This window comes from Acidithiobacillus sp. YTS05 (assembly GCF_024396695.1).
Taxonomy (GTDB): Bacteria; Pseudomonadota; Gammaproteobacteria; order Acidithiobacillales; family Acidithiobacillaceae; genus Igneacidithiobacillus; species Igneacidithiobacillus copahuensis.
Genome location: NZ_CP094359.1, coordinates 1,868,415 through 2,072,500, shown reverse-complemented (window position 1 = coordinate 2,072,500; position 204,086 = coordinate 1,868,415). Strand labels below are relative to the sequence as shown.

Genomic DNA, 204,086 nt, shown 5'->3' with positions numbered 1-204,086 from the left:
CAGGTACATCTTAGTGAGCCAGCGGAAGACCTATTGCAATTGCCGGGGATGGATGAGGCCCTGGCACATCAGTTGGCCGCCAAGGGCATTGCCACTGCGGAAGACTTGGCGGAACTGGCGGTGGACGAGCTCGAGGAGTTGGTGACGATCGATGTCGAGCGCGCCAAATCCCTGATCATGGCGGCGCGCGCGCCCTGGTTTTCCTGAACGCAGAAAAGGGCAAAGCCGGGTTGTCGCGACAGCGAGTGGAGGGATAAGACAGTATGACGGTTACAGTTGCGGGTTTCGCGAAAGAGCTACAATTGACCAGTGAGCGCCTTCTGGAGCAGTTCCAGGCGGCAGGTATTGCCAAAAAAACTGCGCAGGACAAGGTGACGGAGGAGGACAAGCAGAGATTGCTCGGCTTCCTGCGTGGCTCGCCGGAGAAGGCTTCCCCGCAACGCATTACTCTCAATCGCACGAGTACCAGCGAAATCAAACAAAACGTCGGAGCGGGCAAGTCCAGGACGGTGCAGGTGGAAGTGCGGCGTAAACGCACTTACGTGAAGCGGGAGGCCTTGCATCCGGAAGCAGCGGCTGAGGAGCCCGCCAGTGGAACGGCGACGGCGCCAGCAGAACAGCCAGCGCCGGTGGCCGAAGCGACGCCGGAGAGGGTGCAGGAGCCGCAGGTAGAGCCCGAAATCACAGAGCCGGAGCTGGTGTCGGCAGGCGCAGATGCAGAGGCCCCAGAGGCGCCTGCGGCGGAAACGCCCCCTACGGTTCCTCCTGCGGTTCCCCCTGCCCAGGCGGAGCCGAGCGCAGCGCTGCGACGTTCGGAGGGAACGAGGGATAGCGCTCCCGAGCGCCGGCGACCGCCCAGCGAAAAAAGTACTGCTGCTCCGCGCGGCGCCGCAGGTGCTACGCGTCCGGTGACGCCAGCGCCGGCGCCCAATGCCGCACCTGCCGGCAAGAAGAAGGCGGCTCCTGGTCGACGCGACGATGATGACTGGCGCAGCAAGCGGGGAGGGCGACGCGAGGAGCGCGGTTCCGACGCCGCCATGCGCCGCCGGCGCAATGAGAAGAAGACGGGCTCGGCTGCGGCCAGCGATTTCAGTGCCGCACCGGTAGTGCGCGAGGTACCCATCCCCGAGACCATTACTGTGGGCGAACTGGCCAGCCGCATGGCGGTCAAGGCCAGCGAGTTGATCAAGGTAATGTTCAAGATGGGGGTGGTGGCGACCATCAACCAGGTGATCGATCAGGATACGGCAGCCATCGTTGTCGAGGAGATGGGGCATAAGGTGAAGATGGTGACGATTGCCAGTCCCGAGGCCCTGTTGGAAGAAGATGGCGCCGTCGAGGAAGCAGTGATGGTACGCCGACCGCCCGTGGTGACAGTCATGGGTCATGTCGACCATGGCAAGACCTCGCTGCTCGACCGGATCCGTTCGACGCAGGTGGCCAGTGGCGAGGCGGGAGGGATCACGCAACACATCGGCGCCTATCATGTCCAGACCGCCAAGGGCATGATTACTTTTCTTGACACTCCCGGCCATGAGGCTTTCACCGCGATGCGTGCTCGCGGTGCACAGGCAACGGATATCGTGGTCCTGGTCGTGGCGGCCGACGATGGTGTCAAGCCGCAGACCATCGAAGCGATCCACCACGCCAAGGCGGCAAACGTGCCGATGGTGGTGGCGGTGAACAAGATCGACAAAGCAGGTGTGGACCCGGACCGGATTCGCCAGGAACTGGCGCAGCAAGACGTGCTGCCAGAAGAGTGGGGCGGAGATACGCAGTTCGTCAATGTATCGGCCAAGCAAGGGCTCCATATCGATGCCCTTCTCGATGCCATCCTGTTGCAGGCGGAACTTCTCGATCTAGAGGTACAGAGTAATGGTCCGGCCAAGGGCCTGGTCATCGAATCTCGGCTGGATCGCGGGCGCGGTGCGGTGGCAACGGTCCTCGTGCGCCAGGGAACCCTGCATGCCGGTGATATCGTGCTCGCGGGTGCCCAGTATGGTCGCGTGCGCGCCCTGATCGATGACGGAGGTGCGCAGGTAGAGGAGATTGGGCCTGGCCTGCCGGCGGAGATTCTCGGACTGAGTGATGTGCCGCAAGCAGGTGACGAAGTGCTGGTGATGACCGACGAGCGCAAGGCACGCGAGGTTGCCCTGTTCCGGCAGGGCAAGTTCCGCGATGTGCGCTTGGCGAAGAGTGCCAAAGGCAGTTTGGAGAGCCTCTTCGAGGCCGCCAGCGAGGGCGAATTGCAGCAACTCAACCTGCTCATCAAGACCGATGTCCAGGGTTCTGCCGAGGCCCTGCGCAGCACCCTCGAGGGGCTCAGCACCAATGATGTCCGGGTGCGGATCATCCATTCCGCGGTTGGCGGTATCACCGAATCCGACGTCAATCTGGCGCATGCCTCCGGTGCCGTCATCATCGGCTTCAATGTGCGCGCCGAAGCGCAGGCACGACGCCTGATTGAGCAAAGCGGAGTGGATGTGCGCTACCACAGCGTCATCTACGATGCAGTGGATGAGGTGAAGGCGGCGATGACCGGCATGCTGGCTCCCGAGATTCGCGAGCAGATCATCGGTCATGCCGAGGTGCGCGAGACCTTCCGCGTGCCGCGCGTGGGTACCATCGCTGGTTGTATGGTGACGGATGGTATTGTCCGGCGTAACGCCAAGGTGCGGGTGATCCGTCAAGCGGTGGTGATCCACACTGGGGAAATGGATTCGCTACGACGCTTCAAGGACGACGCGCGGGAGGTCCGTGAGGGTTTCGAGTGCGGCATTGGCGTGCGTAATTTCAACGATATCAAGGTCGGCGACGTGATCGAGGCCTTTGAGACGATTGAAGTAGCGCGTACTCTTTGAGGTACCTCGGATGAGCACCCCGCATCAGCGCAGCTATCCGCGCAGCGACCGCATCGCCCAACTCCTGCAGACGGAGATTGCCGCCCTGCTGCCCCGGCTGCACGGACTGGCGGGCGTCGGCTTGCTGCCCAGCATTACCGAAATACATCTGGCGCCGGACTTGCGCCAGGCAACGGTGATGTTTTCGCTGATGGATGGCCCTGGGCGTGCGGACTTGGTGCGCGAGCGCTTGCAAGAGGAGGCTGGAGAAATTCGCCAGATTCTTGGTAAAAAGCTGCATCTGCGGCGTATCCCGCCCCTGCATTTCGCCTATGATGTGCGCTTCGATCGTGATGCCGAGATGGCAGAACTCCTTGCGCATCTGCCGCCGGCGCCGGAGGATGAGGCATGAGTGCCTGCAGCGACGGAATTCTTCTGCTCGACAAGCCCGCAGGGATCAGCTCCAATGCCGCCCTGCAGCGTGCCAAGCGGATCATGGGCGTGCGCAAGGCCGGGCATACGGGCACTCTCGACCCCTTCGCCACCGGGTTGCTGATCCTCCTGTTTGGACAGGCAACCAAAGTCTCCGATTATTTGCTCAATGCCGACAAACGCTACCGGGCTACTTTGCGGCTGGGGCAAGAGACGAACACCGGGGATCGCGAAGGCGAGGTCGTGGCAAGCGGGCGCGTGGATTTTGATCAGCCGCAACTGGATGCCGCCCTTTCCCAGTTCCGCGGGCGCATCTCCCAGATTCCCCCCATGTTTTCTGCCATCAAGCGCGATGGTCAGCCGCTCTACCGTCTGGCGCGCAAAGGGGTGGAAATAGAGCGCGAGGCGCGCAGCGTCGAAATCTACTCCCTTGATTTGCTCTCTTGGGCTGGTGATGAACTCGTACTCGACATCCATTGTTCCAAGGGTACCTATGTGCGCAGCCTGGCCCAGGATCTTGGGCGTCTGCTTGGCTGCGGTGCGCATATTCGTGAGTTGCGACGGCTCAGCTCCGGCAGTTTTTCCATCGATGCTGCCTACGATCTTGACCGCCTTGCGGCGGCACGAGAGGCCGATCAGTGCCCATTGCAGGCGATGGATCTGGCGCTGCAGGATTTGCCGGCGGTGACCTTGACGGAAAACACCGCATACTATGTTCGACAAGGCCAGGGGGTGGTGATTGCCCATGCCCCAGCTCCGGGCCGGATTCGCCTTTACGGACCGCAGGCACAGTTTTTGGGTCTGGGAGAGGTGATGGAGGATGGCAAGGTGGCGCCGCGTCGCCTGATGGGCGTAAACTAGGAATATTTTCCAGATTGATTGCGTAGGAGAAGTACAAGATGTCCCTGACTCGTGAAGTGAAGTCCGACGTGGTGAAGGCCTATGCCACGCATCCCAGCGACACCGGTTCGCCGGAAGTGCAAGTCGCCTTGTTGACCACCCGCATTGAAGGTCTTTCTGAGCACTTCAAGGCGCACCACCATGATCACCATTCCCGCCAGGGCCTGTTGAAGATGGTCGGGCAGCGTCGCAAGCTGCTGGACTACCTCAAGAAGAATGACTACGAGCGCTATCGCTCTTTGATCGAACGTCTGGGTCTGCGTAAGTAATTCACCAACTTCGGGGAGAGTCTCTTGAGCATCGTGCGGAAAGAAGTGCAATTTGGGGGCCGGACGCTGGTCCTGGAAACGGGACGGATGGCTCGCCAGGCCGATGGCGCGGTGTTGGTCAGCAGCGGCGATAGTGTGGTGCTGGTCACTGCGGTAGGGCGGCGCGACTTGAAGCCAGGCCAGGATTTCTTTCCGCTGACGGTGAATTATCAGGAAAAGACCTACGCTGCAGGGAAGATCCCCGGCGGCTTTTTCAAGCGGGAAGGGCGCCCCTCCGAAAAGGAAACGCTGACTTCCCGTCTTATCGACCGCCCGATTCGTCCGCTCTTTCCCAAGGGATTCATGCACGAAGTGCAGGTGATTGCTACGGTCCTCTCGGTCGATGGCGAACAGGATCCCGATATCCTGGCCATGATTGGCAGCTCGGCGGCTTTGGCTGTTTCCGGTATTCCCTTCGACGGTCCCATCGGCGCCGCACGCGTCGGCTATCGGGACGGCGAGTATCTGCTCAATCCGAGCTTTGCAGAACTGCAGGGCTCGGAGCTCGATCTAGTGGTGGCTGGCACGGAGTCGGCGGTGCTGATGGTGGAGTCCGAAGCCAAGGGTCTGTCCGAAAAGGTCATGCTCGAGGCTGTCATGTTTGGCCACGCCAGCTTTCAGCCCGTCATCGCTACTATCAATGAGCTGGCGGCGGCGACCGGGAAGGAGCGCTGGGATTGGCAGGCGCCCAGCAAGGATGCGGAGTTGCACGCCGCCGTGGTTGCCGAGGCGCGCGATGCCCTGCAAGCGGCCTATCAGCTGATGGAAAAGCAGGCACGCAGCAAGCGCCTGGAAGAAGTCCGTGCGGCCACAGTCGCTGCTCTTGCAGCGGAGGACGCCAGCCGCGTCGATGCCGTGCGCGCTGCGCTGAAATCGATCGAGACCGAGATCGTCCGCGGTCGGGTTCTCGACGGTGCCCCGCGCATCGATGGACGCGATCGTTTCACCGTGCGTCCCATCAGCATCGAAGTCGGCGTGTTGCCCCGCACCCATGGTTCGGCACTCTTCACGCGTGGCGAGACCCAGGCCCTGGTGACGGCCACCCTCGGCACCAAGAGCGACGAACAGATCGTCGATGCTCTGCACGGTGAAAGTCGCGATCGCTTCCTGCTGCACTACAACTTTCCGCCGTTCTCTACTGGTGAAACGGGCATGGTGGGTTCGCCCAAGCGGCGGGAAATTGGCCATGGACGCCTTGCCAAGCGTGCCATCGCTGCGGTTCTGCCGTCCGAATCGGAGTTTCCCTATAGTCTTCGGGTGGTTTCGGAAATCCTGGAATCCAACGGTTCTTCCAGCATGGCATCGGTCTGCGGCGCCTCTCTGGCGCTGATGGATGCCGGGGTTCCCCTGCGGGCGCCGGTCGCCGGTGTGGCCATGGGCTTGATCAAGGAAGGCGAACGTTTTGCGGTCTTGACCGATATCCTCGGCGACGAAGATCATCTGGGAGACATGGATTTCAAGGTTGCAGGCACGGAATCCGGCGTTACGGCCCTGCAGATGGACATCAAGATTCAGGGTATTACCCGCGAGATCATGGCGCAGGCGCTGGAGCAGGCCTTGGCTGGGCGTTTGCACATTCTCGGCTTGATGAAGGATGTGCTCGACCATGGGCGGGAAACCCTGTCCCAACATGCACCACGCATCATCAGCATCCGCATCAATCCGGATCGCATCCGAGACGTGATTGGGCCGGGCGGCAAGATCATCCGCGCGCTGACGGAAGAAACAGGAGCTACCGTCGACATCCAGGACGATGGTCTGGTGACCATTGCCTCCGTCGACGGGGCTTCCGGGGAAGAGGCCAAGCGGCGCATTCAGCTCCTTACCGCTGATGTCGAGGTTGGCGTGATCTATGACGGTAAGGTGGCGAAGATCATGGACTTCGGTGCCTTCGTTACGATTCTGCCCGGTCGCGATGGTCTGTTGCACATCTCGCAAATCAGCGCCGAACGCGTCAATGACGTGCACGACTACGTCAAGGAAGGGCAAACCGTGCGCGTCAAGGTTCTGGAGGTGGACCGCCAGGGCAAGATCAAGCTGAGCATGAAGGATATCCCCCAATCCTGAGCCCGCAGCCCTTGTCGCAGCGACTGCCGCTGGCGTGTCGGGAGTCGATGGATGTCTCTTCCCTATCCCTGCAGCAGTTGCCCAACGGCGTATGCTTTCTGAGCGAGAGGGTTCCGGGTCGGCGGCAAGTGGCGATCTCCGTCACCGCCCTGCGCGGCAGCCGCCATCAGCAGGCAGAGGAAAATGGTTTTGCCCATCTCCTCGAGCATATGCTGTTCAAGGGAGCGAAGGGGCGTGACGCCTCGGCCATCAACCGTCTGGGTGAACGCCTGGGCGGTACGCTCAATGCCTTCACCGATCGCGAAACGGTCACCCTGCACCTGACCGTATTGGCAGAGGATCAGGCGGCGGGTCTCGACCTGCTTGCCGACCTGCTGCTGGAGCCCAGTCTGACGGCAGCAGACCTCGCCCTCGAGCGGACCGTGGTGGCGCAGGAAATTGCCATGGCGCAGGAGGACCTTGAGGATCATTTGCAGGAACTCGCGACCCAATCTTTCTGGGAAGAGGATCCGTTGGGCTGGCCGGTTCTGGGTAAGGCGAGCCTGGTACGTAGAGTCAGTGCCCGGCGCTTGCGCGACTTTCATCAGCATTATCTGGCGACTGCACCCATTGTGATCGTCGCGGTGGGTGCGCTGGATGCAGATTCTCTGGCAAGACAGGTGGAAAGCAGGTTTGCGTATCTGCCAGCGCGCCCTAAGGCCACTGCCCTGACGCTGCCCACGGCGAATTTTGCGACGCGGCAACGACGCTCCGCTCATGCCCGTCAGGCCCACCTGCTATGGATGGCCCAGGCGAGCGCCTTCGCAGATCGAAATCACCTGATAGAGCTTTTCGCCAATCATATCCTCGGCGCGGGGATGGCGTCGCGTCTCTTTCAGGAGCTTCGCGAGCGCCGCGGACTCGCCTACCAGACCTATTCCCAGCTCGAGGCCCTGAGCGACACCGCGGAGTGGACTCTCTATGCGGCGGTGCCAGCAGATAAGCGTCGTGGTACCGAGAAGGCCATCGCCGGAATCCTCAAGGCTCTGATGGAGGATGGACCTAGCACTGAGGAAATGGATTGGAGTCGCGCCGGTCTGCGCAAGCAATGGCTGCTGGGTCAGGAGGATCTGGAAACGCGGATGGCGCGACGGGTGCGCCAGCTTGCCCAGGGTGGAAGTCTGAAAAGTGAAGAAGAGATCCTCGACTCGATTCAACAGGTTTCCGCAGTGCAGGTACAGGAAGTTTTGGCGCGCGCCTGGGCCCAGCGCCTCGAATGGACCGTGCTCCCTGCCTGACTAGCGAAATCCATCTTTCCAGCGGCGTAAGGCGGCAAATACCTCGACGTCGGAGTCATTGCGGGCGCCGTGCGCGCGTGCGGCGCGGATTACGTCAGTTTCCCTGCAGCGGAGAAAGGGATTACTTTGTCGTTCTTCTTTTAATGTAGAGGGCAGGCTCGGGTGATTTTGTTCGCGTAGCTGCGCTACCTGCTTTTTCCGTTCCGCGATCGTTGGGTTTTCCGGCTCGACCGCTGTGGCGAAGCGCAGATTGCTCTCGGTATATTCGTGGGCACAGCAGATCTGTGTGCTGTCAGGCAGGGCGGCAAGCTTCTGCAGGCTGCTGTACATCATCTGTGGATCGCCCTCAAAGATTCTTCCGCAGCCTGCCGCAAAGAGGGTGTCGCCGCAAAAGGCATGGTCCTGCCAGAGATAGGCGATGTGGTCCAGGGTATGCCCGGGTACTTCCAGCACCTGTATCGTCTCGCCATCGATCTCGAGCGAACCCTCGGCGACGGGGTGACTGAGCTGGGGAATCCGCGAACCGTGGCCGAAGACGGGAAGGTCATAGCGTTCTACCAGGGCCCTGACACCGCCGACATGGTCGGCATGGTGGTGGGTACAAAGGATGGCCGTAGGGCGGAGCTGCCGGGATTCCAGGTATTCCAGAACCGGCTGATCATCGCCGGGATCGACGATCCACAGGCCGTGAGGCGTGTGCACCAGATAGATGTAATTATCCTGGAAAGCGGGAATGAGGGTCAGCATATAGGCTCCTGCTCCTGATCAAGGTAACATGCAGTCATGATCAGAACACAGCCCGTTCCTCATGCCTAGGGGGGTCGTTCCTTCTTCCCTGCGACAACGGCGGGCAGCGCGCTGGTGGACGGGTCGCAGTGGGCGCCTGTTGCTGGAGCGTGCCAGCGAAATCCTGCCGCCCTGGATCGAGCGTTTGCATGCGGATACCGTGCTGCAGCTGGGGCAGCCGGTCTTCTGGAACCCCCTGGAGTCAGACAGATCTTGGGTTTTGCTCAATGACGGTTTTGTCTGTGCTGCAGATGGCTATCTCCAGGTTTATGGCCGTTGTGATGCACTACCTTTCGCTGATCTGCGTTTCGACCTGGTGCTGGTTCCTTTTTGTCTGACCCGCATGTCCGATACCCGACGCATTCTGGAGGAGTGCTGGCGCGTGTTGCGGCCGGAAGGCCACGTTCTGATCATGGATTTCAATCCGAGCGGGAGCCTTGGAATGCTGCGGCGCTGGCACCTCTGGCGTCGCGATCGCGGCTGGCCCTGGCGCGAGCCTTTTTTACCGCTGACGCAACTGCGTCGCTTGCTGGAGGAAATCGGTTTTGGTCTGCGCCAAGGACGCTATTTCCAGTATACCGTTCCAGGATTTGGGCATAGCGCCCAATGGCTGGAGTTGGTTGGCGATCGCTGGTGGCCGGCGGGGGCCAATGCTTATATCCTGCTGGCGCAGAAGCGCGAGAATAGCCCCACCCTGGTGGGCCTGCTGCCCGCGCGTCAAAAGAAGCGGCGGCCGAAGTTGGCAACGGCAACGGCCAATCTGCAATGTTCTGGGGAGTCTAATGGAGACTGAATCCACCCTGCGCCTGATTACCGATGGCGCCTGCCGGGGGAACCCGGGCCCCGGTGCCTGGGGTGCCTGGCTGCGCCAAAGCGAGCATGAGCGCGTGTTGTGGGGCTATGCGCCGCAGACCACCAATAATCGCATGGAGCTGGACGCGGCAGTGCAGGGTCTGCAGGCACTGAAACGACCGAGCCAGATATTGGTGCGCTCGGATTCGCAGTACCTGATCAAGGGTATGACCGAGTGGCTGGCGGGCTGGCAAAAGCGGGGCTGGCGTTCCGCAGGGGGCGCAGCAGTGAAGAATCAGGAACTCTGGCAGGCACTCGCGAGTTTGGCGCAGACTCACCAGATACGCTGGGAATGGGTGCGGGGGCATGCGGGTGACGTGGAAAATGAGGCGGTCGATGCCCTGATCAATCGGGTATTGGATCGCTTCGCCGGAGCTGTACAAGAAGCGAGTGGAGAGGGGTGGCTATGAGACAGATCGTCCTGGATACGGAAACCACGGGTCTGGACCCCAGCAAAGGGCATCGTGTCATCGAGATTGGTGCTGTGGAGATCATCGACCGTCGTCTCACTGGCAACAACTTTCATGTCTATCTCAATCCCGAGCGTCCATGCGATCCCGATGCGGTACGCATTCACGGTTTGACCGATGAGTTTTTGCAGGACAAGCCGCTCTTTGCCGATCTGGCGGAGGACTTTCTGGCCTATCTGGGGAGCGATGAGCTGATCATCCACAACGCACCTTTCGATATCGGCTTTTTGTCCGCCGAGCTTGGACTCGTGCAGCGTAGCAAATTGCAGAATCCGGTCATCGACACCCTCGTAGAGGCCCGACGCCGCTTCCCAGGGCAGAAAAATGATCTCGATACCCTTTGCCGACGCTACGCTGTCGACAACAGCCAGCGCAGCCTGCATGGTGCTCTGCTGGACTGTGAATTGTTGGCAGAGGTGTATCTGGCCATGAGCGGTGGTCAGGTGGATATGGGCCTGATGGATGCTGCGCCAACCGACGCGACGGGCAAGGGCCGCAGTCTCCCCGCAGTGCGGCCGCAAGGGCGGCTGCGAGTCATCTCCGCCTCGCCCGAGGAAAAAGCGGCGCACGCTGCCTATCTGGCAGGGATGGGCAACGCCCTGTGGGAGAAGGTCTAGTGCTCTCTCACTTGCGCTCGATGAGTTCGATGCGGTAGCCGTCGGGGTCCTCGACAAAGGCGATGACCGTCGTGCCGTGTTTCATCGGGCCAGCCTCGCGCAGCACCTTGCCACCGCGTGTCCGAATTTGCGCGCAGGCAGCGGTAGCATCGTCCACCGCGATGGCGATATGCCCAAAGGCATCGCCAAGCTCGTAGCTGTCGACGCCCCAGTTGTAGGTGAGTTCGATAACGGCACCCTGGTCTTCTTCTTCGTAACCGACAAAGGCGAGGGTGAACTTGCCCTCGGGGTAATCCTTGCGACGCAGAACGCGCATCCCCAACACTTCGGTGTAGAAGGCCAGAGAGCGGTCGAGATCGCCAACTCGTAACATGGTATGCAAAATGCGCATGGGATCCTCCTAGCCTTGCAGGCGTTTTTCAATGCGCAGGCGCAGGGCGTTGAGCTTGATGAAGCCCTCGGCATCCTGCTGGTGATAGGCACCGGCATCGTCCTCGAAGGTGGCGATACGCGGATCGAAGAGACTTTGCTCGGATTTGCGGCCGACAACGGTGCAGGCACCCTTGTAAAGCTTAAGGCGCACTACACCGGAGACCAGGCGCTGGGTCTGGTCGATGAGGGATTGCAGGGCGCGGCGCTCCGGGCTCCACCAGTAGCCATTATAGATGATGCTGGCATAGCGTGGCATGAGCTCATCCTTGAGATGTGCGGCTTCGCGATCCAGGGTAATGGATTCGATGGCACGGTGCGCACGGAGCAGAATGGTGCCGCCGGGGGTTTCGTAGCAGCCGCGAGATTTCATGCCCACATAGCGGTTCTCGACGATGTCGAGACGACCGATGCCATGTTCACCACCAATGGTGTTGAGGTGGGCGAGGAGGGCGGCAGGGGGCAGGGCCTCGCCATCGATGGCGATCGGATCGCCATGGGCAAACTGAATTTCGATATAGCGCGGCTGGTCCGGGGCCTTCTCCGGTGCCGTGGTCCAGCGCCACATGGATTCCTCGGCCTCGGCCCAGGGGTCTTCCAGAATCCCGCCCTCGTAAGAGATGTGCAGTAGATTGGCGTCCATGGAATAGGGTGATTTCTTGCCATGCCGTTCGATGGGAATGCCATGTTGCTCGGCATAGGCCAGAAGCTTTTCCCGCGAGGTCAGGTCCCACTCCCGCCACGGGGCAATCACGCGGATTTTGGGGTCGAGGGCGTAGGCGCCGAGCTCGAAACGCACCTGATCGTTGCCCTTGCCAGTGGCGCCGTGGGCGACGGCATCGGCGCCCACCTCGGCGGCGATCTCTACCATCCGCTTGGCGATCAGCGGGCGCGCAATGGAGGTGCCAAGCAGGTACTCTCCTTCGTAGATCGTGTTGGCGCGAAACATGGGAAAGACATAGTCACGCACGAACTCCTGCCGCAGATCGTCGATGAATATCTCCTTCGCACCGAGCCGGGTTGCTTTGGCACGCGCCGGCTCCAGCTCCTCGCCCTGACCGATATCGGCAGTGAAGGTAACGACATCGCACTGGTAGTGATCCTGCAACCACTTGAGGATGACGGAAGTATCCAGTCCACCGGAATAGGCGAGTACGACTTTCTTTACCATAATCAGACTCCTTGTTCGGCCAGGGGCCCAAAGCCCGCCAAAAATTCCATCAGTGCCTTTTGCGCGTGCAAGCGATTCTCCGCCTCCTCCCAGACCAGAGAGTGCGGTCCATCGATGACCTCCGCCGTTACTTCCTCGCCGCGGTGGGCGGGCAGGCAGTGCATGAACACGGCCCCGCTCCGCGCCTGAGAAAAGAGCGCGGCATTGACCTGGAAGGGCGCAAAGAGGGCGCGGCGCTCGGCATTTTCGGCCTCCTGTCCCATGCTGGTCCAGACGTCGGTGACGACCAGATCGACCCCGGCGACGGCGGCGCGGGCGTCGCCGAAAATTTGCGTATGACTGCCATTTTCCCGTTCTGCATCGGCACTGGGCTGGAAACCCTCGGGCGCGGCAATCCGTAATTCGAAGTCGAGAAGCTGTGCTGCCTCCATCCACGAGCGCGCCATGTTGTTGGCACCATCACCGATGAAAGCGATCTTCCGGCCGGACAATCCGCCCCAGAGCTCCTGCGCCGTCATCAGGTCGGCGAGGAGCTGGCAGGGATGATGGTCGTCCGACAAGCCGTTGATGACTGGTACCCGGCTGGCGCTGGCGAAGGTCTCGAGGCCAGCATGGGAGAAGGTGCGGATCATGATCAGATCGACCATGCGCGACAGCACCCGAGCGGTGTCTTCAATGCTTTCGCCGCGCCCCAGTTGCGTGTCGCGGGGGGAGAGGAACAGGGCATGCCCCCCCAATTGCGCCATGCCGGTTTCAAAGGAAACCCGGGTGCGGGTGGAGGATTTTTCAAAAATCATCGCCAGGGTGCGCTGGGCGAAAGGGGTGTACTGCTCGCCAGCGCGCAGCATGCGCTTCAGCTCGATAGCGCGCGCGAGCAGGCCCTGGAGTTCGGTAGGGGAGAGATCCTGCAGGCGCAGGAAGTGGCGCACTGATTTCATACTTCCTCCTGCAGAAGCTTGGCCAGGGTATCGATGAGCAGATCGATCTCGGCAGGTCCGAAGATGAGGGGCGGCAGCAGACGGATTACCCGTCCGGCCGTCACATTGAGCAGGACACCGGCGTCCAGGGCGCGGCGCACGAAATCCTTGGGTTCCTGGCGCAGGACGATGCCGACCATCAGACCCAGGCCGCGTACTTCCTCCACCCCTGGGTGTCCATGGAAACGCTCGCGCAACCGACCTTGTAGGAGCTCCCCCATGGCCGCGGCATGCGCGGGGAGGTCTTCCGCTTCCATGGTCCGTAACACCGCGCGGGCGGCGGCGCAGACCAGGGGGCCGCCACCAAAGGTACTGCCGTGCTTGCCCGGGCCGAAGAGATCGGCGGCCGCCTGGCGGGCGACGATAGCGCCAATGGGAACGCCATTGCCCAAGCCCTTGGCCAGGCAGAGTACATCGGGCAGCAGGCCTTCCTCATGCTGAAAGGCGAAATAACGTCCGCTGCGGCCGATGCCGGTCTGCACTTCGTCGCAGAGCAGGAGGGCTTGGTGTTCGTCGCAGAGGGCGCGCAGCCCGCGCAAAAAACTGGCAGGGGCAGGGCGTACCCCGCCTTCGCCCTGTACCGGTTCGACGAGTACGGCGACGATATCGGGATCGGCGCTGAGCATGCCCCGCACCGTTACCAGATCGCCGTACGGGGCGCGCACGAACCCCGCCACCAACGGAGTGAAGCCTTCCTGAATCTTGCGATTGCCGGTAGCGGTGAGCGCCGCCAGGGTGCGACCATGGAAAGACTGGGTAAAGACCAGGATCTTGGGTTCGGCAATACCGCGCGCATGGCCATGCAGGCGGGCGAGCTTGATGGCGGCTTCGTTGGCCTCGGCGCCACTGTTGCAGAAGAGGACGGCATCGAGGCCACTCAGGCGACACAGGTCATCGCTCAGGGCCGCCTGTTCGGGGATCTGATACAGATTGGAGGTATGCAGGAGCTTGCCGGCCTGTTCCTGCAAGGCGGTGGTCACCGCCGGGTGGCTATGGCCCAGGCCGCAGACTGCAATCCCCGCCAGGGCATCGAGGTACTTGCGCCCGGATTCATCGTAGAGCCACACCCCCTCACCGCGTACGAAGGCGACGGGCAGGCGCGCGTAGTTATTCATCAATGCCATCAGGATGCCGCCTTTTCCAGACCAAATGCGCCATGCAAGGCGCGCACGGCGAGCTCCAGATATTTTTCGGCGATGACCACCGAGATCTTGATTTCCGAGGTGGAAATCATCTGAATGTTGATGTTTTCCTGGGCCAGGGCAGCAAACATGCTGGCGGCGATGCCGGCGTGGGAGCGCATGCCTACTCCCACCGCCGACACCTTGACGATGCCGGTGTCGCCGCGCACATCTTCGGCGCCCAGTTCGTGGGCAACGTCGCGCAGAATGCCCATGGCGCGCTCGAAGTCGTTGCGCTCGACGGTAAAGGTGAAGTCGGTTTTTCCGTCCTCAGAGATGTTTTGCAGAATCACATCAACGTTGATGTTGGCCGCCGAGATCGGACCGAGGATGGCAGAGGCGATGCCCGGACGATCGGGAACGGCGACGACGGTGATCTTGGCCTCATTGCGGGAGAAGGCGATACCCGATACGCGGGGGGCTTCCATACAGTTTTCCTCACTGGTAACAAGGGTGCCGGGGCCATTGGCAAACGAAGAAAGCACGCGCACCGGCACCCGGTAATTCATGGCAAATTCTACCGAACGGGTCTGCAGGACCTTGGCGCCGAGACTCGCCATTTCCAGCATCTCCTCGTAGGTGATGCGGTCCAGGCGGCGGGCCTTGCTTTCCACCCGCGGATCGGTGGTGTAGATGCCGTCGACGTCGGTGTAGATGGCGCATTCATCGGCCTGTAGAGCAGCGGCCAGTGCGACGGCGGTGGTATCCGAACCGCCCCGCCCGAGGGTGGTGATGTCACCGTGCGGATTGATGCCCTGAAACCCGGCGACGATGACCACCTGCCCGGCGGCCAGGGCGGAGCGCAGACGGGTGCCGTCGATGCGTTCGATGCGCGCCTTGTTGTGCGCGCTGTCGGTCTCGATGGGTACCTGGCTGCCGGTGAGCGAAACCGCCGCTTGTCCCTTGCGGTGCAAGGCCATCGCCAGCAGCGCGATGGTGACCTGCTCGCCGGTACTGAGCAGGGTATCGAGCTCGCGGGGATGCGGCTGCGAATCGATCTCGCGCGCGAGCTTGAGCAGGCGGTCGGTCTCGCCCGACATCGCCGACACGACCACTACCACATCGTGCCCAGCGGCCCGTGTCGCCAATACCCGATCTGCTACAGCCTGAATCCGTTCGATGTTGCCGACGGAAGTGCCGCCGAATTTCTGTACGATGAGCGCCATAATCTGAGGAATGCCGTCAAAGGGCGAATGATAAAGGCAGATTTCCGGGCTGTATAGGGTGATGCGTTTGACTGGTAGCGATCCGGACCGCGGATTTCTGTGCTAAGGTAATCCTACCATGCCAATCCCGACGCCCTCCCTCGAACTCCTGGAAACCTTCTGGGCTGTGGCCGAAACCGGCAGTGTCAGTGCCGCCGCAAAGTTGTTGCATCGCAGTCAGCCGGCGATCAGTGAGCGCCTGCAGCGGCTGAATGAGATTCTTGGCGAGGCCCTCTATCTGCCCAATGGTCGCGGCGTGCGCCTGACCGCTGCTGGCAAGGCCTATCTGGCATCCGCGCAACGCCTGATGGAACTGAAAGCGGAAGTCGCGGAAATCGCCTACCGACGATCCCACTTGCAGGAGGGGGCCTTGCGGATCGCGGCGACCAACACCATCGCCAACTATTTTTTACCCCAGCATCTGGTGGCCTTCCGCCGTGACCACCCGGAAGTGGAAATCATCATGAAGGGCGGGATTAGTGACTGGTCGCAAAACGCTCTACTCGATTGGGATCTGCTTTTCATCGAGGAGGGCAGCGAAGAAGTTCCTCTACCCCGGACCTACCAGCTACACCCCTGGCTGCAGGATGAGATTCTGACCATCTTCCCGTCCGATCATCCGCTGGCGGGCCGGCCAGAGCTGACGTTGGCAGATCTCCTGGCATTTCCCATCGTCTGGCGCGAGCTGCAATCCGGGGTGCGCGCCAGGGTGCTGCAGGAGTTTGCGCGGCTGGGTCTGCAAGTCCCGATCCGGCTGGAAGTGAACGGCGTCGAAGCGATGGGTAACGCCGTCGCCGCAGGCCTTGGGATCGGCTTCATCACCCGCACTGCTCTGCGTCATCGACCCGATTGGCAGGTCGTTTCCCGGCGTCTGCCAATGCCCCAAGGCATCCACTGGACGCTCTATCTGGCCGTGCCAGAACCCGCTTATCAGTCCCGTACCCTGGCGGCTTTTTTGTGGCAGATCGGTGTAGGGCAGCGCGCAGATGTCTGATCGCGATCTGGCGCGGCTATTGCAGGAACTGGAATCCTGTTCCCTCTGCGCTACTAGTTTGCCCAACGCACCTCGCCCAGTACTGCAAGTTCATCCCCAGGCCAAAGTTCTGATTGCCGCCCAGGCCCCTGGTCGCCACGCCCACGCCCATGCTCTGCCTTTTGCCGACCAAAGCGGCGACCGTCTGCGGGATTGGCTGGGGGTCAGCCGGGAGGAGTTCTATGATTCCCACCTCTTTGCCCTGCTGCCCATGGGATTTTGTTATCCCGGTAAAGGCCGTTCGGGTGATCTACCGCCGCGACCGGAATGCGCTTCCCGTTGGCGTGCTTCCCTTCTGGCACAGTTGCGGCAGGTGCAACTCACCTTGGTCATCGGTCAGTACGCTCGTCGCTATCATCTGCCAGACAGTCCAGGATCCTTGCAGCAACTGGTGCGTAATTGGCGGCACTATGCTCCCTCTGTCTTCCCGCTGCCGCATCCCAGCCCACGCAATATCCTTTGGCTACGGCGCAACCCCTGGTTTGCGGAAGAGGTCCTCCCGGCACTGCGCGAGCGAGTCGCGGAGGTTTTGCGCTCCTGAGAAGGTCCTGGGCTGCATGAATCTTGCTTGCTTCCCCATGACAATGGCGTCCTCGCTTCGGCTCTGCGGAAGCGAGGCTTTCTTTTGTGAGCTATTGAGGATTATGGAATGAAAACCGATGCTGAACTCTCGCTGGGCTATGTTGCCCTCGCTGATAGCGCGCCCTTGCTGGTTGCACAGGAATTAGGCTTGTTTGCCCGCGAAGGACTGCGCGTGCGTCTGCAATGCGAACCCTCCTGGGCCAGCCTGCGCGATCATCTCCTCTTTGGCGAGCTGGTAGCGGCACACGCTCTAGCACCATTGCCGATGGCGGCCACCCTCGGCGTTGCCTCTCCCAAAATTCCGGTAATCACCGGACTGGTCCTCTCGCTCAATGGCAACACCATTACCGTCAGCCAGCGACTATACCACGAGCTGGTACAGCGGGGTGCTGCAGCGACGGATGATCCTGTTCGCACGGGACAGGCGCTACGAGAACTTACGCGCAGCCACCCCAGTCTCCTGCCGCTACGTTTTGCCGTGGTATCAACCGTCTCCAATCACCATTATCAATTGCGCCACTGGCTACGCGCAGCCGGTCTCGAATTGCACAGTGAAGTCGAGATTGGTGTGGTTCCGCCGCGCTATATGGTCGATGCCCTGCGCAACGACGAGATCGATGCTTTTTGTGTGGGTGAGCCTTGGGGAAGTCTGGCCGCCATGGAGGGGGTCGGACAACCCATCGTTAGTAGTTATTCTCTATGGAACAATGTGATGGAGAAGGTTCTGGCGGTGCGCGAGGATTGGGCGAAACGTGAACCAGACCTCCATCAATCCCTGCTCCGCGCCCTGATTGCCGCGGGCCGTTGGCTGGATGACGCAGCACATCGACAGCAGGCCGCGCGGTGGATAGCACAGGCCATCGCCGTTCCTGAGGCCGCGCTTGCTGCGGCCTTGCAGGGAACCATACCCGGCATGACTGAGCAACCCGATGGCCATGTATTCCACCGCTACGCGGCGCAATATCCCTGGCAGGAACACGGTCTCTGGTTGGCGGAGCAGATGCGTCTTTCTGACCAATGGCCGACGGCGGCCAGTCCCAGCGCCGTGGTGGAGCGGGTCTATCGAGGCGATCTGTATCGATTGGCAGCAACGGCCATGGATGCACCCATTCCGGTCGATGAACAGTCGGGTTTCGGCATCCATGCAAACCCCTGGAAATTGCCGGGGGTGGCGCGCGACATTGCCATGGGTACGACGCGAATTTTTGATGGCAGTCTATTGCAAAGACCTAGTTGAATCGTTGTCTTGACCCAGAATGAGGCCCCAAAATCGAGCGCATGCACTACACTTGTGCATTATACAAAGGCGAGCGCCGGCGCAGTCACCCTCCGAATCTTCAGTGCAACTCATTATTTTTGCCTGACTTTACAGAACATCTCTTGTTGATCTCCATTATGGCATGATTTCTGCTTAACTAAGGTAGAGCATCATTCAACGCTGAATGATGACACGGGACGATGGCGTTCCTGACCGGTAACGGTCAGGAACGCCTTTTTTGTTGTGCACATAATCGGAGGATCAAGCAAATGCAATCCTTGCTTTCGCAACTACGTGCGGGAAATTGGCGCGCCTTGGTCGCCAGTTTTCTCTATTTCGATACGGGTTTTACCGTATGGCTTTTGTTTGGGCCGCTGGCGCCATATATGATCCAAAGTCTGCATATCACCCCCATGCAGCAGGGTTATCTGGTCGCCATTCCCGTGCTGTCCGCTGCAATTTTGCGCATTGGCTTCGGCAATCTCTACCAAGCCATGGATGGGCGCTGGCTGGCCTTGATCGGGGTGGCACTTTCGGCGATTCCCCCCTTGGTCCTTTCCATCTACCCGTATACGCTTAGTTACGATGCCCTGATTTTCCTGGGTGTTTTGCTGGGCGTTGGCGGTGCCAGCTTTGCCGTCGCCCTACCCATGGCTGGCAGCAATTATCCTCCCAAAATCCAGGGAACGGTGTTGGGCATTGCGGCGGCGGGCAATATCGGCGCCGTCCTCGATGGCTTTCTTTTTCCGCCCTTGGCCGGACAATTTGGCTGGACCCATGCGGCAGCAGCCGTGCTCCCTTTGCTGGGCTTGGCCGCAGTGACCCTGTGGTTTTGGGGCAAGGATTGCGCTCCCAAAACTGGGAAGGTGGCGCCGGCGGCCTGGGGTTGGGGCCTGACTCTCGCCGGCTTGGCGCTTTTGGCCGTCGCCAGCCCGCGCGGCTGGCTGGGGCTGCATGGCAAAGCGGCGCTGCTGATGTTGCCGGTCTATGGCGTCCTCCTGTCGTTGCTCTTTCTGCCGCGCCGCTACTTTCCGGTTCTGCGCGAGCGGGACACTTGGGCGTTGATTTTGGTCTACGCCATTACCTTTGGCGGCTTTGTGGGCATGTCGGCCTTTGTCAGCCTGCTGCTGGTGACGCTCTACCATCTGCCCAAGGTAGACGCCGGTATGCTGATGGGCCTCTTTGCCTTTACTGGTGCCATTCTCCGTCCGTTTGGCGGGCTGATCGCTGACCGCATTTCGGGAGCGCGCGCATTGCAGTTTTTCCTCGCAGGGATCTGCCTCATCGATGCCACCTTTTCCCTGTGGACGCCCACCCTGGCGGTCAGTATCGTCCTCTTTCTCCTTCTCTATGCAGCCTTTGGTCTCGGTAACGGCGCCACCTTTCAACTCGTACCCCTGCGCTGGCCGGAAAAGACCGGGCTGATGACCGGCATCATTGGTGCTGCCGGTGGTATCGGTGGTTTCTACTTGCCGGTAATTCTGGGAATCGCCAAGGAAGACACCGGGAGCTATCACTGGGGTTTCGGGATTTTTGCTGGACTCAGCGCAACGGCGTTGCTGCTGATCGTGGGCTTGCGCCGCCAGTGGCAGACCTGGGCCAAGATTGCCTCCGCCCATGGTCAGTGCATGCCTTCGCAAGGGCAAGCTCCCCAGGCATCCGCCATCGCGGACTGAATCCTCCTGCTGTCACCCTCCAGCGGCGTTCGCGCCGCTGCCAGCCCCCTTGTCTGGAGTAAGCCATGATCCAATTCTCTTTTCGCCGCCACCTCGTTGCCGTCGCGGTACTGTCTGCAGTCGTCTTGCCACAGAGCGATGCTTGGGCTGATCCCATTGTGCAGGCCATCAGCGCTGGCAAGGTCAGTCTGGATTTTCGTCCGCGCTATGAATTTATGTCGCAAGCTGGCAAACGCGATGCCAACGCCTTTACCGTGCAAACCTTGTTAGGGTTGAGGAGCGCCCCCATTGGCGGTTTCAGCGCTAACCTGCAGTTCATCGATGTGGCGGGTATCGTCAATGATTACAACAGTCTGCGCAATGGCAAAACTGCGTATGCCGTCATCCCCGACCCCGAAGAAGCGAACATCAATCAGGCCTATCTGCAGTACCAGGGCTTGGGCGGGCTACTGGTCCGTGCCGGGCGCCAGGAAATCAATCTCGACGACCAACGTTTTGTCGGGGCGGTCGGTTTTCGGCAAACTCCTCAGACCTTTGATGCTGTTTCCCTCCAGGAAAATCCCAGCAGCAGCCTGGGTGTCTATGCCGCCTATATCTGGCGTATCAAAAACATTCTCAATGAAAATGTGCCGAGCAAGACCTTTCTGGGCGAGGTCCATTGGCAGCCATCGCCCTTGTTTCATGCGCAAGCCTTCGGTTATTGGTATGGAAATCAGGCGAACAGTGCGATTCCTGGAGCCGCTGCCTGCTTTCTGGTGGGCAACGCCCAGGTTTGCAACAGCCAGACCCTCGGCGTACGCATGCAGGGCAGCATACCGATTTCTGCTTCCCTGCAGATCCCCTACGACGCCAGCTATGCCAAGCAGCTACCCTATGACGGCGGCAGTCCCCTCGTCGATGCCCAGTATTACCACCTGGGCAGTGGGGTGCGCTGGTCCGGGCTTGGCGTACTCGCCGATTACATGGTGATGGGAAGCAATGACAAGGGCAGCTATGGATTTCAGACACCGCTCGCCACCAAGCACGCCTTCAATGGCTGGGCGGAGGTCTTTCTTACTACCCCGCCGCAGGGTTTGCGCAGCCTCTATTTCACCGTGGAGGGCAAGCTTTTGGGCACGGCACTGCAGGCGACCTATTATGACTTCCGTAGCGCCTACCACAGCGAAGCCTATGGCCATGAGATCGATCTATCGGCCATTCATCGCTTCTCGCCGCACTGGACGGCCGGGGTGCAGTATGCCGATTACCGGAAAAACCAGTACGGAGTGAATACCGAAGGCGCCTGGGTATTCGTGACGGCAAGCTTCTAACGCACCATGGCAGTGCATCTTGCACCATGGGATGCACCATCAGATCGCAGAATCAATTTGCGAAAATCGATAACTGCTTGATTGTAAATGATCAAAGTTCTGGCATGAAACTTGCTAAACAGGGCTTGAAGCAATCTATCTGATTGTTGGTATGTGAAACGGCAAAGGCGTCGTCAGCATTTTCGGCTGACTGCGCCTTTTTTCTTTGGAGAAACGTCACGATGGGCAACAAGGCACGAAAGGCACGCTTGGTGGTGATTGGCAACGGCATGGCCGGCATCCGCACCGTCGAAGAGTTGCTGAAGATGGCTCCTGACCTCTACGAGATCACGGTTTTCGGCGATGAGCCGCACCCCAATTACAACCGTATCCTTTTGACTCCGGTGCTGGCTGGCGAGATGCGCCTGGAGGAGACCATTCTCAATGATCATGACTGGTACCAGGAACACGGTATTACTCTGCGTACCGGTTGCCCGGTTACACAGATCGATCGCGTGCGGCGTCAAGTCATCACCGCGCAGGGGGAGAAGGTACCGTATGATCGCGTCCTGATCGCTACCGGTGCGGCGGCAGCCCTGGCGCCGATCCCGGGCAACGACCTTCCCGGCGTCTATTCCTATCGCGACATGCGCGACGTAGAGGCGCTGACGCAGGTGAGTGCCGACGGTGGCGAGGCAGTCATCATCGGTGCCGGCCTGCTGGGTCTGGAAGTGGCGCATGGCCTGAACGCCCGCGGCATGCAAGTGACCGTCGTGCACCGGCGGGCCTGGCCGCTGGACAAGCAATTGGATGCCCGCGGTGGTGCGCTCTTGCAGCAGGCCATGGAGGCCCGCGGTATCCGCTTTCTGATGGAGCGGGAAAGTGCTGCCGTTTTAGGCACGGACCGCGTGGAAGGCTTGCAATTCCAGGATGGGAGTCATATCCCTGCGCGCATCGTAGTGATGACCGTGGGCATCCGCCCCCGTATCGACCTCGCCCAGGCCGCAGGTCTCGCCTGCGAGCAGGGGATATTGGTGAGCGACACCCTGCAAACCTACGACCCACGGATCTATGCCGTGGGCGAATGTGTGCAGCATCGCGGTATGACCTATGGGCTGGTGGCGCCCCTCTTCGAACAGGCGAAGGTGGCGGCCAACCATCTGGCCGAATATGGGAGAATGCGCTACCAGGGGTCGGTTACCAGCACCAAATTGAAGGTAACTGGGATCGAGCTGTTTTCGGCCGGGGATTTTCTCGGTGGCGAGGGCACGGAAGAACTCACACTGCTCGATGCCCATCAGGGAATCTATAAAAAAGTGGTCCTGCAGGACGACACCATCAAAGGGATCCTGCTCTATGGCGATACCAGCATTGGGCCTTGGCTCTTCGAACATCTGCGCGACAAAAATAACGTCGCGTCGCTGCGTGACCATCTTCTCTTTGGCGAAACCCATCTGGGCGATGCCGGACATGCCGGCGTCAATCAAGCCGCACGCCTGGCGGACAGTGCCGAAATCTGCGGCTGTAACGGGGTCAGCAAGGGACAGATCGTGCGCGCTATTCGTGATGGACTCTTCACCCTGGAAGAGGTTCGCAAGTGTACCAAGGCCAGTGCCTCCTGTGGTTCCTGCACCGGTCTCGTCGAACAGCTCCTGGTCAGCACCCTGGGGGGAGTCTATGACAGCAGCGCGCGCAAGAAGGCCCTTTGTGGCTGCACCGATTACAGCCATCAGGAGGTGCGTGATGCCATTCGCAAAGAGAAGCTGCTGTCAGTGCGCGATGTCTTTCGCTTTCTCGACTGGCGACATCCCGGCGGTTGCGCCACTTGCCGCCCCGCCGTCAACTATTACGTGCGCACCGCCTGGCCCGCCGAGGGTAAGGATGACCCATCGGCACGCTTCATCAACGAGCGCGCCCATGCCAACATCCAGAAGGACGGCACGTACTCCGTCATTCCCCGCATCTACGGTGGGGTAACCACACCGGCAGAACTCAAGCGCATTGCCGAGGTCGCCGAGCGTCACGCCGTGCCCATGGTCAAATTCACCGGCGGACAACGCCTCGATCTGCTCGGGGTACCCAAGGAAAAATTGCCACTGATCTGGGCGGAACTGGATATGCCCTCCGGGCATGCCTACGGCAAGGCCCTGCGCACGGTAAAGTCCTGTGTAGGCAAGGAGTTTTGTCGCTTCGGGGTACAGGACAGTACCCAACTCGCCATCGATCTCGAAAAGAATCTGGAACGGATGTGGGCACCGCACAAGGTCAAACTGGCCGCCTCCGGCTGCCCACGCAACTGTGCAGAAAGCACGATCAAGGACGTCGGGGTAATCGGCGTCGATTCCGGCTGGGAGATTTATGTGGGTGGCAACGGCGGCATGAAGGTGCGAGCGGCTGATCTCCTGGCCAAGGTAAAGACGGAGGCCGAGGTCATCCAGATCAGCAAGGCCTTTCTGCAGATGTACCGCGAAGATGCGCAATATCTGGAACGCACGGCGCCCTGGGTGGAACGGGTCGGCCTGGAGCAGATCAAGTCGCGGGTCATCGACGATCTGGCCCAACGAGTGGAACTGGCAGAGCGCCTGGATTTTGCGATTGCCCAGGAGAAGGACCCCTGGGCGGAAGCGGTTTCCGGCCGCCTGGACATTCACGCCGCGCCGCTGCGGCGGGTATCGGCCTGAGGAGGGCAGAATATGGAATGGTTTCCTTTGGGCAGGATAGACGAAGTGCCCCTGGGTGGGGGTCGCTATGTGGAGACGCCAGCAGGGCAGATTGCCGTGCTCTGTAACGAAGCGGGCGAATTGTTCGCAGTGCATAACCGCTGTCCCCATCGCGGTGGTCCCCTCTCGGAGGGCTTCGTGTCGGGCAAGACGGTATTCTGCCCGTTACACAACTGGCAGATCGACCTGGAGAGCGGCCAAGCCTTGCCTCCCGATCAAGGCTGTGTAAAGACCTTTCCTCTCAAAACGGAAGGCGAGGAAATCTGGCTGGGTCTGCCGGAGACGCAGTCGTGAACCCCCCAGCCCTACGCGAAAGCCGGTCCGTATGTCCGTACTGTGGCACGGGTTGCGGGGTTCTCATCGAACATGATGGCGAGCGGATCCTGGGCGTGCGCGGAGATCCTGAACATCCGGCCAATTTTGGCCAGCTCTGCAGCAAGGGTATGACGCTGGCGCAGACAGTGCACGGTCCCGGCCGTGCCACTGTTCCGCTGCAACGGGTGGCCGACGAAACGTGGCAGCAGGCCAGCTGGGAGCAGAGTATGCGCCAGATCGCCACCCGTTGGGCCGAGATCTATCGGGATCGCGGACCCCAGGCCCTCGCCTTTTATGTCTCTGGCCAGTTGCCGACGGAAGACTATTACGTGGTCAACAAACTGGCCAAAGGGTTTCTCGGCACCAATCATATCGATACCAACTCCCGCCTATGCATGGCATCGGCGGTGTCGGGCTATAAACGGAGCCTGGGTATGGATTCGGTGCCCTGCAGCTACGAGGATCTGGAACGAACCGACTGTCTGTTCATCGTGGGAGCGAATGTCGCATATGCCCACCCGATCATTTTTCGTCGCATCGAAGCGGCCAAGGCCCAGCGTCCCGAGTTGCGCATCATCGTCGTCGACCCAAGGCGCACGGCAGCGGCCAGCATTGCCGATCTGTTTCTCCCCATCCTGCCGGGTACTGACGTGGCGCTGTTCCACGGCATCTTGCACCTCTTGATCTGGAATGACAGGCTGGACACCGATTTCATTCAACAGCATACGGAGGGCTGGCAGGAACTCAAACAGCGGGTGCAAGAATATACCCCGCAGCGCGTGGCCGAGCTCTGTCAGATTGCCGAGGCCGATCTGCAGCGGGCGACCGAGCTCTTCGCCACGTCGCCCGCGGTTCTCTCCTTGTGGTGCCAGGGTCTGAACCAGTCGGCCCACGGTACCGACAACAATGTTGCCCTGATCAACCTGCACCTTGCCACCGGACAGATCGGGCGTCCAGGCGCTGGCCCATTCAGTCTCACCGGTCAGCCCAATGCCATGGGCGGGCGCGAGACCGGGGGAATGCCGGCCCTGTTACCGGGGCATCGGGAGATTGCCAATGGCGAAGATCGCGCCGCCATTGCCGAGCTTTGGGGTGTCGAAACCCTGCACCCGGAGCCGGGATACACCGCCGTGCCCATGTTCCAGGCGCTGGAGCGGGGGGATCTGGCAGCCATCTGGATCACCTGCACCAATCCCGTGCTTTCCCTACCGGATCGCCAACAGGTGGAACGAGCCTTGCGCACTGCCGAACAGGTCGTTTTGCAAGAGAGCTACTTGGATGGCGAAACCATGCCCTTTGCCCATTGGCTCCTGCCAGCAGCGAGTTGGGGCGAGCGCGAGGCCCTGGTCACCAACTCCGAGCGGCGTATTTCCCACCTGCAGGCGGCCGTTCCCCCGCCGGGTTCTGCCCGACCGGACTGGCAGATATTCTGCGACTTTGCCCACGCTCTGGCTTTGGCCCTGGACCGCCTGAGCGTACCCCTGCCGGATCGTAAAGACGACTCCTGGCAGCAGCGGGCCTTGCGCATGTTTTCCTTTCACGATACGGCCAGCATCTTTGCCGAATACCGTCGCTGCACGATTGGACGGGATCTCGATATCGGCGGCCTGGAAATTGCCATTCTCGATAGGCAAGGTCCGCAACAGTGGCCTTTCCCTGCCGGGGCAAAGAGTGGCCAAGTGCGGCTCTATGCCAATGGTATCTTCCCCACCCCCAGCGGTCGTGCCCGTTTTCATGCCCCGGCGCATCTCGGAGTGGCCGAGGAAATCGACGCCCGATACCCCCTGCGCCTGACGACCGGGCGCCTGCGTGATCAGTGGCACAGCATGGCGCGTACCGGCAGGGCGGCGAGCCTCTTTGCCAGTGCCGAAGAGGCCTTGCTCGCCATCCATCCGCAGGATGCGCGGCAATACGGGCTGCAGGAAGGGCAATTAGTGCACGTCGAAAGCCGCCGTGGCGCGGCGTTGTACCGCCTGCAGTACGATGACAGCCTGCAGCGTGGTCTGCTATTTGTGCCCATGCATTTTGGCTCACGATATTCCCCGGCGGCCCTGTGCAACAGCGTAACCCAGGCTGCCATCGATCCATACTCCGGCGAGCCGGAATTCAAGCATACGGCGGTGCGCATCAGTGCTGCCGAACTCCCCTGGGAGGCGGCAGTCCTGGTGGAAGACGACACGAGAGACCTATCCGCAATCCTACGCCAACTGGCCCAGGGCTTTCCCTACGCCAGCATCACCCCCCTGGTATCCAAACATGGTGCAGCAGTCCTTTTGCGGGTGGCCGCCGCGCAGGCACCAGAAGCGGAACTGGCCCAACGCTGGGACGCAGCGCTCGCTTTGTTTGGCCCGAATACCCTGCTCTACGAAGATCCTCGCCAAGGCCTGAGCAAGCGTTTGCGTATCCGCGGCGGACGCTTGACCGGCTTGCGCCTGTGGGGCGGGCTACAAACCCTGGATTGGTTGCGCCAGCTCCTCCTGGAGGGGACGGCCATCGACGCCTTCCGCCTAGCGTTGTTGGCGCCTCGGGTACCAGACAATCTAGGGGCGTGGGAGCGTTCGCGGGGCATTTGTGCCTGCAAGGGCGTCGACGAAAAGACCATTCGGCAAGTCATTGCCAATGGCGCCGATACCCTGGAGGGCGTCATGCAGTGCTGTGGCGCAGGGACGGAATGCGGTTCCTGCAAGCCAGAGATTCAACAGTTACTTCAGAGTCGTTTGGCGGAGGCCTCATGAGTACGTGGAAGCAATATCTCAGTCGCGTCGCCCGTGGCCGTGAACATGCCGAAGACTTGCGGCGGGAAGAGGCTGAGGAGCTCATGGGCGCCTGGCTGCATGGCGAATTGCCAGAGCTGTATGCGGGAGCCTTCTGGGTGGCCTACCGCATCAAGGGCGAGAGTCTTGGCGAACTGCTGGGCTTTCACGATGCCGTTCGCGCCCGCATGAGCACCATTTCCCGACCCGGTCGCCTGCGCCCCGTCGTGTTTGCCAGCTACAATGGCACGCGACGGCGCGCCAATCTCCTGCCCCTCCTGGCGCTCACCCTCACCCGTTGCGGTGTCTCGGTTTTAATCCACGGTGCTGATCTCGATGACCTGCCTGGATCGGCATCCGCAGACCATTCGCCGCAAGGGCGAGTCCACACAGGGCAGATCCTGGAGCACTTGGGTCTGGCGGCAGCGGCAAACCTCGCGCAAGCGGAAACCCTACTTCAGTTGCAAGGGTTGGTCTATCTGCCGCTTTCGGCCTGGCAGCCAGGATTGGCGCGCATCTTTGCCTTGCGCGAAAGTCTGGGAATCCGTTCCAGTGTGCACACGTTGCTCAAAGGGTTGCATCCTTTCGCACCGCAGGAGGCGCTCGTCTGTGCGGCCGTCACCCATCCCCCGTATCTACAGCGCTTGCAGGAATTTTTTCTGGCTACGGAGATTCCCGCCCTCTGTTTTCGCGCGACGGAGGGGGAGCCCTTCGCCAATCCTCAGCGTCGTCCCGATCTCTTTCTCTGTCATCAAGGGGAGAGCCGGTTGTTGCTGGCCAAAGACCATGCCTCCCTCGCGCAACTACCGGAGCTGCCAGATAATCTCGCGGCAAGTACCAGTGAATTCATTTCCGCCGTGCTCGACGGCCGGCGGGCTTTACCCCTCGCCATTGCCGAGCAGGCTGCGGCGCTGCTGCTGCTGAGCGGTCGTTGCGCGGATCTGGCCAACGCACGCGCCCTGCTGCGGCAGTCCTTCACCCGTATCGCGGCCTAAAGGAAAACTCTCATGACGACCTCTTCCCCCCTCCATCCGGTTTCTCTGGTAGGCGCCGGTCCCGGCGATCCTGATCTTCTGACTCTGCGCGCAGTGCGACGTCTGGAGAGGGCAGAAGTGATCTTTTATGACGCGCTCGCCAATCCCGCCATCCTGTCTTTGGCTCCACCCCGTTGCCGGCGGGTGGATGTCGGCAAGCGGGGCGGGCAAGCTTCCACCGAGCAAATGCGCATCCACGAGCAGATGATCCGTGCCGCGCGCCAGGGGCTACGAGTGCTGCGTCTAAAGGGTGGGGACCCATTTCTCTTTGGGCGCGGTAGTGAGGAATGCCTCGCTCTGCGCGCCGCCGGCATCGAGTACGAAATCATTCCCGGAATTACCAGTGCCATGGGTGCCGCCGCCTATGCCGGCATTCCTCTCACCCACCGACAGATGAGCCGGTCGGTACTGTTCTGCACTGGGCAACAGGCGCGCAATTCCGAGCCCATCGACTGGAGACGCTATGCTGGGGCCGCCGACACCCTGGTCATCTACATGGGGATCGCGCAGATCGCCCAGATCTGTGCCGGTCTACTGGCCGGCGGGATGCCAGCGCTGACCCCGGCGATAGCCATCCAATGGGCGACCCTGGAACAGCGCCAACTGCGCAGCACGGTGCAGGAATTGCCCACGGCAATCGCCCGCGCGGGCATTGGCAGCCCGGCGATACTCATCATTGGCGCGGTGGTGGAGTTGGGGGATATACTGGCTTGGCTGCCAACACCCCCGCCAGCCGTCCCTGCTCTTCCCATCCAATGCCTATGACCCATCCGGTGCAACTACTCCTCGCCCATGGCTCGCGCGACCCCGAATGGCGCCAGCCCTTCGAATGGATTGCCGCCGACTTGCAAGCCGCCCATTCCCAGCGCCGCATCGTTCTTTGCTACCTGGAACTATGGTCGCCGAGCTTGCCAGAAGCCATCCAAGCGGAATTCGCTCGGGGTAGCCGCAATTTCCAGATTACCCCCCTGTTCTGGAGTCGTGGACGCCACCTGCGTGACGATGTACCACGAATCCTGCAGGAGCTGGCGACGGACCTGCCCGATTGTAAGATCACTCTCGACCCGCCCGTCGGGGAATCCGAAATCGTGCGCTCGGCGGTGTTACGTCTCCTGGCCTGACCGCCCCCATGTACCGAATCGTTCTCATCGATGACGATGACGCGCGCGTGGCCATTCTGCGCGATGCACTGATCGCAGAAGGCCACAGTGTCCCTGCCGTGCTTTCGTGGCAGACCTTGTCCTGGCAGCGCGTAGAGGAATGCCAAGCAGAAGTCATCATCGCCGATGCCAGCTCCCCCGCGCGCGACGTCCTCGAACACATCGTTTTCCTGAGTGAAACCCTGGAGCTTCCGGTGGTGGTGCTTGGCGCCCCGGAGGATGAAGATACTATGCGTCGCGCCATTCGCGCCGGGGTGGCCGCCTATGTGGCGCACGGAATCGCTGCGCGCGACATAGCCCCCATCCTCAAAGTTGCGGCACTACGCTATGCGGAATACCGCCAACTGCGCCAGGAATTGAGCAACACCCGTACCGCTTTGAATGAACGCAAGATCATCGAACAGGCCAAGGGCATCGTCATGCGGGACCTGCAAATCACGGAGGCTGAGGCCTACCAGCGAATGCGTCGTCTGGCAATGAACCAGGGGAAAAAACTCATTGAAATTGCCCTACAGATCATCGAAATCGAGGATCTGTGACGAGAACCTGTCATCCGGGGCCAAAATTGCCGATAGTCATCTGCTATCGTTACATTAGATATATTCTATCAATCTAATCGATTTGTTCGATAACTCTGGCGTTGCTAGGATTGCCCGGTTTTTCACGAAACCGGGAGTACGATGCTCCACGTCCTGCGTGCCCGTAGCAGTCAAGGTCAAGCGGCGCCGTTTCTTGCGGTGAATCTGGCGATTGGTCTTGCGCATTTTTTGGTGCTCTTCAACGCTGGTGCCTATTTGCCGATGATTCCCTATATTGCCGGGAGTCTGGGGCGTGCGCCGATGTATGGTGACTGGACCCAGGATCTGTATTTTCTCTTCCTGGGGCTGGGATTGCCTTTGGCACGTTGGGTCAGCGGTCGCTGGGGGGCGCGGGATGGCCTGCTGGCCTGTCTGGCCGTTCTGCTGATCAGCTCTGCGATCAATGCCAGTACCTCGAATTACAATCTTTTTCTGTTGGCGCGCATCTTTTCGGGTCTGGCCGGCGGGCTCAGTATTCCGCTATCGCTGCAGCTGCTGCTTCGTCATTACCATGAAAATCATCGCAGTAGCGGGCTCTTTCTCTGGGGGTTTGCGGCGATCACGCCCTTTGCCTTGGGTCCATTCATCGGTGGCTGGATTGCCGATGCATGGGGATGGCGTTGGCTTTTTTATCTCAACCTTCCGGTGCTTTGGGCCAGTTTTTTGGGAATTCTCTTCTGGGAAGCCCCCTCGCAGCGGGGCGCCGCCCGCATGGATTGGCCGGGATACGGACTCCTTTGCCTTGGTCTTTTGGCGTTGCTGATGGCCTGTAACCTGGGCAGCAAGGACGACTGGTGGCGTTCAGGAGAATTCCGTTTCTTGTTTGTGGCGGGGGTTGTGCTGCTTTGCAGTTTCTTCCTTTGGCTGCCGCTGGCGGAGAAACCTGTTGTCGATTACCGATTGTTTCGCCAGCGCAACGTCCTGCTGGCAAGTCTGGGCATTTTTCTGACGGCTCTGGCCTTTCAGGGAAGCCTGGCCTTGCTCATTGTGCAGTATCAGTTGAGTTTTGCGTACAGTGCTCGTGCCATTGGTCAGATTCTCCTGAGCTTGGCTCTGTTTGCGCCACTCAGTGCCTGGTTGAGCCACTGGATTCTTGGACGCTTCGATCCGCGCCCCTGGGCGGTATTGAGTATGCTGCTGCTCGCGGTCGGTGCTTTTTGGCTCTCCTCCTACGATCTTCCCGTTTCCCCATCGGCCCTCGCGGGCCCCCCGGCCCTGGTCGGACTGGGGCTTGGTGGTGTTTTCGGGTCGTGGGCGCGCATCGGTGTCTGGGGGCTTGCGGGCACGAATGAACAGGAAGCGGCCATGCTGCTCAATTTACTGCGTAGCAGTGGCCAGGCCCTGGGAATCCCTCTGGTGGCCGCCCTCTGGGAGCGGCGCATGGATTTGTTTCGCCATTTTCTGGTGGAGGATCAGGGGAGCAATCTGGCAGCTTGGCACGCAAATCTGGCGCAGTTTCGCATCGTTCTGGGAGAGTCTGCGGCCCAGAAGGATCTGGCGGAACAGGTACATCTGCATGCCGCCATGCTCGCCTTCAACGAAGTTTTTTATTGGGCGGGCTGGATCTTTGCCGGGCTCGCTTGCTGGAGCCTCCTGGCGAAGAGACCTCGTCCCAGTGGCGAAAGTCGCATCGAAAAGTTGGCCGCTGTGGAGTTGGTGGAGCCATGAGGCACGGTGTATCGATCTTGGCTTTGGGCCTTTCGGCGGCGCTTCTTGCGGCCTGTGCCCGGCTGCCGGAGCATTTGCCGCAGAATCCTACATTCCAGCCGCAAAAACTGGCCTTTGCCGCTGCCCGGCAGCCGTCGCCCTGGCCGCAGCAGGATTGGTGGCAGGCGGCCCATGCTCGGCAGCTCGATCGTCTCGAGACCATGGCCTTGCAGCGCAATCCCGACTTGCGCGCAACGGCAGCGCGTGTGCTGTATGCCCAGGCCCAAGTCCAGCGCATCCACGCCGGATTGCTACCGCATTTTGCCGCGGGGCTCTTCCTTACCCAACAATATTTTTCTGCCAACGGTCTGCATCTGCAGGCCAACGGCACGAGTAACCTCTATGGCGAAATCGATCCCCTGCTGGTCCATTATCATGTGGATCTCTGGGGACGGGATCGCGATCTGGTGGAAGCCGCCCGCGGCGAACTGGCCATGACCCAGGCTCAGGAAGCCGATGCCCGCTTGATGCTGAGTAGCGCGGTGGCCGTCCACTACTTCGCCTTACAGGGAGAGGAAGCCCTGCTGCAAAGGGAGGTCTCTTTGCAGAAATGGCAGCAGCGGGGCGTGGCGGTTGCACAAGTGGCCTTCGCCAGTGGCTTGCAGTCGGCAACTGTGGTCCAGGAGAGCCGTATCAGCGTGCAGCAGTCCGCGGAGCGGATCGCAGAAATCCAGTCGGTCATCGCTGCCGAACGGCATGCCCTGGCCGCCCTTTGTGGCCTTGGGCCGGATAGCCGTAACACCGCAGCGACCGGCCAACTGCGGGATTCGACCCCAGTACCGACGCTGCCCGCCGATTTACCCATGACTCTGCTGGGTCATCGCCCGGATATCGTCGCCCGACGCTGGGCGGTGGAAGCTGCGGCGGCGCAGGTGCGGGCGGCGCGCGCGGCCTTCTATCCCGATATCAACCTGAATCTGCTGGCGGGCTGGAACAGCATTCATCTGGCAGACCTCTTCGCCCCCGGGAATTTTGCCCATGCCTTCGGACCAGTCATCACCCTGCCCATTTTTGAGGGGGGCGCCTTGCGAGGCAATCTGCGTGCCGAGAATGCCCGATTCCTGGCTGCCCAGGACCAATATCAGGAGCAGATTCTCACCGCCCTGCGTCAGATCGCCGATCTCCTGAGCGTCCGCAAACGCCTGGGGACACAGGAAAGGGCGCTAAAACAGGCATTGCAGGAGCAGCAGGCGCAATGGCGTTTGCAGGAGGCATCCTGGCAAGCTGGCCTGAGCGATGGCGCGCCAAGAATTGCCGCACGGGTAAAAATTCTGCGACTGCAGGAGCAACGGATTTCCCTGCGCATGGCCGCCTGGCAGAACTGGGCGCTACTGGAGTCTGCCCTGGGGGGTGGCTATTCGACGGACAAAAAGAGTTCTCATGACGAAAGAAAAAAGTGATTATTCGCCTGCGTTGGCGCGCAGTCGGCAGAATTTCCTGATTTTTTTTCTGTTCCTGGTCTTGGCTCTGGGAGCTTGGGGCGCATGGTGGTTTTTTGTCGGTAGTCGCCGCATCAGTAGTAACGATGCCTATGTGACGGGAAACCTCATTCCCGTTCCGGCCCAGACTGCCGGGACCATTCGTCGGGTCTTCGCAGAAAACACCGAATATGTCCATGCCGGACAGATTCTGGCAACGGTACAGGGAGATCACAGCACTTTGGCCTTGCACCGGGCAGAAGCGGTGCTGGGACGAACAGTGCGCACCTTGCGCCAGGAATTTTCCGGAGTGCGCAAAAGTCAGCAAACCCTGCAGGCTGAGGAAGCACAGTTGGCAAAACTGCAGGGCGATCTGGCCCGGTACCAGATGGCACGAAAGGGCGACGCGGTACCCGGCATTCAGATCAGCAACACCGAGGCGGATATCCGCGCGGCCGAGGCGCAGATCGGTGCCACTCGCGCGCAACTGGCCGCCGCCACGGCCCTGGTTGGCGGTACGACCCTGCAGAACAACCCGAAAGTGCGCGCCGCCGTTGTGGCGCTGGAGCAGGCCTACGTGGCTTGGGCGCGACGCGATCTCCGGGCCCCGGTCAGCGGCTATGTCGCACAGCGTGCTGCCTATCCCGCCTTGATGATCCATCCAGGAGAACGACTGTTTACCATCGTCCCCTTGCAGGATCTCTGGGTGGTGGCCAACATCAAGGAAACAGAGATGGCCCATCTATATCCTGGGCAAGCGGTGCGACTCACCAGCTACTACTATGGCAGTCGCGTCGTTTTCCATGGGGTCGTGCAAGGACTGCTGCCCGGCGCGGGTAGTGCCTTTGCCATCCTGCCGCCGGAGAATGCCACCGGTAACTATATTCACATCGTAGAACGGGTGCCGGTGCGAATCTCCTTGTCGGCGCGAGAGCTCGCGCGACATCCCTTGCGTCCCGGACTGTCGATGCAGGTGTACATTGACACGGCAAAGCAGCACTCTCATAGCGTTTTGCAGCCCCTGACGCAAACGCCCTCAGAGGGATACCAGACCAACTTATATGACGGCGAACTCGCCAAGGCCAAGGCCCTGGCTGCGCAAATCATCGCTCAGAATTCCTGAGCAAGGAGACGGGAGTGGAGACGACAAAGATCGAGACCCGGCGCGTGTATGAGTGCCCATTGCCAAGCGGCTACCGGGTTCTGGCCGAGCGCTTGTGGCCGCGCGGCCTGCGCAAAAGTGATCTGGATTTGGCCGCCTGGCCCAAGGACCTGGCGCCGAGTACCGAATTGCGCCAGTGGTTTGGCCATGACCCCGAACGCTGGGAAGAATTTCGCCAGCGGTACTGGGAAGAATTGCAGAGTCATCGGGATATTGCGCGTCAACTACTCGAAGATGCCAAGTCGCAACCGATCCTTCTCCTCTATGCCGCCCATGATCAGGAGCACAACGGCGCCCTGGTGCTGCGGGACTTTTTGCGGCAGATCGGCGCCGTCTGAGTAGGGAGCGGGGATATGCATCAAATCGGGGAAGCAGCGGCACCATCCTTTACCGCGCCAGTGGCCATGCTGCGTGCCTGCCACCAGCGGATTCTACAGCAGTGTGACACCCTCGAGCGGTTGCCCTCTTATATCGCCGAGCATGGGGCAGATGAGCAGGTGCGCCAAGCGGCGGGCAAGATACTGCGTTATTTCTCCCAGGCGGGGCTCGCTCATCATGAGGACGAGGAAGAACAGCTCTTCCCCTGGCTTTTGGCCCAACCCACCTTCCCCGAGGATCTTCGGAAAATGCTCCGCAATCTCATACAGGAACATCGCCAACTGGATGCGGCATGGGCGGAACTGGCTCCAGATCTGCGCGTCCTGGAAGCCGGTGGGCAGATTCGATGGCTCCACATCGCTCCCTTTGTGACCATCCATCGTCGGCACATCGTTGTTGAAAACGAGCACATCTTTCCCGTGGCCGAGGCGCTCCTGGACGCCGAGACAGCGCAGCGCATCGGCATGCAGATGGCAGAACGGCGCCGCCTGGGGGGTGAGTCGTGAAGAGAGAAGGAGAGCCGATCCTGCTTACGGCAGCGACCTTGCAGACTTGGGGAGAGCCACAGTTTCTCTCGCGACTGAAAACGGAGTTACTGGCGCAGGACGCCCTCTTTGCGCCACTGCAGCAGGCCCTGACCCAGGGCAGTTATGCCCTGCTGGACGATCTCTCTTTGTTGGAGCTACGTCGCTGGGAGGAGGCAGATCACTATCTTCTGCGCCTGGGCGTGCAGTACCGCAGCGCCATTTCGGGCTGCGCCTGCGCCGGCGATCCAGATCCGGAGATCGAACCCCTCGAATACGCCGAGCTCGAACTGTGCATTCAGCGGCACTCCGGGATCGTATCCCTGCAGGCGTTGGCTCCGTGAGACTCCGTCATGCGCTGGGGCTGAAACTGTCGAAATGGATCTGCTCATGCGGCATCCCATGGGAGAGCAGGAGATCGATGGCTGCCTCGATCATGCCGGGGCTGCCGCAGAGGTAGGCTTCGTGCCCCGGCCAGGGGCCAGCGGCGGCTACCGCAGGTAAAAGGCGCCGGGGCCCCGACCATTCGGACAGCGCCGGATCGGAGCAGGACACCGACAGCCGCAGTTCCGGATGCTTGCTGGCGAGATCTTCAAGGAACTCAAGATGATAGAGATCCCGCTGCTGGCGCACCCCAAAATAGAGGGCAATGGGCCGCCGCTCGCCACGCCGGAAATGATCCTCCAAAATTGCTTCGATGGGCGCCAGTCCTGTGCCGGCAGCAATGCACAGCAGGGGGCGATCGTTTTCCTGCCGCGTAAACTCCCCCTGGGCAGCCGACAGCATGATCTCCTCGCCTATCTGAGCCTGGTCGAAGAGCCATTCCGAGAATTTGCCCCCGGGCACCTTGCGGATATGAAAGTGCAGGCGATGATCTTCCCTGGGGGCGCTGGCCATGGAATAGGAGCGCCAGAGGGAAGGCGCACCGGGAACCGCGAGCCGTGCATATTGTCCTGCCCGGTAGGGATAGGGACGGTCACAATCGACCCTGAGCTCCATGACCGTCTCGCCCAGCAGGTGCAGACCGCTCACCCGGCCCTGCCAGTACGCTGGACTCTCGTCGACCGTTGCGGCGATGCGCATGGCAGTACGCGGTTGCAGCTTGCACAGGATCGCCTTGTTGGATGCCCGCTCTTCCGGGGTCAGCAACAGGGGCATGAACGGTAGCTGTTCGCCGTCGCCCGCGAGAATGGTACCCTTGCAGTCACCGCAAGAGCCATTGCCACAGCCGTGATGGATCGCTATGCCCTGTTCCAGGGCGGCCTCGACAATGGCCTGATCCTCGCGCACCTGCAGGCAGATCCCCGAAGGTTCGAGTCTTACCTCATGGGTTTGCATGTGCTCTCCTTCGTAGAAGGTGGAAGACACACCGCCGCTTAGACGGCGGCGTTGCCAGCGCTCAGGCCGTGGCCGGGGGCACGTCGTCCAGGATCAGCGGCACATAGCGACCTGGCGCCATGGCTTCGGCCGCAGCTTGGATACAGACCGTTGCCGCCAGGTTGTAGGCCTCGATCCAAGACTCCGCCATCTCTGCGGTCCAGGCGGGCCCCAGGAAATGCTTCAGCGTCAGCAAAAGGCTCTTGCCGACGATCGGATAGTGTTCCGGGCGGGTATCATATTTGATGTGGCCAACGCCAAGCTCCTTGAGATAGGGGACCAGCATCTCGGTATTGTCGATGTTGCTGGCAATCTGGATCACCGAGTTGAAAAGACGCACGCGCTGCTGGGTCATGTCCCCCGGAAACATCTTTCGTACTTCGGGGTAATGGCTGAACATGGTATCGTAAAAATGTTGAGCAACCTGTACGCCCAAGTCCTCTACGGCCTTACCGCTTTGCTTGATCAGATCGATGTTGATGCTCATCTTGGAGTCTCCCGTAATGAATAGTGCCCAATTGGCGAGCTACAGTCTGGCTTCGCGAAAGATTCGCGTCCTTGATCTGGGTCAAGGTTTTGCTTGTGGAATCTGCCAATCGATCGCGGCCAGCATTCTCCAATCGACGAGCCTGCCATGAGCGTCGATCCCGCGCTCTATGCCGATCGCCTGCGGCAGCAGCCGATCTTTGCCGTTTGGTCGTCAGCGCAATTGGTGGAGTTATTGCGCGTCTGTCAGCTCCAGTCGCATACGGACGGAGAGGTCCTCTTCGTCGAAAGGGATCCGGCGAGCCAGTTCTTTTTTCTCGATGTCGGCATCGTGGAATTGTTCAGCACCAGTGTCGATGGCAAGGAAAAGATTCTGGAGATCATGCAGGCAGGTGATCTCTTTGCCGAAGCCGTGGCCTTCATGGAAGGGAAATATCCGGTGACCGCGCGCTGTCAGGGTCGCTGCAAAATTTTGCAAATCCCCTTCGTTCCCTTTGTTGCCATCCTCGACCGGGATCCCCGTCTGATGCGGCGGATACTTGCGCAGCTGAGCATGCGCCTGCACTTTCTGGTCAAGGAAGTGCGCATGCGTAGCATCGAGTCGGCGAACCGAAGAGTTTGTAATTATCTCCTGGAGCTGTCGGAGTCTGCGGCTTCGCATGGCGATTTTTCCCTTCCTGCGAAGAAGGTCAGCATCGCGGCGCGTCTGGGATTGACGGCAGAAACCTTTTCGCGCGTCCTCCGCCGCCTGCAAGATGCCCATGCCATCGACATGCAGGGGCAGCATATCGTGATTCTGGATCGCAAGAAGTTGTTGGCGATCAGTCTGGCGTGAGCGTAGGTACTACGTTCCTCTGAATCGCTGCTGTTGCAGATGTCCCGATGCCCGCATACGGCATCTTGACATACAGGTTCCAACGGATAAGATAGTAATTAATTACTTTCTATTGGAAGACGTCATGGATTCCCACCCCGAACATCTACCCGCCGACGTGCGCCGCGAGGTCACGGTCGAAGCTGTGATCGCGCTGGCTGCCGAGCACAATCCCGGCGACATCACCACCAGCGCGATTGCGCGCCACATGGGGCTGACGCAAGGCGCCTTGTTCCGCCACTTTCCCAGCAAGGAAGCGCTGTGGGAGGCGGTGATGGACTGGGTGGCGGCCCGGCTGATGGCGCGGGTGGACGCCGCCATGGGCACGCACAGCGATGCCCTCGACGCCCTGGAGGCCGTGTTTCTCACGCACTGCGACTTCGTTGCCGAGCATCCGGGGGTGCCGCGCATGCTGTTCGGTGAACTTCAGCGCGCCGAGGACACCGCCGCCAAGCGCGTCGCCCGCAGCCTGCTTTCGGCCTACGGCAAGCGCGTGCGCCAGCTCATTACCACGGGCCAGCAGCGCGGGGAACTGAGCTCAGACATCACCGCAGACGCCGCCGCCGCGATGTTCATCGGCGCCATCCAGGGCCTGGTGATGCAGACCCTGCTGAACGGCAAACCCCAACACATTCGCAGCGCGGCACCAGGGGTGTTCGCGCTGTACCGTCGCTGCATTCGGAGCCAGCCATGACGTTTTCCGCAATGAACCGCCGCACCCTGCTGCTGCTTGCCGTACTGGTGCCCATTCTGATCTTGCTCGGCTATGTGGCGCTGCGCTCCGGGCCGCTGGCGCCGGTGCCGGTCACGACAACCAAGGTGGAAAGCCGCGCCCTGCAACCGGCTCTGTTCGGCATCGGCACCGTGCAGGCGCGCTACACCTACAGCATCGGCCCGACCGTGGCCGGGCGGGTGTTGCGGCTGAACGTGCATGTGGGCGACCAGGTCAAGGCCGGCCAGCTGCTGGGTGAGATGGATCCGGTCGATCTCGGCCAGCGCCAGAGCGGGCTCGATGCGGCGATGCGCAGCGCGCAGGCGCAGTTGCAGCAGGCGCAGGCGCAGCGCGACTTCGCCGCCAGCCAGGCCGAGCGCTACGACCAATTGCTCGCCGTGCATGGCACCAGCAAGGAGGTGGCCGATGTGAAGCGCCAGGAGCTGCGCGTGGCCGATACCGCGTTGGCCGCCGCCCGCGACGCCCTCAAACGCGCCCAGGCCGATGCCCAGGGCGTGGGCGCGCAGCGCGGCAATCTCAAGCTCATCGCCCCGGCGGACGGCCTGATCACCGCCCGCGACGCCGACCCCGGCACCACCGTGGTCGCCGGGGCGCCGGTGATCGAGATGATCGACCCGAACAGCCTGTGGATCGACACCCGCTTCGACCAGCTCAGCGCCAGCAGCCTGGCCGCGGGCGAGGCGGCGCGCATCGTGCTGCGCTCGCGCTCGGGTCAGACCCTGCCCGGCAGCGTGCTGCGCGTGGAGCCGCTGGCCGACGCCGTCACCGAGGAAACCCTGGCGAAGGTCCGCTTCGCGCAAGTGCCGAAGCCCCTACCGCCGCTGGGCGAACTGGCCGAGGTGACGGTGAGCCTGCCGGCCCTGCCTGCGCGCCCGACCCTGCCCAACGCCAGCCTGCAGCATGTGGACGGCAAGCTCGGCGTGTGGCGCATCCACGCGGACAAGCTGGAGTTCGTGCCCGTCAAAGTGCTGGGCAGCGACCTCGAAGGCCATGTCCAGGTCGATGGCGTGAAGGCGGGTGAGCGCGTGGTGGTCTACAGCCAGCGCAGCCTGCGCGCGGGCAGCCGCTTCAGCATCGTCGATCGCATTCCCGGAGTGACGCCGTGATCAGCCTGGCCGGCCGCGACATCCTGCATGCCTGGGGCAAGTTCGTCTTCACCGGCATCGGTCTGGGCCTGCTGATCGGCGTGACCCTGACCATGGCCGGGGTCTATCGCGGCATGATCGACGATGCCATGGTGCTGCTGGACAACAGCGGCGCCGACCTGTGGGTGGTGCAGAAGGACACGCAAGGGCCGTACGCCGAGTCGTCCAGCCTGTATGACGATACCTGGCGCGGCATCGCCGCGATGCCGGGCGTGGCCAGCGCCGCCAATGTCACCTACCTGACCATGCAGGTGCGCGCGGTCAACCGCAGCCAGCAGCGCGACGTGCGTGCCATGGTGGTGGGCGTTTCCGCCGACGGCCCCGGCACGGCCGGCTGGCCGCCGTATCTCGTCGCCGGGCGCCAGATCACGCGCAGCCACTACGAGGCGGTGGCCGACATCGCCAGCGGCTTTCGCCTGGGCGACACCCTGCAGATCCGGCGCAACCGCTACACCGTGGTCGGCCTGACCCGGCGCATGGTGTCGTCCAACGGCGACCCGATGGTGTTCATCCCGCTCAAGGACGCGCAGCAGGCGCAGTTCCTCAAGGACAACGAGGCCATCCTGCAGCAGCGCCGCCGCACCGCCGAAAATCCGGCCTTCAACCGCCCCGGCGTGCCCGGTCTGCTCGACGCGGTGATCGCCTCGCAAAGCAGCAACAACTATGTCAACGCCGTGCTGGTGCGCATCAAGCCCGGCACTACCGCCAACGAAGTAGCTGAACCCATCCGGCGCTGGAAGCGGCTCACGGTGTTCACCCGCGCGCAGATGGAAGACATTCTGGTCAACAAGCTCATCGCCACCGCGGCCAAGCAGATCGGCATGTTCATGGTCATCCTGGCCATGGTCAGCGCGGCCATCGTCGCCTTCATCATCTACACCCTGACCATGGACAAGATCCGCGAGATCGCGGTGCTCAAGCTCATCGGCACGCGCAACCGCACCATCGCCGCGATGATCATGCAGCAGGCGCTCGCGCTCGGCCTGATCGGCTTTGCCGTGGGCAAGATCACCGCCACCTTTGCGGCGCCGATCTTTCCGAAGTATGTGCTGCTGCTGCCGGGTGACTCGCTCAAGGGCTTGGCCGCCGTCATCGTCATCTGCGCGCTGGCGAGCCTGATTGCCATCCGCATGGCGCTCAAGGTCGATCCGGCCGAGGCGATCGGGGGCTGAGATGAGCACGAACAAAGGCATCCGCATCGAAGGCTTGAAAAAGCGCTACGGCAGCGGCGACACCGCGGTGGACGCGCTCAAGGGCGTGACCATGCAGGTCGATCCCGGCGAGGTGGTCGGTCTGGTCGGGCCGTCGGGCTCGGGCAAGAGCACCCTGCTCAAGTGTCTGGGCGCGGTGATCGACCCCACGGCCGGTCGCATGGTTCTGGGCGACGAAGTGATCTACGACGACGGCTGGAAGGTGCGCGACCTGCGCGCCCTGCGCCGCGACAGGATCGGCTTCGTGTTCCAGGCGCCCTACCTCATTCCCTTCCTCGACGTCACCGACAACGTCGCCCTGCTGCCCATGCTGGCCGGCATGCCCAACGCCGAGGCGCGCGCGCGCGCGCTGGAACTGCTCACTGCGCTGGATGTGCAGCATCGCGCCAAGGCCATGCCCTCGCAGCTCTCCGGCGGCGAGCAGCAGCGCGTAGCCATCGCCCGCGGCCTGGTCAACCACCCGCCGGTGATTCTGGCCGACGAGCCCACCGCGCCGCTCGATTCGCAGCGCGCCATGGCGGTGATCCGCATCCTCAACGACATGGCGAAGAAGTATCAAACCGCCATCATCGTCGTCACCCACGACGAGAAGATCATCCCCACCTTCAAGCGCATCTACCACATCCGCGACGGCGTGACCCATGAAGAGGCCGGTGAAGGCCGCGGCTTCGACTGAAACCCTGGAGACGACATGAAAACCCAGCTTCCCGCCGATGTCCGCCCCTACCGCCGCACGCCCGAGTTCACCGAGGCCACCATCCCCGCTGGGCTGCTGCGGCACCACAGCACCAAGCCGGGGGTGTGGGCGATGATCCACGTGCTCGAAGGGACGCTCGAGTACCGCATCCTGGAGCCGGTCGAGGAACGCCACCTGCTCACCCCTGGCCACCCGGGGGTGGTCGAGCCGACGGTGCCGCATGAAGTCGCACCGCTTGGGCCGGTGCGCTTCTATGTCGAGTTCCACGCCGTCGCGCCGGACGTCGGCGATCCGCACGGCTGAAAGGGAGGTTAGCATGGTCCGTATTGCTGAAGACAGTTGTCCATCATCAGAGTTTTTCTCGTCATTCGTGGAGCATTTATATGTATAACAATGGCTTGACGCGCATTTTTGGCGTTTGCCGCGGCGCTGGCAACAATGCTCCATTTCGCGCAGTCATGGCAATGGCCCTTGCCGGCTCGCTGGCCGCCTGCGCCGCTGGTCCGAATTTCCAGCGGCCCGCTCCGCCCACGATGGCGAGCTATACGGCCACGCCGTTGTCGGCGCAAACGCTGTCTTCCCCCACCGCCCTGGGCGAGGCACAACACTTCCGTACGAACGCCCGTGTGGCTGCGCAGTGGTGGCGGAATCTGGGCTCGTCCAAGCTAGACGCCCTGATCGAGCAGGCCTTGCAGAACAGCCCAACGCTGGCCTCTGCGCAGGCCACTTTGCGGCAGGCGGAGGAGCTCCATGCGGCGCAGGCAGGATCGACACTCTATCCCCAGGTAGATGCTGGCGCTGCTGCCCAGCGTCAACGCTTCAATCCCGGTACCTTGGGGCAGGTAGGCAATGCCCGTACATTCAGCATCTACAGTGCCAATCTTGGAATGCACTACAACCTGGACCTTGCCGGTGGCAACCGTCGCGCCCTGGAAGCCCTCTCCGCACGCGCGGACTACCAGCGCTATGAATTGGAGGCTGCGCGTCTGACCCTAGCAGGGAATATCGCTACCGCTGCCATCACCCGAGCGAAGCTTGCTGGCCAGCTTCAGGCGACTACGGCGATGCTGCAGAGTCAGGAGGAACAGATACGGATTGCCCGCGAGCGTCTGCGGCTAGGTCAGGCGGCGCCAGATGAAGTGCTAGCCTTGCAGACCCAGGCGGAGCAGACGCGGGCGCAAGTGCCTGCCTTGCGCAAACAGATGCAGCAGGCTGAGCACCAGCTCGCCGTGCTGGCTGGCCGCGCCCCGGGTGCCGGTGGCATTCCGGAATTTACGTTGGCGGACTTTACTCTACCCGCCGAACTGCCGCTCAGCTTGCCCTCTGAGCTGGCGCGGCAGCGCCCGGACATTCTCGCCGCCGAGGCGCTGCTACATGCGGCCAATGCCGAGTATGGCGTCGCCCTGGCCAAGCTGTATCCCCAGCTCAATCTGAGTGCCACCCTCGGCAGTCAGGCCCTTACTGCTGGCGCTCTGTTCGGTCCCGGCTCCGCAGTCTGGAGCTTGGTCGGACAACTGACTCAGCCCCTATTCCATCCTGGTCTGCCGGCGGAAAAACGGGCAGCACGCGCCGCCCTCGACGCGGCCGCTGGCCATTATCAGGAGGTGGTGCTGGAGGCCTTGCGGAACGTCGCCGATGTACTGCGTGCCGTGGAAAACGACGCCCAGACACTGGCTGCCGAGGCTGCGGCGGAGCATGCAGCGCAGGGTACTCTCGACTCTGTCGAGCAGCAATACCGCCTTGGCGTGGCCAGTTATGTGCAGTTGCTCATTGCCCGGCAGCAGGTTCAACAGACTCGCCTTGGACTGCTTGCGGCCCAAGGACAACGCTTGACTGATAGCATTGCCCTGTATCAGGCACTCGGTGGCGGAGCCTGGCAGGAGCGGAGCTGAGTGTCGAAGTTCGCATTCAGCGCGGAGGGTAGCACCAAAGCGAACACTCGCCCGTCGGCGCGCAGCGCAGCAGGGTGGCCCCCGTAGTGTTCCAGTCGCTGAGCACAAAGCGATGCGCGTGGAGAGCTGGAAGATCCTCGTCGATGGCTTGATGTGTATGACCGTGGATGAGGATGCGATAGGGTGCCGAAGGACTGGCAAAGATGCCCTCGCCCTGGATTGCCATGGCGATGCCACGATCCGTTGCCTGCATCATGGTGATGGTCTTTTTTTGTAGCTCCTTTTGGCTGCTGCGTCGTAATCGACGGCCGATTCCCAGCAGGACGGCATAGGGCAGGATGCGCAAGAGGCCGAGCAGGAGGGGATTGCGGATGATCCGGCGAAAGCGCAGATAGCGATGGTCCTGGGTACAGAGCAGATCTCCATGGGTCAGGACGATCCCGCCGGGAAGCAGGGTCGGATCGGGTAACGCCGCAATCCCGAACTCCGCCAGAAGAGAGGGTGCCAGGGCGAAGTCCCGATTGCCGGTCATCACCCAGACGCGGATGCCGCCCTCCTGCACCATATGTAGGGCCCGCAGCACGCGGTTCTGCGATTCTTCCAGCGCTTGTGCGCGGTGCACCCAGAAATCGAAGAGATCGCCCAGAATGCAGAGATCGCTGACCCCTGCCGGAATCTCCCGGCAAAAGCGCAGAAAGAGCTCGGTCAGCTCCGGTCGCTGTGGGCCGAGATGCAGGTCGGAGAGGCAGAGGAGGTCTCCCTGCCGCTGCGCGAGGGCGGCTGGTGCCGGGTGCACAGATCAGGCGATACGTTCGGCCTTTTCGATCACCACGGCTTCCTTGGGCACATCCTGGTGCATGCCGTGGTTGCCGGTGGCTACCTTGGCAATGGCGTCCACCACTTCCATCCCGGAAGTGACCTTGCCGAAGACGGCATAGCCCCAGCCGCTGCCGGAAGCGGAACGGAAGTTGAGAAAATCGTTGTCCACGAGATTGATGAAGAACTGCGCCGTGGCCGAGTGCGGATCGTTGGTACGCGCCATGGCCAAAGTGCCGCGCTCATTTTTCAGGCCATTTTCCGCCTCGTTTTTGATCGTATCGTGGGTATTTTTCTGCTGCATTTTCTCGGTGAAACCGCCGCCCTGAATCATGAAACCCGGGATCACGCGATGGAAGATGGTCCCATCAAAAAAACCTTCGTCGACATATTGCAAGAAGTTGGCGACGGTCTTTGGGGCCTTGGCGTCATCCAGTTCGATCTGAATGTCGCCGTGATTGGTATGCAGTACCACTTGTTCCATGACGGACTCCTATCTGTGAGAAAATTTTGCCCAGAGTAGGGGCCTTGCCGCCGCTTGTCGAGCCTCTTGCCCGAATTCTGACTCTTCATTAGTATTTGCAACAAAGTTGCAAATATGGTGGGAGCAAAATGAAGAAGACTTCGCGGCGTCTGCGCGCTCAGGCAGGCTTTGCGGCGCTATGGGCAGTATCCTCTGCGCTCAGTGACAGCGTGCTGGCAGAGGATCTCGGTACGGTACAAAGCAGCGGGATGGCGGCGGCGTTGGCACCGGCCCTGGGGGAAAATCTGCCAGGCCACAGCGCCAGCGCCTTTCGTCTGCAGCAACGGCAGATCGAGGCGCTGGCTGGCCCCGGTGGCGCGAATGCCGATGCAGCGCTGGGCTTTCTGCCGGGCGTGTCCTATAACGCGCCGGATGCCCTCAACCTTGCCAACGTGCAAAGTGCCAACAAGGGCTTGCGCGTGCGTGGTGAGACCGCCCAACATGGCGCTGGCGATCTGCTCGCCGGCGTACCTTTCATTGCCGGTTTTTCCGGGCCCGGACAATGGCTGGTAGACCAGGAGGATGTGCGCAGCGTGACCCTCTATGCCGGTGCGGTGCCGCCCTTTCTCACGGCACCCGGTACGATCGCCGGGGTGGTGGACAGCGAGCTGCTCTGGCCGCAGGCGCAGAGCTCGTGGCTCCTGCGGCAAAGCATTGGCAGCAACTGGTTTTCCCGAAGTTTTCTGCGCTGGGATAGCGGCCTTCTGCCGGGGGGCTCCAGTCTCTTTGTTTCTGACTCCTTCACCCGTGCCGATATCTGGCGTGGCAGCGGCTTCGCTCCCGCCGGGCGCAGCAACGTGGCGCTCGCCTGGCAGCAGCCTTACGCCAGTGGCCGCCTGCGCCTTTTTTATACGCACAACGACTACCGCAGCGACAATTACCGCCCCCTGACCTTTGCCCAGTCTCAGGACTTGGCCCGATTCGGCGACTTAGGTTACAACGCCACGCCAGCGTCTGACCCCCGATCCCCTGAGGCCGCTTGGTATCAGGGCTACAACCGCCAAGATTTTCGCAACGATGCCCTGCTGTTGCTTTGGCAGCAGAGTCTCGGGCGCCTTGGCGCGGTGCAATTGGAGCCCTACGGCATGAAAGAAACGGGCTGGTACCAGCGCGGCTTGCTGCAGGGGACACAACCGCTCGTCCAGCGCACCGACATCGATTCCTGGCGCTGGGGGCTGCGCCTACAATGGGAGAAACGTCTCGGGCCTTGGCGCTGGCAGGCGGGGTATTGGCATGACGAAAAGATCGCGCCACATCCGGCCACCAACAGCGCCCTGTATCTACCGACCGTTGGCGGCGGCCTGCAGTTTTTGCGCTGGTCCCTGCTCAGTGGCCCCACTCGCGCGGAGCGCTACGACAGCCTCTTTGCCGAACAATCCTGGCAGTCCGGTGCCTTGGCGCTGACGCTGGGCGGGCGATATCTCTGGGATCGACTGCCGAGTTTGCAGGCCTATGCCACAGCCGGGATCAGTACCGACTCTCTTAACCAAGCATTGGCGCAGGCACAGCCCGTTACTGCGCTCTCCGTGACCGGCCGCACCCTGGGCGCTTTTCTGCCCTACTTGGGTTTCCGTTGGCTGCTCAATGAGCATTGGCTCTTGCGCGCCAGCGCCGGTAGCAATGTGGCCTCCCCCGGCTATGACCTCTGGCCTGCCTATCAGGCCAATGTGGCCGCGTTGCAAAAGGCGGGCCTGGCAATTCAGTCGTTATGGGATGCCCAGCGCCTGCAACGCGCGGACCAGGGGGATCTGGCACTGCGCTGGGCCAACGACTCGGGCTTTGTCGAACTACTGGGGTATTACGGTACCTTTCGCAACAAGTCGGTAGCCGTATTCGATCCGCTGTCGCAATTGGTCTACCCGCAAAACGTGGGCGATGGCCGCAGCTTCGGTGCCAGCATCAGCGCCGAGTGGCGCATGGCACCGCACTGGCAGATCGCTGGCAACGGCAACTATACCCGCAGCGCGTTCAGTCGCGATTTCCAGTCGCTGGGCGGCCAGACCCTCGTGGTTTCCGGCTTGCAGACCCCGGATACGCCTCTGTGGACCGGCAACCTTCTGCTGCGACATGAAGATGATGCCTGGCGCGCCAGTGTGGCCGGACGCTATCTAGGACAACGCTGGGCCGACAGCCTGCACACAGAACCCGTTTCCGCCTACTTTCTGGCGGATCTCAACGCCGGCCATCGCTGGCGTTGGAACCGGCAGGAACTGGACCTGGATATCTGGCTCTACAATCTCTTTGACCGCCGAGCCATCGGCTTCATCAACACCGGTGGTTTGACAGTAGATAGCGGGGCAAACTTTTACCCCCTCTCAGCGCGTACCCTCGCTTTGACCTTCAACTGGCACTATCACTGAGGCCGCGTCCGCCTTTTTTCGGCGTCGGAGAAATCCATAGACCGGGCAGTAACCGATCGCCGCAGTAGCAATCAGAAGCAGGCCGGAGAAGGTCCATTCCTTGTAGGGAAAGGGATTCATGAAGTAGATGGCAACCAGGATGGCGCCAAAATACAGGCGCAGCCAACGCTCTACGGGCAGCATGTTCGGTCGGATTCTCATGGCGATTCCTCCAAATCGGATGCCAAGGTCTTTACTGTAGGCCTTTCCTCAGCGGGATGCAATGATTCGGCTGCGTCACTACTTGCGGCGGTAGCGCAGATTTTGTCGCAAGGGACAAAGTTCTTCGGGCTCCATATCAAGACCAGAGAGTTGTGACTTTTTGGGTCTTCTTCGCGAGACGTTTTTCAAATATCCCCTCAAGACCAGCATGATAGTCGTGATGTTTTCTTCTGGAGAGCTTGCCGCTGCCACGGCTGATGAACTGCATTCCTGGCGCACGAAGATTGGGACGAGTCTAGGAACAGAAAGAGTAAGTTTGTCAGACGATTTGCCTAGCGTGGTCATACTTGGTCACAATCTATTGAGTCTTGTGGTGTATCTGCAATAGAATGTCGGCACGGTATGACAAGTAGGCGCTGCGGTCTGCATGAAGATGCGCGCGGTGATAGCTCGGATGCCGGTGTTTTTGCTTGATTTTTTTGCTCGTTATTCCACCCGAAATGAGGAGACCGTTATGAGCAAGCTGACCACCACGTTGAAAGTTGCAGCCCTGATCCTGCCTTTGGGTCTGGCTGGCTGTGCCACCAATTCCGACCTCGCCAAGGTTGCTTCCAAGGCTGACGCTGCGCAGTCTACCGCCAACGAGGCACTCGCCAAGGCCAATGCGGCGCAGAACACCGCCAATGATGCTCTGAGCAAGGCCAATGCTGCGCAGAGCACTGCTGACCAGGCGATGAGCACTGCCAATGCTGCCAACCAGAAGGCTGAAGAGGCCAACGAGAAGGTTGAGCGGATGTTCAAGAAGGCGATGATGAAGTAAGTTTTACCGGTTCGGTAAACTGAGAGGCCCCGCTTCGGCGGGGCTTTTTGTTTCAGTCTGCATCGGGTATCGGGTCACGAACCGCTATGAGTGTTGGCACCCCATCTGCTTCGCGAAAAACCTGGAGCGCCTGCACCCAGGATATCTGCATTCCCGCCGGAATTTGTTCCTGTAGCCAGCGCCGGAAAGCCTGTTCTTGCCCGCGCGTATCCGGTTTTTCGTGTAAGGGTGGGAACACCTGCAAAAAATAAGAACCGTCGCGCTCCCCCCAAAGCCAAGGCTGGTCAACGACCTGCACGACCGTGCCCGGCGCGACCTGCGCAAACAACGCCTCGATGTCGTTTGGCATCAGGCGGATACAACCATGACTGACCCGCATCCCCACCCCATAGGGCTTGTTGGTACCGTGGAGCAGGTATCCACTCCAGCCAAGACGCAACGCAAATTGTCCCAACGGATTGTCAGGGCCCGGGCCGACAACGGCGGGTAAAGGATCGCCGTTTTTTGCATGTTCGGCGCGAATGCTGGCCGGAGGCGTCCAGCTTGGATCGCGGATTTTGGCGGTAATCGTTGTCGTGCCAGTGGGAGTGTTCCAACCCTCCCGGCCAATGCCAATCGGAAAGGTTTCTACGGTATTGCCGTGCGGCGGGTAGTAGAACAGGCGCATGGCTGGCAGGTTGATGACGATGCCCCGGCGCGGCGTTGCAGGCAGGATGTATTCGCTGGGAAGCAGGATCTGCGTTCCGGCCTTAGGCAGCCAAGGATCGACGCCTGGGTTGGCGGCACGCAGGGCATCGTAACCAATGTCCTGTTGTCGGGCGATATCGACCAAGGTATCTTCATGACGTGCGTTGAGATAGCGGATTTCTCCTACCATATTGCCCTGCGGCAAGGGATAGGTAGTCGCAGAGGCGGCGCCGATGCCACAGAAAAACGAGTATAGGAGAACAGCGGTCAAACGCACGGGGAAAACCTGAAGCAATGGAAACCGCCTGAGTCTGCCAGATTGCCTGGGGTGGTCAAGTATCTCAGGTACCCTGCCGATAAAAGAGATCCATGACCAGACTGAAGCGCTGGAGCTCTGGTCCACTCCTCCTGCCGGTCATGAGCTCAGCGTGGGCAAAAGCACCCAGCATCGGACAGTTGGGGAAATGCTCATGCCATAAGCGCAGCTCGTTTTTCGCTTGTGAGGAACAATCCATCGCGCGGGAAGAGGAGTAGCTGAGCCAGGCGAAGTCCGGCATCCCGCGCGGCCTGACTGCCTCCAGAATTACCCGGGTGTCCCGTAGAGCCGCGTCTGGATTACGCCAGGCAAGAAAGACCTGACTGTTCGCCCGCAGCGGTCGCTCCAACCATAGGCCGCTGCGATTGCCATCGGTTGCGACAATGTGCAGGTAGCGAATGCGTGATTGCGCATCGCGCTCTGCTACCAGCAGTTGGTCCAGGGGCAGCCGACGTGCTTCCCGCAAGGCAAAGGGGATGTTGCGGGCAAGGAGAGGCAAAGCGGAATAGCGTTCCAGCTGCAAGAGTAACGCACCCTCTTGGCGAAAATATGGGAAGAGATTCGTCAGCGGGCTGATACCGGAAGAGCTTTCCTGCTGATGTTGCAATGGACCCAACAATGCTGTGCGCAGCAGGTGCCGGCGCTGGGGATATTGCCAGAACCAGGAAAGTTTGCTGGTGACCACTCCCATCGACGCGTTTTCTTCTGCGGGCAATTCTCCCGCATCCAAGTCTTGTGGGCTAGCCCAGAACAGCGTGTTGGCACCATGTTCACCGAGTCCAAGGGGGGAAGAGAACAGCAATACCGCGCAGGCCGCCTGTCCCAGTGCGCTGCCATGATCGCTGATGACTCCGGGGAAGGAAGCGGCGCGAATTTGCAGACAGGCGAGACGTCTTGCAAGACGCTGCAAGGCCGCGCGTGGTTGCGGCAGATGGCTCGGGCTGAAGACAATGAGGGCCCCGCTGACCGGCCCCGCAAGCTTCGCGAGAGCCATGGCTACGGCATCATCGAGCAGGGCCTCTGGCCCTTTGCTACCCGTGGCAAACCCGGAAGAGACGGCCTTCTCAGCCAAGTTGTTTATTGGGCCAGATGCAGCAGTCGTGCAAGGCGCAGACGTTGCAGCGCGGCTTGCGTGCAGTACAGGTGTAGCGGCCGTGCAGGATCAGCAGGTGATGGGCATCGAGCAGAAATTCTCTGGGCACTACCTGCATCAAGCGGTCTTCAACGGCACGCGGGGTTTTGCCTGGGGCAATGCCGGTGCGATTGGCCACCCGAAAAATATGCGTGTCGACGGCAATGGTCGGTTCCGCAAAGACCGTGTTGAGAACGACATTGGCGGTTTTTCGTCCAACGCCGGGCAAAGATTCCAACGCCTGACGGTCTCGCGGAACTTCCCCTTGATACTGGTGTAGGATGATTCCAGCCAGGGCGTGAACATTCCGTGCCTTGGTGTTGAAGAGTCCGAGGTGTCGTATGTGCTCCCGGATGTTTTCTTCTCCCAGATCCCATAACCCTTGCGCATCGGGCGCGGCGGCGAAGAGCCTGGCGGTGCAGAGATTGACCGCCTTGTCGGTACTCTGCGCCGACAAAACCACAGCCACCAGGAGTTGAAACGGGGAGGCGTAGTGCAGCTCCGTACGCGGCTCGGGGATTGCCGCCCGCAGGGCGGCAAAACAGGTTGCTATGGTTTTCGGGTCCATCGCGGATCCCGCTGGCGCGGGATGCAGAGTGTCAGACGTGGCGGTAACGACCGATTTCCGGTGCTTCTGGACGAGGATGCTCGGCACTGACGGCGTCCGCTGCCTTGACCCACTCGTGGTGCTCGTGCTCCAGCGCGTGCAGGGCGTCGTGGTCCATTTTGGGGAAGATGGCACCCTTGATGAACTCGCCAAGGTCGAGCAAACGGGTCGCAATAGCGTAGCCATGCAGATGAAAGTCATGGTCGGCATGCGTCCCGAAGTGGAAATGTTCGCCGGTGAAAAGAACGCCTTTGCTGGCTTTCAGATCGGCGTCGTTGAGGACATAGTTCTTGGTCCACTCGTACCAATCCTCAAAATATTTCTCCTGCGCTTCCAGACTCCAATCGTGTGCTTCAAAAAAGGCATAGACAGAAACGCGGTTGGCTTTGCCAGAGAACGGAAAGTGACCTGCCATGGACTGCTCCTATGTGCGGAAAAACTACGTGATTATAGACTGGTTACCGCTTTTGCGGGTAGTCAAGGATTTTTTAGAGGGAATAATGATCTCCAATGACCGGACAGTGGTAGCGCAGATTGCGCTCGCGCAATACCTTGGCGATCCCCTCGCGGCCGTTGTCTTCGCCATGCACCAGAAAGGTAGTTGCCGGGCGTTGCTCGGCCCCATACCAGTGCAGGAGTTCGTCGTGGTCCGCATGGGCAGAGAAGCCGCCGATCGTATGCACTTTGGCGCGTACCTGGATCTCCTCGCCAAAGATCCGCACGGTCTTGGCGCCATCGATGATCCGTCGGGCCAAGGTCCCCTGTGCCGCATAACCAACAAAGATAACGCTGCTGTCGGCGCGCCAGAGATTGTGTTTGAGGTGATGGGTAACGCGGCCACCACTGGCCATGCCGGAGCCCGCCATGATTACCGCTCCACCCTTGATCAAATTGATCTGCATCGATTCCGCCGTCTCCCGGGTAAAGTGCAGATTGGGCAGTGCGAAGGGATCGACACCGCTCTGAAAGATCTTCCCGGTCGTGGCATTGAAACATTCGGAATGGCGGCGAAAGATTTCGGTAGCGGAAATGGCCATCGGCGAGTCAAGAAATACGGGTAGTTGTTTGGGCAGTTCGCCAGCCTCGATCATCTCGCGGAGAAAATAGAGCAGGTCTTGGGCACGTTCGAGGGCGAATGTGGGAATGATGGCGTTACCGCCGCGCTCTAGAGTGTCGAGGATGGCGTCACGAAGCTCGCCGATGGAGGGCTGCATAGCCTTGTGTAAGCGATCGCCATAGGTGCATTCCATCACCAGGACATCTGCCTCGGGCGCCGGGCTCGGGCTGCGGATGATGGGTTTGCCGGCATTGCCCAGGTCACCGGAAAAGACAAAACTTTGGCGTTTGCCGCTTTCCACGGCCTCGATATGCACCCACGCCGAGCCGAGGATGTGGCCGGCATCGCCAAACCGTACGGTAATGTCCGGACACAAGTCGATGGGCTCGTCGTATTTGGCCAGACGACCGAAGTGATCCATGGCGTCCAGTACGTCCTGCACTTCATAGAGGGGCTCCTGCAGCTCGTCACCATGCCGCGAGGCACGTCGATTGGCCCGTTTCGCCTCCTCGGCGGCAAGCCCAGCGGAGTCGAGCATCACCAGACGCGCCAAGTCCCGGGTGGCCGCCGTACAGAGAATTTCGCCACGAAAGCCACGTTTGACGAGCAGAGGAATGCGTCCGCAGTGGTCCAAGTGCGCATGGGTCAGCAACAGATAATCGATGTCCTTGGGCGAGAAACCGAAATCGGCGGCATTTTCCTTGGCGATGTCTCCTTCTCCCTGAAAAATGCCGCAATCCACCAGGATCTGGCGCTCACCAATCTGCAGATGGTGACAGGAGCCGGTGACACCGCCCGCGGCACCATGAAAGGAAATTTCCATGATCAGTTCTCCTTGTTGTTCTCGTGTGCTTTGATCATGCGCCGGACAGCAGTTTTCTGTAAAGCGCTACATATTCCCGCGCCGCCCGTTGCCAGCCATAGTCGCCCTGCATGCCGCGGCGTTGCAGTTCCTGCCAGTGTTCGCGGTGCTGAAAGTGGCGCAGGGCCCGGTGGATGGCATCGCGCAGGCCGTCAATTCCGGCGGGCGCGAAGGCAAAGCCGTTCCCAGCGCGTACATCCTGATCGACATCGACCACGGTATCGGCGAGTCCCCCCGTTGCATGGACGATGGGTGGGCTGCCATAGCGCAGGCTGAACATCTGGTTCAGGCCACAGGGCTCGAAACGCGAGGGCATGAGAAAGGCATCGATGCCTGCCTCGATGCGGTGGGCAAGACTCTCATCAAAACCAATATGCACTGCCATTTGCCCCGGATGCAGATGCGCTAGCTGCCGCGCCTGGTCCTGGTACTGCGCCTCCCCACTGCCCAGAAGGATCAGCTGGATGCGTTCGCGCAGTAATTCCGGAGCCAATTGCAGAACGAGGTCGATCCCCTTTTGTTCGACGAGTCGGCTGATCAACCCTAATACCAACACTTCAGGATCGGGATACAGTCCGAGCAAGCTTTGCAGAGCACTTTTACAGCGCGCCTTGCCCGCGAGATCATGCTCGTCGTAGTGGGCGACCAGATAGGGGTCGCCGCGCGGGTTCCAGCGCGTGTCGTCGATCCCATTGAGGATACCGGTCAGATCGGCGTGACGTGTCCGCAAGAGACCGTCCAGCCCCATGCCGAAGGCCTCGGTCTGGATTTCCTGGGCATAGCGCGGGCTGACGGTGCTGAGGGCGTCGGCATAGACGAGCCCGGCCTTCAGGAAGGAAAAACTGCCATACAGCTCGATACCGCCGGGATGAAAATCTGCAAGGGGCAGATGCAGGGACGCGAGTAACTCCGGTGAAAAGCGCCCCTGATAGGCCAGGTTGTGAATGCTGAGCAGGGTGGCGGGGCGTGGCGCGCCGATACGACCTTCCAGGTCGAGGAGATAGGGCGCCAGTCCTGCCTGCCAGTCGTGGGCATGCAGTAGATCCATCCGCCCGGGCAGAAAGGGAATCCGCCCTTGGGCTAGTTCCACCCCCATCCGGTTGAGATAGGCGTAGCGCTGGGCGTTGTCCGGCCAGTCCTGTCCAAAGGGATCCTGGTAGATGCCGCCACGCTCGTAGAAACCGGGTTCGCGCAGGAAGAGGGTGTGCGGCTCGGCGGGCAAGCACCAGAGCTCTCCCTGGCGTTCGGTATACGGAGGAGTGAAGCTGCCCAGATAGCGGAGATACTGCAATTCCGGTTTGCCATAGTACGGCTGCAAGACCCATGTCTCGATTCCTTCCGCCCGCAGTTGTCCGGGAAGGGCACCGATGACGTCGCCGAGCCCCCCGGTTTTTGCATAAGGGGCCATTTCCGAGGCGAGAAAAAGAACGCGCACACTGCACTCCTCAACCGGCAAAATCTGGGATGAAAATACCACTACCCGATACCTGCGCCAATTTTGAAAGTTCTCCCGGCCTGCCGTAGTATGCCGAAGGCTGATACTCGAAAGCGGAGAAGAAGGAAATGGAAGTCTGTGAGCGCTTCAAGGAATTTCGCGACCGAAATCGTTGCGTGGTCTATTTCCCCAACACCCACAACGACGAGGAGCCAGAGGCGTACAGTAGCTTTCTGGCGATGATGCGGGTGCAGATGGGAATTATGATCCTTGCTCCGGATCGCGAAGAGCGCTTCGAACCCGTCTACCGCGATGCCCTCAAGTACCACTTGCAAACCATTCGCCATAGCCGCCTGTTCACCAGCTATGTGCCGATCAAGACGCGCGTCTACTTCGTGGAGACGATTGCCGTGCGTGATGCTTTCTATGCCTGTGCCGATTTTTGTGTGCCGGGCGGTACGCTGAGTGACGGGCCTGTGGACCTGGAAAGCCCGATCCGCGCCGGCTGCCCCATCCTCTTCGGACCGAAGATGGCGGATACCGCCGAGCGGCGGGGCCTGCTGCAGGCCGGCGGCGCACGCTATGCAGCCAGTAGCGAAGAGATTGCCGAGCAGGCGCGGGACTGGCTCAAAGACCCGGCCAGCGCGAAAGAGGCTGCCGACAAGGCAAAGGCCTGGTGGCAGGCGCAGGGACGCAGTCTATAGCTGTTAGCGAGTCGGGTTACCGTCTACGTGAAACGGATAGAGTGATTCGTAAAAATTATCCATAGCCGCACCTTGGGTGTCGTAGCCCGTCACCTGAATACGACCATCGACAACGGCCACGTAGACATGGCAGGCTCGCTCCTGCCGGTTTTCGGGTGCCTTACCCAGCACAAAGGCTGGTGCCTTGGCGCCGCAGGCGGGGGCCACTGCCGCCTTGTTCCACTCGCCAAGAAAGGCCAGAGCCCAGCGCTGCGCGTCGCTCCCTACCCAGAGCGCCCGGTGCTCTGCCCATGCCGACTGGAGCTCGTTGCGGACGGCGGGATCGTTTTCCAGATCCATTTGACGCTGATGCAGAAAATCCATGGAGTTCAAGGCGATGCTGAGGTTGTTGCGGACACTGCCTTGCGCTTGGATGACCTGCCAGCTGAGGACTGCCGCAAAGAGCCCATACAGCCCAATGACGGAAAACAGGAGGATAGCAAAACGGCGCCGCGAAGCCGGGCTTGGTGTCATCAGGAAGAGCGCCGGGAATCAGCCTGCGTAGCCGTTTTCTGGGCGGCGCGCCGCTCGGCCAGGGTGCCGATCTCATAATGGATCATCAGGTGATTTTCCTTGGCGAAATGCAGAATTTCCTTATACGCTTCGGGGCGTAACTGCTCCAACGCCTCATCCATGATGATCGCCGCGTTGCCGTTGATGGTGGCCGGTTCGATCATCGGCAGGTAGTGGATCTTGTGGTCGCTGCCAAAGTGGGCTAGTCCTACCCCCTCGATGAGCATCTCTGCCCAGGCCGAGGGGCGGAACTTGCCGCCTTTGTCAGTGACACCCTCAATGATGATCATGACGCCCCCTTTCTCTTCAGCGCGCCATAGCATAACCCAAGAGGCGCCAGAGCGGAAAAGGCGGTCAGCGTGACCGGTGCAGCGTGGGTCAATCCGCTGTGCTCATGCTTTGGCATTGTTCCTGCAGATAGCGATTGAAGGCAGAGCCGACCTCGGGATGGCGTAGCGCAAAATTGATGGTGGCCTGCAGATAACCCAATTTATCGCCACAGTCGAAGCGCTGTCCGTGAAAGCGATAAGCCAGAACTTGACGCTCGCTCAGCAGTTTGGCGATGGCATCGGTGAGTTGGATCTCGCCGCCAGCGCCGGTACTGACATTCTCCAGAAAATGGAAGATTCGCGCCGGGAGGATGTAGCGCCCCACTACCCCCAGATTGGATGGCGCTTCCTCGGGCTTGGGCTTTTCCACGATACGGCTGACCTGGTAGATCTGCTCGTCCCAGGCGCGCGCCTCGACGACACCATAACGGACGCTGTGCTCGTAGGGAATCTCCTCGACGCCCAGAATCCCCGCCTGATAGCGATGATATTGGTCCACCATTTGCGCCAGTACTGGCTCGTCGGCCAGCATCAGGTCATCGGCCAGAAGGACGGCAAAGGGCTCGTCGCCCACCACCGGGCGCGCCATGGAAACCGCATGACCCAGCCCCAGGGGGTAGGGTTGGCGCAGGTGAATGACGCTGACGTTGCTGGGAACAATGGCGCGAACCTGCTCCAGCAAGGCGTTCTTTCCCTTTTTTTCGAGTTCGGCCTCGAGTTCGTAGGATACGTCAAAGTGGTCGGCGATCGCCCGCTTGCCGCGTCCGGTGATGAAAATCATCTGGTCACAACCGGCCGCGATCGCCTCCTCGACGGCGTATTGAATGAGGGGCTTGTCGACTACCGGCAGCATCTCTTTCGGGCTGGCCTTGGTCGCCGGCAAGAATCGGGTGCCGAGGCCGGCTACGGGAAAGACTGCTTTGCGGACACGATCCATATTTCCTCCATTGGTGGTGAACTAAGATACTAGCGCGGTTCCGGATGGTCGGCTTGCAGCGATTTGTCTCGCGCTGTTCGGCCACTACCGAGGCCACCCGCCATGGCAAAGCGCAGCGCTTGCTGCGGGCTGAGATCGGGTAACGGGATGATCTTGCTACGTGGCACCACACAGGTAAAGCCGCCCACACCGTAGCTCATGGGAATGAATACTGCCACACAGTCCTCGTCTGCAATAGTCGGTAACTCGGCGAGATGATCGCGGGTAATCAGTCCTACGACATAGCCCAGATCGCCACCTTGGCGTAGCAAAACGGCGCTGCGAAAGCCTTTCTCTTTGCCGCCAAAGAGCAATTCCACGGTTTCCTGGATGGTGCTGTAGATGCTGTGCAGTACCGGGATTCTCTCGAGCAGGGCGTTAAGGCGCTCGAAAATCCAGGCGGTGAGGACGTGCGATGCCAGAAAGCCCACCGCAAAAATGCAGAGCAGCGTCAGAACAATGCCCAGGCCCGGGATATCGGTACCAAAGATGGCATGGATCGGGGCGGCAAAGATGCTGTCGATCCAGCTTCCAACCATCAGAACGAGATAGATGGTCAGGCCAATGGGCAGGGAGATCAGCAGGCCTTGGATAAACCAGCGGCGTGGATGCCAGCGCCGCTGGATGGTTACCTTGGGGTTTGGCATTGGCAACATGGCGTTTCGCAGGTCCCGTAAGTCGATACGGGTAAAGTATACCCGCTACTGCAGGGGAAGATCATCTGCGCGACCTGGGTCAGGACTCCGTTTCCCCATCGTCTTTGAAGTCTTCTGTCCGCAACTGATGTTTGCGCATCAATTTGTACAGATCCGTGCGATGCCGCCCGGCAATGCGGGCGGCGCGCGAGATGTTGCCATCCGTACTGCGCAGCAGCCGTTGCAGATAGTCGCGCTCGAACTCTGCCTTGGCTTCCTGCAACTGGGCAAATGCGGGGGTACTCGTCCCCCGTCCTGAGTCGGATATGGCGCTGGCCGGAATCCAGTTCTCGTTGCTCAAGGCGACGGCTTGAGTCACGACATTTTCCAGTTCGCGCACATTGCCCGGCCAGGCCCGTTGTAGAAGTTTATCGACCGCCTCGGAAGCAAAACCCTGTATTTCCCGCTGCAGACGAGAGGCTTCGCGGTCGAGAAAGTGCTGCGCCAGCAGCAGGATGTCCTCGGGGCGCTCGGCAAGGCTCGGAACCCGCAGGGGAATTACATGCAGTCGATAATAGAGGTCCTCACGAAAGCGACCGGCACTCAGAAGTGCGTGAATATCCTGGTGCGTGGCACTGATGACGCGGATATCTACCGGGAACTCCTCGCGTCCACCGACGGGCCGCACCCGACCCTCCTGCAATACCCGCAGCAGCTTGACCTGCAGGGGAAGAGGAAGATCGGCCACCTCATCGAGGAAGAGGGTGCCGCCATGTGCGCTGCGAATCAGACCGGGATGGTCAGCCGTGGCCCCGGTAAAGGAGCCCTTTACATGGCCAAACAGCTCGCTCTCGGCGACATCGGCCGGAATGGCACCGCAGTTGATCGCCAAAAATGGCCCAGTCTGCCGCGGGCTGGCGCTATGGATGGCGCGGGCAACCCGTTCCTTGCCGGCGCCGCTTTCGCCCGACAAAAACACGCTCGCCTGGGTGCCGGCGACCCGGGTCACGTCGTCCATCAGCTCCTGCATGGCCCGACTGCGGTACAGCAGGGACTGGTTGGCCTGCTGGCGGATGGCAGCACGCAAACGACGGCTTTCCTGTTTGCCTTGCCATTGCTCCAGGGCTGCCTGCATCTGTTCTTGCAATTCTTCGTAGCGAAACGGTTTGGCCAGATAGGCAAAGGCATTGCCGCGCATGGCAGCGACGGCATTGGGAATGCTGCCATGGGCGGTGAGAAGGAGGACGGGCAGGTCCGGCTCGCGTTCCTGCACCCACTCGAGGAGTTCCATGCCGTCGATTTCCGGCATGCGCAGGTCGCTGATCAATAAATCTGGCAGCCTTTTATCCAGTTGCTTCTGCAGATCCGCCGGATGGTCAAAAGTGACGACCTGATGTCCCTCACTTTCCAGCCACAAACCCAGAACGCGCAGGAAATCGGGATCGTCATCGACTACGTAAATGGTTGCTGGTTCGGGCTCATTCCTCATTTTGCTCTCTTCTCCAGACTCTTCTGGGCCTCTGCCTGTAACAACGAGTTGAGTTGGGCGAGTTTGGCCTTTTGCGCAGCGTTTTCGGCGCTCAGTCGCGCAATTTGGGCGCTTAGCGTAGAGCTGTCCCCGGCCGCGCATTTGCCCGAGCTTTCCGGGCGCGCGGCAAGCTGCAACCAGGAGGCAGTCAATTTACGCCAACCGTCGACCTGCTGTTCCAACTCCGGATTTTGTGCGGCCATATGCAGCTCCGAATGGGCCGCCGCTACGCTCGTGCGGCTGAGTGGTTGCTGGCGCAGGTAATGCTGCGCCAACGCCAAGTGAATCTGGGCACAAGCGAGGGAATCGGCGGCACCACAATGAGCGAGGGCGCTGAGGAGACCGCGTTCGCTGTTGCTCGTCGGGGAAGGGCTCGGGAAGGCCGGTGGCGGCAGACGCTCGGCACAGGCGCTCAACAGGAGAGGCAGACCCAGAGACAACAGGACTAGACGGGACTTAGGCATGGGCATCTCCATAAGGCAACCAGAATTCCGCGAGGAGTCCGGGACGCGCGTTGCGTAAGGATATCCTGCCCCCCTGCGCCTCGACCAGCTCTCGGGTGATAGCCAGACCCAGACCCGTCCCTTTGCTCAATACCCCTTTTTCCCGTACCTGAAAAAATTCCTCGAATACCTTCTCCAGCAATGCTTCGGGGATTCCCTTGCCGTAATCGCGTACGCGAAAGTCTACGCCCTGCGGGCCTTCCGCAACCGCAATCTCGATACGACTCTCTGCTGGGGCATATTTGTGGGCGTTGGTCACCAGATTGCTCAGAATCTGTAGCAGACGCTGTGGGTCAGCGCGCACCCTTCTGGATGTCTGGACCCCGCATTGCAGCTTTTGCCCCTTTTGTTCAAGCAGGCTACGAAAACGCAGTTCCAGTTCCCGCAGCAACGAGGCCGGTTCGACAGGCTCCAGATGGTAATCGAGACTGCGGGCGCGCAGGGCATGTAAATCCAGCATTTCCTGAATGGCGAGGAAGAGCTCGTGCACCTGCCGGTTGATGATCTCAAGAATTTCCCGTTGCCGTGCATCCAGTGCACCAAAACGTTCGCTCAAGAGCAGCTCTGCTCCCGAGCGAGCCGATGCCAGAGGGGTCTTTAGCTCGTGAGAAATCTGGCTGAGAAAGAGATGGCGCAATTTTTCTTCTTCTGCCAGACGCTCCTGCATCAGGGAAATGCTCTTCGCGACGGCGCGCAATTCCGGTGGGCCAGCCTCGGCTACCAACGCGCTTCTGCCCGCCGCCATGTCTTCCAGGGCGGCCAGAATCCCGTGTAATGGACGGGAGAGACTGACCTGTACCCGCCAGCTCACCAAAATGGCCAGCAATGCACTCAGAAGGACCAACGCCAGAATGAGCCAGGTCGCATGTTGACGAGCTTTGGCTGCCCGATCCGCTTCCTGCTGAAAAAGTTCTTGCAGGTCGCTACTCAGTTTTTTCATCCGCGCATCGAGCAGTACCTGCGCGGCATATAGCTGATTGGCATCAGCCTGGCTGAATGCCTGTAATTGCGTTTGCAAGCCATGCAAATCTGCTGCGATTTGCGGGTAGGCTGCCAATTTTGGCAACAGCTCTGCCAGCTGTTCCTGCTCCTGTTGCAGCAGTTTGGCGCTGGTCTCGCGGTAGCCTTGCTGCGGTAAAACCGCTGCCAAGCGTTCGTAGAATTCTGCCTGTTCCTGCAGGGCGCTGATACGCAATGCGTCACGCTGTAGCGGAATGGCAACCCGAAGCAGGGTGTCGCTGCTATCCTGGAGGGTCTGCACGGCGCGCAGGGCGAGGGCGCTGATGGCAGTCACGGCGATGACGGTAGCCAGGGCAAAGCCCAGCACCCGTCGCAGCAGGGACGCGCGCGGCGGGCCAGACCCGGTGTCGGTGGACGACAAACGCAGATGAGACGGACCGGCAATCCTGGAGGCTCGTAATTTTTGCATGTTTGCCAGTCTACCCATTCGCGGGCTTTTTGCCACTGTAGTCTTTCGACTACGGCAGGCGTCCTCAGCACATCGCCAATCTGTTGATTTTCCTTTTTCATGATATTGGCATGGGCATTGCATAAGTATAACTACATATTCTAATTCGCCCCAGGAGATCTGCCATGCACCTTTTCTGTTTGGAGAAAACCGGTTTTGCCAACCGTTACGCCGTCGTTAGCGAAGAAGACCTATTGCTGCTTGACTTTCAGAGCGACACTCTAGAAGAGGATCTCGATCGGATCCTGGAATATCTGCCGGAGCCGCGCCGTGTGTGGCTGTTGCAAACGCGGCCGGACGCCGCCCTGAGTGCGGCGCGGGAGCGTCTGCAGTGCCTGCTGCCCGATGCAGAAAGTTTGGATCCGGGGTATGACCTTACGGCGCTGACGCCGTGGCGCTTCTCCGGTCATCTGCTCAATATTTTGCCCATGGGTAATGAGCATTGGGCCTTTGCGCTGGCTGACTGGTTGTTTTTGGGAGCCGTACGCGATGCGCGAGGACGCTGGTGCGGAGATGATCTGGGACGCAAGATCCTTACGCGACAAGGCGCACTGCGGCGTCGCCTGTGGGCGTTTCCAGCAACGGCAGAGAAGGTGGTTGATCTAGCCGCGCTGCGTGCCTTGCGGGCTGCCTGAGCTGCGCGCGGCATCCTGCAGGAGCTTCTGCGCTGCGTTCTGCAGGCTGGCATCGATCTCGCTACCGCCCAACATGCGGGCGATTTCGTCGCCCCGCTCGGCGCTTTGCAGCAGACGCAAACGACTTTCGGTCTGCCCGTCGGCAACGGACTTTTCCACATGGAGGTGCTGGTGCCCGTGCGCCGCTACCTGGGGCAGGTGGGTGACGCAGAGGACCTGATGGGTTGCACCCAATTGGCGCAATAACCTGCCGATGCGCTCAGCGACTGCCCCACCAACGCCCACGTCGACTTCATCAAAGATCAGGGTCTCCACCTCTTCGAGCTTGAGTAGCACCTGCAGGGCAAGACTGATGCGGGCCAGCTCGCCTCCAGAGGCGACCTGGGCGAGCGGCTGAGCCGGGTGACCAGGGTTTACGGATATCCAGAATTCCACCCGATCCATGCCGGCGTTTGTCCAGGACTTTTCCGCTGTTTGGGTGTCCAGGCGAAGTTCGACCACGGCATGTTGCATACCCAGAGAGCGGACTTGCTCTTGCAAGGCCAAGGCAAGCCGGGGTGCTGCCTCCTGCCGGTTGGCACTGAGGGCTTCCGCCTGCTGCAGGTAGCTTCGGCGAGATTTCTCCAGGATCTCTGCCGCGTGGGCAAGCGGGTCTTTGCCGCTGTCCTCGGCGGCAAACTCCGCCGCCAATTGTTCCCGTAGGGCAAAAAGACCCGTCATATCGCAGCGATGCTTGCGCTGCAGATCCTGCAGCTCCTGCAGGCGGCGCGCAATCTCATCCAGTCGCTCGGGTTCCGCCTCCAGGTGATGCAGATAGCCGCGCAGTCCTTCAACGACTTCGCTCGCCTGAATCGTCGCCGCGTCGAGCAGCTGTAGCGAATCTTCCAGGCGTGGATCCTTTTGTGCAGACTGATTCAGCCCGCGCTGCGCTTCTGCCAGACGCAACAGGGCACCGTCGTCTTCGTCCAGAGCACGCAGCGCGAGATCGACGCCGGCACGAATCTGCTCGACCGCCATGAGGCGTTGCTCTTCCTCCTGCAGCTCTTCCCATTCGCCAGGCCGGAGCCGCGCCTGCTGTAGCTCCTGGGACAAGAACTGTCGCCACTCGCGCTGGGCGGCATCCTGCGCCTGATTCTGGGTGAGCCGGTCCCATTCCCGTTGCGCCGCGCGCCACTGCTGCCAGGACACGGCAACCGCGGCACGCAAGGCGTCACCATTGGCAAAGCGATCGAGCAAGGTCAGTTGACGCTCGGGTTTGAGCAGCTGGAGATGCGCATGCTGCCCCAGGATATCAAGCAGAAACGCCCCGAGATCACGGGCTTGTTGGCTGCTGATCGCGCGGCCATTGAGAAACAGGCGGCTGCGCCCCTGAACGGGCAGGACCCGCCGGAGGATGAGGGTATCATCTTCTGCTGCAAGTTCTTGCTCGTCCAGCCAGGCCGCGCTGGCGAGATTGGCGGAAAAACTGCCGATGATTTCTGCTTGCTCGGCGCCGTGCCGCACCATTTGCGGGCTGCCCTTGTCGCCCAGTAGCAGGGCGATGGCGTCGATCAGGATCGATTTTCCGGCACCCGTCTCGCCGGTCAGTACCGTCAGGCCCCGCTGAAATTCGATGTCGAGGTTGCGAATCAGGGCAAAATCGCGGATCTGTAGATCAAGTAGCATCAGTCCTCGCCAGGGGGTTCGGCCCAATGAAGCTTGCGGCGCAGGATAGCAAAAAAGTCCTGCTCCTGTGGATGAATGAACAGGGCCTCGCAGTCGGCGCGACGCACATGGACTTCGTCACCGATGACCATGGGAAAAGAACTGTGGCTGTCGAGGCTGAGGGCGGCCGGGAAGCGCGCTGCCGTCAGTTTGAAGCGCAGGGGCAAATGATCGGGCAAAACGATGGGACGGGTACTCAGGGTGTGTGGGCAGATCGGCACGAGTAGTAGGGCGCGCAGCTCCGGGGTGAGAATGGGGCCACCAGCCGAAAGGGCATAGGCAGTGGAGCCGGTGGGGGTGGAGAGAATCAGGCCATCGGCGCGTTCGGTATAGAGCTGCCGACTGTCCAATTGTACACCAAGCTCGATCATGCTTTCGCCGCAGCCTTTGTGGACAAAGACCTCGTTCAGGGCAAGCCCGGAAGAGATCGGGGTCCCTTCGCGCCAGAGCTCGGCGTGCAGAACGCTGCGCCGATCCTCGACATAGTTACCGGCGAGGATCGGCGGTAGGGTCTCATCGATGTCGGCAAGGGAAATGTCGGCAAGAAATCCCAGGCGCCCGGTATTGATGCCCAAGACGGGAACATTGCGACCGGCCAGCTCGCGGGCGCTGCCGAGGAGGGTGCCATCGCCTCCCAGCGCGACGACCAGATCGCCGGGCTCCGCCTCGTGCAGGGAGGAAAAAGGCAGCAGGCCGGGAAACTGGTCCCGATAGCGGGCATCGATGCGCAGATCGCAGCCCCAGGCCTGGAGAGCCGAAGTGAGCTGGAGGAGAGCAGGGAGGGCCCCGCTGTCGCGGTATTTACCCAGCACAAAGATCTGCGAGAAGACTGACATATAGCGCTCTATTTCTCTGGTGGCTGACGCAGGGCGTGACCGCAGTGGGCACAGAAGAGATCTTCCGGTCCGACGGCATGACCACAATGCGGACAAAAGACGGCAGTGCTGCTCGGCGTTGGCGGCGCCGTCATGATGGCTCTTGGCTGCGGGCTGATCGAGGCGTTGTTGCTAGGTGCGGCAACCGGAATCTGCACATAGGCGTAGCCTTTCTTTTCGTCGAGCAGGGCCCATATCAAGGATCCTATCCAACCCAGGAGACTCCAGCCAAGGAACAAGTTGAGCAGGAAAATAGCCAGAAAATTCTGAGTGCGCCGCGCGTAGGCGACAATACTCGGGATGAAATAGACGACGACGGCGAGAGCGAACGCGAAAATCATGACCGCGACCATCACCGGCCCAAAAGAGGAGTAATCCATCAGCATTGCCGTATTGTCCAAGACCTCGACCCCCGTCCTGCAAGATGCAGGCTGGATTATTTCACAAGCAGCGAGATCCAGCGACTTGGCCCATCGCGCGGCTGGCGCTATCCTCTCCACTTGCCTGGAGGAAAAGGAATGCGGTCAATGCGAGTGGAATTTCCCATCATCAATCGTCTGGGCTTGCATGCCCGGGCCTCGGCCAAATTCGTCAGTATCGCGGCGCGCTTTCCTTGTCAGGTCTGGCTCGAGCGCGACGGGCAGCGGGTGAACGGTAAAAGCATCATGGGGCTGATGACCCTGGCCGCTTCCCAGGGTACGGTGCTTACCCTGGAGACCGAAGGCGAGCAGGAGGAAGAGTGCAGCGCCGCGCTGCGCGCCCTGGCTGCAGATTATTTTGGAGAAGGTGAGTGACCTTTGAACTGGCAGGAATTGGCGCGGCGGCCGGCATTGCTATTGGCACGGCCGTCGTCCTGGAACCTGCCAGCATGGAGATTCCGGATTACAGCGTTGCCCGGGACGAGCTTGAAAGCGAAGAACAGCGTTTGCGCGCCGCCCTGGCCTTGGCTCGCGATGAGCTCTTGCGCGTGCGCGAGGCCATTCCCAAGGACGCCCCCCAGGATACCCGCCTGTTCATCGATGCCCATTTGCTCATGCTCGACGATCCTGCGCTGCGGGATCGCCCCATTGCCCTGATCCGCGAACAGCACCGCAATGCCGCCTGGGCCCTGCACCACGAACGCGAGCGCCTGGTCGAAGTCTTCGAGCGCATGCAGGACCCCTATCTGCGCGCCAAACGGGAGGACATCCTGCAGGTGACCGACCGCGTGCTGCGGCACTTGCTCGGTGCCCAAGTGCCCAGCCTGAAGACAGCCGCAGAGCGCATCATCGTCGCCTCGGAACTGAGCCCTGCCGACACCGTCCTGCTCAAAAATGGCTCGGTGCTGGGTTGGGTGACCGACTTTGGCGCGGCAACTTCCCATTCGGCCATCCTGGCGCGTAGCCTGGGGCTGCCGGCGGTAGTGGGTACCCACCACGCCACGCGGCTGCTGCGCAGTGGCGATCAGCTGGTCGTGGATGGCGAACAGGGCACGGTACTGGTCAATCCCGGTCCAGAGCTTCTCGCCGAGTATCGCGAGATGCAGGCGCGGCGCGAGCGGCGGCGCCAACTCTTGGAAGAAGAACGGCATCTGCCCGCGCTGACCATCGATGGCACTGCCATTCGTCTCTTCGCCAACATCGAACTGCCCGAGGATATCGAGTGGGTGCAGCGCAGCAATGCCGAAGGAATCGGTCTGTTTCGCAGCGAATTTCTCTTCATGAACCGGGCGGACAGCCCCAGCGAGGAAGAGCAGTATGCGGCCTTCGCGCAGGTGCTGCGCGCTCTTCCGGGTGCGGAGATTACGATTCGTTCGGTGGACGTAGGGGCCGATAAGCTCCTTGCCGACAGTGACCTGCAATTGTATCCCAGCGGTCTGAATCCCGCGTTAGGATTGCGTGGCTTGCGCCTCTGTCTGCGGCGGCCGGAATGGTTTCGCCGTCATTTGCGGGCGATCTTACGCGCCTCCGCCCTGGCGCCCATTCGTCTGATGTTACCGATGGTGAGTACGGTCTATGAAGTACAGCAGACCCGGCAATTGATCGAACAACTGCGCAGCGAGCTGCGTGCCGAGGGGCAAAAGGTGGCGGAGCATCTGCCCATTGGCATCATGGTCGAGGTTCCGGCGGTGGCGATGGCCGCCCACGCTTTCGCTGGCGTGGCCGATTTTTTCTCTATCGGCACCAACGACCTCACGCAGTACGCCCTGGCGGTAGACCGTAGTGATGATGATGTCAACGCACTCTTCGACCCCCTGCATGTGGGGGTGTTGTCGATGATTCAGCACACCATTGCCGCGGGCGATGCCGCTGGGATTCCTGTGGCCATGTGCGGAGAAATGGCGTCCAATCCGCAGTGGACAGCACTACTGGTTGGCTTGGGTCTGCGCCACTTCAGCATGTTCCCCGGTGCCATTCCCGAGGTAAAGGCGGCAATCCGTGCGACCTCTGTGGAAGATGCAAAGGTTATGGCCCTCGCCGCCTTGGCCGGCACCTCCGAACTCTTCGCCCACGTCGACGACATTGAAACGTAGATACCTGCGCTGGCTGGCTCTCAGCCTGCTCGGTGTGGCTCTGCTCCTCTATCTGTGCATTCTTGCTGGACTGCCAGCCTGGTTCTTCGCGCGTGTGTTGAGCCTGGAGCTGCAGCAGCCAGTGACCTTGGCAAAAAATCCGCAGATTAGCTTCAACGCCCAGCATGTTGGCATTGTACTTCAGGGTCTGCAGGTTGGCAGGCACTTGCTCGTGCTACGGCAGATGCAGGCAAGTTGGCGCTGGAAGGCTCTGCGCGCTGGGCGCTGGCTGGATATGGATTTGCATATTAAGGGACTGAATTTGCATGGGCCCTGGCCAGGTAGTGGCTCCCACAGCAGTCAGGGAATGGCTCTGCCGCGGGTAATGACCTTGCAGGACAGTTCCGTGGACTGGCCGCTGGGCGGACACAGCTTGCGGGTCTCTAGACTGCAAGCCCACTACCGGGCCGACCAAGGAGCTACGATGAGCGGGAAGCTTTCCTACGCTGGACGTTTGCTGGCCGTGCAAGCGAGATATCTAGCCCCGCAGCCGCAGCAAGCTGGGGCAATCTCTCTGCTAGCGCAAGGGCAGGGAAACCGGCTACAGCTGCAGGCGAAGGATCTTTCTTTGTCGTCTTCCGGTGTGCTGGTAATCGACCAGGGCACGCTACGCTTGGTCTGGAAGCCGATGCATGGCGAGCTCCATTGGCAAGGCCTGCGCTATACCGCAAATGCACAGGGTCTAGCGATTCGGACTTGGAGGATTGCCGCACAGCCACAGCTGAGCGGGGAGGGAAATCTGCTGCTACACTGGCAGCGGGCCCTCACTCTGAGCAGCCAGTTCCAACTACAATCGGAGAATCTGCCGGACTGGCTGCATCTGCTGGGATTGTCAGTGCCCAAGGTGCAGGAGGAGCGGGCGCTGCGGCCAGCGGCCTTGTCGGGGGATCTCTCTTGGACGCAGGATGGCCCAATCCGGCTGGACCCCCTGCGTGGGATTTTGGGCAAGACCCAGTTCCATGGCTCCCTGCAACGAGAAAGCACGCAAGCCCCGTGGCAGATTACTGCCGTCATTCCCCAGCTGGATCTCGATCCTTGGCTGCCCACGACATCATCGTCCAGTGCGCCATCCCCAACGGTTCTCCCGACCTTGCCAAAGTCCTGGCCTCCCGTACGGGGCGAGCTGCAGATCGGGCAGCTGCGCTGGGGACAATGGCAGGCACGGGATCTCCAGATTCGCCTCCGGGCAAAATCAAAATGACGCCGCCGAGCATCGCCAGTCGTCTCTTGCCTTGGTATCAGCAGTCTGGTCGCCATGATTTGCCTTGGCGGCAGAGTCGCGATCCCTATCTTTTGTATCTCGCCGAGATCATGCTGCAGCAGACCCGGGTGGAGACGGTGAAGCCCTATTTTCGCCGTTTTCTGGCGCGCTTTCCCAGTTGGCAAGCTCTGGCCGACGCCTCCCTCGATGAAGTGCTGGCGCTCTGGAGCGGGCTGGGCTACTACGCCCGGGCGCGCAACGCCCACGCCGCAGCACGCATGGTGGTCGATAGATTTCAGGGAGAGTTCCCGACGGATCTCGTTCAGGCGCTTGAGCTCCCCGGCGTTGGCCGCAGTACTGCCGCCGCCGTGCTTGCCAGTGCTTATGGGCAAAGGCAGGCCATCCTCGATGCCAATGCGCGACGGGTACTCTTCCGCTATCACGGGCTCACGGGTAGCATGCGGAGTCCCCAGAACGAGCGCCTGCTCTGGCAGCTTGCGGAGCAGGAAACGCCAGCTATGGCACACGATTATAACCAAGCAATCCAGGATCTTGGCGCCTTGCTTTGTCTGTCACGCAAAGCTCGGTGTGACGAGTGCCCTTTGTTGGGTCCCTGTGCGGGGCCGTGTGAACCTACCCAGATACCGCAGCCAGAGAAACCCGTCCGTTACGCCTGTTTTTTACTGCTGCGTACGGAGGATGGCTGTGTCCTGCTGGAGAAGCGGCCAAACCGGGGAATCTGGGGAGGGTTGTGGGCATTGCCCTGGTATGCCCTGGCGGGCGCGAACGAAGTGCCGGAACTGGCGGAAACACTGCGCAATTGGGCACGAGAGGAATATGGCCTGCGGCCGCAGCTAGGGGAATGGCATTCGTGGCAACGTCATACGTTTACTCATTTTCATCTAGAATATCGGGTGATAGAGGCTGACATATCGGTCTATGGCGTGGGGGAAGGGCGACGGGCATTGTTCCCATTTGCTCCAGAGCAGCTCGCGCAGCTTGCTTTGCCCAGCCCTTTACGGCGCTTGTTCTCCTGAGGTCGGGATTCTGGACATCCCCTATGGCTCTCGCTACCCTGCGGGCTGTTCTAACTATCACTATGGGTTGGCAAATTTTTCGGAGGTGTGAATATGGCGAGAACGGTGCAATGCGTGAAGTTGGGCAAGGAAGCCGAGGGTCTGGATCGCCCGCCCTATCCTGGTCCCCTCGGTGCCCGGATCTATCAGGAGGTCTCCAAAGAGGCATGGCAGGATTGGCTCAAGCATCAGACGATGCTGATCAACGAATATCGTCTGTCGCCGATCGACCCCAAGTCACGCTCCTTCCTGGAAAAGCAGATGGAGGCCTTTTTCTTCGGCGAAGGGGCGCAGACGCCAGAAGGATTCGTGCCGCAGCAGCACGCATAATCTGTCGTTTCTCCACGACGGCGAGAGGGGAGGCAGCTTCTGCTTCCCTTCTCCGACTATCGGTCGCCAGTTGACTGAATAATCAGCTATAAAAATATGAAAAAGTTTATTATTGGCTAATGTCTGCGTGCCTTCCTCTGCCTTGTTCCTGATCGTGCTTTTTCTTTCCCCGACACTTTCCTGCTGAGGATAGATCCTGCAGATCCTGATCCACGTTGTTTTTTCGATCAATAATGGATCTGGCACATAGTGTGCATATGTCTGGTTGCTGAAACTACGTCAGCCCGCGCAAGCGGATTTTAATCTAATGGAAGGAGTGAGTTATGAAGAAGATTGTTGCCATTACGGCCGTCCTTGGTGTTTTGATGGCGGGTACCAGCTTTGCGGCAGAAGAAGTCCCTGTGGCCGCCGCATCGACTGGAACGACTACCCAGGGAAGCCAGCTTATGACGCAGCAGGAGCGCGCAGAGCATCGCAACAAGATGCAGTCTGCCAAAACGGAGCAGGAGCGCCAGCAGATCCGTTCGGAGAATCATGAGACCATGCGCAAGCGGGCCGAGGAGAAAGGAATGAGCATCCCGGAGAATGCTCCATCTACTGGCATGCATCAGGGTCGAGGCATGCAGGGTGGTTCCGGCATGATGGGTGGTGCAGGTATGGGGCGTGGTGGCTCCAATCGTTAAGTGACCACACCTGGGGTGATTGATCACCCCAGGGACAATCGTTGTTTTCTTCTGGCCGGGACTGCTGATCCCGGCTTTTCTTTGCGTCAATATCCAGTCGGACTCCCGCAATTCATTGCCAGCAAATGGCGCATGCTAAAGTGGTTGGTGTTGTCGTCGTGGGCAAGCGACAGGTGGTGGAACTTCCCGCACGCCCCTGCTTTGGTCTGAGATCTGGTTGAGACCCCAATCGATCAAGCAGATAGATTGGCTGGCTCTACAGGATTGCAGAAAAATTGGCATGATGTGTTGGCCTTATGTTGCTTCTCGTTCGCTGCTTCCCGACAGATTTTGTCTACGCGAATCGCAATAAAAATCACAACATTATGAATGTAAAGGTATAAGTTATCTGGCATGAGATATGCTTAGGAAGAATCGCTGAAATGGATCAGCCCGCGCAAGCGGAATTCTATTCTTATGGAAGGAGTGTTTTATGAAGAAGATTGTTGCTCTCACGGCTGCCCTGTCTTTTCTGACCGCTAGCGCCAGTTTCGCTGCGGAAGAAGCCCCTGCTGCCGCTGCCGCCGAGAAGCCGGCCATTGCCGAGAAGGCTCCGGTGAAGAAGGCAGAGCACCACTGGAAGAAGCATCATCATGCCAAGAAGCATCATGAAATGAAGAAGGCTGAGCCGAAGAAGGCGGAAGCACCTGCCGCCGCCGAGGCTCCTGCCGCCGAGTAAGGCATCTGGTAGACAGAAAGGGCCGAGAGCTGATGCTCCCGGCCCTTTTCTGTGGGGCGCGACCGAACCTGAAGACTACGGCCGCCTACTGCTGCTTGCTCAGGCCTGCTTCCACGCCTTGAGGAAAATGCTGGCGAAGCGCACCGCAAATTTGAGCACAAACTGGGTGTCTTTCGCGAAGACAATTTTCATCAGACCGAAGATGCCGCCGCCCTTATTGGCTTCGTCCTTCATCTCTACCTGCGTCTGCTCCAGCGCCTTGACCGCCTTGTCGACGCCGCTGGCAAATGCTGCATCCGAGGGAAGCAGAGGCAAGGCCTTGTCGAGAACCAAGTTGACCTTGTGCAGTAGTCCTGCCTTCTGCAGCTTGCCAACCAGGGCGAGCGCCTCGGGTACCATGTCCATCAGCTTGGCGTCATGCAGTTCTTTTACCAGTCCCTTCACCCGGGTGGTGATATCTGCGGCATCGCCTTTGAGCATGGTACCGCCGATGTGGGCGATTTCCATCCAGGCTAAGGCACCCTGACTGATGTCGGCACCGATGTTCTTGATCGTGCCGTCGCGCCACATTTCGCCGAGGAAATCAGTAGCCGTGCACGCTGCGATGCTCAGATCGCCGCGCGGCGACAGGATGTCACCCAGGTGGATTCCTTGCCGTTCGAGGTTGCAGGCGAGATTGCGCATCGTTTCGGAAATGGTTTCGGCATGATCCAGCAAGTTATTGATGGAATCCGCCACGTCTCCCGCCTTGGCGTCACCTATGGCGATCCGCTTGGCGCGAAGGGCGATCTTGCCCCACTTTTCCGCCTCTTCCGCAAGAATGTCGAGCTTTTCCGGGAGATCGAGATCCGTAACGATTCCCTGCACCGCTGCCAGGCCATCCTTACCGGCCTGCAGGAAGAAACCGGCGTTGCCAGCAAAGCCGGCAACCTTCTCGACCTGGTCGAGGAGCATCTCTACCCGACTGACCAGATCGCCATTGTCGCCCGCAGCAAGATTCTTGACGCGGATGGCCACCTGCAGCCAACGCTTGCCGGCAATTCCGACAGTGCCAATGGTGCTGTTCAGATCGGCGTTATGGAGCAACTCTGGGGCGGTATCCTTGATGGTCCCCAGGGCCACGCTCATCTGGCCGCCAAGGATCTCCGCCATGTCGAGAAGTCCCTCCAGACGCGCCTGCACGCTCGGTGCATCGCCCTGCACCAGCTTCTGCGCCCGCTTGGCCATCTGCAGCCACTGGTCGGCCATTTCCTGCAGTTCATCGAGACGTTCCGGAAGTTGCAGCTCGCCAGCAACGTTGCCGATGACGCCGATGCCTTGTTTGGCGCTGGTCCAGTAGTACTGCAGGTTTTTCATGGCGCTGCGCAACTTGTTGACCATGTCTTCGGGATTTTCGCCGATAAGCGGACATTTGAGCTCGCCGCTGAGGGTCGCCAGAGAGGAAAAAAAGCCGGATTTCTGCAGGTTGTTGAGAATACTCAGCAATTCACCAATGGTCTTGTCGAGTTGCGCGTCCTTGACTTCGCTCAGGAGCTGCTTCAAGCGGTCGACCCCGCCGTCGACGGTGAGCATCCCCTGCAGGGATTCGGTGGCCTCGCGCAAGGCATCAAGTTGCGGCTGGTATTTTGCGAGGAGTTTGTCCGTGTCGATGGCATTCGGGAGCTCGTTGAGGACATCGCGGAACATCTGCAGGAGATTCTGCAATTGCAGGGCGGCGTCGCCGACCTTGCCTAGTCCTTCCCACTGTTTGGGGGTGAGAGCTACTACTGTTTCCGCTGCTGCATTTCCGTTGGCCATGACGTATTCATCTCCCGCTGAATGATGCTGATCCAAGCCCCAATTGGCCGAGCCACGCTTATTTAACACAAAGAACTACGATTTTTCCAGTTACCAGATCTTGATAACCCGGAATTCGCATAGTCCTTGCCCCAGTTTTACGGGACCGTATGATGGAAGAATCTGATGCAGTTGGGTAATGAATATGCTTTATGGAAGCAGGAGAGAAACCTATCGTCAGCTGTTCATTGACTACTGGCAGCGCTTTCGCGCTGGTCAACCCCTGGATGCCATGGCACAGCGGGTGGTAGAGGTGATTCGCGCGCACCCTGAGTATCATGCCCTGTTGGAAAATCCGGAAATGGCTCTGGAGGCAGATTTCCCGCCGGAGCTCGGCCAGAGCAATCCCTTTGCCCACATGTCGCTGCACGTGGCATTGCTGGAGCTCTTGGCGACCGGCCAGCCGCCGGGTATCGTGCAGGCGTATGGGCGTCTGCGGACGCGTTATGGGGAGGCAGTCGCCGAGCATCGGGTGGTGGACTGTCTCGGAGAATTGCTCTGGCAGGCGCAGCGCGCCGGCCGGGAACCGGATCTGAGCGCCTTGTTGCCTTGTCTGCAGGCAGATGAGGAGCGCGAGACATTGGAAGGAGAGAAGTAGATGGCGGAAGCGAAGACAGGAGCGGAATCGATCCATTGGCGTTTACAGGATCTCTATTCTGGGCGGGAAGATCCGCAGCTGCGGCAAGATATGGACTGGGCAGCCGCTGCGGCCAGTGAATTCGCGCGCCGCTATCGGGTCGATTTTACGACCCTGAGCGCGGCCGAGCTGGCCCAGGCCATGCAGGACCTGGAGGCGCTGCGTAGCCGCCTGGCGCGGGTTGGCGCGTACCGCTATCTCAGTTACGTCACCCATGCCGATGATCCCCTCTACGGCGCATCGCTGCAGCACTATCAAGAGCAAGCGACGCAGATCGGCAATCAGCTGGTCTTTTTTGATATCGCTTGGAATGGTCTGGCCGCGGAGCGCGCTGAGGCGCTGCTGCGCGCTCCAGAACTGGCACACTGGGCCCATCTCCTGCGTAATTGGCGCAACTATGCTGCCCATCTGCGCAACGAGGCAGAAGAGCAGATCCTGGCAGAAAAGGCGGTAACCGGCCGCAGCTTGTGGGAGCGGCTCTTTGACGAAACTCTCACCGAAATGCGTTTTTCCCTGCGCGGTAAGGAGCTGAGTGAGCAGGAGGTGCTCAGCAAGCTCTCTCACCCGGACCGCAGTTTGCGCAAGGATGCGGCTGAGGCCTTGAGTCAGGGGCTGGGCACGCGTCTGCATACGCTCACCTTCTGCTTCAACGCCGTCCTGGCGGACAAGGCCCTCGATGATCGCCTGCGCCGTTATCCGCACTGGCTGGCCGACCGCAATCTCGCCAACGAGATCGACGACAGGATGGTCGAGGCCCTGGAACGCGCAGTCGTTGCCCGTTATCCCCTGGTGGGCCGCTACTACCGCTTGAAGGCGCGGCTGCTGGGCATCAGCCCCCTCTACGACTACGACCGCTACGCGCCCTTGCCTGGCTCTTCACGGCCCTATTCCTGGGCGGAATGCCAGTCTATCGTCCTTGGCGCTTTTCAGGACTTTTCCCCGGAGCTCGCCACCATCGGCCAGCGTTTCTTTGCTGAGGGATGGATAGACGCCGCCCTGGCTGCCGGCAAGCGCGGTGGTGCCTTTGCCCACCCCGTAACCCCCGACGTGCATCCGTATCTCCTGGTCAACTACACTGGAACGGTGCGCGACGTCATGACCGTGGCGCACGAACTGGGGCACGGCATACACCAGTATCTGGCGCGCGAACAGGGCTTTCTCAATGCCGACACACCGCTGACCACCGCCGAAACCGCGTCGGTCTTCAGCGAGATGCTGATCTTTGAACGCTTGATGCGCAACGAGCCCGATGCGGACAAACGGCTGGCCCTGCTCTGTGGCAAGATCGAGGATACCTTCGCGACGGTATTTCGGCAGATGGCCATGCACCGTTTCGAGGCCCTCATGCACGCGGCCCGGCGCAGCGATGGAGAACTCAGCAAGGAGCGTCTGGCAGAATTCTGGATGCAGACGCAGGAAGAGCAGTTTGCCGGAGCCATCCAGTTCAGCGAAGGGTATCGCTGGTGGTGGAGTTACATCCCCCACCTCATCGGCTCGCCAGGCTATGTCTATGCCTACGCCTTCGGCGAACTGCTGACCCTGGCGCTGATCCAGCGCTATCGCGCCGAGGGGACAGACTTTGTGCCGTGCTACCGGAAAATGTTAGCCCTGGGCGGTAGTCTACCACCGGTGGAAGTGGTCGCCGCTTCTGGGGTGCGGCTGGATGACCCGCAGATCTGGGACAGCGCCCTGGACTATCTGGAAGGAATGGTGAACGAGGCCGAACGCCTGGCGGAGAATCGCTGATGCGGCGCGAGCGCGACAGTCTGGGCGAGGTGGAGGTTGCGGACGATGCCTTTTGGGGGGCGCAGACCCAGCGCTCGTTGCACTTTTTTGCAATTGGCGAGGAGCGCATGCCGCTGCCCATCATCCATGCCCTGGCGCAGATCAAAGCGGCAGCGGCGCGGGTAAACGGCAAACTCGGCCTGCTTGCGGCCAATCTTGTCGAGCCTATCGCCCAAGCTGCCGATGAGGTTGCAGCTGGCCAGTGGGATGCCCAGTTTCCGCTGCGGGTCTGGCAAACGGGCAGTGGCACCCAGAGCAACATGAACGTCAATGAAGTGATCGCCAATCTTGCCAACGAATGCCTTGGTGCTGCCCGTGGCAGCAAAAATCCCGTACATCCCAATGACCACGTGAACCTTGGGCAATCCTCCAACGATGTCTTCCCCAGCGCCCTGCATCTCAGCGTTGCCAGCGCCGTTCATGCGCAACTGCTTCCGGCCCTGCAATGCCTGCGTGATCTGTTGCAGCAGCGCAGTCAGGACTTCGCCGATATACTGAAAATCGGCCGGACGCATCTGATGGATGCGGTGCCGATGCGATTGGGCCAGGAATTCTCCGGTTATGTCGATCAGCTTCGCCAGGGTGAGGCGGGAATCCGTAGCGTGCTACCCGGGCTCTATGCCCTGGCCTTGGGAGGGACGGCGGTGGGCACCGGGCTCAACACCCATCCAGACTTTGCGCTGCAGGTATGCAGGATGCTCACAGAGCGACTGTCCCTGCCGCTGCGCCCCGCAGAGAACGCTTTTGCGGCTCTGGCCGGCCAGGAGGCGCTCTGCCAGCTCAGTGGCCAGTTGCGCAGTCTGGCGATGTCGCTGCTCAAGATCGCCAATGACATCCGCTGGATGGGTTCCGGGCCGCGGGCGGGTCTGGGAGAATTGGCGTTACCCGAGAACGAGCCGGGTTCCTCGATCATGCCGGGCAAGGTCAATCCTACCCAGGCAGAGGCGTTGAGCATGGTCTGTGCCCAGGTCTTTGGCAACGATGCGACAGTTGCTTTCGCTGCGTCGCAAGGAAATTTTGAACTCAATGTCTATAAACCCGTCATAGGCTACAATGTGTTACAGAGCATCACGCTGCTGGCAGATGCGATGCGTTCTTTCACGCTGCATTGTGTGCAGGGTCTGCAGGCGCGCGCAGACCGGCTGCAGGTCCATCTCGACAGCTCCCTGATGCTGGTCACGGCCTTGGTACCCAGTCTGGGCTACGAGCGCGCGGCCAAGATCGCCCAGCGTGCCCACCAGGAGGGCAGCACACTGCGCGCTGCGGCGCTGGCGAGTGGCTGGATCGATGCGGCACAATTGGATGAAATTTTACGACCGGAGCGGATGCTAGCGCCGGACAGAAACTAGTGTGGGCGACGAAAAGGATAGACGATGATTTTGATTCTTCGAGAGGATCTGCAGGAGAGTGCACCAGAATATCAGGCCCTGCTGCGCTATCTGGATGGTCTAGATGGTATCGAATACCGCGTGCATCGGGTGCAGGGTGCCGAACAGCTGCTCAGTGAAGTCTATCTGATTGGCAACACCAAGGCCTTGGATTTGGAGCAGATGGAATCCCTGCCCGGCGTGACCAAGGCCATTCGCGTGTCGCGTGAATACCGGGTGCTGGGGCGGCATCAGGATGACGCCCGTGCCAACGGCTTTACCTACAACGGGGTGGAATTCAGTCAGGATACCCTGCACGTTTTTGCTGGCCTCTGTGCCGTCGATACCCGCGAGCACGTCGAGCAGATGCTGCGCGCCCTGCAGGAAAATGGCCAGGTCTGCACGCGCATGGGGGCCTACAAGCCGCGCACCAGTCCTTACGCTTTTCAGGGGCATGGCAAGGACTGTTTGCCTTATGTTTTTGAGCTGGCAGGAAAATATGGCATCAAGGTGATCGCTATGGAGATCCTGCACGAGCAGCACATGGATGAGATCCGTGAGGCGCTGCGGCAAACGGGCAATCCGACCGGTGTCATGCTGCAGATTGGCACCCGCAACACGCAAAATTTCGAACTGCTGAAGGCGGTAGGTAGGCAGCAGGAATTTCCCGTCCTGCTCAAACGAGGCTTCGGAATTACCCTGGAAGAATCCCTGAATGCAGCAGAGTACTTGGCCTCGGAAGGAAACAGCCAGGTAGTCTTTGGCTTGCGTGGCATGAAGACCAACCTGGGAGATCCGCACCGCAACTTTGTCGATTTTGCACAAGTACCGGTGGTCAAGCGTCTCACGCGGATGCCTGTCTGCATCGATCCTTCGCACTCGGTAGGCAGCCGCGATGCCGGCCCCGATGGCATACCTGAGGTGTTCCATGTCACCGCGCAGGGCGTGATTGCTGGTGCCAACATGGTGTTGGTCGACTTTCATCCCGATCCCGCCACGGCCCTGGTCGACGGGCCGCAGGCGTTGCTGCTGAAGGAACTTCCCTGGTTTTTAGAGGACGTCCGCCTGGCGCGGGAGGCCTACGAGGAGCGTCGTCTGCTGGCCGGAGCGCAGCCGGAAAGCAATGGATAAAGAAGTGGCAGATGGCGAAGTTCTTTGGGAGCGTGCGGCACGGCAACTTCGGTTGCTGTTCCGCAGGAAGATCAGGCGATTCTGCGCCTGTCGGTTTGCCGGATCCGCTGCTGACAGATTGCTCTACTGGTGAATGATTTAGACTGTTTACAAATCTGGATTTTATATGCTATCGTTGCTCTGTGCTGGAAACGCACGGAACGGTTTTCCTGGGTACAACTTGAGGAGAGTGCTTTATGTCTATTCGTATCAACGACGTAGCTCCAGATTTTACGGTCGACTCCACTGCCGGTGAGTTGAATCTGCATAAGTGGATTGGCGATAGCTATGCCATCCTGTTTTCTCACCCGCGTGACTTCACGCCGGTCTGCACTACCGAATTCGGTGCCGTCGCCCAGCTGGCGCCCGAATTTGCCAAGCGCAATACCAAGGTGATGGGGGTGTCGGTGGATACCGTCGAGGAGCACAAGAAGTGGAAGCGTGACATTGAGGCAACGGCGGGAGCTCCGGCGGATTTTCCGATCATTGATGATACGTCCCTGCACGTCTCCAAGCTCTACGACATGCTCCCCGCCGAGGCGTATCTCCCCGAAAATCGTGACGCCAAGAATACCGCCACGGTGCGTACGGTGTTCATCATCGGTCCGGACAAGAAGGTGCGCCTGACCATGTCTTACCCCATGTCGGTGGGCCGGAATTTTGCGGAAATCCTTCGTGCCCTCGACGCCATCCAAGCCACTGACGGCGTTCCGCTGGCCACTCCGGCCAACTGGGTGCCCGGCCAGGACGTTATCGTCGCCCTGTCTTTGAATAACGAGCAGGCCAAGGAGAAGTTTGGCGAAATCGATATCAAGCTCCCCTACCTGCGTTTTGCCAAGGCGCCGAAGAAATAACGCGCGGCCAAGGCCTCTGAACAGCTCCCCGGTCGTTCGGCCGGGGAGCTTTTTTGCGTGTGTCTTTCAAAGTAACCACCGTTTTGCGCCGACAGCCTGGTAAAGCGGAAGGAGTTTACCGCTTCAAGCAGGTAGCAGGGCATTCGCATTGCTGGCATCGCATCAGGCGGCATGCTAGAGTAATTTGGAGATGAGTCCCGAACAATCTGACAGAAGGTAAGGCCGTGGCGGGAATGCCGGAAGCCCTGAATCAACCATGAGCCATCGTGATTTCCTCGACCTTCGTAGCATCCTTCCGGCCCGATCGGGGCTCGAACTAGGGATTTATCATCAGCTTCTCATTAACGATTTCCCAGCAGGTAGCTTCCGGAATCCAGGCGACCTCTGTGCTGATAAGGGTAGTAGCAGCATCATATTCTCTGCTGATGAAGGGGATGATGGCAGTCTTTTTCTTTTTGCAGGTTGCGACTCGGAGAAACTTCTCTTCCTGGCGCAGGAAAATATTCTTCAGAAAATCTTTGATCAGAGCCTGATATGTATCGATAGCAAAGGATTTCTTTCTAGTTTTTTTTCGGAATTTTCTGGAATTCAGCAGGAGTCCAGAGGCCTTCTCTTCGAGCAACCAAAGCTCGTCAATTGGCGCAAAAAGCGCTCTCGCAATCGGGTTCGGGTCGATGGCGAAGTTGTCGTCTTGCGCCGTTCGGGGAAGCCTCTACAGGCACGGCTCCATGACCTGAGTACTAGTGGCGCGGGGTTTCTGCTTGCCGACAATGATCTGACAATTGGCGAAATGGTCCTCTTGGAACTGCGGATTTCCATGTATCCGCTGTTTTCCAGCACTGCGTTGGTAGTGCGCAAAGAAATTCAACTCAATCAACACTTTGATTTCTTTGTTGCTGCTCATTTTTTGCTGACGCGTCCCCAACGTCAGCAATTGCTGAATACGCTGCAGACGCTAGCTGGCGATCCGGAATTTTTTTCCGGTACGGGCAAGACGATTTCCGAACTGGCCAGCAGCCCACCTTCGACTGTAGAGGAACCAAGAATGTCGGATCCCACGGAAAAATCCGATGCTGCGGAACCGTCCCCCCCTGCGGAGCCTTCCCCCGCTGCACCAGTGCCCAAACTCCAACCGGTTACCGCCATCCTGAGTTTGGCTCTGCCTTATCAACCCAACTTTCCGCGAACTGGCTCGGTCGAGGAGGGTGTTGCAGAGGAACACGTTCCAGCCGCGCCGTTAGAAAGTAACCGGCCTGATCCGTATGTTTCAGAGCTAGTGGCGGAAAAAGAACCCGAAGCGGTGGAAATGGGATGCGTCAGCGACATGGAATCGGCAGTGGTAAGTACTGAAGTCCTTCCTAGTCTTGACCCCGTTCCCCCCCAGGAGGTCCGGTCTCCGGAAGACAAGTCCTCAGAAGCGGATCTGCTGCTTGCCTCTACACCTACTGCATTGACCCAAGAAACGTCCGACTGGCGTGCCCCGATTGATACAACCTCACCCCCGGAGACCCCAATGACTGAAGAAAGTTTGCCTGCGAAATCCGAAGCCGAGCCCCGGAGTCTGAAAATTGCCGCGCTGCGCAGCGATCAGCAGCGCTGGAGTACCCGTCTGGACCTGGCGGAATTGCGTTGTAGTCAAGCGACAGTTCTTGCGGAAATGGATCGTCATGCCCAGGCTATCGAGCAATTCCAGGAAGCCCTGCAGATTTTGGATCAACTCCCGTCCAGCGACGGCAATTTGCCGCGTCTTCTGGATCTGCGCGCGCGGTGCCAGTTGGGTAGGGCCATCTCCCTCCATGCTACGGGCGATGCTTCCGCGCCAAATGCCGCTGGTCAGGCCATTACTCTGTTGGATCCCGTGTGGCGCGATGGCAAATCACAGCGGCCCCAGTTGGGCCGAGAGCTTGCGCAGGCCTACATGATTCGTGGTACCGCCCAAAATGGCTGGAGCACAGCAGAGGCCGTGGCGGATTACCAGCGTGCCCAAGAAATTCTCGATGATCTGCGTGAACGTCTGGGCCAGCAGTCGGAAACCCCGGATGTCTCACATCTACGCGCTCGGCTCGCGCTCTGTTTGGGCAGAGTCTATGAGTTGGAAGGGCAATATGAAGATTCTCTGCGTGCTCTCGACCTTGCGCAAGAGCTCAGTCGTGCGGCAGTTCAAAAGCTGCCCGAGGCAGTACGCTGGTCACCCGAGGCCACCGATGCCAATGCGGTATTGCAAAGGGCCCACGTGTTGTTTCAGTTGGGTCGCGAGGCGGAAGCCGAAACCCTCACCGAGGAGGGGCTTGCCATTTGGTCGGCGATTCAGCAAAGGTTGGGTGAGCAATTCACGGCCAGCCAGTGGAGCCAACTTGCCAGTGGTCATCTGCAGGCGGCCGAACAACTGGCGGAATTGGGTCGTTTGACGCAGGCACGCCAAGCCCTCGATCGGGCTCAGGACATCTTCAAGCGATTGAGTGACGAGATGGGAAGCTCTCTGCAGCCGGCCATGCAGCAGCGGATTGCCGCGCTCCACCTACAGGATGGGGAGACGGCGCTGAATCTGGGCGACGCGCCGCAGGCGATGAATCGTGCGCAACTAGCCATCTCGATGCTGCGCTCTCTGGAAGATCGACTGGGTCAGGCGTTTCCTCTCGAAATGCGCAATCTTCTCGGCTCTGCGCTCCTTTTTCTGGGGAAAACGCACAGCGCTGTCGGCGATCATCGCGCCGCTCTGGAAGCCATGGATCAGGCGCAAGAGGTTCTCGCAGCCTGAGCGGCCTGCCAGTTCTGCAAGTCGGGTAGCATTTTTTGCTACCCGTTGGATTTACTGGACCCTTTCTGGAGAATGTAAATTCCTACTTGACCCGCATGCCTGGCTGGGCGCCGCTGTCGGGGCTGAGGAGGAAGGGGCCGCCGGCGTCGCCGCTGGCCGCCAGTACCATCCCCTCTGACAGGCCAAAGCGCATCTTGCGCGGGGCGAGGTTGGCGACCATGACGGTCAGGCGCCCCACCAGCGTAGCCGGATCGTAGGCGCTCTTGATGCCGGCAAAGACCGAACGGGTTTGCGCTTCGCCGATATCCAGGGTGAGATGTAGGAGCTTGTCTGCTCCCTCGACGGCTTCCGCTGCGACGATGCGCGCAATCCGCAGATCGACCTTGCCGAAATCCTCGATGCCGATCGTTTCGCTCTTGGGCGCCTGCTCGGCTTTGCTGGTGGTGCTAGGCGCTGGCGGGATAGGCTGGCTGGGTTCTTGAATCAAAGAGTCCACGTGGGTTTTTTCCATGCGTTGCAACAAGTGGGAATAGGGTTCGATACCGTGCGCCAGGAGCGGCTGCTGGACGCCGTCCCAGGACAGCTCGCAGCGCAGGAAGGCGCAGGAGCGCTGCGCCAGCCGCGGCAGCACCGGACTGAGCAGGGTGATCAATAGCCGGAAGCCATTGAGGATGACCGTGCAGACGCGCTGTAAGGTGTCGCGCTGGGTATCATCCTTGGCGAGCAGCCAGGGAGCGTGCTGATCGACGTAGGCATTGAGCTGGTCGGCGATGGTCATGATCTCGCGCATGGCGCGGGCGTATTCGCGCGCCTCATAGCTGGCGGCAATCTCTTCTTGTTTGGCAGCCAATTGCGCATAAAAGGGCTGATCTTCTCCAAGACTGTCTGCCAGGTGGCCGGCAAAGTGCTTGTGGATGAAGCCTGCGGCGCGGGAGGCGAGATTGACGACCTTCCCTACCAGATCGCCATTCCCCTTCAGCAGGAAATCTTCGAGATTCAGATCGATGTCTTCGACATGGCTGTTGAGCTTGCAGGCGAAGTAATAACGCAGGAACTCCGGATCGAGCTGGTCGAGGTACTGGCGTGCGGTGATGGAGGTGCCGCGCGATTTGCTCATCTTTGCGCCATTGACGGTGAGGTGCCCGTGGGCGAAGACGCCGGTCGGTAGGCGGTGTCCGGAACCCTGCAACATGGCCGGCCAGAAGAGGGCGTGGAAGTAGATGATATCCTTGCCGATGAAGTGATAGAGCTCGGCATCCGCGCCTTGGCCCCAGAATTCGTCGAAGTTGCGGCCATGCCTGTTGCACCAATGCTGCGTGGCGGCCATGTAACCGGGCAGGGCGTCGAGCCAGACGTAAAAAAACTTGCCCGGTGCATCGGGGATGGGGATGCCGAAGTAGGGCGCGTCGCGGCTGATGTCCCAGTCGCTTAGGCCGGCGGTGAACCATTCGTCGAGCTTGTTGGCCATTTCCTCCTGCAGCGTGCCGCTGTGAATCCACTGCTGTAGAAACTCCGTAAAGTCCCCCAACTCGAAGAAATAATGTTCGGAACTGCGCCGCACCGGGGTGGCGCCAGAGACCGCCGAGCGCGCATCCAGCAGATCCGTGGGGCTGTAGGTGGCACCGCAGACTTCGCAATTATCGCCATACTGATCTGGCGCCTTGCAGCGCGGGCAGGTGCCACGAATGAAACGGTCGGGTAGAAACATCTCGGCAACCGGATCATAGGCCTGCTCGATCTCCCGCACGATGATATGCTCGTTGGCGCGCAGGGCACGGTAAAGATCCTGAGAAATCTCAAAATTTTCCGCGGCGTGAGTGCTGTGATAGAGGTCGAAGCCGATGCCGAAATCGGTAAAGTCGCGTAGGTGCTCCGCATGCATGCGCTCGATCAGCGCTTCCGGGGTGATGCCCTCCGACTGGGCACGCAGCATGATGGGCGTGCCATGGGCATCATCGGCACAGAAATAGAGGCATTCATGGCCGCGTAGGCGCTGGTAGCGCGCCCAGATGTCGGTTTGGGTGTATTCCACCAGATGGCCCAGATGCAGAGGGCCGTTGGCATAGGGTAGGGCGCTGGTGACCAGGATCTTCCGTTTCATGGGAGGCTAAATTACCTGCCTTTCCTTGCCTCGGCAATGCCACGGCAGATTCAGTGTCGTTCTGCGAGGAAGCGGATCCCTTCTAGCACCTCGTACAGATCGCGCGCGTCGTAGTCGGCGCGGACGTCGCGGTAGTCCTTGCGCCCCTGATCGGACCAGACGAGGATGGTTTTCAGCCCCGCCTCGCGGGCGCCAAAAACATCCCGGTACATGTCATTGCCGACATAAATGGCCTCGGCAGGATGTACCTGTAGGGCATGGCAAGTTTCTTTGAATAGACGGGGATCGGGCTTGCGGTAGCCATAGGCGGAAGAGATGGTCTTTACCGGGAAATATTTACGGATTTTGGTGATGCGCATTTCTGGTTTGGCAAATTCCACCTGGGCGTCGGAGACAATCCCCAATTGAAATTCACCAATAATGGCTTGTAACAGCTCCTTCGCTCCGGGATAGCGTTCGATCATGCGCCGCGACAGGGCCCGATGTAAGCGTACCAGTTCCTTGGCGAGCCGCTCGCGGCGTTTTTCGATTTCCTGTACCCGATGGTCCCCTTCGCTGGCCACGGACTCCGGGCGAAAATGCTTGGAGCCGGAACGCAGAATTTCCCGCCAGACGGCGCGGGCATCCATCTCGGGGTAGGTCTCGGCGGAATTGCGTTTCTGTTGCTTGGCGAGATCGAAATAGCGTTCGCGCAGGCTATCGGGGCGGGTATGTATGCGGTGGTAGCTCAGATAGCGGGACAGTGCCCAGTAGATTTCTCCCTGGGTTTCATCGGTTTCGATATGGATGAGGGTGCCATACAGATCGAAAAGAACGGCGCGTATACTCATGATTTATCTCCCCAGGCAAGCAATGGCCTCATGGACAAGGATGTGGGCGGTGTGATCGCCGAGATAGCTGTTGCGCGCAATGCGCAACAAGGTAAGACTCATATAAAAAGGCAGCCGTTGGGTAATGGCACGAAAGGCTGCGGGCTGCTCCGGAAAATGACGGCTGTATTCCCAGAGAAAATGACCGATGTAATTTTCCGCCACGCCGCCATCATTGTGCTGCCGCAGTGCCCAGTGTTTCAGCTCGCCAGCAATCATCCCCAGATCATAGGCGCGATCGCCGAAGTGGGAGCGCTCGAAATCGATGGCGGTCAGCTGGTGATGACCCGTCACCAGGAAGTTCGCCGGGGTAGCATCGCCATGCAGGCGCACGCAGTGGTCCGCGTACATGGCCGGATCGTCCGCCCACCGTTGACGCAGGACATAGAGGCGATCGACCTCTGACTGTTTGGCGCGGCCGCGGCGCCAGAGGCGGGCGACGATCTTGTCGAAGTAGGGAAACACCTCGCGAAAGCGTACCGCATCGCCGCGTACGTTATGGTTGTGCAGCCGCGCGAGGAAATACGCGAGGTCGGAAAGGCTATGGTACATCTCCTGATCGTCTTGGCCGGGGTGAGTGCGCGCCCAGATGCGATGCAGGGGTTCGCCCAGCACGTAACACTCAAAGAGGACATCGGCAAAAGCGGGATTGACGCCGAGCGGCTGGACCACGCGATGTTGGCCGTGACCAAGGCCATTACCATGCAACAGGGATAAGACCTGGAATTCGTGCTGCGCCGCGGCGGCATTGTCATGACCGTGATGACGCTCAAAAAATTTTCCGAGCACGCGCCGCCGATAGCGCCGATCTTCGTATAGATATACGGCGTTGGAGCCGTTGAGGGCAAAGACGCGAAAGCCCTTGCTTGGCTCGATGCCCAGCTCGGCAACAAAAATCTGGTGATACAGATAATCGTAGAGGGGATCGTTCCGCTGCAGGTGTCCCAAATAGTGCACGGCCCGCCTCCCCGTTACGATCATCGGCTTCGAGTTTAGCATGGCCGCGAGCGGGAAGCCCGCCCCGGCGGTTTTGTGGCATACTCTTGGTTTCCGCAATTCCAGGCAGGTGCTTATGTTTGCTCTTGATCTTCCGCGCCCCGATACCCTCGCCCGCCGGGCACGCTTGCTCGCACAGATCGGTGAGCGGGGTGTCCTGGTTCTCCCCACGGCGCGGGAGCAGTTGCGCAATCGGGACGTCGCTTATCCTTTTCGTCCGGATTCAGATTTTTATTATTTGACCGGTTTTGCCGAGCCGGAGGCAGTGCTGGTGCTGATACCGGGCCATGCGGATGGCGAGCAGATCCTGTTCTGTCGCAGCCGAGACCCCGAGCGGGAAACCTGGGATGGACGCCGCGCCGGCATCGAGGGCGCAAAGGAGCTTTGTCAGGTCGATCAGTGCCATCCCATTCAAGAGTTGGACGAAATCCTGCCTAAGCTGCTGGAGAATCGTGATGTGCTGCTCTATCCCATGGGGCGGGAGAGCGACTTTGACGCTCGAGTATTGCGTTGGCGGAATCAGGCGCGCTCACGCAGTCGGCAGGGGATCGGCTATCCCCTGGAACTGGTCGATGCGGCTCACTTTCTGGAGGAGATGCGTTTGCACAAGGATGCCGTCGAGCGCGAGCTAATGCGGGCGGCGGCGGGGGTGAGTGCGGCGGGGCACCGGCATGGCATGCGACAGACGCGGCCGGGGATGATGGAGTATCAGTTGCAGGCCGAAATCGAATATGTGTTTCAACGCCAGGGAGCCGCGCGCCTAGCTTACTCTAGCATTGTTGGTGGTGGAGCCAATGGCTGCATTCTGCATTATGTAGAAAATCGCGATGAACTGCGCGACGGGGATCTGGTACTGGTCGATGCGGGCGCGGAAATTGCGGGCTACGCCGGCGATATCACGCGTACCTGGCCGGTGAATGGGCGTTTTTCCGGGCCGCAACGGGACATTTACACCCTGGTGCTGGCGAGTCAGAAGGCCGCCATTGCTGCGGTGCAGGTGGGTCGGCCGGTCAGTGATTACCATGATGCCGCGGTCGAGGTATTGGTGGACGGCCTGCACGACTTGAAAATTTTGCGGGAGAGTCGCGAGGAAATCCTCGAAAAACAGCTATATCGACCGTTTTATATGCACCGCACCGGCCATTGGCTGGGTATGGATGTGCATGATGTGGGGGCGTACCGTCAGGGTACGGAGCCGAGCTGGCGCCCACTCGCGGCGGGGATGGTCTTGACGGTCGAGCCAGGACTGTACTTTGCCCCTGGTCAGAAGGGGATACCTGCAGCTTATCAAGGTATCGGTATCCGCATCGAGGACGATCTCTTCCTGGATGCGGAAGGCCCGGAGATATTGAGCGCCGGCGTGCCCAAGGAGATCGACGAGATCGAGGATCTGATGGCCGGGGGGCTGGGTTAAAACCAGCCCGTACTGGATCAGGAGTCGACCGTCTGGGGTTGCTGCTTGGGCAGAATGCGCAGCTCGGCGCGCTGGACACCAAAATTCAGAGCTTGTTGCACAGTGCTCATGAGAATGTCGGCAGCCATGTGGTAGCGCGGATTCATCACATCCCATACCACACCTTGAACGACCTGCCCGGAACCGAGCAGGATCTCGACGTGTTCGCCGCAGCGGGTACTGCCATTACTGCGGAAGAACAGGTCCGGCGAAAGCGCTACCTGATTGGGGCGGGTCGGACCACAGGCCGACATAGCCGGGTTACTGTTGGTTTGCCAGGATACGGCGTTGTAAGCCGATACCCGATGCAGGTAGATCAGCTTGTGACCGAGCATCATGGTACCATTGAGAGCAATCTTGGCGGCGTCTTGCGCCTGTAACTGTGCCTGCGTGGCTGCCAACTCTGCGCTTTGCTTGTCCATGGCCTGATGCAGCAAGGATACCGGCAAACCTGGCTGAGCCAAGGAAAGCGCATTCGGGATCACCGCTGCCAACAGGGCTACGGCAATGCCTGCACTAACTTTTTCCAACAAAACGTTCGTCTCCTTTTACCTCGAGGCCCTTTGCATGGCTCGGGTACCTGTTGGTACCTTCTCTCCAGATAATGGTTTTCGGGGAGGAGACTATCGCAAAATTATCAATAAAAATCAACGAAATATAAAATATTATAAAAAACAGTTAGTTATCGTATCTTCTTGCTGTAATTGCGATTTTCTTGCACGAGACGGACAAATCCTTGCAACAACAACAGGGGATCGTGCAGTGACTGCGAAAGTTGTGGCTGCAGGAGAACCGCATCGCCACCGGTCAGAAAGATCCTGCCGTCGGGCCATTCCTGCTGAAAGCCAGCGATGGCTTGGCGAATGGCCGCGAGGGTGCCATACCAGACCCCTGACTGCATGCCGCCAATAGTATCGTTTGCCAGGAGTTCCGGGTGTGCCAACGGACTCGTTCGCGGCAGCCGGGCAGTGCTCCGCTGTAGGCAATCCAGTTGGCTTTGCAGGCCGGGGAGGATCTGCCCACCGAGAAAGCGACCGTGCGCCAGGATATCCATGGTGATGGCAGTACCGGCATCGATGACCAGTGCTGCACCCCCCGCCACTTGCTGCCAGGCGCCGATGAGGCAACAGCGGCGATCGAAGCCGAGAGACTGGGGCGGCTGGTAGGCGTTGGGCAGGAGCTGGTGAAAGATTTCCGGGTTCCAGACTGGCAGATGACAATCCTGGAGTTCCCTCTGCCATGCTTCCTGTACCTCAGGCACGACGCCGCCCAAGAAAATTTCTTCGCTTGCCCACCAGTCTGCCCATGGCGGGGGCAGTTCGGAACGAATCTGAGCAGGACTGTGCGTGCTGGCAAAGCGTCCGATAGTAAAGCTCCTGCCGCCATCATCGGTATGGGCGAGGAGGGTGCGAGTGTTGCCGATACTGATGAGGATCATGGGTGGAGGCGGATTTCGCCGGCATGGACGATGCGTTGCTGGGTGCCATCGTCGATACACAGACGACCGTCGTCCTGGATATCGAGCACCTGGCAGGTTTTCCGCTCGCCGCCCAGCGTAAACTCTACCTGCTTGCCGCGTAGGCGATCCGCCTCCCGCCAGCGCTGGCGAAAGGGCGCGAAAGCGCTGCGTTCCAGCTGCGCGAAATCGACGCGCCACTGCTGGGTGATCGCCAACAGCAATTCCAGTCGGGTCATTCTGCAGCCAGCCTCGCACAGACTGATTGCCGTGGCGGGCAAGTCAGGATCAGCAAGGACGTTGAGACCGAGGCCGAGCACCCAGCGCTGGCCTTCCGCGCCGTGCCGCCCTTCAAGGAGCAGACCGGCGACCTTGCGCTGTCCAATCCACAGATCGTTGGGCCATTTGAGCCATAGTGCGGGTATCTGCTCCCGCAAAACCTGATAGACCCCGAGGCCGGCAACCACAGGCAATACCTGCGCATAGGCGGCAGAAATTTCCACAACCAGGCTGCAATAGAGATGTTTGCCGAAGCTGGAATGCCAGTGGCGCCCGCGCTGGCCATGACCGGACCACTGCGCTTCGGCGAGTCCGAGGCGCAGGTGGCTCTCTGCCAGCAGGCGGGTATTGCTGGAGTCGCAAAGTGGCCAGATGCCAATTTCCTCTTCCCCCAGCTGCAGGGCACTGGCTAAGGCCGGGAGATCCCAAGCCCGCTCCGGATGCTCGAGTTGCCAGGAGCTATTGCCGGCGATGAGGGGAATGCCCCAGCGTCGCGCTTCTTGCTCTCGCTGCTCGTCGCCAGGCTGACGGGCGACGCGGTGTCCCATGTAGCTCTGCCGCAGGAGCGCGAGAAATTCTCCGCTCGGGGCTTCAGGAGCGGATATGACCGTCCCCCAGGACAATCCATTTCTGCAGGGTCAGTCCCTCCAAACCCACCGGGCCGCGCACATGCAGGCGATTGGTGGAAATGCCGATCTCTGCTCCCAGGCCATATTCAAAGCCATCAGCGAAGCGAGTGGAGGCATTCACCATGACCGAACTGGAATCGACTTCGCGCAAAAAACGCCGCGCATGGCTGTAATTTTCGGTGATGATGCTTTCGGTATGCTGCGAGCTGTAGGTGTTGATATGCTCGATGGCAGCATCCAGGCTATCGACAATTTTCAGGGAAAGGATGGCCGCCAGATACTCGGTGCTGTAGTCCTCGTCCGTGGCGGCAACGGCCCCGGGAATGAGGGGCAAAGCCTCCGGACAGGCACGGATTTCGATCCCTCTCTCCTGTAGTGCACTGGCAATGGGTAGCAGGAGATCGCCAACCCGATCCCGGTGAATGAGCAGGCTTTCCGCGGTATTACAGGTACCCAGACGCTGGGTCTTGGCATTGACGACCACCTGCAGAGCCTTCTGGCGGTCGGCGTCCTGGTCGACGTAGACATGACAATTGCCATCGAGGTGCATGATCACCGGCACCGTCGCTTCGTCGCGGATACGGGCGAGCAGCCCCTTGCCGCCGCGGGGAATCACCACATCCACGAAGGTATCCATGCGAATCAGGGCACCGACGGCCTCCCGATCGGCCGTGTGTACGTATTGAACGAGGTCCAGGGGCAGGCCGGACTTGCCGAGGGCCGCGCGCAGTCGCTCGGCAATGGCCATGTTGCTGTTCAGGGACTCAGAGCCCCCGCGCAGAATGACGGCGTTACCCGATTTGACACAGAGTCCGGCGGCATCGGCGGTGACGTTGGGACGGGATTCGTAGATCATGGCGATGACCCCGAGCGGCATGCGCATGTGCCCCACCTGAATGCCGCTGGGCCGCATCTTCAGATCGGTGATTTCGCCCACTGGATCGGGCAGGGCGGCGATCTCCTCCAAACCCTGAGCCATGGCTTCGATCCGCTTCTCATCGAGACGCAGGCGATCAATGAAGGCTTCGTCGCGACCGGCCTGTTCGGCGTTACGCAGATCCTTGCGGTTGGCGCGCTGCAGGTCATCGGCATCACGGCGCAAAAACGCTGCCATTTGCCGCAGGGCGTCATTCTTCCGCCCAGGCTCCAGGGCCAGTGCGCGCCGTTGCGCCTGGCGGGCACGCTGGCCGGTGTTCTGCATCAAGCTTTGTAGGTCTTCGGACATTTTCGCTCCTGGTTTGGGGCGAGATCATGGCGGTGCCCACTGGATGGGCGCGGCGATGATGTCGCGGGTGAATGGATACTTTATTGTGCCGGGACTTTGCTGTTCTGGCAAAACTGCAGAGCGAGATCCGCCAGTGCGGGCCAGAGCGGGCGGGCGTCTTGCCCCTTGATGCGGGCATCGATTTCCTGACATTGAAAGAGGGCCTGACGCAGGCGTTGCCGTGGCAGGCGGCGGGCGGCCCGCTGCAAGCGTTCGCTGCGCGGCGGAAAGAGTCGTTCGCGGCGCAGAATCTCGGCAGTATTGCCTTCCTGTAGTTGCAGGAGGAGGATGAGGTCGCGGTGCAGGGTCCACAGGATCAGGACCGGCTCGGCTTCTGCATCCCGCAGCCGCCCGAGACTATGCAACACCGCATGCGGATTGCCCTGCAGGACGGCATCACTGAGATCGAAAACGGAAAACTGGCTGTTGTCGCCCAGCAGATCGGGCAGATCCACCGCCTCCAGGCGCTGGCCTGGGTACAGCTCTGCCCAGCGACGAATGGCCTGATCGGCAGCACTCACGTTCCCCAGGCTGCGTTCTGCGAGCAGGGCTATAGCCTCCCGGCTGGCATCGACCTGTGCCCGCCGCAGCCGTTCTTCGACCCAACGCGGCCAGTCGCTTGCTTCCGGCGGGTAGAGGATCAACAGGCCCAGGGTTTCACTCTGGTCGAGGGTTTGAAACCATTTGAGTTTCTGAATGGCAGCGTCAGGCCGGGTACCGGTGAGGAGCAAACGGGTATCCTGCGGCGGGCGCGCCAACCAGAATTCGAGGGCGGCGAGGGGATCTTTGCCCAGGCGTAGATCAGAGAGCCGCAGCAAAAGGATGCGCGGCTCGGGAAAGAGGGACAGGGCATCGCGTTCTTCGCGCAGGATTGGCCACGGGTTATCTTGTGGCAAGCGCTGCAGGCGCAGAAACCCTTCCTGCTGCCAACGCTTGCGTACCTGCGTTTCGGCTTCGGCCAATAGGAAAGGTTCATCGGAAAACAAGGCGTAGGCGAGGACCTTGCCGCGTGCCAGCGCCGTGGGCCAGTCGCGCGCCTTGATGCGCATCAGCGTAGCGCTGGCGCGAGCAATACGCGGCGCAGTACGACCCTTGCAGCCTCGGCGAAGAGCTGCTGCTGACTCTCGATCTGTTGCTCGTTGGTGGCGAGGGGACTGCCGCTGTTGTAGGTAAAGCTCTGCTCGACCAAGAGCGGTTCCGCCGGCAGCAGGATCTTCTTGCCGCGCTGCACCCAGACGCTGCCGCGCAGGGTATTGAGGAACTCCAAGGCGGCACCCGTGCTGGGGCTGATGCTGATGGCCCGTTGGTTGAGGGAGATATTGTCGAGCCGCAGCACGGGACCATCTGCACGGGCAACGTTGCCATCGCGTTCCAGGGCCCTCTCGACTGCCTGGGCGAGCTGCCCGCCAGCCGGGCCGCTGGCTTCGACGCGCAGGCCCCGGAGTCTGACGGGGATCGTGCTGCCGCCGGGCAGATGGAATCCACAGCCGCCAAGCAGGGAAAGGCTGCCGAGAGCGATCAGAAATTGTCGGCGCTGCATCAGGCCACCACGATATTGATCAGGCGACCCGGTACGACAATGACCTTGCGCACGGTCTTTCCTTCCAGATGTCGCGCCATCTCTGGATGGACGAGGACGGCGGACTCCAGCTCTTGGGGGGGACTCGCGGCAGGAAAATCGAGACGCTCCCGCAGCTTACCATTGACCTGGATGACGAGGGTGACGGTGTCGCTGTGCAGGGCTTCGGGATCCGCCTCGGGCCACGGATGGTTGAGAATGGCCTTGCTATCGCCGATCTTGTCCCAGAGTGCCTCGCTGAGATGCGGTGCAAAGGGACTGAGCAGGAGCAACAGGGCACGTAGCCCTTCTCCCAGCACGGCGTGCTCGTCGCTGCCCGGCGTTGCCTCGGCCTTGGCGAGCTGGTTGCTGAGCTCCATGCAAGCAGCGATCGCCACATTGAAATGCTGGCGATCTTCCATGTTGAGGGTGACGCGCTCGATGCACTGGTGCACGGCGCGGCGCAGGTCGCGGGCAGTATCACGCAGTGCTTGCGGCAGGGGTGGCACGGGTCCGTGATAGTCCTGCACCAGACGCCAGATCCGTTGCAGAAAGCGGTAAGCCCCTTCGACGGCACTGTCCGACCACTCCAGCGACTGCTCGGGCGGGGCGGCAAAGAGGATGAAGAGACGCGCGGTATCCGCACCATAGCGATCCAGAATTGCCTGGGGATCGACGGTATTGCCCTTGGACTTGCTCATCTTGCTGCCGTCTTTCAAGACCATGCCTTGGGTGAGAAGGCGACGGAAGGGCTCGTCGTGTTTGCCATCGTTAGGCAGGAGTCCGACATCCCGCAGCAGACGATTGAAGAAACGGGCATAGAGTAGATGGAGTACCGCATGCTCTACGCCGCCCACGTACTGGTCCACCGGGAGCCAATCGGTGGCGCGGCTATCGAGCATCTGCGTGGCATCGGGACAGGCAAAGCGGGCGTAGTACCAGGAACTCTCGACGAAGGTATCCATGGTATCCGTTTCGCGCTGTGCCGCCGCTCCACACTGCGGGCAATCGACCTGCAGAAATTCCGGATCGTCCAGTAACGGCGAACGCGGATCGTGCAGTTGATAATGGGTGGGTAGCACGACGGGCAGATCGGCTTCCGGCACCGGTACGACGCCACAGTGTGGGCAATGGATCATGGGAATGGGATTGCCCCAGTAGCGCTGCCGCGAGATACCCCAATCGCGCAGGCGATAATTGATAGTTTTCTTGCCCAGATCTTTGGCCGCCAGGGCCTCGGTGATGGCCGTCTTCGCCGTCTGGCTGTCGAGGCCATCAAAGTTTGCCGAATGGACAAGGCAGCCGGGCGTGGTGAGCGCGGCTTGCGGATCCGCAGCACTCTCGCGTTCCTCCTGCTCTGCGCGAATGACGATGCGAATCGGCAGCTCATACTTGCGGGCAAATTCAAAGTCGCGCTGGTCGTGGGCGGGGACGCTCATCACCGCACCCTCGCCGTAGCCCAAGAGGACGAAATTGGCGGCCCAAACCGGCAGCAGCTCGTCGGTGAGGGGGTGACGCACCTGGATTCCCAGGGGCACGCCTTCCTTCTCCTGCGATTCCATGGTCGCTTCTGATACCGCCACATGCTTGCAGCGCTCGATGAAGTGGGCGATCTCGCCACTGCTTTCCGCGGCCTGCAGTGCCAATGGGTGTTCAGCGGCCACCGCCAGATAGGTGGCGCCAAACAAGGTATCCGGACGGGTACTGAAAACCTTGATCACCCCGCTACCGTCGGCGAGGGGGAAATGGATTTCCGCCCCCTCCGAGCGACCGATCCAATTGCGCTGCATAGTGAGTACTTGGTCGGGCCACTGCCCCTGTAGGGTATCCAGCCCGTCCAGCAACTCGTCGGCGTACGCACTGATGCGCAGGAACCACTGGCGAATCTCGCGGCGCTCTACTAATGCGCCAGAACGCCAGCCGCGGCCATCAACCACCTGCTCGTTGGCGAGCACGGTCTGATCCACGGGGTCCCAATTTACGGTACTCAGCTTTTGGTAGACCAGGCCTTTTTTCCACAATTGCAAAAATAGCCACTGCTCCCAGCGATAGTAATCGGGAGTGCAGGTGGCAATTTCCCGCGACCAGTCATAGGAAAGCCCCAGACGCTTGAGTTGCCCGCGCATGTGCTCGATGTTGGAAAAGGTCCAGTCTGCTGGTGCAGAGCCGTTCTTGAGTGCCGCGTTTTCCGCGGGCAGCCCGAAGGCATCCCAACCCATGGGGTGCAAGACCGTTTTGCCGCGCATGCGCTGGTAGCGAGCGATGGCATCAACAATGCTGTAGTTGCGCACATGCCCCATGTGCAACTGCCCGGAGGGGTAGGGAAACATGGCGAGGGCGTAGTATTTCTCGCCCTCGGGATGGTTCGGGGCGCGGAAGGCGTTCTCGCGCTCCCAGCGCTGTTGAATGGTGCTTTCCAGACTTTGCGGTTGATAAGAATTTTCGCTCATGAGTTGACTTGCAAGGGAATGAAAATTTCGTTTTTGGGGCGCGGACGGTAGAGCATCAGGATCCGCCCGACTCGGCCAATAGCCTCTGCACGGGATCCATCGACCAGTTTTGCGATATAGTCGTCACGCTCCTCCTTGTCGAGAGCGGGCAGGCGCACTTTGAGCAATTCGTGATCAAAGAGCGCACGGTCCAGTTCTGCTAGCAGGGATGGGGTGACGCCCTGGGCGCCGACCATGATGATGGGCTTGAGGTGATGCGCACGGGCGCGCAGTTCTTGTCGGGCTTTGCTGTCCAGCATGCTATGCTCTGGTGTCCGGTCGGAAAGACCAGAAGTGTACGGTTCGCCGCTGGTGGGGTCAAAAGGAGAGAGGCGTGGCGCGCAGTAAATCGAGTGGACGCTGGCTCAAGGAACATTTTCAGGACGCATACGTGCAACGGGCGGCGAAGGAGGGCTATCGCTCCCGGGCTAGCTACAAGTTGCTGGAAATACAAGAAAAAGACCGCATCTTGCGACGGGGTATGCGGGTTCTCGATCTGGGAGCGGCGCCCGGCGGCTGGACGCAGGTCGCGGCGCCAATCATCGGCCCGCAAGGGCGTATTGTTGCGGTAGATCGGCTGGCCATGGATCCCATTGCCGATGCCCTGGTGATCGAGGGCGACATCTACGATGAGGACGTGATTGCGCAATGCCGCGAAGCCTTTCCCGAGGGGGTGGATCTGGTCATGAGCGATATGGCGCCCAATATGTCTGGAATCGCCAGTAGTGATCAGGCCCGCGCCATAGGCTTGTGCGAGTTGGCCCTCGATCTGGCCCGGGAGTGGCTGGTACCCGGCGGCACTCTGTTGATGAAGGTTTTCATGGGTGCTGGGGCCGAGGAATTACGGCGGGAACTGCGCGCCAATTTTGCGAAAATCGTCGTGCGCAAACCCGACGCCTCCCGCGCCCGTTCGGCAGAGCAATACTGGCTCGCGCTGGACTTCCGCGGTCCGACAAAATAAACTGCAGTCCTCATGCGCGGTTAGCTCAGCTGGATAGAGCGTTGGCCTCCGAAGCCAAAGGCCAGAGGTTCGAATCCTCTACCGCGCGCCAATAAAATCAATAAGTTGTAAAGATTGCAACGCCTCCTCCTCCAGTTTGTTGATTTTCCGCTCCACTGGCGCGACACTGAGCCGAAAAAAGCACCGTCGTGGAGGTGTCGCATGGCAACCATTTCCCCTCGCTATGATGACCAGAACGTACGCATCGGCTGGCAGGTAAGGATACGCAAGAAAAAGGCTACCCGCAGCAGGTCAGGACCTTTCGCACCAAGAGCGAGGCGCAAGCCTGGGCGAAGCAAGTCGAGGCAGAAATGGAGCGTGGCGTCTGGCAGGATCGTACAGAAGCCGAGCGCACTACTATCGCTGAACTACTAGACCGATATGAGCGGGAAGTCTTGACAGAGAAAAAACACTGTTATCCTGAGCTTTCTCGTGCCAAATCGCTCAGAGAACATTTTGGCAAGACGAGTGTCGCCAGGCTGACCCCAAGTGCTATCGCAATATACAGGGACCAGCGATTGAAGGAGACAGGGCGCGGCGGAAAATCAGTATCCGGCCAGACGGTGAAACATGAGCTTGGGTTGCTGAGCCGCGTATTGAAAAAGGCCGAGCGCGAATGGGGGTTGGCGTTTCCCATGGGCTTACCCACTGCCAAAGTCCAGCTGCCAAAGGTTGGAAGAGGCCGCGACCGCCGCTCGCAAGGCGACGAAGAAGAACGCCTGTTTCGGGAATGCGCAAGAGCACGGAATCCCTGTCTCCTGCCCGTCGTGCGCTTTGCCATCGAAACTGAACCACCCCGGGTTTTGAGGAGGCTTCGATTCGAGAGAGAATGAAGCCATGAACAGAGCCAAGAAGTATTCCCCCGAAGTGCGTGAACGTGCGGTACGTCTGGTGCAGGAGCATCGTAGCGAATATCCGTCCCTGTGGGCGGCAGTCGAGTCGATTGCGCCCAAGATTGGCTGTTCTGCCGCCACCCTGCACGAGTGGGTCAAGCGTGTAGAGATAGATACAGGTCGGCGGCCGGGTGTGACCACTGCCGAAGCCCAGCGTATCAAAGAACTGGAGCGGGAGGCCAAGGAGCTGCGGCGAGCCAATGAGATTCTGCGAACCGCCAGCGCTTTTTTCGCGCAAGCGGAGCTCGACCGCAAGCTCAAGTCGTAACGGCTTACATCGACCAGTACCGAGAAGCCTACGGGGTCGAGCCGATCTGCGAGGTATTGCAGGTCGCCCCGTCGGCCTATCGACGCCGCACAGCCCGACGTCGCAACCCGGAGCTGCGCAGTCGCCGGGAACAGCGCGATACGCTGCTACTGCCAGAGATCACGCGCGTCTGGAATGCCAACCAGCAGGTCTATGGTGTCGTCAAGGTCTGGAAGCAACTCCAGCGCGAAGTATTCAGGTGGCTCGCTGCACGGTCGAGCGGCTGATGCGCCGTCTGGGCCTGCAGGGCGTGGTCCGCGGGAAACCCGTGCGGACCACTGTGAGCAATCCGCTGACCCCGTATCCATTGGATCGGGTCAAGCGTCAGTTCACTGCCGAGAGGCCCAACCAGCTCTGGGTGTCTGATTTCACCTACGTCTCCACCTGGCAGGGATGGGTCTATGTCGCCTTTATCATCGACGTGTTCGCCCGCTCCATCGTCGGCTGGCGGGTCAGTCGCAGCATGACTACCGACTTCGTCCTCGATGCTCTGGAGCAGGCTTTGTGCGCGCGTCAGCTCGAGCGCGATCAGACCCTGATTCACCACTCAGATAAAGGATCTCAGTATGTCAGCATCCGGTATACGGAAAGGCTTCAGGAGGCAGGTATCGACCCTTCGGTCGGCAGTACTGGCGACAGCTACGACAACGCCTTGGCCGAGACCATCAACGGGTTGTACAAGGCCGAACCCATCCACCGACGCGGTCCCTGGAAATCCGCCGATGCTGTGGAGTGGGCCACTCTGGAGTGGGTGTCCTGGTTCAACCAGCAGCGGCTGATGGCACCCTTGGGTTATGTACCCCCAGCAGAAGCTGAGGCAAACTACTACCGGCAACTTGGGCAATCAACCTCCGTTGCCGCCTAACTTCAACACAACAGCCTCCGCCAATGCCGGGGTGGTTCAGTCACGTTACAGAGCCTCCATAGAAATCGGGAGGATTCAGGCTGCAACAAAAGCTGAAACGCGCGGCGTATCCGATGTGCTGCATTTGCATGCTACTCCTCCTGCCTCAAGGAGTGCCAAAGGTTTCTGAATTTATGCACCGGAACTGGGCTTTTCGAGGTGCCTACTCCAGTAGGTCTGGGGACGACCAGCAGGATTTCATTTGGTGCGTCTATCGACTGCACCAGTTTTCAGGAAGGAAGTCCAGCCTAGTGCAAGGCACTATGCGGGTGCATATCATTGCACCATGAATATGCATTAGAGCTTCGGAAACAGCGGGTTAGATCATCGTCACTGAGAGGTGCCAGAACATCCTAACCTACTGTTATTATGAGGACTTATTCAATGTCGCGCGCGTATTCTCGTTCTCCATCAAAAAGTTGGCATAAACATTGCTGATGTTGTAACAGGTATGATTTTGGCTTTCTTTGCGTCATTACGGGTGGCTCTGGCTCCTTTGTGTTTCTGATCGCATCCCCTGCTTTGTGAGGGTCGACTATGTCTTTCGATTATCTGATTCATCTCGCCAATTATTCTGACGGTGTTCTGTACCTCTTGATACTCCTGCTGCTGATGGTGCTGACGGTGATATTTGATCGCGGTTGGTATTTGCGGAGTGCCGCCCGAAAAGGCCGGGAGATTCTCTGGAGGGTATCAGAACACGGCAAGATGAATCGAAACGATCTCCAAGAACTACTGGAGAGTTCACGCAGGCTGCCGGAAGAGGGTTTGCTCAGTGCAGCGCTTCGCCATTATGGGCTGGTACACCACTATGGCAGCGCTCGTGGAGAGGGATTTTCCAACCGGCTCGATGAAGCCATTTTTCTCGTTACCCCGAATTTGGTGCCTATGGCTCGGGAGCACGCTCCCTAGTCAAGAAGAACCTGCGGATCCCGGCCATAGTTAAGCGCTTGCACCTGCACGGGACCGTGACAGTGGCATTTCAGGTGGCACCTTCTCTGGTGGATCCGCGTTTGACGTCCACGTGGTCGGAGGAACGGATAACCCGCTCATCCGCAGAGCCGCCTTGCGCGCGATTCGCAATACCACTTTCCCGGCCTACACGACACACATGCCGCATAAGCCTTTGCGTTTTACGGTTCCCGTAGAGATTAGTAGCTAGAGTTCATTCTTGGTTTAACGCAATCGAAGAAAGAGAGGACGCAAAACATGAGATCTGGATTCCCCGTACTGAGCAGCCGTTCCTGCCGTATCGCAGTCTGCACAGCGATCGTCGTGATGGGGGGGTATGCCCTACCGGTCCTGGCAGGGACACCCAGCAGTAGCGACAAGAAGGTGGTAGAACTCAAGAAGATCGAGAAAAAATATCAAAAGCTCAAGATCGGGGAAAAGAACATCGCCTCGGCCATGTCCATTATTGGGAAGAAAGAAATCGACCACGCGAGCTCTGCTGCATCAATCTACAGCATTCTAAAACTCACCCCTTCGGTGAACGAATACCAACAGAATATCGGGCCAGGAACACCAACCCTTACGGTTCGCGGGGTTAGAATGAGTCAGTTAGCCCAAACATTAGATGGTATTCCAATGATTAGCCTTTTACACGGAGGTCAAGGCGCGTATATCAACAATCAGGATAATAATGTAGGATCTTTAGTAAGCATGGGTCAGATTGAAGGGATTCACGTCTATCCGGGTGTAGCTCCCCCTGACAGAGGTGGGTTCGCTACGGTTGGAGGTACCGTATCGTACAAAACAAAACAGCCAACAAAAAAATTCTACGTAGACTTATTTTCAAAAATCGGTTCATTTTCTACAGACACCTATGGATTTCAGGTAAATACCGGATCGATACCTGATACGGGAGGGCTAAAAATACTTGCCAGACTTAGCAGAACAACTACAGATGGATATATTCAACATACCCCCGCAAAGTATACAGATTTTTTATTCAGCGCGATAAAACCATACGACTATGGCTTATCAAAGGTTTTTGCCACGATTATTTACAACCGCGGATCAGGCTACATGCTAACAGAGACAACTCCGATTCCGCAGCTTGATAAATACGGTATTTTCTATAATTATCCGTTAACGGAGGCTAGCAACCATCAAAACAATAGATTTCTTACTGCGATTCTCGGAGACCAAACCTATTTAAATAGATATATAGTACTTTCTGGGAAGGTGTTTTATATACATAAGGATAATAGATTTGAAGGATATACAGATCCCCAATACATCAATGAAACGTATCCGTATCAGGTTAACTTCAACTCGCCGTACTTTGCGTACGGACCCATTGGTCAGGAATATGGGAATAATAATAATTTTACTTATAACCCTGTCCAGAGCTTTGGTAGCTACCATGCTGGAGAGGCAGCCGAGCTGCAAGTCAATCACACCAGAACTATAGGTTTTGTGCCAAAGATCAACATATTCCTTCCACTCAATACGATAACTATTGGTGGGTTAATTGCAAACGAATCGACAGGTAATAATAATGCTACCTACGCTTATGGAACTCTCAATATGCCTGAGGAAGCAGGATATAATGCCTTGACTTACGGCAACATAGCAAGACGGACTGTATTCAGCGGATTTATTCAGGATAAACTATCTCTATTTAACAATTCCCTACATATAGAGCCTGGAGTAACAATAACAGGAGTAAATACAACAAACTACGTACCATACAATATTTACGGAACCCCACCACACCCTTACACTCTGAGCAATTATAGTAAAGATATTCTCCCTTATTTTGGTCTTTCATACGATGTCACAAAACATATAATCGCCTACGCTAGTTATGGTAAGGGAGCCCGTTTTGCCCCTGTGCAGGATTATGTTTTAGGTTCCTCCGGAAGCACAACAGTGGCGCCCGGTCCGGAAACAGTTAATGCCTATGAAGCAGGTGCGAGATATGTGAGTAAAAGGCTTTATCTTAACGTTGATGGGTTTTTGCAAAATATGCACGGAATGTTTTCATTCTACACTGACTATTTAACAAATTTTTCTTTGTATTCAAATATTGGTGAAGAACAAATGAAAGGTATTGAGATCTCCGGAAAGTATATTTTAACTCATAGGTGGTCTCTATTTGCGTCTGGTTCCTACACTGATGCAAAATATATGAACTCGTTTTCAGCCAGTGATACTCCGTTTGAGGGGCAATATGGCTACGTATTTGCCGGAGATCCACTTGCAGCCGTCCCTAATTGGTTGGCGAATCTTGGCGTCAACTTTAAAACACATAGACTTTTCTTGCAAATATATGGATCTTACACAGGGTCACAACCAACAACATATGATCTACCGCCTACCGAGCCAGAACTGGTATTGCAAGACGCCACAGTGCCTACTGAATCGGTAAAGGTTTCTCCATATTTCTTAGTAAATCTAAATGCGAGCTATAAGTTGCCTATTGAAGTACCACATGTACGGTATATCAAGGCAACGCTTTCGATAGATAACCTGTTTGATAACCATTATTACGTCCATACAGCGCAGGTGTACAAGCAATACAGATTTACCGCTGTTGGAAATCAGTATAACTCCGCCTACCCTGGCATGCCTCGTTTTATTGAAGTCGGTATATCTGGTAGATTTTACTGAATCTAACCACGCTAAAGAACCGATAATGAACCTGCTTAAGTGATGGTGGACGTTAATGGACAAGGAGAATCGCCGTGCTCAGTATGTATTTCGCACGTCCTTACGCGATCAGCCTTGCGCTGGCGATTAGATGATGGGCGCGGACGGTACACTCCTCGTCTTATGTATTGGAATCGGTCCGTGTGGACTGGTACCCTTCGGCTGATCCCCGGCGCGAGGCAAGATAGACTCTTGTCGCTCTAAGGACTTGTCTTGCCCTGGAAATTAATCCCTTGCCTTACCTTTGCCAGTATGTTCGGACGGGATCCTAGGCCAGCCTTGTGGTGTGAGCCTGCACAACTAAGAATGAAGCGGCATAGTCCGCTGATCGTCACGTTGTTTTTGGAAGGAGTTTGGTATGAAACAACCCAACCTTTTTGTCGGCATCGATGTGGCCAAGGCCAGGATTGACTTAGCTCTTCTGAGTTTGGAAGGAAAGTATCGCAGTAAGGTCTTTCCCAATGATCCTGTTGGTCCTCAGAAATTCCGCGATTGGTTACGCCAGTACGGCGCTCTCGAAGCCCACTTGTGCACGGAAGCCACCGGCGCCTACGGCCGTAATTTGGCGCGTTTCTTGGTACAGCAGCGGATCCTGATCAGCGTGGTCAACCCTGCACAGATCCATGCCTTCAGCAAAACCGAGCTAGCCCGGGTCAAGACGGACAAGGCCGATTCTCGGCTCATTGCCCCTTATTGCAGGATGCATCGTCACGCAGCCTGGGTACCGCCAGCCGACGAGATCGTCGACCTTCAAGCCTTTGTACAGCGCATGGATGATCTTCTGACACTACAGAGAATGGAGAGGAACCGCCAGGAATCCGCTGAAGGTCTGGCGCGGCAATCCGTCAAGGACCAACTGGATTTCCTGGAAACGAAAATCCAGATAATCCGTGCCCAAATTGAGAGCCACATCGATAACCATCCAGATCTCAAAAAGCAGCAAAATCTGCTCTCCAGCATTCCTGGCATTGGAGAGAAAACCGCCGCTACTTTGCCGGCCTATCTCAGTCCATTGGATCGCTTCCATTCGGTTAAGCAGGTGGTGGCCTATGCTGGGCTCAATCCCTTGATCCGCCAGTCGGGCCATTGGGCTGGGAAGCGGCCATGCGCAAGCTCCTACACCAGGCCTTCGGCGTGCTCAAATTCGGAAAACGCTTCGACCCTGAATTCAAGGTTGCATAATTTTGGCCTAGACGGTATCTCCAGGCGCAGCGAGAGATTCTATTAATACATATTTTGTTAAAGGAATAGCGTTACACTAGATGGCGATCTAATCTTATGTATTTACAGGGAATAGCATGATAATCATAATAAAACTATGGCCTCTTAACCGCGAGTTTCATTGGCAAGGTATTGGGGCCGTGGTTAATGCGCTCTGCGCTGTTGATAATGAATTTGCTATATGGCTTTACTTTTTTAGACTAATGCCTAGTATTATCAAAATCAGAACTTTTAATAAAGGAGATGAAAAAAGTGGTTGTTAAATTTAATAATAGTGAAAACGTAAACACGAAAGCCATAGGGTTCTGGCAAACTACATACCAATCCATCTCTGTGATCGCACCAGCGGGCGCTATGGCAGCCACCATGACTGGAACTGCTACATATGCACTGGGCGCCTTACCTCTTACGTTTTTCTTGGCGGCCGTTGCAATGGCATTTACGGTTAACACTACAGTACAGTTTTCACGTCATATCGCGAGTGCTGGTGGATTTTATAACTACGTAAGCCAAGGCTGGGGACCGAAGGCCGGGATACTTACTGGGTGGCTTTTTATGCTATCATATATCATGATTATAACTAATGCTTCGCTTTTTGTTGCAGGTATATTTTTGCCTGGGTTGCTAACCTACTTTCATAGTCACTTGCCTAGCGGTAGCTGGATTGCTCTCTTGGGTTTGATCTATGCGTTCGTCTTATATTTTTCATACCGTGGTATCGGGCCATCTTTGAAATATTCTCTTTGGACCGGGACAGCAGAAATCATCATATTAATAGTGATCTCGTTGTGGATTATATGTTCGCCACATTCTCACAATACGATGTCAGTATTTCTTAATCCGCATTTAGCATTGCACGGCTGGTCTGGAGTTGGCATCGGGCTGATACTTGCTATGTTTTCAATGTCTGGTTATAGCGCGGCAGCGACGTTTGGAGAGGAAGTGCATCAACCGCATAAGATCATCCGCCTCGCTGTCACTTCGTCGTTTTTATTCTCTGCGGGACTTTTCGTGCTGATGTCTTATGCGTTGACGGTAGGTTGGGGGCCACTTAACATGACGTCATTTAGCAAATCAAGTATACCTGGTGTCATATTAGTTAGATCAGACATCGGCTTGTGGATGTCTTTTATTTTGATTTTATTTATTTTGAACAGTTTGTTAACTGGTATCCTAGCGCCTTTAAATTCACTTGTTCGCATGATGTTTGCTTTTGCTCGTGACGGAATTTTATTGCCGACTTCATTAAAAAATATTCACCAAAGATACCGCTCGCCTTACCTTGCCATCATTTGGGCAACCGTTCTGAGTTTTGTCATTAGTGTCACTGCTGGTCTTATTCTTGGACCATATAATGGGTTTCTAGTTTTATTGACAATTTCCTCTATTGCTTCTTTTCTGGCTCATATTATTGCAAACATAGCTCTCACATTATACTTCAAACGTTACCATACTATGAATTTTGTTACGCACGTACTAGCCCCTATAATTAGCAGCATGCTTATCATTCTTGGGCTGTTTTTTACAATCTATCCATTTCCTTGGCCGGTTGTTCTTGGTCCAATTATTGTCGCCATATGGATAGCGATTGGAGTTCTAGGAATTTCCCGAGTTGATCAAAAAACTATTGATCAGGCAGGAAAGATAAACGCGTCTTAAACTTGAACCCGTGGCGTAGATACTGCTGGAGAATTGAATGGTTTGGGGAGGCTGCATGGAGAGAAGCTTTGGAGCGTTTCTAGCATCACGTTCGTCCAAAAACCCGCCCCTGAGTAACTGCTCTCTGGGGGCGTTCTTCAGTGATGGTTGTGGATGCGATACAAATCGAAGCGCAGGGGGTTGGCGGCGAATTGTTCTTTCCACAATCTGGTGGTGAGTTGGTCAACGTCCTTGGCGGGGTGGGTGGCCATCCGCTGTAGGACGTCCGCGAGGTAGTCGTAGGGTACCGCTCACTGAGGGGCGTTCTTTCGTGGAGAATCCACACGGCCATAACGGGCATAAGCGGCGCGGGTACGCCACGCCCAGAACTGGTCGCCCAGAGAAAAATGCCACCACTCCCCAGGATGTTGCACAAAACCTCGTTGACAGAGAGCGCGCTGCAAAATCTTGCGATGGTGATGAAACTGCGCTTCCGCAGAAGTCATTTGCGCATTCGCAAAATAGTCCGGGCTTGCCCGATCGCTGAAGTCATCTACCGGTCCGCCCATGGGGACGGGCGCACCCTGCTCGTCCAACAAGGTGCAATCCAGAGCTGCGCCAGTGCTGTGGGGCGGCGGATGACTGGGATCCGGATTGGCGATTCCCCAAAAGCGATACACGCGCGCTGCCAAATCGGCATACAGTTCTGGATGCCGACTACGCAATTCCATCGGGTCGTTGCATGCGCCTGCCAGCTCGCGGGTGCCCACATCAAGTGTGCTCGCCTCGTCGATGAATTGCCGCCAAACCATGAAGGCTTGCACCGCAAGAGGCCGCCAGGCATCAAAGATGGCGATGCTCCAGCCTGGGTTCCGCTCCTCTAGGACGGACTGCGCCTCTTTCAGTGCGGCCACTACGCCGCTTCGCAAAAACCACGGGGAACTGTCTGCATAAGGGGCGCCTGCAGCGACGTAGGGGTGTGGCAGAAGGCGTGGAAACCTGACCGGGATCTCGATCAGCGCTTCCCCGCATTCAGTGATCGGAATCCGGCTATATTCTTTGTGAAACTCCTCGCTGCTCAGTCCGGCCAGCGCCTCAGTCATGGAAACGCTCCGGACGATACGGCCGGGGATCAATAAAGGGGTGCGGGTCATTCTCCAGCATCTGCGCCACCAGTCGGCCGGTACTCGGCCCCATGGTCAGGCCCTGGTGGCAGTGCCCAAAGGCAAGGAAGATGCCTGGTTGCTCCCGCAGCGGACCGATGATAGGTAGCATGTCCCCCGTACACGGACGATGTCCCAGCCAGGGCTCGGGGTCCAGGGGACGCCCCAGACCCGGGTAGAGCTTACGCGCCGCCGCCTCCGCCAGGCTTAGCTGGCGCAACGATGGTGGGTCATCCCGCCCGGCAAATTCGGCCCCGGTGGTCAGGCGCAGACCGTGGCGCATCGGTGCGAGTACATAACCCGCCTCGCTATCCAATACCGGTAGCGGCAGTCCCGGCTCTGCGTTTTGGGTATAATGCTGATGATAGCCCCGTTTAACGAACACCGGAGCCTGATACCCCAAGCGCTTAGCCCAATCTACCGTCCAGGCGCCCATGCTGAATACCAGCCAGGGAGCTTCTCCTGATTGTTTCTCGCCGCGGATACGCCAGCCGTGCGCGGTCTTTTCCAGTTCTTTGATGCCCTCCAAGACAAATTCGCCGCCCTGCTGTTGAAAGGTCCGCAAATAGGCCTGCGACAACGCGACCGGTTCGATCAGTGCCAAGGGTTGTGTCCAGTGAATGGCGCCAGCGAGACCAGCGCGCAGCATGGGAAGGTGCTGTTTCAGCGCATTTTCGTCCCACAAGGCATATTCCACGTCAAAGTGCAGCTTTTTATAGGCGGCCGCCGCCGACTCCGCCGCCAAATGTTCTGGCGTCTGAAAGGTTTGTATCCAACCCCCCGGCCGATATAATTCGCTGGCATCGGTCAAGGCTGCCAGCGCCAGGTGGTCCTCCAGACAATGGCGAATGAGGGCACCGTAGTCCTTGGCACTGCGTTGCAGACGATCAGGACGAGATGCGCGCCAATAGCGCAGAAAGGCGGCTGCCAGTGGCGGCAGGGCGCGAAACCGGTACTGTGCACGACTGCTGCGATTGCCGGCGTAACGCCAAAGTTCATGAAGATCCCGCGGAAAGGGCTGGGGGAACACCGCCTCGCGTTGAATGAGTCCGGCATTGCCATAAGAGGTCCCCTCCCCCGCTGGCTGGCGATCCCAGAGTTGCACCTGCCAACCACGCAACTGCAACTGTAGCGCTATCGAGAGACCCACAATCCCCGCACCCACCACCAGTACCGATTTTGCCATGGCCCTATTTACAACAAATCATGAACCGGGAACAACCTGCTGAAAACAGGCCGCTAAAAAACTGAATGACAACGACCACTCGGTGCCTTTTTCTCGAAAAACTTGGCTTGAGGACAGTTCTGGACGGCTTTTTTCTGGTCAATCGACTCGATTTCCCGAACTCTGGACGCAGTACTCCCATCACGCCACCCCCAGTCGTGCCATACGCACCAAATTGTAAGCGGTGGACACCAGGGTGAAGTGCATCCCCACCCGCTCCAATCTACGGAATCGCGTTTTGCGCATCCCGCCCACGGTCTTCATCCACCCAAAGATCGACTCGATCCGCTTGCGTACACGAGTGCTGATGCTGTACCCGACATGACGGGTCGTGCGACCATCTACCCCGGATCCCTTGCACTTACGGGCCACGTGCGGGGTGACATTCCGATCACGACGGTCCCGGAAGAAGCCATGACGATCGTAGCCCTTATCGGCACCAAGGGTGATCCGTTGGCTTCCACCCAGATCATCCATGAGTTGTAACGCAGCATCTACCTCTGCCGTCCCATCCGCCGTGGTGACCTGGTCTCCCACGATCAAGCCCTGTCGGTTATCCATGAGTACATACCCCAGATACGCTAGCCGCGAGGCATCCCCGGGTGCCTTTTTGTAGAGGCGACAATCGGTGTCCGTTACCGAGGCATGGGTGTCATTGCTGCGCTTCTGCCCACGGAAATCCGAGCCGCCGCCCTGCCGATCCTCGGGATCGTTGGGCTGGAAGGATTTTTGTGAGGCCCAAGCTTCCAGCAAGGTGCCATCCACAGAAAAGTGCTCCTCGGACAGAAACCCCTGATGCCTTGCCTGCACCAGGATCGTCTGAAAAAAACGTTGTACCGTTCCGTTGTCCAGTAAGCGATCCCGGTTCTTGGTGAACACCGTGGGCACCCAAATCGAATCATCCATACCCAAACCCACAAACCAGCGGAATAGGAGATTGTACTCCAGCTGTTCGATGAGCTGCCGCTCGGAGCACACGCTATAAAACACCTGCAACAGAAAAGCGCGAAGCAGGTGCTCTGGGGGAATCGAGGGACGGCCCAAGTCTGAATAGATCTGGTTGGAATGTCCGTCGAGCTCTGCCAGGGATCGATCTATGATCATCTGGATAGCACGCAGAGGATGGTCCTTCGGCACTCGCTCCTCGGGGACAGATAGCTGAACATCGAGCCCGCCTTTACGTTGCTTCCGCGCATGACCGAATCCCTTCGTACCCACATAGGCATTTATACCACGGACTTTATCAGTACGATGATAATTCCCTTGCCACGCGTAAAGACGATTGCCAGAAGCCAGTTTAGATTGCAAAATTATTATGAAAATCTAGCAGATAAACCCAATTCTATAAATCGAGGCAAACCCGGATATGCTTCATAGTATGGTTGTCCAACACCAAAAAAATTATATTGCTTATAAAACTGATAATAATGCGTGTAATACGTATTATCAAGCAAGTTTTCGATATTCAAACTTACAGTTACTGAAGATATATGAGCGTTGTGCATGGGAACCCTATAGCTTAATTCTAAATTGGTAAGAAAATATGGCGCCATCCTCACGCCAGGATTTGGAACTGTTGCATTTGCCAACAAAGGATTTGTTAAGTCCGACGGAAGAACCTCAGTGGTAATCTGTGGGCCTGTGTAACTTTCTCCTAATTTAGCGTAGAAATTATGTTTATGATAGCTAACATCTAATCCTGCAATCCAATTCGGGACAAAAGCCAATGGGTCTCCTGCGAACACGTAACCATATTGCTCACTTGACGGAGTTACAGCAGCAGCAAAATTATTCATGTAGTTGGCGCTGGTGTAAGAAATATTACCAGACACACTCCATTCTGGATTCACCTCATATTTCCCAGATAATTCTAAACCTTTCATTTGTTCTTCGCCTATGTTAGCATATTCAGTAAGCCCGGTTATAAGATTATCATAAAATGAAAACATTCCGTGCATATTTTGCCAAAAACCATCCAGGTTTAAATATAACTTGTTTCCTACGTAACGTACGCCAGCCTCATACGCATTCACGGTTTCTGGCCCCGGTGCGAGGGTAGTACTACCCTTAGGTCCAAGCAAATAATCTCCTACAGGTGCAAAACGCGCTCCTTTTCCATAGCTGGCATAAGCAACAATTATTTTTGTGATATCATAAGACAAACCAAAGTACGGAAGCACCTCCTTGTCATAGTTACCTAAAGTATATGGGTAAGGAGGCGATCCATAAAGATTGGCAGGTACATAATTGCTCGTGCTGACACCGGTAATCGTTACCCCAGGCTCTATGTGAAGACTATTGTCAAGCAAATAAATTTTGTCAGAGAGATACCCGCTGTAAACCGTTCGTTGAGCTTTTCCAGAAGGATCGTAAAGAGAGTTATACCCATATAGTTCTGGCATATTAAGACTACCATAAAAATAATTGCCCCCACCTGGTCCAGAGGTTTCCTGAGCTACCAGACCACCTACGGTAATATCGTTGTGCGGTAAAAATACGTTCACCTTTGGGACAATTCCTAGTGTGGTACTTCCAGAATATTGGGTTTTCGCAGCCTCACCAGCATCATAACTGCCAAAGGTTGCAGCTGGGTCGTAAGTATGTGGTACTACACCAGGGGATGCCACAGTTGGCGGTAATGGCCCGTATGAGACAGATGCGTCACTTAGACTTACTTGATATGGATATGACGGTGAAATATAGCTGGGTTGTAAATATCCTGCCTGGTAGCTATATTTATGAATATAAAAAGCTTTTGCTGATACAAGAACCCGGTTGTTAATGTAGGTTCTGTCTCCTAGAATAGCGGTCAAATATCTGCCTCTCTGAAGCGTACTGCTTTCAGAAAGTGGATAATTATAAAAAATCCCATACTTTTCTAGCTGTGATACAGCCATTGGAGAACTTGCCAGATTTGCTCTTGCTGTATTATAAATGAGAGTTCCAGTAACTTGAGAGAGACCATCGTCGTATGGCTTGATGGCAGAGAAAAGAAAATCGGTGTAGCGTGCTGGTGTATGCTGGATATATCCATCGGTCTGGGTACGGCTCAATCGGGTATATATTCGCAGGCCGTTGGTTCCCGGAATACTACCAGAACTCGCGTCAAATCCATAAGTGTCAGTGGAAAACGAACCGATCTTCGTAAATATATCTGCGTAGCTCTTTTCTGGTGGTGTTGTCGTTGTGTATGCTATTGTCCCTCCCACCGTTGCAAAGCCCCCACGGTCAGGAGGAGCTACACCCGGATAGACATGAATGCCTTCAATCTGGCCAGTGCTTATAATGCTCCCAACATTGTTTGTCAGAAGAGCTCCTTGACCTCCATATAAAAGATCCGTCATTGGGATACCATCTAGCGTCTGGGCAAGCTGGCTCATGCGCACGCCACGAACAGTAAAAACTGGGAAACTTGGCCCGATATTCTGTTGGTATTCGTTCACCGAAGGGGTGAGTTTTAGAATGCTGTAGATTGATGCAGCAGAGCTCGCGTGGTCGATTTCTTTCTTCCCAATAATGGACATGGCCGAGGCGATGTTCTTTTCCCCGATCTTGAGCTTTTGATATTTTTTCTCGATCTTCTTGAGTTCTACCACCTTCTTGTCGCTACTGCTGGGTGTCCCTGCCAGGACCGGTAGGGCATACCCCCCCATCACGACGATCGCTGTGCAGACTGCGATACGGCAGGAACGGCTGCTCAGTACGGGGAATCCAGATCTCATGTTTTGCGTCCTCTCTTTCTTCGATTGCGTTAAACCAAGAATGAACTCTAGCTACTAATCTCTACGGGAACCGTAAAACGCAAAGGCTTATGCGGCATGTGTGTCGTGTAGGCCGGGAAAGTGGTATTGCGAATCGCGCGCAAGGCGGCTCTGCGGATGAGCGGGTTATCCGTTCCTCCGACCACGTGGACGTCAAACGCGGATCCACCAGAGAAGGTGCCACCTGAAATGCCACTGTCACGGTCCCGTGCAGGTGCAAGCGCTTAACTATGGCCGGGATCCGCAGGTTCTTCTTGACTAGGGAGCGTGCTCCCGAGCCATAGGCACCAAATTCGGGGTAACGAGAAAAATGGCTTCATCGAGCCGGTTGGAAAATCCCTCTCCACGAGCGCTGCCATAGTGGTGTACCAGCCCATAATGGCGAAGCGCTGCACTGAGCAAACCCTCTTCCGGCAGCCTGCGTGAACTCTCCAGTAGTTCTTGGAGATCGTTTCGATTCATCTTGCCGTGTTCTGATACCCTCCAGAGAATCTCCCGGCCTTTTCGGGCGGCACTCCGCAAATACCAACCGCGATCAAATATCACCGTCAGCACCATCAGCAGCAGGAGTATCAAGAGGTACAGAACACCGTCAGAATAATTGGCGAGATGAATCAGATAATCGAAAGACATAGTCGACCCTCACAAAGCAGGGGATGCGATCAGAAACACAAAGGAGCCAGAGCCACCCGTAATGACGCAAAGAAAGCCAAAATCATACCTGTTACAACATCAGCAATGTTTATGCCAACTTTTTGATGGAGAACGAGAATACGCGCGCGACATTGAATAAGTCCTCATAATAACAGTAGGTTAGGATGTTCTGGCACCTCTCAGTGACGATGATCTAACCCGCTGTTTCCGAAGCTCTAATGCATATTCATGGTGCAATGATATGCACCCGCATAGTGCCTTGCACTAGGCTGGACTTCCTTCCTGAAAACTGGTGCAGTCGATAGACGCACCAAATGAAATCCTGCTGGTCATCCCCAGACCTACTGGAGATATAGTCATGTATGAACGTTCCCGGCTTTGCAAAATGTCGTAGATGTAGATTTGCTTCGACTGCAAACATGTATCCGGCCTGTTGATGGCTATTTTGCCCTGGCCCTGATGGGTAATCCGCAGGTCTGCTCCTAATCAATTCTTCGGCCTGTACTCCGGCCTTTGACAATATCAGGTTTTTCAGACACTGGTTCGACCTATCGTAAGCATGCAGCCAACCCATCTTTTCACTGTGTATATTTTTGCTGACGCTATCCCCGGATTTTCACTGGAGGGGGTAGTGATGACAAAGAAAGAGCGGACGGAGAAGGTGGAATTTTGGCGGCAGCAATTGGAAGGATTTTTGGCGAGCGGCCTTTCGGTCAAGGACTACTGCGCGCGGCAGGGGATTTCGGTGGCCAATTGGTATTATTGGCGCAAGCGCTTGGGGAAGAGTTCAGGGCCGCGGGTAATGATTTCGGGCGCTGAAGAATTTTTGCCGGTCCGTCTGGCAGAAATGTCTTCCTCGATGCCTGTAGAAGTCCAGTTACTGTCCGGGCGCCGCCTGAAATTCTCGGCACCACTGGATAGCGCCTGGCTGTAAGCGTGCAGCCAACCCATCTTTTCACTGTGTAAATTTTTGCTGACGCTATCCCCGGATTTTCACTGGAGGAAATAGTGATGACAAAGAAAGAGCGGGCGGAGAAGGTGGAATTTTGGCGGCAGCAATTGGACGCTTTTGCAGCGAGTGGTCTTTCGGTCAAGGACTACTGTGCGCAGCAGGGGATTGCCGTAGCCAACTGGTATTATTGGCGCAAGCGCCTGACCCAGCACAGTACGCCGCGAGAGCTTTCCGCATCCGGTGAAGAATTTTTGCCGGTCCGTCTGGCAGAAATGTCTTCCTCGATGCCTGTAGTAGAAGTCCAGTTACTGTCCGGGCGCCGCCTGAAATTCTCGGCGCCGCTGGATAGCGCTTGGCTGCAGGCCTTGGTACAGGTTCTGGAAGGGCCATGTGGCTGAGTCCAGGCAGTCGCATCTGGCTGGCAGCCCATCCCGTGGACATGCGTCTGGGTTTTGACGGTCTGGCGGCCAAGGTACAGGGAGTGCTATCCGCCAATCCCTTCTGCGGCCATGCCTTTGTCTTTCGCAACCGGCGCGGGGATCGGCTGAAGCTCTTGCTCTGGGACGGTCTGGGATTCTGGCTCCTGTATCGTCGCCTGGACCAGGGGCGGCTGCATTGGCCCCGGATGGAGCATGGGGCGATCGAGCTCTCGGCAGCCCAATGGGCACTGCTGGTCGAGGGCCGTCCCTGGACCCCATTGCCCGCCCTCAGAATCTGTACGCCAACTGCCCTATAACTGGCGGAAATGCTTGCCTTTTCTGGCGGTTTCTGATAGCATTTCTTCATGAAATCAAAGACTCCCGCCGATCTTCCCCGCCATCCTGACGCCCTGCGCAAAATGGTTTTGCAGCTCCTGCAGGAGCGCGAAGAAAAAGATCGGGAATCTGCTTGGCAGATGGCCCAATACCATCAGCAGATCGCAGAACAACACCAAGTCATTGCGCTAAAAGAGCAGCATATCTCCGTACGCGACGAGACCATCGCCCGCCTGGAACTGACCATTGCCAAACTACAGCGTTGGCGCTTCGGTCGGCGTTCGGAAAAACTCTCTGCCGATCAGCTCCGTCTTTGGGAAGAGGCCCTCGAAACCGAAATCGCCGCCGTGGAAACGGAACTCGATGCCGTACTCGCTGACAGTGCCGCGGCTACCAGCCCAGAGTCCACTCCCAAGGCCAAGCCCCGACGCCATCCCGGTCGGATGAAACTCCCCGATACCCTGCCTCGGGTAGAGGTACAACACGCCCCCAGCCGTTGCACCTGTGGCCAGTGTGGCGCTCTTCTGGAGTCCATCGGCGAAGAAGTCAGCGAAAAGATCGACTATGTCCCCGGCCACTTCCAGGTGATCCGTCATGTGCGCCCCAAGCTCACCTGCCGCTCCTGTGGCACCCTGGAGAGTCCCCCACTACCGGCGCAGGTGATCGACAAAGGCTTGCCCACCGCGCGCATGGTCGCGCAGGTCTTGACGGCCAAGTATCTCGATCATCTTCCCCTCTACCGCCAGGAAGCCCAGTACCAGCGAGCTGGCGTGCCCCTGTCCCGCTCCACCCTCAGCAGCTGGCTGGGTCAGGGAGAATACTGGCTCAGCCTCCTGGCCGGAGCCTGCAAGGAGGCACTGCTGGCCGGAAAGATCCTGCACGCCGACGAGACACCCTTGCCGGTTCTGCATCCGGGCAGCGGCAAGACGCAAAAAGCCTATCTCTGGGTCTATCGCAGTCAGGCCGATGCCTCCCACCCTATCGTCGTCTTCGACTATGCCCCGGATCGCAAGGGGATCCATCCGCAGCGCTTCCTCGGCGACTGGCAGGGTATCCTGCAGACCGATGACTACAGCGGCTACGATGCTCTCTATCGCAAGGGAGGGATCATCGAAGCGGGCTGCTGGGCCCATGTCCGCCGGAACTTCTACGATCTCGACCAGAGCGCCCCCAGTCCCGTCGCGCAGAATGCATTACTTCGCATCCGCAAGCTCTACGAGATCGAAGCCGAGATCCAAGATGACCCCCCGGAGCGAAAAGCCCAGATCCGACGACAACGCGCCGGCCCCTTGCTGGAGTCCTTCCATACTTGGTTGACCGAAGTGCAGATGCAGGTGGCCCCGAAGAGTGCCATTGCCAAGGCCATCAACTATGCACTGAAGCGCTGGCCGGCCCTGACTCTGTACCTCGATACTGGCCATCTCAGCATCGACAACAACGCCGTGGAAAGAGCCCTGCGGGGCGTGGCCATCGGCCGCAAGAACTACCTCACTTGGTTGACCGAAGTACAGATGCAGGTGGCCCCGAAGAGTGCCATTGCCAAGGCCATCAACTATGCACTGAAGCGCTGGTCGCCCCTGACTCTGTACCTCGATACTGGCCATCTCAGCATCGACAACAACGCCGTGGAAAGAGCCCTGCGGGGCGTGGCCATCGGCCGCAAGAATTATCTCTTTGCCGGCAACGACGCCGGTGGCGAACGGGCAGCGGCCTTCTACACCCTCATCGAGACCTGCAAACTCAATGGCGTCGAGCCCTTCGCCTATCTCAGCGACGTCCTCGACAAACTCCCCACCTGGCCCGCCAAAAAACTTCAAGAACTTCTCCCCTGGAATTGGACGAGCCCTACCGTAGCCTGAACAGATTCCAGCCGACTAGATGGGTTGGCTGCACGCTTACGCCTGGCTGCAAGCGTTGGTACAGGTTCTGGAAGGGCCATGTGGCTGAGTCCAGGCAGTCGCATCTGGCTTGCAGCCCATCCCGTGGACATGCGTCTGGGCTTTGACGGTCTGGCGGCCAAGGTACTGAATCCCCCCGATTTCTATGGAGGCTCTGTAACGTGACAGAATGGAGCCATGGATACGATGAAATCAGGTCAGAAGTTTTCGGAAGAGATTCGGTCTCGCGCAGTTCGATTGGTGGATGAGCATCGAGGGGAATACCCCTCGCTTGCGGCGGCGTTGCAATCGATTGCTCCGAAGTTTGGGTGTACTCCCAAACTAGCCAGCGCGTTTTTTGCCCAGGCGGAGCTCGACCGCCGATGCAAACGGTAAGGACTTTCATAGACCAATACCGGAGAGACTATGGGGTCGAGCCCATCTGCCGCGTTTTGCAGGTGGCCCCATCGGGATACCGTCATGCCCTTGCTTGTCTACGACATCCAGAACTGCGGAGCCGGAGAGCCAAAAGAGAGGAAGAGCTTCTACCGCTCATTCAGTCTGCCTGGGAGGAAAGCAGGCAGGTCTATGGAGCCATCAAGATATGGTACCAGCTGCGCAGACAGGGGGTTCAAGTGGCCCGCTGCACCGTCGAGCGGCTGATGCGTACACAAGGGTGGCAAGGGGTCCGGCGCGGCAAACGGCAACGGACCAGCGTTCCAGACCAGCGGAATCCGTGCTCTCAGGATCTTGTCCATCGTGACTTCCGCGCGGATAGGCCCAATCAGCTCTGGGTGGCAGATTTCACCTATGTGTCGACTTGGGAGGGGTGGATCTATGTGGCTTTCATCATCGATACCTTTGCCCGGAAAATTGTCGGTTGGCAGACCAGCACTACGATGCATGCAGACTTTGTCCTGGATGCCTTGGAACAGGCCCTTCATGCGCGCCATCCTGGACAGGGATTGATTCACTACTCTGATCGCGGCTCCCAGTATCTCAGCATTCGATATTCAGAGCGGTTGGGTGAAGCTGGCATAGCGACCTCCGTGGGCAGCAAAGGAGACTCCTACGACAACGCGTTAGCGGAGACGGTCAACGGGCTCTATAAATCGGAAGTCATTCACCACCGTGGACCTTGGAAAACACGCTCCTCTGTGGAATGGGCAACGTTGGAATGGGTACACTGGTATAACACCCATCGGCTCTACGGACCCTTGGGATACATCTCTCCAGCAGAAGCGGAGGAAAACTACTATGCTCACGTGAGCGAACAACCGCCAGAGGCAGTAAAAGAAACAGAAGATGCCCTCCACTGATCCCGGGGGGATTCACTTCTCTAAAACCGGTCGTGCCTAGCCCTTCCACCTGATCAGCGAGCTCTACGAGCATACTTCCTCGATTTTGCCACCAACCCTTTCTTCGGAGAATGGGCCTAGGTCTTTAGCGATGCCAAGATGACCACCGCCAAAGGTCACAGGTTCGAATCCTGTATCGCGCGCCAATAAAATTAGTGAGTTACACAGAGCCCGGCCGCGCGCTGGGTTTTTTGTGTCCATACGGGTATAGCATGATCCTGACTTTCATCGCTGCGCATTCCTAGGCAGGCGGCGAGAGATGGAGTTCCTCTCCCCAGTTTTCGTAGTTGATGATCTCCGTCAAGGTATACTGATAGCCGCTCTGCATGACGGTTTCCTGTAAGACGACCTGCTGTGGATAATAGGGTGCGGTGATGGACAGATAGATCGTGCCGCTGGCCGCGCGTACGGAACCGATCGGCAACGAGGCGCCGGCTTTATTGAGTTCAATCAACCCCTTTCCATTGACGGTGAATTGGAAGGGCGTCGTTGGAATGCCGTGTATGGATTCGCCTGGCAGCTCGACGACATCTGTTAGATAGGGCTGGATTTTTTGCCAGGGAATGGACTGCGGAATTTGCACCGGAATAACGCCCTTCCGGTAGGCACCGCCGGGAGGAGAGGTCCGATACCACGCCTGCTGTCCGATGGTCAGGCTGCTTGCCGTCGCCGAAATTCCCGCAAAAAATTCGGTTTTTGCGGTAGCTTCACTTTCTTTATTGATTGGATCGACGGCGCCCCAACCGGTGATTTCTGCAGGCAGAAGCGCGCTGGTGACGCGGATCCGAAAATGGAAAGGGGTCGTCAGGAAATTGGCAATTCCGCTCCGCAGCTTTTCCGGGAGCACGACTGAAGGCCCGCTTGATGATGTCGTACCCGGCTTTTGTATAGGGGGGAACTCCTGTGCCCGAAGCGGGGTACTGAAAAGTGAGCCGCACAAACTCAGCGCCGCTGTACTTAGGAGCAGAGCATTTGTGCGTCGATTCCGGTGCAGGGTCATTTGTACAATCTCTCCAAAAATGGCTCTATCCTCTTTGCGCGTATAGCGCTGATTGCGCATCCTGTCGTAGCAGAGGGAAATACACAAAGCGTGCCAGCTAGGATGGCCTGTATTTCTGGGGCTGCGGTGCCAAGATCTGTTTCTGATCGGCTACAGCGCATTGTCAACCCGATATGCAATTTGTAGAAATCGACTGCCTGATATGGACGAATCCCTGTTGTCTGGCTGTCGTCAAATGGAAACAACCGGGGAGCTGTACTCAATTACCGTTATGCCGGTGGGTTGAGCGTTTTTTAGGCTTATTCCCAGCGCGAGCTGCTGCCGTGGGATGGTGAAGAAGAGGGAATTTCCCTGGGCATTGTCTAGAATGCCCAGGGGTTGTGTTGCAGATCAGTGACTCTCGTAACCCGCCAGGTGGGTGATTCGGTGGCGGAAGACCCAGATCTGATAGGCGTTGTACATGATCATGATGGGCACGAAGCCGGTCATGAACAGGGTCAGGATGGCCAGGTCGTTGGCTGGGTTGCCACCTGCGGTGATGGTCCAAGTATTAGGGATGATATATGGGAAGTTGGTTGCCCACATCCCGCCCCACATCAAGACCACGATGGCGCCGCACCAGAGCAGGGCCGGAAAATCCCGATGGGCGGCATGCGCCGACATCATCTTGTAGGCCGAGACCAGAATGGCCAACAGCAGGATCAGCCAGCCAAACCAGCCGCTGCCCGTCCACTTGGCGGCATCCGGCATGATGGCATAGGACCAGATCAGGGTGATGACGACCGCCGCTGGGGCCAGGAACGAGAAGATCGTCGCCCAGTGATGGGCCTTTTTATAGATCGGATCGTCCTGCTTGAACCGGGCACAGAGGAACAAGGTGCCTGCCAGGCCACCGGCAATGACCGCGCCAATGCCCGTCCAGATGCTGAAGGGGCTCAGGAAACTCAGGGCAGTCCCAGCAAAGTGCGGTACCGTGTTGACGAAGGGGTCATTGGCCACCTGGATGCCTTGGGCATTTTCGGTAGTCATCCGAAAACCCAGCAGGGTAGCGCCCAGGGCAATGCCAGCAAAGAACGCGGCTACCAGGCTACCGAGACCGAACATGGTGCCCCAGAATTTCCTCGAGCCCTTGGCATGGACATGAAACTCAAATGCCACCGCACGCGAGATGATGCCCCACAGCGTAAACATCAGCGGAATCATCAGATAGTTGAAGGTAGAGCCGTAGACGAGAGGGAAGGCGCCAAAGATGACCCCACCGGCCACCACCAGCCAGGTTTCGTTGGCATCCCAGGTGCCGGCCATGGAAGACATGACCGCCGCGCGGTCATTTTCGTCCTTTAGCAGGAGGGAAAAAAACCCAGCACCGAGATCGGCGCCGTCCAGCACAATATAAATGATGAAAAACAGTCCCAGCAGAATCCACCAAAAGGTGCTGAGCGCACTGTGGATTCGCAGAATATCGCTTAGATGATCCATGATCGTTGTCCTTTTGCATCAGGGAGGCAAGGCGCAGGGCCTTGCCTCCGATAGACGGATTCAGAGCTTGTTCAGGGTAGGCTTGGCAAAACTCGCCTGGGCCATGCCACCGCCGGAGGATTCCGAAGGCGCGGCACCCACCACCGGGCTGTGCAAGTCCGGTCCCTTCAAGATGATGCGGCTAAAGAAGTACCACGCCCCGCCCCAGACCATGAATTCAAAGACAATATAGCCAATGAACCATAGAGCTTCGGCGGAGACCCCCATGTGGCTCACCCCCTGCCAGGTCCGCATCAGGCCATAGACCACCCAGGGTTGGCGGCCGATTTCCCGCGTCCACCAGCCCGTCCATACTGCCAGGTAGGGCAGAAACCCGCTGAAGACCAGCAAGCGCAGGAAGCGGGGATGGCGGCGGAGCTTCTCTGCCGTCAGTTCCCCGCGGATGCGCAGCCAGTTGCCCCACAGAGCCATCAGAAACAGGAAGAAGCCGATGGTCACCATGAGTCGGAAGGCATAGAAGGGCACCCAGACATCCGGACGGTCATTGGGCGCGAACTGATCCATTCCCGCGACTTTGCCATTCAAGGTGTGGGTTTCCAGCAGACTCAAGACATGCGGGATGGTAATGGCAAAGATATTGCCATCGTTTTGTGCATTGGGAATGGCAATGATATGCCAGCCGGAGTTCACCCTTCCATCTGGCAGATAGGTGTGATAATGCCCTTCCATCGCCGCCAGCGAAGTGGGTTGATCGACCGCCACTTCGCGCCCCAGCTCATCGCCAATGAAGATCTGCAAGGGAGTTATCACCAGCAGCGCGAGGAGCGTTGGCTTGAGCAGCGTAGTGAAGAGATCCGCGTGGCGATTCTTGAGAATGAACCACGCCGACACCGCAGCAAAGAAAAAGAGCGCGAGCTCCACGGTGGCGATCCACATATGCGGAAAGCCGATATCGAAGTTGGGATTGAAGATCGCATGCCACCAGTTGGTCACCTGGAAGAGACCATCTTTCAGCACGATCCCCCGGGGCGACTGCATCCAGCCATTGGCCACCAGGATCCACATGGCCGAGAGGCTGGAAGACAGGGCCACATTGAAGGTGGAAAACAGGTGCATGCCCTTGCCGATCTTGCCCCAACCAAAGATCATTAGACCAATGAAGCCGGCCTCGTACATGAAGGCGGTAATGGTTTCAAAACCGAGGATATTGCCAAAGAAGGGACCAACGGCCTGGGAAAAGGGCCCGTAGAGAATGCCGAAAGCCATCTCCATGGTGACCCCGGTTGCCACGCCGGCGCCAAAGTTGACGATAAAAAGCTTTTCGAAGAAGCGTTGCAAGCGGTACCACTTTTCGTTCCCCGTGCGCAGCCAGGCCACTTCCAGAAAGAAGAGCAGCCAGGACATGCCGATGGTGACCGGCGTCCAGAGAATATGCATGGACGTGATGAAGGCAAAGTCCAGGCGGCTGAGCATTATCGGGAGTGTATTCTCGATAATCATAAAAACTCCTTATCTTGTAAGCGATGTGAATCGCGGCAAGCCTGATTGGCTTGCGGCTGTAGAAGCACTCTCTGTACCTGACAAAAGCGGTAAACTATGTTCTAATAAAAATATATAGTTATATGATATTTCATCAGAAGGTCTCCTCCCTTCTGGTCCAAATCAACCGCACGCACTGGTTTATATCAACCTTTCTGGTGTATTTGCACCGCGGCTGCCGCCGATCAATTTCATGAAACTCTACGATTTATTTTCGCGGATGGTATTGGCAGAGTGGCCATTCAAGTTCTCGCGTTCTGTGCCGTTACTGAGCCATAGATAGACTTGATCAGCAGGATTGTTATGCACGAGGCAACAGAAAACAGCGGTGAAGTGCTGGAGACAGTCACCAGCATCCTGACCCGGCAGCTCGCCCTCAGCCGTGAACAGTTGGAGCAAGCCATCACCGATATTGTCGGTCGCTTCACCAGCCTGCACCGTCGCTTGAGTGAAGCGGTGCTTTCTTCCCAGGGTACATCCGGCGAAGAAGGCGCCGCGGAAGCGAGGCAGCGTTTTCGCGAAACGGAAACCGAATTGCAAATGATCCTGCGCCATATCGAAGCTTCGGTGCAGCAGCATGAAGCCAATCAGGCGACCATTTCCGCCCTTATGCAGCAGGTCAATGTCCTGGAACAAATGGCGCGAGAGGTGGGAGAGATTGCTGCGCAAACCACGCTCCTGGCCCTTAACGCGGCCATCGAAGCTGCCCGTGCCGGCGAACAGGGGCGCGGCTTCGCGGTGGTGGCCGACGAGGTGCGCAAGCTTTCCTCTCGTTCCAAGGAAAGCAGTGTGGCGATGGCCGAGAATGTCAAGGAAATCGTCAAGGTCATCCGCCAGGTCGTTGCGGCGGCAGGTAAATCCATCGAAGAAGAAAGAACTTTCCTGAAAAATGCGCGGGAATCGACGCGCAACGCCCTGGATCGTGTCGAGCAGATGACCGAAGAGCTCTGCACCTCTCAGGCCAGACTACAACTGGAGGGAACGCAAATCGCCGGGGATATGGATCAGCTTCTGGTCACTCTGCAATTTCAGGATCGCGTCAATCAGATTCTGCAGCACGTCGAAGAAGGTCTGGCTGAATTGCCGCGACATCTGCACCCCAGGGAAAGCCTGCAGAGCGTCCAAGACTGGCTGCAGTCCATGGAGAATCGCTACAGCACGGCCGAAGAGCGGGCCGCCCACCGCAATGAAGGTGTCGCGACCGCTGGCGGTGGCGACGACATCACCTTTTTTTGAATCCAAGGGATAGCGCAATGGCAAAAACGATTTTGATAGTGGATGACTCGGCCTCCTTGCGGCAGGTGGTACGTATTGCCCTGGAGGGGGCGGGGTACGAGGTGCTGGAGGCTGGTGATGGTGTGCAGGGTCTCGCCCAGCTGCAGGCCGCCCCTCGCGTTCATCTGATCATCAGCGACGTCAACATGCCCAACATGGATGGGATCACGTTTCTGAAAAATATCAAACAACTACCCAACTACAAGTTCACACCGGTCATCATGCTGACCACGGAAAGTGGCGACGAGATGAAACAGGAAGGCCGCGCCGCAGGTGCCAAGGCCTGGGTCGTCAAGCCCTTTCAGCCACAGCAGTTGCTGGCGGCCGTTGCCAAGCTGGTATTGCCCTGAGCATGGAAATCCGCGAAGAACGTCACGGCGAACAGCTGCAGCTTGGGTTGCAGGGTAATCTGGATATCTATGCCGTTGCGCAGTTGCGTGAACGTTTGCTTTCCGCTTTGGCGTCCGCGCACACCCTCGATATCGATCTGCACCAGGTGGAGGAAATCGACGGCGCTGGTCTGCAATTGCTCCTGGCCCTGAAGCGGGGTGCCAGCGAACAGGGTTGCCAATTGTCCCTGAGTAACCACCCTCCTGCGGTCGTCGAAGCCATGGAACTCTGTCGCCTGTCGTCCTTTTTCGGTGATCCGATTCTATTGCAGCGTGAGCAAGCATGATGATAGATATCGATCCCGCGCTCCAGGGCGCCATGGAAACCTTTTTCGAGGAAAGCCGCGATCTGCTGCAGGAGATGGAGCAGATCCTGCTCGGCGTCGAAACCCATGGTCTGGAGGCCGAGCAACTCAATGCCCTGTTTCGGGCCGCGCATACCATCAAGGGCTCAGCCGGACTCTTTGGTCTGGATCCTTTGGTACGTTTTACCCATCGGCTGGAAAACCTGCTCGACCGCATCCGTGCCGGGCAGCAGGCCTTCGCTGCCGAACAGATGGTTCCCTTGTTGCTCGCCTGCGCCGATCACCTCGGGGCGTATCTTGCGATGCTACAGGGGGCAGAGCCCTTTCAGCCCGACTTTCTCGCCGAGGACGTGCGTCTTCTCGAAGCCCTGGAGGCGGTGCAGCAACCCCAGCCAGAAGGAAGTCGCCTGCCAGCACCGGTAAGTAATCGCCCGGCGTCACCTGTGGTGCAACCGGCAGATACTCCTGCCCCAGCAGATCAGCCGCAGGCCTCTCAACCTGCCAGCTGGCATATTTCTTTGCGCTTTGGCGTGGACACCTTTCGTGACGGCATGGACCCGCTGTCCTTTCTGCAGTACCTACGACAGATGGGAGAGATTCTGGGTCTGGTCACCCTGACCGATCAATTGCCCAAGTTTGCCGAGCTGGATCCTGAAAGTTGCTATCTGGGTTTCGAGATCGCCTTTGCCAGTACTGCCAGCAAAGCGGAACTTGCTGCCGTCTTCGATTTTGTCAAAGACAGTTGCACGCTCCACATCTTGCCCAGTCATGATCGTCTCCCGGAATATCTGCGGATGATCGAGTCCCTCCCCGAAGCCGATCACAAACTGGGGGAGATCCTGGTTGCTGTCGGTTCCCTCACTCCCGAGGAGCTGCAGCAAGCCCTCGGGCAGCAACGGGAGGAAGAAGATCGCAGTGGTCAACATCATCCCTTGGGGGAGATTCTGGTTGCCTCTCAGATGGTCCAGGAGCCGCTGGTCCAGGGCGCCCTCGCCAAGCAACAGCAACAACGGGCCCAGCGGCAGATGCTGCGCATCCATGCCGAGGAGCTCGATCAACTGGTCGATCTGGTGGGCGAACTGGTCATTGCCAGCGCAGGCAATCGCCTGCGTGCCCAGGAAGAAGAGCGTGAACTCAGGGTGGAGGCGGCGGTGCAGGTCGCACGTCTGGTCGAGGAGATCCGCGATCGTGCCCTGCATTTGCGCATGATCGAGGTGAACGAAATCTACCAGCGCTTTCCGCGCGTGGTGCGCGATACCGCCAAGCAGTTGGGTAAGGACATTCGCCTGGAGATTCGTGGAGAGCAGACGGAACTCGACAAAAGCATGGCGGAAAAAATTGTCGATCCCCTCATGCATCTGGTGCGCAATGCCATGGATCATGGCATCGAGCCTGCAGCAACGCGGCAGGCTACTGGCAAGGATCCGCAGGGACGCATCCTGCTCCAGGCGCGCCACGATGCCAGTGGCATCCTTATCGAGGTCCAGGACGACGGCGCCGGTCTGCAACGCGACAAGATCCTGCGCAAGGCGATCGAGAAGGGCCTGGTGCAGGAAGATCAGAAACTGAGTGATGCCGAGGTATTTGCCCTGATCTTCGCTCCGGGGTTTTCCACTGCCGAGAAAATCAGTGATATCTCCGGACGGGGCGTGGGTATGGACGTAGTCAAGCAGAACATCGAGTCCATCCGCGGAAGCATCGACATCGAGAGCCAGCCCGGCCAGGGTACCACCATTCGCATCCGCCTGCCGCTCACCCTTTCCATCATCGACGGCTTTGTGGTGCGGATTGGCAAGGGCCTCTTCGTGATTCCTTCTGACGCCGTCGAGGAGTGTCTCGAGTACCCGCAAGTCGAAGCGGCGGGATATCTGCAATTGCGCGGTCAGCCCCTGCCCTTGCTCGATCTTGCGGCGATGTTCCAGGTAGAGCAGGACGCCGGGAGCCGACGCAATGTCATTGTCGTGGGGCAGGGCTCCGAACGTATCGGGGTGCTGGTCGGCGCCATTCTGGGCAATCAGCAAACGGTCATCAAACCCCTGGGACGCCTTTTCGAATCCTTACCCGGCATCTCGGCGGCCACCATTCTGGGCAATGGTGAGCTCGCCCCGATCCTTGATATTGCCCACCTACTCCAACACCACACCCGGCCTAGCCGCACGGCCCAGCCGACGAGTTCTTCATAGGAGATCCAATGATGTTTGCAAATCTGCGTATCGGTGTGCGGCTCAGCCTCGCCTTTGCACTCTTGATCATCTTTCTGATAGCAGTTGGCGGTACCGGCTGGTGGGGCGCGCAGCGGCTCAAAGGTGATCTGGAAACGGTTACCGGAACCGTTGCCACGAATGTCGATAAAATCAACTCCATCATGCTGCATGTCGGGCGGATGAAGGCCGACTTTAATCTGGCGTATGGTTTGCCCGCGCAAGCGGCCCAGGCATCCGCCCAAATCGCCCAGATCGACAAGCAGATTCGACCATTTTACCCGTATCTTGAGAAAACCCTGATCAGCCCGGAAGCGCGCACGGATCTGCGCGAATCTCAGGCGACCTACGATACCTTCTATCGTGCCGAGCAGCGGTATTTACAATTGCTCCTCGCTGCCGACCAGGATCCCAAGACGGAAACCCAGGCGATCAATGCAGCCAATGATTTCTTCAATAGCCAGGTCACTCCCGCAGAGCGGCATCTGTACGCCGTCAATCATCAGCTACGCAGCCATGCAGCGAGCACCTTGGTGGCCAAGCGGAAACAGGGCGCAGCGGACGCAGAGATGGTCAGTACGGTAACCGTGCTCATCGTCGTGCTTGCCATCATTGCCAGCATTCTGATCGCGTGGGGATTGTCGCGCTCCATCACCCGTCCGCTCCTGGAAGCGGTACGGGTATCTGAGCGGGTCGCCGAGGGGGATCTCAGCGTGCAGGTCCAGCCGCGGGGCAAGGACGAAACCGGACGTCTGATGAGCGCCATGCAGGCCATGGTAAAAAATCTGACCCAGATCATTGGCGATGTCCGTGCGGCCGCCGACAACCTGTCCAGCGCCTCGGAAGAGGTCAGCGCCACTTCCCAATCCCTGTCCCAGGCGGCCTCGGAACAGGCGGCCAGTGTCGAAGAAACCTCCGCTACCCTGGAGCAGGCGGCTGCTTCCATCAAGCAGAATGCGGAAAATGCGCGGGTCACCGATGATATCGCCACCAGCGCGGCAAAAGAGGCGCAAAGAGGTGGTGAGGCGGTCAGTCAGACCCTACAGGCGATGAAGGACATTGCCGAGCGGATAGGTATCGTCGACGATATCGCGTATCAGACCAATATGCTGGCGCTGAATGCCGCCATCGAAGCGGCGCGGGCCGGAGAACACGGCAAGGGCTTTGCCGTGGTCGCCGCTGAGGTGCGCAAACTGGCGGAACGCAGTCAGATCGCGGCACAGGAGATCGGCTCTCTGGCCAGCGGCAGCCTCAAGGTCGCCGAAAATGCCGGCCAGGCCCTGGAAGCACTGGTGCCCGCGATTGCTAAAACCTCGGACCTGGTACAGGAAATCAACGCGGCGTCCAACGAGCAGGCCGCCGGCATCGACCAGATCAATGTGGCCGTGGGGCAGTTGAATCAGGTAACGCAGCAAAATGCCTCGGCCTCCGAGGAGTTGGCGGCGACTGCCGAAGAGATGAGCGGGCAGGCAGGACAGCTGCAAGAGCTCATGGCCCGTTTCCGCCTGGATAATGAGGCGCAGCGTCAGGGGCGCAAGTCGGCCAAAGCACCGGCGAGCGAGCACGGCGTCGCGCACCTGCCCAAGGGCACGCCAAGCATGGCAGCGTCCGAAGAATTCGTACGCTTCTGAGGAGGGCACAATGGCACAGGTCCCTGCTACTACCGGCGAGCCAGCGACGAGCAGCGCCGGACAGTTTTTGATTGTGCAGCTGCAAGAAGAAGCCTTCGGTCTGGACATTACGGTGGTGCGCGAAATCATTGCCTATGTGGCGCCGACACCGGTCCCGATGATGCCGAATTTTGTGCTGGGCGTCATCAATCTGCGTGGGCAGGTGGTGCCTGTCATCGATATGGCTCGTCGCTTTGGCCGCAAGCCAACCACTATTTACAAGCGCAGCTGCATCATCATTCTGGATTTTTCGGACGACGGGCAACGCCAACGTATTGGCATCGTTGTCGATGCGGTCAATGAAGTCATCGAGTTCTCTGCGCAGCAAATCGAGGTGCCTCCCCAATTCGGCACGGGACTGCGCACCGATTTTCTGCGCGGAATGGGAAAAATCGATGGTCGATTCATTGTGCTGCTGGAAATGAAAAAGGTGCTTTCCCTGGAGGAAATGGCGCAATTGGTAGCTCTGCGTGGCACGGAAATCGAACCGGATGAGCAAACCGTCTGATTCTGCGGGTGTTGTTCCCACCCTCCAGGAGTATCAAAAATTGCAGCAGTTTCTGTTTTCCCAGGCGGGTATTACCTTAGGGCCAGGAAAGCAGGCCATGCTCGCGGGGCGTCTGGGAAAACGGCTGCGGGCACTCAATCTGCCCAGCTTTTCTGCCTACTTGCAGCATCTCTCCAGTGATGCTGCAGAGCGCCAGCTGGCCGTCGATCTACTCACCACCAACGAAACCTATTTTTTCCGGGAACCGAAACATTTTGCCTTTTTGAGTGAGATCGCAATTCCGGAGTTCCACGCACAACAAAAGGTACGTATCTGGAGTGCTGCCTGCTCCTCGGGGGAAGAGCCCTATAGTATCGCGATGGTGCTGGCGGAAAGACGTGGCCCGCGACCTTGGGAAGTTCTCGGTTCAGATATCAGCCAAAGCGTTTTACAGAGCGCCCGCGCTGGCCAATATCCCCTCGCGCGAGCCGAGAAAGTCCCGCGTTCCTATCTGCAACGTTTCTGCCTCAAGGGCATTGGTGCACGGGAGGGAACTTTACAAATAGATGCAGCTCTGCGGCAGCGCGTGCAATTTCAGCAAATCAATCTAATTACCGCGCTGGGGAGCGGGGACGATTTCGATATGATTTGGTTGCGGAACGTTCTTATTTACTTTGATACCGAGACAAAGGTAGCGATTTGTCAAAAGCTGTTACAAAAACTGCGACCGGGGGGCTATTTTCTGGTGGGGCATTCGGAAAGCCTGCAAGGCATGATCGGTGGGCTGGAGATGGTGCAGGCCGCCGTTTATCGCAAGCGATGAATGCACAGCGGGAAATTTTTCTGCAGCCGGGGGATTGGCACTTTGGCGGGCCCGACTTGGTGCTTCGTACTTTGTTAGGCTCCTGTATCGCCGTGACCTTGTGGCATCCGCAGACACACACGGGCGGCATGTGTCACTTTCTGTTGCCGCGCCGTTTTGGTGCCTCCGATGGTCGCCTGGATGGCCGCTATGGGGAAGAGGCTATCGCGTCCCTGCTGCGCGCGTTGCAGCAGCAGGGAAGGCGGGCCAGGGAGTTTCACTGCAAAATTTTCGGCGGCGGTAATATGTTTGGCCGTCCTTTGAACAAGGATCCGGTGGCCAGTAACGAGCAATGCACCGATGTCCCCTGTCGCAACATTCGCGCCGCCAGCACGCTGGTACGCGATGCCGGTTTCGACCTGCAGGGCGTGCACGTGGGCGGCGCGGGTCATCGCAATCTCTCTTTTTATCTCCATTCGGGGGAGGTGCTGTTGCGTTTTGTCGGTAATGATGCCCAGATCTGGCGGAAACCCCAATGAATCCTATCCGCGTTTTTATTGTCGACGATTCGGCGGTGGTCCGGCAGATACTGCAAGCGGCCCTTGACCAGGATCCCGGCATACAGGTGCAGGGAACGGCGCGAGATCCCCTTTTTGCCTGGCAGCGCATTCAGGGGCACTGGCCCGATGTCCTGATCGTCGATATCGAGATGCCGCGCATGGACGGCATCAGCTTTCTGCGCAAGATTATGGCCGAGTATCCCCTGCCGGTACTCATCTGTTCGAGTCTGGCGGAGTCGGGTAGCCAATTTGCCATCGATGCCCTGGCCGCCGGCGCGGTACAGATCATCACCAAGCCGCAGTGCGGTGTGCGGGAGTTTTTGCAGAAGGATGCGCCGGCGATCATTCAGGCGGTCAAGATCGCGGCGCGGGCGCGGGTGCGAGCCCTGCCGCAAGCCAGCGCAGCAGCGACTCCAGTCAAAACCGCGGCAAGTTCTGGTCTGCAATTACTCGCCCAGCGCAGCACGGAAAAGGTCATTGCCATTGGCACCAGTACCGGCGGCACTCAGGCGCTGGAGTTTGTCTTGCGGCGACTTCCTGCCACGCTGCCGGGCCTGGTGATCGTCCAGCATATGCCGGAAAAATTCACCGCTGCCTTTGCTGCGCGGCTGAACTCGATCAGCGCCCTCGAGGTACGCGAGGCCCAGGACGGTGATCGAGTACTGAGCGGCAGGGCACTGATTGCTCCAGGTGGCAAACATATGCGTTTGGCGCGTTCAGGTGCGCAATTTATCGTTCAGGTCTTCGACGGGCCGCTGGTGAAGCACCATCGGCCCTCGGTAGATGTGCTGTTCCGCTCGGTGGCCGAGGTGGCCGGGCGCAACGCCTGGGGCGTGATCATGACCGGTATGGGAGACGACGGCGCCCAGGGCCTTGCCACCATGCACCAGGCGGGGGGGCATACCCTCGCTCAGGATGAGAATAGCTGTGTGGTCTTTGGCATGCCCAAGGAGGCCATTCGGCTCGGTGGAGTGGACGAAATCTTATCCCTCGAACAAATCCCGCAGCGGTTGCAACAACTGATTGGAGCAGGGTATGGCGCCCGAAGTTGAGACTGAGTTTTTTCCTGCAGCCGGTGCATCCAGTCCAAGAGTGCATGAGGATCCCTTCCTGCGGCGTAGCCTGCTGGTCTATGGTGCCTGGACCTTGCTATCCGTGTTGCTTGTCGGCGCTACAATCCTCATCGGTTGGCAATGGCAGGCGACGCTCCGGGAAAAGACCGTCACGCGGGCCGAGCAGCGTGCTCTCAACGATCTGGGACGGGTGAGCGATCTGCTGCGGGTCATGCTGCAGATCCATGCCCGCGACTTGATCCCCCTGGCCAGCTCTAGCGCCTTGCGGCAGCCTGACGTCCTACGCCTGCATGAGCATGTCCACCCCTACCTGGGCAAGCTCTCCTGTGCGCCTTTCCAGGCCCCACTGCATTTCCGACTCCGGGGTTGTGTGGCAAAGAAGGGCTCTCATCTTTCCTACAGCACCGCCTGTCACCTCGGCAGACCCAAAATTCGCGCGGATGGCTTCCTGGGCATTCCTATTCAGGCCGAGAATCCGCAAACCGGCGACGCCTGTAGTGCCGAGCTTCTATTTCGCAGTCCGCCCATGCAAGACTCCGTCCAATTTACCCTCTATGCTGGCGCGGAAGCGCTCAGTACCTGGCAGCGAGGCAGCTGGGGTCCGCCGTCTGCAATGCCCAATTGGCGCAGTGCCGAGATCCCAGTGGTCGCTACTCCCTGGACTCTGCAGGTATCCTGGCCGCCCAAGCTGCCACCTCACATCCAGGAGACCCTGGCACGTCTCCGTTGGGGGACGGCGGTCATCGTCGTGGCTGAGATTCTGTTAGCGCTACTGCTCCTCTTCTGGCTTTATCGGCGCGACATGAATCTCCGCTTTCGCTGGGTTCAGGAGCAGCTACGCGCGCAGATGCTGGAGGACTCCTCTCTGCCCCAGCTCTTCCAGCGCATGGTCGAGCTGAGCGTACACACCACCCGCGCCCACGCCGCCTACGTGGCTATCCCCGATGGTGGGGACAAGTTCCTGCGTGTGCTGGCCATTTGTGGTGCAAATGACGAGTTGCGCGAGGCTCTGCGCAGACTCCCCTTACCCCTTGACGAGACTATCTCTCCCTGGGGGCAGCTCTTTCCGGTGCTGGCCTTTCTGCGGCGGCAACGGGTGGATCGCCACAGCCCGCACGTCTCCGGTGTCTGGGCCCAGGCCTGCGCCCAATACCCCGCTCTGCGCGGCCTGCGCGAGGTGATCGTTTGGCCTCTGCTGCAGGGCCCCGCACATCCTCCCTTGGGGGTCTTCGCCCTGGAAATACCACGTCTGCAACGGCGGCTCTTTGGGAAGGAACTGATAGAGCGTTGGGATCAGATTGCCGATGATCTGGAGCGCTTCGCCCGCTCTCGGCGCGAAGCAGAAGAACAGTACCGTCTCCTGCACTTCGATCCACTGACCAATCTGCCCAATCGCCAGCACTTTCTGCGGCTTGCCGAGCAGGCCTTGGGCGAGAGGACAAATCCTTGGCTGGCAATTCTCGATCTCGATTATTTCAACGAGCTGAACACCATCCACGGGGATGGCGAGACCGATCGCTGTCTTGCGGAAATTGCCAGAGAAATTCGGCAGGCCTTGCCTGCGGATGCTCTTCTTGGCCGCATTGGAGGCGATGAATTTGCCATAGTGCTTGACGTCGCCCAGACGCCCGCCGCTGCAAGCCGTGAGATCGCCGCGGCCATCGCCAGGGCAGGACACCGGATTCTGGGCAGCCATCTGACCGCGTCTTTCGGCTGGGCCCAGAGTGCGGAAAATACGGTACAGGTTGCCGAGCTCTTCCATCAGGCCAGTGAGGCCCTGGCACAAGCCAAACTGGACGGGCGCAACGCTTGGCGCGAATACGAAGGTTTTGTTCGTAATCGTGCTGCTCGTCGGCTACACGTACATCGCTACTTCGCGCGCGCTATCGAGGCCAGCGAGCTGGCCTTCTTCCTGCAACCCAAGGGTGATCTGCTGCAGCAGCGCATCAACGGTTGTGAAATGCTGGTCCGCTGGCGAAAACCCGAAGGGGGCTGGCTGGGGCCTGGCAAATTCATGCCCTATGTCGAAGAAAATCCCCGTCTGATTCGTGCCCTTGGTCGCTACGCTCTCCGCGAGGCTTGTCGGCTTCGCCAGGAGGTCGAGCGCAGAGGCCTCGATGACTGGTCCATCTCACTGAATATCGGTGCGCGCCACTTTCTGGCTCCGGAATTCATCGCTGATCTTCAGGAAGTCTGCCCCAATGGTCAGGGACTGATCCTGGAGCTGACCGAGACCAGCGGCATTGTGGGACGGGGGCCGATTCGTCCGGTCATGGAGCGCTGTCGGGAGTTGGGTTATCGATTGTCCATGGACGATTTCGGGACCGGATATTCTTCTCTACTCTCTGTGGCCCAGCTTCCCTTCGACGAACTCAAGCTGGACCAGAGATTCATTCGCCAATTCCGCCATGAGCTTGCCAAGTTCAGTGTCGCTGGTGCCGCCCAGTTGCTCAGCCGTCTGGCCGGCATGCACTTGGTGGCCGAGGGTATAGCCGTCCCCGAAGAGCTGCGCCTATGGCACGCCATGGGTGGGCGCTATCTGCAGGGCTATCTCCTCGCACCACCCTTGCCTGAAGCTGCTTTTTTCGACTGGTACCCGTGGTTGATGCCGTCCCTGCTCCATGGCACCCCCCCAGTTGCTCTGCGGGATCTCGACATTCTCTGGGAGCAGCAACAACAGTGGGTATAAAAGCCCCGCCAGGGGGCCTCGGTTTTGCTTCAGTCCGCCAGAGCAAGCATGAGCTGGTTCAGGCGGGCGACAAAGCTGGCGGGATCCTCCAACTGTCCACCCTCCGCCAGGATCGCCTGGTCGAGTAAAAGCGCGGACCATTCGCCAAAGTGGGTCTCGTCCGTCTCTTTTTCGATGCGTGCCAGCATGGGATGCTGCGGATTGATCTCCAAGGTCGGCTTGCTGCTGGGCATTTCATGCCCGGCCTGCTTGAGCAACTGCTGCATGTACAAGGCCATATCGCGTTCCCCAAGGACGATGCAGGACGGCGAACTGGTGAGGCGGTGGGATACGCGAACCTTTTCGACGCGCTCGCCCAAGGCCTTTTGGATGCGTTCGACCAAGCCCTCGGCGGCCTTTTCGGTTTCCTCTTGGGCCTTTTTCTCTTCTTCCGTTTCCGTCTGGCCCAGATCCAGGTCGCCCTTGGCGGCCGAGACCAGGCTCTTGCCGTCAAATTCGTGCAGGTGACTGGTCAGCCATTCGTCTACCCGGTCGCTGAGCAGCAATACCTCGATGCCCTTTTTGCGCAGCAGCTCCAGTTGCGGGCTGTTCTTCGCCGCCAGGAAAGAGTCGGCAGTGATGTAGTAAATCTTGTCCTGGCCTTCCTTCATCCGCCCCACATAATCGGCCAGAGAGACGTTCTGCAGCTCGGTATCGCTGTAGGTGCTGGCAAAACGCAGGAGCTTGGCAATCTGCTCGCGGTTGCTGAAGTCCTCACCCGGACCCTCCTTCAGGGCTCGTCCGAACTCGTTCCAGAACTTCTGGTATTTTTCCGGATCTTTTTCCGCAATCTCTTCCAGCAAGCCCAGAATGCGTTTAGACGCCCCGGAGCGCATCTGTTCGATGGTGCGGTTACCCTGCAGGATTTCACGCGAGACGTTCAGGGGCAGGTCGCTGGAATCGATCACTCCGCGTACGAAGCGTAGATAACGTGGCAGGAGCTGCTCGGCGTCGTCCATGATGAAGACGCGCTGCACGTAGAGTTTGACGCCATGGGTCTGCTTTTGATCCCAGAGATCGAAGGGAGCCCTGGCGGGGATATAGAGCAGGGAGGTGTACTCCAGGCGGCCTTCGACGCGATTGTGCACCCAAGCCAAGGGCTCGCCGAAGTCATGGCTGACGTGCTGGTAGAACTCCTTGTATTCCTCGTCGCTGATCTCCGCCTTGGGGCGCTGCCAGAGGGCCGAAGCCTTGTTGACGGTTTCCCATTCCTCGCTGGGTTTGCCGTCTTCCCCAAGCTTGCGCATGCGGATGGGCAGAGGAATGTGGTCGGAGTATTTACCGATGATGGAGCGCAGTCGCCAGGAGTTGAGCAGGTCTTGGCGCTCGTCTTCGCGGATGTGGAGGATAATTTCCGTGCCGCGGGTTGGTAATTCGACGGTTTCCAGGGTGTAGGCGCCGGTACCGTCGGATTCCCAACGGACCCCATGCTGGGGCTCCATGCCGGCGCGGCGGGTGTTCAGGGTAACGCGCTCGGCGACGATGAAAGCGGAATAGAAGCCGACACCAAACTGCCCGATGAGTTGCGCATCCTTTGCCTGATCGCCGCTGAGGCGCTGAAAGAATTCCCGCGTGCCGGACTTGGCAATGGTACCGATATTGGCAATGACTTCGTCGCGATTCATGCCGATGCCATTGTCGCGGATGGTGAGGGTATGGGCTTCCGGATCGAAATCCACCTCTACCTGCAGTTCGCTGCCGCCCTCCAGCAACGCCGGATCGGACAGGGCCTCGAAGCGGAGCTTGTCACAGGCGTCGGAGGCGTTGGAGAGCAACTCGCGCAGGAAGATCTCCTTATTGGAATAGAGCGAGTGAATCATCAACTGTAGAAGCTGATTCACTTCGGTCTGAAACTGCATTGTTTCTTTTGCTGCTGCCATGTCTTCTCCTGAAATTTCACCCTGCGCCATGTCGGCCTTCGCCGGCAAAGATTGGGATGCGCCGCGAAAAAATCAAGGGCAGGGGGCACAGCGCTGCTGGCGCACAATTTTGGTGCATAGGGAAAGCGAGGAGTTTTTAACTCTTTGTTTTTTTGACTAGGCCAAGATGGCCTGCTTTTTGCTCAAAGGAAAGCGTCCAATTTGGGGACGATTTGACCTTACAATCAAATAGATAGTCTAAGGAGCGTTTATGATTCGAAAGGGAGCCTTGGGGGTAGCGTCACTTGCTGCCTCGATCAGTTTTCTCGCCAGCCCCTGGGCCATGGCCGATACGGCTACGCCCTTCAAGGGCGGCGATACCGCCTGGATGCTGACATCGACCGCTTTGGTGTTGTTGATGACGATTCCCGGTCTGGCGTTGTTTTATGGTGGCATGGTGCGGCGCAAGAACATTCTCGCCACCGCGGCGCAGAGCTTTGCCGTGACCGCGCTCATTTCCGTGCTATGGATGTTCTTTGGGTATTCTCTCGCCTTTACGCCCGGTAATGCCTTCATTGGTGGTGCCAGCCGCTTCTTCCTGCACGGCCTCGGCCTGGATAGCGTGAACGCGCTGGCACCGACCATCCCCGAAACGGTATACATGACCTTTCAGATGACCTTCGCCATTATCACCCCCGCGCTCATTGTTGGTGCCTTTGCCGAGCGCATGAAATTCTCGGCGCTGCTGTGGTTTACCGGCCTTTGGTCGTTGCTGGTCTATGCGCCCATTGCCCACATGGTCTGGGGGCCTGGCGGCTGGCTGGGGGGCGATGGCGTGCTGGATTATGCCGGTGGCACCGTAGTGCACATCAACGCCGGTATCGCTGGGTTGGTTGCCGCCCTGATGATTGGCAAGCGGGTGGGATACAAGCATGACAACATGCATCCCGCCAATCTGCTCTTCACCCTGATGGGCGCTGCGATGCTCTGGGTCGGCTGGTTTGGCTTCAACGCCGGTTCGGCAGTTGCCGCCAGTGATCGCGCGGGCATGGCCATGGCGGTAACGCAGATCGCAACGGCCGCCGCTGCTCTGGCCTGGATGTTTGTGGAGTGGTGGGCACGCGGTAAGCCAACGGTGCTGGGAATGAGCTCCGGCGCGGTCGCCGGCTTGGTGGCCATCACTCCGGCTTCCGGCTTTGTCGGCCCCATGGGCTCACTGTGGATTGGCATTGCCGCAGGCGTGGGTTGCTTCTGGGCCTCGGTCTACGTCAAAAACTGGCTCAACTACGATGATTCTCTGGATGCCTTCGGTGTCCACGCCGTTGGCGGCATCATTGGCGCCTTGCTGACGGGCGTCTTCGCGGTCGCTGCCATCGGCGGCACGGCGGGCGTTCTCGAGGGCAATCTGCATCAGTTGTGGATTCAGGCAACCGGTGTGGGCATCACCATTGGCTACGACGCTCTGGTGACTTGGATTCTCCTCAAGGTCATCGACTGGGTCGTTGGTCTGCGGGTGAGTGAAGAGGCCGAGCGGGAAGGTTTGGACGTCACCCAGCACGGCGAGCAAATCTACATGTAAGTGTAGGCAGCTTTGGGCATGGCCTCGGCATCAATCGCGAGGCCATTGCTCAAAATGGTGCGCACTTGGGTCCTTCTGCCCTAAAAAAGTGCAAATTGTCTATGGCAAATGCCAAATTCCATCATAATGTTCTGGCACGATTTCTGCACAGACTTTATCGCGGTATCTCAAACTCGTATTTGGAGCGTATACAATGAACAGCAAGAATTCTTCGGTAAAAAAATCCCTTTCCTCTATTGCGTTGGCGCTAGGTGGTATCCTGGCTGGCGAGGAAGTCCAGGCAGCACCGCTGAGCCTGCCCGCTCCCCTGCATTTTTCCGCAGGGCCACTGGGGACGCTCAACGCACAAGGGGTGGCGAGTGCCTATGGCATGTGGCAGGACAATGCCTTTGCCGGATCCGGTACACCGGCCAACAAGGCTGCATCGGCGGATATCAGCAATGGGATGGTGATGATTTCCAAGACCAGTGGTCTGTTTCAGTTCATGATACAGGCCGGGGCCTATAACATTTTGACCCTTGCTGCGCCCTTCGCCTCTACCGGAAACTATGTGCAGGGCAGCTATGGTGCCCTACCCATTGCCTATCTCGAAATCGCACCCACGGAACATTTCAATGTACAGATCGGCAAGTTGTATACTCTGACCGGTGATGAATATACCTTCAGTTATCAGAACTGGAATATTCAACGGGGATTATTGTGGGGACAAGAAAATGCCATCGTCAAGGGTGTACAATTGAACTACAGTAATGGACCGATTACTGCGGCTCTGTCTTGGAACGATGGCTTCTATTCCAATCGTTTCAATTGGGTGAGTGGCCTCATTAGCTATGCTATCAACGGTAAAAACAGTGTCTTCGTGCAGGCGGATGGTAACCTGGGCCACACGTACTATACGTATGCACCATTGGCGACGGCACCATTGCAAAATAATCAACAGATCTACGATCTGGGATATACTTATACTAGTGATTACTTGGCCCTGACCAGTTATGTGCAGTACTCGCAGGTGCCTGGCGCTGCCGTTCAGGCGCTTGGAGCTGGTTCGAAAAGTACCAGCACCCTCGGCGCCGCCGTACTTGCGGACTATAGCTTCACCGATACGGTTTCTCTGGCGGGTCGAGTGGAGTATATCAGCAACTCGGGCAGTGTGACCGACGGCGCTGCCAACCTCACCGGTTTCGGCCCCGGATCCCACGCCTGGTCGCTCACCGTGACGCCCACCTATCAGAAGGGCGGTTTCTTTGCGCGCGGCGAACTGGCCTACGTGGCGGCCACGATGCCGGCTGATACCGGAATCTTTGGGAAAAGTGGCCTGAACCAGAGTCAGGTGCGTGGCATGCTGGAAACCGGTTTCCTGTTCTAGGGTTTGGCCCACCCCTCGGGCGCGGAGCGTGAGAACTCCGCGCTCTTTTCTGTGCGGGCTTCCCTAGCGGCGCCAACTACGCCAGAATCAAGCTCGATAGACCGCATGACAAAGAGGACTGCTCGATGACCTATTGTTTGGCCATCCATGTCGAAGCTGGGTTGGTATTTTGCTCCGATTCCCGGACCAATGCTGGCACGGATCATGTCAATACTTACTCCAAGATGCACGAGTTTGTGCTGCCAGGGCAACGCTTCTTCAGTCTGCTCTCGTCCGGGAATCTGGCCACCACCCAAGTGGTGGTGCAGCGGCTGCGGCAGGATCTCGAAACCCCTTCGGCACAGAGCCTCTGGACGGTACCCAGTTTGGCCGCTGCTGCCGACTACGTTGGCTGGCTCAGCGCTGATGTGCAGCGGGTGCAGGCTGGGCGCGACACCGCCAATACGGTCTTCGAGGCGAGCTTTATTCTGGGGGGGCAGATTGCCGGTGAATCTCCCGGCATCTATCTGATCTATCCGCAGGGCAATTATATTCACGAATCGGCCGACCATCCTTTCCTGCAGATTGGCGAGAGCAAGTACGGCAAGCCGATCCTCGACCGCGTGGTGCAGCCCAGTCTATCCCTCGAAGCGGCGGCCCGTTGTGCCCTGGTGTCCATGAATTCCACCATTCGCAGCAATCTGACCGTTGGTCCGCCGATCGAATTGGGGATCTATCGGGCGGATAGTCTGCAGCGCGGAGAGTGCTTGAGCTTGCACGACGATGATCCTTTTTATAAGGCCATTGCCGATGGCTGGAGTGCCGGCCTGGCGCGCGCGCTGGAGGAATTGCCGCGTTTCCCGTGGGAGGGCGGTGCATCATCGTAGTGCAATGCCGTCGATCGTGGCGGTGTAATTGCACCATTTTTGCGCATTCGCGTAGTCGCGCAGGTCAGTAGCTTGTGAAAGTAATCGGCACGCCCCTTGCTAGACATCGCTGAGGGGTATCGAAAGACGATATCTCCACGACGGAGAAAGGCTTGCGGGAGTCAGGCAATGCAAAAGATTCTGTATGCGTACCCGGAAGGAAGTTCTTACGATGAGCTGTTGACTGCGGCAGGAAAGCCGCGTGCCGTCGCCAAGGCGTTGCTCGAGCATTTTGAAAAACTGGGCCCTGAGGCGCTGCGGCAGCGTCAGGAGACTGCGGACACGGCGATTCGTGCCATGGGTATCACCTTCACCGTCTATAGCGAGGCAGGCAACATCGATCGCTCCTGGCCCTTCGACATTGTGCCGCGCACCCTGTCGGCGCGCGAGTGGACGCAGATCGAAGCCGGACTCCGGCAGCGGCTCAAGGCCCTCAATCACTTCATCGACGACATCTACAACGAGCAACGGGTGCTCGACGACAACGTTTTCCCGCGCGAAATTCTTGAAGGCTCCAGGAATTTCCGCGCCGCCTGCCGTGGCGTGCATCCGCGCTTTGGTGCCTGGGCCAATATCTGTGGCTCGGATCTGGTGCGCGATGCGGATGGCACGGTGTATGTGCTGGAAGACAACCTGCGCGTGCCCTCGGGAGTTTCTTATATGCTGGAAAACCGCGCGATCATGAAGCGGCTTTTTCCGGAAATCTTCGCGATGTGTTCGATCCTGCCCGTAGACGATTACCCGGCGCAGTTGGCGAGCATGCTTGCCGATCTCAGCCCACGGCCCAGCGACAAGCCGGTGATTGCGGTGCTGACGCCCGGAATCTACAACTCCGCCTATTTCGAGCACAGCTACCTTGCCCAACAAATGGGCGCCTATCTGGCGGAAGGGACGGATTTCCTGGTCGACAGCGAGGATCGGGTATTTCTGCGCACCATTTCGGGACTACTGCAGGTGGACGTGATCTACCGGCGGGTGGACGATGATTTTCTCGATCCCGAGGTATTCCGTGACGACTCCGTCATCGGCGTTTCCGGCCTAATGCGCGCCTGGAAGCGCGGTACCGTGGCAATCGCCAACGCCCCTGGAACCGGGGTTGCCGATGACAAGGTGGTCTATGCCTTTGTGCCGGAATTCATTCGCTATTACCTGAAAGAAGAGCCGATATTGCCCAACGTTCCAACCTACCTGTGCCTGCGGGATGCGGATCGGGAGTATGTGCTCGCGCATCTCGATGAACTGGTGGTGAAGCCGGCCAATGAGTCGGGTGGCTATGGTATGCTCATAGGCCCCCGGGCTTCTGTGGAGGAACGCCAGCGCTTTGCCGAACGCATCCGCGAGGACCCGCGCAATTATATCGCCCAACCCACTCTGTCGTTGTCCACCGCGCCGACCCTGATTGGCGATCATCTGGAGCCACGCCACCTGGACCTACGTCCCTTCATTTTGCAGGCCAAGGACAGCTACGTGACGACCGGGGGACTGACCCGTGTGGCCATGAATGCCGGCTCCCTGGTGGTGAACAGCTCCCAGGGAGGTGGCAGTAAGGATACCTGGATTGTCGAGGAGGATGTCTGATGCTCTCGCGTGTCGCTGAAAACCTGTACTGGATGGCCCGTTACCTGGAGCGGGCTGAGGACTTGGGGCGCTTCATCAACTCCGCCACCCTGCTGCTGCTCGATTTACCTCTCGGCACCCGCTTTGGCTGGGACATCCTGCTGCAGATCACCGGCGAAGCGCAGCGCTTTCAACAGCATTACGGCCAGCCGAACGAAAAGGCGATCATGCGTTTTTTGATTGCCGACAGTCGCAATCCCAGCTCCCTGCTGTCCTGCGTGCATCAGGCGCGGGAGAATTGTCGTACCTTTCGCGATCTTTTGCCCGGAGAGTTCTGGGAGCGGATCAATTCGCTCTTCCTTTATGTGCAGGATGGTTTGGAAAAGGAAAATATTGCCGAAGATCGGCGGGCACGCCTCGACTTTCTCGAGAATGTCATTGCCCGGCGGCACGCCCTGGTGGGCCTCCTGGTTGGTAGCATGAGTCAGAATGCGGCGTACCAGTTCATCAAGCTGGGCCGCAATATCGAGCGTGCGGATATGGGATCGCGCATTGTCGATGTCGTTAGTGCGGTGATCCCTCCGGAGGATCAGGGCATGCGTCGGACGGTCTATCAAAGTCTTTGGGTGGGCGTATTGCGCGCCATGAGCGCGTTGGAGATGTACCGGCAGCATGTTGGGGTGCAGGTGCGTTCGGCCCGTGCGGTCGAGTTCCTCTTGCGCGACAGCAAATGCCCGCGCAGTGTGCGCAGTTGCCTGACGGATATGGAACTGGCGCTGGCCTATCTCCCCAATGCTGGTATTCCCGCCGAGGCCCTACGCCGCACCCGCCGGCGCCTCGATCAACTGCAGCTCAAGGAGCTGACGCCGGCGGTCTTGCATGAGTATCTCGATCAGGTGCAAAGAGATTTGGGGGTATTGCACCACAGCATCGAGAACGCCTATTTCCGGGTACGGGAAGCAAACGATCCGTACCCACATCCCTCCTCGCAACGCTTTGCACTGCAAGCCTAGCGAGGATCATCATGGCCATACAGGTAGCTCTGTCGCACGTCACCGAGTACCGTTTCGACCGTCGGGTGGGTATGGCCCCGCACATTGTCCGTCTGCGTCCGGCGCCGCACTGTCGGACCCCCATTCTTGCCTACTCCCTGCAGATCGAACCCAAGCCTCATTTTCTGCATTGGCAACAAGATCCCTTCGGCAATTATCTGGCCCGCCTGACCTTTCCCGAGCCTGCACGACACTTCCAGGTAGCGGTGGAACTCATTGCCGAAATGGTTGCCATCAATCCCTTCGACTTTTTCTTGGAGGAGGCAGCAGAGCAATACCCATTCTCCTATGACGCCGAGACCCTGGGCTCTCTGCGTCCGTATCTGGAATGCGAAAGCGCCGGACCTTTGCTGCAGGAATGGTTGGCAGAAGTGTCCCGTGCACCGCAGCCGACGGTCAATTTTTTGGTCGACCTGAATCAGCGCCTGCAGAGCGACATTGGCTACCGAATCCGCATGGAACCCGGGGTACAGGGCTGCGACGAGACCCTGCGTCTGGCCTCGGGCTCCTGTCGCGACAGTGCTTGGCTCTTGGTACAGATTCTGCGGCATCTTGGACTTGCCGCGCGCTTTGTGTCGGGGTATCTGGTGCAGCTGGTTGCCGACGAAAAGCCCATCGCGGGGCCGGCGGGGCCGAGCGCCGACTTTACCGACCTGCACGCCTGGGCCGAAGTCTATCTGCCGGGCGCGGGTTGGGTTGGGCTCGATCCCACCTCCGGCCTTTTTGCCGGAGAAGGGCACATCCCCTTAGCTTGTACCCCCAAACCCAGCGATGCCGCCCCCATCAGTGGCGCCATCGATCCCTGTGAAGTGGAATTTTCGTTTCGCAATGAGGTGCGTCGTATCCATGAGGATCCGCGCGTCACCCTGCCTTACGATGAACCGACTTGGGCGGATATCAATGCCTTGGGGAATAAGGTAGACGCCGATTTACAGCGCTTGGACGTGCGCCTGACCCAGGGCGGGGAGCCCACCTTCGTGGCGGTGGATGATATGGATGCGCCGGAGTGGAATACCTCTGCTCTCGGGCGCGACAAGCGCGAGCGGGCGGAGCAATTGTTGCGGCGCCTGGCTACCCAGTTTGCCCCCGGCGCCCTCTTTCATACCGGGCAGGGCAAGTGGTATCCCGGTGAGCCGTTGCCGCGTTGGGCATTGAGCTGTTATTGGCGCAGCGATGGGGTGCCAATCTGGCGGCAGAGGCAGTTGCAGTGGCAGCCGGGAGCGGCGTCCGTTGTCGCGCCGGCGGATGCCGAACGCTTTGCCCGGCTCCTTGTCCAGCGGTTGGGACTGGCGACGGACTGCCTGAGTCCAGCCTACGAAGATCCTCTCTACCAGCTCTGGCGTGAGGCGCAGCAGCCCAACGATGTCGACTGGTTACAGGTAGAAGGATTGGACGATCCCGCCGCGCGCAGCGAATTGGCCATTGCCCTGTCGCGGGGCCTGCGGACGCCTACAGGTTTTGTGCTGCCGCTTTCCTGGGATTGGCGCAGGAGTTGCTGGCACAGTGCCCCCTGGAAATTCCGCCGGGGTGCGTTGTTCCTGCTGCCGGGAAACTCTCCCTTGGGCTTGCGCTTGCCGTTGTCCGGGTTGCCTTGGGCTGCTGAGCAGGAAATTCAGCCGGAACCCGATCCCTTTGCCGAGCGACCGCCGTTATCCGCCGATATTCATGGAGAGGTGGAGGCCCGCTATTCCACCTGGATGCAGCGACAAGCAGCGCCGCCGGCACCTGCCGATCTGCAGTTACCCAACAAGGTTTGGGTGGAGGTGCCGCATACGGCCTTGGCCATCGAATGGCGCGAGGGCGCGCTGAATGTCTTTTTGCCGCCCTTGGGGGTGCTGGAACATTACCTCGATCTCATCGCCGCGATCGAGGGTACGGCGGTAGAGCTCGGTGTGCCGCTGCGTATCGAGGGATATCCGCCCCCCAAGGACGCACGTTTGCGCAGTTTTGCCGTGACCCCGGATCCGGGGGTCATCGAGGTCAATATCCATCCCTCCACGAGTTGGGAGGAACTGCGGGACAAGACCGAGCGCCTGTATGGCGAGGCCCGGCTGTGCCGTTTGGGAGCGGAAAAATTCATGCTCGATGGCCGGCACACCGGCACCGGTGGCGGTAATCACATGACCCTGGGCGCCGCCTGGCCGGAAGATAGCCCCTTCCTCCGTCGCCCCGATCTCCTCGGTTCCATGCTGCGTTACTGGCAGAATCATCCGACCCTGTCCTATTTCTTCAGCGGCCTCTTCATCGGCCCTACGTCGCAGGCGCCGCGCGTGGATGAAGGGCGTGACACCGCCCTCTACGAACTGGAGATTGCCCTGGCGCAACTGCCGCAGGGCGTGAGTTCGGCACCCTGGCGGGTGGATCGACTGCTGCGTAATTTTCTCGTGGATCTCACCGGCAATACCCACCGCGCCGAGTTTTGCATCGATAAGTTATATTCGCCGGATTCCGCCAGTGGGCGTCTGGGACTGTTGGAACTTCGTGCCTTTGAGATGCCACCGCATCCTCGCATGGCGCTGGTGCAGAGTTTGCTGGTGCGGGCGCTGGTAGTGCGCTTCTGGCAAACCCCGTACCGGGGCCGCCTGCAACGCTGGGGCACCAGCCTCTACGATCGCTGGATGCTCCCCCACTACCTGTGGGAAGACCTGCGCGAGATCTGCGCGGAGTTGCAGGAATGCTCCTATCCCATGGCCCTGGAGTGGTTTGCACCTTTTCTCGAATTCCGTTTTCCGGTTTTGGGCCGGGTGCGCATTCGCGATGTGGAAATCGAGCTGCGGATGGCCCTGGAGCCCTGGCCAGTGCTGGGCGAAGAGGCGACGGGGCAGGGCACGGCGCGCTTTGTCGATGCCTCGGTGGAGCGTCTGCAGGTGCGGGTGACGGGGATGGCAACGGACCGCTATGTGCTGGTCTGCAACGGCCGCCGCTTGCCGCTGCGCGCCACCGGTACCCAAGGCGAGGCGGTGGCCGGCGTGCGTTACCGTGCCTGGCAGCCGGTTTCGGCATTGCACCCCGAGCTGCCTCTCGATGTGCCCCTGGTTTTCGACTTGATCGACACCTGGAATGGTCGCTCCATTGGCGGTTGCACCTACCGGGTCTCACACCCCGGCGGACGCAACTATGAACGCTTCCCGGTCAACGCCTACGAGGCCGAAGGGCGCCGGATCGTGCGCTTTGAGCCGCTGGGCTTCACCCAGGGTTCTTTACAGCCACCGCCGGAGCGTGGCGGCCTGCGGGAATTTTATCCCCATGGCAATCCGCTGGGTTCGCTACAACCGCCAGCCGAATCTCCCAATCCCGACTATCCCTGTACCCTCGATTTGCGCCGCATACGCTAGGCATCAATAATTGGTAGGAAGATAATTTCTCTCTTCTCTTCCTATCACTGGTTGCTTGGCGAGTCACTGTCGCTGTTTGGTGAAACTGTGTTTCTATTCTCTCTCGAGATCATACCATTGATTAATATGAAGATATTGATTAATATTTAGATAATAATATTTATTTTATAGATTAATCTGTAGCGATATGGCTACAAAAAAAGAAGGAAAATCTCTCGGTGCAATATAAAAAATAAATCTGTTCAATAGGTTGAGTGATTTGGCATAGAAAATGCTCCTGAATATATGAAAAGATTCGCAAAATAGTTTTAGTGGTTTCTTTCAAGCTACATTGGTCTGAGTAAGCATGCTTGCCTAGATGCATTTTCTCAGTTGATTTTTGTAAGGTAAAAGTTGTCCATCGGGAAATCTCCGTCTTCTGCTCACGATTCCTGTGAGTATGGGTGACCGATCGAAATCGAATATCAACAGAAAGAAAAACTGGAGGTAATTGATATGTTATATTGGACATTGGTGTTCTTAGTTATCGCGATCGTAGCCGGGTTCTTAGGATTTGCCGGTTTGGCAGGATTGGCTGCGAGCGTTGCCAAGATCATTTTTGTTATTTTTCTTGTCGTGTTCGTGATTTCTTTGATTACCGGGCGGCGTCGCCCGTAGTTTCAAGTTTCACTACGAGTCAGTTGCAAAAGGAGGAATTGTGAAGAATCTGACGGTAACGCTTTTGGTCCTCGCTGGACTCCTGGGTTTGGCCGGATGCTCTGGTGTTGGTGAAGGGCCGGAGGGAGGGCATGACGTGTCTTGGTATTTGCATCATCAGAATCAGATGCAGAAGGAAAGTCATTGGTGTAAAGAGAGTGCAGATCGCTCCAAACTCACTTCCTGCAAAAATGTCAAGGAAGCGGAGAGCCAGGCACTGTCCTATAACGCCAAGAAAACTGTGCAGAGCGTCAAAAACGACTTGTAACCTGCATTGCAGTTTTTACGATGCAGAGGACGGCCTAGTGCGCGGTCCTCTGCATCGTGTGTTTTTTCGATGGTCGCGAAGTCATTGTCTTATTTTCCTAAAAGTGAGGGCATTGAGATATGTGAACTTCTCCAAATCCACAGTGAGTTCTATCTATGATTGCGCGTAGAAAAATTTTTCATATTTTTGTGGCAGCATTTTCTGAGATAGCAATTCTCAGTATTCCTGTCCTGATATACTTGTTTTTTATAATCATTAATGTATATGCTGGAAAAATTTCTGAGTTATCGTTAGAGATGTCTCTAATGTCTATTATTTATTATTCAGATTCGGTATTGGTGGCTAAGCGTATCGAGCATAATACCTGGAATCTGGCAATAAATGTTTGCTTGATTACGTTGATTATATTTTCATCCTCTTTGTTTACCTTGGAGCTTTTGGCAAATGGGACAAAGAATGCTGCGTTGATATTCAAAGGAGGTTCTGGTGCGTACAAAGATATGCAACTTGCTAATTACGCGCTGATTCTTTCAGGCTTCGTGACGAATTTGCTTCTGCGGTGGGTGGCCGATTTTCAACATGAACTACGTCGCATGGCAAAAACGTCAGAAAAGATCGGGTAGCGCACAGGTAGGTGGTAATCACTTTGTGTGCTCTGGCGCCGGGTCGCTCGAAGGGAGGATTTGCCGCCGTTGTTCGGTGAGGATTCGTTCCGCCTTCGCACCGAGATATACATAGACCGCCAAGGCTGCTAGCAGCATCGCGGTAGCGAGCAATAGCAGAACGGCCAGCCAGAGCTCTTGGGGATGGTCCAGGGCAAACTTGAAGACCAGCATCAGCCCCTCGATGGAAACTGCGATGGCAATGGCAGCTATAAAGCGCGTCAGGGTACGACGGGTGCTGCTGTGACGGCGTACATCTTTGCGTAACAGTACTTCTTCTTCGAGTATGGTCTTGGCGAGGTCAAAGACGGCCAGCGCCAGGGTGAAGAGGATGGTGGCCTGAAACGGTGCAGTGAAATCGCTCAAGGGATTTTGCCAGTGCCATAGGCCGCGGAGTGCGGCGAAGCCATGGATGCCCAAAGATGCACTCACGAGTAGCAAGCCGCACGAAAAGAGTGCGTAAAACGCCTTAAAAAAGGGCTCGAAGCTGCGTCGGGTATCGTCTTCCTGTAATAGTGAGAGCGCACGATCGAGCTCGCTGTCCCCTACCAACACGCCCAACAACTCGCCTGTATCGCGATAGATCGGGATGGCAACCGTGACGCAGAAGCGGCTGGTGGCCAAAGAAAGATAGGGTTCTGTAACGATAGGCGCGCCGGCGTTGCGCGCTGATCGGAAGTAGGGACGATGGCTGCGGTCGATGCCGTCGCCACCCCGGGCACTGTGCAGGCGCCGACAGACGACATTGTCTCCGAGTTGAACGCCCTTCGCATCCAGCAGATAGAGAAGGTCGAGGAACCCATGGCTGCGCATGACCTGCGCCAGGGTTCGCCTTCGTTCGGCAGCCGACTGTCGAAACAAGTGAGCACTGGCAACGCTTTCCACTGCGCCAACCATGAGCATGCGAAGCTCCCGCTGTGACTCGTGGAACTGCTCAAAGCGATTCATGGCCCGGACCTCCATGCAAGGACACCTGCAGACCAAGCAAGCAATGCGCCGAGACTTGGCACGCTTAGTGCTAGATACAGGATGATCATAGTCATGGTCACTCCTCCTCGAATGTCTCGGCGGCCCCGGCCGCCTTTTTTATTGCTCCGACGGCTCGAAAAGCCTGCCTTGTGCGTCCGCTTTGCACTATACTGGTGCGATGCTGCCACGGAACTGTGCAAAAAAAGGTAATTCTATTGGCATAGGCTTTGCACTATCTCGGCAAAGACGACATGGGACATTCTCGTGATTCCGATCAAACGTTCGAAGAAAAAAACTGCAAGCCCCGAACCAATGGCGATTCTTGATGGACTCGACGCCGCTGTACTACTGCTGTCCGCAGAGGATGAGGTGGAGTACCTCAATGCCAGCGCCGAGAATTTGCTGCGGGTGAGCGCCAGTGTCAGTCGCGGCAAAGCCCTGGAGTCGTTTTGCGCGACCGCAGAAGGAGAAAGCCTAAAAAGCATTTTGAGTGACGCACGGCGAGCCGGCACGATGGTAAGTCGCCATGCCGTGCCGCTGCGCGTGGCCGACGGTAGTCGGGCGGTCGTCGACCTTCTGTGTAGTGGGCTCAGCACGGGCAGCTCTTGGGTGCTGGAGCTGCGGCCGGTCGAGGCGTCCCTGCGCCGGGCGGAAGAGGAGATGCAGGACAAGGTCTTCGAGGCGGCGCAAGAAATGCTTGCTGGTCTGGCCCATGAAATTAAAAATCCGTTGGGCGGATTGCGGGGTGCGGCACAGCTCCTGGAGCGTGAACTGCCTTCCCCCGAGCTGCAAGAATATACCCGCATCATCCTGCATGAAGTGGATCGCCTACGGCGTCTGGTCGACCGGCTGCGTGGGGACAAAACCCAGCCGCAAAGGCGTATGGTCAATATCCATGAAGTCCTCGAGCATGTACGCCGCTTGTTGCAAGTCAATTTGCCAACCGGCGTCGCCTTGCGTTTCGATTATGATCTCTCCATACCCGAATTTGAGGCGGATCCCGAACAGCTGGTACAGGTGTTTCTGAATCTCCTGCGCAATGCCCGCCAGGCATTGGCCGGACAGGGGACGATCCTGATCCGCACGCGGGTCGAGCGCTTCATGAATTTGCAACAGCGTCTCTATCGTCTCGTATTGCGGGTGGATATCAGCGATGACGGACCGGGAATTCCGGAAGACCTGTTGCCGCGGATTTTTTTACCCTTGGTGACCAGTCGGGCGGAGGGTATGGGGATGGGCCTGGCCATTGTACAGAACCTCGTGCGCAGCCACGGGGGGACGGTTCATTGTCGTTCGCAACCCGGAGATACCGTATTTTCTGTGCGCCTGCCGCTGCCTGATGGGAGATTTTCATGAATTCTGCTGTTTGGGTGATCGATGATGACCCTTCCATTCGCTGGGTCCTGGAGAAGGCCCTGCAGAAGGCCGAGATTCCCGTCCGCAGCTTTGCCGATGCCGATCTCGCGCTACGTGCTATGGGGCGGGAACGTCCGGGGGCGGTGGTCAGCGACCTGCGCATGCCGGGCCTGGATGGATTGAGTTTTTTGCGGGAAATCCAGCAGCGTCACCCGCAACTGCCGGTCATCATCATTACTGCCCACTCGGATCTGGAAAACGCGGTGGCCGCCTTTCAGGGGGGCGCTTTCGAGTATCTGGCGAAGCCGTTTGACATCGACGATGCCGTGTCTTTGGTGCAACGTGCCCTCACGGTGGAAGGTCAGCAGGCGGCCCAAGAGGAATCGGGCTTCGACCGCCGGGACACGGAAATCATTGGCGAGTCGCCGGCGATGCAAGAGGTCTACCGTGCCATTGGGCGCCTCTCCCGCTCCAGTATCAACGTCCTGATACTGGGCGAATCTGGGTCAGGCAAGGAACTCGTAGCCCGGGCCCTGCACCGGCACAGCCCCCGAGTGGATGGCCCCTTCGTCGCCATCAATACGGCAGCAATCCCTGCCGAACTGCTCGAGTCCGAGCTCTTTGGCCATGAGAAAGGCGCCTTTACCGGGGCGGTGCAGGCACGGAAAGGCCGTTTTGAACAGGCGGCGGGTGGCACCCTGTTTTTGGACGAGATTGGCGATATGCCCGCTGCCTTGCAGACCCGTTTGTTGCGAGTGCTTTCCGACGGTACCTACTATCGGGTTGGTGGGCATGCACCCATTCGCGCCGATGTCCGCATTCTCGCTGCAACCCATCAGGATCTGCAGGCGAAGGTGCGCGATGGCAGTTTCCGCGAAGACCTCTATCATCGTCTCAACGTCATCTCCATTCACATCCCGCCACTGCGCGAGCGTCGCTCTGACATTCCGCGTCTGGCGCGTTTCTTTTTGCATCGGGCGGCGGAGAGCCTGGGGGTGGAAGGCAAGACACTCAGCCCAGAGGCAGAGGCGCGGATGGCCGCCTGGTCTTGGCCGGGCAATGTGCGCCAGCTCGAAAACAGCTGCCGCTGGATCACCGTGATGGCCCCTAGCCAGCGGGTGGAACTGAGCGATTTGCCACCGGAATTATTGCCAGCGGAAAGCGTGCGTGGGCAAGGCGATAGCAGGGAGTCCGACTCCGCCACGCCGGATGCCGGAGAAATGCCGGTTTCCGGAGATTGGCGCAGTTTGCTGCACCAAGAAGCCGCGGCGCGCCTGCAGGACGGCGACAACGCCGTACTCGACGCGCTATTGCCGGATTTTGAGCGGGTACTCCTGCAGGCGGCGTTGGATGCCAGCCATGGCCACAAACAGTTAGCAGCCGAGCGTTTGGGTTGGGGCCGCAACACCATCGCCCGTAAGATGCGGTCTCTCGGTATGGAATAACCCCGTCCACAAAAAAGCCCGGGCGAACCCGGGCCAATGACGACGGAGGTTGAAACGCAAATCAAAGACTATAGTACATCTGGTATTCGACGGGATGGGTGGTGACGCGCAGGGCCTGGACCTCGGCCCACTTCACTTCCAGGTAGCCTTCCAGCCATTCCGGGGTAAAGACCCCACCTTTCATCAGGAACTCATGATCGGCCTCCAGGGCGCGCAGGGCCTCTTCCAGCGAGGCCGCCACGCCAGGGATCTTCTCCTGCTCTTCGGCGGGCAGATCATAGAGGTTCTTGTCCATGGCATCGCCGGGATGGATCTTATTCTGGATGCCATCCAGGCCCGCCATCATCATCGCCGCAAAGGCCAGATAGGGATTGGCGGTGGAATCCGGGAAACGCACCTCGATGCGCCGCGCCTTGGGGTTGCTGACATAGGGGATACGAATCGAGGCCGAACGGTTCTTGGCCGAGTAGGCGAGCAGCACCGGCGCCTCGAAGTGGGGCACCAGACGCTTGTAGCTGTTGGTGCTGGGGTTGGTCAGGGCGTTGATGGCCTTGGCGTGCTTGATGATGCCGCCGATGTAGTACAGCGCCAGCTCCGACAGACCACCATAGGCGTCGCCGGTGAAGAGGTTCTTGCCATCCTTGGCCAGGGACTGATGCACGTGCATGCCGCTGCCATTGTCGCCGACGATGGGCTTGGGCATGAAGGTAGCGGTCTGCCCATAGGCCGCCGCGACGTTGTGCACCACGTATTTGAGAATCTGCACCTCATCGGCCTTGCGCGTCAGGGTGCTGAAGCCCACGCCGATCTCATGCTGCCCGGCGGTGGCCACCTCGTGATGGTGCACTTCGACGGTCAAGCCCATCTCCTCCAGGGCCAGACACATGGCCGAACGCAGATCCTGTGCCGAATCCACCGGCGGTACCGGAAAGTAGCCGCCCTTGACGCCCGGACGATGGCCCATGTTGCCCGATTCGTATTCCTTGCCGGAATTCCAGGCCGCCTCTTCGGCATCGACCTTATAGCCGCAGCCACTCATGTCGATGTGCCAGGTGACGGAATCGAAGACGAAGAATTCGTTCTCCGGCCCAAAGTAGGCGGTATCGGCAATGCCGGTGCTCTTCAGATACGCCTCGGCGCGCTTGGCCAGGCTGCGCGGATCGCGCTCATAGCCCTGGCCGGTGGCAGGCTCGATCACGTCGCAACGAATGATCAGGGTGACCTCGTCGGTGAAGGGATCGAGTACCGCCGAACCCGCCTCGGGCATGAGGATCATGTCGGACTCGTTAATGCCCTTCCAGCCGGTAATGGAGGAACCATCAAACATCTTGCCTTCGATAAAGGTCTTCTCTTCGATGGTGTGGGACGGCACCGAGACGTGCTGTTCCTTGCCCTTGGTGTCGGTAAAACGAAAATCAATGAACTTGACATCTTTTTCGGTGATCAGCGTTAGAACTTCTGCTGGGGTCATACCCATTTGTTGCACTCCTGCCTGTTATAGGAAACGCACTCGATAGGTAAGCAGGTTATGTGCCATCCACATCGCCGGTAAATCCGGGGGCGTAGACGCCAATGATGCACCTAAGCAGTGCGATGGAAGCTCCGTATGCACTATAAAAGTGCATTACGGTAGAATTCTGTCTCGATTCTGCCGTTTGTGTTCTTGTAACTATATGAAGTATATGTAGTTATCTAAGGTGGCACGGATTCTGCAACAGGGCATTCGCTTTTTTACCACCTACGAGGACAACCGTAATGAAAAAAACATGGATACTCTCCGCTGCCGTAGTTGCCGCTCTAGCCGCTCCCATGGCTGAGGCTTCTTTGACCCTGCCGAATCCCATCGAAGTTAGTGCTGGACCCCTAGGCAAGATTGGGGTGCAGGGCGTAGCGAGTGGAATGGCCTTCTGGCAGGACAATCCGCAGGGAGGGGCTGGCACCCTCGGGGCCAAGTATGCGGGCGCTACCATCACCAACGGTTCGGTAATTGTGCAGAAGAGCTCGGGCCTGTTGCAATTTTATGCCCAGGCGGGGGTCTACAGCTTTCCCACCCTGGCAGCGACCCTTACCGGCGCTAATCCCACTAGTACCATAAATGATTTCGGCGCCCTGCCCATTGCCTATCTGAAAATTGCGCCCAGCAGTGACTATTCGATAGAAATTGGTAAGCTCCCCACGCTGATTGGCGCCGAGGGCGGCTTTACTTATCAGAATATCAATATCGAACGCGGATTGCTTTGGGATATGGAGCCGATTGTCAGCCGCGGCATTCAATTCAATGCCAGTGCAGGCCCGCTGAGTGCTTCTCTATCGTGGAACGATGGTTATTATTCCAACCGCTATAATGTTCTAAGTGGATTGCTGACCTATACCATCAACAGCGCCAATACCTTGGCATTTTATGCCGACGGTCCACTCGGAAAAGTGCGAGAATCAGCGCCCAACATCGCTGCCTATAGCGCTTACGGTACGGTCAGCCAAATCTACGGTCTGATGTACACGTACAGTTCCGGACCGTGGACTGTCGAACCATATTTTCAGTACATGACCACGCCTAAGTCGGCGCGTTTGAGAATCGACAAGAGCTTTGACAACTACGGTGGATCGCTGCTGGTGAACTATGCCGTAGATTCCGATATCTCCCTGGCTGGCCGGGTGGAATACCTTGATGTGGGCGGCGTGCCGGGAGAAGGTCTGGAAAGCGTTGCTTCCTCGCTGACTGATCTTCCTGACGACTCCCATGCCTGGTCACTAACGGTAACCCCCACTTATCAATCGGGGGATTTCTTCGCCCGTGCGGAACTCTCCTACGTTACCGCCTCAACCCCTGCGGGTACCGGATTTGCAGGCCAGAATAGTCTGGCGACCAATCAGGTGCGCGGGATGGTCGAGACCGGCTTTCTTTTCTGATGGCAATCACAAGGGGGTAGAAGTATGAAACTGGTTACGGCAATCATCAAGCCGTTCAAACTGGATGACGTACGGGAGGCGCTCTCGGAAGTCGGCATTCAGGGCCTGACGGTAACGGAAGTCAAAGGATTTGGGCGGCAAAAAGGCCACACGGAACTGTATCGTGGTGCCGAATATGTGGTGGACTTTTTGCCCAAGGTTAAAATCGAGACGGTAATCAAGGACGAGTTCCTCGATATCGCGATAGAAGCAATCTCCAAAGGTGCGAAAACGGGCAAAATCGGCGATGGAAAGATTTTTATCTCCGAAGTAGTCCAGGCTATTCGCATCCGCACCGGCGAGAGTGGCGATGAGGCCCTCTAGTCCGGCGTACTGATAAACGTATCGTTTCAAAACACCGTTACAAAGGAGAAGTTTTATGTCTGTGTCCTGGCTGAATACCGGCGACAACGCGTGGCAGCTAACGGCAGCAACTATCGTTGGCTTGCAAAGCGTCCCCGGTCTCGTTGTCCTCTATGGCGGCATCGTCAAAAAGAAATGGGCCATCAACTCTGCTTTCATGGCCTTCTACGCCTTCGCGGCGGTGCTCATCGCCTGGGTTCTCTGGGCCTATAACATGGGTTTTGGTCACGAATGGTTCCCCTTCGTCGGTCTGCCCCATCCCATCATCAGCATGCAGGATGAATTGACCCAGGCATTGCTGCCGACATCGAATACCACCGCCAATTTCCCGATGTCGACGATGGTATATTTCCAGTTCGTCTTCGCGGCCATCACTTTGGTCATTATGGCGGGTGCCTTTCTGGGACGCATGAGCTTCAAGGCGTGGATGCTGTTTGTGCCGCTATGGTTGACCTTCTCGTACACCGTTGGCGCGTTCAGTCTTTGGGGCGGCGGTTTTCTTTCCACCTTGGGCGTGATCGACTACTCCGGTGGCTACGTGATCCATTTATCGGCGGGTATTGCCGGCTTTGTCGGTGCCGCCGTGATCGGTCCTCGTCTGGCTCGTGATCGCGAGAATTTCCAGCCCAACAATGTGCTCTTGATGCTCGTTGGCGCAGGCCTTTTGTGGCTGGGATGGAACGGCTTCAACGGCGGTGATCCCTATGCTGCCAGTCGTGATGCCGGTGCGGCAGTGCTGAACACCAATCTCACTACGGCAGTCAGCGTGATTGTCTGGACGATGATGGACATCTTCTACTTCAAGAAGCCATCGGTGATCGGGGCTGTGCAGGGTATGATCACCGGCTTGGTGGCCATCACCCCGGCGGCGGGTGTGGTGGATGGCTGGGGCGCGATCGCCATTGGTATTGCCTCTGGCATCATCCCTTGGATCAGCATGAATATCGTCGGCAAGACCGCCCTGTTCCGCAAGGTGGATGATACCCTAGGCGTCTTTCACACGCATGCGGTGGCAGGTGTGCTGGGTGGCATCATGACTGGCTTGCTCGCTACCAAAGAGGGTTGCGCAGCGTTTGGTCTCTCCAATCCTGGCGGTGCCATTGCTGGCAATTGGCATCAGGTCTGGTTGCAGATCATTGGAGCCGCCTTCATCATTGGCCTCAATATCGTGGTTACCTTTATTCTGCTCAAGCTGATCAGCTTGGTAACGCCGTTGCGCATGAGCGAAGAGGAATTGTTGATTGGTGATGATGCGGTGCATGGAGAGGAAGCCTACGCGTTCTACGGCGAAGGCGAGAGGCACCCGGTCTTGGGTGACTGATCTGGTCGTGCGGTAGCTGTTCAGCAGCGGCGGCCCTCGGGTCGCCGTTTGCTTTTGGGGCAGGAGGACTTTTGATGGCGACGATATTGGTTTTGCAACATCACCCAGACGAAGGGTTGGGTAGCCTGGCTCCGCTCCTTGCGAGCCTTGGCTATGCAACGGACCTGCGCGCGCTGGAGCGGGGCGACCGTGTGCCTAGCAGCCTGGCGTCGTATGTGGCCCTGATCGTCATGGGTGGTCCCATGAGCGTGCACGATGAAGCGGAATACCCCTGGTTGCGCGCCGAGAAGGCCTTGATTCGCTCGGCTGCGGCAGAACAGTTTCCGATCCTGGGGCATTGTTTGGGTGCGCAGCTCATCAGCGTGGCCTTGGGGGGCAGTGTGGAACGCAGCCCCTCCGGGCAAGAGCTTGGCTGGTGGCCGGTGCGCTTGTCGAAGGCCGGTCATGCTCTGTGGCCAGAACTGCCTGCCGAGTTCCCCCTGTTTCACTGGCATGGTGAGCATTGCGCGACGCTCCCGCCAGATGCGCAGGTACTCGCGTACAACGCTGCGACCCAAGTACAGGCATTTGCACTGGGTGATCGGATTCTGGCGCTACAGGCGCATCCTGAGGTGACGGCAGCGCAGGTACGTCGGTGGGTAGATAGCAATTCCGCTGGGCCGGCAGAGGAGGGTAGGTACCTACAAACTGCTGCCGAGATGCTCGCTGATCTCGACGCCAAAGCGGCGAGGCTTGCGGCCACCGCTGCGGCGCTGTACCGTCCTTGGCTAGCGCAGATCAAGAGACTAGGTTGATGGCCAACGCAATATCCTGGATACGAGTTACGGCAATCGTTCGCCCGCAGCGCATGGATCAGATCTGCGACGGTCTCGCGGAACTGGGGGTAGGTGGGGTAACGGTGAGCGAGGTGGAAGGTGTTGGGCAGCAGCGCGGCTACTCCACCCTGCGTAGTGGCGCCTGGTATCAGTCTGCCAGTCATCCCAAGGTACAGATCGAAACCATCGTCGCGGCCGACGATGCCGATCGCGTAGTGGCCTTGGTGACCAGCAACGCCGCTACTGGCGAAATGGGGGATGGCAAGATCTGGCTGGAGCCAGTCTTGCAGGTCGTCTCCATTCGCGAAGAAGACGGTAGTTAAGTCGTTACTTCACGATAGTTGCTTGCTGACGATGGCCTGCAGCCGCTCCGGCTGAAAGCGAGCCCAATACAGTCCCACGCTGCTGGTCGCTGCAAGCATCAGCAAAAAGACGATAACCGTCGCGCCAATGCTGCCGCCGGGGAAGGGTACCACCGTCCCGTAAAAGACCGCTCCGAGCAAAGGCAGACTGATCAGGGTGATCAGTAAGCTGATCCAGCGCAGCCCGGCGCCGCTGCGAAAAAGGTAGCGCAGCGCCGCCAGATTGCTCAACGCATAGAGCAAGACAAAACCGAGCGCGGTAAAGGTGCCGAAGATGTCGATCAAGTCGAGCACCGAACTATGGGTCAGCCAGAACAACAAAATGCTCGCCAGGACCAGGATGGCAAGGACCTGCAACGCACGAATCGGGGTGCCATAAGCAGGATGTCGCTGCGCCAGCATCTGCGGCAGAACGCGATGCTCGGCCATGCTCAGAAGGATGCGCGAGATACTATTGAAGGTGGCGATGCTTGCCGAAAAGGCAGCGCTGGCCATAGCCAGATCGACGAGCACTCCGAGCCAGGATTCCCCCATCGCGGTGGCGATGGCGTTCAACGGGGTCGAGGCATTTCCCAGGGGTTGCCCCAGTGCGTGAAAGGCCAGGGTTTCCGTATAGGCCAGAAAGACAAAAAAGATGGCGACCAGAATCACCGCCCAGCGCATGATGCCCGGTATGGCGCGTGGATGCTCGGCCTCCGCGGCCAGATTGCCGGCGGTCTCGAAGCCGCCGTAGGCAAGCAGGGATAGGACCAGGGCGCTGAGCAAGGAGGGAGTGTGCAGGTGGGAAAAGTGCCATTGCTGCGGGTCACTGATGCCAAAATGGCGCAGGGTGAGAATGGCGATGAGCAGGATGCCGGCGAGGGAGAACCATTCCACCCAGAGCCCCCAGCGCGCCGATATTTCCACCCCGCGGCGGGCCAGGGAAAAGGCAATGGCCAAGGTCGCGAGGGCGAAGAGGTCGAGAAGATTGGGGGCTGTCGGCCAGATGGCATGCAGAGCAGTATTGGCAAACAGGCCACAGAGTAGTGGTGCACCGAGCAAGGCGCCACCGTATCCGAAAATCATGGTAATCCCGGCGACCAAGCCCGCTACCGGATGCAGAGCCTGCGCCAGATAAAAAAACAGCGATCCCGGCGAAGGAAAGTGGCGTGCCAGAATGCCAAGCTGAATCGCCACCAGCCACATCACCATACCCACCAGGGCGTAAGCAAGCCAAGTGAAGGCGCCACCATGGGCGGCGACCAGGGCAATGGTCACCGCCGGCATGGCCGAAGGGGTGATGTTGGCCACCGCATGCCCCCAGACCTCGCGGGTGCTGACCCGCTGAGAAGGCGTTAGCACGTGGGATCAGTTGCCGGCGACGGTCATCTTGTCGATAAGGATGGATGGGCTGCCCGTGCCACCATGAATCAGCAGATCGCTGCCGACGGCGACGAAGCCCGCAAACATCTCTCGCAGATGGCCGGCAATGGTGATTTCCTCGACAGGATACTGGATCTCTCCATTTTCCACCCAAAAGCCGGCAGCGCCGCGGGAATAGTCCCCTGTCACCCCATTGACGCCAAAGCCGATCAGCTCCGTTACCAGCAGACCGCGTCCCATCTGCTGCAGGAGTGCCGCCAAGTCCTCGCTACCGGGAGCGAGGGTGAGGTTGTGGGCACCGCCCGCATTGCCCGTGCTTTGCAGTCCCAGCTTGCGGGCGCTGTATACGTCGAGCAGATAGGACTGCAAGACGCCGTCGTGGATCAGGTCCCGATTGTGGGTCGCAACCCCATCGCCATCAAAGCTGGCACTGGCCAAGCCTCGCCGTCGCAAGGGCTCCTCGTAGATCCGTATATGCGGGGGAAAGATCGTCTGCCCGAGACTGTCTTGCAGAAAACTGGCCTTGCGATAGAGACTGCCCCCGCTGATGGCCTGCGCAAAGTGCCCAAGCAGACTGGATGCCACCTGATTCTCGAAGAGAACCGGCACCGTGCAGGTACTGATTTTTCGTGCCCCGAGACGGCGCAGAGTGCGTTCGGCACAGATTCGACCAATCTCCTCGGGGCGGGCGACATCTTCGTGTCGCCGGGCCACATCGTACCAATAGTCCCTTTGCATGCCCTGTTCATCCTCGGCAATCACCGAGCAGGAAAGGCTGTGGCGAGACCCCCGGCTGACGCCGACAAAACCGAGACTGTTAGCGGAGACACTCATCCCCTCGCCGGTGCTGATGCTGCCGCCCTCTGAATTCTGGATGCGCGGGTCGGCGCTGCGCGCGGCCTCTTCGCACTGGCGAGCGATTTCCGCCGCGGTATCGGGATCGACGTCCCAAGGGTGATACAGGTCCAGATCGGGAAATTCCCTGGCGAGCAGGTCGGCATCCGCGAGACCCGAAAAAGGATCCGGTGCCGTGTGTCGGGCAATGTTGAGCGCCGCTTCCACCGTCTCCTTCAATGCCTGGGTGGAAAAATCAGAGCTTGAAGCAGAACCCTTACATTCACCGAGATATACGGTTACGCCTACACTCTTGTCCCGGTGGTACTCTACCGACTCTACCTCTCCTAGCCGCACGGTGAGCGACAGGCCCTTACCGGAGCTTGCGCCGACCTCCGTCGCGCTGGCACCCCGCGCCTTGGCAAGTTCCAGGCATTGCTGGGCTACCCGGGTCAGTTCCTGTTCTTCGCGCGATTTTTCTGAGCTCATGCTGTGCCACCTTTACTTGCCAAGCCACCATACTACCCGCTACCTGCCCCAAGGGGGAAGGTAGTTGCCTGTCCTCGGGGTCTACCGTCTCCGGCTGGGCGTCTCGGCCGACGTCTCGGCCGACGTTTCCCAGCTATCGTTAAAAGAGTAGGATAAGGACGTTTTTACCACAGGTGCAGAACTCATGACCGCACAGACCCTGTACGACAAGCTCTGGGAGCAGCATCGCATTCTCAGCGAGGAGGATGGTCGCACGTTGCTCTATATCGACCGCCATCTGTTGCACGAGGTGACCAGTCCGCAAGCCTTCTCCGGCCTGCGCGCAGCCGGACGCAAGCTATGGCGGGTGGATGCGAATATCGCCACCGCGGATCACAATGTGCCGACTACGGATCGTGCTGCCGGCATCGCCGACGCTACCTCGCGCCTGCAGGTCGAGACCCTGGACCGCAACTGTGTCGAATTTGGGGTGGAAGAGTACGGTATGCTCGACCGGCGGCAGGGGATCGTCCATGTGATTGCGCCGGAGCAGGGGCTGACTCTGCCCGGCATGACCGTGGTGTGCGGGGATTCGCACACTGCCACCCACGGCGCCCTTGGCGCGCTTGCCTTCGGTATCGGCACGACCGAGGTCGAGCATGTTCTCGCGACGCAGTGCCTGTGGGCACGCAAGTCCAAAAACATGCGGGTCTGGGTCGAGGGCACCTTGCCGCAGGGAGTGACAGCCAAGGATCTCGTCCTTGCCATCATCGGGCAGATCGGCACCGCCGGCGGTACCGGCCACGCCATCGAGTTTGCCGGGCCGGGGATCGAGGCGCTAAGTGTCGAAGGGCGGATGACGGTCTGCAATATGGCTATCGAAGCGGGTGCGCGATCCGGTATGGTAGCACCCGATGCCAAAACCTTTGCCTACCTGCAGGGACGCCCGCACGCCCCACAGGGCGACGACTGGGAGCGGGCGGTAGCGTTCTGGCAGACCCTGCACAGTGATAGTGACGCCCAGTTCGACCGGGAGATTCGCATCGACGCTAGCCAATTGCTGCCCCAGGTGACCTGGGGGACGAGCCCAGAGATGGTCTTATCCGTCGACGCGAAGGTTCCTGACCCGGCCGCTGCACCCGATCCCGTGCGCCGGGAGGCGTGGACGCGCGCCCTGGAGTACATGGGGCTGCAGGCCGGCACTCCAATCAGCGAGATTGCGGTCGACAAGGTTTTCATCGGCTCCTGTACCAATGCCCGAATAGAGGATCTGCGCGCCGCCGCCGAGATCGTGCGCGGCAAGCGCAAGGCGGACTCGGTGAAGGCCGTCCTGGTGGTGCCCGGTTCAGGCCTGGTCAAAGCGCAGGCAGAGAGCGAAGGGCTTGACCAGATCTTTCGGGATGCGGGTTTTGAATGGCGGGAACCAGGTTGCTCGATGTGCCTGGCGATGAATGCCGATCGCCTCGAGCCCGGCGAACGCTGTGCCGCCACCTCCAACCGCAATTTCGAGGGGCGACAGGGCGCCGGTGGTCGCACGCATCTGGTCAGCCCGGCCATGGCCGCTGCGGCAGCCATAGCCGGTCATTTTGTTGATCTTCGGCGGTGGCACGGATGAGCGCTCGCCTCTTTTTTCTGCGGGTGGCGCTACTCTTATTCAGTTGCGGTCTGACGGAGCTGGGCGCGCTTGCCGCCAGTCGCGCTGCGTCCAATCAACTGGCTGCCGTCGAATATGTCGTCCTCAAGCGCATGGAGAAATCCTGAGATGCAAGCCTTTACTACCCTCAATTCGGCGGTGATCCCTCTGGATCGCGCCAATGTCGATACCGATGCCATCATCCCCAAGCAGTTTCTCAAGACCATCGAGCGCCAGGGACTGGGCAAGTTCCTGTTTTTCGACTGGCGCTATCGCGCTGGCGATTTGACCGATCCCAATGCGGATTTCGTGCTCAACCGAGTCGATTTGCAGGGGGCACAGGTCCTTCTGGCACAGCAGAATTTTGGTTGTGGATCGAGTCGCGAGCATGCTCCCTGGGCACTTGCCGACTACGGTATCCGTGCGGTCATTGCGCCGAGTTTTGCCGATATCTTTGCTAACAATTGCGTGCAGAATGGCATCTTGCTGATCACGCTGCCGCAAGAAACGATCGACACACTGTTCCTTGCCGCGCGGGCTGCACCCCTGCAGGTGCACATCGATCTCGCCGCACAGGAGCTGCGCAGCGCCGATGGTCGGCGCTATGCCTTCGATATCGCTCCGGGAGCGAAACACAAGCTGCTCAACGGTCTCGACGACATTCAGATGACTCTGGCGCACGCCGACGTCATCCGCGCCTACGAGGCGGAGCGCAGTCGCCAGATGCCCTGGCTCTTTCGGGAGGTGCAACATGGATGAGCAGCAGGATTCCGGGCTGCCACCGCTTTCGCCGCATGCCCGCATCGTCGAAGGACAGACGCGGCGCGGAAAGCCCTGCCGCGTCGTGGATAATACAGGGACGGTAGTGGAAGCGGAGCTGCGCAAGCTCTTGCATGAGCTCATCGAACAGGATCATTTTCAGCCCCTGGGATTGAGTATGGCGGGGGCGAATTCCATCCGGATTGGCGGCCCGCAGACCGCCCACGTGCAGCTGGGAGACGACCTATTTCGCCTGATCGTGCTCGACTACGAGGCGCGCATAGAAGGTTTTTGAGAGTTCACTCAGGGCATCAGGCGGGTGATGCGCCAACCCTCTTCGTTGTGGGTGTAGACAAAGCGGTCATGGAGCCGGCTGCTGCGCCCTTGCCAGAACTCGAAGCGCTGTGGTGCCAGACGGTAGCCGCGCCAGGCAGGATTGCGCGGTACATCGCCGTCAGGATAGCGGGCCGCGAGCTCCGCCACTCTTGCTTCCAGATGGGCGCGATCGAGAATTTCCCGACTCTGTTCCGATGCGGCGGCAGCCAGGCGACTACCGACGGGCCGCTGCCGGAAATACCTTTCTGCATCGCTCTCGGGTAGCAGAGAGACCTCCCCCTGCAGCCGTAGCTGCCGGTCGAGCTCTGGCCAGTAGAAGGCCAGGGCCGCGCGGCCATTGGCGGCCAATTCCTGCCCTTTTTGGCTACGGCTATCGGTGTACCAGCAGACGCCGCGAGCGTCAAAATGCTTGAGAAGCACATAGCGCACGTTAGGGAATCCACCGCCATCGGCAGTAGCCAGGGCCATGGCGGTAGGGTCAAAGTTTCCAGCCCGTTCTGCTTCCTCTAGCCAGCGTTGCATCTGCACCCAGGGATCGGCATCGAGATCCGCCCGCGCCAGCGTGCCGGCGCGAAAATCCCGTCGCGTGGCGCGATGGTCGATTTCCCCTTCCACTGCTGGTCAGATCCTTACTGGGGCGCGTTACTGCGGCGGATGACGCCCTCGGGGCTGCCGAGCAGGACCACGTCGGCGCGACGCAGGGCAAAAATGCCATTGTCGAGTACACCCGGAATGCTGTTGATCTTGCTCTCCATGGCCACTGGGTCGCTGAGATCGAGGCCGACCACATCGAGGATGACATTGCCGTTGTCGCTGGTGAAGCTGTTGCGCAGGCTCGGATTGCCACCCAATTTTACCAGTTGCCGCGCAACAAAGCTGCGAGCGAAGGGCAGGACCTCGACCGGCAACGGGAAGCTACCGAGTTTTGCATGGTCTTTGGAGTGATCGGCGATGCAGACGAAGCGCCGGGCCGCCGAGGCAACGATCTTTTCGCGGGTGAGAGCGCCACCACCCCCTTTGATGAGGCGAAAGTGCGGATCGATTTCGTCGGCGCCGTCGACGTAGACCGGGATGTCGCCAGTGTCGTTGAGATCCAGAACGCGCAGACCCAGCGACTTGAGCCGCTCGGCAGTGCCTATGCTGGAGGGTACGTAGCCTTCAACGGAAATTTTTGCCCGACCGAGGGCGTCGATAAAGTGATTGCTGGTGGAACCGGTGCCGACTCCGACGACCATTCCTGGCTGAATGTAATCCAGCGCTGCCTCAGCAGCCATACGCTTTAATGCATCAGTATCCATGTTTGCTTCCCCTATGACGACGATTTTCCTCCAGACGTGCCAACAACGCCTGCGCCAGAGGGAGAGCAGAGGCGGGATTCTGGCCGCTGAACAGATCGCGATCGCGGACGACCTGCGCGTGCCACGGTGTTCCCGCTGTCACCTGGAATCCGCAGCTGCGCAACTCTTCTTCCAGATGAAACGGCCAACGCCCCGCGAGACTGGTCTGCTCTTCCTCGAGCTTCTGGAAACAGCTTACCTGAAAGCTGGCAAAAGGGCGATCTTGAGCAGGATCCGGGCGGGCGAGAAGGGCGGCGCTGCCGTGGCAGAGAGTGGCAACGGGGATTTTCCGCTGCCGGCATTCGCTCAGCAATTGTCCTACGGCAGCCGAATCGGGAAAGTCCATCAGCGGAGCATTGCCACCCGGAACAAAAACGCCGCGCAGGGCCGGCAGTAGCGGAAAAATGTGGGTAACGGAGAGTATGTCGGAAAGCGGCAGCCGAGCGGATTCGCGCTCCAGATGCCTTTGTTTGTTCTGGTCACCAGAGAGATTTTCGAGTAGTAGGCTCTGCGGATCGATTTGCGCCGGCCTGCCATCCGGGCTCAGAAACACGATAGGCCAACCCGCCCTGCGAAACTCTTGCCAGGGGAGAAGCAGTTCTTCCGCCCAGACGCCTGTCGCAATGGTGTCGCCATCCCGCAGGCGGAGAACCTGCGCGCTGCTGAGGAGGAAAGCGAGGAAAGGTTGGCTTGGCAACATGTGCAGAGAATAGCAGAAAATGTTCTCCAATAAAAAAACAAAGTTGTAGTTTTTGTCTTTACTGTCGCGAATACTGTAAACATAGATGTAAAGACAGAGTTTATCTTGGTGCCTTTCTTCTGGTCTATCGCTTTTGATTATTTAGGAAAATTAAATATAAGAAAACGCTAACATAATTATATGATGGTTTTTCTAAATTCAGCGCGCTAATCGATATTGCACGTACCCAAAAATATTTGAAGGCCTTTTCTATTGCTTCGTCGTTTTTAGTGGAATAACGTAGTGCCCGAAAAGAAGAGTTCTGTAAAAATATAATGTTGTATGAATATGGTGCTGACTTGCTGCGGGGGCCAAGCTCCCTGTCGGTCCGTACTGTGTTTTCTGGTTTGGCTCAGCGGGTAGGGCATTAAAGGGAGTGCCTCGACCCGCGGATGGGTTGCTGCAGGATACCGCGGTGGCAAAACGATACGGAACTAGGAATCCGTCAGGGAGAAAGTGGTTATGTTCAAAAAGCAAGCAAAACGACTGGCGTTATGGGGAGGTGGCACACTGGCAGCCGTATGGGCTGGCCTTGCCAATGCCGGTATTTTCTGGATCTTTGATCCGAAAGGTACGATGGCCGATACCAACCTGCATTACATGATCATCGATGTCGTCATCATGGGTGCCATTGTTGGTATTACGGCGCTGCTGGTGATCTGGTTCATGTGGAAATATTCCAAGGGCAAGAATCGTGGCAAGTACGATGCCCATTGGTCTCATTCTAATACGCTTGAGGTTCTGGTTTGGGGTATTCCGATCATTGCGGTCGGTTTCCTGGCATACTTTGCCGTCAAAGGTACCTTCGAAATCAATCCCTATAATCCTACCGTCATTACTAAGCACATGGCACCCAAGGGTGATCCGGTACATGTGGACGTTATCGCCACGGACTGGCAGTGGTTATTCATCTATCCGCAATATCATATGGCGGTGGCCAATGAATTGGTGTTGCCGGTGCATACGCCAGTCTTTTTCCGCCTCACCTCTACGGCGGTTACCTCGGGCTTCTTCATTCCGCAGCTCGTCGGCATGATCGACGTGATGCCTGGCATGCGCACCAAGAATGCGCTGGAAAGTGATCGCATCGGCGTTTATCAGGGAATTGCTTCGGACTATGCGGGTGCGGGTACCTCCTGGATGACCTTTCCGACCAAGATGGTCAGCAAGGAGGATTTCCAGAATTGGGTGAGCAAAGTACAGACTTCGCCGAAGACTATGACCTACGCCAGCTTCAATCGCTTTGCCGAGCCCTACATCAATGTCAATCATCGCGTGGTCTATTTCTCTAACGTGGAGAGTGGAATCTTTGACCATCTGATGATGGAAGTGATGCATGGCAAGACTTGGCCGTTGCCGCCGGCAATGACCGAAAACATGGTGGCTTACATGCAAAAGCAAGCCGCTGAGCATCGCGACTAGGAAAAAAGGAGAGGTGACGCAAATGCTCGTTCAAGTACCGGGAGGGTGGAACCCTCTACTAGGGAGACTGGCAATCGACCAGATCCCCTATACCAATCCGATTCTCGCGCCGCTCTTCGTGGCCGTGGTTATCGGCGGAATCATCCTGTTGGGCCTCATCACGTACTACCAGAAATGGGGCTATCTCTGGAAAGAGTGGCTGACCACCGTTGACCACAAGAAACTGGGGGTGATGTACATCATCCTCGGTCTCGTCATGCTCTTTCGCGGCTTCATCGATGGCCTGATGATTCGTACTCAGCAGGTTTGGGCCAATGGTCCCCAGTCCTCCGGCGTCTTCGGTGCCGTGCATGGATATCTGACGCCCTTCCATTTTGGGCAGGTATACAGCGCCCACGGCCTGATCATGATTCTCTTGGCCGCGACCCCGCTGCTGGTGGGCTTCATGAACATCATCGTGCCTCTCCAGGTTGGGGCGCGGGATATGGCCTATCCCTATCTCAACGCCCTTGGGCTGTGGATTACCGCGGCGGCCGTTGCCTTGATCATGATTTCCCTTTTCGTGGGTGATTTTGCGCACAACGGCTGGTTTGGCTATGCGCCCATTTTTGAACTGCAGTATAGCCCTGGCGTGGGTGTGGATTACTGGATCTGGACCCTGGAGCTGACGGCACTCGGTACCACCCTCGGTGGCATCAATCTGATCGCCACCATCGTCAAGATGCGGGCGCCGGGCATGACTTGGTTCCGCCTGCCGATCTTCACCTGGGCGAGCCTGTCGGCCAACATTATTGCGTTGACCTCCTTTCCCGCCTTGCAGGTGGCCCTCTTCCTGGTCGCCTGCGATCGCTATTTTGGTTCGCACTTCTTTACGGCGGGCTTCGGCGGCAACCTGATGTTGTATACCAACCTGTTCTGGCTTTGGGGGCATCCCGAAGTGTACTTCGTGATTCTGCCTGCCTTTGGCATGATGTCAGAGATCTTTCCGGCATTCTCCGAAAAGCCGCTTTTTGGTTACATCACCATGGTGGCAGCGAGCTTCGCTATTGCCGGGGTATCCTGGCTGGTCTGGTTGCACCATTTTTTCACCATGGGTGCGGGACCGGAAGTGAACAGCTTCTTTAGTGTGGCAACCATGCTGGTTGGTATTCCCACCGGTGTGAAGGTATTCAACTGGGCCTTCACCATGTACCGCGGACGTATTACCTACACCGCCGCGATGCTCTGGGCCATCGGCGCGTTGTTCCTGCTCCTGGTGGGCGGTTTGACTGGTATGATGCTGGCCATTCCGGCAATCAACTACATGGTGCACAACAGCGTCTTCGTGATTGCCCACTTCCACTCGATGTTGCTGGTGATCGTTTACGCCATTTTTGGCTCGGTACTCTTTTGGTTCCCCAAGGTCTTCGGGTTCAAACTCGATGAATTCTGGGCCAAGACCATGTTCTGGCTCTTCAGTGCCGGTACGGTGCTGGTCTTCGTGCCGATGTACATGCTCGGCTTCATGGGACAGACCCGTCGTCTGGATTATGTGTTCAATACTGCCTGGCATCCCTATCTGGTGACCGAGGAAATCGGCATCGCGGTGTACTGCCTCTCGGTGGCCGCGTTCTTCGTGCTGCTCTATGTCAGCATCCGCGATCGGGTGAAGAACCGCGTTGGGCAGGATGCGTGGGGTACGTCACGCTCCCTGGAGTGGCTGACCCACTCGCCCGTGCCGTTTTACAACTTTGCGGTGACCCCACACGTCAACGCCCGTGATGAACTAGCCTGGCGTCGTCATAACGGCATCAATGAGGCGCAACCGACCCAGTACGTCGATATCCACATGCCGAACAATACCGGCGTGGCGATTTACATTGGTGCGTTGACCTTCGTGCTGGGCTTTGCTCTGACCTGGCGGGTATGGTGGCTCTGTCTGCTCAGTCTGGTAGCCATCATCGTGCTGATGATCGTGCGTTCCTGGCGCGGTGATCCGGGCTACATCATCACGGCTGCCGAGCTGGAGAAGATGGAGCGTGAGGCCATGCAGCGTCAGCAGCAGGTGGAAGGACACTTGCCACATCATGGCGGGCACGCGGTTCCTAGCGGGGCGATGGCCTATGAGGGCCAGAAAGTAAGCCCATTGGGTACGCCGCCAAGCTCCGGCGATCACCACTAAGGATTGCGGGCGTGGCTGATGCCACGCCCCTGACAAGAGGATTAGATTGATGAGTGCACATGATTCACCCGATCCCAGCAAGGCGGTGTTGTGGGATACCCACCACCACGGCCATGATGTGATCTCGACACGTAGTTTTGGATATTTTCTCTATCTGCTCAGTGACGGCATGCTCTTCGCCACGCTCTTTGCGGCCTATGGCGTGCTGAGCTATTCCCATAGTTATTTCAATGGCCCGACCCCGGCGGATTTCGTTCATCCCTGGTATACCTTCACCCAGACCGTAGCGCTGTTTTTGAGCGTGTTGGCCTATGGCATGGGCATGAGTGCGGTGAAAAAGGGCAACAAGGCGGGTCTGATGAATGGCCTGATCGCGGCTTTTGTCCTGGGCGTGATTTTTCTCGGTCTGGACATCCATGACATGATGGATCTGGCTGCCCACGGTGTGACGGTGCAGACCAGCGGCGGCGCCTCGGCCTTCATCGTTCTCACCCAGGTCCACGCCGCCCATATCTTCTTTGGCTTGCTCTGGATTCTGGTGATGATGGCGCAAGTGGCGGGTAAGGGTTTTACCACTGATACCGTGGGGCGTTTGCTGAGTCTGCGGATGTTCTGGCATTTGCAGGCGATCATCTGGGTCTTCGTCTTCGTCTTTGTCTATCTCTGGGGGTATATGTCATGAGTCATGGACACGACAATCCGATTCTGCATCCCGAGGTTCAGATGTCGAGTACCCGGGGTTATTTCACCGGCTTTCTGATCTCGTTGGTGCTCATGGCGGCAGCTACGGCAATGGTTTCGTCGCATGCCTTTCCGCCCTTTGGACTGCTGATGGTCATTACGATTTGTGCCGCCATCGCCATCATTGCGCAGATCTATTTCCTGCTGCATATCGATGTCTCGGAGCACAACATCTGGAATACCGTTTCCCTTGTGCTTTTCATTCCGTTGTTCATTTTAACGATCGGCCTGACCTGGTGGATGTTCTCGCAGTTGTATCTGCGCACCATGCCGATGATGCCAGGGATGCACTGAGCATCCAGGAGTAACAAATGTCTAGCGTACTCGAGAATGGACCAGCCGTCGGTGGACGGGAAGGAATCCCGCACGCCGTTGAGCCGGAAATGACCCCCTTCGTTCGTGCCATCGGCAAGTTCATCGGCCTTGCGCTGATTGCCGCGGTGCTGGCCGGCGTGGTCGAGGGACTGCGCAGCAGCGGAGGGTTCGTCGATGCCTTGGTGCAGGCGCTGTCTACCACGGAAGTCGGCTTTGCCATGGTGTTGATTTTACTTGGCAGCTTGGTCGAAGGCTTCGGTTACGGCCTATCCCTGGGCACCAAGTGGCCCTATACCCGCAACATTGTGGTCTTGATGTTGCGTAGTGACCCCGAAGCGGCCCACCGCGTGGTGGCCACTTTGGTGGGCCTGGTCGCGCTTGTCCTGGCCATTCTCGCGCCAGACGTGAATACCCTTTCCGGACTGGGACTCATCGTGGTGACCGCGCTCTTTGGCATGGGCACCCTCTATGTCCTGGCCGGAAAGGCCCCTTCTCTGGTCCATGGGATCCATGGACTTCTTGCCTACGGGGTCTTTTTGATCTTTCTGGTCAATCTGGCCTATCCCGGCATGAATTTCTGGACGTATCTCGGCTCCATGGGCGCCTTGCATGCGCTCTTGCTGGCCGTGCTGCTGGGCGGAATGACCACCGGACAGCGGGGCTTCGGCAAGGCGATTGGCGCCTTCGTCAAACCCCAGAAGGCCTCGCAATGGACGGTGGCGGCGCACGTGAGTGCCGCCCTGTTGCTGGTTGCCACCCTGGGCTGGATGATGCCGGCCTTCCCGGTGGCCTTCTATCTGGCGGTGATCCAGGTTGCCGTTGGCTTTCTCCTCTTTCATTCGGTCAATCTCAAACCCAAAGACCCCGGAATCATGGTGGCTTTTCATCAGGGCATGGTGCTCTCCATGAGTCTTGCCATTGTCCTGGTATGGCGCTAAGGAAAACAAATGCCTAAGTCTATCGGTACCTCATCACCCTTCCTCTTGCCCAGCCCGAGTGCAGGCGTTCAGTTGCTGCGCGATCTCTGGGTCCTGGCCAAGGCCCGGGTGGTCTCTCTGCTCGTGTTCACCGCTGCAGTTGGCGAGTTGCTGGCACCCAGCGGTATTCAGCACTGGCCCGCAGCAGTCGCCGGACTGCTGGGTATCGCCCTGGCGGGAGGTGCTGGCGGAGTGCTCAATCAGATCGTCGAGCCAGAGCTTGACCAGCACATGCGGCGTACCCACCGCCGTCCCCTCGCAGAGGGCCGCATTGGCCGCAAGGGCGCTGCGGTGTATGCCGCGATCCTGCTCGGCGTCAGCATTGCGGTACTCTTGCTGTGGACCAACCCCTTGACCCTGGCGCTGACCCTGCTCGGTACGGTGGGCTACGGAGTGGTGTATACCCTGTACCTCAAGCCCAGCACGCCGTGGAACATCGTCTGGGGTGGGTTGGCCGGAGCGCTTCCGCCGTTGATTGGCTGGACGGCAGTCATGGGTTCGGTAAATCTTTTGCCGCTGATGCTGGTGGCGCTGATCTTCGTCTGGACGCCGGCGCATTTCTGGCCGTTGGCCATTTACTGTCGGCGTGACTATGCCAAGGCTTGCATCCCGATGTTGCCGGTCACCCATGGGATTGATCGCACCCGCAAGGAAATCCTGGTTTATGCGGTGGCGACCTGGCTGGTGAGTCTGGTGCCGGCCTTCCTTGCCCATGACTGGGTCTACGGCGGAATTGCCTGGATCGCCGGTGCCTGGTTTGTTGGCATGGCCTTGCGCCTACGCAGACTGCCGGAAGGCGCAGAGATGGACCTTTACGCGCGCAAGATGTTTGCATTTTCCATCAGCTATCTGTTCCTCCTGTTCACCGCGCTCCTCGTGGGCAAGGCGTTGTTGAGTTATGGCATCTTCTGAACGAAAGGGGCGGCGCCAGCGGCACGCGGGTCCGCCCATGACCGGGCAAGAAAAAAAGGCGGTTTTTGGTCTCAGTTTCATCTACATGACCCGCATGCTTGGGCTTTTCATGTTGATGCCCGTGCTTGCCCTCGACAGCCATTCGATGCGTGACAGTACGCCCTTTCTGCTGGGGCTTGCCGTCGGCATCTATGGACTGGCCCAAGCCCTGCTGCAATTTCCTTTTGGTAGCGCCTCGGACCGTCTGGGACGCAAGCCGGTTCTGGTGCTTGGATTGCTGCTCTTCATTGTGGGGTCGGTGCTCGGGGCGCTCACGGATAATATCTGGGGGGTGATCTTGGCCCGTGTACTGCAGGGGGCAGGAGCGGTCTCCTCCGTACTGTTAGCCACCGCCGGCGATCTCACGGACGATGCGCACCGGACCAAAGCGATGGCGGCCATCGGTGGCAGCATTTCCATCGCCTATGTTTTGGGTATGGCGTTGGGACCCATTATTTACGGATTTTCTGGCCTTGCGGGGGTATTTTGGGGGGCTGCGGTCCTCGGTGTATTGGCTTTTCTGCCTCTGTTTTTCGTAATTCCTGGCATATCCGAGGGGCAGCAGCGGCGCATGGGTTCCTTTCGCGATGCCCTGCGCATTTTCTCTCACCCTGCGGTTCAGGCCGCCAGTGTCGGTATCTTTATTTTGCAGATGGTCTTGGGCGCCAGTTTCGTCGTTCTATCACCGGAATTATTGCGGGCCACGCAATTGACCCAGGGGGCAATCTGGGAGGTCTATCTTCCCGTCATGTTCGGTGGCATCGTCCTCATGCTATATCCGGTGATTTATGCAGAGAAAAACCGGGAGCATCGGCGCGTACTCGCTCTTAGCGGGATCATAATTGCCCTCGGCGCACTGTTCATGGGCATATTCGCCGGGTATTTCTGGGCGGTAGGCATTGCGGCGATCGTCTTCTTTGCCGGCTACAACATCGCTTCCGCGATTTTGCCTTCGATGATGAGTCGCTCTACGACACCGGAACAGCGTGGCGCTGCCAGTGGTGTGTATTCCCTCATGCAGTTTTTGGGCATTTTCACCGGCGGTGTGGTCGGTGGATGGGGATTGGGCTGGATTGGCGTTCAGGGGGTTTTTTATATCCTCACCGTCGTGGGTCTGGCTTTGGCTCTGCAGAGCGCTTTTGCTGCGGGGGCGATGAACAAATTGCTGGCTGCTGAAGAGCGCCCTTGATGGCGCTCTAGCTCGGGGAAGCTACTTACAGGCCGCCATTTCCCACGAGCAAAGCAAAGGCGCCGAAGAGAATGCAGTAAATCCCAAAGGGTCGTAGCGCCTTGATCTCGTGCTGGTGAAAATAGCGCATCAAGAACCATACCGAAAACCAGGCGAAAATCGCGGAAATAATTCCGGACAGGACAATTACACCATATAGTCCATGACTCAGATGCTGATGGGCGAGTTTGGGCACTTCGAGCAAGCCGGCTGCGCCGATGATGGGAGTGGCTAAAAGAAAGGAAAAACGTGCCGAATTGGCATAGTCCAGGCCCACGCCAATGCCGGCTACCAGGGTTGCGCCCGAACGGGAAAAACCGGGGATCAGGGCCAGCGATTGGGCAAAGCCGATGATCAGGGCGCGCCCCCAACTGAGTTTCTCCAGGGTATGGCTAGGCTCCCGGGCGCGCAGGCGATCCCCCCAGATCAACAGGACGCCGTTCACCATCAAAGCGACTGCGGCAAAACCAAAGCCGCCAAAGAGGTCTTTGATCCGATGGGCAAGGGCAAGGCCGAGCAGGCCGGCGGGTATGCTCGCCAGGATCAAGAGCCACAGAAGCCGGGTTTCGGCACTGCGTGGGCGCCCCCGATCGCGCAGAAAGGCGCCGATCAGTTCGACCCAATCGCGCCAGAAAAAACTCAGCAGTGCCACCAGCGTGCCCAAGTGCAAGACAACGATGAAGGGCAGAAACCACGAGGCATCGCGATTGATGGGCCAGCGGAACAGGGCTGGCACGAGGATGCTGTGGCCGAGGCTGGAGATCGGGAAGAGCTCGGTCACGCCCTGCAAGGCAGCCAGTAGAAACAGGTAGAAATGATGGAGCATAGATTCGTTTCCCATGGACGCCCCGTAGGGCATGATCGTACTGCGGATCAGATATAGCGGACCGCGAGGATGCTGTACTCGCGGGTACCACCGGGAGCGTTGACCTCGATGCTATCCCCTTCGTGTTTGCCGATCAGGGCGCGGGCGACAGGGGAACTGATGGAAATTTTGTTTTCCTTGATATCGGCTTCGGCATCGCCGACGATTTGATAAGTGATGGTTTGCCCATCCTGATCCTCGAGCTCAACCGTTGCACCAAAGACGATGCGGTCGCCAGCATTGAGTGATTTGGGATCGATGATTTGCGCGCGGGCGATGAAGTCCTCGATCTCCCGAATGCGTCCTTCGATGAAGCCCTGCTGTTCTTTGGCTGCATCGTACTCGGCGTTTTCGGAGAGATCTCCCTTGGCGCGCGCCTCGGCAATAGCCTCGATCACCGCTGGGCGATCCTTGCTCTTGAGTCTCTGTAGTTCTTCGCGCAAGCGCTCTGCGCCGACGACGGTCATCGGAATCTTGTCACTCATGATAGCTTACCTCTGGAAAGGGGACTGGCTGGCCAGATCCTGCAAACAAACGACGCTGCGCTCCTGACTGAGCAGGACAGCAAGGGCGGCAGTACCGGCTGTGGCGCCAGCCAGGGTGGTGTAGTAGGTGAGGCCCATCTGTAGGGCGGCGCGACGAATACTGAAGGAGTCGCGCACCGATTGGCGCTCATCGACGGTGTTGATGATGATCTGCACCTTACCATTCTTGATCGCATCGACGATGTGCGGACGCCCCTCGGTCACCTTGTTGACCGCGGCGACACGGAGACCCGCACGTTCGAGATGCTGGGCCGTGCCCCGGGTAGCGAGCAGAGAAAAGCCGAGGCCGTGCAATTCGCGGGCGACCGGGATGATGCCTTCCTTATCGGCGTCGCGCACGCTCAAAAACACCGTGCCTTGCCGCGGAAAGTGCTCGCCGGCGGCGATCTGCGCCTTGAGGAAGGCCTCGCCAAAGCTGCTCCCGATACCCATCACCTCGCCGGTAGACTTCATCTCTGGGCCGAGAAGCACGTCTACCCCAGGAAATTTGAGGAAGGGAAAGACCGCTTCCTTGACGCTAAAGTGCTGCCCGAGGGTGATTTCTTCCACCCCCTGCTGGGCCAGCGTGTTGCCCGCCATGCAGCGCGCCGCAATCTTGGCCAGAGGGATGCCTGCCGCCTTGGAAACGAAGGGCACCGTGCGCGACGCACGGGGATTCACCTCTAGGACGTAGATATCCGATCCTTGCACGGCAAACTGACAGTTCATCAATCCGACCACCCCTAGGGCCTTGCCCAGAGCTTCGGTCTGCTGCCGCAATTGGCTCTGTATGGCGCTCGGCAGCGAGTAGGGCGGCAGGCAGCAGGCCGAGTCCCCGCTGTGCACGCCCGCCTGCTCGATATGCTCCATGATTCCGGCCACCAGTACGCGTTCCCCATCGGCAACGGCGTCGATGTCGACTTCCAGGGCGTTGTTCAGGAAGCGATCAAGCAGCACCGGCTGATCTTCGGACACCCGTACCGCTTCCTGCATGTAGCGCTCCAGGTCATCCTCGGCATAGACGATGCGCATGGCGCGGCCGCCGAGCACGTAGGAGGGCCGCACGACCAAGGGGTACCCGAGGGAGCGCGCATGGGCAAGGGCCTCGGTGCCGCTGCGGGCGATGGCATTTTCCGGTTGGCGCAATTGCAGGCGCTGCAACAGTTGTTGGAAGCGTTCGCGGTCTTCCGCCAGATCGATGGAGTCCGGGCTGGTGCCGATGATCGGTACGCCTGCCGCCGAAAGATCGTTGGCGAGTTTGAGTGGGGTCTGCCCACCAAACTGGACGATGACCCCTTCGGGCTTTTCGATCTGCACGATTTCCAGCACATCTTCCAGGGTGAGTGGCTCGAAATAGAGGCGATCGGAGGTGTCGTAATCGGTGGAGACCGTCTCAGGGTTGCAGTTGACCATGATCGTTTCGTAGCCATCCTCGCGCATAGCCATGGCCGCATGCACGCAGCAATAGTCGAACTCGATCCCTTGGCCGATCCGATTAGGTCCGCCGCCCAGGATCATGATCTTTTTGCGCTCGCTGGGCTGCGCCTCGCACTCGTCCTCGTAGGTGGAGTAGAGGTACGGGGTAGGCGAATGGAACTCGGCGGCACAGGTATCTACCCGCTTATACACGGGACGGATGCCCAGCTTGTGACGATGTTCGCGCAATGCTGCCTCGCGACAGCCGAGGAGCTGCGCCAGGCGTCGGTCAGAAAAACCCATCCGCTTCAGACGCCGTAGCTCCGCTTTATCCAGACTTGCCACGGCACGACCACGCAGGTCATTTTCCATGTTCAGCAGCTCGGCGATTTGCTCGAGGAACCACGGATCGATCTGCGTCAGTTCGTGAATGCGCGGAAGCGTCCAGCCGAGGCGGAAGGCGTCTGCCGTCTGCCAGAGGCGTTCGGGACCCGGGTTGCGCAGGGCCTGCTCGATCTGCGCGGTAGTCCAGTTTTTGGTATCCAGTTCATTCAGCCCGTCCATCCCGGTTTCCAGGCCGCGCAAGGCCTTTTGCAGCGACTCCTGGAAACTGCGCCCCATGGCCATGACTTCCCCGACCGACTTCATCTGGGTGGTCAGGTGCGGGTCGGCCTCGGGAAATTTCTCGAAGGCAAAGCGTGGGATCTTGGTCACTACATAGTCGATACTGGGCTCGAAACTGGCCGGGGTGGCCTGGGTGATGTCGTTGCGCAGTTCGTCCAGGGTATAGCCCAGGGCCAGTTTGGCGGCGACCTTGGCAATCGGGAAGCCCGTTGCCTTCGATGCCAGGGCGGAAGAGCGCGAAACCCGAGGGTTCATTTCGATGACCAGCATCCGGCCATTGCGCGGATTGACGGCAAACTGCACGTTGGAGCCGCCGGTGTCGACGCCAATGCGCCGCAGCACGGCAATGGAGGCGTCGCGCATGGTCTGGTATTCGCGGTCGGTGAGGGTCTGGGCTGGGGCCACGGTGATCGAATCGCCGGTATGCACGCCCATCGGGTCGATGTTTTCGATGGAGCAGATGATAATGCAATTGTCGGCGCGGTCGCGCACCACCTCCATCTCGAACTCTTTCCAACCGATCACCGATTCTTCGACGAGAATTTCATGGGTGGGACTGGCTTCCAGGCCACGCACCGCGATTTCCTCAAATTCTTCACGGTTGTAGGCCACACCACCGCCGGTGCCACCAAGGGTGAAGGAAGGCCGAATGATGACCGGGTAACCAATGGTATCGGCAATTTCCCGGCCCTCATCGAGCTGATGCGCGAAGGCGGAGCGGGCAACCTCGAGGCCGATTTCCTCCATGGCCTTTTTGAAGAGACCGCGATCCTCGGCCTCGCGGATGGCGGAAATGCTGGCACCAATCAATTGCACGCCAAAGCGGTCGAGGACCCCCTCGCGGTGCAAATCGAGGGCACAATTGAGCGCCGTCTGCCCGCCCATAGTGGGCAACAGGGCGTCGGGCCGTTCGCGCTCGATGATGCGCGCCACCGTCTCCCACTCCACCGGCTCGATGTAGACGGCATCTGCGGTCTGCGGATCGGTCATAATGGTGGCTGGATTGGAATTGACCAGAATCACCCGGCAGCCTTCTTCGCGCAGGGCCTTGCAGGCCTGCACGCCGGAATAATCGAATTCGCAGGCCTGACCTATGACAATGGGGCCAGCACCGATGATCAGTACACTGCGCAGATCCTCACGCCGGGGCATGGCTTTTCCTTGTGGCAAAACTGGCGACAAATTCATCAAAAATGATGCTGGCATCATGCGGGCCGGGGCCGGCTTCCGGATGCCCCTGGAAAGAGAAGGCGGGAAGATGGCGGTGACGCATCCCCTGCAGGCTGCCATCAAAGAGGGAGACGTGGGTGATCTCGACGCTGTCCGGCAAGGACTCCGCCGCCACCGCAAAGCCGTGGTTCTGGCTGGTGATGAGGACGCGACCATTGCGCAGATCACGGACCGGATGATTGGCGCCATGGTGCCCGAATTTCATCTTCTGCGTTTTGCCGCCCAGGGCGAGTCCGAGCAACTGATGGCCGAGACACAGACCGAAGGTAGGGATGCCCGCCTCGACGACTGCCCGCATCGTGTTCTGCGCTTGGGTCAGCACTGCAGGATCGCCCGGACCATTGCTGAACAGGACACCATCGGCGCCGACACCGAGGATTTCCGCGCTGCTGCTCTGCGGTGGCAACAAGGTCACGCGGCATCCACGGTCGGCGAGGAGACGCAGAATATTCCGCTTGGCACCAAAATCTACGACTACTACATGATGGGTCGTCGACGCCGATTCCTGGCTGACATAATCGTTTGCAGGGCTGGGGCTGCGGCGGGTCCACTCCTGCCGTTCGCCGGCGGTTACCTCGCCGATCAGATCGGCCCCTTCGAGGCCGGGAAAGGCGCGTGCTGCCGCCAGGACTTGCTCGATATCCAGGTCGTTACCCACGGCAATGGCCCCGTTCTGGGCGCCGTGTTCGCGCAAATGACGGGTCAGCGCGCGGGTATCGAATTCCGCCATGCCCGGAATGCCGTGACGCCGCAGATAAGTGTCGAGTTCTTCTTGCGCTCGCCAGTTGCTCGCTGCCCGCGGTAGGGTGCGCAGCAGGAGGCCGGCGCAAAAGATCTCGCGACCTTCGGCATCCTCCGAATTGATGCCGACATTGCCAATGTGAGGATAGGTCAGGGTGATGAGCTGCCCGCGGTAAGAAGGATCGGTAAGGATCTCCTGATACCCGGTCATCGCCGTATTGAAGCAGACCTCGCCCGCACGCAAGCCAGTAGCGCCGAATCCCGCGCCGTGAAAGATACGCCCATCGGCCAATGCCAGGACTGCGTCCAAATCCCACCCCAGGTTGCCAGAATTGAAGATGCAAAAATGGGAGGGCAGATGCCTCCCATGTATTCCAGACATTCTAAATAACCCTGCCCAACTGGGTCAAACTTCGGGAAAACTCCCAACGTGATTGAGTTGAGGGTAGAAAACTGCTTTACTCCCGCCATGAGCCTCGGTAATATGCCGCCCTCATGATTGCGGCGCACGTTTCTACCTTGCTGATTTCCCGAGTTTCCGAGGCGGGGGATCAGTTGCTTGGAGAGCCCGATTTTGCCCGCTGGGCCCGCTTGCTGCAAGCGGTGCAGCGGCTCGATTTGGTGACTGTGGATTTGCGCTTGCAACGGCGCGGTCGGGTATTGTTGGTCGACGGTGAGCTGCGGTTGCAGGGGCTGCTACGCTGTGAGCGCTGTCTGGGCGATATGCCCTGCGACATCCGCCAGGACGTGCGAGTGGGTGTGGCGGACACGGAAGGGGCCCTGGCAGCCATCGACGCCGAGCGCGAGCTGGTGATGGCTGCGGATGGAAAGTTAGCAGTTCAGGATTGGCTGGAGGAGGAGGCGTTATTGGCGCTCCCACTCCTGCCACGTTGTATGGAATGGTCATCCGGCATTTGTCCGGTGTCTGGAATCGAGGTGCCAAGCCTCGGTGCGAATCAGTAGTTTGTTGATGGAGAAGCGAGATCATGGCAGTTCCCCAGAGTAAAACCTCCAAATCCAAGCGCGACATGCGCCGCGCCCACGATTTCTTGACGGCAAGCAACCGGTCGACCTGCGATCACTGCGGAGCGAGCAAGCTGCCCCACCACGTCTGCCCGGAGTGTGGTCACTACAAAGGGCGCGAGATGGTGCGCAAATCCGTAGAAGCCTGAACGAATTCTCCGGTCTGAACTCCATTGCCGCAGATTGCCGTTGATGCCATGAGTGGCGACTCAGGACCGCGCACGGTCCTGCTCGCCCTCGCTGGCCTGGTGAAGGACTATCCAGATGTGCAGTTTCATCTGGTCGGAGATGAGGCGACTCTCCGCCGGGAACTGCAGCGCAGCCGCCTCAGGGATACGGAGCAGGTGCAGATCCGGCATGCCAGCCAAGTCGTCGGGATGGACGAGGCGCCCTCCCAGGCATTGCGCGGCAAGCGTGATTCGTCCATGCACGTGGCGATCGGTTTGTTGCGCGAGGGGCAGGTCGATGCGGTTGTCAGCGCGGGTAACACCGGTGCGCTCATGGCGTTGGGCAAGGTCTTCCTGCGTACTATCCCTGGGATCGACCGTCCGGCAATTGCCGCCTTTCTGCCTACCCGCAAGGGCCGGGTGCTGGCTCTCGATCTGGGAGCAAATGTGGACTGTCACCCGGAGCATCTGCTGCAGTTTGCGGTAATGGGGTCCATTCTTTTTGCACAGGTGACGGGAACGCAAAGGCCGCGGGTTGGGCTGCTCAACATCGGCTCGGAAGAAATCAAGGGTAACGAACTGGTGAAGGCTGCCAGTGCTTTGCTGCGGCAGAGTCATCTGAACTTCATTGGCAATGTGGAAGGCTCTCAGATATACCAAGACGGTTGTGATGTTCTGGTTTGCGATGGTTTCGTCGGCAATGTCTTCCTCAAGACCTCTGAAGGCCTGGCAGCCATGGTGCGGCAAGAACTCCGCGCCAGTTACACGCAGGGACTGTATGGGCGCATGGCCTATCTCATCAATCGACCTATCCTGCAAAAACTGCGACGCCGGCTCGATTCGCGGCAGTACAACGGTGCAACTTTGCTTGGCCTGAATGGCATCATCATCAAGAGTCATGGCAACGCCGATCGTCTGGCCTTTGCCCGTGCCGTGGAAGTGGCCATCGCCGAGGCCCGTCACCGCCTCACCTTGGAGATCGCCAAAGTGGTACAAGACGATTTGGCGCAAGTGATTCGTAACAGCGCCTGATGCCTAATTACAGTCAGTTGATTGCCACCGGTTCTTATCTGCCGGAAAGGGTGCTCGATAACCACGAGCTCAGCACCTGGGTGGACACGAGTGACGAATGGATCGTCGCGCGCACCGGGATTCATTCGCGACATCTGGCAGCGGAAGGGCAAGGCAGTGTCGACATGGCGACCCGTGCCGCCGAGCGCGCCCTTGCTGCTGCCGGGTTGCAAGCGACTGACATAGACCTGATCATCGTGGCGACCACGACGCCGGATCAGATTTTTCCGAGTACCGCCTGTCTGGTGCAGGCCCGCCTGGGCAACCAAGGGGCGGCCGCATTCGATGTGCAGGCGGTCTGTACCGGATTCATCTACGCATTGGCTACCGCCGACCAGTTTCTGCGCAGCGGTGCCGCGACAACGGCGCTGGTCATTGGCGTGGAAACCATGTCGCGCATCGTCGATTGGCAGGATCGCAGTACCTGCATCCTCTTTGGTGACGGCGCGGGTGCCGTGATTCTCAGGGCAGCGCAACAGCCCGGCATTCTTTCCACCCACCTGCATGCCGATGGGCGCTATGCCGAGCTGTTACAGGTGCCGCAAGCGGAGAGCCACTTGACGATGCAGGGCAATGCGGTATTTCGTATGGCTGTGCGCACGCTCGGCGACATTGTGCAGGAGACCCTCGCTGCCAATGGATTGCAGAGCAGCGATATCGACTGGCTGGTACCGCATCAAGCCAATATCCGCATCATCCAGGCCACCGCAGAAAAGCTCGCCTTGCCCATGGAGCGGGTGGTGGTAACGGTGGGCAAGCACGGCAACGTGTCGGCCGCCTCGGTACCTCTGGCGCTGGATCATGCCGTGCAACGCAATTGTTTCCGCCCGGGTCAGCTGCTGCTGCTGGAGGCCTTTGGCGGTGGTTTTACTTGGGGCTCGGCGCTGCTACGCTGGACCTGAGCGTACAGCCACCAACTTCGCATCAAGGAGACTATAGTGCAGGGTTCGATTGCCTTTGTTTTTCCGGGTCAAGGATCGCAGTCCATCGGCATGCTCGCCGCTATCAGTGCCAACCGCCCGGTGCTGCGAGAGATTTTTGCCGAGGCCTCTGACCTCTTGCATCGCGATCTCTGGCAGTTGGCGCAGGAAGGTCCGGTCGAGGAGCTGAATCAGACCCGCTGGACCCAACCGCTGATGCTCACTGCAGGCTATGCCATGTTCCGCGCCTGGGAGGAGGAGGGCGGCTCCAGTCCCGACTTCGTCGCCGGTCACTCCTTGGGCGAGTATACCGCCTTGGTGGTCGCCGGCAGTCTGGACTTTGCCGACGCCCTCCGGCTGGTTGCACGCCGCGGCGAACTGATGCAAAACGCCGTGCCCGAGGGCGAAGGGGCGATGGCTGCGGTTCTCGGGATCAGCGAAGAGGATCTGCGCGCGCTGTGTCAGCGCGAGGCGCAAGGCCAGGTCCTAGAGCTTGCGAATCTCAATGCGCCGGGGCAGATCGTTGTGGCCGGACAGCGCGCTGCCGTCGAGCGGCTCAGCGAGCGGGCCAAGGATGCCGGGGCGAAGAAGGTCGTGCTCTTGCCAGTCAGTGTCCCCAGTCACTGTTCGTTGATGACCGAGGCCGCCGAGCAGTTTGCCAGCGATCTCGCCAAGGTAGAATTCCGCAGTCCCAATGCGCTGCTGGTGCATAATGTGGACGCACAAAGTCATCGCGAGCCGGCGGCCATTCGCGAAGCACTGCGTCGGCAGATCTTTTCCCCGGTGCGCTGGACCGAGAGTATTCGCTTTCTGGCCCGGCAGGGGGCCACCACCTTTGTCGAGATGGGCCCGGGTAAGGTCCTGTCGGGGTTGGGCAAGCGCATCGAACCGAGTCTGCGCATGCTGTCTCTCGATGACGAGAAGAGTTTCGTCACCGCGTTGGAGGATCTCTGATGAGCCATGCGCTGGACGGGCAGGTGGTACTGATTACCGGCGGCAGCCGGGGCATTGGCGCCGCGCTGGTCGAAGAATTCCGCAGCCTCGGTGCCCAGGTTGCCGCCACCGCGACCAGTGCCGCAGGGGCAGAGGCCCTCTGTGAAAAACTGGGGGAGCGGGGGCGCGGCTATGTTCTCGATGTGACCGATGACGCCGCCATGGATGCCACGTTGGCGCAGATCCGGGCCGAGCTGGGGGCCCCCAGCGTCCTCGTGAACAATGCCGGGATCACCCGCGATCAGTTGCTCTTGCGTATGAAGGACGAGGACTGGGACCGGGTGCTGCAGACCAATCTGCGCGCAGTCTACCGCCTCAGTCGGCTCTGTGTGCGCGACATGATCAAGGCGCAATTTGGGCGCATCATCAGTATCACCTCGGTGGTGGGGATGATGGGGAACGCTGGGCAGAGCAATTACGCCGCTGCCAAGGCGGGGGTCATGGGCTTCAGCCGCGCCCTGGCGCGCGAGGTCGCGGCGCGCGGAGTCACCGTCAATTGTGTCGCCCCAGGTTTCATCGCCACCGATATGACCGCCGCCCTGAACGAGGCACAGCGTGAGCATTTATTACAGCAGATTCCCGCTGGTCGCCTGGGTAGTGGGCAGGATGTGGCCGCCGCCGTCGCCTTCCTGGCCTCTGCGCAAGCTAGCTATATCACCGGTGAAACCCTGCAGGTGAATGGCGGTTTGTGGATGGGATGATGCCTTTTTCCTTTACAGGACCGCGCCAGCTGTGGTCCAATTCCGCCGAAAATAATTTTTACCAACTGAGGAGTTTCTCCCATGGATGATATCGCAGCACGTGTAAAGAAAGTGGTCGTCGAGCAACTGGGTGTGAATGAAGATGAGGTCACCAACGAAGCGTCCTTCGCTGACGATCTGGGTGCCGATTCCCTCGACAACGTCGAGTTGGTGATGGCCCTCGAGGAAGAATTCGACTGCGAAATTCCCGACGAAGAGGCCGAAAAGATTTCTACGGTGCAGCAGGCCATCGACTACGTCAGCGCGCATCTGCCCAAGCAGGATGCCTGAGATCATTTCTCCGTTCGGTTTGGAGTGCCTGCGTTGAAAAGACGTGTCGTGGTTACCGGTTTGGGGATCGTTTCTCCGGTCGGGATTGGTCTGGCCGCCTCTTGGGACAGCATCGTCCACGGCCGCAGTGGCATTGCCCGGGTCACGCGCATCGATCCGGAGGCCTATGCCTCGCAGATCGCCGGTGAAGTGAAAGGCTTCGATGTCGGCCAGTATTTGCCCGTCAAAGAAGCCCGCAAAATGGAGTTGTTCATCCATTACGGCCTCGCCGCCAGCATGGAGGCAATGGAAGACTCGGGGCTCAAGATTACTCCGGAAATTGCCGAACGCGTCGGTGTTTCCATTGGCAGTGGTATTGGTGGCCTGCCAGGCATCGAGTCCGAGCATTCCGTGGTGACCGAGAATGGGCCACGGCGCATTTCCCCATTCTTCATCCCGCGCTGTATCGTCAACATGGTGTCTGGTCATGTATCGATACTGTATGGGGCGAAGGGCCCGAACATTGCCATGGCGACTGCCTGCTCGACTGCAACGCACTCCATCGGTGACGCGGCACGGCTCATCGAGTACGGTGATGCCGATGTGATGATCGCTGGTGGTGCGGAGGCTGCCATCAGTCCTCTCGGATTGGGAGGATTTTCTGCTGCCCGGGCGTTGTCGACCCGAAATGATGCTCCGGAGAAGGCGAGTCGCCCTTGGGACGAGGGGCGTGACGGCTTTGTCTTGGCTGAGGGTGCCGGCATTCTGGTTCTGGAAGAACTCGAGTTCGCACAACGCCGTGGCGCGAAAATCTATGCCGAGGTGGTGGGCTACGGGATGAGTGCTGATGCCTATCACATGACGCAACCCGCCAGTGGGGGCGAGGGAGCTGCGCGCTGCATGCAGGTAGCCCTACGCAATGCAGGCCTGCCAGCGGATGCCGTGGACTACATCAATGCTCATGGTACTTCGACGCCGCTGGGTGATCTGGCCGAAACCGAAGCGGTCAAAGCGGTATTTGGCGAGCACTCCAAGAGGCTCGCGATGAGTTCGACCAAGTCCATGACTGGGCACCTTCTCGGCGCCGCCGGTGGAATTGAAGCGGTCTTTACCACGCTGGCGATCCACAACGGTATCCTGCCGCCCACCATCAATCTGGAACAGCCGAGCGCGGGCTGTGATCTGGATTATGTCGCTAACGTGGCCCGGCAGCAGTCTATCGAGGTTGCGTTGAGTAATTCCTTCGGTTTTGGTGGTACCAACAGCACTCTCGTATTCCGCAAGTTCCACGACTGAGGACCTGTGACGGTCCTCGCCTGCAGTGTCGATGGCGTCTTCCAGGACCCTGCGTACTCGCTCCCCTTCGCACGTGCCCTACAGTATGGCGATGGACTCTTCGAGACCATCGCCGTCATTTCCTCGCAACCTTTATTTTGGCAGCAGCACCTGCATCGGCTGAGCCAGGGTGCCGCGGTTTTGGGAATTGCCGTCCCGGACGTTGCCACACTGCTGGCCCATTGGCAGGAACTGCTGGAGGGGTCCCCTCTTATTGCGACATCTCGGCGTCTGGTACTGAAGATCCTGTTGTTCCGCCGGGATGGCCAAGGCTACGCCACCCCGCGGGAGAGCACTGGACAGATCGTTTTCCTTCTGCAGGATTGGCCCACTCGATCCAAAACCTATTGGCAGGAGGGCATCTGCGCGGGTTTGTCCACGGTCCCCCTGCAATGCGGTGCGCCCTACTTGGCGCTCAAGTCTCTGAATCGTCTCAATCAAATCATGGCACGGCGCGCTTTGCCCGAGGGCTGGCAAGAGGCGCTACTCTGCGACCAACAGGGATACCTGCGCGAGGGTATCCAAAGCAACGTCCTCTGGCGTCGCGGGGACACGCTTTATACCCCGGATCTGCACGATGGCGGAATCCGTGGAATTCAACGGGATGCAATTCTACGCCAGGCGGAAGGCTGGGGACTTGCCGTACAGACCGTAAGAGAAACGCCAACTGCGCTGGCAGAGGCAGAAGAAATCCTCTTTTGTAACAGTCTGATTGGGTTCTGGCCGGTGCAAAGATGGCAAGATCGCAGTCTCCCCGGCGCTGCGGGTAGCTTGGCGCAGCGTCTGGCGGCTTGGCACCGTGAGCTGGGATTATTCCCGGAGGCAACGTGAGATCCTGGTTGCCACGCCTGGCCCTGCTTCTCCTCTTCACGATTTTCGCGCTGCTCGGCTGGGCACTATGGGGCCTCTACCGCCCCTTTGCGTTGCCAGCACCGGGGACGGAGGTACCCATCCGCTTGGGAGCCAGCGTTGATGCGAGTATTCGGGAGCTGCACAGAAAGGGTTTGTTGCCGAACCCCATGCTGTTCCGACTCCTCTGGCAGGTGGAGGGGCGCCCGCCTCTACACGCCGGCCTCTATAGGTTTCGCGGACGGGTGAGTATGGCAGAAGTGCTCGAGACCTTGCGGGCTGGGCGCTCGCGGCCGCTGCTGTTTACCATCGTACCCGGAATGAATCTGCCGCAGGTGCTGCAACAACTGGAGCACGCCCCCTATCTGGACGCCAAGGGGATCCCCAAGGCAGCACAATTGCCCAGATTGCTGGGACCGATGGCAGCCACACGACAGAATGCCGAGGGTTGCCTGCTGCCGCAGAGTTATCGCTACGTGCCCGGTGAACCGGCCCTGACTCTGCTGCGCCAGGCCGCCCAGGCCATGCAGCAGACCCTGCGGCAGTCGTGGGCGGAGCGTGCGCCCAATCTGCCACTGCACGGCCCCTATCAGGCGCTGATTCTGGCCTCCATTGTGCAACGTGAAGGTGCGCCGTTGGCGCAGCAACAACGCATTGCCGCCGTCTTTCTCAACCGCTTGCGGATAGGAATGCCGCTGCAATCCGACCCCACGGTAATCTATGCGCTGGGCAAGGCCTATGATGGTCATCTCCAGCCGGCGCAGATGCAGGTGCAAAGTCCGTATAATACCTATCTGCATAGTGGCCTGCCGCCAACTCCGATCGCCATGCCGTCGCAGCAGGCCCTGGCGGCGGTTCTGCACCCGGCGGTTGGCGATGACCTTTACTTCATCGCCAAGGGCAACGAATATCACTACTCAGCAGGGTTTGCGGAACATCAGCAGCAGATCCGACGCTACCTTCAGGCGGGTGTCAAAAATGACTAAGGAATCGGGATTTTTCATCACTCTCGAAGGGATAGAAGGGGCTGGCAAGAGTACCGTCCTGCCTTTCCTTGCCGAGCAGATCGAGGCACTCGGCTACACCGTGGAGCGCAGTCGTGAACCGGGTGGTGGGCCACTGGGTGAAGCCCTGCGCGCCATCTTTCTCAATCCTGACCTGCAACTGGATGTGGAAGAGGAGCTGCTGCTGCTCTATGCCGGACGGCGGGATCACCTGCGCAGTCGTATCCTGCCGGCGCTGGCGGCGGGCAAGGTCCTGCTCTGTGATCGTTACGAGGATTCGACTGTTGCCTATCAGGGTGGCGGGCGTGGGGTAGCCCTTGCGCGTATCGAGGAGCTTTCGCGCTGGGCCGGTATTTTGCGTCAGCCAGATCTGACGTTCTGGCTCGATATCGATCCCCAGGTTGCCGCTGAGCGCATTCGCGATCGTCGGCCCGATCGCATGGAACGAGAGAGCATCGACTTCTTCCGCCGGGCGCAAGCCGCTTTTGCGCAGCGGGCCATGGAGATGCCAAAGCGTTTTTACCGCATCGACGCCAGTCAGCCCCTGGCACAGGTCCAGGAGCAGCTACGGGAGGCTTTGCTGGCGCGGATACCCCCACGCCAATCGCATCATGGATAACGCAGCGATCTCCTATTTTAGCGCACCGGCCTGGCTGGGCTCGGATCGTGCTCGGGCGCTTCCGCAGTCGCTGCTGCTCGAGGCGGCGGCGGATAGCCTCGCGGCTGCGTGGTCGGAACGACTCGTGCGCCTCTGGCTTTGTCATCGGGCTGCTGAGGAGGCCTGCGGTAGTTGCCCTTCCTGTCAGTTGCTGGATGCGGGAAATCATCCAGACTACCTGAATCTGCAGGCAAGTAATGGCAAGACTCTGGGCATCGAGCAAATACGCGAAGCGTTGGACGTCCTGGCTTACACCCCGCAGTCTGGTCCCTTACGGGTGCTGCGGATCATCACTGCAGAACAGATGAGCATGGCAGCAGCCAATGCACTGCTCAAGGGTCTGGAAGAACCCCCGCTACGTGCCCGCATACTGTTGCTGAGCGCTGCACCTGTGCGACTTTTGCCGACCATTCGTTCGCGCTGCCAGCGCCTCGAGTCACCTCCGCATGAAGTTGACGCCTGTGCCCGTTATCTTCGCGCACAGGGAGTCGATGCTGCTGATGTGGACAACCTTGCCCAGCGCTATGCCGATCGCCCAGCGCGTGCTCTGGAACTCGTCAACAGCGGCGTCTGGCCAGAGCTGCAGGAGGCGCAGACGCAATTGCTCAGCAAAACACCGCGACTCGAGTTGTTATGGCGGCTGGTGGGGCAGTGGAGCAAGGAGGAAGAACGCGTCTTGTTGCTGCGAGAGTTGATGTTGGGCTTGTATACGCAAATTTTTCGACTACAACACGGTCTGGAAGCCCCTTTGTGGGCGCAAGCGCTTTCGACGCGGGCCGCGAGTCGGTCGCCAACGCAGTTATGGAAAGAGTGCCAGGCTTGGTTGCGTCTCGCTGTTGATCTGCGCCAGAATCTACAGATACCCATGCGTCTGGAGCGCCTGCTCTGGTGCTGGTTTTGGGGAGAAAGAGAAGAATGAGTACATTGGATTCCAGTGCCCGTGCGCTTTCGGTGGTACTGCGCGATGCCGAGTCGGTGCAGCGCTATTTTTTGCCGCAGGTACGAGGTGGAGGAATACTGATCGAAACCCCGAACCTGCTGCCCATGGGGACCGACGTGCTATTGATGATCACGTTGCCCGACAATGGCCAGCGTACCCCGCTGCAAGGTAAGGTGATCTGGATCATGCCCAAGGAAAACCGTGAAGGTCATCCGCCAGCCATCGGCATTCGTTTCACCAACGATCGTTCTGGAATCCTGACCCGTATCCAAAGCATCATTGCCAGCCTGCCCAAGGGACAGAAGCGCGAGATCCTGGCCTTCTAACCTCGATTGCTTGCATCGCGCAACTAGGCTACACTCCCGCCCCTACGGAGAGGTGACCGAGCGGCCGAAGGTGCAGCACTGGAAATGCTGTGTACTCCAAAAGGGTACCGTGGGTTCGAATCCCACCCTCTCCGCCAATTTGTGCTAATGTTCTGAATATCAATAATATCAAGGCATTCAGGAACGATTTTAGTACAAAAAGCTAGTACAAAGCGGAGCGAGCGGGACGAGGAGAAGGTGATGCCCGCCCTGCCCAGCAACTGTTACAAGATCCCCCACGGATACGTTTTTCGCATCGTCGTCCCCGAGCCGTTACGGGCCGCTGTCGGCAAGCGCGAGATCAAGCGTTCCCTCGGTAAAGACTATCGCCAGGCGGTCAGTCAGGGGCGCCTGCTGGCCCTGCAGGTGGATCAGCAATTCCACAGCCTGCGCCAGCAGATCGACCAGCAAGAGGACTACGCCGAAGCCTTTCAGCGCTATGCTTCCCAAGCCCCCCATCATCCCCTCAAACCCATCACCCAAGTCACCCCGGCACTGGTCTCCGGTCTGCGGGCCTTGTGGCTTTCCAGCCTCGAAGCCGACCTTGCCTGGCGCCGGGAGGGAATCGACGAGGAGGAATACCAGGAACTCCAGGAGAATATCCAGGAGGTGCAGGCCAAGATCGCCCAAGCCTTGGCAAGAGGGCAGCCCGAGCCTTTCCTACCCGTCATTCGCGGGCTGTTGGTGGGCAAGAGATATCAACTGGCTGTCAGTGCGGCAGAAGAGCGCCAACTGGTTTTAGACGTGCTCCCCGCGTTTCAAGAAGGCTACGACATCCTGGCCCAGCGGCAAGCCGGCCGGCTGGTGCAACCCAAGCTGACCCCCGAGGATATTCCCTTGCCGGCCGTCTGGGAGCCTGCCGCCCCTACCAACCCCGCCACCACTCGTAATTCGGGCCTCAGCTGGCAGGAACTGCTCGACCACTGGCGCCAGGATTGCCCGCGCAAGCCCCGCACCGACTTCGAGATGCAGCGCCTGGTGCAGGCGTTGTCCATCTATCTCCCGAAAGCCACCCCCGCCACCCTGACCCGCGCCCAGGTCACCGACTGGCTACGCCACGAACGGGATCAGCGGGGCAACAGTGCCAAGACCCTCGAAAAGAAGGGAACGCTCGTCGGCGCCGTATTCTCCATTGCCGTCAAGGACGAATTGCTGGAGAAAAACCCATTTTCAGGATTCGACTACAAACGCTTTGCGGCCAAGGAAGGTTTGGCCCCTGAATCCCAGCGCCGATCGTTCACCCAAGCGGAACTGGCCCGGATCTTCTCCCCGCAAGGCCTCTTCGGCATCACCACGAGTGCCGGGGGAGGGGGCTACCATGCCCGCATCTGAGGGGAGGGCGCAGCGGCGCCCCGACCCCTCAAAAGTTGAGGGTCGGTACAGTGCCTCCCCACGGACACAAGGGCAGGGTTGGGGGGCACTGCCGATCTATCGGCCAGGAGCGACGAAGGGGTTGCTATATTGGGCATGGATACCCATGCGCAACACCAAGCCAACCTTCTCGACGGCCTCGAAGCGGTCAGCCGCTTTGGCTGGCTGACCCGCGACCAGATCACCCGCATCCTTTGGCCGGGGAGTAGTACCGCAGCGACCAGAGAAAAGCTTGGCCAGCGGCTGCTTGGCAAAGCCCAGGAAAAAGGCCTGTTGCTGCGTTGGGTCATCGACGGCGGCGGGTCGGCTTATGTGCTGCGTCCTGCCGGAGTGGGTTACCTAAAAAGCTTCCGGCCTACCGTCCCGGCAAAGTCGGGGCTCGACTTTCGCTTAGGCAATGTACGGCACCGCAGTCTTGCCAACAATATTATCCTTCAACGAATGCTGGAAGGGGGGCGGGTCTGGACGGAATATGAGATTCTGACCCGGCGAACGCCACAGATTGAGATTGCTGGGAAGATTCCAGACGGGGCAGTTTTTGATCTTCCTGGCTCTTTATCTGGGGGTATGGACTGGATCGAAGTCGAGGCCCATGCGCGCAAGCGTCGGGATTTTGAAGCACTCTGTGAGTTTATTCGCGGACCTCTGGAGATTGCCTGCCGGCCTGGCGGTTACCAGATTGCGGAGGGCGAGTATCTTGGCACCCTGGGTCTGTATTTCGCTGATGATCACCTGGGCGCACTTCTGACGCATCGCCTATTACAGGTGGCTCACGCGGAAGACTGGCCCGACACCCTCCGGGATAGTATTGAGCTATACTGGGCCCAACAGACGCCCGGGAGCCGCTGGGACGGGCTCAAACAGGTCGGCACCCTACTGTATCTGCCGGAGTCCTGGGCAACCAAAAAACTGTCTGCCCTGGAATCGTCCTTGACATAGCGGGTAAATCGCCTAACTGTTGAGCTGGAGGCGATGAAAGCCTAGAGAGGCCTCCGAACGGCTAAAGGGGATAGGGCTGCAGCAGACTGGAAGCGGACGCTGGGTTGCGCCAAACTTCTTCTATCAGTAATACTCGTGCCTTGATCGGTTAGGCAAGTATGGTTAGGAATAAAAGCGATTGTTTAACTGGCCTAGATTCTATAAGTACAATCGCTACTCGCCGGGAGAGCGACGCGAGGGCGAGTATTCCCCGGCAGGCCACGCGGTGTACTGCATCCGCCGAAGGCTGGGAGTGCAGGCGCGTGCTGTGCCGCATGGTGGCCGTCGAGTCAGTGGGGGGCGAGTGCACCGTCTGCGCCCCAACGAGGGCTGTACGGTGCGCCGATGACCAGAACGAGGACGTCCGGGGCACAATCATCCAATCGCCAGCGCAAGGACGCGCGAAAAGGCATACTGAGCACGGCGATTCTCCGTCTCAACAAAGGTTTTTTGTCATGCAGTTATTAGAAACATTAGGCTTGATTATTTCCCCTACAGTCACAGTAATTGCTGCTTACGTTAGCTACAAGTCAGTGAGAGAATCCAGTGATAATGCTAATAAAACAAAGGTACAAGTAGAAATATTATCAGGAAAGATTTCTGAGCTATCCTATCAACGAAGAATATCATACGAAAGAAAGATAAATGTTATATATGAAACAAATAAGCTTGTTGGCAAGATCGGATATTATATAGAACGATCTATTGTTTCCTATACTTCGTATGACTTGCTAAAATATAATGCATTAGATAGAGCGGAGAGATGTTTTGAAAACTTGATGAAATATAGATATGAGAATAACATGGCAATATGGGATGGAAAAGATTTTGAGGGAATATTTGGAGAAATAATGATAATTATAAATCTGCTTAGAGCTGAAAACGATATTGATAAAAGGCAACAAATTGTTATAAATAACTTCTACGGTACATTCAATAAATTTAGAGAAGAAATAAAAAAAGAAATTATCAACTTAAGCAAAGAAGAGGCGTCTTTTATTGATGGTATATAAAATTGATGGCTACTTGTAATATTCTGAATTGTGTTGTGCGCTTACCGGTTATATTGGCGAGTTAGTTCACCGACAAAATCTTGATGGTTAACTATTTTTTGTAAAAATATCGTGATAACAAATAAGATTATTCAGAATTTTCTACATATAGTAGATCAGATGCGCGTTAATGATATTGCCGGATTTCTTCTTCGCAACGACATCATACTGGAAGGTCTGAGATTTAACAGATCGAGCACTCTATATGAGTTGGTACGGCAGCGGATTAGTTTAAAAAAACCAACCTCTACATGTATAGGGCTACATGATCTCGCTCGGGTATTGTATCTGCAAGGCGAATTTGAAGGCTGGGATTATCCTTATTATAAAGTCGTGCGCACCATATTATTTGGTATATCTGATCCATACATTCACGAACCAGACCAAAGCCCTGACTGGCAAATAGCTGTAGCTATAGGATTGCTATTAATGGAACAGCCAGGCCTCAACATTACCGAGCAAGTGCCGATTTACGCTAGACAAGATGCGGTCCTTAGTGCTATTCGACGGCTGCAAGGCCAAGGTTATCAATTCCATGCTAATGACGGTCATGTCACATGGGTTAGCGGGGAACTTGAACGAGCCTGCCAAATCATGGACGCAGCAGTTAGCGCATACGGTGGATGGCCTCTCATTCGCCGGATTTTCGAACGACTTTATCCCTATCTGGAGAGAGGCCGATATGTCATAATAAGGCATCTTGCAATGGCGGTTAGAGAAGATAAGCCTCTGGAAATCCCCTGGGGCTACCTGTTAAACCTTGCTGCCAAGCACCTCAAGCCTGCAGTTCCGGAAATGCAAAGCGAAGAGCGATTCGAGTCTTTGTTAGAGTTATCCAAGGATATCGTAGCTACCCTAGACCTCGAGCCTTACAGCGGCGTAGAAGTCGCGATGGTAAGTCCTACTAGGTTGATAGAAGCGTTGCAAGATGCCGTGGTAGGCGACGCTTGTTTTAGTTTTGAGCAACTCCGGCCTATTGATTTGTTCGTTATGTTAGAGACGCTCTTTAAGGCTGTAGACCAGGCTGAGATGAAGCGGGAATTGGGATGGACTGTGGCGGATGCTCTTGTGTTAGCAAAAATTATTTTTGGCCCAGACACGAGGCCCTGTCACTCTTTTACCTTTCGGAAAATTAGAGAATCAACAAATCTATCAAATGCTGTTATTAAGGCTATGCTGGATCAGTTCACGCATGATCCGACGCAGTTGAATACAGAATTCTTTAACAGGTTGCTGAAAAAGTCCGTGGTATAATTGGCGGGACAGGGCACGGAGAGATTCGATCATGCGTGGAGCCAAGGCAGAGACAGGTGCGTTGTTCAGTTATCTATCCCCGGAGGATCGTGTGCCGGCAGATCATCCCCTACGTGCTATCCGGGTGATCGTGGACCGGTCTTTGGCTGAACTCGACGGACACTTCAACCAGATTTATTCGGACCTTGGCCGGCCCTCGATTCCTCCAGAGCACCTGCTCCGCGCTTTGCTTTTGCAGGTCTTTTACAGCGTCCGCTCGGAACGCCAACTGATGGAGCAGCTCGATTACAATCTCTTGTTCCGCTGGTTCGTGGGCTTGGGAATGGATGCCCCGATTTGGGTGCCGACGGTGTTCACCAAGAACCGAGACCGCTTGCTGGACAACGGAACGGTGCAGCGCTTTTTCCAGACGGTCGTGGAGCAGGCACGCAACCAAGGACTCCTTTCCGAGGAACACTTCTCTGTGGATGGCACCTTGCTGGAAGCCTGGGCATCGCAGAAATCCTTTCAGCCCAAAGACCCCGAGGATCGGCAGGGCGATGGCTCCGATTTCCGTGGGCAGAAGCGAAGTAATGACACCCATGCCTCGGTGACCGACCCCGACTGCCGCCTCTACAAGAAGGCCTCAGGAGAGGCTTCGCGGCTGGCCTATCTGGGGCATGTGCTGATGGACAATCGGCATGGGTTGATTGCTGGAGAGCAGGTCACCAAGGCGGATGGTACGGCAGAGGTGGATGCTGCAGTGCAGCTCCTCGACGAACTGGGCGGTGCTGATCGCATTACTCTGGGAGCCGACAAGGGCTATGACCGGCACGAATTTGTGCGGAATCTACGTGACCGCAACGTCACGCCCCATGTGGCGCGCAAATGCAAAGGTTCGGCGATTGATGGACGCACCACTCGTCACGTCGGGTATACCATCAGCATCCGCGTGCGCAAGCGGATTGAATCGATCTTCGGTTGGATGAAGACCGTGGGCGGGATGCGCAAAACGCGATTCCGTGGTCTGGATCGTGTAGGTCTGCACTTCACCCTGGTTTCCACTGCCTACAATCTGGTGCGCATGGCACGACTGGGGGTGGCATGATGGGAGCGCTGCGCCCAGAATGCGGTAAATCGAGAAAAGTGACTAGGAAAATCGCAGAAAACCCGCCCAGAGGCGCATTCAGGCAGTCATTTTTGATAAAAACCGAAGAATCGTCAGTTTTATCGCTCGGTTTTTCAGCAGTCTGTTAAACCGAATGACATCATTCACTGCAATTTAAATTTTAGACCACTAGTCGCAGGGCAGAACCAAAACAGGTTGCTTATCGCGCCTTCTATATCTGCTTTGGGTTTCTATATAGCACTTACAGATGCCATTCGAAGTTACGACACTCATATAGATGAGAAAGTAGGAACTGCGGCAGAGCAGTTGGTTTCGAATTTATATATACAACATGGGTTGCAACCTGTCGTGGCACCTGGATTCTACGAAGTATCAGGCGAAAGGTACGAGTGCGATATCGTTCTAGAGACCAACGAATATATTTTTTTCCTGGAAGTAAAAAAGAAAATACTAACTCGAGCAAGCTTTTCTGGAGATGTTCTGGAAATACTCACCGATCTTAAGTCAATGTTTGAATCCCAAATACAAAGCGGGCGACACGAGCTATATCTTCGCCAGAACGAGGTACTCTACTTCAGTGACGGTACGAAGCTTGAATTTCATGGTCGGCGCGTGGTTAGAATCTCGGTTTCACTCCTAGATTGGGGAACATTGCAAGATCCGTTGAACACAGGGTCTTTTTTGCAAGCTTTTATGCAAACTAATTTTGGGGTAATGTCTGATCAAGGAACATCTGCCGCCGTTAAAAAAATTAATGCTGTTAATATTGCGCTCAATAAACTGCGCACCCTGGAGTTCCAATTGGCAACGTTTCATCATGCGGGTCGTCCATGGCTATTCGATAGCTTATTTGTCAGTATCCCGTGGCTAATGTTTCTTCTGGATAGGTGTCATGACGCGTCAGCCTTTGAGGCAAAGTGGCGTTCATTCCACGCTATAAGAAAGCCTGCTCGAAATCCCTACTTCCAAATTTTGTAATTACTTGTCCGTCTCTATTGGGTGCGTGAATGACTGCAAACGCTGCCTTGGAGACGTTTATCCAGGCTGATTTACAGAGGTTGGAAGGACTTTCGAAGGATTGATGATGTCGGGAGGAGTCTGATACCTGGTCATTGCTTGACACTGACTGGCACCAGTAATGTTGATAACATCGTACGCTTCTGATAGTTGGGGCTTGATACTGTATTTGTAACTAATCACTGTAACTATCTGGTCAAGGCGGTTGTTCGCAACTCATTGAATAAGTTTTGGATATTTGGTGAAACGGGCGAATTCCACCCTCTCCGCCAAATCCGCATAGTATCTGCCCTGAAAATTCTTTCGACTTCTTGCGAAATGTCCGCATTACTCCTCGTGTTTTAAACGGGGTACTCCGCTACGGATGCGCGACGGGTTTGACAGGGCGATTTCCAAGGCAGTTTCCAGGCGAATGACCCGCTCGGTGAGATTCTCTATTTTTTCCTGCTGCCGTTTTACCGTGCTCGCCAAACCCTCCACCCGATCATTCATCTTGATCACGGTGCTCAGGGCATCCCACATCTTGTCGGTAATCGCCATCAGCGGGTTCGTCCGGATTCCATGGCGGCGATCCGCCGTTCGGAGTCTTCGACGAAGGCCAACGCTTCATCGATGGCGGCATTGGCCTGGGCGCTCGTCTTAAGTATTTGACCAATCATCCCCTCCAGAATCTCTTCCTCCTCATTTGGACGAAAGGACGAGGCGGCCCGGCGGAGGAGCTCTCCCATCGACATATGGGCATCCTGGGCCATCTTGGAAATCAGAGCCTTTTCCTGTGGGGTAACCAGGACCGGGATACGTTCGCTTGCAGTTGCCATGCTCTACTCCTTTCTGTTCATGACCAGCACATGGACATTGTAGAAGGAATGCAAGAACAATCAAGAGGTCTGCTTACTCGTGTATTTACGGCCGGCCAGGTCGAACCCATACCGTTTGCAGCAATGGCCGGCCAGGAGCCGACTTACTGGTAGGCGTGGGCGAAGAGGTCTTCGCGGCGAATCACTTCTAGACAGAGCTTGTCACAGGCGGCGAGGATGACCGGCGGGGCGACGCCCGCCTCGCGCGCCTCTTCCCAACGCGCAGCACAGAGACACCAGCGATCCCCGGGGCGCAGGCCGGGAAAATCCCACTCCGGATGTGGGGTGATGAGGTCGTTGCCGCGTTCCAAAGTATATTGCAGAAAGGCCCCCGTCATGACCGCACAAACGGTATGCGAGCCGAGATCGTTGGGGCCACCGCTGCAAAAGCCATCACGGCGGAAACCGGTACGAGGATTTTCGCTGCAGGACACCAAGTCCTCTCCCAGAACATTGCTGCGCATTTTTTCTCCGAGTCGGCCGACTTTCTTAAGGGTAGCATCATCGGTCCAGAAATGCCCAATGGTGCAGGGCAAAGTTGCCGCTTGTGAGTGATGTCAGGAATTTCTATACTGGAGTCCTAAAATGTCAGAAGGGAGCGTTTTTATGCATACACATCTCATTATCCGGTCTCCGCGGCGGGGCTGGCAGTCGTTACTTTTGGCTTGTGCCGGTCTCTTGGCTGCGCCGCTGGCGGTTGCTGACGGGGAGTTTCCCGCCAAGGTACCCGTCCCTGCCGACAACCCCATGACTCCCGCCAAGATTGAGCTGGGCAAGCAGCTGTATTTTGATCCCAGAATTTCTCTTTCTGGAACCGTGTCCTGTAACAGCTGCCATATGGTGCAAAGTAATGGTAGCGATAATCTTCCTCTGTCTTTCGGCGTTTTCGGTCGAGTCGATGTCCCGCGTAACACGCCTACGGTCTACAACGCCGCCTTCAATACGGTCCAGTTTTGGGACGGGCGGGCCAGTAGTCTGGAGGAGCAGGCGAAAGGACCCATCCTCAATCCGGTGGAGATGGGTATGCCCAACGCAGAGGCGGTAGTCGACGTCTTGCGCAAGATTCCGGGGTATCATGCGCAATTCGCGCAGGTTTTTGGTGGCAAGGAACCGATCACTTTTGACCATGCGGCGGAAGCGATCGCCAGCTTTGAGCGTACCCTGGTGACACCGGATAGTCCCTATGATCGCTTTGTAAAAGGCGATAAAAAGGCCTTGGACGTGACGGCGCAAGAGGGACTGAAGTTGTTCAACTCGGTGGGCTGCGGTACCTGCCACGCCGGACCTATGTTCGATAACCCCGGGCTGCCGATGGGTGAGGGCTTTTATCAAAAATTTCCGGCCCAACCGCAGAATGCGGCCTGCGCAAAATACGTGCAGAAATATCATCTGCATGGTGATTTGGGGCGCTACGACGTGACGCACAAAGACGCCGACAAGGAACGATTCCGAGTACCGGGTCTGCGTAATGTTGCCCTTACTGCACCCTATTTCAACTACGGCACGGTTCCCAATCTGCAAGAAGCTGTCCGAGTCATGGCCGCCTGTGAGTTGGGCAAAAACCTGACGGAAACCCAGACCAAGCAGATCGAGGCATTCCTGAACAGTCTGACCGGCAAGTTTCCACAGGTGACACTCCCGCATTTGCCCCAGACCCCCGATTCCACCTTGCTCATGAAGGTGGCGGATATGGCGAAGGAAATGCAGAAAAAATAGCGTACATGCCCGGGCGGCGTGTCGGTCCCGTTCCGCGCGAACGCCGACTTACGCCGCGCCGAGGGTGCTAGACGGGATGCTTCGATGCTGACGATTGCTCTGAGAATGGCAATGTAGGATTATGGCCGGCTGATCAGCAAAGGCGTGTTCCCGATGCAGAACCCTCTTTTTTTCGCCCAAGACCAATATTTGCAGGATGAGGCATTCACCGGCCTGTTGCAGGAGCATGGCATAACGATTCTCCAGGATTTTTTGGAGTATCGACCCTATGCCGAGCAGTTTATCCAACAGTACCTTCCCGAGCCTTTGCCCCGGACGGTGATCCTGGGCCTCAATCCCGGGCGTTCGGGGGCGGGACTGACGGGCATCCCCTTTTTGGACTTCCGGAGTCTGGCAAATTTGCTGCCGGATACGCCTTTGCCGCGCAACGACACTGAGCCCTCGGCCAACTTCTTTCATCGGGTGGTGCAGAACGTGGGCGTTGAGAAGTTCTACCGCGCGTTCTATGTGAGCAATGTTGCAGCGGTGGGCTTCCTGCGCGATGGCAAAAACTGCAATTATCCAGAGCTTCCCATGGCCGCGCAGCGAGTGGTCGAGGAACGTTTTCTGGCCGAGATGGCGCAGATTCAGCCAAAGCGCATCATTGCCCTGGGGCGAGAGGTGGAGGCGACGGTGCAGCGGCTCTTTCCTGATGGCAGCGTGCGTATTTCCCACCTGCCGCATCCTTCCTGGATCATGACCTATCGCTTGCGGGAGGCGCAATCGTGGGTGCGGCGCTACACCCAGATGCTGCTGCAGGGCTAGCGATTGGTCGCCGCGGGCTGGCGGCGTATGATGGCACTTTGCTGATACAGAGAGGAGGCCGTCATGGCTGATGAGTTGCCGGTTCTGCCTGCCAAACGCAAGCTTGAACCGCTCTGCCAAAAAATCGGTCTGCCGACCATTCGTGCCGTGGTGGACGATTTTTACGATCGCATTCAACATCATCCCACTCTGGCAGAGCCCTTCGCCATTGTTGGCGACTGGACCTTGCACAAGGAACGTCTCACCCATTATTGGTGGACGGTGATGGGCGGCTTACCCTATCAGGATTTTCGCTATGCCCTGGGCGACAAGCACGCTCCTGTCGGGGTGAGCAATGCCTTGGTGGACGACTGGCTACAGCTCTTTCACGAGACGATGCTCGACCATCTCGATGCGGACCTCGCCAAGCGTTGGTTGGGTCTGGCGAGTGGAATTGGCGAGTCGCTACGACTGATGTTCGCCCGCGACGCGTAGACGCGGGGTCTGTTCCTCGCCCTGGCCAAGAAAGAAGCGATAGGCGGGATTGTCAGTCTCTTCGGCGTAGGGTAGGCCGAGGCGATCGAGCATATCCCGGAAGGCCGCGGAATCTTCGGGCGGCACTTCAAATCCGGCCAGTACGCGATCGAAATCGACACCATTGTTGCGATAATGGAAGAGGCTGATGTTCCAGCGCCCGCCGACCTTATCGAGAAACTCCATGAGGGCGCCGGGGCGCTCGGGAAATTCAAAGCGAAAGATACGCTCGTTACGGGCTTGCACCGCATGGCCGCCGACCATGTGACGGATATGCAACTTGGCCATCTCGTCATTGCTGAGGTCCAGCGCGATATGTCCCGTATCGCGAAGCGCCTGCAGTAGCCCCTCGGCGTCGGCCCGATCCTGCACGGCAACGCCGACAAAAATCTGCGCCTCGTCACGACGATGCAGGCGGTAATTGAATTCGGTGATGACGCGCTGCCCGCCAATGGCGGCACAGAAGGCCTGGAAGGCCCCGGGACGTTCGGGGATGGTAACAGCAAACAGGGCCTCGCGCGCTTCCCCAATTTCGGCGCGCTCGGCAATAAAACGCAGGCGGTCGAAGTTCATGTTGGCGCCGGAGAGGATGGTTACCCACGCTCCCTGGCCGGCCTGTGCGGGCTCTTCCAGCGCCAGACGCTTCAGCCCGGCAAGCGCCAAGGCCCCGGCCGGCTCCATCACCGTGCGGGTCTCGTCGAAGACATCTTTGATGGCGGCGCAGATTTCGTCATTGCTGACGCGCACGATCTGATCGACGTACTGGCGGCAGAGGGCGAAGGTGTGCTCGCCTACCTTGCGCACGGCGACACCGTCGGCAAAGATGCCGACCTGATCCAATTCGATCCGCTCCCCAGCCTGCAGGGATTGATACATCGCATCGGCCTCGAAGGGTTCGACGCCAATGATGCGGATCTCCGGCACGATACTTTTCAGGTAAGCGGCCACGCCAGCGATCAGACCGCCACCCCCCACGGGCACAAATACCGCATCGAGGGCACTCCCGCGCTGGCGCAGCAGTTCCGCCCCCACGGTACCCTGACCGGCAATCACCAAGGGGTCGTCGAAGGGATGGACAAAGACCATGCCGGTTTCGGCGATGATCTGCTGACAATAGGCCTGCGCGTCGGAATAGCTGTCACCGTGCAGAATGACCTCGGCACCCAGGGTCTGCACGGCGCGGACCTTGATTTCCGGGGTGGTGCGCGGCATGACGATGCTGGCGCGGATGCCCAGAAACTGGGCGCTACGGGCAACTCCTTGGGCATGATTGCCGGCACTCGCGGCGATGACCCCTCGGCGCCGCTCCTCATCGCTCAGTTGGGCGATGCGGTTGTAGGCGCCGCGCAGCTTGAAGCTGAATACCGGCTGCAGATCTTCGCGTTTGAAGAGGACCTCTCGCCCCAGGCGGGCGCTCATTTTGGGCGCGGCTTCGAGCGGTGTCTCGCGGGCAACGTCATAGACCCGGCTGCAGAGGATTTCGCGGAGCAGATCTTTCACTCGGAGTTTCCGTGGCTTGGGGGAAGAGGGCCGTCGGGGCGCAACCACTGGCGAAACTGGTCGATGTCTTCTTGCAGGGCAGTATTGGCCTTTTCCTCCATCGCCTCATAGTGGGCCAGGACTTCTTTGCCCAGATCGGTGAGAAAGGCGCCACCACCGCGCGTACCGCCCGTCGCTGTGCCCACCAATGGGCCAACGAAAGAGCGATTCATGGTGTCGACCAGCAGCCAGGCGCGCCGGTAGCTCATGTTCATGGCCCGTGCTGCAGCCGAGATCGAGCCCTTTTCCTCGATGCGATGCAATAGTTCCGCTTTGCCAGGGCCAATGGCGATGGCCTCGGCCAGCAGTATGCGCAGCCTCGGCGCGATGACATGACTATGCTTCTGCATCTGGGTCCTCTCCCTGAAAAAAGCGCAGGATTCGCTCCGGAAGCCAGTCGGTATCTCCGGGGAATCTACCTTGCACGTAGGCAACATGGCCGCCGCGCTGGGTGAAACAGCGATGCACGGCGCGACCGCGGGGCCATTTCGCAACGGCATCCAAGGGTACGATAGGATCATTGCGACTATTGATCAACAGCGTGCGCGTGCGCACCTGCGCGAGGCCGGGCCCGGAAGAGCTCTGCTGCCAGTAGCTCAGGGCATCGGGAAAGCCATGGACCGGAGCGGTGAAGGTATCGTCAAAGGCACGCAGACTCTTGCTACGGCGCACCGCCTGCCAATCCACCAGGTCGGGAAATCGTTGGGCATAGCGCCCCATCTGTCGTTTCAGGGTGCGGACAAAATACTGTTCATAGAGGGGGCGAGCGGCGATATATGCGGCCGTGGCCACCAGATCGACCGGCGCGCAGACCGCAGCAGCTGCCGTCAAATAGTTTGGGTGATCCTCACCGAGATATTTCAGTAGGGCATTGCCGCCGAGAGACACACCGACGGCGTATAGCGGTCGCTGCAACGCATGCAAGCGCTCGATGATCCAGGCAATTTCCGCGCTGTCACCGGCGTGGTAGGCGCGCGGTAGAAGATTGTCGATGCCGCCGCAGCCGCGAAAATTGATGAAACAGCCTGTCCAGCCCACTCGCTGCAGGGCTGCGCCGAGGGATAGGGCATAGTGTCCGCTACTGCTACTGCCCAGCCCGTGAAAAAGAACCAGCACCGGGCTATCGCCCTGGCCATCTACCCAGTCGACGGCAATGCGATCCTGGTCTGGTGTCGTCCAGATTTCGCGACGCAGAGAGACCTGCCGTCGGCGGGAAAAAAACGGCGCCCAAATGGTTTCGAAATCGCCGTTGGGGAGCCAGAATGGGGGGCGAAAGTGGCAGGAGAGCGTCAATCTTCGATGTAGGCGTCGTGCGCTCGGAGGTATTGCTCCAGCTCGTCGATGCAGCTGCCGCAACCGGAACCACAGCCCGCATGCACCATCAGTAGCTCCATGAAGGGTAGGGGCTGGGCGCGTTGACGCTCCAGGATTTCTCGGAAAGTGGCTGCCGAGCAACAGCAATAGGGACTGTCGTCGATTTCCTGCGCTTCTGCTGACATTCTTGCTGCGTTCCTCGATCATCCATATGGTGCGAAGAGGGAGACTCGAACTCCCACGCCTTGCGGCGCTGGAACCTAAATCCAGTGCGTCTACCAATTCCGCCATCCTCGCGTCTGCGCTATCTTATCCTTTGGGGCCTTTCTGGACAACGACGGAATCAAATCATGGCCAAGTCTCCGCAACGCCTACGTCAGCTTTTAGCGGTGGAAGCCGCGCGCATCATGGTCGATGAAGCCGTGGGCGATTTTCGCAGTGCCAAGGAGAAGGCTGCACGCCGGCTGGGCGTCCATGCCCAGCAGCACTGGCCTAGCAACACGGAAATTCACAGCGAGATGCAGGCGCGCCTGCAGCTTTTCCATGCGGATACCCAACCCCAGGCCTTGCGCCACTTGCGGGAAATTGCCCTGCACGCCATGGAGTGGCTGCAAGAGTTTCAGCCACGTCTGGTTGGCCCAGTGTGGGAGGGTGATGCAACGGAGCACAGCAAGATCACCTTGCATCTCTTTGCCGATGCCCCGGAAAGCGTGCTGTTTTTCCTGCTTGATGCCCAGGTCGAATATGAGGAAGGCTGGCAGCGCCTGCGCTTTGGCGACGCCAATGCTGTGGATTACCCCACCTTTTTACTGGAGTTTGAGGGGGCACCCCTGCGCCTGGTGATCTTTGCCCTGGACGAAGACCGCCGCAGCCCCGCCTCGGCGCGCGATGGCAAGCCCCTGCCGCGGGGCAGCATCGCGCAGTTACAGCGGCTCTTGGCCGCGGAAAATCCCTGCTGATTTAACCGGGGAGGGTGGGATAATCGGTATAGCCCTCTGGTCCTGAGGTATAAAAGGTGTCAGGGTTGGGCTCATTGAGCGTGGCACCGCTGCGAACGCGCGTGGGTAAATCGGGATTGGCGAGAAAGGCGGTGCCAAAAGCCACGGCGTCCGCTTTGCCCTCGGCTATCGTATTCTTTGCCTCTTCTGGGCTATATCCCATGTTGACCACGAGCTTGCCGCGATAGTTTTTACGCATGGGAGTCAAGACATCTGCCGTCTGCTTCTCATAAAAATCGCCGCGCATGAGGTGGAGGTAGGCGAGGTTCTTGTCATTGAAGGAATTCGCTAGCCAGGTATAGAGCCCTACAGGATCGCTGTCTTTCATGTCATTGAAACTGTTGAGTGGCGAGAAACGCACGCCAACACGATCCGCCCCGATGGCTGCGCATACAGCATCCAGGACTTCGAAAAGGAAGCGGGAGCGGTTTTCCCGACTCCCTCCGTAGGGTCCCTCACGATGGTTGCTCCCGTCGCGCAGGAATTCATCGATCAGGTAGCCGTTGGCCGCATGGACTTCCACCATGTCGAATCCCGCTGCGCGAGCGTTGCGGGCCGCCTGCGCAAAGCCTTCAACGATGGCAGGGATTTCGTCGTCAGTCAGCGCGCGTGGCATGGTGTAGGCCTGTTTTCCCTTGGGCGTGTGGACTTCTTCATTGGCAATGGCGATGGCACTCGGTGCCACCGGGATCACGCCATTGTTGAGATCGGGATGGCAGGCACGCCCACCATGCCAGATCTGCAAGGCAATTTTTCCGCCGGCCTGATGTACGGCATCGGTTACCTTACGCCAGCCGGCGATCTGCTCCGCGGAATAGATGCCGGGTTCATGCCAGAACGCTGAATTGCCCGGCAAAACCATGGTCGCTTCGGCGATGATCAGGCCGGCGCTTGCGCGTTGGGCATAGTATTCGGCCATGAGCGGCGTAGGCACGTGTTCGCCTTCGGCGCGGCAGCGAGTGAGAGGGGCCATCAATATTCGATTGCCGAGTTCAATGGCGCCCAAGGTCAGGGGAGAGAATAGGTCCGTCATACTGGCTCCTCAGCTGGATCGACTGCTGAGAATGGTACCGACCGGTCAGTCGGTGTGCAACTCTGCCTGCGTTATCAACCCCCGTCGTTGCTGTCTTTCAACCGTTTTGTGGCTTGTGTGGCCGGAAATAGACCCACGCCGCCAGGAACAGGAAGGCAAAGATGTAGATATTGGTAGTGCCGAGGACGTCGCCCTTGTTGGCAGTGCTGCCCGGCAGATAGGGCGCACCCCAACCCTCGGCGGTGGTCCAGACACCAAAGCTATAGGCGATGCCGACGGGAATGATCCAGCGGAGCTGCTTGCCGCCGATCAGCAGAAAAAGGGCGATCACGCTCTCTGCCAGCGCCGCGAAAACCCCGAAGAGAAAAGGTCCCACGGCGTTGATGATGGTGATGAAGAAGGTGATGTAGGCGGCAATCCATGCCGGCTCCCCGGGCAAGGCTTGCTGCAGATACGTGACGGCGTTGTGCAGGAAAAAGGGCTGCCACTTCCAGAAGGCATCGAAGGCCCAGAGCAGGCCGAAGAGGATGCGTGCGGTGTGCATGGCCGCAGGGGAAAGACGCCCGTGGCGCGTGCCAGCCAGACTCCAGCAGTCCCAAGAGCGACTGGAAATGACAAAAACAAAGACCAGCGCGTAGATGATGGCGGTTCCCGGATCCGTGGCGCCTTGGGTGTAGGGCCCGCCGAAGCCGCCAACGGTGCTCCATAGCCAAAGGTTGTAAAACACCCCGACGTAGGCAAAGAAGGGCAAAAAGAGTCCGCTGATCAGGCTGACAGCGAGAAGCACATCCAGCACAATGGTGATCCAGGCGACCAAGTTCGGGCCAATACCGGTGACCACTGATGCCATCCAGTGTCCATAGGTCATTACCCATGCGGGTTGCCCACTGACCCAGTCCGCACTGAAGGTACCCAGAAAATGCGCGCGGTAGGCTGGACTCAACTGCAGAGCGGTGTTGATCAGCCAGGCGAACCCAAAAAGGATGCGCACCGCAGCAAAGGCGCGTTGTTGTGGGGAATACTCGGCAATCGTGGGTTCTGCGGTAGTGGCGGTAGTCATTCATGAACTCCTTGTTTTGCTGGAGATAAAAACTCTATCATCAGGTCGGTGCGTGGCACGTTGTGAAATTGTACCTCTTTCATTCGGGAAAACCAGTTATTACAGAATCTTCTTTTGATCATGGTTTAGCGACTCGGAGTAGTGCGATTTTTTCCCGATTATAAATTTCATAGCGTATCAGTATCACCTTTGCCTGGTAGGGAGATTCTACCTGAGAAATAAGTTTACTTAGGTCAGTTGCCGGACAGACGACATAGAGCGGCCTATTTCCCATGTAGTTCCTGATATTTGCTGTATCTTGTAGATGGTGGATAGTCATGGCGCCACGCGCCGCATAAAACAGAAAGTCGGGCTGAAACCACTGCCATGACGCCAGGCGATAAGGTGCTCCCGCCTGAATATGGACAATTTGTTCCGCCATCTCCCGAGAGGGTTTCAGCCGGTTGAACTCCGGCGTATATAGAAACACCAAAAGTATGCTGAGTGCCACCGCGCCACCAGCCAAACTCAGCAGGGCCCAGAGGACACGCTGTCGCCAGATCCAGACCCCGGCTACGAGTGCGGCGACGATGTAGGGCGTACCAAGCCATAGCATGCGTGGAATTTCCGGCTGCCGCATGGGTACGATCCAGCCACCAAACGTCGTCAAGATGACACCGATGGCAAACAGAACGCCCAGTGACAGAACGTCGGACTTGGTAAGGCTCTTCTGCGTAGCTTGCAGTCGCGAGTCGAGATACGTGGCCAAGAGAATCGCCAGTGGTGGATAAGACTCCCAGACATAGCTCGGCAGTTTGGTCGCGGAGAGGCTGAAGAAGACGATCCAGATTACCGCCCAGAGCAGCATAAACTGGTTTTTGACCTGTTGCTTGTCCGGAGTCAGTGCCCTTGTCCTTTTTAACCAAAGCAGCGCCTGTGGTAGGAACACCGACCAGGGTAACATACCGAGGAAGACGCTAAGCAAATAATAAAACCACGGGCCCCGATGGCCTTGCATGCTTGCATCAAAGCGGCCAATATTCTGCTGCAATAGAAAGAGCTTGTCCCACCCCCAGTGCGTTTCCAGGCCGACCGCGACGTACCAAGGCATGACCAATATCAGGAATAGCGGTAGCCCCAGTTCGAGCCTTCCCTGCTGCCATAGAAAGTGGAGATTTTTCTGTACGATGAGAAAAATAACGATGATCAGCCCTGGTAACAAGAACGCGATTGGACCTTTATCCAGCGTTCCCAAAGCAAGCGCTATATAGCATAAGAATAAAGCGTTGCGCCTGACCTGGGGATCCAGATAGGCCAGCAAGAAAGATAGCAGCGCAGCAGTTGTGGCAAGGATCAGCAGAGGATCGGGCGTAGCGCTCCGAAAAATCACGGTACTATGGAGGATGGTAGCGATTATCAGAGCAGACAGAAAGGCGATTTTCTCGCTGTACATTCGGCGAACGACGCTGACGATCAGCAATACTAGCAGCGCTCCCACGATCGCCGATCCGATGCGTAGGCCAAAAGAATCGAGGCCGAACAGCCTTACCCCTACCCACATCATCCAGTAATTCAGAATCGGCTTGTCAGGAAGAATCTGGCCGTTGAAGGTAGGCAGAATCAGATTGTGATTTGCCATCATTTCCTTCAAGGATTGCGCGTAGATAGGCTCATCGATATTCCATAGGCTGGTGTTTCCTATTCCCCAAGAGAAATACAGTGTAGAAGCCGCAAAAATAAGCAGAGACTGCACTAGATATTTATAACTTGTCTTTGTTTTTTGCATGCGCTATTGATTCTTTCTTTCGTTATCTGTGTCATTGATCCAGGAATCCTGAATCAAATATAGTGGTCGCTGCTTGCTTTCTTCGTAGATTCTGGAAATGTACTCGCCAAGCATCCCCAGTGCGATGAGCTGAACCCCACCCAAGAACAATATGGTCACCATGAGTGAGGGGTATCCCTTTACCGAGTTTCCACAACATATGGTTTCGATAATCAGGTAGATGGCATACAGAAAAGATGTAAATGCAATCATTATGCCCATGTAGGAAGCGAGTTGCAGCGGTACATGGCTGAACGATGTGATCCCCTCCAGCGCCAGCTGCCATAATCGCCAATAATTCCAGCTGCTTCGCCCATTTTGACGTGCGTCTCTTTGATAATATATTGATGTTGTCTTAAAGCCAGTCCACGCAAACAGACCCTTCATGTAACGGCGGCGTTCGGGTAGGCATTTCAGGGCCTCCAGCACCTTCCGCGACAGCAAACGGCAGTCCCCAGCGTCATGGGGAATCTCAATGGTACTCATCCGGTTCAGAACACGATAGAACAGGAAAGAACTCATTCGTTTTGCATAGGATTCTCCCAAGCGTCGCTGGCGCACCGCATTTACCACGTCGTAGCCCTCCAAGAATTTTGCAAAGAGGGGTTGGATCAACTCGGGGGGGTCCTGTAGATCGGC

Annotated in this window: 195 protein-coding genes, 3 tRNA genes, 2 pseudogenes and 2 other annotated features (2 of these 202 cut by a window edge); of the genes and pseudogenes, 128 read left to right on the top strand and 72 right to left on the bottom strand. The window is 58.5% G+C overall.

The features are described from left to right. The 7 genes in view from nusA to MQE22_RS10170 are tightly spaced (at most 56 nt apart) and all read left to right on the top strand, a layout consistent with a single transcriptional unit that may run on beyond the window. Positions 1-207: the end of a transcription termination factor NusA gene (gene nusA, locus MQE22_RS10200; protein WP_255789700.1), read on the top strand. It extends 1,275 nt beyond the left edge of the window; only the last 207 of its 1,482 coding nucleotides appear in the window; its start codon lies beyond the left edge, outside the window; it ends in the stop codon at positions 205-207. 56 nt (positions 208-263) lie between these two features. Next, positions 264-2,861, top strand: coding sequence for a translation initiation factor IF-2 (gene infB / locus MQE22_RS10195; protein ID WP_255789699.1), 2,598 nt, complete (start codon positions 264-266; stop codon positions 2,859-2,861). Between the two features lie 10 nt (positions 2,862-2,871). Beyond that, positions 2,872-3,252 carry a ribosome-binding factor A gene (locus MQE22_RS10190; RefSeq protein WP_215872431.1) on the top strand — a complete coding sequence of 127 codons (381 nt, stop codon included), beginning with the start codon at positions 2,872-2,874 and terminating at the stop codon, positions 3,250-3,252. Next, complete coding sequence (gene truB, locus MQE22_RS10185) at positions 3,249-4,133, top strand: tRNA pseudouridine(55) synthase TruB (protein ID WP_215872432.1); 885 nt, start codon at positions 3,249-3,251, stop codon at positions 4,131-4,133. Before MQE22_RS10190 ends, truB begins: the two co-directional genes overlap by 4 nt. Positions 4,134-4,171: 38 nt before the next feature. Continuing rightward, positions 4,172-4,441 carry a 30S ribosomal protein S15 gene (gene rpsO / locus MQE22_RS10180; protein WP_215872433.1) on the top strand — a complete coding sequence of 90 codons (270 nt, stop codon included), beginning with the start codon at positions 4,172-4,174 and terminating at the stop codon, positions 4,439-4,441. A 24-nt stretch (positions 4,442-4,465) separates the two neighbouring features. Then, positions 4,466-6,547 carry a polyribonucleotide nucleotidyltransferase gene (pnp, locus tag MQE22_RS10175; protein WP_215872434.1) on the top strand — a complete coding sequence of 694 codons (2,082 nt, stop codon included), beginning with the start codon at positions 4,466-4,468 and terminating at the stop codon, positions 6,545-6,547. A gap of 47 nt (positions 6,548-6,594) precedes the next feature. Further along, positions 6,595-7,824: a M16 family metallopeptidase gene (locus MQE22_RS10170; protein ID WP_226830669.1), complete on the top strand. Its 1,230-nt coding sequence runs from the start codon at positions 6,595-6,597 to the stop codon at positions 7,822-7,824. On the opposite strand, the gene gloB is transcribed toward MQE22_RS10170, so the two are convergent. After that, positions 7,825-8,571, bottom strand: coding sequence for a hydroxyacylglutathione hydrolase (gloB, locus tag MQE22_RS10165; protein WP_215872435.1), 747 nt, complete (start codon positions 8,569-8,571; stop codon positions 7,825-7,827). A gap of 61 nt (positions 8,572-8,632) precedes the next feature. Here gloB and MQE22_RS10160 point away from each other — a divergent pair, with 61 nt between their 5' ends. The 3 genes from MQE22_RS10160 to dnaQ are packed head-to-tail and all read left to right on the top strand — an operon-like array spanning position 8,633 to position 10,549. Then, a complete protein-coding gene (locus MQE22_RS10160) occupies positions 8,633-9,403 on the top strand; it encodes a class I SAM-dependent methyltransferase (protein ID WP_215872436.1) in 771 nt (256 codons plus the stop codon). Continuing rightward, a complete protein-coding gene (gene rnhA / locus MQE22_RS10155) occupies positions 9,393-9,872 on the top strand; it encodes a ribonuclease HI (protein ID WP_215872437.1) in 480 nt (159 codons plus the stop codon). Before MQE22_RS10160 ends, rnhA begins: the two co-directional genes overlap by 11 nt. Beyond that, positions 9,869-10,549, top strand: a complete 681-nt coding sequence (gene dnaQ, locus MQE22_RS10150; protein WP_215872438.1) for a DNA polymerase III subunit epsilon — start codon at positions 9,869-9,871, stop codon at positions 10,547-10,549. The genes rnhA and dnaQ overlap by 4 nt, the downstream gene beginning before the upstream one ends. A 7-nt stretch (positions 10,550-10,556) precedes the next feature. On the opposite strand, the gene gloA is transcribed toward dnaQ, so the two are convergent. The 5 genes from gloA to MQE22_RS10125 are packed head-to-tail and all read right to left on the bottom strand — an operon-like array spanning position 10,557 to position 15,473. After that, on the bottom strand, positions 10,557-10,940 hold the full coding sequence (gene gloA, locus MQE22_RS10145; protein ID WP_215872439.1) for a lactoylglutathione lyase: 384 nt from the start codon (positions 10,938-10,940) through the stop codon (positions 10,557-10,559). A gap of 9 nt (positions 10,941-10,949) precedes the next feature. Continuing rightward, positions 10,950-12,149, bottom strand: a complete 1,200-nt coding sequence (locus MQE22_RS10140; protein ID WP_215872440.1) for an argininosuccinate synthase — start codon at positions 12,147-12,149, stop codon at positions 10,950-10,952. Positions 12,150-12,151: 2 nt separating this feature from the next. Then, the gene (argF, locus tag MQE22_RS10135; protein ID WP_215872441.1) at positions 12,152-13,087 is read right to left on the bottom strand and encodes an ornithine carbamoyltransferase; all 936 of its coding nucleotides are present in this window, start codon (positions 13,085-13,087) and stop codon (positions 12,152-12,154) included. Then, entirely contained in the window at positions 13,084-14,250 is a 1,167-nt protein-coding gene (locus MQE22_RS10130) for an aspartate aminotransferase family protein (RefSeq protein ID WP_215872442.1), read from the bottom strand. The genes argF and MQE22_RS10130 overlap by 4 nt, the downstream gene beginning before the upstream one ends. Beyond that, on the bottom strand, positions 14,250-15,473 hold the full coding sequence (locus MQE22_RS10125) for an aspartate kinase (protein ID WP_215872443.1): 1,224 nt from the start codon (positions 15,471-15,473) through the stop codon (positions 14,250-14,252). Before MQE22_RS10125 ends, MQE22_RS10130 begins: the two co-directional genes overlap by 1 nt. 118 nt (positions 15,474-15,591) lie before the next feature. On the opposite strand from MQE22_RS10125, the gene MQE22_RS10120 reads away from it, so the two are divergent. The 18 genes from MQE22_RS10120 to MQE22_RS10035 all read left to right on the top strand — a co-directional run bounded on the left by MQE22_RS10120 (position 15,592) and on the right by MQE22_RS10035 (position 35,443). After that, positions 15,592-16,506 carry a LysR family transcriptional regulator gene (locus MQE22_RS10120; protein WP_215872444.1) on the top strand — a complete coding sequence of 305 codons (915 nt, stop codon included), beginning with the start codon at positions 15,592-15,594 and terminating at the stop codon, positions 16,504-16,506. Beyond that, entirely contained in the window at positions 16,499-17,086 is a 588-nt protein-coding gene (locus tag MQE22_RS10115; RefSeq protein WP_215872445.1) for a uracil-DNA glycosylase family protein, read from the top strand. The genes MQE22_RS10120 and MQE22_RS10115 overlap by 8 nt, the downstream gene beginning before the upstream one ends. 108 nt (positions 17,087-17,194) lie before the next feature. Next, positions 17,195-18,364 (top strand): CmpA/NrtA family ABC transporter substrate-binding protein, encoded by a 1,170-nt coding sequence (locus MQE22_RS10110; RefSeq protein WP_215872446.1) that lies wholly within the window; start codon positions 17,195-17,197, stop codon positions 18,362-18,364. Between the two features lie 290 nt (positions 18,365-18,654). After that, positions 18,655-20,061 carry an MFS transporter gene (locus MQE22_RS10105; protein WP_215872447.1) on the top strand — a complete coding sequence of 469 codons (1,407 nt, stop codon included), beginning with the start codon at positions 18,655-18,657 and terminating at the stop codon, positions 20,059-20,061. A 65-nt stretch (positions 20,062-20,126) separates the two neighbouring features. After that, positions 20,127-21,371, top strand: coding sequence for an alginate export family protein (locus MQE22_RS10100; RefSeq protein WP_215872448.1), 1,245 nt, complete (start codon positions 20,127-20,129; stop codon positions 21,369-21,371). Between the two features lie 221 nt (positions 21,372-21,592). Then, complete coding sequence (gene nirB, locus MQE22_RS10095) at positions 21,593-24,031, top strand: nitrite reductase large subunit NirB (protein ID WP_215872449.1); 2,439 nt, start codon at positions 21,593-21,595, stop codon at positions 24,029-24,031. Between the two features lie 12 nt (positions 24,032-24,043). Next, a complete protein-coding gene (gene nirD / locus MQE22_RS10090) occupies positions 24,044-24,364 on the top strand; it encodes a nitrite reductase small subunit NirD (RefSeq protein ID WP_215872450.1) in 321 nt (106 codons plus the stop codon). Further along, positions 24,361-27,120, top strand: a complete 2,760-nt coding sequence (locus tag MQE22_RS10085) for a nitrate reductase (protein ID WP_255789695.1) — start codon at positions 24,361-24,363, stop codon at positions 27,118-27,120. The genes nirD and MQE22_RS10085 overlap by 4 nt, the downstream gene beginning before the upstream one ends. Continuing rightward, positions 27,117-28,133, top strand: a complete 1,017-nt coding sequence (ybiB, locus tag MQE22_RS10080; protein ID WP_255789694.1) for a DNA-binding protein YbiB — start codon at positions 27,117-27,119, stop codon at positions 28,131-28,133. Before MQE22_RS10085 ends, ybiB begins: the two co-directional genes overlap by 4 nt. Positions 28,134-28,145: 12 nt before the next feature. After that, the gene (gene cobA / locus MQE22_RS10075; protein ID WP_215872453.1) at positions 28,146-28,937 is read left to right on the top strand and encodes a uroporphyrinogen-III C-methyltransferase; all 792 of its coding nucleotides are present in this window, start codon (positions 28,146-28,148) and stop codon (positions 28,935-28,937) included. Next, positions 28,934-29,293 (top strand): sirohydrochlorin chelatase, encoded by a 360-nt coding sequence (locus MQE22_RS10070; RefSeq protein WP_215872454.1) that lies wholly within the window; start codon positions 28,934-28,936, stop codon positions 29,291-29,293. The genes cobA and MQE22_RS10070 overlap by 4 nt, the downstream gene beginning before the upstream one ends. Positions 29,294-29,301: 8 nt before the next feature. Beyond that, positions 29,302-29,871: an ANTAR domain-containing response regulator gene (locus MQE22_RS10065; RefSeq protein WP_215872455.1), complete on the top strand. Its 570-nt coding sequence runs from the start codon at positions 29,302-29,304 to the stop codon at positions 29,869-29,871. A gap of 141 nt (positions 29,872-30,012) precedes the next feature. Beyond that, positions 30,013-31,578, top strand: a complete 1,566-nt coding sequence (locus MQE22_RS10060) for an MFS transporter (protein ID WP_215872456.1) — start codon at positions 30,013-30,015, stop codon at positions 31,576-31,578. Continuing rightward, positions 31,575-33,017 carry an efflux transporter outer membrane subunit gene (locus MQE22_RS10055; protein WP_215872457.1) on the top strand — a complete coding sequence of 481 codons (1,443 nt, stop codon included), beginning with the start codon at positions 31,575-31,577 and terminating at the stop codon, positions 33,015-33,017. The genes MQE22_RS10060 and MQE22_RS10055 overlap by 4 nt, the downstream gene beginning before the upstream one ends. Continuing rightward, positions 32,998-34,158 (top strand): HlyD/EmrA/EmrK family protein, encoded by a 1,161-nt coding sequence (locus MQE22_RS10050; RefSeq protein WP_215885316.1) that lies wholly within the window; start codon positions 32,998-33,000, stop codon positions 34,156-34,158. Before MQE22_RS10055 ends, MQE22_RS10050 begins: the two co-directional genes overlap by 20 nt. A 14-nt stretch (positions 34,159-34,172) precedes the next feature. Beyond that, positions 34,173-34,535, top strand: a complete 363-nt coding sequence (locus MQE22_RS10045) for a DUF488 domain-containing protein (protein ID WP_215871027.1) — start codon at positions 34,173-34,175, stop codon at positions 34,533-34,535. 15 nt (positions 34,536-34,550) lie between these two features. Then, a complete protein-coding gene (locus MQE22_RS10040; RefSeq protein WP_215871028.1) occupies positions 34,551-35,081 on the top strand; it encodes a hemerythrin domain-containing protein in 531 nt (176 codons plus the stop codon). Further along, positions 35,078-35,443, top strand: a complete 366-nt coding sequence (locus MQE22_RS10035; RefSeq protein WP_255789693.1) for a hypothetical protein — start codon at positions 35,078-35,080, stop codon at positions 35,441-35,443. Before MQE22_RS10040 ends, MQE22_RS10035 begins: the two co-directional genes overlap by 4 nt. 7 nt (positions 35,444-35,450) lie before the next feature. Here MQE22_RS10035 and MQE22_RS10030 read toward each other — a convergent pair whose 3' ends face one another. Further along, positions 35,451-36,437, bottom strand: coding sequence for a 2Fe-2S iron-sulfur cluster-binding protein (locus MQE22_RS10030; protein WP_255789692.1), 987 nt, complete (start codon positions 36,435-36,437; stop codon positions 35,451-35,453). A 61-nt stretch (positions 36,438-36,498) separates the two neighbouring features. Next, positions 36,499-36,963 (bottom strand): globin domain-containing protein, encoded by a 465-nt coding sequence (locus MQE22_RS10025; protein ID WP_255789691.1) that lies wholly within the window; start codon positions 36,961-36,963, stop codon positions 36,499-36,501. A gap of 147 nt (positions 36,964-37,110) precedes the next feature. Here MQE22_RS10025 and MQE22_RS10020 point away from each other — a divergent pair, with 147 nt between their 5' ends. From MQE22_RS10020 to MQE22_RS09990, 7 genes are all read left to right on the top strand, one after another. Continuing rightward, positions 37,111-37,797 carry a Crp/Fnr family transcriptional regulator gene (locus MQE22_RS10020; RefSeq protein ID WP_255789690.1) on the top strand — a complete coding sequence of 229 codons (687 nt, stop codon included), beginning with the start codon at positions 37,111-37,113 and terminating at the stop codon, positions 37,795-37,797. A 124-nt stretch (positions 37,798-37,921) separates the two neighbouring features. Next, positions 37,922-38,530 (top strand): TetR/AcrR family transcriptional regulator, encoded by a 609-nt coding sequence (locus tag MQE22_RS10015; protein WP_215872970.1) that lies wholly within the window; start codon positions 37,922-37,924, stop codon positions 38,528-38,530. Next, entirely contained in the window at positions 38,527-39,675 is a 1,149-nt protein-coding gene (locus MQE22_RS10010) for an efflux RND transporter periplasmic adaptor subunit (protein WP_215872969.1), read from the top strand. Before MQE22_RS10015 ends, MQE22_RS10010 begins: the two co-directional genes overlap by 4 nt. Beyond that, positions 39,672-40,886, top strand: coding sequence for an ABC transporter permease (locus MQE22_RS10005; protein ID WP_215872968.1), 1,215 nt, complete (start codon positions 39,672-39,674; stop codon positions 40,884-40,886). Before MQE22_RS10010 ends, MQE22_RS10005 begins: the two co-directional genes overlap by 4 nt. 1 nt (position 40,887) lies before the next feature. Next, complete coding sequence (locus MQE22_RS10000; RefSeq protein WP_215885318.1) at positions 40,888-41,601, top strand: ABC transporter ATP-binding protein; 714 nt, start codon at positions 40,888-40,890, stop codon at positions 41,599-41,601. A 15-nt stretch (positions 41,602-41,616) separates the two neighbouring features. Then, positions 41,617-41,925, top strand: coding sequence for a TehB family protein (locus MQE22_RS09995; RefSeq protein WP_215872967.1), 309 nt, complete (start codon positions 41,617-41,619; stop codon positions 41,923-41,925). Positions 41,926-42,005: 80 nt separating this feature from the next. Then, complete coding sequence (locus tag MQE22_RS09990; RefSeq protein WP_226827104.1) at positions 42,006-43,514, top strand: efflux transporter outer membrane subunit; 1,509 nt, start codon at positions 42,006-42,008, stop codon at positions 43,512-43,514. A 16-nt stretch (positions 43,515-43,530) separates the two neighbouring features. Here the strand turns inward: MQE22_RS09990 and MQE22_RS09985 are convergent, their stop codons facing one another. Both MQE22_RS09985 and MQE22_RS09980 read right to left on the bottom strand, forming a co-directional pair. Beyond that, positions 43,531-44,310, bottom strand: coding sequence for a UDP-2,3-diacylglucosamine diphosphatase (locus MQE22_RS09985; protein ID WP_215872966.1), 780 nt, complete (start codon positions 44,308-44,310; stop codon positions 43,531-43,533). Between the two features lie 3 nt (positions 44,311-44,313). Continuing rightward, positions 44,314-44,814, bottom strand: a complete 501-nt coding sequence (locus tag MQE22_RS09980; RefSeq protein WP_215872965.1) for a peptidylprolyl isomerase — start codon at positions 44,812-44,814, stop codon at positions 44,314-44,316. A 128-nt stretch (positions 44,815-44,942) separates the two neighbouring features. Between MQE22_RS09980 and MQE22_RS09975 the strand changes: the two genes are divergently transcribed. Next, positions 44,943-47,213 (top strand): TonB-dependent receptor, encoded by a 2,271-nt coding sequence (locus MQE22_RS09975; protein WP_215871289.1) that lies wholly within the window; start codon positions 44,943-44,945, stop codon positions 47,211-47,213. Here the strand turns inward: MQE22_RS09975 and MQE22_RS09970 are convergent. Beyond that, a complete protein-coding gene (locus MQE22_RS09970; RefSeq protein ID WP_215871290.1) occupies positions 47,169-47,414 on the bottom strand; it encodes a YgaP family membrane protein in 246 nt (81 codons plus the stop codon). The genes MQE22_RS09975 and MQE22_RS09970 overlap by 45 nt on opposite strands. 427 nt (positions 47,415-47,841) lie before the next feature. Between MQE22_RS09970 and MQE22_RS09965 the strand changes: the two genes are divergently transcribed. Beyond that, positions 47,842-48,234, top strand: coding sequence for an Lpp/OprI family alanine-zipper lipoprotein (locus tag MQE22_RS09965; protein ID WP_226827102.1), 393 nt, complete (start codon positions 47,842-47,844; stop codon positions 48,232-48,234). A 52-nt stretch (positions 48,235-48,286) separates the two neighbouring features. Here MQE22_RS09965 and MQE22_RS09960 read toward each other — a convergent pair whose 3' ends face one another. The 6 genes from MQE22_RS09960 to glgA form a co-directional block, all read right to left on the bottom strand. Further along, on the bottom strand, positions 48,287-49,198 hold the full coding sequence (locus tag MQE22_RS09960; RefSeq protein ID WP_255789689.1) for a L,D-transpeptidase family protein: 912 nt from the start codon (positions 49,196-49,198) through the stop codon (positions 48,287-48,289). 64 nt (positions 49,199-49,262) lie between these two features. Further along, on the bottom strand, positions 49,263-50,309 hold the full coding sequence (locus tag MQE22_RS09955) for a hypothetical protein (protein WP_215871291.1): 1,047 nt from the start codon (positions 50,307-50,309) through the stop codon (positions 49,263-49,265). Then, on the bottom strand, positions 50,302-50,937 hold the full coding sequence (gene nth / locus MQE22_RS09950; RefSeq protein ID WP_215871292.1) for an endonuclease III: 636 nt from the start codon (positions 50,935-50,937) through the stop codon (positions 50,302-50,304). The genes MQE22_RS09955 and nth overlap by 8 nt, the downstream gene beginning before the upstream one ends. A gap of 31 nt (positions 50,938-50,968) precedes the next feature. Beyond that, on the bottom strand, positions 50,969-51,391 hold the full coding sequence (locus MQE22_RS09945; protein WP_215871293.1) for a hypothetical protein: 423 nt from the start codon (positions 51,389-51,391) through the stop codon (positions 50,969-50,971). Positions 51,392-51,464: 73 nt separating this feature from the next. Then, complete coding sequence (locus tag MQE22_RS09940; RefSeq protein ID WP_215871294.1) at positions 51,465-52,856, bottom strand: MBL fold metallo-hydrolase; 1,392 nt, start codon at positions 52,854-52,856, stop codon at positions 51,465-51,467. Between the two features lie 34 nt (positions 52,857-52,890). Then, positions 52,891-54,330, bottom strand: coding sequence for a glycogen synthase GlgA (glgA, locus tag MQE22_RS09935; protein ID WP_255789688.1), 1,440 nt, complete (start codon positions 54,328-54,330; stop codon positions 52,891-52,893). 128 nt (positions 54,331-54,458) lie between these two features. Here glgA and MQE22_RS09930 point away from each other — a divergent pair, with 128 nt between their 5' ends. Next, positions 54,459-55,034 (top strand): 3-deoxy-D-manno-octulosonic acid transferase, encoded by a 576-nt coding sequence (locus MQE22_RS09930; RefSeq protein ID WP_215871295.1) that lies wholly within the window; start codon positions 54,459-54,461, stop codon positions 55,032-55,034. 3 nt (positions 55,035-55,037) lie between these two features. Here the strand turns inward: MQE22_RS09930 and MQE22_RS09925 are convergent, their stop codons facing one another. The 7 genes from MQE22_RS09925 to MQE22_RS09895 all read right to left on the bottom strand — a co-directional run bounded on the left by MQE22_RS09925 (position 55,038) and on the right by MQE22_RS09895 (position 60,986). Continuing rightward, the gene (locus MQE22_RS09925; protein ID WP_215871296.1) at positions 55,038-55,547 is read right to left on the bottom strand and encodes a hypothetical protein; all 510 of its coding nucleotides are present in this window, start codon (positions 55,545-55,547) and stop codon (positions 55,038-55,040) included. Next, positions 55,547-55,876: a DUF3579 domain-containing protein gene (locus MQE22_RS09920; protein ID WP_215871297.1), complete on the bottom strand. Its 330-nt coding sequence runs from the start codon at positions 55,874-55,876 to the stop codon at positions 55,547-55,549. The genes MQE22_RS09925 and MQE22_RS09920 overlap by 1 nt, the downstream gene beginning before the upstream one ends. An 88-nt stretch (positions 55,877-55,964) precedes the next feature. Continuing rightward, a complete protein-coding gene (gene galU, locus MQE22_RS09915; RefSeq protein ID WP_215871298.1) occupies positions 55,965-56,852 on the bottom strand; it encodes a UTP--glucose-1-phosphate uridylyltransferase GalU in 888 nt (295 codons plus the stop codon). A 29-nt stretch (positions 56,853-56,881) separates the two neighbouring features. Then, positions 56,882-57,547 (bottom strand): DUF502 domain-containing protein, encoded by a 666-nt coding sequence (locus tag MQE22_RS09910; protein ID WP_215871299.1) that lies wholly within the window; start codon positions 57,545-57,547, stop codon positions 56,882-56,884. Between the two features lie 79 nt (positions 57,548-57,626). Next, a complete protein-coding gene (locus MQE22_RS09905) occupies positions 57,627-59,015 on the bottom strand; it encodes a sigma-54-dependent transcriptional regulator (RefSeq protein ID WP_215871300.1) in 1,389 nt (462 codons plus the stop codon). Continuing rightward, entirely contained in the window at positions 59,012-59,518 is a 507-nt protein-coding gene (locus MQE22_RS09900) for a hypothetical protein (RefSeq protein WP_215871301.1), read from the bottom strand. The genes MQE22_RS09905 and MQE22_RS09900 overlap by 4 nt, the downstream gene beginning before the upstream one ends. Further along, positions 59,511-60,986, bottom strand: a complete 1,476-nt coding sequence (locus MQE22_RS09895; protein ID WP_215871302.1) for a sensor histidine kinase — start codon at positions 60,984-60,986, stop codon at positions 59,511-59,513. The genes MQE22_RS09900 and MQE22_RS09895 overlap by 8 nt, the downstream gene beginning before the upstream one ends. Positions 60,987-61,150: 164 nt before the next feature. Between MQE22_RS09895 and MQE22_RS09890 the strand changes: the two genes are divergently transcribed. Then, a complete protein-coding gene (locus tag MQE22_RS09890; RefSeq protein WP_215871303.1) occupies positions 61,151-61,660 on the top strand; it encodes a hypothetical protein in 510 nt (169 codons plus the stop codon). On the opposite strand, the gene recN is transcribed toward MQE22_RS09890, so the two are convergent. The 3 genes from recN to MQE22_RS09875 are packed head-to-tail and all read right to left on the bottom strand — an operon-like array spanning position 61,628 to position 64,640. Further along, positions 61,628-63,325 carry a DNA repair protein RecN gene (gene recN / locus MQE22_RS09885; RefSeq protein ID WP_215871304.1) on the bottom strand — a complete coding sequence of 566 codons (1,698 nt, stop codon included), beginning with the start codon at positions 63,323-63,325 and terminating at the stop codon, positions 61,628-61,630. The genes MQE22_RS09890 and recN overlap by 33 nt on opposite strands. Next, positions 63,325-64,200: an NAD(+)/NADH kinase gene (locus MQE22_RS09880; protein ID WP_215871305.1), complete on the bottom strand. Its 876-nt coding sequence runs from the start codon at positions 64,198-64,200 to the stop codon at positions 63,325-63,327. Before MQE22_RS09880 ends, recN begins: the two co-directional genes overlap by 1 nt. Before the next feature lie 8 nt (positions 64,201-64,208). Then, entirely contained in the window at positions 64,209-64,640 is a 432-nt protein-coding gene (locus tag MQE22_RS09875) for a superinfection immunity protein (protein WP_215871306.1), read from the bottom strand. Between the two features lie 117 nt (positions 64,641-64,757). Between MQE22_RS09875 and MQE22_RS09870 the strand changes: the two genes are divergently transcribed. The 7 genes from MQE22_RS09870 to MQE22_RS09840 all read left to right on the top strand — a co-directional run bounded on the left by MQE22_RS09870 (position 64,758) and on the right by MQE22_RS09840 (position 70,798). Further along, entirely contained in the window at positions 64,758-65,033 is a 276-nt protein-coding gene (locus MQE22_RS09870) for an HPr family phosphocarrier protein (protein ID WP_215871307.1), read from the top strand. Next, on the top strand, positions 65,030-66,751 hold the full coding sequence (gene ptsP, locus MQE22_RS09865) for a phosphoenolpyruvate--protein phosphotransferase (protein WP_215871308.1): 1,722 nt from the start codon (positions 65,030-65,032) through the stop codon (positions 66,749-66,751). The genes MQE22_RS09870 and ptsP overlap by 4 nt, the downstream gene beginning before the upstream one ends. Then, positions 66,741-67,991, top strand: a complete 1,251-nt coding sequence (locus tag MQE22_RS09860; RefSeq protein WP_215871309.1) for an AsmA family protein — start codon at positions 66,741-66,743, stop codon at positions 67,989-67,991. Before ptsP ends, MQE22_RS09860 begins: the two co-directional genes overlap by 11 nt. Then, positions 67,988-69,028 carry an A/G-specific adenine glycosylase gene (mutY, locus tag MQE22_RS09855; RefSeq protein ID WP_215871310.1) on the top strand — a complete coding sequence of 347 codons (1,041 nt, stop codon included), beginning with the start codon at positions 67,988-67,990 and terminating at the stop codon, positions 69,026-69,028. Before MQE22_RS09860 ends, mutY begins: the two co-directional genes overlap by 4 nt. A gap of 93 nt (positions 69,029-69,121) precedes the next feature. Beyond that, entirely contained in the window at positions 69,122-69,397 is a 276-nt protein-coding gene (locus tag MQE22_RS09850; RefSeq protein WP_215871311.1) for an oxidative damage protection protein, read from the top strand. Positions 69,398-69,720: 323 nt separating this feature from the next. Beyond that, a complete protein-coding gene (locus tag MQE22_RS09845) occupies positions 69,721-70,080 on the top strand; it encodes a hypothetical protein (RefSeq protein WP_215871312.1) in 360 nt (119 codons plus the stop codon). A 472-nt stretch (positions 70,081-70,552) separates the two neighbouring features. Continuing rightward, positions 70,553-70,798: a hypothetical protein gene (locus MQE22_RS09840; RefSeq protein WP_215871313.1), complete on the top strand. Its 246-nt coding sequence runs from the start codon at positions 70,553-70,555 to the stop codon at positions 70,796-70,798. A gap of 99 nt (positions 70,799-70,897) precedes the next feature. On the opposite strand, the gene MQE22_RS09835 is transcribed toward MQE22_RS09840, so the two are convergent. Then, positions 70,898-72,595: a hypothetical protein gene (locus MQE22_RS09835; protein WP_215871314.1), complete on the bottom strand. Its 1,698-nt coding sequence runs from the start codon at positions 72,593-72,595 to the stop codon at positions 70,898-70,900. A 178-nt stretch (positions 72,596-72,773) separates the two neighbouring features. Between MQE22_RS09835 and MQE22_RS09830 the strand changes: the two genes are divergently transcribed. From MQE22_RS09830 to MQE22_RS09810, 5 genes are all read left to right on the top strand, one after another. Next, positions 72,774-73,232, top strand: a complete 459-nt coding sequence (locus tag MQE22_RS09830; protein ID WP_226827100.1) for a DUF1841 family protein — start codon at positions 72,774-72,776, stop codon at positions 73,230-73,232. Beyond that, positions 73,233-75,017, top strand: coding sequence for a M3 family oligoendopeptidase (locus MQE22_RS09825; protein WP_215871315.1), 1,785 nt, complete (start codon positions 73,233-73,235; stop codon positions 75,015-75,017). Then, a complete protein-coding gene (gene fumC / locus MQE22_RS09820; protein ID WP_215871316.1) occupies positions 75,017-76,405 on the top strand; it encodes a class II fumarate hydratase in 1,389 nt (462 codons plus the stop codon). The genes MQE22_RS09825 and fumC overlap by 1 nt, the downstream gene beginning before the upstream one ends. A gap of 24 nt (positions 76,406-76,429) precedes the next feature. After that, positions 76,430-77,554, top strand: a complete 1,125-nt coding sequence (locus tag MQE22_RS09815; protein ID WP_215871317.1) for a 3-deoxy-7-phosphoheptulonate synthase — start codon at positions 76,430-76,432, stop codon at positions 77,552-77,554. Between the two features lie 236 nt (positions 77,555-77,790). Continuing rightward, a complete protein-coding gene (locus MQE22_RS09810; protein WP_215871318.1) occupies positions 77,791-78,447 on the top strand; it encodes a peroxiredoxin in 657 nt (218 codons plus the stop codon). Positions 78,448-78,763: 316 nt separating this feature from the next. On the opposite strand, the gene MQE22_RS09805 is transcribed toward MQE22_RS09810, so the two are convergent. After that, entirely contained in the window at positions 78,764-79,069 is a 306-nt protein-coding gene (locus MQE22_RS09805; RefSeq protein WP_226827132.1) for a hypothetical protein, read from the bottom strand. Here MQE22_RS09805 and MQE22_RS09800 point away from each other — a divergent pair. Beyond that, positions 78,950-81,205, top strand: coding sequence for a PilZ domain-containing protein (locus MQE22_RS09800; protein WP_255790289.1), 2,256 nt, complete (start codon positions 78,950-78,952; stop codon positions 81,203-81,205). The genes MQE22_RS09805 and MQE22_RS09800 overlap by 120 nt on opposite strands. An 82-nt stretch (positions 81,206-81,287) precedes the next feature. Here MQE22_RS09800 and metG read toward each other — a convergent pair whose 3' ends face one another. Genes metG through MQE22_RS09785 form a run of 3 tightly spaced genes read right to left on the bottom strand, consistent with a single transcriptional unit; the run spans position 81,288 to position 85,132 of the window. Further along, positions 81,288-83,306, bottom strand: a complete 2,019-nt coding sequence (metG, locus tag MQE22_RS09795; protein ID WP_215871320.1) for a methionine--tRNA ligase — start codon at positions 83,304-83,306, stop codon at positions 81,288-81,290. A 50-nt stretch (positions 83,307-83,356) separates the two neighbouring features. Beyond that, a complete protein-coding gene (locus tag MQE22_RS09790) occupies positions 83,357-84,136 on the bottom strand; it encodes an HAD family hydrolase (RefSeq protein ID WP_215871321.1) in 780 nt (259 codons plus the stop codon). A gap of 3 nt (positions 84,137-84,139) precedes the next feature. Continuing rightward, positions 84,140-85,132, bottom strand: coding sequence for an aminoglycoside phosphotransferase family protein (locus MQE22_RS09785; RefSeq protein ID WP_215871322.1), 993 nt, complete (start codon positions 85,130-85,132; stop codon positions 84,140-84,142). A 115-nt stretch (positions 85,133-85,247) separates the two neighbouring features. On the opposite strand from MQE22_RS09785, the gene MQE22_RS09780 reads away from it, so the two are divergent. Then, a complete protein-coding gene (locus MQE22_RS09780) occupies positions 85,248-86,585 on the top strand; it encodes an aminopeptidase P N-terminal domain-containing protein (RefSeq protein WP_215871323.1) in 1,338 nt (445 codons plus the stop codon). A gap of 17 nt (positions 86,586-86,602) precedes the next feature. Here the strand turns inward: MQE22_RS09780 and MQE22_RS09775 are convergent, their stop codons facing one another. The 8 genes from MQE22_RS09775 to yhbY form a co-directional block, all read right to left on the bottom strand. Next, entirely contained in the window at positions 86,603-87,157 is a 555-nt protein-coding gene (locus MQE22_RS09775; protein ID WP_215871324.1) for an RlpA-like double-psi beta-barrel domain-containing protein, read from the bottom strand. A gap of 149 nt (positions 87,158-87,306) precedes the next feature. Beyond that, positions 87,307-88,062: a type III pantothenate kinase gene (locus MQE22_RS09770; protein ID WP_215871325.1), complete on the bottom strand. Its 756-nt coding sequence runs from the start codon at positions 88,060-88,062 to the stop codon at positions 87,307-87,309. Continuing rightward, the gene (locus MQE22_RS09765) at positions 88,059-88,907 is read right to left on the bottom strand and encodes a biotin--[acetyl-CoA-carboxylase] ligase (RefSeq protein ID WP_215871326.1); all 849 of its coding nucleotides are present in this window, start codon (positions 88,905-88,907) and stop codon (positions 88,059-88,061) included. The genes MQE22_RS09770 and MQE22_RS09765 overlap by 4 nt, the downstream gene beginning before the upstream one ends. Positions 88,908-88,950: 43 nt before the next feature. Next, complete coding sequence (locus MQE22_RS09760) at positions 88,951-90,213, bottom strand: glutamate-5-semialdehyde dehydrogenase (RefSeq protein ID WP_215871327.1); 1,263 nt, start codon at positions 90,211-90,213, stop codon at positions 88,951-88,953. An 80-nt stretch (positions 90,214-90,293) separates the two neighbouring features. Further along, entirely contained in the window at positions 90,294-91,301 is a 1,008-nt protein-coding gene (gene holA, locus MQE22_RS09755) for a DNA polymerase III subunit delta (RefSeq protein WP_215871328.1), read from the bottom strand. Next, positions 91,301-91,792 (bottom strand): LPS-assembly lipoprotein LptE, encoded by a 492-nt coding sequence (locus MQE22_RS09750; RefSeq protein WP_215871329.1) that lies wholly within the window; start codon positions 91,790-91,792, stop codon positions 91,301-91,303. Before MQE22_RS09750 ends, holA begins: the two co-directional genes overlap by 1 nt. Continuing rightward, positions 91,792-94,260 (bottom strand): leucine--tRNA ligase, encoded by a 2,469-nt coding sequence (gene leuS / locus MQE22_RS09745; protein ID WP_215871330.1) that lies wholly within the window; start codon positions 94,258-94,260, stop codon positions 91,792-91,794. The genes MQE22_RS09750 and leuS overlap by 1 nt, the downstream gene beginning before the upstream one ends. Then, positions 94,257-94,559 (bottom strand): ribosome assembly RNA-binding protein YhbY, encoded by a 303-nt coding sequence (yhbY, locus tag MQE22_RS09740; protein ID WP_215871331.1) that lies wholly within the window; start codon positions 94,557-94,559, stop codon positions 94,257-94,259. The genes leuS and yhbY overlap by 4 nt, the downstream gene beginning before the upstream one ends. 74 nt (positions 94,560-94,633) lie before the next feature. Between yhbY and MQE22_RS09735 the strand changes: the two genes are divergently transcribed. The 8 genes and pseudogenes from MQE22_RS09735 (at position 94,634) to MQE22_RS09700 (ending at position 103,940) form a co-directional block, all read left to right on the top strand. Beyond that, complete coding sequence (locus tag MQE22_RS09735) at positions 94,634-95,260, top strand: RlmE family RNA methyltransferase (protein WP_215871332.1); 627 nt, start codon at positions 94,634-94,636, stop codon at positions 95,258-95,260. 14 nt (positions 95,261-95,274) lie between these two features. Then, positions 95,275-95,351: transfer RNA gene (locus tag MQE22_RS09730), tRNA-Arg, on the top strand. A gap of 259 nt (positions 95,352-95,610) precedes the next feature. Beyond that, complete coding sequence (locus MQE22_RS09725) at positions 95,611-96,132, top strand: site-specific integrase (RefSeq protein WP_215871333.1); 522 nt, start codon at positions 95,611-95,613, stop codon at positions 96,130-96,132. A 4-nt stretch (positions 96,133-96,136) separates the two neighbouring features. Then, a pseudogene (locus MQE22_RS09720) lies at positions 96,137-97,364 on the top strand (IS3 family transposase). Further along, positions 96,415-96,531, top strand: a sequence feature (AL1L pseudoknot). Its footprint overlaps the pseudogene before it by 117 nt. Positions 97,365-97,940: 576 nt before the next feature. After that, on the top strand, positions 97,941-98,315 hold the full coding sequence (locus tag MQE22_RS09715) for a hypothetical protein (protein ID WP_319643718.1): 375 nt from the start codon (positions 97,941-97,943) through the stop codon (positions 98,313-98,315). Between the two features lie 297 nt (positions 98,316-98,612). Then, positions 98,613-101,021, top strand: coding sequence for a TonB-dependent receptor (locus MQE22_RS09710; RefSeq protein ID WP_255789687.1), 2,409 nt, complete (start codon positions 98,613-98,615; stop codon positions 101,019-101,021). 397 nt (positions 101,022-101,418) lie between these two features. After that, entirely contained in the window at positions 101,419-102,288 is an 870-nt protein-coding gene (locus MQE22_RS09705) for an IS110 family RNA-guided transposase (protein ID WP_215872384.1), read from the top strand. Positions 102,289-102,524: 236 nt separating this feature from the next. After that, positions 102,525-103,940, top strand: coding sequence for an APC family permease (locus MQE22_RS09700; RefSeq protein WP_215872383.1), 1,416 nt, complete (start codon positions 102,525-102,527; stop codon positions 103,938-103,940). A 290-nt stretch (positions 103,941-104,230) separates the two neighbouring features. Here the strand turns inward: MQE22_RS09700 and MQE22_RS09690 are convergent, their stop codons facing one another. From MQE22_RS09690 to MQE22_RS09670, 5 genes and pseudogenes are all read right to left on the bottom strand, one after another. Beyond that, the gene (locus MQE22_RS09690) at positions 104,231-105,022 is read right to left on the bottom strand and encodes a M15 family metallopeptidase (RefSeq protein WP_215872382.1); all 792 of its coding nucleotides are present in this window, start codon (positions 105,020-105,022) and stop codon (positions 104,231-104,233) included. Continuing rightward, positions 105,015-106,268 carry an NAD(P)/FAD-dependent oxidoreductase gene (locus MQE22_RS09685; RefSeq protein WP_215872381.1) on the bottom strand — a complete coding sequence of 418 codons (1,254 nt, stop codon included), beginning with the start codon at positions 106,266-106,268 and terminating at the stop codon, positions 105,015-105,017. The genes MQE22_RS09690 and MQE22_RS09685 overlap by 8 nt, the downstream gene beginning before the upstream one ends. A gap of 180 nt (positions 106,269-106,448) precedes the next feature. Then, positions 106,449-107,503, bottom strand: a pseudogene (locus MQE22_RS09680) (IS5 family transposase). Positions 107,504-107,620: 117 nt separating this feature from the next. After that, positions 107,621-110,029, bottom strand: a complete 2,409-nt coding sequence (locus MQE22_RS09675; protein ID WP_255789686.1) for a TonB-dependent receptor — start codon at positions 110,027-110,029, stop codon at positions 107,621-107,623. Between the two features lie 297 nt (positions 110,030-110,326). Continuing rightward, entirely contained in the window at positions 110,327-110,701 is a 375-nt protein-coding gene (locus MQE22_RS09670; RefSeq protein WP_319643718.1) for a hypothetical protein, read from the bottom strand. Between the two features lie 655 nt (positions 110,702-111,356). Here MQE22_RS09670 and tnpA (MQE22_RS09665) point away from each other — a divergent pair. The 6 genes from tnpA (MQE22_RS09665) (at position 111,357) to MQE22_RS09640 (ending at position 115,625) form a co-directional block, all read left to right on the top strand. Then, positions 111,357-111,656, top strand: coding sequence for an IS66 family insertion sequence element accessory protein TnpA (gene tnpA, locus MQE22_RS09665; RefSeq protein WP_215872964.1), 300 nt, complete (start codon positions 111,357-111,359; stop codon positions 111,654-111,656). A gap of 77 nt (positions 111,657-111,733) precedes the next feature. Next, positions 111,734-112,072 carry an IS66 family insertion sequence element accessory protein TnpA gene (gene tnpA / locus MQE22_RS09660; protein WP_215873499.1) on the top strand — a complete coding sequence of 113 codons (339 nt, stop codon included), beginning with the start codon at positions 111,734-111,736 and terminating at the stop codon, positions 112,070-112,072. Further along, positions 112,063-112,410: an IS66 family insertion sequence element accessory protein TnpB gene (tnpB, locus tag MQE22_RS09655; protein ID WP_215872297.1), complete on the top strand. Its 348-nt coding sequence runs from the start codon at positions 112,063-112,065 to the stop codon at positions 112,408-112,410. Before tnpA (MQE22_RS09660) ends, tnpB begins: the two co-directional genes overlap by 10 nt. A gap of 48 nt (positions 112,411-112,458) precedes the next feature. After that, positions 112,459-114,288, top strand: a complete 1,830-nt coding sequence (gene tnpC / locus MQE22_RS09650; protein ID WP_255789685.1) for an IS66 family transposase — start codon at positions 112,459-112,461, stop codon at positions 114,286-114,288. 78 nt (positions 114,289-114,366) lie between these two features. Continuing rightward, a complete protein-coding gene (locus MQE22_RS09645; protein WP_255789684.1) occupies positions 114,367-114,492 on the top strand; it encodes a hypothetical protein in 126 nt (41 codons plus the stop codon). Between the two features lie 21 nt (positions 114,493-114,513). Next, positions 114,514-115,625 (top strand): IS3 family transposase gene (locus MQE22_RS09640; protein ID WP_215870823.1). Its coding sequence is split into 2 segments (ribosomal slippage): positions 114,514-114,667 and positions 114,667-115,625, totalling 1,113 coding nucleotides; the frame shifts between segments, so codons are not numbered across the junction. Then, positions 114,657-114,773, top strand: a sequence feature (AL1L pseudoknot). (Overlaps the previous gene by 117 nt.) A gap of 280 nt (positions 115,626-115,905) precedes the next feature. Here the strand turns inward: MQE22_RS09640 and MQE22_RS09635 are convergent. The 3 genes from MQE22_RS09635 to MQE22_RS09625 all read right to left on the bottom strand — a co-directional run bounded on the left by MQE22_RS09635 (position 115,906) and on the right by MQE22_RS09625 (position 119,643). Beyond that, on the bottom strand, positions 115,906-116,724 hold the full coding sequence (locus MQE22_RS09635; protein ID WP_255789683.1) for a hypothetical protein: 819 nt from the start codon (positions 116,722-116,724) through the stop codon (positions 115,906-115,908). A 330-nt stretch (positions 116,725-117,054) separates the two neighbouring features. Then, positions 117,055-118,143 carry a cytochrome d ubiquinol oxidase subunit II gene (locus MQE22_RS09630; protein ID WP_215870825.1) on the bottom strand — a complete coding sequence of 363 codons (1,089 nt, stop codon included), beginning with the start codon at positions 118,141-118,143 and terminating at the stop codon, positions 117,055-117,057. Positions 118,144-118,203: 60 nt separating this feature from the next. After that, a complete protein-coding gene (locus MQE22_RS09625; RefSeq protein WP_215870826.1) occupies positions 118,204-119,643 on the bottom strand; it encodes a cytochrome ubiquinol oxidase subunit I in 1,440 nt (479 codons plus the stop codon). Between the two features lie 342 nt (positions 119,644-119,985). Here MQE22_RS09625 and MQE22_RS09620 point away from each other — a divergent pair, with 342 nt between their 5' ends. From MQE22_RS09620 to MQE22_RS09575, 10 genes are read left to right on the top strand one after another with little or no spacing between them, the layout of a single operon-like run. Continuing rightward, on the top strand, positions 119,986-120,918 hold the full coding sequence (locus tag MQE22_RS09620; protein WP_215870827.1) for a methyl-accepting chemotaxis protein: 933 nt from the start codon (positions 119,986-119,988) through the stop codon (positions 120,916-120,918). 17 nt (positions 120,919-120,935) lie between these two features. Further along, positions 120,936-121,307 carry a response regulator gene (locus MQE22_RS09615; protein ID WP_215870828.1) on the top strand — a complete coding sequence of 124 codons (372 nt, stop codon included), beginning with the start codon at positions 120,936-120,938 and terminating at the stop codon, positions 121,305-121,307. 2 nt (positions 121,308-121,309) lie between these two features. Continuing rightward, positions 121,310-121,633 (top strand): STAS domain-containing protein, encoded by a 324-nt coding sequence (locus MQE22_RS09610; protein ID WP_215870829.1) that lies wholly within the window; start codon positions 121,310-121,312, stop codon positions 121,631-121,633. Next, positions 121,630-123,834 carry a chemotaxis protein CheA gene (locus MQE22_RS09605; protein ID WP_215870830.1) on the top strand — a complete coding sequence of 735 codons (2,205 nt, stop codon included), beginning with the start codon at positions 121,630-121,632 and terminating at the stop codon, positions 123,832-123,834. Before MQE22_RS09610 ends, MQE22_RS09605 begins: the two co-directional genes overlap by 4 nt. Before the next feature lie 8 nt (positions 123,835-123,842). Next, positions 123,843-125,483, top strand: a complete 1,641-nt coding sequence (locus MQE22_RS09600; RefSeq protein ID WP_215870831.1) for a HAMP domain-containing methyl-accepting chemotaxis protein — start codon at positions 123,843-123,845, stop codon at positions 125,481-125,483. A gap of 10 nt (positions 125,484-125,493) precedes the next feature. Continuing rightward, complete coding sequence (locus MQE22_RS09595) at positions 125,494-126,030, top strand: chemotaxis protein CheW (RefSeq protein WP_215870832.1); 537 nt, start codon at positions 125,494-125,496, stop codon at positions 126,028-126,030. Beyond that, positions 126,014-126,832, top strand: coding sequence for a CheR family methyltransferase (locus tag MQE22_RS09590; RefSeq protein ID WP_215870833.1), 819 nt, complete (start codon positions 126,014-126,016; stop codon positions 126,830-126,832). The genes MQE22_RS09595 and MQE22_RS09590 overlap by 17 nt, the downstream gene beginning before the upstream one ends. Beyond that, entirely contained in the window at positions 126,829-127,350 is a 522-nt protein-coding gene (locus tag MQE22_RS09585) for a chemotaxis protein CheD (RefSeq protein ID WP_215870834.1), read from the top strand. Before MQE22_RS09590 ends, MQE22_RS09585 begins: the two co-directional genes overlap by 4 nt. Continuing rightward, the gene (locus MQE22_RS09580; RefSeq protein ID WP_215870835.1) at positions 127,347-128,423 is read left to right on the top strand and encodes a protein-glutamate methylesterase/protein-glutamine glutaminase; all 1,077 of its coding nucleotides are present in this window, start codon (positions 127,347-127,349) and stop codon (positions 128,421-128,423) included. The genes MQE22_RS09585 and MQE22_RS09580 overlap by 4 nt, the downstream gene beginning before the upstream one ends. Next, positions 128,407-131,133 (top strand): putative bifunctional diguanylate cyclase/phosphodiesterase, encoded by a 2,727-nt coding sequence (locus tag MQE22_RS09575; RefSeq protein WP_215870836.1) that lies wholly within the window; start codon positions 128,407-128,409, stop codon positions 131,131-131,133. The genes MQE22_RS09580 and MQE22_RS09575 overlap by 17 nt, the downstream gene beginning before the upstream one ends. Positions 131,134-131,162: 29 nt before the next feature. Here the strand turns inward: MQE22_RS09575 and htpG are convergent, their stop codons facing one another. Beyond that, positions 131,163-133,052, bottom strand: a complete 1,890-nt coding sequence (gene htpG, locus MQE22_RS09570; protein ID WP_215870837.1) for a molecular chaperone HtpG — start codon at positions 133,050-133,052, stop codon at positions 131,163-131,165. A gap of 250 nt (positions 133,053-133,302) precedes the next feature. Between htpG and MQE22_RS09565 the strand changes: the two genes are divergently transcribed. The 9 genes from MQE22_RS09565 (at position 133,303) to MQE22_RS09525 (ending at position 144,412) form a co-directional block, all read left to right on the top strand. Next, a complete protein-coding gene (locus MQE22_RS09565; protein WP_215870838.1) occupies positions 133,303-134,610 on the top strand; it encodes an ammonium transporter in 1,308 nt (435 codons plus the stop codon). Between the two features lie 193 nt (positions 134,611-134,803). Continuing rightward, positions 134,804-135,976 (top strand): outer membrane beta-barrel protein, encoded by a 1,173-nt coding sequence (locus MQE22_RS09560; protein ID WP_215870839.1) that lies wholly within the window; start codon positions 134,804-134,806, stop codon positions 135,974-135,976. Positions 135,977-136,101: 125 nt separating this feature from the next. Further along, positions 136,102-136,842 (top strand): proteasome-type protease, encoded by a 741-nt coding sequence (locus MQE22_RS09555; RefSeq protein WP_215870840.1) that lies wholly within the window; start codon positions 136,102-136,104, stop codon positions 136,840-136,842. 168 nt (positions 136,843-137,010) lie between these two features. Then, a complete protein-coding gene (locus MQE22_RS09550) occupies positions 137,011-138,459 on the top strand; it encodes a circularly permuted type 2 ATP-grasp protein (protein WP_215870841.1) in 1,449 nt (482 codons plus the stop codon). Then, the gene (locus tag MQE22_RS09545) at positions 138,459-139,451 is read left to right on the top strand and encodes an alpha-E domain-containing protein (RefSeq protein ID WP_215870842.1); all 993 of its coding nucleotides are present in this window, start codon (positions 138,459-138,461) and stop codon (positions 139,449-139,451) included. Before MQE22_RS09550 ends, MQE22_RS09545 begins: the two co-directional genes overlap by 1 nt. Positions 139,452-139,462: 11 nt before the next feature. Beyond that, on the top strand, positions 139,463-142,825 hold the full coding sequence (locus tag MQE22_RS09540) for a transglutaminase family protein (protein WP_215870843.1): 3,363 nt from the start codon (positions 139,463-139,465) through the stop codon (positions 142,823-142,825). A 495-nt stretch (positions 142,826-143,320) separates the two neighbouring features. Beyond that, positions 143,321-143,482: a DUF1328 domain-containing protein gene (locus MQE22_RS09535; RefSeq protein ID WP_215870844.1), complete on the top strand. Its 162-nt coding sequence runs from the start codon at positions 143,321-143,323 to the stop codon at positions 143,480-143,482. A gap of 40 nt (positions 143,483-143,522) precedes the next feature. Then, entirely contained in the window at positions 143,523-143,789 is a 267-nt protein-coding gene (locus MQE22_RS09530; protein ID WP_215870845.1) for an EexN family lipoprotein, read from the top strand. A 155-nt stretch (positions 143,790-143,944) separates the two neighbouring features. Next, entirely contained in the window at positions 143,945-144,412 is a 468-nt protein-coding gene (locus MQE22_RS09525; protein ID WP_215870846.1) for a hypothetical protein, read from the top strand. An 18-nt stretch (positions 144,413-144,430) separates the two neighbouring features. Here the strand turns inward: MQE22_RS09525 and MQE22_RS09520 are convergent, their stop codons facing one another. Then, a complete protein-coding gene (locus MQE22_RS09520) occupies positions 144,431-145,399 on the bottom strand; it encodes a PDC sensor domain-containing protein (RefSeq protein ID WP_215870847.1) in 969 nt (322 codons plus the stop codon). Between the two features lie 285 nt (positions 145,400-145,684). Here MQE22_RS09520 and glnL point away from each other — a divergent pair, with 285 nt between their 5' ends. Together glnL and ntrC are read left to right on the top strand one after the other, a co-directional pair. Next, positions 145,685-146,776 carry a nitrogen regulation protein NR(II) gene (glnL, locus tag MQE22_RS09515; RefSeq protein WP_255789682.1) on the top strand — a complete coding sequence of 364 codons (1,092 nt, stop codon included), beginning with the start codon at positions 145,685-145,687 and terminating at the stop codon, positions 146,774-146,776. Continuing rightward, positions 146,773-148,221: a nitrogen regulation protein NR(I) gene (ntrC, locus tag MQE22_RS09510; protein WP_255789681.1), complete on the top strand. Its 1,449-nt coding sequence runs from the start codon at positions 146,773-146,775 to the stop codon at positions 148,219-148,221. Before glnL ends, ntrC begins: the two co-directional genes overlap by 4 nt. A 61-nt stretch (positions 148,222-148,282) precedes the next feature. Here ntrC and glnA read toward each other — a convergent pair whose 3' ends face one another. Beyond that, positions 148,283-149,698: a glutamate--ammonia ligase gene (gene glnA, locus MQE22_RS09505; protein WP_255789680.1), complete on the bottom strand. Its 1,416-nt coding sequence runs from the start codon at positions 149,696-149,698 to the stop codon at positions 148,283-148,285. A gap of 278 nt (positions 149,699-149,976) precedes the next feature. Here glnA and MQE22_RS09500 point away from each other — a divergent pair, with 278 nt between their 5' ends. The 5 genes from MQE22_RS09500 to MQE22_RS09480 all read left to right on the top strand — a co-directional run bounded on the left by MQE22_RS09500 (position 149,977) and on the right by MQE22_RS09480 (position 153,992). Continuing rightward, positions 149,977-151,131: an outer membrane beta-barrel protein gene (locus MQE22_RS09500; RefSeq protein ID WP_215873193.1), complete on the top strand. Its 1,155-nt coding sequence runs from the start codon at positions 149,977-149,979 to the stop codon at positions 151,129-151,131. 24 nt (positions 151,132-151,155) lie between these two features. Next, entirely contained in the window at positions 151,156-151,494 is a 339-nt protein-coding gene (gene glnK / locus MQE22_RS09495) for a P-II family nitrogen regulator (protein WP_215873194.1), read from the top strand. 55 nt (positions 151,495-151,549) lie between these two features. Continuing rightward, entirely contained in the window at positions 151,550-152,854 is a 1,305-nt protein-coding gene (locus MQE22_RS09490; protein ID WP_215873195.1) for an ammonium transporter, read from the top strand. Between the two features lie 74 nt (positions 152,855-152,928). Further along, positions 152,929-153,648 (top strand): type 1 glutamine amidotransferase, encoded by a 720-nt coding sequence (locus tag MQE22_RS09485; RefSeq protein WP_215873196.1) that lies wholly within the window; start codon positions 152,929-152,931, stop codon positions 153,646-153,648. Further along, entirely contained in the window at positions 153,648-153,992 is a 345-nt protein-coding gene (locus tag MQE22_RS09480; RefSeq protein WP_215873197.1) for a P-II family nitrogen regulator, read from the top strand. The genes MQE22_RS09485 and MQE22_RS09480 overlap by 1 nt, the downstream gene beginning before the upstream one ends. Before the next feature lie 9 nt (positions 153,993-154,001). Here the strand turns inward: MQE22_RS09480 and MQE22_RS09475 are convergent, their stop codons facing one another. Then, positions 154,002-155,372 (bottom strand): APC family permease, encoded by a 1,371-nt coding sequence (locus MQE22_RS09475; protein ID WP_255789679.1) that lies wholly within the window; start codon positions 155,370-155,372, stop codon positions 154,002-154,004. Positions 155,373-155,378: 6 nt separating this feature from the next. Continuing rightward, entirely contained in the window at positions 155,379-156,716 is a 1,338-nt protein-coding gene (gene pmbA, locus MQE22_RS09470; RefSeq protein WP_215873198.1) for a metalloprotease PmbA, read from the bottom strand. Between the two features lie 184 nt (positions 156,717-156,900). Between pmbA and leuC the strand changes: the two genes are divergently transcribed. From leuC to MQE22_RS09450, 4 genes are read left to right on the top strand one after another with little or no spacing between them, the layout of a single operon-like run. Beyond that, positions 156,901-158,310: a 3-isopropylmalate dehydratase large subunit gene (gene leuC / locus MQE22_RS09465; protein ID WP_215873199.1), complete on the top strand. Its 1,410-nt coding sequence runs from the start codon at positions 156,901-156,903 to the stop codon at positions 158,308-158,310. Then, positions 158,307-158,456 (top strand): hypothetical protein, encoded by a 150-nt coding sequence (locus tag MQE22_RS09460; protein WP_215873200.1) that lies wholly within the window; start codon positions 158,307-158,309, stop codon positions 158,454-158,456. Before leuC ends, MQE22_RS09460 begins: the two co-directional genes overlap by 4 nt. A gap of 1 nt (position 158,457) precedes the next feature. Then, on the top strand, positions 158,458-159,087 hold the full coding sequence (leuD, locus tag MQE22_RS09455; RefSeq protein WP_215873201.1) for a 3-isopropylmalate dehydratase small subunit: 630 nt from the start codon (positions 158,458-158,460) through the stop codon (positions 159,085-159,087). After that, complete coding sequence (locus MQE22_RS09450; protein ID WP_215873202.1) at positions 159,080-159,382, top strand: hypothetical protein; 303 nt, start codon at positions 159,080-159,082, stop codon at positions 159,380-159,382. Before leuD ends, MQE22_RS09450 begins: the two co-directional genes overlap by 8 nt. Positions 159,383-159,390: 8 nt before the next feature. On the opposite strand, the gene pdxH is transcribed toward MQE22_RS09450, so the two are convergent. From pdxH to MQE22_RS09435, 3 genes are read right to left on the bottom strand one after another with little or no spacing between them, the layout of a single operon-like run. Continuing rightward, positions 159,391-160,038 (bottom strand): pyridoxamine 5'-phosphate oxidase, encoded by a 648-nt coding sequence (gene pdxH / locus MQE22_RS09445; protein WP_215873203.1) that lies wholly within the window; start codon positions 160,036-160,038, stop codon positions 159,391-159,393. A 14-nt stretch (positions 160,039-160,052) separates the two neighbouring features. Next, a complete protein-coding gene (gene rpiA, locus MQE22_RS09440; RefSeq protein WP_215873204.1) occupies positions 160,053-160,721 on the bottom strand; it encodes a ribose-5-phosphate isomerase RpiA in 669 nt (222 codons plus the stop codon). Further along, on the bottom strand, positions 160,711-161,460 hold the full coding sequence (locus MQE22_RS09435) for a DJ-1/PfpI family protein (RefSeq protein WP_226827416.1): 750 nt from the start codon (positions 161,458-161,460) through the stop codon (positions 160,711-160,713). The genes rpiA and MQE22_RS09435 overlap by 11 nt, the downstream gene beginning before the upstream one ends. A gap of 501 nt (positions 161,461-161,961) precedes the next feature. On the opposite strand from MQE22_RS09435, the gene MQE22_RS09430 reads away from it, so the two are divergent. From MQE22_RS09430 to MQE22_RS09400, 7 genes are read left to right on the top strand one after another with little or no spacing between them, the layout of a single operon-like run. Further along, positions 161,962-162,921 carry a ubiquinol oxidase subunit II gene (locus MQE22_RS09430; RefSeq protein ID WP_215873205.1) on the top strand — a complete coding sequence of 320 codons (960 nt, stop codon included), beginning with the start codon at positions 161,962-161,964 and terminating at the stop codon, positions 162,919-162,921. A 22-nt stretch (positions 162,922-162,943) separates the two neighbouring features. Then, a complete protein-coding gene (locus MQE22_RS09425; RefSeq protein WP_215873206.1) occupies positions 162,944-165,082 on the top strand; it encodes a cbb3-type cytochrome c oxidase subunit I in 2,139 nt (712 codons plus the stop codon). Positions 165,083-165,131: 49 nt separating this feature from the next. Then, positions 165,132-165,764 carry a cytochrome c oxidase subunit 3 gene (locus tag MQE22_RS09420; protein ID WP_215873207.1) on the top strand — a complete coding sequence of 211 codons (633 nt, stop codon included), beginning with the start codon at positions 165,132-165,134 and terminating at the stop codon, positions 165,762-165,764. Next, a complete protein-coding gene (locus tag MQE22_RS09415; protein WP_215873208.1) occupies positions 165,761-166,117 on the top strand; it encodes a cytochrome o ubiquinol oxidase subunit IV in 357 nt (118 codons plus the stop codon). Before MQE22_RS09420 ends, MQE22_RS09415 begins: the two co-directional genes overlap by 4 nt. A 17-nt stretch (positions 166,118-166,134) precedes the next feature. Beyond that, positions 166,135-167,076: a cytochrome C oxidase assembly protein gene (locus MQE22_RS09410; RefSeq protein WP_215873209.1), complete on the top strand. Its 942-nt coding sequence runs from the start codon at positions 166,135-166,137 to the stop codon at positions 167,074-167,076. A 9-nt stretch (positions 167,077-167,085) separates the two neighbouring features. Beyond that, positions 167,086-168,027: a heme o synthase gene (locus MQE22_RS09405; protein ID WP_215873210.1), complete on the top strand. Its 942-nt coding sequence runs from the start codon at positions 167,086-167,088 to the stop codon at positions 168,025-168,027. A 37-nt stretch (positions 168,028-168,064) separates the two neighbouring features. Next, positions 168,065-169,255: an MFS transporter gene (locus tag MQE22_RS09400; protein WP_215873230.1), complete on the top strand. Its 1,191-nt coding sequence runs from the start codon at positions 168,065-168,067 to the stop codon at positions 169,253-169,255. A 25-nt stretch (positions 169,256-169,280) separates the two neighbouring features. Here the strand turns inward: MQE22_RS09400 and MQE22_RS09395 are convergent, their stop codons facing one another. Genes MQE22_RS09395 through carA form a run of 4 tightly spaced genes read right to left on the bottom strand, consistent with a single transcriptional unit; the run spans position 169,281 to position 175,004 of the window. Beyond that, positions 169,281-170,135 (bottom strand): undecaprenyl-diphosphate phosphatase, encoded by an 855-nt coding sequence (locus tag MQE22_RS09395; protein ID WP_226827420.1) that lies wholly within the window; start codon positions 170,133-170,135, stop codon positions 169,281-169,283. Between the two features lie 32 nt (positions 170,136-170,167). Continuing rightward, on the bottom strand, positions 170,168-170,644 hold the full coding sequence (gene greA / locus MQE22_RS09390) for a transcription elongation factor GreA (RefSeq protein ID WP_215873211.1): 477 nt from the start codon (positions 170,642-170,644) through the stop codon (positions 170,168-170,170). Positions 170,645-170,650: 6 nt separating this feature from the next. After that, complete coding sequence (carB, locus tag MQE22_RS09385) at positions 170,651-173,875, bottom strand: carbamoyl-phosphate synthase large subunit (RefSeq protein ID WP_215873212.1); 3,225 nt, start codon at positions 173,873-173,875, stop codon at positions 170,651-170,653. Then, positions 173,862-175,004 (bottom strand): glutamine-hydrolyzing carbamoyl-phosphate synthase small subunit, encoded by a 1,143-nt coding sequence (gene carA, locus MQE22_RS09380; RefSeq protein ID WP_226827422.1) that lies wholly within the window; start codon positions 175,002-175,004, stop codon positions 173,862-173,864. Before carA ends, carB begins: the two co-directional genes overlap by 14 nt. Positions 175,005-175,189: 185 nt before the next feature. On the opposite strand from carA, the gene MQE22_RS09375 reads away from it, so the two are divergent. The 20 genes from MQE22_RS09375 (at position 175,190) to MQE22_RS09280 (ending at position 191,770) form a co-directional block, all read left to right on the top strand. Next, positions 175,190-175,657, top strand: coding sequence for a YceD family protein (locus tag MQE22_RS09375; protein ID WP_215873214.1), 468 nt, complete (start codon positions 175,190-175,192; stop codon positions 175,655-175,657). A 23-nt stretch (positions 175,658-175,680) separates the two neighbouring features. Continuing rightward, positions 175,681-175,866, top strand: coding sequence for a 50S ribosomal protein L32 (gene rpmF / locus MQE22_RS09370; RefSeq protein ID WP_215873215.1), 186 nt, complete (start codon positions 175,681-175,683; stop codon positions 175,864-175,866). Between the two features lie 24 nt (positions 175,867-175,890). After that, positions 175,891-176,916, top strand: a complete 1,026-nt coding sequence (gene plsX, locus MQE22_RS09365; protein WP_215873216.1) for a phosphate acyltransferase PlsX — start codon at positions 175,891-175,893, stop codon at positions 176,914-176,916. After that, the gene (locus tag MQE22_RS09360; protein WP_255789678.1) at positions 176,916-177,857 is read left to right on the top strand and encodes a beta-ketoacyl-ACP synthase III; all 942 of its coding nucleotides are present in this window, start codon (positions 176,916-176,918) and stop codon (positions 177,855-177,857) included. Before plsX ends, MQE22_RS09360 begins: the two co-directional genes overlap by 1 nt. A gap of 36 nt (positions 177,858-177,893) precedes the next feature. Then, positions 177,894-178,829 (top strand): ACP S-malonyltransferase, encoded by a 936-nt coding sequence (fabD, locus tag MQE22_RS09355; RefSeq protein ID WP_215873218.1) that lies wholly within the window; start codon positions 177,894-177,896, stop codon positions 178,827-178,829. After that, on the top strand, positions 178,829-179,569 hold the full coding sequence (fabG, locus tag MQE22_RS09350; protein WP_215873219.1) for a 3-oxoacyl-ACP reductase FabG: 741 nt from the start codon (positions 178,829-178,831) through the stop codon (positions 179,567-179,569). The genes fabD and fabG overlap by 1 nt, the downstream gene beginning before the upstream one ends. A gap of 81 nt (positions 179,570-179,650) precedes the next feature. Beyond that, entirely contained in the window at positions 179,651-179,899 is a 249-nt protein-coding gene (acpP, locus tag MQE22_RS09345) for an acyl carrier protein (protein ID WP_215873220.1), read from the top strand. 33 nt (positions 179,900-179,932) lie between these two features. After that, entirely contained in the window at positions 179,933-181,174 is a 1,242-nt protein-coding gene (gene fabF / locus MQE22_RS09340; RefSeq protein ID WP_215873221.1) for a beta-ketoacyl-ACP synthase II, read from the top strand. A gap of 6 nt (positions 181,175-181,180) precedes the next feature. Further along, positions 181,181-182,044 (top strand): aminodeoxychorismate lyase, encoded by an 864-nt coding sequence (pabC, locus tag MQE22_RS09335; protein ID WP_215873222.1) that lies wholly within the window; start codon positions 181,181-181,183, stop codon positions 182,042-182,044. Further along, positions 182,041-183,048, top strand: coding sequence for an endolytic transglycosylase MltG (gene mltG, locus MQE22_RS09330; RefSeq protein ID WP_255789677.1), 1,008 nt, complete (start codon positions 182,041-182,043; stop codon positions 183,046-183,048). The genes pabC and mltG overlap by 4 nt, the downstream gene beginning before the upstream one ends. Continuing rightward, positions 183,041-183,685, top strand: coding sequence for a dTMP kinase (gene tmk, locus MQE22_RS09325; RefSeq protein ID WP_226827424.1), 645 nt, complete (start codon positions 183,041-183,043; stop codon positions 183,683-183,685). Before mltG ends, tmk begins: the two co-directional genes overlap by 8 nt. Continuing rightward, entirely contained in the window at positions 183,678-184,643 is a 966-nt protein-coding gene (locus MQE22_RS09320; RefSeq protein WP_215873224.1) for a DNA polymerase III subunit delta', read from the top strand. Before tmk ends, MQE22_RS09320 begins: the two co-directional genes overlap by 8 nt. Next, a complete protein-coding gene (locus MQE22_RS09315; protein ID WP_215873225.1) occupies positions 184,640-184,990 on the top strand; it encodes a PilZ domain-containing protein in 351 nt (116 codons plus the stop codon). The genes MQE22_RS09320 and MQE22_RS09315 overlap by 4 nt, the downstream gene beginning before the upstream one ends. 46 nt (positions 184,991-185,036) lie before the next feature. Further along, positions 185,037-185,127 (top strand) — tRNA-Ser (locus tag MQE22_RS09310). Between the two features lie 103 nt (positions 185,128-185,230). Beyond that, positions 185,231-186,361, top strand: a complete 1,131-nt coding sequence (locus tag MQE22_RS09305) for a DUF6538 domain-containing protein (protein WP_226827425.1) — start codon at positions 185,231-185,233, stop codon at positions 186,359-186,361. Between the two features lie 135 nt (positions 186,362-186,496). After that, positions 186,497-187,339, top strand: a complete 843-nt coding sequence (locus tag MQE22_RS09300) for a hypothetical protein (protein ID WP_215873226.1) — start codon at positions 186,497-186,499, stop codon at positions 187,337-187,339. A gap of 494 nt (positions 187,340-187,833) precedes the next feature. Further along, on the top strand, positions 187,834-188,391 hold the full coding sequence (locus tag MQE22_RS09295; RefSeq protein WP_215873227.1) for a hypothetical protein: 558 nt from the start codon (positions 187,834-187,836) through the stop codon (positions 188,389-188,391). Between the two features lie 159 nt (positions 188,392-188,550). After that, positions 188,551-189,684, top strand: a complete 1,134-nt coding sequence (locus MQE22_RS09290; protein ID WP_255789676.1) for a hypothetical protein — start codon at positions 188,551-188,553, stop codon at positions 189,682-189,684. A gap of 31 nt (positions 189,685-189,715) precedes the next feature. Continuing rightward, a complete protein-coding gene (locus tag MQE22_RS09285) occupies positions 189,716-190,771 on the top strand; it encodes an IS5 family transposase (RefSeq protein WP_255789558.1) in 1,056 nt (351 codons plus the stop codon). Positions 190,772-190,987: 216 nt separating this feature from the next. Then, positions 190,988-191,770: a hypothetical protein gene (locus tag MQE22_RS09280; protein ID WP_255789675.1), complete on the top strand. Its 783-nt coding sequence runs from the start codon at positions 190,988-190,990 to the stop codon at positions 191,768-191,770. Positions 191,771-192,136: 366 nt separating this feature from the next. Here MQE22_RS09280 and MQE22_RS09275 read toward each other — a convergent pair whose 3' ends face one another. The 3 genes from MQE22_RS09275 to MQE22_RS09265 all read right to left on the bottom strand — a co-directional run bounded on the left by MQE22_RS09275 (position 192,137) and on the right by MQE22_RS09265 (position 193,130). Beyond that, on the bottom strand, positions 192,137-192,349 hold the full coding sequence (locus MQE22_RS09275; RefSeq protein ID WP_215872387.1) for a hypothetical protein: 213 nt from the start codon (positions 192,347-192,349) through the stop codon (positions 192,137-192,139). Then, on the bottom strand, positions 192,349-192,627 hold the full coding sequence (locus tag MQE22_RS09270) for a plasmid mobilization protein (protein ID WP_215872388.1): 279 nt from the start codon (positions 192,625-192,627) through the stop codon (positions 192,349-192,351). The genes MQE22_RS09275 and MQE22_RS09270 overlap by 1 nt, the downstream gene beginning before the upstream one ends. A gap of 143 nt (positions 192,628-192,770) precedes the next feature. Beyond that, on the bottom strand, positions 192,771-193,130 hold the full coding sequence (locus MQE22_RS09265; RefSeq protein ID WP_215872389.1) for a DUF2237 family protein: 360 nt from the start codon (positions 193,128-193,130) through the stop codon (positions 192,771-192,773). Positions 193,131-193,272: 142 nt separating this feature from the next. Here MQE22_RS09265 and MQE22_RS09260 point away from each other — a divergent pair, with 142 nt between their 5' ends. The 3 genes from MQE22_RS09260 to MQE22_RS09250 all read left to right on the top strand — a co-directional run bounded on the left by MQE22_RS09260 (position 193,273) and on the right by MQE22_RS09250 (position 195,660). Further along, complete coding sequence (locus MQE22_RS09260; RefSeq protein WP_215872390.1) at positions 193,273-194,382, top strand: cytochrome-c peroxidase; 1,110 nt, start codon at positions 193,273-193,275, stop codon at positions 194,380-194,382. Between the two features lie 153 nt (positions 194,383-194,535). Further along, positions 194,536-195,186 (top strand): uracil-DNA glycosylase family protein, encoded by a 651-nt coding sequence (locus MQE22_RS09255; protein ID WP_215872391.1) that lies wholly within the window; start codon positions 194,536-194,538, stop codon positions 195,184-195,186. Positions 195,187-195,249: 63 nt separating this feature from the next. Beyond that, a complete protein-coding gene (locus MQE22_RS09250; protein ID WP_215872392.1) occupies positions 195,250-195,660 on the top strand; it encodes a truncated hemoglobin in 411 nt (136 codons plus the stop codon). Here the strand turns inward: MQE22_RS09250 and ilvA are convergent. From ilvA to MQE22_RS09225, 5 genes are all read right to left on the bottom strand, one after another. Further along, complete coding sequence (ilvA, locus tag MQE22_RS09245; RefSeq protein ID WP_255789674.1) at positions 195,631-197,199, bottom strand: threonine ammonia-lyase, biosynthetic; 1,569 nt, start codon at positions 197,197-197,199, stop codon at positions 195,631-195,633. The two genes, MQE22_RS09250 and ilvA, sit on opposite strands and share 30 nt — an antisense overlap. Then, positions 197,196-197,588 carry a winged helix-turn-helix domain-containing protein gene (locus tag MQE22_RS09240; RefSeq protein WP_215872394.1) on the bottom strand — a complete coding sequence of 131 codons (393 nt, stop codon included), beginning with the start codon at positions 197,586-197,588 and terminating at the stop codon, positions 197,196-197,198. The genes ilvA and MQE22_RS09240 overlap by 4 nt, the downstream gene beginning before the upstream one ends. After that, a complete protein-coding gene (locus MQE22_RS09235; RefSeq protein ID WP_215872395.1) occupies positions 197,575-198,531 on the bottom strand; it encodes a YheT family hydrolase in 957 nt (318 codons plus the stop codon). Before MQE22_RS09235 ends, MQE22_RS09240 begins: the two co-directional genes overlap by 14 nt. Further along, on the bottom strand, positions 198,528-198,737 hold the full coding sequence (locus MQE22_RS09230; protein ID WP_215872396.1) for a (2Fe-2S)-binding protein: 210 nt from the start codon (positions 198,735-198,737) through the stop codon (positions 198,528-198,530). Before MQE22_RS09230 ends, MQE22_RS09235 begins: the two co-directional genes overlap by 4 nt. A 27-nt stretch (positions 198,738-198,764) precedes the next feature. Next, positions 198,765-198,849, bottom strand: a tRNA-Leu gene (locus MQE22_RS09225). 53 nt (positions 198,850-198,902) lie between these two features. Here MQE22_RS09225 and MQE22_RS09220 point away from each other — a divergent pair. Continuing rightward, positions 198,903-199,511 carry a nucleotidyltransferase gene (locus MQE22_RS09220; RefSeq protein ID WP_215872397.1) on the top strand — a complete coding sequence of 203 codons (609 nt, stop codon included), beginning with the start codon at positions 198,903-198,905 and terminating at the stop codon, positions 199,509-199,511. Position 199,512: 1 nt separating this feature from the next. On the opposite strand, the gene MQE22_RS09215 is transcribed toward MQE22_RS09220, so the two are convergent. The 4 genes from MQE22_RS09215 to MQE22_RS09200 all read right to left on the bottom strand — a co-directional run. Further along, entirely contained in the window at positions 199,513-200,583 is a 1,071-nt protein-coding gene (locus MQE22_RS09215) for an alkene reductase (protein WP_215872398.1), read from the bottom strand. Positions 200,584-200,680: 97 nt separating this feature from the next. Next, positions 200,681-201,643, bottom strand: coding sequence for a hypothetical protein (locus MQE22_RS09210; protein WP_255789673.1), 963 nt, complete (start codon positions 201,641-201,643; stop codon positions 200,681-200,683). 118 nt (positions 201,644-201,761) lie between these two features. Next, on the bottom strand, positions 201,762-203,408 hold the full coding sequence (locus MQE22_RS09205; RefSeq protein ID WP_215870783.1) for an ArnT family glycosyltransferase: 1,647 nt from the start codon (positions 203,406-203,408) through the stop codon (positions 201,762-201,764). Positions 203,409-203,411: 3 nt separating this feature from the next. Beyond that, a protein-coding gene (locus tag MQE22_RS09200; protein ID WP_215870782.1) for a glycosyltransferase family 2 protein crosses the window boundary here: on the bottom strand, positions 203,412-204,086 show its 3' portion. The gene runs 330 nt beyond the window's last position; only the last 675 of its 1,005 coding nucleotides appear in the window; its start codon lies beyond the right edge, outside the window — the gene reads right to left on this strand; it ends in the stop codon at positions 203,412-203,414.

Coding starts and splice junctions, on each gene's coding strand:
- MQE22_RS09770 (WP_215871325.1), bottom strand. CDS start 88,062: ATGATCCTCATCAGTATCGGCAACACTCGCACCCTCCTCGCCCATACC.
- MQE22_RS09540 (WP_215870843.1), top strand. CDS start 139,463: ATGGCCATACAGGTAGCTCTGTCGCACGTCACCGAGTACCGTTTCGAC.
- MQE22_RS10040 (WP_215871028.1), top strand. CDS start 34,551: ATGCATCAAATCGGGGAAGCAGCGGCACCATCCTTTACCGCGCCAGTG.
- MQE22_RS09585 (WP_215870834.1), top strand. CDS start 126,829: ATGAATGCACAGCGGGAAATTTTTCTGCAGCCGGGGGATTGGCACTTT.
- MQE22_RS09750 (WP_215871329.1), bottom strand. CDS start 91,792: ATGCAGCGCCGACAATTTCTGATCGCTCTCGGCAGCCTTTCCCTGCTT.
- glnK (WP_215873194.1), top strand. CDS start 151,156: ATGAAACTGGTTACGGCAATCATCAAGCCGTTCAAACTGGATGACGTA.
- MQE22_RS09970 (WP_215871290.1), bottom strand. CDS start 47,414: ATGAGAATCCGACCGAACATGCTGCCCGTAGAGCGTTGGCTGCGCCTG.
- MQE22_RS09840 (WP_215871313.1), top strand. CDS start 70,553: ATGAAGAAGATTGTTGCTCTCACGGCTGCCCTGTCTTTTCTGACCGCT.
- MQE22_RS09565 (WP_215870838.1), top strand. CDS start 133,303: ATGATTCGAAAGGGAGCCTTGGGGGTAGCGTCACTTGCTGCCTCGATC.
- fabG (WP_215873219.1), top strand. CDS start 178,829: ATGAGCCATGCGCTGGACGGGCAGGTGGTACTGATTACCGGCGGCAGC.
- MQE22_RS09295 (WP_215873227.1), top strand. CDS start 187,834: ATGCAGTTATTAGAAACATTAGGCTTGATTATTTCCCCTACAGTCACA.
- rpiA (WP_215873204.1), bottom strand. CDS start 160,721: ATGGATACTGATGCATTAAAGCGTATGGCTGCTGAGGCAGCGCTGGAT.
- fumC (WP_215871316.1), top strand. CDS start 75,017: ATGCGGCGCGAGCGCGACAGTCTGGGCGAGGTGGAGGTTGCGGACGAT.
- ybiB (WP_255789694.1), top strand. CDS start 27,117: ATGAGTACGTGGAAGCAATATCTCAGTCGCGTCGCCCGTGGCCGTGAA.
- MQE22_RS09605 (WP_215870830.1), top strand. CDS start 121,630: ATGATGATAGATATCGATCCCGCGCTCCAGGGCGCCATGGAAACCTTT.
- MQE22_RS10130 (WP_215872442.1), bottom strand. CDS start 14,250: ATGGCATTGATGAATAACTACGCGCGCCTGCCCGTCGCCTTCGTACGC.
- MQE22_RS10170 (WP_226830669.1), top strand. CDS start 6,595: ATGGATGTCTCTTCCCTATCCCTGCAGCAGTTGCCCAACGGCGTATGC.
- MQE22_RS09555 (WP_215870840.1), top strand. CDS start 136,102: ATGACCTATTGTTTGGCCATCCATGTCGAAGCTGGGTTGGTATTTTGC.
- MQE22_RS09995 (WP_215872967.1), top strand. CDS start 41,617: ATGAAAACCCAGCTTCCCGCCGATGTCCGCCCCTACCGCCGCACGCCC.
- tnpB (WP_215872297.1), top strand. CDS start 112,063: ATGTGGCTGAGTCCAGGCAGTCGCATCTGGCTGGCAGCCCATCCCGTG.
- MQE22_RS09205 (WP_215870783.1), bottom strand. CDS start 203,408: ATGCAAAAAACAAAGACAAGTTATAAATATCTAGTGCAGTCTCTGCTT.
- MQE22_RS09870 (WP_215871307.1), top strand. CDS start 64,758: ATGCGGTCAATGCGAGTGGAATTTCCCATCATCAATCGTCTGGGCTTG.
- MQE22_RS09525 (WP_215870846.1), top strand. CDS start 143,945: ATGATTGCGCGTAGAAAAATTTTTCATATTTTTGTGGCAGCATTTTCT.
- nth (WP_215871292.1), bottom strand. CDS start 50,937: ATGGACCCGAAAACCATAGCAACCTGTTTTGCCGCCCTGCGGGCGGCA.
- MQE22_RS10100 (WP_215872448.1), top strand. CDS start 20,127: ATGATCCAATTCTCTTTTCGCCGCCACCTCGTTGCCGTCGCGGTACTG.
- MQE22_RS09255 (WP_215872391.1), top strand. CDS start 194,536: ATGCAGAACCCTCTTTTTTTCGCCCAAGACCAATATTTGCAGGATGAG.
- truB (WP_215872432.1), top strand. CDS start 3,249: ATGAGTGCCTGCAGCGACGGAATTCTTCTGCTCGACAAGCCCGCAGGG.
- MQE22_RS10190 (WP_215872431.1), top strand. CDS start 2,872: ATGAGCACCCCGCATCAGCGCAGCTATCCGCGCAGCGACCGCATCGCC.
- MQE22_RS09435 (WP_226827416.1), bottom strand. CDS start 161,460: ATGTTGCCAAGCCAACCTTTCCTCGCTTTCCTCCTCAGCAGCGCGCAG.
- MQE22_RS09395 (WP_226827420.1), bottom strand. CDS start 170,135: ATGGGAAACGAATCTATGCTCCATCATTTCTACCTGTTTCTACTGGCT.
- MQE22_RS10030 (WP_255789692.1), bottom strand. CDS start 36,437: ATGCAAACCCATGAGGTAAGACTCGAACCTTCGGGGATCTGCCTGCAG.
- MQE22_RS09230 (WP_215872396.1), bottom strand. CDS start 198,737: ATGTCAGCAGAAGCGCAGGAAATCGACGACAGTCCCTATTGCTGTTGC.
- MQE22_RS09240 (WP_215872394.1), bottom strand. CDS start 197,588: ATGCAGAAGCATAGTCATGTCATCGCGCCGAGGCTGCGCATACTGCTG.
- MQE22_RS09760 (WP_215871327.1), bottom strand. CDS start 90,213: ATGTCCGAAGACCTACAAAGCTTGATGCAGAACACCGGCCAGCGTGCC.
- infB (WP_255789699.1), top strand. CDS start 264: ATGACGGTTACAGTTGCGGGTTTCGCGAAAGAGCTACAATTGACCAGT.
- dnaQ (WP_215872438.1), top strand. CDS start 9,869: ATGAGACAGATCGTCCTGGATACGGAAACCACGGGTCTGGACCCCAGC.
- yhbY (WP_215871331.1), bottom strand. CDS start 94,559: ATGCTGGACAGCAAAGCCCGACAAGAACTGCGCGCCCGTGCGCATCAC.
- MQE22_RS09850 (WP_215871311.1), top strand. CDS start 69,122: ATGGCGAGAACGGTGCAATGCGTGAAGTTGGGCAAGGAAGCCGAGGGT.
- MQE22_RS09220 (WP_215872397.1), top strand. CDS start 198,903: ATGGCCAAGTCTCCGCAACGCCTACGTCAGCTTTTAGCGGTGGAAGCC.
- MQE22_RS09545 (WP_215870842.1), top strand. CDS start 138,459: ATGCTCTCGCGTGTCGCTGAAAACCTGTACTGGATGGCCCGTTACCTG.
- greA (WP_215873211.1), bottom strand. CDS start 170,644: ATGAGTGACAAGATTCCGATGACCGTCGTCGGCGCAGAGCGCTTGCGC.
- MQE22_RS10050 (WP_215885316.1), top strand. CDS start 32,998: ATGACGAAAGAAAAAAGTGATTATTCGCCTGCGTTGGCGCGCAGTCGG.
- MQE22_RS09670 (WP_319643718.1), bottom strand. CDS start 110,701: ATGTCTTTCGATTATCTGATTCATCTCGCCAATTATTCTGACGGTGTT.
- MQE22_RS09645 (WP_255789684.1), top strand. CDS start 114,367: ATGTGGCTGAGTCCAGGCAGTCGCATCTGGCTTGCAGCCCATCCCGTG.
- MQE22_RS09810 (WP_215871318.1), top strand. CDS start 77,791: ATGTCTATTCGTATCAACGACGTAGCTCCAGATTTTACGGTCGACTCC.
- MQE22_RS10015 (WP_215872970.1), top strand. CDS start 37,922: ATGGATTCCCACCCCGAACATCTACCCGCCGACGTGCGCCGCGAGGTC.
- acpP (WP_215873220.1), top strand. CDS start 179,651: ATGGATGATATCGCAGCACGTGTAAAGAAAGTGGTCGTCGAGCAACTG.
- MQE22_RS09675 (WP_255789686.1), bottom strand. CDS start 110,029: ATGAGATCTGGATTCCCCGTACTGAGCAGCCGTTCCTGCCGTATCGCA.
- argF (WP_215872441.1), bottom strand. CDS start 13,087: ATGAAATCAGTGCGCCACTTCCTGCGCCTGCAGGATCTCTCCCCTACC.
- leuC (WP_215873199.1), top strand. CDS start 156,901: ATGACCGCACAGACCCTGTACGACAAGCTCTGGGAGCAGCATCGCATT.
- MQE22_RS09780 (WP_215871323.1), top strand. CDS start 85,248: ATGTTTGCTCTTGATCTTCCGCGCCCCGATACCCTCGCCCGCCGGGCA.
- tmk (WP_226827424.1), top strand. CDS start 183,041: ATGACTAAGGAATCGGGATTTTTCATCACTCTCGAAGGGATAGAAGGG.
- MQE22_RS09265 (WP_215872389.1), bottom strand. CDS start 193,130: ATGCGCAGCAATGTTCTGGGAGAGGACTTGGTGTCCTGCAGCGAAAAT.
- MQE22_RS09270 (WP_215872388.1), bottom strand. CDS start 192,627: ATGGCAACTGCAAGCGAACGTATCCCGGTCCTGGTTACCCCACAGGAA.
- glnA (WP_255789680.1), bottom strand. CDS start 149,698: ATGGGTATGACCCCAGCAGAAGTTCTAACGCTGATCACCGAAAAAGAT.
- metG (WP_215871320.1), bottom strand. CDS start 83,306: ATGAAACGGAAGATCCTGGTCACCAGCGCCCTACCCTATGCCAACGGC.
- MQE22_RS09700 (WP_215872383.1), top strand. CDS start 102,525: ATGAAAAAAGTGGTTGTTAAATTTAATAATAGTGAAAACGTAAACACG.
- nirD (WP_215872450.1), top strand. CDS start 24,044: ATGGAATGGTTTCCTTTGGGCAGGATAGACGAAGTGCCCCTGGGTGGG.
- pmbA (WP_215873198.1), bottom strand. CDS start 156,716: ATGAGCTCAGAAAAATCGCGCGAAGAACAGGAACTGACCCGGGTAGCC.
- MQE22_RS09635 (WP_255789683.1), bottom strand. CDS start 116,724: ATGCGCAATCAGCGCTATACGCGCAAAGAGGATAGAGCCATTTTTGGA.
- gloA (WP_215872439.1), bottom strand. CDS start 10,940: ATGCGCATTTTGCATACCATGTTACGAGTTGGCGATCTCGACCGCTCT.
- rpsO (WP_215872433.1), top strand. CDS start 4,172: ATGTCCCTGACTCGTGAAGTGAAGTCCGACGTGGTGAAGGCCTATGCC.
- MQE22_RS09945 (WP_215871293.1), bottom strand. CDS start 51,391: ATGGCAGGTCACTTTCCGTTCTCTGGCAAAGCCAACCGCGTTTCTGTC.
- MQE22_RS09975 (WP_215871289.1), top strand. CDS start 44,943: ATGAAGAAGACTTCGCGGCGTCTGCGCGCTCAGGCAGGCTTTGCGGCG.
- MQE22_RS09430 (WP_215873205.1), top strand. CDS start 161,962: ATGTTCAAAAAGCAAGCAAAACGACTGGCGTTATGGGGAGGTGGCACA.
- MQE22_RS09895 (WP_215871302.1), bottom strand. CDS start 60,986: ATGCAAAAATTACGAGCCTCCAGGATTGCCGGTCCGTCTCATCTGCGT.
- MQE22_RS10105 (WP_215872447.1), top strand. CDS start 18,655: ATGCAATCCTTGCTTTCGCAACTACGTGCGGGAAATTGGCGCGCCTTG.
- MQE22_RS09690 (WP_215872382.1), bottom strand. CDS start 105,022: ATGACTGAGGCGCTGGCCGGACTGAGCAGCGAGGAGTTTCACAAAGAA.
- rnhA (WP_215872437.1), top strand. CDS start 9,393: ATGGAGACTGAATCCACCCTGCGCCTGATTACCGATGGCGCCTGCCGG.
- MQE22_RS09290 (WP_255789676.1), top strand. CDS start 188,551: ATGCGCGTTAATGATATTGCCGGATTTCTTCTTCGCAACGACATCATA.
- MQE22_RS09600 (WP_215870831.1), top strand. CDS start 123,843: ATGATGTTTGCAAATCTGCGTATCGGTGTGCGGCTCAGCCTCGCCTTT.
- MQE22_RS10060 (WP_215872456.1), top strand. CDS start 30,013: ATGCTCCACGTCCTGCGTGCCCGTAGCAGTCAAGGTCAAGCGGCGCCG.
- MQE22_RS09705 (WP_215872384.1), top strand. CDS start 101,419: ATGAAACAACCCAACCTTTTTGTCGGCATCGATGTGGCCAAGGCCAGG.
- MQE22_RS09965 (WP_226827102.1), top strand. CDS start 47,842: ATGAAGATGCGCGCGGTGATAGCTCGGATGCCGGTGTTTTTGCTTGAT.
- MQE22_RS09930 (WP_215871295.1), top strand. CDS start 54,459: ATGGAAGTCTGTGAGCGCTTCAAGGAATTTCGCGACCGAAATCGTTGC.
- holA (WP_215871328.1), bottom strand. CDS start 91,301: ATGCGCATCAAGGCGCGCGACTGGCCCACGGCGCTGGCACGCGGCAAG.
- MQE22_RS10010 (WP_215872969.1), top strand. CDS start 38,527: ATGACGTTTTCCGCAATGAACCGCCGCACCCTGCTGCTGCTTGCCGTA.
- MQE22_RS09520 (WP_215870847.1), bottom strand. CDS start 145,399: ATGAATCGCTTTGAGCAGTTCCACGAGTCACAGCGGGAGCTTCGCATG.
- MQE22_RS09250 (WP_215872392.1), top strand. CDS start 195,250: ATGGCTGATGAGTTGCCGGTTCTGCCTGCCAAACGCAAGCTTGAACCG.
- MQE22_RS09630 (WP_215870825.1), bottom strand. CDS start 118,143: ATGGATCATCTAAGCGATATTCTGCGAATCCACAGTGCGCTCAGCACC.
- tnpC (WP_255789685.1), top strand. CDS start 112,459: ATGAAATCAAAGACTCCCGCCGATCTTCCCCGCCATCCTGACGCCCTG.
- MQE22_RS09815 (WP_215871317.1), top strand. CDS start 76,430: ATGATTTTGATTCTTCGAGAGGATCTGCAGGAGAGTGCACCAGAATAT.
- MQE22_RS09830 (WP_226827100.1), top strand. CDS start 72,774: ATGAATATGCTTTATGGAAGCAGGAGAGAAACCTATCGTCAGCTGTTC.
- MQE22_RS09215 (WP_215872398.1), bottom strand. CDS start 200,583: ATGACGGACCTATTCTCTCCCCTGACCTTGGGCGCCATTGAACTCGGC.
- MQE22_RS09460 (WP_215873200.1), top strand. CDS start 158,307: ATGAGCGCTCGCCTCTTTTTTCTGCGGGTGGCGCTACTCTTATTCAGT.
- MQE22_RS09715 (WP_319643718.1), top strand. CDS start 97,941: ATGTCTTTCGATTATCTGATTCATCTCGCCAATTATTCTGACGGTGTT.
- MQE22_RS09625 (WP_215870826.1), bottom strand. CDS start 119,643: ATGATTATCGAGAATACACTCCCGATAATGCTCAGCCGCCTGGACTTT.
- MQE22_RS09575 (WP_215870836.1), top strand. CDS start 128,407: ATGGCGCCCGAAGTTGAGACTGAGTTTTTTCCTGCAGCCGGTGCATCC.
- carB (WP_215873212.1), bottom strand. CDS start 173,875: ATGCCCCGGCGTGAGGATCTGCGCAGTGTACTGATCATCGGTGCTGGC.
- MQE22_RS09920 (WP_215871297.1), bottom strand. CDS start 55,876: ATGATCATCATTGAGGGTGTCACTGACAAAGGCGGCAAGTTCCGCCCC.
- MQE22_RS09210 (WP_255789673.1), bottom strand. CDS start 201,643: ATGACTACCGCCACTACCGCAGAACCCACGATTGCCGAGTATTCCCCA.
- tnpA (WP_215872964.1), top strand. CDS start 111,357: ATGACAAAGAAAGAGCGGACGGAGAAGGTGGAATTTTGGCGGCAGCAA.
- MQE22_RS09490 (WP_215873195.1), top strand. CDS start 151,550: ATGTCTGTGTCCTGGCTGAATACCGGCGACAACGCGTGGCAGCTAACG.
- MQE22_RS10025 (WP_255789691.1), bottom strand. CDS start 36,963: ATGAGCATCAACATCGATCTGATCAAGCAAAGCGGTAAGGCCGTAGAG.
- MQE22_RS09560 (WP_215870839.1), top strand. CDS start 134,804: ATGAACAGCAAGAATTCTTCGGTAAAAAAATCCCTTTCCTCTATTGCG.
- MQE22_RS09685 (WP_215872381.1), bottom strand. CDS start 106,268: ATGGCAAAATCGGTACTGGTGGTGGGTGCGGGGATTGTGGGTCTCTCG.
- MQE22_RS09425 (WP_215873206.1), top strand. CDS start 162,944: ATGCTCGTTCAAGTACCGGGAGGGTGGAACCCTCTACTAGGGAGACTG.
- ntrC (WP_255789681.1), top strand. CDS start 146,773: ATGAATTCTGCTGTTTGGGTGATCGATGATGACCCTTCCATTCGCTGG.
- MQE22_RS09285 (WP_255789558.1), top strand. CDS start 189,716: ATGCGTGGAGCCAAGGCAGAGACAGGTGCGTTGTTCAGTTATCTATCC.
- MQE22_RS09415 (WP_215873208.1), top strand. CDS start 165,761: ATGAGTCATGGACACGACAATCCGATTCTGCATCCCGAGGTTCAGATG.
- MQE22_RS09980 (WP_215872965.1), bottom strand. CDS start 44,814: ATGGAACAAGTGGTACTGCATACCAATCACGGCGACATTCAGATCGAA.
- MQE22_RS10160 (WP_215872436.1), top strand. CDS start 8,633: ATGCCTAGGGGGGTCGTTCCTTCTTCCCTGCGACAACGGCGGGCAGCG.
- MQE22_RS09410 (WP_215873209.1), top strand. CDS start 166,135: ATGTCTAGCGTACTCGAGAATGGACCAGCCGTCGGTGGACGGGAAGGA.
- MQE22_RS09725 (WP_215871333.1), top strand. CDS start 95,611: ATGGAGCGTGGCGTCTGGCAGGATCGTACAGAAGCCGAGCGCACTACT.
- MQE22_RS09480 (WP_215873197.1), top strand. CDS start 153,648: ATGGCCAACGCAATATCCTGGATACGAGTTACGGCAATCGTTCGCCCG.
- recN (WP_215871304.1), bottom strand. CDS start 63,325: ATGCTACTTGATCTACAGATCCGCGATTTTGCCCTGATTCGCAACCTC.
- MQE22_RS09315 (WP_215873225.1), top strand. CDS start 184,640: ATGAGTACATTGGATTCCAGTGCCCGTGCGCTTTCGGTGGTACTGCGC.
- MQE22_RS09260 (WP_215872390.1), top strand. CDS start 193,273: ATGCATACACATCTCATTATCCGGTCTCCGCGGCGGGGCTGGCAGTCG.
- leuD (WP_215873201.1), top strand. CDS start 158,458: ATGCAAGCCTTTACTACCCTCAATTCGGCGGTGATCCCTCTGGATCGC.
- rpmF (WP_215873215.1), top strand. CDS start 175,681: ATGGCAGTTCCCCAGAGTAAAACCTCCAAATCCAAGCGCGACATGCGC.
- MQE22_RS09610 (WP_215870829.1), top strand. CDS start 121,310: ATGGAAATCCGCGAAGAACGTCACGGCGAACAGCTGCAGCTTGGGTTG.
- MQE22_RS09535 (WP_215870844.1), top strand. CDS start 143,321: ATGTTATATTGGACATTGGTGTTCTTAGTTATCGCGATCGTAGCCGGG.
- MQE22_RS09320 (WP_215873224.1), top strand. CDS start 183,678: ATGGATAACGCAGCGATCTCCTATTTTAGCGCACCGGCCTGGCTGGGC.
- MQE22_RS09375 (WP_215873214.1), top strand. CDS start 175,190: ATGATTGCGGCGCACGTTTCTACCTTGCTGATTTCCCGAGTTTCCGAG.
- MQE22_RS09450 (WP_215873202.1), top strand. CDS start 159,080: ATGGATGAGCAGCAGGATTCCGGGCTGCCACCGCTTTCGCCGCATGCC.
- MQE22_RS09550 (WP_215870841.1), top strand. CDS start 137,011: ATGCAAAAGATTCTGTATGCGTACCCGGAAGGAAGTTCTTACGATGAG.
- MQE22_RS09405 (WP_215873210.1), top strand. CDS start 167,086: ATGCCTAAGTCTATCGGTACCTCATCACCCTTCCTCTTGCCCAGCCCG.
- MQE22_RS09710 (WP_255789687.1), top strand. CDS start 98,613: ATGAGATCTGGATTCCCCGTACTGAGCAGCCGTTCCTGCCGTATCGCA.
- MQE22_RS09940 (WP_215871294.1), bottom strand. CDS start 52,856: ATGGAAATTTCCTTTCATGGTGCCGCGGGCGGTGTCACCGGCTCCTGT.
- MQE22_RS09500 (WP_215873193.1), top strand. CDS start 149,977: ATGAAAAAAACATGGATACTCTCCGCTGCCGTAGTTGCCGCTCTAGCC.
- MQE22_RS09790 (WP_215871321.1), bottom strand. CDS start 84,136: ATGAGTATACGCGCCGTTCTTTTCGATCTGTATGGCACCCTCATCCAT.
- tnpA (WP_215873499.1), top strand. CDS start 111,734: ATGACAAAGAAAGAGCGGGCGGAGAAGGTGGAATTTTGGCGGCAGCAA.
- MQE22_RS10000 (WP_215885318.1), top strand. CDS start 40,888: ATGAGCACGAACAAAGGCATCCGCATCGAAGGCTTGAAAAAGCGCTAC.
- MQE22_RS09615 (WP_215870828.1), top strand. CDS start 120,936: ATGGCAAAAACGATTTTGATAGTGGATGACTCGGCCTCCTTGCGGCAG.
- MQE22_RS10055 (WP_215872457.1), top strand. CDS start 31,575: ATGAGGCACGGTGTATCGATCTTGGCTTTGGGCCTTTCGGCGGCGCTT.
- MQE22_RS09910 (WP_215871299.1), bottom strand. CDS start 57,547: ATGTTGCCAATGCCAAACCCCAAGGTAACCATCCAGCGGCGCTGGCAT.
- MQE22_RS10125 (WP_215872443.1), bottom strand. CDS start 15,473: ATGGCGCTCATCGTACAGAAATTCGGCGGCACTTCCGTCGGCAACATC.
- MQE22_RS09890 (WP_215871303.1), top strand. CDS start 61,151: ATGCACCTTTTCTGTTTGGAGAAAACCGGTTTTGCCAACCGTTACGCC.
- MQE22_RS09880 (WP_215871305.1), bottom strand. CDS start 64,200: ATGTCAGTCTTCTCGCAGATCTTTGTGCTGGGTAAATACCGCGACAGC.
- MQE22_RS10065 (WP_215872455.1), top strand. CDS start 29,302: ATGTACCGAATCGTTCTCATCGATGACGATGACGCGCGCGTGGCCATT.
- MQE22_RS09485 (WP_215873196.1), top strand. CDS start 152,929: ATGGCGACGATATTGGTTTTGCAACATCACCCAGACGAAGGGTTGGGT.
- gloB (WP_215872435.1), bottom strand. CDS start 8,571: ATGCTGACCCTCATTCCCGCTTTCCAGGATAATTACATCTATCTGGTG.
- MQE22_RS09595 (WP_215870832.1), top strand. CDS start 125,494: ATGGCACAGGTCCCTGCTACTACCGGCGAGCCAGCGACGAGCAGCGCC.
- MQE22_RS10020 (WP_255789690.1), top strand. CDS start 37,111: ATGAGCGTCGATCCCGCGCTCTATGCCGATCGCCTGCGGCAGCAGCCG.
- MQE22_RS09590 (WP_215870833.1), top strand. CDS start 126,014: ATGAGCAAACCGTCTGATTCTGCGGGTGTTGTTCCCACCCTCCAGGAG.
- MQE22_RS09275 (WP_215872387.1), bottom strand. CDS start 192,349: ATGGCGATTACCGACAAGATGTGGGATGCCCTGAGCACCGTGATCAAG.
- MQE22_RS09420 (WP_215873207.1), top strand. CDS start 165,132: ATGAGTGCACATGATTCACCCGATCCCAGCAAGGCGGTGTTGTGGGAT.
- MQE22_RS09905 (WP_215871300.1), bottom strand. CDS start 59,015: ATGAGGAATGAGCCCGAACCAGCAACCATTTACGTAGTCGATGACGAT.
- MQE22_RS09845 (WP_215871312.1), top strand. CDS start 69,721: ATGAAGAAGATTGTTGCCATTACGGCCGTCCTTGGTGTTTTGATGGCG.
- MQE22_RS10070 (WP_215872454.1), top strand. CDS start 28,934: ATGACCCATCCGGTGCAACTACTCCTCGCCCATGGCTCGCGCGACCCC.
- nirB (WP_215872449.1), top strand. CDS start 21,593: ATGGGCAACAAGGCACGAAAGGCACGCTTGGTGGTGATTGGCAACGGC.
- MQE22_RS10110 (WP_215872446.1), top strand. CDS start 17,195: ATGAAAACCGATGCTGAACTCTCGCTGGGCTATGTTGCCCTCGCTGAT.
- MQE22_RS09620 (WP_215870827.1), top strand. CDS start 119,986: ATGCACGAGGCAACAGAAAACAGCGGTGAAGTGCTGGAGACAGTCACC.
- MQE22_RS09990 (WP_226827104.1), top strand. CDS start 42,006: ATGTATAACAATGGCTTGACGCGCATTTTTGGCGTTTGCCGCGGCGCT.
- MQE22_RS09925 (WP_215871296.1), bottom strand. CDS start 55,547: ATGACACCAAGCCCGGCTTCGCGGCGCCGTTTTGCTATCCTCCTGTTT.
- galU (WP_215871298.1), bottom strand. CDS start 56,852: ATGGATCGTGTCCGCAAAGCAGTCTTTCCCGTAGCCGGCCTCGGCACC.
- MQE22_RS10120 (WP_215872444.1), top strand. CDS start 15,592: ATGCCAATCCCGACGCCCTCCCTCGAACTCCTGGAAACCTTCTGGGCT.
- MQE22_RS09300 (WP_215873226.1), top strand. CDS start 186,497: ATGGATACCCATGCGCAACACCAAGCCAACCTTCTCGACGGCCTCGAA.
- cobA (WP_215872453.1), top strand. CDS start 28,146: ATGACGACCTCTTCCCCCCTCCATCCGGTTTCTCTGGTAGGCGCCGGT.
- htpG (WP_215870837.1), bottom strand. CDS start 133,052: ATGGCAGCAGCAAAAGAAACAATGCAGTTTCAGACCGAAGTGAATCAG.
- MQE22_RS09825 (WP_215871315.1), top strand. CDS start 73,233: ATGGCGGAAGCGAAGACAGGAGCGGAATCGATCCATTGGCGTTTACAG.
- leuS (WP_215871330.1), bottom strand. CDS start 94,260: ATGAGCGAAAATTCTTATCAACCGCAAAGTCTGGAAAGCACCATTCAA.
- MQE22_RS09580 (WP_215870835.1), top strand. CDS start 127,347: ATGAATCCTATCCGCGTTTTTATTGTCGACGATTCGGCGGTGGTCCGG.
- MQE22_RS09765 (WP_215871326.1), bottom strand. CDS start 88,907: ATGGGACACCGCGTCGCCCGTCAGCCTGGCGACGAGCAGCGAGAGCAA.
- MQE22_RS10140 (WP_215872440.1), bottom strand. CDS start 12,149: ATGGTAAAGAAAGTCGTACTCGCCTATTCCGGTGGACTGGATACTTCC.
- MQE22_RS09400 (WP_215873230.1), top strand. CDS start 168,065: ATGACCGGGCAAGAAAAAAAGGCGGTTTTTGGTCTCAGTTTCATCTAC.
- MQE22_RS09305 (WP_226827425.1), top strand. CDS start 185,231: ATGCCCGCCCTGCCCAGCAACTGTTACAAGATCCCCCACGGATACGTT.
- MQE22_RS09835 (WP_215871314.1), bottom strand. CDS start 72,595: ATGGCCAACGGAAATGCAGCAGCGGAAACAGTAGTAGCTCTCACCCCC.
- MQE22_RS10115 (WP_215872445.1), top strand. CDS start 16,499: ATGTCTGATCGCGATCTGGCGCGGCTATTGCAGGAACTGGAATCCTGT.
- MQE22_RS09900 (WP_215871301.1), bottom strand. CDS start 59,518: ATGCCTAAGTCCCGTCTAGTCCTGTTGTCTCTGGGTCTGCCTCTCCTG.
- MQE22_RS09360 (WP_255789678.1), top strand. CDS start 176,916: ATGCCTAATTACAGTCAGTTGATTGCCACCGGTTCTTATCTGCCGGAA.
- mutY (WP_215871310.1), top strand. CDS start 67,988: ATGACGCCGCCGAGCATCGCCAGTCGTCTCTTGCCTTGGTATCAGCAG.